Annotated in this window: 207 protein-coding genes, 1 tRNA gene, 4 pseudogenes, 2 riboswitches and 3 other annotated features (2 of these 217 running past the window's edge); of the genes and pseudogenes, 47 read left to right on the plus strand and 165 right to left on the minus strand. The window is 37.1% G+C overall.

Annotated features, from left to right (window positions below; translation table 11 throughout):
- From IGL49_RS08785 to IGL49_RS08825, 9 genes and pseudogenes are all read right to left on the minus strand, one after another.
- Window positions 1-544 carry the beginning of a pyruvate carboxylase gene (locus IGL49_RS08785; protein WP_104854959.1) on the minus strand. 2,885 nt of this gene lie to the left of the window's left edge, so 544 of the gene's 3,429 nt are visible here — the first part of the coding sequence; it begins with the start codon at window positions 542-544; its stop codon lies beyond the left edge, outside the window.
- 32 nt (window positions 545-576) lie between these two features.
- Entirely contained in the window at window positions 577-1,785 is a 1,209-nt protein-coding gene (locus IGL49_RS08790; protein WP_002356686.1) for an FtsW/RodA/SpoVE family cell cycle protein, read from the minus strand.
- Between the two features lie 3 nt (window positions 1,786-1,788).
- Window positions 1,789-2,094 (minus strand): YlaN family protein, encoded by a 306-nt coding sequence (locus tag IGL49_RS08795; protein ID WP_002356684.1) that lies wholly within the window; start codon window positions 2,092-2,094, stop codon window positions 1,789-1,791.
- Between the two features lie 226 nt (window positions 2,095-2,320).
- Window positions 2,321-4,090 (minus strand): DNA helicase RecQ, encoded by a 1,770-nt coding sequence (gene recQ, locus IGL49_RS08800; RefSeq protein WP_438748985.1) that lies wholly within the window; start codon window positions 4,088-4,090, stop codon window positions 2,321-2,323.
- Between the two features lie 317 nt (window positions 4,091-4,407).
- Complete coding sequence (typA, locus tag IGL49_RS08805) at window positions 4,408-6,243, minus strand: translational GTPase TypA (RefSeq protein ID WP_002356682.1); 1,836 nt, start codon at window positions 6,241-6,243, stop codon at window positions 4,408-4,410.
- A 220-nt stretch (window positions 6,244-6,463) separates the two neighbouring features.
- Entirely contained in the window at window positions 6,464-7,246 is a 783-nt protein-coding gene (locus IGL49_RS08810; protein ID WP_104854957.1) for an inositol monophosphatase family protein, read from the minus strand.
- On the minus strand, window positions 7,247-7,525 hold the full coding sequence (locus IGL49_RS08815) for a UPF0223 family protein (RefSeq protein WP_104854956.1): 279 nt from the start codon (window positions 7,523-7,525) through the stop codon (window positions 7,247-7,249).
- Window positions 7,526-7,574: 49 nt separating this feature from the next.
- Entirely contained in the window at window positions 7,575-8,840 is a 1,266-nt protein-coding gene (locus IGL49_RS08820) for a voltage-gated chloride channel family protein (protein ID WP_104854955.1), read from the minus strand.
- A gap of 76 nt (window positions 8,841-8,916) precedes the next feature.
- Window positions 8,917-8,986: riboswitch (Fluoride riboswitch) on the minus strand.
- Window positions 8,987-9,050: 64 nt separating this feature from the next.
- A pseudogene (locus IGL49_RS08825) lies at window positions 9,051-9,375 on the minus strand (hypothetical protein).
- Window positions 9,376-9,468: 93 nt separating this feature from the next.
- On the opposite strand from IGL49_RS08825, the gene IGL49_RS08830 reads away from it, so the two are divergent.
- Window positions 9,469-9,801, plus strand: a complete 333-nt coding sequence (locus IGL49_RS08830) for a helix-turn-helix domain-containing protein (protein ID WP_164982980.1) — start codon at window positions 9,469-9,471, stop codon at window positions 9,799-9,801.
- Between the two features lie 80 nt (window positions 9,802-9,881).
- Here the strand turns inward: IGL49_RS08830 and IGL49_RS08835 are convergent, their stop codons facing one another.
- From IGL49_RS08835 to pbp4, 7 genes are all read right to left on the minus strand, one after another.
- Complete coding sequence (locus tag IGL49_RS08835; protein ID WP_002356666.1) at window positions 9,882-10,382, minus strand: HD domain-containing protein; 501 nt, start codon at window positions 10,380-10,382, stop codon at window positions 9,882-9,884.
- Between the two features lie 155 nt (window positions 10,383-10,537).
- The gene (argS, locus tag IGL49_RS08840; protein ID WP_104854952.1) at window positions 10,538-12,229 is read right to left on the minus strand and encodes an arginine--tRNA ligase; all 1,692 of its coding nucleotides are present in this window, start codon (window positions 12,227-12,229) and stop codon (window positions 10,538-10,540) included.
- Window positions 12,230-12,301: 72 nt separating this feature from the next.
- Window positions 12,302-12,505 (minus strand) — a binding site (T-box leader).
- A gap of 42 nt (window positions 12,506-12,547) precedes the next feature.
- Window positions 12,548-13,594 carry a tRNA (adenosine(37)-N6)-threonylcarbamoyltransferase complex transferase subunit TsaD gene (tsaD, locus tag IGL49_RS08845; RefSeq protein WP_002382716.1) on the minus strand — a complete coding sequence of 349 codons (1,047 nt, stop codon included), beginning with the start codon at window positions 13,592-13,594 and terminating at the stop codon, window positions 12,548-12,550.
- The gene (gene rimI / locus IGL49_RS08850) at window positions 13,591-14,055 is read right to left on the minus strand and encodes a ribosomal protein S18-alanine N-acetyltransferase (RefSeq protein WP_104854951.1); all 465 of its coding nucleotides are present in this window, start codon (window positions 14,053-14,055) and stop codon (window positions 13,591-13,593) included. Before rimI (IGL49_RS08850) ends, tsaD begins: the two co-directional genes overlap by 4 nt.
- 7 nt (window positions 14,056-14,062) lie before the next feature.
- Window positions 14,063-14,617, minus strand: a complete 555-nt coding sequence (rimI, locus tag IGL49_RS08855) for a ribosomal protein S18-alanine N-acetyltransferase (protein ID WP_002384199.1) — start codon at window positions 14,615-14,617, stop codon at window positions 14,063-14,065.
- The gene (gene tsaB / locus IGL49_RS08860; protein ID WP_002362637.1) at window positions 14,589-15,308 is read right to left on the minus strand and encodes a tRNA (adenosine(37)-N6)-threonylcarbamoyltransferase complex dimerization subunit type 1 TsaB; all 720 of its coding nucleotides are present in this window, start codon (window positions 15,306-15,308) and stop codon (window positions 14,589-14,591) included. The genes rimI (IGL49_RS08855) and tsaB overlap by 29 nt, the downstream gene beginning before the upstream one ends.
- A gap of 115 nt (window positions 15,309-15,423) precedes the next feature.
- The gene (pbp4, locus tag IGL49_RS08865; RefSeq protein ID WP_104854950.1) at window positions 15,424-17,466 is read right to left on the minus strand and encodes a penicillin-binding protein PBP4(5); all 2,043 of its coding nucleotides are present in this window, start codon (window positions 17,464-17,466) and stop codon (window positions 15,424-15,426) included.
- A 207-nt stretch (window positions 17,467-17,673) separates the two neighbouring features.
- On the opposite strand from pbp4, the gene IGL49_RS08870 reads away from it, so the two are divergent.
- From IGL49_RS08870 to IGL49_RS08885, 4 genes and pseudogenes are all read left to right on the plus strand, one after another.
- Window positions 17,674-18,906 (plus strand): SPFH domain-containing protein, encoded by a 1,233-nt coding sequence (locus IGL49_RS08870; RefSeq protein WP_104854949.1) that lies wholly within the window; start codon window positions 17,674-17,676, stop codon window positions 18,904-18,906.
- Between the two features lie 103 nt (window positions 18,907-19,009).
- Window positions 19,010-20,155: an ATP-binding protein gene (locus IGL49_RS08875; protein WP_104858211.1), complete on the plus strand. Its 1,146-nt coding sequence runs from the start codon at window positions 19,010-19,012 to the stop codon at window positions 20,153-20,155.
- The gene (locus tag IGL49_RS08880) at window positions 20,152-20,961 is read left to right on the plus strand and encodes a TPM domain-containing protein (RefSeq protein WP_104854947.1); all 810 of its coding nucleotides are present in this window, start codon (window positions 20,152-20,154) and stop codon (window positions 20,959-20,961) included. Before IGL49_RS08875 ends, IGL49_RS08880 begins: the two co-directional genes overlap by 4 nt.
- Window positions 20,939-21,105: pseudogene (locus tag IGL49_RS08885) on the plus strand (SHOCT domain-containing protein). Before IGL49_RS08880 ends, IGL49_RS08885 begins: the two are co-directional and overlap by 23 nt.
- Window positions 21,106-21,185: 80 nt before the next feature.
- Here IGL49_RS08885 and IGL49_RS08890 read toward each other — a convergent pair.
- From IGL49_RS08890 to IGL49_RS09005, 24 genes are all read right to left on the minus strand, one after another.
- Window positions 21,186-21,917 (minus strand): HAD family hydrolase, encoded by a 732-nt coding sequence (locus IGL49_RS08890; protein ID WP_104870351.1) that lies wholly within the window; start codon window positions 21,915-21,917, stop codon window positions 21,186-21,188.
- Window positions 21,918-22,064: 147 nt separating this feature from the next.
- Complete coding sequence (locus IGL49_RS08895) at window positions 22,065-22,292, minus strand: hypothetical protein (protein ID WP_104855105.1); 228 nt, start codon at window positions 22,290-22,292, stop codon at window positions 22,065-22,067.
- Between the two features lie 87 nt (window positions 22,293-22,379).
- On the minus strand, window positions 22,380-23,030 hold the full coding sequence (locus tag IGL49_RS08900; protein WP_104855104.1) for a hypothetical protein: 651 nt from the start codon (window positions 23,028-23,030) through the stop codon (window positions 22,380-22,382).
- Between the two features lie 661 nt (window positions 23,031-23,691).
- Window positions 23,692-24,504 (minus strand): ABC transporter permease, encoded by an 813-nt coding sequence (locus tag IGL49_RS08905; protein WP_104855103.1) that lies wholly within the window; start codon window positions 24,502-24,504, stop codon window positions 23,692-23,694.
- Window positions 24,504-25,889, minus strand: a complete 1,386-nt coding sequence (locus tag IGL49_RS08910; protein WP_174108283.1) for an ATP-binding cassette domain-containing protein — start codon at window positions 25,887-25,889, stop codon at window positions 24,504-24,506. The genes IGL49_RS08905 and IGL49_RS08910 overlap by 1 nt, the downstream gene beginning before the upstream one ends.
- Window positions 25,873-27,012, minus strand: a complete 1,140-nt coding sequence (glf, locus tag IGL49_RS08915) for a UDP-galactopyranose mutase (RefSeq protein ID WP_104855101.1) — start codon at window positions 27,010-27,012, stop codon at window positions 25,873-25,875. Before glf ends, IGL49_RS08910 begins: the two co-directional genes overlap by 17 nt.
- Window positions 27,013-27,070: 58 nt before the next feature.
- Entirely contained in the window at window positions 27,071-27,469 is a 399-nt protein-coding gene (gene cpsH, locus IGL49_RS08920; RefSeq protein ID WP_104855100.1) for a lipoprotein CpsH, read from the minus strand.
- 17 nt (window positions 27,470-27,486) lie between these two features.
- Window positions 27,487-29,940: a UDP-N-acetylmuramate dehydrogenase gene (gene murB, locus IGL49_RS08925; protein WP_104855099.1), complete on the minus strand. Its 2,454-nt coding sequence runs from the start codon at window positions 29,938-29,940 to the stop codon at window positions 27,487-27,489.
- An 80-nt stretch (window positions 29,941-30,020) separates the two neighbouring features.
- On the minus strand, window positions 30,021-32,531 hold the full coding sequence (locus IGL49_RS08930; protein ID WP_104855098.1) for a glycosyltransferase family 2 protein: 2,511 nt from the start codon (window positions 32,529-32,531) through the stop codon (window positions 30,021-30,023).
- A gap of 69 nt (window positions 32,532-32,600) precedes the next feature.
- Entirely contained in the window at window positions 32,601-34,019 is a 1,419-nt protein-coding gene (locus tag IGL49_RS08935; protein WP_104855107.1) for a glycosyltransferase family A protein, read from the minus strand.
- 54 nt (window positions 34,020-34,073) lie between these two features.
- Entirely contained in the window at window positions 34,074-35,243 is a 1,170-nt protein-coding gene (locus IGL49_RS08940) for a CDP-glycerol glycerophosphotransferase family protein (RefSeq protein ID WP_104855097.1), read from the minus strand.
- Window positions 35,244-35,702: 459 nt separating this feature from the next.
- Window positions 35,703-36,503, minus strand: coding sequence for a phosphatidate cytidylyltransferase (locus IGL49_RS08945; protein ID WP_104855096.1), 801 nt, complete (start codon window positions 36,501-36,503; stop codon window positions 35,703-35,705).
- Window positions 36,500-37,315 (minus strand): isoprenyl transferase, encoded by an 816-nt coding sequence (locus IGL49_RS08950; RefSeq protein ID WP_104855095.1) that lies wholly within the window; start codon window positions 37,313-37,315, stop codon window positions 36,500-36,502. Before IGL49_RS08950 ends, IGL49_RS08945 begins: the two co-directional genes overlap by 4 nt.
- 347 nt (window positions 37,316-37,662) lie before the next feature.
- A complete protein-coding gene (locus IGL49_RS08955; RefSeq protein ID WP_104855094.1) occupies window positions 37,663-38,481 on the minus strand; it encodes a MetQ/NlpA family ABC transporter substrate-binding protein in 819 nt (272 codons plus the stop codon).
- Window positions 38,482-38,495: 14 nt separating this feature from the next.
- Window positions 38,496-39,182 (minus strand): methionine ABC transporter permease, encoded by a 687-nt coding sequence (locus IGL49_RS08960; protein WP_104855093.1) that lies wholly within the window; start codon window positions 39,180-39,182, stop codon window positions 38,496-38,498.
- Complete coding sequence (locus tag IGL49_RS08965) at window positions 39,175-40,212, minus strand: methionine ABC transporter ATP-binding protein (protein ID WP_002364465.1); 1,038 nt, start codon at window positions 40,210-40,212, stop codon at window positions 39,175-39,177. Before IGL49_RS08965 ends, IGL49_RS08960 begins: the two co-directional genes overlap by 8 nt.
- A 113-nt stretch (window positions 40,213-40,325) precedes the next feature.
- Window positions 40,326-40,573 (minus strand) — a binding site (T-box leader).
- Between the two features lie 54 nt (window positions 40,574-40,627).
- Window positions 40,628-40,942 (minus strand): glycine cleavage system protein H, encoded by a 315-nt coding sequence (locus IGL49_RS08970; RefSeq protein WP_011109554.1) that lies wholly within the window; start codon window positions 40,940-40,942, stop codon window positions 40,628-40,630.
- A 5-nt stretch (window positions 40,943-40,947) separates the two neighbouring features.
- Entirely contained in the window at window positions 40,948-41,307 is a 360-nt protein-coding gene (locus IGL49_RS08975) for an arsenate reductase family protein (protein ID WP_104855091.1), read from the minus strand.
- A 24-nt stretch (window positions 41,308-41,331) separates the two neighbouring features.
- Entirely contained in the window at window positions 41,332-42,519 is a 1,188-nt protein-coding gene (locus IGL49_RS08980; RefSeq protein ID WP_002367107.1) for an FtsW/RodA/SpoVE family cell cycle protein, read from the minus strand.
- A gap of 242 nt (window positions 42,520-42,761) precedes the next feature.
- Complete coding sequence (locus IGL49_RS08985; RefSeq protein WP_104855090.1) at window positions 42,762-44,198, minus strand: helix-turn-helix domain-containing protein; 1,437 nt, start codon at window positions 44,196-44,198, stop codon at window positions 42,762-42,764.
- Window positions 44,199-44,900 carry a bacterial Ig-like domain-containing protein gene (locus tag IGL49_RS08990; protein ID WP_104855089.1) on the minus strand — a complete coding sequence of 234 codons (702 nt, stop codon included), beginning with the start codon at window positions 44,898-44,900 and terminating at the stop codon, window positions 44,199-44,201.
- Window positions 44,901-45,094: 194 nt separating this feature from the next.
- Complete coding sequence (locus IGL49_RS08995) at window positions 45,095-50,047, minus strand: bacterial Ig-like domain-containing protein (protein WP_104855088.1); 4,953 nt, start codon at window positions 50,045-50,047, stop codon at window positions 45,095-45,097.
- A gap of 176 nt (window positions 50,048-50,223) precedes the next feature.
- Window positions 50,224-51,555: a hypothetical protein gene (locus IGL49_RS09000; protein WP_104855087.1), complete on the minus strand. Its 1,332-nt coding sequence runs from the start codon at window positions 51,553-51,555 to the stop codon at window positions 50,224-50,226.
- A gap of 112 nt (window positions 51,556-51,667) precedes the next feature.
- Window positions 51,668-52,219: a helix-turn-helix domain-containing protein gene (locus IGL49_RS09005; protein ID WP_002376638.1), complete on the minus strand. Its 552-nt coding sequence runs from the start codon at window positions 52,217-52,219 to the stop codon at window positions 51,668-51,670.
- Window positions 52,220-52,432: 213 nt separating this feature from the next.
- Here IGL49_RS09005 and IGL49_RS09010 point away from each other — a divergent pair, with 213 nt between their 5' ends.
- Together IGL49_RS09010 and IGL49_RS09015 are read left to right on the plus strand one after the other, a co-directional pair.
- Window positions 52,433-53,140, plus strand: coding sequence for an AzlC family ABC transporter permease (locus tag IGL49_RS09010; protein ID WP_104855086.1), 708 nt, complete (start codon window positions 52,433-52,435; stop codon window positions 53,138-53,140).
- Window positions 53,127-53,453: an AzlD domain-containing protein gene (locus IGL49_RS09015; RefSeq protein WP_104855085.1), complete on the plus strand. Its 327-nt coding sequence runs from the start codon at window positions 53,127-53,129 to the stop codon at window positions 53,451-53,453. Before IGL49_RS09010 ends, IGL49_RS09015 begins: the two co-directional genes overlap by 14 nt.
- A gap of 48 nt (window positions 53,454-53,501) precedes the next feature.
- On the opposite strand, the gene IGL49_RS09020 is transcribed toward IGL49_RS09015, so the two are convergent.
- Window positions 53,502-53,574: transfer RNA gene (locus IGL49_RS09020), tRNA-Thr, on the minus strand.
- Between the two features lie 158 nt (window positions 53,575-53,732).
- Between IGL49_RS09020 and IGL49_RS09025 the strand changes: the two genes are divergently transcribed.
- Window positions 53,733-53,969 carry a hypothetical protein gene (locus IGL49_RS09025; RefSeq protein WP_002381528.1) on the plus strand — a complete coding sequence of 79 codons (237 nt, stop codon included), beginning with the start codon at window positions 53,733-53,735 and terminating at the stop codon, window positions 53,967-53,969.
- Window positions 53,970-54,042: 73 nt separating this feature from the next.
- On the opposite strand, the gene IGL49_RS09030 is transcribed toward IGL49_RS09025, so the two are convergent.
- From IGL49_RS09030 to IGL49_RS09065, 8 genes are all read right to left on the minus strand, one after another.
- Window positions 54,043-54,315: a membrane protein gene (locus IGL49_RS09030; protein WP_002356625.1), complete on the minus strand. Its 273-nt coding sequence runs from the start codon at window positions 54,313-54,315 to the stop codon at window positions 54,043-54,045.
- A gap of 98 nt (window positions 54,316-54,413) precedes the next feature.
- Window positions 54,414-55,043 carry a uracil phosphoribosyltransferase gene (gene upp / locus IGL49_RS09035; RefSeq protein WP_002356624.1) on the minus strand — a complete coding sequence of 210 codons (630 nt, stop codon included), beginning with the start codon at window positions 55,041-55,043 and terminating at the stop codon, window positions 54,414-54,416.
- A 131-nt stretch (window positions 55,044-55,174) separates the two neighbouring features.
- On the minus strand, window positions 55,175-56,413 hold the full coding sequence (gene glyA / locus IGL49_RS09040) for a serine hydroxymethyltransferase (protein ID WP_002356623.1): 1,239 nt from the start codon (window positions 56,411-56,413) through the stop codon (window positions 55,175-55,177).
- A gap of 75 nt (window positions 56,414-56,488) precedes the next feature.
- On the minus strand, window positions 56,489-57,511 hold the full coding sequence (locus IGL49_RS09045; RefSeq protein WP_104855348.1) for an L-threonylcarbamoyladenylate synthase: 1,023 nt from the start codon (window positions 57,509-57,511) through the stop codon (window positions 56,489-56,491).
- 43 nt (window positions 57,512-57,554) lie between these two features.
- A complete protein-coding gene (prmC, locus tag IGL49_RS09050) occupies window positions 57,555-58,388 on the minus strand; it encodes a peptide chain release factor N(5)-glutamine methyltransferase (RefSeq protein WP_104855347.1) in 834 nt (277 codons plus the stop codon).
- Window positions 58,381-59,454, minus strand: coding sequence for a peptide chain release factor 1 (gene prfA / locus IGL49_RS09055; RefSeq protein WP_002356619.1), 1,074 nt, complete (start codon window positions 59,452-59,454; stop codon window positions 58,381-58,383). Before prfA ends, prmC begins: the two co-directional genes overlap by 8 nt.
- An 11-nt stretch (window positions 59,455-59,465) precedes the next feature.
- Window positions 59,466-60,050, minus strand: coding sequence for a thymidine kinase (locus IGL49_RS09060; RefSeq protein ID WP_002356618.1), 585 nt, complete (start codon window positions 60,048-60,050; stop codon window positions 59,466-59,468).
- A gap of 226 nt (window positions 60,051-60,276) precedes the next feature.
- Entirely contained in the window at window positions 60,277-61,794 is a 1,518-nt protein-coding gene (locus IGL49_RS09065; protein ID WP_033917852.1) for a flavocytochrome c, read from the minus strand.
- Between the two features lie 369 nt (window positions 61,795-62,163).
- Here IGL49_RS09065 and IGL49_RS09070 point away from each other — a divergent pair, with 369 nt between their 5' ends.
- Window positions 62,164-63,579 carry a TrkH family potassium uptake protein gene (locus IGL49_RS09070; RefSeq protein WP_104855346.1) on the plus strand — a complete coding sequence of 472 codons (1,416 nt, stop codon included), beginning with the start codon at window positions 62,164-62,166 and terminating at the stop codon, window positions 63,577-63,579.
- A 178-nt stretch (window positions 63,580-63,757) separates the two neighbouring features.
- Here IGL49_RS09070 and IGL49_RS09075 read toward each other — a convergent pair.
- The 7 genes and pseudogenes from IGL49_RS09075 to ssnA form a co-directional block, all read right to left on the minus strand.
- A pseudogene (locus IGL49_RS09075) lies at window positions 63,758-65,275 on the minus strand (4Fe-4S binding protein); the annotation flags it as partial.
- Window positions 65,271-66,392 (minus strand): annotated as a pseudogene (ygeW, locus tag IGL49_RS09080) (knotted carbamoyltransferase YgeW); the annotation flags it as partial. The pseudogenes ygeW and IGL49_RS09075, both read right to left, overlap by 5 nt.
- Window positions 66,393-66,430: 38 nt before the next feature.
- Window positions 66,431-67,756, minus strand: a complete 1,326-nt coding sequence (locus tag IGL49_RS09085) for a YgeY family selenium metabolism-linked hydrolase (RefSeq protein ID WP_104858661.1) — start codon at window positions 67,754-67,756, stop codon at window positions 66,431-66,433.
- Window positions 67,747-68,940 (minus strand): diaminopropionate ammonia-lyase, encoded by a 1,194-nt coding sequence (dpaL, locus tag IGL49_RS09090; RefSeq protein WP_104855343.1) that lies wholly within the window; start codon window positions 68,938-68,940, stop codon window positions 67,747-67,749. Before dpaL ends, IGL49_RS09085 begins: the two co-directional genes overlap by 10 nt.
- Before the next feature lie 23 nt (window positions 68,941-68,963).
- Window positions 68,964-70,337: a dihydropyrimidinase gene (hydA, locus tag IGL49_RS09095; RefSeq protein WP_104855342.1), complete on the minus strand. Its 1,374-nt coding sequence runs from the start codon at window positions 70,335-70,337 to the stop codon at window positions 68,964-68,966.
- A gap of 29 nt (window positions 70,338-70,366) precedes the next feature.
- On the minus strand, window positions 70,367-73,372 hold the full coding sequence (gene ygfK / locus IGL49_RS09100; protein ID WP_104855341.1) for a putative selenate reductase subunit YgfK: 3,006 nt from the start codon (window positions 73,370-73,372) through the stop codon (window positions 70,367-70,369).
- Window positions 73,373-73,402: 30 nt separating this feature from the next.
- Window positions 73,403-74,737 carry a putative aminohydrolase SsnA gene (ssnA, locus tag IGL49_RS09105; RefSeq protein WP_104855340.1) on the minus strand — a complete coding sequence of 445 codons (1,335 nt, stop codon included), beginning with the start codon at window positions 74,735-74,737 and terminating at the stop codon, window positions 73,403-73,405.
- A 402-nt stretch (window positions 74,738-75,139) separates the two neighbouring features.
- Here ssnA and IGL49_RS09110 point away from each other — a divergent pair, with 402 nt between their 5' ends.
- The 5 genes from IGL49_RS09110 (at window position 75,140) to IGL49_RS09130 (ending at window position 79,919) form a co-directional block, all read left to right on the plus strand.
- Window positions 75,140-75,778 carry a helix-turn-helix transcriptional regulator gene (locus IGL49_RS09110; protein WP_104855339.1) on the plus strand — a complete coding sequence of 213 codons (639 nt, stop codon included), beginning with the start codon at window positions 75,140-75,142 and terminating at the stop codon, window positions 75,776-75,778.
- A gap of 347 nt (window positions 75,779-76,125) precedes the next feature.
- Window positions 76,126-77,478 (plus strand): Mur ligase family protein, encoded by a 1,353-nt coding sequence (locus tag IGL49_RS09115; protein ID WP_104855338.1) that lies wholly within the window; start codon window positions 76,126-76,128, stop codon window positions 77,476-77,478.
- Window positions 77,468-78,160 (plus strand): type 1 glutamine amidotransferase, encoded by a 693-nt coding sequence (locus IGL49_RS09120; RefSeq protein ID WP_002356583.1) that lies wholly within the window; start codon window positions 77,468-77,470, stop codon window positions 78,158-78,160. Before IGL49_RS09115 ends, IGL49_RS09120 begins: the two co-directional genes overlap by 11 nt.
- Window positions 78,161-78,274: 114 nt before the next feature.
- Window positions 78,275-78,319: riboswitch (PreQ1 riboswitch) on the plus strand.
- Window positions 78,320-78,396: 77 nt separating this feature from the next.
- A complete protein-coding gene (locus IGL49_RS09125) occupies window positions 78,397-79,371 on the plus strand; it encodes a nucleoside hydrolase (protein ID WP_104855337.1) in 975 nt (324 codons plus the stop codon).
- Between the two features lie 2 nt (window positions 79,372-79,373).
- On the plus strand, window positions 79,374-79,919 hold the full coding sequence (locus IGL49_RS09130; RefSeq protein WP_104855336.1) for an ECF transporter S component: 546 nt from the start codon (window positions 79,374-79,376) through the stop codon (window positions 79,917-79,919).
- Between the two features lie 56 nt (window positions 79,920-79,975).
- Here IGL49_RS09130 and manA read toward each other — a convergent pair whose 3' ends face one another.
- The 10 genes from manA to licT all read right to left on the minus strand — a co-directional run bounded on the left by manA (window position 79,976) and on the right by licT (window position 92,740).
- Window positions 79,976-80,947, minus strand: coding sequence for a mannose-6-phosphate isomerase, class I (gene manA, locus IGL49_RS09135; protein ID WP_104854938.1), 972 nt, complete (start codon window positions 80,945-80,947; stop codon window positions 79,976-79,978).
- 41 nt (window positions 80,948-80,988) lie between these two features.
- The gene (locus IGL49_RS09140; RefSeq protein WP_104854937.1) at window positions 80,989-82,032 is read right to left on the minus strand and encodes a serine hydrolase domain-containing protein; all 1,044 of its coding nucleotides are present in this window, start codon (window positions 82,030-82,032) and stop codon (window positions 80,989-80,991) included.
- A 129-nt stretch (window positions 82,033-82,161) separates the two neighbouring features.
- Window positions 82,162-83,031: a VOC family protein gene (locus IGL49_RS09145; RefSeq protein ID WP_164982976.1), complete on the minus strand. Its 870-nt coding sequence runs from the start codon at window positions 83,029-83,031 to the stop codon at window positions 82,162-82,164.
- A 163-nt stretch (window positions 83,032-83,194) separates the two neighbouring features.
- Window positions 83,195-85,063 carry an ABC transporter ATP-binding protein gene (locus IGL49_RS09150; protein ID WP_002356577.1) on the minus strand — a complete coding sequence of 623 codons (1,869 nt, stop codon included), beginning with the start codon at window positions 85,061-85,063 and terminating at the stop codon, window positions 83,195-83,197.
- Window positions 85,060-86,787: an ABC transporter ATP-binding protein gene (locus IGL49_RS09155; protein ID WP_002367144.1), complete on the minus strand. Its 1,728-nt coding sequence runs from the start codon at window positions 86,785-86,787 to the stop codon at window positions 85,060-85,062. Before IGL49_RS09155 ends, IGL49_RS09150 begins: the two co-directional genes overlap by 4 nt.
- 20 nt (window positions 86,788-86,807) lie before the next feature.
- Complete coding sequence (locus IGL49_RS09160) at window positions 86,808-87,485, minus strand: TetR/AcrR family transcriptional regulator (protein ID WP_104854936.1); 678 nt, start codon at window positions 87,483-87,485, stop codon at window positions 86,808-86,810.
- 148 nt (window positions 87,486-87,633) lie between these two features.
- Window positions 87,634-88,203, minus strand: coding sequence for a guanylate kinase (locus IGL49_RS09165; RefSeq protein WP_104854935.1), 570 nt, complete (start codon window positions 88,201-88,203; stop codon window positions 87,634-87,636).
- 181 nt (window positions 88,204-88,384) lie between these two features.
- Window positions 88,385-89,830 (minus strand): glycoside hydrolase family 1 protein, encoded by a 1,446-nt coding sequence (locus IGL49_RS09170; RefSeq protein ID WP_104854934.1) that lies wholly within the window; start codon window positions 89,828-89,830, stop codon window positions 88,385-88,387.
- A gap of 24 nt (window positions 89,831-89,854) precedes the next feature.
- Complete coding sequence (locus IGL49_RS09175; protein ID WP_104854933.1) at window positions 89,855-91,735, minus strand: beta-glucoside-specific PTS transporter subunit IIABC; 1,881 nt, start codon at window positions 91,733-91,735, stop codon at window positions 89,855-89,857.
- 162 nt (window positions 91,736-91,897) lie between these two features.
- Window positions 91,898-92,740 carry a BglG family transcription antiterminator LicT gene (licT, locus tag IGL49_RS09180; protein ID WP_104854932.1) on the minus strand — a complete coding sequence of 281 codons (843 nt, stop codon included), beginning with the start codon at window positions 92,738-92,740 and terminating at the stop codon, window positions 91,898-91,900.
- Between the two features lie 289 nt (window positions 92,741-93,029).
- On the opposite strand from licT, the gene IGL49_RS09185 reads away from it, so the two are divergent.
- Window positions 93,030-93,656 carry an FMN-dependent NADH-azoreductase gene (locus IGL49_RS09185; RefSeq protein ID WP_104854930.1) on the plus strand — a complete coding sequence of 209 codons (627 nt, stop codon included), beginning with the start codon at window positions 93,030-93,032 and terminating at the stop codon, window positions 93,654-93,656.
- Window positions 93,657-93,717: 61 nt separating this feature from the next.
- On the opposite strand, the gene IGL49_RS09190 is transcribed toward IGL49_RS09185, so the two are convergent.
- The 29 genes from IGL49_RS09190 to groES form a co-directional block, all read right to left on the minus strand.
- On the minus strand, window positions 93,718-94,887 hold the full coding sequence (locus tag IGL49_RS09190; protein ID WP_104854929.1) for an AI-2E family transporter: 1,170 nt from the start codon (window positions 94,885-94,887) through the stop codon (window positions 93,718-93,720).
- A gap of 4 nt (window positions 94,888-94,891) precedes the next feature.
- On the minus strand, window positions 94,892-95,260 hold the full coding sequence (locus IGL49_RS09195) for a PTS glucitol/sorbitol transporter subunit IIA (protein ID WP_164982974.1): 369 nt from the start codon (window positions 95,258-95,260) through the stop codon (window positions 94,892-94,894).
- Window positions 95,261-95,406: 146 nt separating this feature from the next.
- Window positions 95,407-99,114 carry a SpaA isopeptide-forming pilin-related protein gene (locus IGL49_RS09200; protein WP_141409948.1) on the minus strand — a complete coding sequence of 1,236 codons (3,708 nt, stop codon included), beginning with the start codon at window positions 99,112-99,114 and terminating at the stop codon, window positions 95,407-95,409.
- Window positions 99,115-99,462: 348 nt separating this feature from the next.
- Complete coding sequence (locus IGL49_RS09205) at window positions 99,463-99,639, minus strand: DNA-directed RNA polymerase subunit beta (RefSeq protein WP_104854927.1); 177 nt, start codon at window positions 99,637-99,639, stop codon at window positions 99,463-99,465.
- Window positions 99,640-99,652: 13 nt separating this feature from the next.
- On the minus strand, window positions 99,653-100,954 hold the full coding sequence (gene murA, locus IGL49_RS09210; RefSeq protein WP_104854926.1) for a UDP-N-acetylglucosamine 1-carboxyvinyltransferase: 1,302 nt from the start codon (window positions 100,952-100,954) through the stop codon (window positions 99,653-99,655).
- A 102-nt stretch (window positions 100,955-101,056) separates the two neighbouring features.
- Window positions 101,057-101,293, minus strand: coding sequence for a DUF1146 family protein (locus tag IGL49_RS09215; protein ID WP_104854925.1), 237 nt, complete (start codon window positions 101,291-101,293; stop codon window positions 101,057-101,059).
- 187 nt (window positions 101,294-101,480) lie between these two features.
- The gene (locus tag IGL49_RS09220) at window positions 101,481-101,900 is read right to left on the minus strand and encodes a F0F1 ATP synthase subunit epsilon (RefSeq protein ID WP_002356559.1); all 420 of its coding nucleotides are present in this window, start codon (window positions 101,898-101,900) and stop codon (window positions 101,481-101,483) included.
- 16 nt (window positions 101,901-101,916) lie between these two features.
- Window positions 101,917-103,323, minus strand: a complete 1,407-nt coding sequence (gene atpD / locus IGL49_RS09225) for a F0F1 ATP synthase subunit beta (protein ID WP_002356558.1) — start codon at window positions 103,321-103,323, stop codon at window positions 101,917-101,919.
- Window positions 103,324-103,399: 76 nt separating this feature from the next.
- A complete protein-coding gene (locus IGL49_RS09230; protein WP_002359606.1) occupies window positions 103,400-104,308 on the minus strand; it encodes a F0F1 ATP synthase subunit gamma in 909 nt (302 codons plus the stop codon).
- A 15-nt stretch (window positions 104,309-104,323) separates the two neighbouring features.
- The gene (gene atpA, locus IGL49_RS09235; protein ID WP_002356555.1) at window positions 104,324-105,880 is read right to left on the minus strand and encodes a F0F1 ATP synthase subunit alpha; all 1,557 of its coding nucleotides are present in this window, start codon (window positions 105,878-105,880) and stop codon (window positions 104,324-104,326) included.
- Window positions 105,881-105,908: 28 nt separating this feature from the next.
- Window positions 105,909-106,451 (minus strand): ATP synthase F1 subunit delta, encoded by a 543-nt coding sequence (gene atpH / locus IGL49_RS09240; RefSeq protein ID WP_002356554.1) that lies wholly within the window; start codon window positions 106,449-106,451, stop codon window positions 105,909-105,911.
- Window positions 106,438-106,968, minus strand: a complete 531-nt coding sequence (atpF, locus tag IGL49_RS09245) for a F0F1 ATP synthase subunit B (protein ID WP_002365031.1) — start codon at window positions 106,966-106,968, stop codon at window positions 106,438-106,440. The genes atpH and atpF overlap by 14 nt, the downstream gene beginning before the upstream one ends.
- A gap of 137 nt (window positions 106,969-107,105) precedes the next feature.
- A complete protein-coding gene (atpE, locus tag IGL49_RS09250; protein ID WP_002356552.1) occupies window positions 107,106-107,327 on the minus strand; it encodes an ATP synthase F0 subunit C in 222 nt (73 codons plus the stop codon).
- Between the two features lie 48 nt (window positions 107,328-107,375).
- Entirely contained in the window at window positions 107,376-108,095 is a 720-nt protein-coding gene (atpB, locus tag IGL49_RS09255; protein ID WP_002356551.1) for a F0F1 ATP synthase subunit A, read from the minus strand.
- Between the two features lie 302 nt (window positions 108,096-108,397).
- Window positions 108,398-108,862 (minus strand): SsrA-binding protein SmpB, encoded by a 465-nt coding sequence (gene smpB / locus IGL49_RS09260; protein ID WP_002356550.1) that lies wholly within the window; start codon window positions 108,860-108,862, stop codon window positions 108,398-108,400.
- 12 nt (window positions 108,863-108,874) lie between these two features.
- Window positions 108,875-111,244: a ribonuclease R gene (gene rnr / locus IGL49_RS09265; RefSeq protein WP_104854923.1), complete on the minus strand. Its 2,370-nt coding sequence runs from the start codon at window positions 111,242-111,244 to the stop codon at window positions 108,875-108,877.
- Window positions 111,244-112,017 carry an alpha/beta hydrolase gene (locus IGL49_RS09270; RefSeq protein ID WP_164982973.1) on the minus strand — a complete coding sequence of 258 codons (774 nt, stop codon included), beginning with the start codon at window positions 112,015-112,017 and terminating at the stop codon, window positions 111,244-111,246. The genes rnr and IGL49_RS09270 overlap by 1 nt, the downstream gene beginning before the upstream one ends.
- A gap of 145 nt (window positions 112,018-112,162) precedes the next feature.
- A complete protein-coding gene (gene secG, locus IGL49_RS09275) occupies window positions 112,163-112,399 on the minus strand; it encodes a preprotein translocase subunit SecG (RefSeq protein ID WP_002356546.1) in 237 nt (78 codons plus the stop codon).
- A gap of 167 nt (window positions 112,400-112,566) precedes the next feature.
- On the minus strand, window positions 112,567-112,842 hold the full coding sequence (locus IGL49_RS09280) for a GNAT family N-acetyltransferase (RefSeq protein ID WP_104854921.1): 276 nt from the start codon (window positions 112,840-112,842) through the stop codon (window positions 112,567-112,569).
- Window positions 112,832-113,116 carry a (4Fe-4S)-binding protein gene (locus IGL49_RS09285; protein ID WP_104854920.1) on the minus strand — a complete coding sequence of 95 codons (285 nt, stop codon included), beginning with the start codon at window positions 113,114-113,116 and terminating at the stop codon, window positions 112,832-112,834. Before IGL49_RS09285 ends, IGL49_RS09280 begins: the two co-directional genes overlap by 11 nt.
- A gap of 91 nt (window positions 113,117-113,207) precedes the next feature.
- Window positions 113,208-115,037 (minus strand): heavy metal translocating P-type ATPase, encoded by a 1,830-nt coding sequence (locus tag IGL49_RS09290; RefSeq protein ID WP_164982972.1) that lies wholly within the window; start codon window positions 115,035-115,037, stop codon window positions 113,208-113,210.
- Between the two features lie 170 nt (window positions 115,038-115,207).
- Window positions 115,208-116,035 (minus strand): ammonia-dependent NAD(+) synthetase, encoded by an 828-nt coding sequence (gene nadE, locus IGL49_RS09295; protein ID WP_104854918.1) that lies wholly within the window; start codon window positions 116,033-116,035, stop codon window positions 115,208-115,210.
- 2 nt (window positions 116,036-116,037) lie between these two features.
- Window positions 116,038-117,522, minus strand: a complete 1,485-nt coding sequence (locus IGL49_RS09300) for a nicotinate phosphoribosyltransferase (RefSeq protein ID WP_002367162.1) — start codon at window positions 117,520-117,522, stop codon at window positions 116,038-116,040.
- 77 nt (window positions 117,523-117,599) lie between these two features.
- Complete coding sequence (locus tag IGL49_RS09305) at window positions 117,600-118,010, minus strand: GtrA family protein (protein WP_104854917.1); 411 nt, start codon at window positions 118,008-118,010, stop codon at window positions 117,600-117,602.
- Window positions 118,011-118,230: 220 nt separating this feature from the next.
- A complete protein-coding gene (locus IGL49_RS09310; RefSeq protein WP_104854916.1) occupies window positions 118,231-119,778 on the minus strand; it encodes a glucosaminidase domain-containing protein in 1,548 nt (515 codons plus the stop codon).
- Window positions 119,779-119,794: 16 nt separating this feature from the next.
- Complete coding sequence (locus IGL49_RS09315) at window positions 119,795-120,505, minus strand: hypothetical protein (protein WP_104854915.1); 711 nt, start codon at window positions 120,503-120,505, stop codon at window positions 119,795-119,797.
- A 23-nt stretch (window positions 120,506-120,528) separates the two neighbouring features.
- A complete protein-coding gene (locus IGL49_RS09320; protein WP_162782527.1) occupies window positions 120,529-121,248 on the minus strand; it encodes a response regulator transcription factor in 720 nt (239 codons plus the stop codon).
- A gap of 303 nt (window positions 121,249-121,551) precedes the next feature.
- A complete protein-coding gene (gene groL, locus IGL49_RS09325) occupies window positions 121,552-123,177 on the minus strand; it encodes a chaperonin GroEL (protein WP_104854914.1) in 1,626 nt (541 codons plus the stop codon).
- A 57-nt stretch (window positions 123,178-123,234) separates the two neighbouring features.
- A complete protein-coding gene (gene groES / locus IGL49_RS09330; protein WP_002356531.1) occupies window positions 123,235-123,519 on the minus strand; it encodes a co-chaperone GroES in 285 nt (94 codons plus the stop codon).
- Window positions 123,520-123,747: 228 nt separating this feature from the next.
- On the opposite strand from groES, the gene IGL49_RS09335 reads away from it, so the two are divergent.
- Both IGL49_RS09335 and IGL49_RS09340 read left to right on the plus strand, forming a co-directional pair.
- A complete protein-coding gene (locus IGL49_RS09335; RefSeq protein WP_002356530.1) occupies window positions 123,748-123,924 on the plus strand; it encodes a hypothetical protein in 177 nt (58 codons plus the stop codon).
- Window positions 123,925-123,942: 18 nt separating this feature from the next.
- Window positions 123,943-124,596, plus strand: coding sequence for a CPBP family intramembrane glutamic endopeptidase (locus IGL49_RS09340; protein WP_104854913.1), 654 nt, complete (start codon window positions 123,943-123,945; stop codon window positions 124,594-124,596).
- Window positions 124,597-124,638: 42 nt separating this feature from the next.
- Here the strand turns inward: IGL49_RS09340 and IGL49_RS09345 are convergent, their stop codons facing one another.
- Window positions 124,639-125,289, minus strand: coding sequence for a redox-sensing transcriptional repressor Rex (locus tag IGL49_RS09345; RefSeq protein WP_104854912.1), 651 nt, complete (start codon window positions 125,287-125,289; stop codon window positions 124,639-124,641).
- 213 nt (window positions 125,290-125,502) lie between these two features.
- On the opposite strand from IGL49_RS09345, the gene IGL49_RS09350 reads away from it, so the two are divergent.
- From IGL49_RS09350 to IGL49_RS09365, 4 genes are all read left to right on the plus strand, one after another.
- Window positions 125,503-127,449, plus strand: coding sequence for an ABC-F family ATP-binding cassette domain-containing protein (locus IGL49_RS09350; protein ID WP_104854911.1), 1,947 nt, complete (start codon window positions 125,503-125,505; stop codon window positions 127,447-127,449).
- Window positions 127,450-127,463: 14 nt separating this feature from the next.
- On the plus strand, window positions 127,464-128,096 hold the full coding sequence (locus IGL49_RS09355; RefSeq protein ID WP_002356525.1) for a GntR family transcriptional regulator: 633 nt from the start codon (window positions 127,464-127,466) through the stop codon (window positions 128,094-128,096).
- A gap of 199 nt (window positions 128,097-128,295) precedes the next feature.
- Complete coding sequence (locus IGL49_RS09360; RefSeq protein WP_002388977.1) at window positions 128,296-129,486, plus strand: quaternary amine ABC transporter ATP-binding protein; 1,191 nt, start codon at window positions 128,296-128,298, stop codon at window positions 129,484-129,486.
- Window positions 129,479-131,188, plus strand: coding sequence for an ABC transporter permease/substrate binding protein (locus IGL49_RS09365; RefSeq protein ID WP_104854910.1), 1,710 nt, complete (start codon window positions 129,479-129,481; stop codon window positions 131,186-131,188). Before IGL49_RS09360 ends, IGL49_RS09365 begins: the two co-directional genes overlap by 8 nt.
- 282 nt (window positions 131,189-131,470) lie before the next feature.
- Here the strand turns inward: IGL49_RS09365 and IGL49_RS09370 are convergent, their stop codons facing one another.
- From IGL49_RS09370 to IGL49_RS09420, 11 genes are all read right to left on the minus strand, one after another.
- On the minus strand, window positions 131,471-132,181 hold the full coding sequence (locus tag IGL49_RS09370) for a YcjF family protein (protein WP_104854909.1): 711 nt from the start codon (window positions 132,179-132,181) through the stop codon (window positions 131,471-131,473).
- A 142-nt stretch (window positions 132,182-132,323) separates the two neighbouring features.
- Entirely contained in the window at window positions 132,324-133,226 is a 903-nt protein-coding gene (locus IGL49_RS09375) for a diacylglycerol/lipid kinase family protein (RefSeq protein ID WP_104854908.1), read from the minus strand.
- Window positions 133,227-133,349: 123 nt separating this feature from the next.
- Complete coding sequence (locus IGL49_RS09380; RefSeq protein ID WP_104854907.1) at window positions 133,350-134,363, minus strand: CdaR family transcriptional regulator; 1,014 nt, start codon at window positions 134,361-134,363, stop codon at window positions 133,350-133,352.
- Between the two features lie 141 nt (window positions 134,364-134,504).
- Complete coding sequence (locus IGL49_RS09385) at window positions 134,505-135,653, minus strand: glycerate kinase (RefSeq protein WP_104854906.1); 1,149 nt, start codon at window positions 135,651-135,653, stop codon at window positions 134,505-134,507.
- A 21-nt stretch (window positions 135,654-135,674) separates the two neighbouring features.
- Window positions 135,675-136,967: a GntP family permease gene (locus IGL49_RS09390; RefSeq protein ID WP_104854905.1), complete on the minus strand. Its 1,293-nt coding sequence runs from the start codon at window positions 136,965-136,967 to the stop codon at window positions 135,675-135,677.
- 108 nt (window positions 136,968-137,075) lie between these two features.
- Entirely contained in the window at window positions 137,076-137,759 is a 684-nt protein-coding gene (locus IGL49_RS09395) for a TVP38/TMEM64 family protein (protein ID WP_104854904.1), read from the minus strand.
- A 150-nt stretch (window positions 137,760-137,909) separates the two neighbouring features.
- Window positions 137,910-138,983 (minus strand): ABC transporter substrate-binding protein, encoded by a 1,074-nt coding sequence (locus IGL49_RS09400; protein WP_104854903.1) that lies wholly within the window; start codon window positions 138,981-138,983, stop codon window positions 137,910-137,912.
- Window positions 138,980-139,816, minus strand: coding sequence for an ABC transporter permease (locus tag IGL49_RS09405; RefSeq protein ID WP_104854902.1), 837 nt, complete (start codon window positions 139,814-139,816; stop codon window positions 138,980-138,982). Before IGL49_RS09405 ends, IGL49_RS09400 begins: the two co-directional genes overlap by 4 nt.
- Window positions 139,816-140,622 carry an ABC transporter permease gene (locus IGL49_RS09410; protein ID WP_002356510.1) on the minus strand — a complete coding sequence of 269 codons (807 nt, stop codon included), beginning with the start codon at window positions 140,620-140,622 and terminating at the stop codon, window positions 139,816-139,818. Before IGL49_RS09410 ends, IGL49_RS09405 begins: the two co-directional genes overlap by 1 nt.
- A gap of 18 nt (window positions 140,623-140,640) precedes the next feature.
- Window positions 140,641-141,726, minus strand: a complete 1,086-nt coding sequence (locus tag IGL49_RS09415; protein ID WP_002356508.1) for an ABC transporter ATP-binding protein — start codon at window positions 141,724-141,726, stop codon at window positions 140,641-140,643.
- A 25-nt stretch (window positions 141,727-141,751) separates the two neighbouring features.
- A complete protein-coding gene (locus tag IGL49_RS09420) occupies window positions 141,752-142,294 on the minus strand; it encodes a helix-turn-helix domain-containing protein (RefSeq protein WP_002359576.1) in 543 nt (180 codons plus the stop codon).
- 263 nt (window positions 142,295-142,557) lie between these two features.
- Between IGL49_RS09420 and IGL49_RS09425 the strand changes: the two genes are divergently transcribed.
- Genes IGL49_RS09425 through IGL49_RS09440 form a run of 4 tightly spaced genes read left to right on the plus strand, consistent with a single transcriptional unit; the run spans window position 142,558 to window position 145,529 of the window.
- Window positions 142,558-143,550 (plus strand): YhdH/YhfP family quinone oxidoreductase, encoded by a 993-nt coding sequence (locus tag IGL49_RS09425; protein WP_104854901.1) that lies wholly within the window; start codon window positions 142,558-142,560, stop codon window positions 143,548-143,550.
- A gap of 15 nt (window positions 143,551-143,565) precedes the next feature.
- Window positions 143,566-144,339 carry a phosphopantothenate--cysteine ligase gene (gene coaB / locus IGL49_RS09430; RefSeq protein ID WP_104854900.1) on the plus strand — a complete coding sequence of 258 codons (774 nt, stop codon included), beginning with the start codon at window positions 143,566-143,568 and terminating at the stop codon, window positions 144,337-144,339.
- A complete protein-coding gene (coaC, locus tag IGL49_RS09435; RefSeq protein ID WP_104854899.1) occupies window positions 144,336-144,890 on the plus strand; it encodes a phosphopantothenoylcysteine decarboxylase in 555 nt (184 codons plus the stop codon). Before coaB ends, coaC begins: the two co-directional genes overlap by 4 nt.
- Window positions 144,891-144,893: 3 nt before the next feature.
- Window positions 144,894-145,529: an ECF transporter S component gene (locus IGL49_RS09440; protein ID WP_104854898.1), complete on the plus strand. Its 636-nt coding sequence runs from the start codon at window positions 144,894-144,896 to the stop codon at window positions 145,527-145,529.
- 51 nt (window positions 145,530-145,580) lie between these two features.
- Here IGL49_RS09440 and IGL49_RS09445 read toward each other — a convergent pair whose 3' ends face one another.
- On the minus strand, window positions 145,581-146,789 hold the full coding sequence (locus IGL49_RS09445; RefSeq protein ID WP_104854884.1) for an aminoacyltransferase: 1,209 nt from the start codon (window positions 146,787-146,789) through the stop codon (window positions 145,581-145,583).
- A 237-nt stretch (window positions 146,790-147,026) separates the two neighbouring features.
- Window positions 147,027-147,533 carry a QueT transporter family protein gene (locus tag IGL49_RS09450; RefSeq protein WP_002356499.1) on the minus strand — a complete coding sequence of 169 codons (507 nt, stop codon included), beginning with the start codon at window positions 147,531-147,533 and terminating at the stop codon, window positions 147,027-147,029.
- Between the two features lie 262 nt (window positions 147,534-147,795).
- Here IGL49_RS09450 and IGL49_RS09455 point away from each other — a divergent pair, with 262 nt between their 5' ends.
- The gene (locus tag IGL49_RS09455) at window positions 147,796-148,755 is read left to right on the plus strand and encodes a diacylglycerol/lipid kinase family protein (RefSeq protein WP_104854885.1); all 960 of its coding nucleotides are present in this window, start codon (window positions 147,796-147,798) and stop codon (window positions 148,753-148,755) included.
- A gap of 66 nt (window positions 148,756-148,821) precedes the next feature.
- On the opposite strand, the gene recD2 is transcribed toward IGL49_RS09455, so the two are convergent.
- The 4 genes from recD2 to IGL49_RS09475 all read right to left on the minus strand — a co-directional run bounded on the left by recD2 (window position 148,822) and on the right by IGL49_RS09475 (window position 153,981).
- The gene (recD2, locus tag IGL49_RS09460) at window positions 148,822-151,431 is read right to left on the minus strand and encodes an SF1B family DNA helicase RecD2 (protein WP_104854886.1); all 2,610 of its coding nucleotides are present in this window, start codon (window positions 151,429-151,431) and stop codon (window positions 148,822-148,824) included.
- Window positions 151,432-151,457: 26 nt separating this feature from the next.
- Window positions 151,458-152,102, minus strand: coding sequence for a histidine phosphatase family protein (locus tag IGL49_RS09465; RefSeq protein ID WP_104854887.1), 645 nt, complete (start codon window positions 152,100-152,102; stop codon window positions 151,458-151,460).
- A 216-nt stretch (window positions 152,103-152,318) separates the two neighbouring features.
- The gene (gene trmL / locus IGL49_RS09470) at window positions 152,319-152,825 is read right to left on the minus strand and encodes a tRNA (uridine(34)/cytosine(34)/5-carboxymethylaminomethyluridine(34)-2'-O)-methyltransferase TrmL (protein ID WP_104854888.1); all 507 of its coding nucleotides are present in this window, start codon (window positions 152,823-152,825) and stop codon (window positions 152,319-152,321) included.
- A gap of 310 nt (window positions 152,826-153,135) precedes the next feature.
- Window positions 153,136-153,981 carry a methyltransferase domain-containing protein gene (locus IGL49_RS09475; protein WP_104854889.1) on the minus strand — a complete coding sequence of 282 codons (846 nt, stop codon included), beginning with the start codon at window positions 153,979-153,981 and terminating at the stop codon, window positions 153,136-153,138.
- Window positions 153,982-154,110: 129 nt separating this feature from the next.
- Here IGL49_RS09475 and cutC point away from each other — a divergent pair, with 129 nt between their 5' ends.
- The gene (cutC, locus tag IGL49_RS09480; protein ID WP_104854890.1) at window positions 154,111-154,740 is read left to right on the plus strand and encodes a copper homeostasis protein CutC; all 630 of its coding nucleotides are present in this window, start codon (window positions 154,111-154,113) and stop codon (window positions 154,738-154,740) included.
- Window positions 154,741-154,857: 117 nt separating this feature from the next.
- Here the strand turns inward: cutC and mgtE are convergent, their stop codons facing one another.
- The 4 genes from mgtE to IGL49_RS09500 are packed head-to-tail and all read right to left on the minus strand — an operon-like array spanning window position 154,858 to window position 158,635.
- Window positions 154,858-156,219 carry a magnesium transporter gene (mgtE, locus tag IGL49_RS09485; protein ID WP_002362548.1) on the minus strand — a complete coding sequence of 454 codons (1,362 nt, stop codon included), beginning with the start codon at window positions 156,217-156,219 and terminating at the stop codon, window positions 154,858-154,860.
- A gap of 30 nt (window positions 156,220-156,249) precedes the next feature.
- The gene (locus IGL49_RS09490; RefSeq protein WP_104854891.1) at window positions 156,250-157,143 is read right to left on the minus strand and encodes an RluA family pseudouridine synthase; all 894 of its coding nucleotides are present in this window, start codon (window positions 157,141-157,143) and stop codon (window positions 156,250-156,252) included.
- A gap of 7 nt (window positions 157,144-157,150) precedes the next feature.
- Window positions 157,151-157,948: an NAD kinase gene (locus IGL49_RS09495; protein WP_002356486.1), complete on the minus strand. Its 798-nt coding sequence runs from the start codon at window positions 157,946-157,948 to the stop codon at window positions 157,151-157,153.
- A 12-nt stretch (window positions 157,949-157,960) separates the two neighbouring features.
- On the minus strand, window positions 157,961-158,635 hold the full coding sequence (locus tag IGL49_RS09500; RefSeq protein ID WP_280211001.1) for a GTP pyrophosphokinase: 675 nt from the start codon (window positions 158,633-158,635) through the stop codon (window positions 157,961-157,963).
- Window positions 158,636-158,831: 196 nt separating this feature from the next.
- Here IGL49_RS09500 and IGL49_RS09505 point away from each other — a divergent pair, with 196 nt between their 5' ends.
- Together IGL49_RS09505 and IGL49_RS09510 are read left to right on the plus strand one after the other, a co-directional pair.
- Window positions 158,832-159,410 (plus strand): CYTH domain-containing protein, encoded by a 579-nt coding sequence (locus tag IGL49_RS09505; RefSeq protein ID WP_104854893.1) that lies wholly within the window; start codon window positions 158,832-158,834, stop codon window positions 159,408-159,410.
- Between the two features lie 63 nt (window positions 159,411-159,473).
- Window positions 159,474-160,133 carry a ClpXP adapter SpxH family protein gene (locus IGL49_RS09510; RefSeq protein WP_002356482.1) on the plus strand — a complete coding sequence of 220 codons (660 nt, stop codon included), beginning with the start codon at window positions 159,474-159,476 and terminating at the stop codon, window positions 160,131-160,133.
- A 91-nt stretch (window positions 160,134-160,224) separates the two neighbouring features.
- Here the strand turns inward: IGL49_RS09510 and pepF are convergent, their stop codons facing one another.
- The 4 genes from pepF to spxA form a co-directional block, all read right to left on the minus strand.
- Window positions 160,225-162,036, minus strand: a complete 1,812-nt coding sequence (gene pepF / locus IGL49_RS09515) for an oligoendopeptidase F (RefSeq protein ID WP_104854894.1) — start codon at window positions 162,034-162,036, stop codon at window positions 160,225-160,227.
- A 47-nt stretch (window positions 162,037-162,083) separates the two neighbouring features.
- A complete protein-coding gene (locus tag IGL49_RS09520) occupies window positions 162,084-163,262 on the minus strand; it encodes a competence protein CoiA (protein ID WP_104854895.1) in 1,179 nt (392 codons plus the stop codon).
- 88 nt (window positions 163,263-163,350) lie between these two features.
- Window positions 163,351-164,013, minus strand: a complete 663-nt coding sequence (locus IGL49_RS09525; RefSeq protein ID WP_104854896.1) for an adaptor protein MecA — start codon at window positions 164,011-164,013, stop codon at window positions 163,351-163,353.
- A 342-nt stretch (window positions 164,014-164,355) separates the two neighbouring features.
- Window positions 164,356-164,754, minus strand: coding sequence for a transcriptional regulator SpxA (gene spxA, locus IGL49_RS09530; RefSeq protein ID WP_002356477.1), 399 nt, complete (start codon window positions 164,752-164,754; stop codon window positions 164,356-164,358).
- Window positions 164,755-165,113: 359 nt separating this feature from the next.
- On the opposite strand from spxA, the gene trpS reads away from it, so the two are divergent.
- Entirely contained in the window at window positions 165,114-166,124 is a 1,011-nt protein-coding gene (gene trpS / locus IGL49_RS09535; protein ID WP_104854897.1) for a tryptophan--tRNA ligase, read from the plus strand.
- 44 nt (window positions 166,125-166,168) lie between these two features.
- Here the strand turns inward: trpS and IGL49_RS09540 are convergent, their stop codons facing one another.
- Window positions 166,169-167,884, minus strand: a complete 1,716-nt coding sequence (locus tag IGL49_RS09540) for an ABC transporter ATP-binding protein (protein ID WP_104855329.1) — start codon at window positions 167,882-167,884, stop codon at window positions 166,169-166,171.
- A 326-nt stretch (window positions 167,885-168,210) separates the two neighbouring features.
- Here IGL49_RS09540 and IGL49_RS09545 point away from each other — a divergent pair, with 326 nt between their 5' ends.
- Window positions 168,211-168,924, plus strand: coding sequence for an HAD family hydrolase (locus IGL49_RS09545; protein WP_104855330.1), 714 nt, complete (start codon window positions 168,211-168,213; stop codon window positions 168,922-168,924).
- Between the two features lie 37 nt (window positions 168,925-168,961).
- Here IGL49_RS09545 and elrE read toward each other — a convergent pair whose 3' ends face one another.
- The 10 genes from elrE to IGL49_RS09595 form a co-directional block, all read right to left on the minus strand.
- Window positions 168,962-169,987 carry a transmembrane protein ElrE gene (gene elrE, locus IGL49_RS09550; protein ID WP_104855331.1) on the minus strand — a complete coding sequence of 342 codons (1,026 nt, stop codon included), beginning with the start codon at window positions 169,985-169,987 and terminating at the stop codon, window positions 168,962-168,964.
- A 74-nt stretch (window positions 169,988-170,061) separates the two neighbouring features.
- Entirely contained in the window at window positions 170,062-170,838 is a 777-nt protein-coding gene (gene elrD / locus IGL49_RS09555; protein WP_104855332.1) for a WxL domain-containing protein ElrD, read from the minus strand.
- 39 nt (window positions 170,839-170,877) lie between these two features.
- Entirely contained in the window at window positions 170,878-171,660 is a 783-nt protein-coding gene (gene elrC, locus IGL49_RS09560; RefSeq protein WP_104855333.1) for a WxL domain-containing protein ElrC, read from the minus strand.
- 1 nt (window position 171,661) lies between these two features.
- On the minus strand, window positions 171,662-172,021 hold the full coding sequence (gene elrB, locus IGL49_RS09565; RefSeq protein ID WP_104855334.1) for an LPXTG anchor domain-containing protein ElrB: 360 nt from the start codon (window positions 172,019-172,021) through the stop codon (window positions 171,662-171,664).
- A 12-nt stretch (window positions 172,022-172,033) separates the two neighbouring features.
- Window positions 172,034-174,205, minus strand: a complete 2,172-nt coding sequence (gene elrA / locus IGL49_RS09570; RefSeq protein WP_104855335.1) for an enterococcal leucine-rich protein ElrA — start codon at window positions 174,203-174,205, stop codon at window positions 172,034-172,036.
- A gap of 189 nt (window positions 174,206-174,394) precedes the next feature.
- Window positions 174,395-175,300, minus strand: coding sequence for an Rgg family transcriptional regulator ElrR (elrR, locus tag IGL49_RS09575; RefSeq protein ID WP_164982979.1), 906 nt, complete (start codon window positions 175,298-175,300; stop codon window positions 174,395-174,397).
- A gap of 66 nt (window positions 175,301-175,366) precedes the next feature.
- Window positions 175,367-178,564 (minus strand): DEAD/DEAH box helicase, encoded by a 3,198-nt coding sequence (locus IGL49_RS09580; protein ID WP_104855361.1) that lies wholly within the window; start codon window positions 178,562-178,564, stop codon window positions 175,367-175,369.
- A 19-nt stretch (window positions 178,565-178,583) separates the two neighbouring features.
- Window positions 178,584-181,721, minus strand: coding sequence for an SbcC/MukB-like Walker B domain-containing protein (locus IGL49_RS09585; protein ID WP_104855362.1), 3,138 nt, complete (start codon window positions 181,719-181,721; stop codon window positions 178,584-178,586).
- Between the two features lie 4 nt (window positions 181,722-181,725).
- Window positions 181,726-182,994 (minus strand): exonuclease SbcCD subunit D, encoded by a 1,269-nt coding sequence (locus IGL49_RS09590; RefSeq protein WP_174108321.1) that lies wholly within the window; start codon window positions 182,992-182,994, stop codon window positions 181,726-181,728.
- A gap of 51 nt (window positions 182,995-183,045) precedes the next feature.
- Complete coding sequence (locus IGL49_RS09595) at window positions 183,046-183,672, minus strand: lysophospholipid acyltransferase family protein (protein WP_002356461.1); 627 nt, start codon at window positions 183,670-183,672, stop codon at window positions 183,046-183,048.
- 188 nt (window positions 183,673-183,860) lie between these two features.
- Here IGL49_RS09595 and IGL49_RS09600 point away from each other — a divergent pair, with 188 nt between their 5' ends.
- Window positions 183,861-184,595, plus strand: a complete 735-nt coding sequence (locus IGL49_RS09600) for a tRNA1(Val) (adenine(37)-N6)-methyltransferase (RefSeq protein WP_002394906.1) — start codon at window positions 183,861-183,863, stop codon at window positions 184,593-184,595.
- Window positions 184,585-184,851 carry a GIY-YIG nuclease family protein gene (locus IGL49_RS09605; RefSeq protein WP_104855364.1) on the plus strand — a complete coding sequence of 89 codons (267 nt, stop codon included), beginning with the start codon at window positions 184,585-184,587 and terminating at the stop codon, window positions 184,849-184,851. Before IGL49_RS09600 ends, IGL49_RS09605 begins: the two co-directional genes overlap by 11 nt.
- A 67-nt stretch (window positions 184,852-184,918) precedes the next feature.
- Here the strand turns inward: IGL49_RS09605 and IGL49_RS09610 are convergent, their stop codons facing one another.
- Genes IGL49_RS09610 through IGL49_RS09620 form a run of 3 tightly spaced genes read right to left on the minus strand, consistent with a single transcriptional unit; the run spans window position 184,919 to window position 186,507 of the window.
- Window positions 184,919-185,614, minus strand: coding sequence for a 5'-methylthioadenosine/adenosylhomocysteine nucleosidase (locus tag IGL49_RS09610; protein WP_002356454.1), 696 nt, complete (start codon window positions 185,612-185,614; stop codon window positions 184,919-184,921).
- A 15-nt stretch (window positions 185,615-185,629) separates the two neighbouring features.
- A complete protein-coding gene (macP, locus tag IGL49_RS09615) occupies window positions 185,630-185,926 on the minus strand; it encodes a cell wall synthase accessory phosphoprotein MacP (protein WP_002356451.1) in 297 nt (98 codons plus the stop codon).
- Window positions 185,926-186,507, minus strand: a complete 582-nt coding sequence (locus tag IGL49_RS09620) for an NUDIX hydrolase (protein ID WP_164982971.1) — start codon at window positions 186,505-186,507, stop codon at window positions 185,926-185,928. Before IGL49_RS09620 ends, macP begins: the two co-directional genes overlap by 1 nt.
- Window positions 186,508-186,909: 402 nt before the next feature.
- Here IGL49_RS09620 and IGL49_RS09625 point away from each other — a divergent pair, with 402 nt between their 5' ends.
- The 4 genes from IGL49_RS09625 (at window position 186,910) to IGL49_RS09640 (ending at window position 190,322) form a co-directional block, all read left to right on the plus strand.
- Entirely contained in the window at window positions 186,910-187,590 is a 681-nt protein-coding gene (locus IGL49_RS09625; RefSeq protein WP_002384086.1) for a 5-bromo-4-chloroindolyl phosphate hydrolysis family protein, read from the plus strand.
- 19 nt (window positions 187,591-187,609) lie between these two features.
- Complete coding sequence (locus IGL49_RS09630; RefSeq protein ID WP_002356447.1) at window positions 187,610-188,797, plus strand: toxic anion resistance protein; 1,188 nt, start codon at window positions 187,610-187,612, stop codon at window positions 188,795-188,797.
- A 144-nt stretch (window positions 188,798-188,941) separates the two neighbouring features.
- Complete coding sequence (locus IGL49_RS09635; protein ID WP_002384084.1) at window positions 188,942-189,781, plus strand: NUDIX domain-containing protein; 840 nt, start codon at window positions 188,942-188,944, stop codon at window positions 189,779-189,781.
- Window positions 189,782-189,797: 16 nt separating this feature from the next.
- Window positions 189,798-190,322: a GNAT family N-acetyltransferase gene (locus IGL49_RS09640; RefSeq protein ID WP_104855211.1), complete on the plus strand. Its 525-nt coding sequence runs from the start codon at window positions 189,798-189,800 to the stop codon at window positions 190,320-190,322.
- Between the two features lie 44 nt (window positions 190,323-190,366).
- Here the strand turns inward: IGL49_RS09640 and IGL49_RS09645 are convergent, their stop codons facing one another.
- From IGL49_RS09645 to recX, 4 genes are all read right to left on the minus strand, one after another.
- Window positions 190,367-190,852: a hypothetical protein gene (locus tag IGL49_RS09645; protein WP_002356444.1), complete on the minus strand. Its 486-nt coding sequence runs from the start codon at window positions 190,850-190,852 to the stop codon at window positions 190,367-190,369.
- Between the two features lie 137 nt (window positions 190,853-190,989).
- Window positions 190,990-192,114 carry an LCP family protein gene (locus IGL49_RS09650; protein WP_104855210.1) on the minus strand — a complete coding sequence of 375 codons (1,125 nt, stop codon included), beginning with the start codon at window positions 192,112-192,114 and terminating at the stop codon, window positions 190,990-190,992.
- 180 nt (window positions 192,115-192,294) lie between these two features.
- A complete protein-coding gene (gene mutY / locus IGL49_RS09655) occupies window positions 192,295-193,479 on the minus strand; it encodes an A/G-specific adenine glycosylase (protein WP_104855209.1) in 1,185 nt (394 codons plus the stop codon).
- Window positions 193,469-194,269: a recombination regulator RecX gene (recX, locus tag IGL49_RS09660; protein ID WP_104855208.1), complete on the minus strand. Its 801-nt coding sequence runs from the start codon at window positions 194,267-194,269 to the stop codon at window positions 193,469-193,471. The genes mutY and recX overlap by 11 nt, the downstream gene beginning before the upstream one ends.
- Before the next feature lie 131 nt (window positions 194,270-194,400).
- On the opposite strand from recX, the gene rlmD reads away from it, so the two are divergent.
- Window positions 194,401-195,771, plus strand: coding sequence for a 23S rRNA (uracil(1939)-C(5))-methyltransferase RlmD (rlmD, locus tag IGL49_RS09665; RefSeq protein ID WP_104855207.1), 1,371 nt, complete (start codon window positions 194,401-194,403; stop codon window positions 195,769-195,771).
- A gap of 71 nt (window positions 195,772-195,842) precedes the next feature.
- On the opposite strand, the gene IGL49_RS09670 is transcribed toward rlmD, so the two are convergent.
- The 3 genes from IGL49_RS09670 to IGL49_RS09680 form a co-directional block, all read right to left on the minus strand.
- The gene (locus IGL49_RS09670) at window positions 195,843-196,091 is read right to left on the minus strand and encodes a GlsB/YeaQ/YmgE family stress response membrane protein (protein WP_002356434.1); all 249 of its coding nucleotides are present in this window, start codon (window positions 196,089-196,091) and stop codon (window positions 195,843-195,845) included.
- 178 nt (window positions 196,092-196,269) lie between these two features.
- Window positions 196,270-199,347, minus strand: coding sequence for a beta-galactosidase subunit alpha (gene ebgA / locus IGL49_RS09675; protein ID WP_104855206.1), 3,078 nt, complete (start codon window positions 199,345-199,347; stop codon window positions 196,270-196,272).
- Window positions 199,325-200,824: an amino acid permease gene (locus tag IGL49_RS09680; RefSeq protein WP_104855205.1), complete on the minus strand. Its 1,500-nt coding sequence runs from the start codon at window positions 200,822-200,824 to the stop codon at window positions 199,325-199,327. Before IGL49_RS09680 ends, ebgA begins: the two co-directional genes overlap by 23 nt.
- A 148-nt stretch (window positions 200,825-200,972) precedes the next feature.
- On the opposite strand from IGL49_RS09680, the gene IGL49_RS09685 reads away from it, so the two are divergent.
- Together IGL49_RS09685 and IGL49_RS09690 are read left to right on the plus strand one after the other, a co-directional pair.
- On the plus strand, window positions 200,973-201,803 hold the full coding sequence (locus tag IGL49_RS09685) for an AraC family transcriptional regulator (protein ID WP_104855204.1): 831 nt from the start codon (window positions 200,973-200,975) through the stop codon (window positions 201,801-201,803).
- Window positions 201,804-201,997: 194 nt separating this feature from the next.
- On the plus strand, window positions 201,998-203,500 hold the full coding sequence (locus IGL49_RS09690; RefSeq protein WP_104855203.1) for a glucosyltransferase domain-containing protein: 1,503 nt from the start codon (window positions 201,998-202,000) through the stop codon (window positions 203,498-203,500).
- Between the two features lie 122 nt (window positions 203,501-203,622).
- On the opposite strand, the gene rplL is transcribed toward IGL49_RS09690, so the two are convergent.
- From rplL to lsa(A), 5 genes are all read right to left on the minus strand, one after another.
- Window positions 203,623-203,991 (minus strand): 50S ribosomal protein L7/L12, encoded by a 369-nt coding sequence (rplL, locus tag IGL49_RS09695; protein ID WP_002356427.1) that lies wholly within the window; start codon window positions 203,989-203,991, stop codon window positions 203,623-203,625.
- Between the two features lie 62 nt (window positions 203,992-204,053).
- Window positions 204,054-204,554, minus strand: coding sequence for a 50S ribosomal protein L10 (rplJ, locus tag IGL49_RS09700; RefSeq protein ID WP_002356426.1), 501 nt, complete (start codon window positions 204,552-204,554; stop codon window positions 204,054-204,056).
- Window positions 204,555-204,683: 129 nt separating this feature from the next.
- Window positions 204,684-204,813, minus strand: a sequence feature (ribosomal protein L10 leader region).
- Window positions 204,814-204,875: 62 nt separating this feature from the next.
- Complete coding sequence (gene rplA, locus IGL49_RS09705; protein ID WP_002356425.1) at window positions 204,876-205,565, minus strand: 50S ribosomal protein L1; 690 nt, start codon at window positions 205,563-205,565, stop codon at window positions 204,876-204,878.
- A gap of 111 nt (window positions 205,566-205,676) precedes the next feature.
- Window positions 205,677-206,099 carry a 50S ribosomal protein L11 gene (gene rplK, locus IGL49_RS09710; RefSeq protein WP_002356424.1) on the minus strand — a complete coding sequence of 141 codons (423 nt, stop codon included), beginning with the start codon at window positions 206,097-206,099 and terminating at the stop codon, window positions 205,677-205,679.
- A 122-nt stretch (window positions 206,100-206,221) separates the two neighbouring features.
- Window positions 206,222-207,718: an ABC-F type ribosomal protection protein Lsa(A) gene (gene lsa(A), locus IGL49_RS09715; RefSeq protein WP_104855202.1), complete on the minus strand. Its 1,497-nt coding sequence runs from the start codon at window positions 207,716-207,718 to the stop codon at window positions 206,222-206,224.
- A gap of 375 nt (window positions 207,719-208,093) precedes the next feature.
- On the opposite strand from lsa(A), the gene sdaAB reads away from it, so the two are divergent.
- Window positions 208,094-208,762: an L-serine ammonia-lyase, iron-sulfur-dependent subunit beta gene (gene sdaAB, locus IGL49_RS09720; RefSeq protein WP_002414070.1), complete on the plus strand. Its 669-nt coding sequence runs from the start codon at window positions 208,094-208,096 to the stop codon at window positions 208,760-208,762.
- A gap of 22 nt (window positions 208,763-208,784) precedes the next feature.
- Window positions 208,785-209,657 (plus strand): L-serine ammonia-lyase, iron-sulfur-dependent, subunit alpha, encoded by an 873-nt coding sequence (gene sdaAA, locus IGL49_RS09725; protein WP_002367199.1) that lies wholly within the window; start codon window positions 208,785-208,787, stop codon window positions 209,655-209,657.
- A gap of 65 nt (window positions 209,658-209,722) precedes the next feature.
- Here sdaAA and IGL49_RS09730 read toward each other — a convergent pair whose 3' ends face one another.
- From IGL49_RS09730 to IGL49_RS09740, 3 genes are read right to left on the minus strand one after another with little or no spacing between them, the layout of a single operon-like run.
- Window positions 209,723-210,568 (minus strand): M55 family metallopeptidase, encoded by an 846-nt coding sequence (locus tag IGL49_RS09730; RefSeq protein ID WP_104855201.1) that lies wholly within the window; start codon window positions 210,566-210,568, stop codon window positions 209,723-209,725.
- Window positions 210,565-211,668, minus strand: a complete 1,104-nt coding sequence (locus IGL49_RS09735; RefSeq protein ID WP_104855200.1) for a M42 family metallopeptidase — start codon at window positions 211,666-211,668, stop codon at window positions 210,565-210,567. The genes IGL49_RS09730 and IGL49_RS09735 overlap by 4 nt, the downstream gene beginning before the upstream one ends.
- Window positions 211,669-211,681: 13 nt before the next feature.
- On the minus strand, window positions 211,682-213,310 hold the full coding sequence (locus IGL49_RS09740) for a peptide ABC transporter substrate-binding protein (protein WP_104855199.1): 1,629 nt from the start codon (window positions 213,308-213,310) through the stop codon (window positions 211,682-211,684).
- 76 nt (window positions 213,311-213,386) lie between these two features.
- Between IGL49_RS09740 and IGL49_RS09745 the strand changes: the two genes are divergently transcribed.
- On the plus strand, window positions 213,387-214,109 hold the full coding sequence (locus IGL49_RS09745) for a MurR/RpiR family transcriptional regulator (RefSeq protein ID WP_104855198.1): 723 nt from the start codon (window positions 213,387-213,389) through the stop codon (window positions 214,107-214,109).
- Between the two features lie 92 nt (window positions 214,110-214,201).
- Here the strand turns inward: IGL49_RS09745 and IGL49_RS09750 are convergent, their stop codons facing one another.
- The 4 genes from IGL49_RS09750 to rpmG all read right to left on the minus strand — a co-directional run bounded on the left by IGL49_RS09750 (window position 214,202) and on the right by rpmG (window position 216,214).
- Window positions 214,202-215,089: an alpha/beta hydrolase gene (locus IGL49_RS09750; RefSeq protein WP_164982970.1), complete on the minus strand. Its 888-nt coding sequence runs from the start codon at window positions 215,087-215,089 to the stop codon at window positions 214,202-214,204.
- Window positions 215,090-215,199: 110 nt separating this feature from the next.
- Window positions 215,200-215,745, minus strand: a complete 546-nt coding sequence (gene nusG, locus IGL49_RS09755; protein WP_104855196.1) for a transcription termination/antitermination protein NusG — start codon at window positions 215,743-215,745, stop codon at window positions 215,200-215,202.
- Between the two features lie 125 nt (window positions 215,746-215,870).
- A complete protein-coding gene (gene secE, locus IGL49_RS09760) occupies window positions 215,871-216,041 on the minus strand; it encodes a preprotein translocase subunit SecE (RefSeq protein WP_002356409.1) in 171 nt (56 codons plus the stop codon).
- Between the two features lie 20 nt (window positions 216,042-216,061).
- Window positions 216,062-216,214, minus strand: coding sequence for a 50S ribosomal protein L33 (rpmG, locus tag IGL49_RS09765; RefSeq protein WP_002356408.1), 153 nt, complete (start codon window positions 216,212-216,214; stop codon window positions 216,062-216,064).
- A gap of 285 nt (window positions 216,215-216,499) precedes the next feature.
- Here rpmG and cbpA point away from each other — a divergent pair, with 285 nt between their 5' ends.
- Window positions 216,500-217,138, plus strand: a complete 639-nt coding sequence (gene cbpA, locus IGL49_RS09770) for a cyclic di-AMP binding protein CbpA (RefSeq protein ID WP_104855195.1) — start codon at window positions 216,500-216,502, stop codon at window positions 217,136-217,138.
- A 74-nt stretch (window positions 217,139-217,212) separates the two neighbouring features.
- Here the strand turns inward: cbpA and murB (IGL49_RS09775) are convergent, their stop codons facing one another.
- Entirely contained in the window at window positions 217,213-218,100 is an 888-nt protein-coding gene (murB, locus tag IGL49_RS09775; RefSeq protein ID WP_246875319.1) for a UDP-N-acetylmuramate dehydrogenase, read from the minus strand.
- A gap of 86 nt (window positions 218,101-218,186) precedes the next feature.
- The gene (locus IGL49_RS09780) at window positions 218,187-219,101 is read right to left on the minus strand and encodes a Gfo/Idh/MocA family protein (protein ID WP_104855193.1); all 915 of its coding nucleotides are present in this window, start codon (window positions 219,099-219,101) and stop codon (window positions 218,187-218,189) included.
- 206 nt (window positions 219,102-219,307) lie between these two features.
- On the opposite strand from IGL49_RS09780, the gene IGL49_RS09785 reads away from it, so the two are divergent.
- The 3 genes from IGL49_RS09785 (at window position 219,308) to IGL49_RS09795 (ending at window position 221,348) form a co-directional block, all read left to right on the plus strand.
- Entirely contained in the window at window positions 219,308-220,063 is a 756-nt protein-coding gene (locus IGL49_RS09785) for an exodeoxyribonuclease III (RefSeq protein ID WP_104855192.1), read from the plus strand.
- Between the two features lie 33 nt (window positions 220,064-220,096).
- Window positions 220,097-220,630: a 3'-5' exonuclease gene (locus IGL49_RS09790; protein ID WP_010713133.1), complete on the plus strand. Its 534-nt coding sequence runs from the start codon at window positions 220,097-220,099 to the stop codon at window positions 220,628-220,630.
- A gap of 127 nt (window positions 220,631-220,757) precedes the next feature.
- On the plus strand, window positions 220,758-221,348 hold the full coding sequence (locus IGL49_RS09795; protein ID WP_104855191.1) for a hypothetical protein: 591 nt from the start codon (window positions 220,758-220,760) through the stop codon (window positions 221,346-221,348).
- A gap of 99 nt (window positions 221,349-221,447) precedes the next feature.
- Here IGL49_RS09795 and IGL49_RS09800 read toward each other — a convergent pair whose 3' ends face one another.
- The 9 genes from IGL49_RS09800 to dltC all read right to left on the minus strand — a co-directional run.
- Entirely contained in the window at window positions 221,448-223,130 is a 1,683-nt protein-coding gene (locus tag IGL49_RS09800; RefSeq protein WP_104855190.1) for an FAD-dependent oxidoreductase, read from the minus strand.
- Window positions 223,131-223,226: 96 nt separating this feature from the next.
- The gene (ahpC, locus tag IGL49_RS09805) at window positions 223,227-223,790 is read right to left on the minus strand and encodes an alkyl hydroperoxide reductase subunit C (protein ID WP_104855189.1); all 564 of its coding nucleotides are present in this window, start codon (window positions 223,788-223,790) and stop codon (window positions 223,227-223,229) included.
- Window positions 223,791-224,030: 240 nt separating this feature from the next.
- Window positions 224,031-224,720 carry an O-methyltransferase gene (locus tag IGL49_RS09810; protein WP_104855314.1) on the minus strand — a complete coding sequence of 230 codons (690 nt, stop codon included), beginning with the start codon at window positions 224,718-224,720 and terminating at the stop codon, window positions 224,031-224,033.
- A 616-nt stretch (window positions 224,721-225,336) separates the two neighbouring features.
- Complete coding sequence (locus IGL49_RS09815; protein WP_104855313.1) at window positions 225,337-226,341, minus strand: lipoate--protein ligase; 1,005 nt, start codon at window positions 226,339-226,341, stop codon at window positions 225,337-225,339.
- A 32-nt stretch (window positions 226,342-226,373) separates the two neighbouring features.
- Window positions 226,374-227,114: an MBL fold metallo-hydrolase gene (locus IGL49_RS09820; RefSeq protein ID WP_104855312.1), complete on the minus strand. Its 741-nt coding sequence runs from the start codon at window positions 227,112-227,114 to the stop codon at window positions 226,374-226,376.
- 145 nt (window positions 227,115-227,259) lie between these two features.
- The gene (locus IGL49_RS09825) at window positions 227,260-228,051 is read right to left on the minus strand and encodes a DUF975 family protein (RefSeq protein WP_104855311.1); all 792 of its coding nucleotides are present in this window, start codon (window positions 228,049-228,051) and stop codon (window positions 227,260-227,262) included.
- Between the two features lie 20 nt (window positions 228,052-228,071).
- Window positions 228,072-229,154 (minus strand): M42 family metallopeptidase, encoded by a 1,083-nt coding sequence (locus IGL49_RS09830; protein WP_164982969.1) that lies wholly within the window; start codon window positions 229,152-229,154, stop codon window positions 228,072-228,074.
- 215 nt (window positions 229,155-229,369) lie between these two features.
- Complete coding sequence (gene dltD, locus IGL49_RS09835; protein WP_104855310.1) at window positions 229,370-230,644, minus strand: D-alanyl-lipoteichoic acid biosynthesis protein DltD; 1,275 nt, start codon at window positions 230,642-230,644, stop codon at window positions 229,370-229,372.
- Window positions 230,644-230,686 carry the final stretch of a D-alanine--poly(phosphoribitol) ligase subunit DltC gene (dltC, locus tag IGL49_RS09840; RefSeq protein ID WP_002356389.1) on the minus strand. It continues 194 nt past the right edge of the window, so 43 of the gene's 237 nt are visible here — the last part of the coding sequence; the start codon falls outside the window, past its right edge; its stop codon occupies window positions 230,644-230,646. The genes dltD and dltC overlap by 1 nt, the downstream gene beginning before the upstream one ends.

Raw genomic sequence — 230,686 nt, forward strand, 5'->3', positions numbered from 1 at the left:
CGTAACCTTCTCGTGCTTCTTTAGCATCATGAGCAACGCGCATCCCGCGACCGCCGCCACCTAAAGCTGCTTTAATCATGATAGGAAAGCCGTGCGTTTCGCCAAAGGCTACGACCTCTTCCACCGTTGCTACTGGACCATCTGAGCCTGGAATCGAAGCAATCCCTGCAGCTACAGCTGCTTCTTTTGCTTTAATTTTATCGCCAAAAATATCTAAATGATGTGTTTTAGGTCCGACAAAAATGATGCCTTCTTCTTCACAACGTTCGGCGAAGTGCAAGTTTTCAGATAAAAAGCCATAACCAGGATGAATGGCATCTGCTCCCGATTTTTTGGCAATTTGGATAATATTTTCAATATCTAAATAGGCTTCAATTGGTTTTTTCCCCTTACCAACTAAATACGCTTCATCTGCTTTGAAACGATGAACAGAATACTCATCTTCTGCAGCATAAATCGCTACTGTACGGATATCTAATTCTGTACAAGCTCTAAAAATTCGAATCGCAATTTCGCCACGATTGGCAACTAATACCTTTTTCATAACGTCACTCCTACCATCAATTTCCTTCAAATTTATTGGTTCTGTTCTAAAGATAAATAGTACTCATTTTCTAATTTCTGCCGTGTTTCATCTGCACTGATATTTAGGACAAAGGCCACAGCAATCGAAATAATCAGCAAACTATTCCCACCTTGACTCAAGAACGGGAAAGTAATTCCTGTTAAGGGAATAATCCCAGTAATCCCACCAACATTAATAAAGACTTGAATTAATAACATTGTACCAATTCCAATACACATTAGTGAATTAAAAGGTTTCTTCGAGCGTACACCGACTAAAATAATTCGCGCAATCATAAACATCAACAATCCTAAAATCGCTAGACCACCGATAATGCCTAACTCTTCTAAAGTAATCGCAAAGATAAAGTCCGTATGTGCTTCAGGTAAAAAGCCTTTTTTCTGAACACTATTCCCTAGACCTTTACCAAACCAGCCGCCATTACTAATTGCATAATAAGAATTAGCTAACTGATGCCCTAAGTTCCGTTCATCTAAAAATGGATTTTTAAAAACAGCAAAACGATTATAAATATATTGGTAACGCGCTGGGAAAATTTTTCCTTTAGACATGATTAATAACTGAATTGCCGTGATACTACCTAAAATACCCAAGCCACCGACCAAGTAGGTATACATATAATTAATCCCACTTGCTAAAACCATCACGATGGTAATTAATGTTAAAATGGCCGCATTCCCGAAGTCAGGCTGGATGGCAACTAGAGCAATTAATACAAAAACGAGCATTAACGGCCGCCCAGCAGCTTGTTTAAATTGATCCATACCTCCATTAATTGTCTTTTGTCGCCGCGCTAAAATATAAGACAGATACCAAACAACCATAATTTTTAAATACTCAGCTGGTTGCATCGAAAATCCACCAATCTCAATCCAACCACGTGCGCCGTTAATTTCTTTCCCGATACCAGGAATCCGAACGGCTAAAACCATAACCGTAATTACTGCAATGGCAAACATGATAAAACTTCGATTCTGGAAAACGGATGTTTTCATCTTATAAATAAAAAACATTGCAACTAACCCTACTACCCAAAAGGCAACCTGGTTAATAACGAATGAGGTAGGTGAAAAACCTTTCATTACTTGTAATGCGGATGTGGAACTATATACCATAATCAATCCCACGATACTTAAAATTAAATATGGAATAAAAATACTATAGTCTAGCAAATGCCGTTTCTTTACTTTGTTTGGCAAAGCTTAACCCTCCTTGCCAATCTCGTTTTTTTCTTGTGTTTCTTCATAAACATCTGTATATAATTGATTCAATTCGCGTTCTAAATCACTTAGTAAGCGATGTCCTTCATCATTAGTTAAAATCCCCAAACGGGTCGCATAGGTCACTTGTCTTGAAAAACCATACATTTGTGTATCCACCACTTCTTCAAATGCTTTACATTGAGAAATGCACAAACTGTTTTTTTGATTACGAATAAGCATTTTAATGCGTTCTGCATCGTCTTCTAATAATTGAATGGCAAATTTCTTTGAAATTCCTTCGTCCATTTGTACAGAACCTCCCTATCTTAATTAAATAATTATAACATAATTCTCAGTTAGATACATGATGATTTCAGAAAATTTCCTTTAAGAAATTTTCTAAAACCAAGCAATATATTAAGCAAGAAATCTCTTTATATAACAAGCTTATTTTATCAATACAACAACAAATACATTAAAAGACTTTTTTCTTATTTCCTGCTTTTAATTTTAAATAAAATAACAAACTATGTCATTTTTTTATCTCTTGATATTCTTTAATTACTTCTAAAAAGGCGGTTCCATATTTATCTAATTTATTTTGACCGACCCCTTTTATTTGCAATAATTGAATCGTTGTTTGCGGTAGTTTTTCACACATTTCTTTAAGTGTACTATCGGAAAAGACTACATATGGCGGCACGCCTGCTTCTTGAGCCATGTCCATACGTAATTCGCGCAATCGTTCAAACAAGTCATCATCCACTGCTACTTTTCGAACTTTTTGGTCTTCTTTTCGGAAGACTTTCCGTTCCCCTAAGAGCACCTGAACACCTTCTGTCGAGACTGATAATAACGGAAATTGCCCATCAGAAGGAATTAAATAACGTTCTGCTGTCAAATAATCAATCAGCTGTGTGACTTCTTTTTGGGTGCGACCTTTCATTAGTCCGTATGTTGGCAACCGATCAAAATGCCATTGATCAATTTTTTGGTCTTTTGAGCCAGTCAAGACTTTACCAACTAAACCCTTACCGAAACGTTCCCCCATACGTTTTACACAAGACAAGACTTTTTGGGCATCGACCGTAATATCGACTAATTCTCGATTATCTAAGCAATTCGAGCAGCGACCGCAGTCTGTCCCTTCTTCACCAAAATAGCGTAAAATATATTTTTGTAAACACATTTGTGCATTCGCATATTGTGACATTTTCCGTAATTTCAAGTACTCTTTCTGCTTATAATCAATGGTCATTTCAGATTGTTCAATAAAGTATTGTTGAATTTGTAAATCTTGTGGGGCAAACATTAATACAGCATCACTAGGCAGACCATCACGACCAGCTCGGCCAGCTTCTTGGTAATAAGATTCAATATTTCCTGGTACTTGTGCGTGAATGACAAAACGTACATTACTCTTATTAATCCCCATACCAAAGGCATTAGTCGCTACCATCACTTGCACTTGATCATACAAAAACGCTTCTTGATTTTCACTGCGCAACTGTTCACTCATGCCCCCATGATACATCCCAGCCGCAATTTTTTTACTTTCTAATAAATGATAAATTCGTTCAACTTCCTTCCGCGTGCTTGCATAAATAATACCTGATTGCCCAGTATTCATCTTTAAATATTCCAAAAGAAAAACGTCTCTGTTTTGGTCTTTCACGACTTGAAAAGATAAATTTTCTCGAGCGAATCCTGTTTTGATTTCATTTTCTGATGGAATTCTTAATTGCTTGACGATATCCTCCGCTACTTGTGGCGTTGCTGTAGCTGTTAGTGCAATCACAGTTGGTTGCTGTTGAAATTGATCGATAATCTCTGCTAAACGCAAATAGCTTGGACGAAAATCATGACCCCATTGTGAAATACAGTGTGCCTCATCTACTGCCAATAAATCAATCGGTACATGTGTCAGCATCTGTTGAAAATCATAAGATTCTAATCGCTCTGGCGCAACATACAATAGCTTGACTTCTTTGTTAACCGCTAATTGAATACGATGATTCATCTCTTGATAAGAAATGGTACTATTAATATATGTAGCTGGAATCCCCATTAAATTCAGGGCGTCTACTTGATCTTTCATTAAAGAAATTAATGGGGAAATCACCAATGTTAAATTATCCAAAAGTAAGGCTGGCAACTGATAACAAATCGATTTGCCTCCACCTGTGGGCATAATGCCTAAGACATTTTCTTGTCGCAATACATGACGAATAATCGTTTCTTGTCCTGGCCGAAAATCATCATAGCCAAATGTATCTTTTAATAATTCTTGTAATGCACTCATTTATTGCGCTCCAATCTTTGTTCTACAAGTCATTTTAACACGCTAATCTAACAGGAACAAGGTGTGTTAAAACAAGACACAATCGTGAAACACCAGTTAACGTGAAACATCAAAAAGAATGAAAAATTTTGAAAGCTTGCTATCAAAAGCTTTTAAAAATAGTGACATTTGCTTGTTGTGGATAACGAGTAGTTATCCACACATAAAAAAATATCCTTATCTTAAAATACGTATTAATCCATTTTTTTCATTAAAAAAACCAACTATTTTCGTAGTAAAACGAGCATAGTTGGTTTAAATGTTTAATTGTCGAAAAATTATTCAGCTTTTTTCTTTTTCTTGCTTGCTTTTTCGCGTTCGTTTTTGTTAAGAATTTGTTTTCTTAAACGGATGCTTTCTGGTGTTACTTCACAGTATTCATCTTCATTCAAGAATTCTAATGATTCTTCTAACGTTAATTTTTTCGGTTTTTTGATGACTGATGTTTGGTCTTTCGTCGCAGAACGAACGTTAGTCATTTGTTTAGCTTTTGTGATATTAACAGTTAAATCGTTGTCGCGGTTGTTTTCTCCAACGATCATTCCTTCGTAAACTTCTGTCGTTGGTTCAACGAAAACTGTACCACGTTCTTCGATACTCATAATTGAGTAAGTCGTTGCTTTACCAGTATCGATTGAAACTAGCGCACCTTGATGACGGCCGCCAATCGTTCCTTGAATCATTGGTAAGTATTGGTCGAAGGTGTGATTCATAATACCATAACCACGAGTCATTGATAAGAATTCTGTTGAATAACCAATTAAGCCACGAGCTGGTGCTAAGAAGATTAAACGCATTTGTCCATTACCGGCATTAATCATATCTTGCATTTCGCCTTTACGTAAACTTAGTGATTCAATCACGCTGCCCATGTATTCTTCAGGTGTGTCAATTTGAACACGTTCAAATGGTTCACATTTAACCCCATCAATTTCACGCTCAATAACTTCTGGACGAGAAACTTGTAGTTCATAACCTTCGCGACGCATGTTTTCAATTAAAATTGATAAATGCAATTCGCCACGGCCTGATACAGTCCAAGAATCTGGGCCAATTGGATCAACACGTAAAGATACGTCTGTTTGTAATTCAGCCATTAAACGTTCTTCGATTTTACGAGCAGTGATGTATTTTCCTTCACGTCCCGCAAAAGGAGAATTGTTAACTAAGAAAGTCATTTGTAAGGTTGGCTCATCAATGTGTAGAATTGGTAATGCTTCTTGATTGTGAACATCTACAACTGTTTCCCCAACGAAAATGTCTTCCATTCCAGAAACGGCAATTAAATCGCCCGCTTTTGCTTCATCAATTTCCACACGTTGTAAGCCAAAGAAACCTAAAATTTTCGTTACACGGAAATTTTTCACGCTGCCATCTAATTTCATCAACGCAACTTGGTCGCCGACTTTCATTGTGCCACGGAACACACGGCCAATCCCAATACGTCCAACGTAATCGTTGTAGTCTAGTAATGATACTTGGAATTGAAGTGGTTCGTCTGAATTATCAACTGGAGCTGGCACATGTTCAATAATTTTATCAAAAATTGGGGCCATTGTTGGCTCTTGATCTGCTGGATCATCTGATTCACTTGAAGTTCCGTTTAAAGCAGAAGCATAAACAACTGGGAAATCTAATTGATCGTCGTCTGCGCCTAATTCGATGAATAACTCTAAAACTTCATCTACTACGTGTTCCGGACGAGCAGAAGGTTTGTCAATTTTGTTAACAACCACGATTGGTGTTACTTTTTGTTCTAATGCTTTTTTCAATACGAAACGTGTTTGAGGCATTGTTCCTTCATACGCATCGACAACTAAAACAACACCGTCTACCATTTTCATGATACGTTCTACTTCACCACCGAAGTCCGCGTGTCCTGGTGTATCTAGAATGTTGATACGTGTACCGTTATAATCTACGGCTGTATTTTTTGCTAAGATAGTAATTCCACGTTCACTTTCAAGTGCATTTGAATCCATTGCACGTTCTTGTAATTGTGTGTGTCCATCTAAAGTGTCAGATTGTTTTAAAAGTTCATCTACTAAGGTTGTTTTACCATGGTCAACGTGGGCGATAATTGCCACGTTACGAATATCATCTCTGTATTTCAATTTAATTGCTCCTTATCTATATACGCTTATGTTACTTAAGTCCATAAAAGCCGACTGCTTATTATAGCAAACTTTTTTCATTAAAAAAAGGCTTTCGCCTGCAAAAATAATGAAAGTTTTAGAAATTATTCGGCTTTTTCTGAAAACAAGGACATTTTTTTACAAATTTTTCTCTTTTAAAAGAGGAAGAGCCTTACCTTTCAGCAACGCTCTTCTTTGATTATTCCGATTCATTTAAATATCGGGTAAATACTTCATCATAGGTTTCAGGAGTTGCTGCAATAAAGTATTCACGACCAGCAAAAGTTAATGGTTTTCCTGTAATACCAGAGTATTTAAACCCGAACTCCTCCAAAAGTACTAAGCCTGCTGCATAATCCCAAGGACTTAGATTAGATAAATAGCCATGATGGTTGCCTTTTAACATGGCGATAATTTCCAAGCCTGCACAACCGCTAATACGCACGCCCATGCTGGCTTGTCCGATGTCCGTTGCGTGATGAATATTTTTTCCATGCATGTAAGCGTTCATGCCCCATAATCCATCTGCCAAAGCTTTCATAGTAGGCGCTTTTAATACTTGATTATTCCGATAAACGCCAAGACCTTTGCCGCCCCAATAAAGTTCTTCTCGCATCACATCATAGATAAAGCCTAATTTACCAATGCCCTCTTCATAAACAGCTAACATAATACAAAAATTTTCTCTTTCCATCACGAAATTCATTGTGCCGTCAATCGGATCGATAATCCACACGCGACCAGCAAAACTTTTTAAAGTATTGTAGCCTTTTTCTTCCCCTAAAATTTGATCTTCGGGAAAATTTGATTGGATTTTATGCATTAAAAATTCTTGGGTTTGTTCATCCATATTTGTCACTAAATCGGTGCGGCCATTTTTCTGTTGAACGGTTAACTCTGATTCCAAGTTCATGCGAATCACATCGGCTGCTTCAAAAAGCCAACGTTGAATTGTTTGAACAAATTTTTGCATTTCTGTCATCTAATCATCCCCCAGCTTTAGTTTGCCGCTTCCCTGTTTTTTGGCTTGTTGAAGCGTGCGATATAATGAATATCCTGAAGCATTTTCAAATTCACGACCTAAGCGTTTTTCTTCACCGATACTTTTAACGACCGTTTTAAATTGTCCATAGGTTGCTAAAAATTTTTCAACAGGTAAGCCTGTTTCATTGGCTTGCTCAACTGCTGTCCACATATTTGTGACAATCACCATTTCCTCTGTTGTCCAATCTAAATCTAATGGATATTGATAGTCTTTCATGTCTTCACCTCGTCTTCTCTAGTTTAGCATATTTTCATAGAAAAACATCTTATTTACGTCGATTTTTTAATGCATTAAAGAGAGGATATTCTGCTGTTCCTTTACGATACAAACTTTGTTGCGAAGCATAAATACCACTATTCCCAGAACACATAAAACTGATTAAGCAGACCATGAAAAAATAGACCGCCGCGTCACTACCAAATAGTTCAATGCCCATAATGAAACAAGCAATCGGCGTATTCGTGGCGCCAGAAAAAACACCAATAAATCCTAAACCTGCTAAAAAAGGAATTGACAGATGTAACAAAGGGGCCAAAGAACTACCTAACGTAGCCCCAATTTCAAACAATGGCGTCACTTCTCCTCCTTGGAATCCGGCACCCAAGGATAACACCGTAAAGAATAATTTCCCAACAAAATCAAAAGGCTGCGCATTGCCTGCAAAAGCATCTTCTAATAAAGGTAAACTCAAGCCTAAATAACGTTGGTTGTTTAAGATGAGCACAAACAGAACAACAATGGACGCCCCTAGAAACGCACGAAGGTAGACATTCGCAAACCAATTGGCGTAGGTCTTTTTTAAAAAGACAATGGAACGACTAAAAACCCAACCTGCCAAGCCAAAACAAATCGATGCCAAAAATAATTTTACAAATAGATCAACGGACCAAGTCGGAATTTTGCCCATCGGATAATGCGTATGTGTTACACCAAAACTTTCAGTCACAAAATTAGCAAATAAACCTGCAAAAAAACTTGGGAAAAGTGCCTCTGCACGAACTTTTCCAATCGCCAAAACTTCTAATCCGAAAACCGTTCCCGCTAATGGTGTGCCAAAAACTGAACTAAAACCTGCACTAATCCCACTGATAATAATTACTTGTCGCTCCAAAGCGGACAGCTTAAAGACTTTTCCGACAGCATTAGCAATTGCGCCCCCCATTTGCACCGCCGTCCCTTCACGACCAACGGAACCACCAAATAAGTGCGTAGTAATCGTGCCAAACAACGTTAAAGGAATTAAGCGCAAGGGAATATCTTCTGCCCCACCATTGCCTTGTTCAATCACTAAGTTGTTTCCTCGGCTAGCATTTTTCCCAAAACGCGTATAGAAATACGTAAAAACGACGCCACTAATTGGTAGGATAAAGAGTAACCAAGGATTTGCTAAACGAACATCTGTTACATAGGTGAGACTCTTTAAGAAAAAGGCGGATAACGCCCCCATAAATAAACCAATAAGTGCGGTGATGAGCAACCATTTTGCCATATAACCGCCAATTGATAGTCCTTGCTTTGTTTCTTTTTTCACTCTACATGCTCCTTTACAATTTTCTTATCGCTGATCCTAGCGTACAGAAAAAGCCTACCAAAGGGTACACTTCTCCCGTTTGGTAGGCGTCATTAATTTATTCGTCCAATAAATAGTTCGTGGTGAACACCATCACCATGTTGCTATTAAACTATTAAAAATAATACCACGCAACTTTGGAAAGTGCAATAGAAGAATGAATCATTACTTTTAATAACCACCATGTGTCTTTTTGGACACCAGTTCATTAAAAAAAATAACCATGATTTCTTCACTTTCTAATTCCAACAACTTCGAAATCAATTTAATATCTGAAGCTTTAAATACAACCTCTCCTTTTAATTTCTTATAAATTGTTGAAGCTGAGATTGGTTGACCTACAGCTGTCATTTCACTTGCTAACCATTCAACATTTTTCCCTTTTAATTTCAATTTTGAATGAATTAAATTTGATTCCATTTTACTCCTCCTTTTCACCCTTTTTTAGTGTCTTATTAGACACTGGAAGTATATCATTTTGTGAAAAAACCGTCAATATATGCCTCTTCAATGGTTATTTATCGCTTTATGTATATAGTAAAACATGTTTCTTTTGCGACACTTTTTGTGCTAGAATGTTTTTACGGAGGTGATTTTTTTGAAAGAGAATTTTTTAAAGCAAAAACGGATGGAGAAAAATCTTACATTAGAACAAGTTGGAAATTTTGTTGGTGTTGGAAAAAGTACCGTCAGGAAATGGGAAACTGGAATGATTGAAAATATGGGGAGGGATAAAATTGTCGCCTTATCTAAAATTTTAGATGTATCACCTCTTGAAATCTTAGGTATTCCTGAAATGGAAGAAACGCCATTTGTTGTCCCAACCAATATTATGAACGTTTACAAACAATTAACAACTGAAAATCAAGAAGCAGTCTTTCGATACGCTCAAAAGAAATTAACAGAACAAAATTACTTTTAATATTTATTTTAAATAGATGAATGCTAGACTTTTTAGTCAACGTTAAACAAAAAAAGCTTATCCTTACGGATAAGCTTTTTTTAGATTGACTGTTGGCCAAAATACTGACGCCATTTGGTTTTCATGGCTGTCGTCATCGGCAACGCCGCTTCTTTCACAGCACAATATTTGTCAACAAAGGTTACAATGTAACTTTCTTTGTATTTTGGTGGTGCAATAGTTGCACCCCACATATGTTTAATAATAATGTCTCGTTCTAAATCAGACAACTCTGTAATTTTTTCAGCATTTTTGGCTGCAATTCGTGGATGAACATAGGCATGAGAGCCTTCGTCAAACTTTGTTGTGCGCCAATCATAGTAAAACAAATCATGTAATAAACCAGCACGAGCTGTGGCACGAGCATTGCCGTTCCAACGCTTTGCTAATTTATAGCTATGATAGGAAACACTAATTGAATGTTCTAAACGAGTTGAATGCATATGTTGTGTGTATTCTGCTAATTTTTGGACTTCTTCGGTTGCTAATAAATCTTCTACATAAGAAAGATATTCTTCGTCTTCACGCCATTTTTCTGTCATATAATTGGGTGCCACCTTTTCTAATCCTTTTATAACTTGACTCGAGTATAGCACCCTAGCTATTTAATTACTATGAATTTCCCAATCTGTAACTTAACTTTAATATTTGCTTAATAAGTTTAGCGCTCAACGTAGCAAAATTTTCACAAAAACTTCTACATTTCTTCTGGTGCATGTAATCCTAGTAAACGTAAATCTTCTTTTAAAACAGTGGCTACTGCGTAAACTAATGCTAAGCGTGCCTCTTTTTGATCATCTTCATCCAAAATCCGAACATGGGCATAATATTTATTGAATGCTTGCGCTAAATGAATGCTATGTTTCGCAATGACAGATGGTTCATATTTTTCAGCGGCTTGCATCACAGTTTCAGGGAATTTTTGTAACAACTTCACGACTTCCCAGCTATCCTTATCATTTAGTGCATAACTATGTGTAGCATCTGGTGTAAAGTTTGCTTTACGTAAAATACTCATCGCACGAGCATGCGTATATTGAACATATGGACCAGTTTCGCCTTCAAAACGTACAACTTCATCTAATACAAAATCGAAATTATTTAGACGATCATTTTTAAGGTCGTGGAAAATAACCGCTCCTACCCCTACTTGTTTCGCCACTTCTTCACGATTTGCTAAGTCTGGGTTTTTCTCGTTAATTTGATTTCCTGCTAAAGTAACTGCTTCATTCAAGACTTCTTCTAATAAAACAATTTTCCCTTTACGTGTAGATAATTTTTTACCACCTTGAGTAATTAAACCAAACGGAATGTGTTCCATGTCATCTGACCAGTCAAACCCTAGTTCTTTTAAGACTGCTTTTAATTGTTTGAAGTGATTGCTTTGTTCGTTGCCGACGACATAAAGTGATTTGGCAAAATCATACGTCCGTTTACGGTAAAGCGCAGCAGCTAAATCCCGTGTAATATATAACGTTGCACCATCTGATTTACGAATAAGTGCTGGATTTAAATTGTATTCTGTCAAATCAACAATTTCTGCTCCTTGATTTTCTGTTAATAAATGTTTTTCCTCTAATAAAGTAACAATTTCATCCATTTTATCATTATAAAAGGCTTCACCATTATAAGAATCAAATTCAACTTCTAACATGGAATAGATTTTATCAAATTCTTTTAGAGACTCGCTACGGAACCATTTCCATAATTCATTGGCTTCTTGGTCCCCTTCTTCTAATTTTTTAAACCAGGCACGTGCTTCGTCTTCTAATTCTGGTTTTTCTTCTGCTTCTTCATGAAATTGCACATATAAGCGCAATAATTCATTAATTGGTTGTTGGCGAACTGCTTCTTCAGAACCCCATTTTTTATAAGCTACAATTAACTTACCAAACTGTGTACCCCAGTCACCTAAATGGTTAATCCGAATTGGATGATATCCAATCTTTTCTAAAATAAAGGCAATTGAATTCCCAATTACCGTAGAACGTAAATGCCCCATAGAAATTGGTTTAGCAATGTTTGGTGAAGACATATCAATAGGAACATTGCCATTATTACCAAAAGTACTGTTTCCGTAGTTATTTTTTTCTTTGACAACTGCGCCAATGACATCTTGACTGACTGCTTCTTTATTCATGAAGAAATTTAAATAAGGTCCTACCACTTCAATTTTTTCAAAATTTGTACCATCAATTTTTTCTGCTAATTCCGCTGCAATTTGTTGTGGTGCTTTACGATAGATTTTAGCTAATGAAAAGGCTGGAAAAGCAACATCTCCATGATCAACTGATTTAGGATTTTCCAATAATTGTTCGATTTGATCCATCGTTAATTCTTCATTTAAAACATCATGTAACGCTTTTGCTACGATTTCTTTGTTGTTCATAAGAACCCTCCTGATTAATTTGTAAGTATAAAAAAACAAAAACGTCTCTGACAAAACAAAATGATTTGTTTTGTCAGAGACGAGAATTTACCCGCGGTACCACTCTAATTGTCTATACTACTTGGATAGACCTGCTTCATCGATAACGGTGATTGCCGTCTGCTTTCAGCAGAATTCTAAAAGTGCGCTTCCTTATTCCGATCACTCTTGGCTCCCACCTTCCCAAGATCGCTAAGCTGACGTTGAAATAAGTACTCTCTTTATCATCGAATGTCATTGTTAAACTGGCTTCATTATAGCAAATTTTTGTCTAGCTGGCTAGCCTTCTTCACTAATTGTCATAAAACTAACGCCAGGTTCTGCATTTAAGTTATACGAAGCAAAGTGATTCTTTTCAGCTTCGATAAAGGCGGCAGCGCCAATCATCGCCGCGTTATCCCCACAAAGTTTTAATGGCGGAATAAGTAATGTTACTGTTGGCAATTGTTCACTGATTGCATGTCTCATTGCTTCTCGTAATCCTTGATTCGCAGCAACGCCCCCAGCGATTAGCAATTGTTTAACAGGATATTCTTGACAAGCACGAATGGTTTTAGTCACTAATACTTCTACTACACTCGCCTGAAAACTTGCGGCTAAATCCTTTGTCGACAGTGCTTCACCACGTTGCTCTGCATTATGAACCGTGTTAATAAACGCACTTTTTAAGCCACTAAAACTAAAGTCATAGTTATCCTCTTTTAGCATCGCCCGTGGAAATTGATAGGTATCTGTGCCTTCATGGGCCAAAGCATCAATCTCTTTGCCACTAGGATAAGGCAACCCTAACACACGTCCGACTTTATCATACGCTTCACCAGCTGCATCATCACGTGTTTCACCAACAATTTCGAAAGAGCCATCTTCTTTCATGTAGACCAATTCCGTATGTCCTCCACTAACGAGTAAGGCCATCAATGGAAATTCGAGCGGTGCCACAAAACGGGCAGCATAAATGTGTCCAGCCATATGATTGACTGGAATAAGTGGTAATTGGTGCGCCCAAGCAAATGCTTTTGCTGCAGAAAGTCCTATTAATAAAGCACCGACTAACCCAGGCCCATAGGTCACAGCAACGCCACTAAGCTCTTCTGGTGTGACTTTTGCTTCTGTTAATGCTTCTTCAATACAGATCGTCACTTGTTCAACATGATGACGACTCGCAACTTCTGGAACGACTCCACCAAAACGTTGATGGCTCTTAATTTGTGAAGCAACAATATTGGAAAGAATTTTGTCGCCATCTTCAATGACAGCCACACTTGTTTCATCACAGCTACTTTCCACAGCTAATAATAACTTACGTTCTTTTGTAAAAATTGTCATCGGGCTTCCTTCCTTAATTTCGCACACATTACAAAGGCATTTTCTTGAGGTTCTTTATAATAATTTTTTCGAACAGCTACTTTTCGAAAACCTGTTTTCTCATAAAGTTTTTGAGCTAATGTATTCGATTCTCTAACCTCTAAGAAAATTTGTGTAATGTCACGACTTTTAACATATTCTTTAAAAGCTTTCATTAATTGACAACCAATTCCTTGGTGTTGTTTCTGACCACTCACAACAACGTGACTAATTTCTGCTTCATCTAAAATAAAATGGTAGGCAATATAGCCTAACCACTGGCCATTTTCAACTAAAAAAAGATATTCGCTATTTTCCTGAGCAAAATCTTCCGCGAATTGTGCTTCTGTCCAAGGGGAACCAGTTGTATAAGAAGAATTACTAAAACGCCATAATTCTTCGCCAATATTTGCTACAGATATTTCTTTTTTTGTTACTAACATTTTTACTTCACTCTTCTTTTAAATCAATTATCATTTCTAATGCATCTTCATTATTTTCGTCATAATAGCCTTTTTTCACCGTCTGTGAGGCAAAGCCAATTTTTCGATACAAACGTTGGGCTTTAACATTACTCATTCGTACTTCTAGCGATAAGGTTTCACAACGATTTTTCTTGGCAAAAATTCGCGTTTCTTCTATTAAAGAACGACCTAAACCTAAGCCTTGGTATGCTGTGTGGACAGCGACATTCGTAATGTGTGCATCCGTTCCTTGAATCCGACAACCAATAAAGCCAACTGTTTTTCCGTTAATTGCCGCTAACAAATAGAGATGCGGCGCTTTTGAGCCAAGTTCTGCCATGAAAGCAGACATCGTCCAAGGAAGTTCCCCAGCATAAACTTCACGTTCAATTGCTAGTAAATCCTTAATATCTTGGTAGGTGATTTCACGCAATTGAAATTCTTGTTGGTTCATTGCAATGGTTTTAGTTATATACCGTTGCCGTCTTTTTGTAAAGTATTTTGTCACAAAATTAAAGTTTTTCCACATAGCTTTCTCCATTAGGCGTGTGTGTCTTCAACCAATTTTCTTCCGCTTCTACTTTTTTCAAATACGCAGGTAAGAACCCATGAACATTTTCAACAGGCTCAGCTACACTGCCTAACGCAGCCAAAACTGCGGCATTAGGAATTTGCCATTGTGGGACATCACAAATTTCCCCATGAGGAATGATTTGAGCTATTTCTTCAGTGAATTTTTCAACATCTTCACCAACAAAAAAAAGATTTGGTTCATTTTTTAGTTGTTCTAATAACTCCCGCAGTGAAATATGTTGGTCCGGTAACTCATTTTGCCACACGCCATCGACAAACCGATAAGCACCAGCATAGACGTTTTTACGACGCGCATCAAAAAGAGGCACAACTAAACCGGTTTGCCCAACACAATTGGCAGCTAACGTTTGTAGACTGGAAATACCTACTAGCTCTTTCTTTAAAGTATAGGCCAATGTTTTGGCAGTTGTCACGCCTAAACGTAAACCAGTGTATGATCCAGGTCCTTCTGCTACGACAAAACGATCAATTGCCGTTGGCGCCAAGTTCAATTGACTCATCAAATAGTCAATTGCCGGCATTAATGTTAAGCTATGATTTCTTTTAACCGTTGCTGTATAACTTCCCAGAATTTTTTGATTTTCACACACAGCAATACTCAATGTTTGGTTAGATGTATCTATTGCTAAAATTCGCACACGAATCCCTTTCCTTCTACAATTTAGTCGCTTCATTGTAGCACACTTTCCTTTTTCTAAAAAGGGAAAACGAGGTTTCTTTTTACAGAAACCTCGTTTCGTTCATTTTCTCTTTTTATTTAATGGTTGCTTCTAAGTAATCAATTAATGGTTTACTGATATCTGTTGCAGAACCATTTTCTCCTGAATTTTCAACCATAATCATTGTTAAAAATTTATTGTTACTACGATCTAACGTTAGAAGGAAACTGTTTTCTTTGCCATCTGTATCTTGTTTATCTTTTATTTCAGCTGTTCCTGTTTTGGCAGCCAATGAGAAGTTCGGATTGTACATATTATAAACATAACCTGAAGGATCTTCCACACTACCTAAAAGATCTGTGGCTATTGTATTCGCTGCGTTGGCGCTGATTACATTGTCTTTTTTCTTCGTTTCTTTCTCTAAAACTAATTTTGGATAAACTAATGTTCCATTATTTTGGAAAACACTATACATGGTAGCTTGCTGGATTGGCGAAATTAACAATTGGCCTTGGCCATAGCCTGTATCTGCTAAAAGAATTTCAGAATTAAATTTATCTTCGTTTGAAATTTGAGCAGGCGTCATGGCAATTGGTAAATCTAGTTCCTCACCGAAAATGAATTTATTAAGACCCGCTCTAAATTTGTCTTCCCCCATCCGTAATGTTTGTTGGGCAAAATAAATATTATCTGAATTAACTAAAGCGGTACGAAGATTGACTGGACTTGCTTCTTTTACACGTGTCGCAAAATAGCCGCCCCAAGATTTATCTTTTTGCCATTTCAAGCCATTAATTTCTAGCTCTTCATCTGGCTTCAATGTCCCTGCATCTAAACCAATGGCACCGGTAATTGTTTTAAAGGTAGAGCCTGGTGCATAGCCTGTCGCAAAACGTGCTGTGAATGGTAAATCTTTGTTGTTATTGTAAGCATCATATTCTTTTTGAGAAATGCCATTGGCCATTTTATTAGGATCATACGAAGGTGAACTAACCGTCGCTAGTAAATCGCCTTTTTGAGGATCGGTAATGACCGCACTACCAGGACGTTTGTCAAATATAGCGAAGGCTTGTTGTTGTACGCCACTATCAATCGTTAATTTAATTGTTTGACCATCTTTTTTCTCTTTGGTTTGTAAAGCTTTTTTGACATTCTCTTTGTCATCTAAAATAACTAGTGAACCACCATCTTGTCCTCTTAATTCTTTATCAAACGCTCGTTCTAAGCCAGTTTTGCCAATTACGCCCGTACTACTTAACTCTGGATTTTTTTCAATATCTTCTGCAGTAATAGTGCCCGTATACCCGATTAATTGCGCAGCTGCTTCCCCCAATGGATAATAACGTGACTCTGTATCTTTTGTCGCAGCCCCTGTTGGTAATTCTGTCACTGGTTCAGAAGCAACTGTGATTGGTACAAACGAGTCTGCTTGGACCCATCCTTGGCTTAACTTTTGATTGATTTCATCAACAGAAACGCCAAACTTATCACTAAAAGCTTTGATATTGGCTGTTTTTTCTGCGCCAGAACCGAGTTTGCCAGGCACTACGCCCACTTCATCAAACACTTTGTTAATTGCTAGCCCACTACCATTACGATCGACAATTTCTCCACGTTTGGCATTATCTACTTGAATCGAAATTTTATCATTTCCTGACATATCTGGAAAAATTAAAGACGGTGCCCAAGCGATTTGGTAGTTATCGCCTTTTTTGGCGATACTTGATTGATAAGACAAATCTTTCATTTCGCCTAAAGGAGTGCTCATCGATAATTTATAGGTAAATGTGTATTGGTTGTCTTTCCCTTTTTTGACTTGAACATCACTAGCTTTGACCCCTTCTGCTTGAATCCCTGAATAAATTGCTTGGTATTTTTCAACAACAGATTTAGTATCATAGCCATTTTTCTTTAAGCTAGTTTCTTGAACAACGGATGGTAACTTATCAAATTCCTGTTTTGACAATACGTTTAAAAATGTATTGGCTGTTTTCTTCGCTTCAGCTAATTCTTGTTTGGCTTGCCATTGGCTATAAGCATAATACCCACCACCGACAGCAGCGATCAGAACCAAGGCAGAAACGCCAAGAATAAGTGGTTTTTTTGAAGATTTTTTATTACGATTGCTTCGTTCCATTCAATAATCCCCCAACTATATAATATGTCTTTTCTTCTATTATACGTAACTTTTTTTAAAATGCTTGTGTTTCACCTAGACTTTTTTTAATTTCTTAATAAAGTTTGATCAAATTTTTCCATTTCATCAGGCTTTCGTTGGATTTCTCTGCATTCATTGTGTGGTATACTAGCTGTAACAATTAGTTTTTTATTAGGAGGAATGAACATGGGACTTATTAAAGCAGCAACAAGTTCAGTTGGCGGTGGCTTGGCCGATCAATGGTTAGAGGTTATTGAACCTGATAATATGGGAGATACAACCGTCATGACAAAAGGTGTTTTTGTACGTAAAGATGATAAACGTGGTTCTAATCGTAAAGGAACGGAAGATGTTTTAACAGATGGTTCTGTTGTACATGTCTATCCCAACATGATGATGCTTCTTGTTGATGGTGGAAAAATCATCGATTACACTGCTGAAGAAGGCTACTATACAGTTAAAAATGATTCTGCACCTTCAATGTTTAACGGTTCTTTAAAAGATGCGATTGCTGAGACCTTCAGTCGTTTCAAGTTTGGTGGTGTAACTCCACAAAAACAACAAGTTTTTTATATTAACTTGCAAGAAATTAAAGGCATTAAATTTGGAACACCTGCACCATTAAACTATTTTGATAATTTTTATAATGCCGAACTTTTCTTACGTGCACACGGAAATTACTCAATTAAAATTACAGATCCTTTGCTATTTTATACTAATGCGATTCCTAAAAATCAAACACAAGTAGATATTAATGATATTAATGAACAATATTTAGCAGAGTTCATTACAGCATTGCAAGCTGCAATCAATCAAATGTCTGCTGATGGGCAACGTATTTCTTATGTTCCTTCAAAAAGTGTTGAATTAAGCAAATATATGCAAACGGCACTCGACGAGGATTGGCGTACCAATCGCGGTATGGAAATTGTTTCTGTAGCAGTTGCGAGCATTTCTTATACAGATGATTCAACAAAATTAATCAACATGCGAAATGAAGGAGCAATGCTCAGCGATCCAGGTGTTCGCGAAGGCTATGTTCAAGGTTCCTTGGCTCGTGGTATGGAGGCTGCTGGTAAAAATGAAGGTGGCGCTATGAGCGGCTTTATGGGCGTTGGTATGGGTATGAATGCGAATGGTAACTACTTTGCGCAAGCGTCGCAAACAAACCAACAACAAATGCAGGAAAAACAAAACCAGCAAAATGCACAAGGCGCTACAGATACTTGGACTTGCCCACAATGTGGGACTGAAAACACTGGGAAGTTTTGCTCAAACTGTGGTACACCAAAACCAACGAATGAGAAACCAAAATTAGAAATGAAATGTAGTGAATGTAGCGAAATTGTTGACTTAAGTAATGGTATTCCTAAGTTCTGTCCACATTGTGGTAAACCATTCCAAGGGGTTCCTTTATAAGCAAGTAGTGAACAATTAAAGAAAAGGGTCAGGCACAAGTCTACCCTTTTTCTTTGAATCAGATTCCTGTTATTTACTCACTCTATTAGAAAGGACGGTTGCAATGGAAACAACATTTACCCATAAATGCCCCAACTGTGGCGGCCCGCTCTTATTTAATCCCAAAGACCAAAAATTTCATTGTGAATATTGTTTAAATATTTACACGGAAGAAGAAGTGACTCGTTATGAGCAACAGCAACATGAGGCGCATTTAGAGAAACCCTCAACAACGACTGCCGAGGAAAATTTGACTTTCACGGCGGAAGAAGAATCCTCTACTACGCAACAAACAGAGACCACTGAGAAGGAAACAACTACAGATGCAGGCACAATGGAAATTTTTAATTGTCCAAGCTGTGGCGCTCAAATTGTCACCGATGCGACAACGGCAGCCACTTACTGTTATTATTGCCATAATCCAGTTGTCTTGGCTGGTCGATTAAGTGGCGAATTTTTACCAGAAAACGTCTTACCTTTTACAATTGAAAAAGACGAAGCGATTGAAAAATTTCTCGCTTGGACCAAGAAAAAATGGTTCATTCCTCGAGATTTTTTCAGCAAAAATCAAATCGATAAATTAACTGGAGTTTATTTCCCCTATTGGGTCGTTGATGCAGAAGTCGACGGACAACTCCAAGCTACTGGCACAAGTATTCGCATTTGGCGCGTAGGTGATATTGAATACACCGAAACAAAACGTTTCAATGTAGGGCGTTCAGGAAAATTATCTTTTAAAGAATTAGTTAAAAATGCCTTGTCAAAAAACGTCCAACAAAAAATGGTGGAAGGCGTTCAACCATTTTTAATTGATCAAGCAGTGCCGTTCAAAAGCCAATACCTAGCAGGTTTCCAAGCAGAAAAACGCGATATTGAATATGAAGCAATCAAAAAACACGTCCAACAAGAATTACAAGATTATTCGGAATCATTGTTACGGGACTCTGCTTCTGGTTATACTACGTTAACAAATGTTCGCACGGATATTTCTCTAAACCAAGAAACTAACCATTATATGCTTTTGCCAATTTGGTTAGTTACCTATCGTAGTCAGGAACAATCAAAAAAAGTTTATTATTACGCCATGAATGGACAAACAGGCAAAGTAAGCGGTGTGCTTCCAATTAGTTACACTCGTTTAGGGCTAGCGACGTTAGGCATTTTCGCTGGCCTCTTAGCACTCTTTTTATTAGGAGGGTATTTCCTATGAAAAAACGACTTTTACCTATTTTTTTCCTAATACTTCTGGCCTTTGGACTTGCCCTGCCCGTTTCGGCGGCTGAAAATTCAATTGATGACGGCGCACAATTACTGACACCTGATCAAACTAACCAACTAAAACAAGAAATACAACCTTTAGAAGAAAAAACAAAAGCCTCTGTCTTTATTGTGACCACAAATAACAATACCTATGGCGATGAACAAGAATATGCAGATCATTATCTTTTAAATAAAGTTGGCAAGGACCAAAATGCGATTCTTTTTCTCATTGATATGGACTTACGGAAAGTCTACATCTCTACTTCTGGAAACATGATTGATTATATGACGGATGCACGAATTGATGATACCTTAGATAAAGTAATGGATGGGATGAGACAAGGAAATTATTTCGCAGCTGCTCAAACCTTTGTTCAGGAAACTCAAGCGTTTGTTGACAAAGGGGTTCCTGGGGGTCACTATCGTGTGGACAGCGAAACAGGTAAAATCACCCGTTATAAAGTCATTACCCCGCTGGAAATGGTAATTGCTTTTGTTGCTGCACTGATACTCAGTTTGGTCTTCTTAGGCATCAATATTTCTAAATACCAATTAAAATTTTCAAGTTATCAATATCCCTTTAGGGAAAAAACAACGTTAAACTTAACCTCCCGCACAGACCAGTTAACCAACTCTTTCATCACTACTCGTCGTATTCCTAAAAATAATGGCGGCAGTGGCGGCATGGGCGGTGGCGGTAGCACCACCCACTCAACTGGCGGCGGCACATTTGGTGGTGGCGGTCGAAGTTTTTAGATTTTTCGAAGAAATGTTCACTCCTATAAAGAGTGATAAAGACCAACTGATTGAACCAAAGCTATCTGATTCACAAAAAAATCATCTAGCGCTATTGAAGACGTAATGACTGAATTAAGAAATTTAAAACTGTTAGTTGATTAAGGAATTCTAATAGAAGAATTTCAACAAAAGAAACAGCAATTGCTTCAATTAGATTAATAAAAAAGTCCTGAAAAGACTCATCATCTTTTCAGGACTTTTTTATTCTTGGTATTTTCCCATAATTCTTGATAGGGTATTTCATGGATATCACGAAAATAAGCTACTTCAAACTTTTCAAAATCAATTGACTGACAGTTGCCTGTTAAAACACCAATTCCTGCTTTGCCATGACAAGTTCCCATGAAAACATCCACGAGCGAATCACCCACCATAATTACTTCTGTCGGCTTCAATTGACATGACTGACAAAAGGCTTGGAGCATGTCCGCATCTGGTTTCGGTAAATAACGATCTCCTGTCGCAATAAAATCAAACATTTCTGTTAAACCAAGAGATTCTATAATCAACATAGTCGCTGGCAGAGTATCTGAAGTTGCTAATCCAATTTTATAGTTCTTCCGTTTCAGCTCAAGAAATAACTGTTTTAAATCGCCAATTGGTTCAATCTTTTTCAGATTTTTTCGTAAATAATCATAAAAAAATTGCTCCAGCCATCGACTGCTGACTCCCTGTTCGACTAATTCCTCAAACTGCGCCAATTCCTGAAACAGTTCCTGATAAAGGACTTCATCAAGTAAATGTTTTTGCAAAAAACGTTGCTCCTGAATAGCTAATATTTTTTTTATTTCTGCTGAATGATGAGGAGCTAACATACTTAGTGTTTCAAAACAAGCCTTCAAACCTGCTTGCCAAAGAGTGTCAAAACGAATACACGTACCATCTTTATCAAATAAAATTCCTCGATTTTCCATGAAAGAACACCTCAAAACGTTGGCTTTGCTTCCTATTTGTTTCTTCAAGTATACTAATCATTTATTTGATTTTGATATGCTTTTTGTATCATTTGTGTAAAAAATATATAAAAGCAACGAATTTAGAAAAATTCGTTGCTTATTTTATTAATCAATCACTTTTTTCACTTTGAATTCTTTTGTTTCATCAGATGGTTCTGTTTGATCAGCTAATTCAAATAAAATATGGGTACCATTTTCTTCATCTTCAACGATAATTAGTTTTCCTGGAATCTTTCGAGTATCTTTCGCAATTTGGGCTTCTTTAATTAATTCTTTTTGATCTCTTTTTGAAGCAAGGGCATTCCCTAAATTAAAAAAGACAGTTTCTTCCATAATTAACCACTCACTTTCTCTACTTTTCTTAAGCTAATTATAGCATATCCCTAGAAAAAGTGGCTGGTTGTGCCCTTTTACTTTCATTTAAGCATCAATAATCAAAGAATAAGCATAAGGACTTTCATAAATTCCTGAAGTGTGATAACTGAGCCTCTTTTTAAATAGTGGACCATCAATTACCAACGTATGGTACTCCCCGTTTTCTCCGCAAATATCTAGTTGATGCTCTTTAAGGTACGTGATAAATGTGTCATCTAACGGTTCTCCTAAAAATTTTATTGGAATGCCTGCCTCTTTGCTGACCGTTTTGATAATCGCTGTGTACCCTTTTGCCAAGAATTCTTTCACAAGTGCTTCGCGATTTTCCTGCCAAAGAGGTAGATGTGGTTCAAGTCCAGCGCTTAATGCCACTTGACGATCCCAAGCACCATTTTGTTCAATATCTATATCACCAAAACAAACCGTTTCTGCACCCAATATTTTGGCTTCATGCAGTGCCTCAACCACTTTTTCTGTGTAATTTGTTTCATTGTTATGTGTTATAACAAGTGGTAAATCTAACGCTTCGGCTGCTGCTTCTAAGACGGAGATTGGTACACCGTGAAACCAAGAACGATTAATTTCATCACTTAATGTTGTCACTAACGCAACTGGCTGATTTCCTGCTTGTACCAATCGATCCATCGCCAATAAACAATCTTTACCAGAGCTATAACTTAAACAAAATTTTTTCATAGATGTTCCCTCTTTTCTCTATGACTATACCTCAAAATAATAAATTCGTATACATATTTATTATTTAAGTATAACTAATGCTGAATAGTTATTTAAATCAAAACATGGTATAAAATAGAGGTAAAGCAAGCTTTATTCACTTCTTTATATCTCTTTTCAACGGATGATCAGCTGGCGGAAACCAGCTGATCTTTTTTTTTTAAATACAGCTATCTTTTGCAGTTTTCTTTTCCTCATGTTATAAAGAGATGGTAGGAAGCATTTATTCACTTCTTTACAAATCTATCTTAATCTTAGACAGTCGGCGGAAAACGGCTGTCTATTTATCTGGAAAACCTACGAACTAGTCAACTAGTGGTCAGTTGACTAGTTTTATGTTATAATAATTAGAACACGAAAAATATTTTTAAACGAACCATTCAATTGTTTTGATGATTTTATTCAAAACTGGCGTGTCTAGAGAGATACAAGGATGTATTAGAGGTAGGGAATACATCGCTTAAATGAAAAATACTTGAATACTAGAAATAGTCTGATCCAACTTTAAAATAATAATATTGATTCGTTAGATAGCCTTCTCTTCAAAGAGAAGGCTATTGTCAATTAAAGAGCAAAAACACCGTATTCTTGTTAGTATACGGTGTTTTTGCTTCTTCATATGTTACATATAATCAACGAATTTACTTCTGAACTTAACATGTAAATGAGCCCCTACGATGAATATAACTAATGTTGTTAGCCAAAAAACAATAAACTGTGGCTTATCTTCAAAAAACCATCTTTTATAGAAGAAAGTATCTCGAAATCCATTAATAATATATGCGTAAGGATTCAACATAAGAATTTTTGATAACCAAGATGGTAAATTCTTTGTACTCAAATCCCAAAAGACCCCTGACATATACATTAATACTTGGATAATAGAATTCAAGAAAATTTGATAATCCCTAATTAACGCAGCAATCGTTGAATTAATCAGACTAAAACTATATAAAAAGATAATCATCGCTACAATATAGTAAGGTAGTTGAATCCAATAAATAGAAATCTTTTCGCCTGTCGAGATTGATACAATTGCTGCTAACGTAGTGAATGCAAAATAACTTGGTAACTCAGAAAAGATTTTAACCATTGGCAATATACTTATTGGAAACTTCATTCTAGAGACCATGCCCACTTGCATATAAACAGAACTAGAAGCTTGTTTCGTTACTGTACTTAAAAAAATCCATGTACTTAATCCTACCATCAACCAAGCAATATAGGATACTCCTCCTTTTACGGTTCGAGCACCGCCAAGAGCAATCCCAAAAGCAAAATAATAGACACCTAATTGAATTAAAGGACTTAAAATTTGCCATAAATTTCCTAAGATGTGGCTTTGGTATAATGCTTTATTACTGTACTTAGCAATTCGTTGTGCAACGCCTAAGTATGAAAACTGTTCAGCTAAAATTAATTTTACCTCGCGCATTATTCAGTCACCTCTTTCAATTTCAACACTTGTCCAGGATAAATAGGTACCTCTGTGATTTCTGGATTCAACGTTTGAATTTGTTCTATAGTGAGTCCGTGATTTTCAGCAATCAAACTGACTGAATCTCCAACTTCCACAGTATACGTTGACACAGTCTGTTCGCTAGTATTATTTTCTGGTACGTTCGTTGAGCTAGACTGTGCTTCTTGCTGCTGGCTAGATTCTTTTGTTGAAGTTGGTTTAGTTTTAGTCGTTTTCACAGCGCTTGGATCCTTGCTTGCTACTTTCTCAGGAACAAATATACGTTGAATTGTTTCTGCTGGATGAACGAAGGCTGTTGTTAATGAAATACCTTTTACAAAGGTAAGACTTACATAAAAAATCATACAAAGTAGCAGAATTAACAAAGTCTTTGTTCCAAGAGTCATTTTATCCCCAATTTTATTTTTAGTAGTAAATTTAATAACTTCTTTAGTCGTCCGGCGACTGCCTACTTGTTGATTGGCTTTTTCAAGAATTGTTTCTTGAAGTTGTTCCAAAGAAAAATTCCTCTGTTTGGCCTTGCCATCTCTCTGATATGATTCTTTTTGTGGTTCAGTGAAATTGTTATAACGGTGCAAGAAAGCACGATATTCCTTTAAAATATGCTTAGTTTCACCAAACGCACGTAGGTCACCATAATGCATCCAAGCTACACGATCACAAATTTGCTCTACTTGTTGAATAGAATGAGAGACAAAAAAGATGGTTTTCCCTTGCTCTTTAAATGTAAGCATTTTTTTTAAACCTTTATTATAGAAGGTTTGATCACCTACAGATAACGCTTCATCAATCACTAAAATATCTGGATTTTGATGGACCGCAATTGAAAAACCAAGCTTAGCACGCATACCGCTAGAATAAGTTTTAACAGGCTGGTCGATAAAAACACCCAATTCTGAGAATTCAATAATATCATCGATTTTGGCATCAATTTCTTTATTTTTTTCCCCCAACATTAAACATTTCATTCGAATGTTTTCTCGACCTGTCAAATTATTGTTTAGTCCTGCACCAATCGAAATAATTGAAACTTCACCATTTATTTCAAGTTCTCCTGATGTTTGAGGCGTAATACCTGAAATAATATTTGATAAAGTGGATTTGCCTGAACCATTTAAACCAATAATACCAATCGTTTCGCCAGCATATACATCAATACTAACACCTTTTAACGCCCAAAATGTGGGAACTTTGTTTTGAAAAACACTAAAAAGTGTCTTTAATTTGTCAATACGTGTTTGTGCTAAACTATATTCTTTGGTAAGTAATTTTGTTCTGACTTTCAGTTCCTTTTCCATTTGATCCTCCGAGTCTAACCGTTCACTAGTTGGCCATTTCACTAAATTCTTTAGCGACTGCTTTCAAAGCTGCTCCGAAAACTTGATCCATATCATAGTATTGATAATTTGCTAAACGTCCACCAAAAATAACTTTTTCTTGAGCGTTTGCTTTTTCTTTATATTTTCTAAACAAAAGTGAATTTTTCTCATCATTAACAGGATAATACGCTTCTTTTGAACGATCCCAATCTTGTGGGTATTCTTTCGTCAAAATCGTTTTGTTTTCATCGGCCTTTTGATCAAAATGTCGCCATTCCATTATCCGTGTATAGGGGGTTTCCGCATCTGTATAATTAATTACGGCATTGCCTTGTGCATTGTTTGAATCTACTGTTTCATTTTCAAAACGTACTGAACGATATTCTAATTCGCCATCAGAATAATCAAAAAATGCATCAATCATCCCTGTATAAACAATTTTTGGAAACTCTGATAAGTAAGTTTCTTTCTCTGCTAAAAAGTCTTTATTCAATTGAATATCAATTAATTCACTCTCTAACAATTTATCAAACATAGCTGTATAACCGTCGACAGGTACGCCTTGATAACGATGGTTAAAGTAATTATTATCAAAAGTAAAACGAGTTGGCAAACGGCGAATAATAAAACTTGGTAATTCCGTAGCCTTACGTCCCCACTGTTTTTCTGTATAGCCTTTAATTAATTTTTCATAGATGTCTGTTCCTATCAAACGAATCGCTTGTTCTTCTAAATTTTTTGGAGCTCCTTTAATTCCAGCTGCCTCCCGCTGTTCTGAAATTTTTGCTTGTGCTTCAGCTGGTGTTTTTACCCCCCACATTTGGTAGAACGTATTCATATTGAATGGTAGGTTGTAGAGCTCCCCTTTGTAATTAGCAACTACTTGATTGATGTAGCCATTGAATTCCGTCAATTGATTGACATAAGACCATACTTCTTTATTGTCAGTATGAAAAATATGGGCACCATAGTCATGGACATTAATACCATTTTCTTTATGTGTATACATATTACCACCAATATGAGCACGTTTCTCAATAACTAATACTTTTTTTCCTCGTTTAGCTGCTTCACAAGCAAACGTTGCCCCAAAAGGTCCCGAACCAACAATTAAATAGTCATAATTTTTCGTATTGTATTTCATTTACTAACTTCTCCTAACAAAGTAACTTTCAATTTATTTCAAACACCAAATGCATTATTTATTTTTTCACTAGAGTAGCCAGTACCTTTTTCCCAACGCCTTCTTTTGTGTAAGAATATAAGTTAATTTTTTCGTTATCTTTTTCTATTTTATAAACTACAAGTGATTTCAAATTTTTTCCCTTTAAAATCACAATATTATCATTTGTAGTGGAAACATCATAAATACGTTTGCCATCCAATGTCCACACATTATCTTTAACAACTAATGTTTTCCAATCCCAATTAGCTGTTACTTGATACTCTCCATTTGCAATCAAAGGTTGTTCTGAGTTAGTACTTTTCGAAATAGTTGTCTCTTGCTTTTCTGAATATTTTTTACTAATGTAATATCCTGACCAAAAACCACAACCAATACCAATTGCTAAAGACACAATTATCGTGATTATCTTCTTCATGTCATACACTCCTCTGTTTATTTAAAAGTTAAACTTGCTTCCCACATATTTGCCCCTAAAATTCTCACTTCTGGTTTTAATAAAAATCCAGAAAATTCATAAACTTTTGCAATAATTAAATAAATTAATGCTTCATAGTCTTGAGCAGAGGCTTGCTCAACATTGATAAAGAAACCTGGATGTTTTTCAGATACTTTTACTCCACCAATTCTAGTACCAACTAAACCAGCTTGTTGAATTAATCGAGGCGCCCGTCCCCAAGTAAAAGTTGACCCATGATTTGGATGTGTCAGTGGATGCATCCTTTCTCTAATTTCGACAGTTCCTACCATATCATTTACCATGTTTTCTAAATTACCTTCTGCAATCTGTAATTTGGTTTCTAGAATAATCCACTCAGGATGATCCATAAATGAACTATAGCGATGACTAAATTGAACATCTTCTTTATTTAAAACTTTAATTTCCCCATTTTCATCTACAATCGTAGCTTCAAGAAACATACTATTAATATCCTTAACTGTTCCAGCATTCATATAAACTGCGCCACCAATGGTTCCCGGAATATTGTCTGCCCACTCTAAACCGCATTTCAAGTGTTCTAGTAGATAATAAGATGTTTCAATTAAACTAGCACCTGCCGAAACTGTTAAAACATTCCCTGTAATTTTACGATAATTCAACGCAGTCATATTTAAAGTAATCCCGCGGATACCACCATCACGAACTAAAATATTTGAACCTTTACCGATAACAGTTAAAGGAATCTGATTATTTTTAGCATATTTTACAATTAAAGCAACTTCTTCTATCGTTTTTGGAAAAATTAAAAGGTCTGCTGGACCACCAACAAAATTCGAAGCATATTCTTTTAATTCACGACCTACAAATAACTCTAAACTTGGTAATTCTTCTAAAAGATCTTGTTTCCACGAACGAATTCTCTCATTTTGCACAATTTTCATAATTAATTGTTTTCTTGTTAAAAGATTCTCGGGAATTGCTAATGCTTTCTTTTCTGTGTCTTGTTTCGGTTTAGGCTTAGGTTTTTGTATCGGATGCAAATACATAACATGTTCGATTTTTTCATCTTTCACATATTTACCGACGATTCTAAAAGGACTGAACGTTTCCTTTCCCTTAAACTTTTCACGATTAAATCTTGTGGTAACTTCACGATGATTATTCATAAAAATTAATTCTTTATCTGTTAGCTTCCAAAAGCTTTCATTAGGGTTGGAATTTTTTATCGTACCATTTGGCGATAAAACAATTGCTGCGGAAATCGGAGTAGTTGTTTTAGCTCGATAAAAATCCAAAGGTTTATTGATAATATATCGTCTAAATTCATCATATACTTCGTCTTCAGCTGGACTAAATTTACTTGTCAGCGCATCGGTTAACCACTTATCTGAAATCTCTTTTTCTCTGGCAATCTTTCCAGCGGTCTTTTGATAATCAAGTGCTAAACTAATGTTTTTATTTTCTTCAATTTCTTGTTTTGTATTTTGCTCATAGACACGTCTAGTTTCGCCAAGCTCAAACAGGTTCATCAGGCTGTTAAAGCGATCAATTCCACGTTGTTCATTATAAAAAATTGAAAAAGGTTTTTGGAAAATAGTCGCAAAAACAGTGCCATGAAACGAATCAGTAATAATATATTTTGCTTCTCGATAAACAGCTAAGAAATTTTCTGGTGTATCTTCAGAAACATATTCTACTGTATTAGGAAACGTTTTTTTCGCTAGTTCACGTCCTTTTAAAGGATTAGGCAAGACCACTAATTTCAGTCCCAATTTTTCTGCAATCGCTAGTGCTACACGAACTTTTTCCTTGTTAATATCCAAGAAAAAGACAGCCATATAATCTCCTGATTCTTGTCGTTTATACGTAGCTTGATCAGCTAAAGAATCATATTCACTTTTTTCAACAAGATAGGTTGGATCCAAAGCCTGAATAACTTCTTCTTGAAAAATGTCCTTCATAATTTGTACAGAAAAATCTTCTCTCATAGAAACATGATTAAACTGTGTAATATCTTTTTTGCGGTTTGCAACCCATTTGAGATCATATTTACTTGTATCTGCTTTTCCTAATGAAACAGAATAAGCAATTGTTTTATTACGAGGATAAACAAAATCTAAGAAATCATCGTCGTCTACCCAACCATTCCATGGGTTCCACATTTGATCAGAACCTAAAATAAAAGTATCTAGATTTTCTAAATCATTCAGTGTCGGTAACGTTTCTTTTGTTAGTTGCTCGGTATAAGGCATATTATTTTTCTTAAAAAAATTATACGCTAAAGGCATCCATGCTCGAAAGTTACTTCTATTTTTATAACCTAGTGGTCCATCAATCATAACTGTCTCGTACCCTTTATTCTGTACATATTTGTTTAGAGCATAGTACGTTAGAATTGATCCGTAATTTTGGTTATACCACCAGCCCATAATTGCTGCTTTTTTCATTTTTCCGCTCCTACTTTCTCTGTTACTTAATCTCAAGTTGACTTAATTATTCGTCCACGATTAAGAATCTTTTTTACATGTTATTTCAATAACCCTTTTGCTTTTTTAAGGCTTTTTGATACGGCTTTTTTAATTGTTGTGGGTTCATTTCCTTCAATTTTATTAATAGGTGTTAATTCGTTACTGATGCTTGTCATTGTATCTTGGATATAGCCTTGGTTTTGTCGAACGACACTAAAATGTGTTTCCCCTTCTCGAGAGGTCAAAATTCGAACACTGTAATCAAATGCTGCATATTTTTGAGTATAGCCCGCCCAAATTGTAAAAACATTGTCTACGAAAGTATAATACATATTTTCTTGTAGTAAGGTATAGCCTCTTTCCCACTCGGCTTGTAAAACAATCGATTTTAAAGTAGTACCTTCTTTTTTTATTAATAAAGATACTAATAAGCTATCATGAATTATTTTTGTATTGTCACCCATATAAACGAAATCAATCACTCCGCTAGCATTGCTTGTATCGTTATCTGCAATAATAATTGAAAACATTTCAATTGCAGTTCCATTCCCTTGGGCTTTCTCTTGTCCAAAAATTACTTTACCTCCACGCTCTTGAATATGAACATTCGGGATAATGAAGGTTTTTTTCATTCCAAAATCTTTATAAATACTTTGATATATTTCTAGATTGTATTGTAAAATATTTTGGATTCGTGTGATACGCTCTACTTGTTCTGGATCATTAGAATATTTTTCTTTTTTCACTAAGTCTAGCCCTAATTGTTGGATGTATTTCTCTTTTAATTCTTGATAGAAACGTTCTTTAAATGCTTGATCAACACGATTCATGTCAAAAATAAACCAGTTTAATGTATTAATAATTTTTAAACGATATGCTTCAATCCGATTTGGCGCATGGTGTTTTAAGTACTCCAACATTTTGTCATGTAAATTGAACTCATCACGATAATTCATTCCATACGTAGACATCAAACCATCTTGTCTAACAATTCGAGTCAACAAATATTTGTTTAGCGCAACAATTTTTTCGGTACCTAATAATGCTGTATAAGTAAAATAAGCGTCTTCACCAACAAATTGTTCTAAGTTTACCAAGTTATTTTCTTTGATGTATTCTAATAAAAATAATTTGTCATATAGATAAGGAGTTACTTCATCCAATGAAATTTCTTCACCTGACATACGTCCGCCATTAGTTAATAATGGATTGTGAACAACGTGCACTTCTCCATTCGGTAACTTTTCTTTCATGCCAAATAACAGAATATCTGTTGCACTATCATATGCACGATAATAAGCGTCTTGTAATAAATTCGCTTCAAAATGATCATCTGCATCCAGAAATTGCAAATACCGTCCTCGTGCCATCGAAATGCCCACATTTCTTGCGTGTCCAGGATTACTTTTACCAATAGAAATCCCCATAATTCTCGGATCTTTTACGGCAAATTCGTTAATGATATCCATAGTATTATCCGTAGAGCCATTCTCTACCAAAATGATTTCAATCTCACGTAAAGACTGCCCACAAACAGTTTCTAATGTTTGTCTTAAATATTTGGACGCATTGTGAATCGGCATGACAACACTAACTTTATACAGATTTTTCAAGTAGTCCTCATAATAAGCTACTGGATCATTCGCAATTTGATAAAATTGTTTAATGTATTCAAAATCGATATCATTCAGCTGGTCTATTTCTATAGCTTGTTTAAAGTCTGCAGCCACCTCTTGAATCACTTCATAAACCGACTCGTCACGTAAATGTGTTAGTTTTTCAATCGCCCAAAAGTATTTTTCGAACATTTGTTTATAAAAATAACCTTTGTAGCGTTCAAATTTATTTTGTTCAATTAAATTTGAACGAATTAGTTTAAATTGTTGAAACAAGAAAGGAACCTTTGTTGCCACATTATTTACTGTCGAATTTGGGTTATCTTGTCTATAAAAATACAAACAATCTTTAATAAAAATAACATTCTGAGATGCTGAATTGATTTTCCAAAATAGACCAGTGTCCCCATAACTTTTAATCTCCTCATCCCAAGTTACGTTTTCTTTCTCAATCATACTTTTTTTATAAATGGCATTCCATGGATAAACTTGTACAATTAAATCCGTCGTTTTTAAGTCAATCAATTGATTGTATTTATCGGGATATTGCCATAATATATCTCGCTCAACCTCTTCTTCAGAAGAAAATTCAACCCAGTTACAACGGACAACATCTGCATGATGACTTTTAGCCGTATTGTATAAACGCTCGTAGGCATGCAACGCAACATAATCGTCACTTTCAAATTCAGCAATATACTCACCTTTTGCTTCGGAAACACCTAAGTTAAAGGCTTTTCCAATCCCTCCGTTTTTAACATTGAAAACGCGAAAACGTGGATCGTCTTGTGCAATTTCTTCAATAATTTTTTGACTATTATCAGTAGAGCCATCATTAATAATTAAGAATTCAATTTCTTTTAATGTTTGATTTTTCAAACTCATTAATGCCTCTTCTAAATAGGTTTCTACGTTATAGACGGGTACAATGACTGACACTTTCACATTTTCCATAAAACAAATTTCCCTCACTTATCATTTATAGTTGTATACTCAAAATATCCTGATTTGAACGGACAAAATTTAAGCAAAAAATTTACTAAAATCTTTAACCCCAATTTCTAAATAATTATCAAAAACTATCGTAAATCTACTTTCTTTATTTGAAAATTTTTCTGGTAACTCTATCTGATAACTCGTTTCACTAATTTTTTTAAACGCCAGTCTTTGTCTTGTTTCAAAAGGATTTTTCAGCTCTTTTATTTCAAATCCTGTAATCTTTTGGTGTGTATGTACATTTAAAAAGAGCGTATTACCTTCACGATGTGTTGCTTCTGCATAAGCATTCATACGGACTGCTGGGAATCGTTTCATTAATCTCGGATAATAATAACTTTTCTCTGTTTTTGAAACATACCCAAAGCGATTGACTAACACCCAACGAATGGACTGACATTGAATAAACCAATACAAACCATCAATATCGTTAGCTTGTAAAAATGTCCAAATAATTTGGCGCACATCACTTCTAAAATACGGGCTAGGATCAAAATTTAATTTGCCTAAATACAGATCCATCTGTACTTTAAAGTCCTGTAATCGTTTTTTACCAAACGGATACCCCGTATCCCTTCGAATACAAAAATCATAGATTAGCCATTCTAAACGGCGGGCTAACATCCGCTCTTTAGACAAATCATCTGGAAACTGTTGATTGATATAACTTAACGCACGCAACCAAGAAAGCATAAATGTCCGATTAATTGATTTGCTCAAACCTTCATTATCTGCATCTCGATTTAAATAAGTCGTTAACCTTTCCCCTTGTGTAATGGTTTTTGAAAATCGCATAGCTTCATAAAAGAACAGCACATCATCAGCCACCCGTTGATTAACAAAGTGTAAATTATTATTGTGTATCAGTGAAGTTCTTAACATGATAGCTTGCGGTCCTAACCAACCATAAAATTCAGCTGGCAATTCTTGGATAGACCGATTTTTAAAAGATCCGTCCACATAATAGGGCTTACTTTTCAACATTAAGTGGCCATCCGTACTCTGTATTAAACCAGAAACAGCAAAATCATCGTGAGAGTCATCTAGTAGATCTGATAAATATTTCAATGCATTTAAATCATACCAATCATCTGCATCTAAGAAGACACTATACTCACCACGTGCATTGATAATTCCTACATTTCTTGGTCCGTGAGCGCCTCCAGTGTTTTCAAGTAGCTGATAAATTTCAATATTTGGATATCTTTCAAGATACGGCTCGATTACTTTTAACGAATGGTCTGTAGAACAATCATCAATAAACATCACTTGCAATTGCTCAATCCCAATGGTTTGTTGAACAAGAGAATCCATCATCTTTTTAAGATATGGTGCATTATTGTAATTAGCAATAATGATTGAGACTTTAGGATTTTTTGATATTTTTTCTGATGAAAACAGCTTAAATTGACTTAACTCCTTTTTCCACGTTTCATCATCTAACATATATTGATACTCTTCATATTCTTTTTGTTTTTCCAACCTACACCCTCCGGCTTTTTATCTCTTTAAAATTTCTGAAATCAGCTGTCTAGTAGCATCCTGATTTTCAAGGCAAAATTCACGAAAAAACTGCACATATAATCGTTGTTCCTGTTCCACTTTAGAAAATAATACGTTTTTTACAGACATTACTAAGCTATCCGCATCTGTCACAATGTTTCCAGGCAAAATTGCTGTTGGATCAAAATAGAAGCCCCTGGTACTATTTTGATACTTCTCCTTATCATACATAAAAAATAGCATCGGTTTTTTTGTTAATGCAAAATCAAACATAACCGATGAATAATCTGTAATTAATAAGTCAGCGATTAAATAAAGTTGATTGATATCTGGATAAGAAGAAACATCGATTACACGTGAACCAAATGTACTTACATTAAAACTTTCTGCAATTAAATAATGTAATCGTGTAAGTATGACAATAGAAGAATCAATTTCTAAAAGTTTTTCAACTGGTAAATGATTGGAAAAACGATAGGCCCCTTTTCGGATTGACTCATCATCGCGCCAAGTTGGCGCATAAAGAATGATTTTTTTGTTCGCTGCAAGACCTAACTGATCGCGAACAGAAAAAGCTATTTTGTCCTTATTTTCACAAACTAGCAAATCATTTCTCGGATAACCTATTTCTAATATTTCCCCTTCATAATGAAAGGCCTGTCGAAACACTCTTGTACTGTATGCATTAGGTGAGATGAGGTAATCCCAACGCTTTGCTTCTTGAATAACTTCTAGTTTATAGCTCTCTGTTTCATGCTCTGGCATTTTTACTGTTTCAATATCTAAGCCCAATTTTTTTAAAGGAGTCCCATGCCACGTCTGTATATAGAGTGTTGCTTGATTCTTATACATCCACTCTGGCATCCGTGTGTTAAAAACCCAATATTGCGCTCTTGGCATCAACCATAGCCATTTCCAACTTAATCGTTTAATGAAAGGAACATTTTCTTCTACAAAAGGCATCTCATATCCTTTTTTGACTGCCCAAATACATTGATATTCAGGACAGTTATCTCTTATGTACTCAAAAATTGCACGTGGATTATCACTGTACTGTTTTCCATGAAAACTTTCAAAAATAAATAACTTCTTTTTAGGCAGTTTACCTAAAAAGAAAAACCAAGCTTTTACTACTTGATGTATACTTTTCTCAAAAAATTTTTCCATTAAATTAATCCTTTACATTAAATTATCAAAAATATAATCCTACTCTATAACTTTGTACGAAGAACGCGTTCACATTTCTCTATATCATCTTCTCCTTACTTAAATTCATAAATAACTCTCGCCACGATTAAACAAGTATATAAAATACGTTATTTTGCTTTTCTTCTTTTAAGTATAAATTTATCTATGCTAAACGTCAATGGCTTTATTAAAATAAACATTTCGGCGTTATTCGCTTGATATAATTTAATTTTTAACAATATAATGCCCTTCTAAATATTCAGATATTTAATATACAATCTCCTATTTAATTTTTAGAAATTTTATCCATCCTTACATAATTGTTCTTAATAATAAAATAAATCACGAGTTACCTAAACTAACCAAGTAAATAAAAAACCAGAAGATCCGCTCTTCTGGTTTTTTACTTATCTTATTTTTTAAATTCTTTTGATCAATTTAAAATAATCCGCATAAGTGCATAATTGGGAAAACAAATAATAAACTATCAAAACGATCTAAAATACCGCCATGACCTGGCAAGATGTTACCGGAGTCTTTCACGCCATAATGACGTTTGATAGAAGATTCAACCAAATCACCAAATTGCCCCACTATAGAAAATAGAACCGTCAATACGAGCATCACCGGCATTGGATAAGGAAATAGCCCTTTATTAGCTGTGAAAACTAAAAACAACGCTGCTATAATGACGGCTGATAAAATACCACCGAGTGCGCCTTCGATTGTCTTGTTGGGTGAGACATCGGGCATCAATTTATGACGACCAAATCGGCGCCCCACTAGATATGCACCAATATCCGTTGCCCAGACAATAAATAAAGCAAATAACAAGACTTCAAAACCTGCGGAACGGGCACTAATAAAGTTCTGGAACCCCATCCCTACATATAAACTGACAATAACTGGGAAGCCAGCTTCTTCAATCGTATATGTATTTTTAGAAATCACCGAAGCTCCTAACAACAACATCACAGTGACATAAAATAAAATGAAATTTGTTTGCATTTCTGGTAAAAAGTTTAACCACTTAATTGTTGGGATAACTAAAAAAACGGCCCCTAATGCTGATAAAACACCTTCAAAACTTAATAATGTTAGTCCCTTCATACGGAATAACTCGTACACGCCGACTACTGCCAAAGCAACAGCGGCAATCTCAATTGCAAAACCACCATACCAGATAATTGGAATAAAGATGACTAATGCGACGATAGCTGTGATGACACGTTGTCTCACTGCGGATCGCTCCCTTCTGTTTCTGTAATTTCTTTTAGACCCCCAAAACGGCGATTACGATTTTGGAAAGAAGCAATCGCAGTTTCTAAAGTATCCCCTGAAAAATCAGGCCATAATGCTTTTGTAAAAAACAACTCGCTATAAGCAATTTGCCATAACAAGAAATTACTAATTCGCTCTTCACCACTTGTTCGAATCAACAATTCTGGATCACGAAGTTCCGTGGGTAAAAAGCCAGTCATTAAGTGATCTGCGATCGTTTCTTCTGTAATCTCATCTGCCGTATATGTTTTTTCTGAAACCTCTGCAGCAATCTGTTTCATGGCAGTTAGTAGCTCCGCACGCGCCCCATAGTTTAAAGCAAAGTTTAAAACCATGCCCGTGTTATCCTTGGTTTGCTCAATGGCTCGCTTAACGGCATCTTGCGTATGACTTGGTAGATACTCTTGGTAGCCCATTACATTGACTTTAACATTTTCCTTAATTAATTCCGGTACGAATGTATCAAAAAAATCAACAGGCAATTGCATTAAGAAATTGACTTCATCTGTTGGTCTCTTCCAATTTTCCGTTGAAAATGCATAAAGCGTTAAAACTTTAACGCCTAAATGACTGGCATGCTTCGTTATTTTTTTGACCGTATCCATGCCTTCTTTATGTCCAGCAATTCTCGGTAGTCTTCGATTCTGTGCCCACCGGCCATTTCCGTCCATAATAATGGCAATGTGCTGCGGGATTTGGCCTTCTTTATCAAAGGCGTACTGACTTGCTTCTTCTACATATTTATTTTTTTGCGGAAAAAAACGTAACATCTTTTTCCCTCCATTCCAAAAAATCTATCTTAATTATTATAACAATAACTAATGGAAATGCCTATGCATAGTCCCTGAATTTTCCTGATAATTAAGAAATTCCTTGTAACTTTACCATTAATGGTCTTTTTTTAAAAGAAAAAACCTTAGACTAGGCAGGTAAATCAACATGATTTATCTGCCTAGCCCTAAAATTTTAAATAAACAACGGGACAGGAACAGCTTCTTCGGAAATAAGCTGGACGTTCGTGAGAGACAAAAAGCCTCTTTCAGAACTTTCTTCTTATTTCTTGAAGCTTAACACTCCTGTCCCGACCTCAAGTTTTTATCGTTTTGTCTTTTTCTCTTTATTCATTGACTGGAACAATGGCACCGTTCCATTTTTTCGTAATCCAATCTTGGACTTCTTTGCTACGTAACACTTTGACTAATTTTTTTACATTTTCATTGTTTTCGTCTTCTTTACGAACCGCAATAATGTTGGCATAAGGTGAACTTTCTTTTTCTAAAGCAATCGCATCTTTTTTCGGATTTAATCCTTGATCCACGGCAAAGTTTGAGTTAATTAAAACCGCAGCCCCTTCTTCATTGTCATAAAGAGTGGTCATGATTGCTGGATCACTTTCATGATTGAATTTCAACTTTTTAGTGTTTTTATCAATGTCATCAAAAGTGGCAGTTGTCCGGTCTACCCCTTCTTTCAGCGTGATTAAACCAGCATCTTCTAAGATAGTTAAAACACGTGGCCAATCTGAAACGGAAGAGCTAACGTAAATCGTTGAACCATCAGGAATTTCTTGTAACGATTTGTATTTTTTCGAGTAAAGCCCAACTGGTTCTAAATGAATCGCACCTGCATTCGCAAAGTCATAATCATTTTCTTTCACCGCTTCATTAAAGAACGGCACATGTTGGAAATAGTTGGCATCGATATCGCCACTTTCCAACGCCTTGTTAGGTAGCACGTAATCTGTGTAAGTCGTCACTTCTAGTTTTACGCCTTCTTTTTCTAATAAAGGTTTTACATGTTCTAAAATCTCTGCATGTGGAACTGGTGAAGCCCCAACTTTCAAGACTGAGTCATCACTCTTTTTATTGCCGCACGCCCCTAAAAGTAAGACAGCTACTGCTACAGTAATTACTGACCATAATGTACGTTTTTTCATCTTATTCCCTCCATTTATCGTTTATCTATTTTTTTAGCGACTGTATCCCCAAGCCATTGAATCGCAAAGACAATAATTAAGATACAAATCGTTGCTACTAAAGTAACTGTATTTTGACCACGTTGGAAGCCATCTTGATACGCCAAACTTCCTAAACCGCCCGCTCCAATAGCAGCTGCCATTGCAGTGTAGCCCACTAAGGAAATGGTTGTAACGGTTAAGCCAGAAACAAGTGCTGGCAGACTTTCTGGTAATAGAACTTTCCAAATAATTTGGAAACGATTGGCCCCCATTGCTTTGGCTGCTTCAATCACGCCTTTATCGACTTCACGAAAAGCAATTTCGACCATGCGAGCATAAAAAGGTGCTGCGGAAATAATCAATGCTGGTAATGAGCCTTTGACACCAGACATACTCCCTAAAATAATTTTTGTAAAAGGAATTAACAGAACGATTAAGATAATAAACGGAATCGAACGGAAAATATTTACAAAAATGGCTACTAGCCAATACAGTAATCGGCTCAAAATACCTTTTCTGCCTGACGTTTCAAAAAGTAGTAGTCCTAAAATCAACCCTAAAATGGCGACCACTATGATTGAAATCCCTGTCATATAGAGTGTTTCCATCGTTTTTTCTTGTAGTTTACTTATATCAATTTGCGAAAAATCAAAGAAACTTGCTAAGCCACGATTATTCATTTCCAATCACCTCTGTTTCTACACGAAGTTTTCGTAATCCTTCAATGGCTGCTAGAATATTTTGCTCTTCGCCTAATAATTGAATATAAAGAGAACCCACTGCGCCCTGTTTTGTTTGCTGAATGTTCCCTTGAATAATACTAACTTCTACTTGATATTCTTGGACAATATGCGAGATAATTGGTAATTTCGCTTGTTCGCCGTGGAAAAGTAGGCGAACAATTTTTCCGTTTGGATATTGTTCCAACATTTCTTCGACAACCAGTTCCGTTTCTTCAATGTTTTTATCCGCTTCTTGTTGGATAAAGCGTTTCGCAATTTCTGTTTGGGGCTTTTTGAAAATATCGATTACTTTACCTTCTTCAACAATTTCACCATATTCCATCACGGCTACGCGATTACAAATTTTACGAATCACGTGCATTTCATGGGTAATTAATACAACCGTTAAATTTAATTCTTGGTTGATTTTTAGTAGTAATTCTAGCACTTCGTCGGTTGTCTGCGGATCCAAAGCACTCGTTGCTTCATCACAAAGTAAAATATCAGGATTGTTAGCTAAGGCACGGGCAATCCCCACTCGTTGCTTCTGTCCACCAGAGAGTTGACTTGGGTAGGCATTTTCCCGTCCTTCTAAACCAACCAACTTGATTAACTCTTCTGCGCGGCTTTTCCGATTTTGTTTTGGAACGCCAGCAATTTCCAACGGTAGCATGATATTTTCTAGGACCGTCCGTGACCATAATAAATTAAAATGTTGAAAAATCATCCCAATTTTTTTACGGAAGTTTCGTAGTTCTTTATTTGGCAACAATGCAATATCTTGTCCTTGAATTTCTACTTCACCTTCTGTAGGTGTTTCAAGTCCATTCAATAGGCGAACCAACGTACTTTTTCCTGCACCTGAATAGCCAATAATGCCATAAATATCACCTGATTCAACCGTTAAATCAATATCTTTTAAAGCCGTGACTTTACCCGCTTTACCGGAAAACTCTTTTTTTACATGACGTAATTCAATTAATGCCATTTTGTTCTCCTCTTCTTTCTGTTCTACTTTCTTATTTTGAAGGTTTCTCACTTTTTATGAAACGAATTTGCTTAATAAAAACAAAAAAACTTCCGTCCTTTTGCTATTACAGCAAAAAGGACGAAAGTTTGTCATTTCGTGATACCACCTTAGTTCGCTATTATTTCTCAATAATAACCTCATACGGTACTTGATTCTTCGCATACCGTTGGCTGTAACGGGCGCCCCGTAGTAAGTTCACTGCTTCGCTCACTTACTCTGCTCAAAGACCATCTTCCATCTTAAATCTGTTACCCATTCTCAGCAAACAGGGCTCTCTTCAAACGTCCTTAACATGTACTCTTCTTTTCAAAGCTTTCTTTTTGATTAGATTGAGAAAATTATAGCAATAAACATTGGCCTTGTCAACGTAAGACTAAAGATTTTCAAATTCTGTTGGTTCAACATCTGCTAAAACAGCAATCCAGGCATTTTCTTCATCTAACGCACTTGGCTCTTGATCAGCCGCTTCATTAATCGCAACTACCTTACCAGATAATGGACTACTGAATTCACTGACTGCTTTTTCTGCTTCTAATTCAATTAAAGAGTCGCCTTTAGCTAATGTTTGTCCGACTTTTGGAAATGTTGCAAAAGTAATCTTCCCTAAATCCTCTTGGGCTTCGGCAGTTAAACCAATTTTATAGCCTGCTTCTGTTGGTAAAATCCATAATTGATCGATTTGTTTCATTTCACTCATTTTCCAATCACTCCTTCGTAATCTGCTTCTTTAAAACCATTCGTTAGAAATGTATTGTCTTTTAAGAGAATTGGTCGCTTAATCAACATGCCATCCTCAGCTAAACGCTGACTTGCTTCTTCAATAGAAAAACTGTCAACAAGATCTTTTAAGCCTTGTTCTCTATATAAAACCCCACTTGTGTTAAAAAAACGACGAACAGGCAAGCCGGTTTCTTTCATCCATTTTGCTAATTGTTCACTACTAGGCGGTGTTGCTTTAATATCAATGGCTTGGTATTTAACGCCTTGTTGGTCTAACCACGCTTTCGCTTTTTTACAAGTTGAACATTTAGGATATTCATAAAGTGTGTACATTTCTACCCCTTCTTTCTTCTTTCTTTAACGACCGCTTCTGGTGCGAACCGTTTCTTGTTGGTAACGCATGGACATAATTAAGCCCACCCCAATCATGTTACCTAAAATGGAAGAACCACCTTGACTAATAAACGGTAATGGAATCCCAGTTAATGGTAGTAAACCAATATTCGCTCCAATGTTTTCAAAAACATGGAATAAAATCATCATGATAATTCCTGTGGCAATGTAGGCATAGAATTCATTATTTGTATCAAAACAAACGCGAATCATGCGGTAGATTAAAATAAAATACAACAAAATAATGAAACAGCCACCGATAAAGCCAAAGTTTTCACCAACAACTGTAAAAATCATATCTGACTCACGAACAGGGACATACACATCACTCACGTTAAAGCCTTTTCCGAAAAGACCCCCAGAACCAATTGCTGTTAATGCTAGCGCTGGTTGGAATGAGCGATCTGGATCTGTATGGAAAGGATTTAGCCATAAATCAATGCGATCAAATTGATAAGCCTTAATACCTATTTTAGACAATAAGTCTCTTCCTGTTTCTGTTGTCACTAGGTAGATGGTTCCTGCCCCGACTAGAGCAGCTATAATAAAGGCGGGCACAATAATTTTCCAAGTAATGCCAGACATTAAGAAAACTCCCCCAAAAATGGCTAAGAAAACTAACATCGTCCCAAAGTCTTTTTGTAAAAGTACTAAAACAATTACCGGAATCGCCACTAATAGCATTTTAGCGATTAGCCAAAAGTCACTTTTGAGTGTTCGGTCCACATATTTGACATTATGCATGGTCACTATATAGGCCAACATCAAAATAAACGCAATCTTCATTAATTCCGATGGTTGAAACGTGGTGCCACCAAAGCGAATCCAGTTTTTAGATCCTGTTTGTTCTGCTAACACGGGATCATAAAATTTCAGTAGTAATCCCATTAATACTAATCCAAGTGCATAAAAAACGGGCGTTAAACGCCAGAGTAATTTTGAGCTGAAATGCATAATAATGACAATACTTAATCCTCCGACTAAATACCACAGTCCTTGTTTCATTAACAAGCTACCAATTTTAGGTTTGCTTGGATCATTGTAAAGCGCTACATACAGCGATAGCATACCAATTAGTGATAAAAGAAAAACTGGTAATATCACGCCGTAATCAATTCGACTATCTAAATTTGTTTTCTCTTTTCTATTCATTCGTCATCCCTTTTCCTTTGTTCATACGTTTTTTATTATATCTTTCTCACAGAAGAAAAGAAAGGAATTCTACTATATTTGAGAAAAACTTTAGAGAATTGGTGTTTCTCTAGCATTTTTTTCTTTTTCTTCCATCCTATTTTGCTTTTATTTAAAATTTTTACATCAGTGAAAATGAGGAAGTTTACTATAGACATTCAGTAACAAAAAACAGTCGCAACTAAACTACGTTGCAACTGTTTTTATTCGCTTTTTCTTTGTTTTGTTTGTTGTAGCTCTTTATTAATTCGGACAATCTCGTTGCCAAAATTTTGCCAGTCACTGGCTCGCGGGGGCGCTAGCCAAATTAAACATTTTACTGAAAATAACGTTTTTGGTAAATAATCCGAAACTACTAAATCAGTATCTGGTCGAATCGCTGAATGAAAGTGAATACTGAAAGAATCGAATATTTTGATTTGTTCTTTGATAAACTGAGTATATTTTTCTCCTTGCGTAAAATTCACATAAAGATTGATCGTACTTTTTTCATTCCTTTGGTCATAAAGACGGGATAATACTAATAGCAAATCAAAAAATAAAGAAAGCTTACTAAACTCAAACGCCGAGCAATCCAACGCAAATAAAAACTGACGACAGCTATCAAAAACAATTGGGTAGCGTTCCTGAAAAAATTCTAAATCCATAATTCGTAAGGTGATATCGATAAACGGCGTAATAAAACGATGTTGATAAATAATCGGAACAATTTCTTGATAAAATTCTTCTTCCGAAATTGTAAACGGCATATAAGAAAAGAATAATGTTTTCGTAGCCGTAATTGCCTCATTGTGAGAAATCAGCAAATGTTCCGAAATAAGTTCGCTTTGATAGACCGATAAATTGCCGATAATCCCTTGAATTTCTGCATTTTTCTCTGCATGAGTCGCCTTCATCACTTCGTTAATCCAACACTGAATTTCATGATAAATCGAACTCCCTTCGTCAAAAACGAATGGATTTTCTTCTTGGGATAAAAAATAATTAGCTTTTCTCTGCGTTCGTTCTAACGCCACCAATACATAATGTTTAAATAAATGAAAATTAGTGATATTTTCATAAGAGCCTTTCAATTGAGCCAATAATTGGTTCACTGCGCGAAGATCTGTTTGATTATATAATTCTTCAGAATCTTTGTAAATTCGGTAATAGAGCATAGTAAAATATTGTCTAATTGCCATTTCATTGCCGCTAAGTTGTAAATTTTTGGATAACTTAATACCGTATTGACCTAATTCTTTCCGAATATGGTCAACAATTTTGTATACAACCGTTCGACTCATCCCATGCTTTTCACCATATTTTTTGATTGAGGTAAACTGATGAAAGAAAATCGTTTTTAATAAATTAAATTCTAACGAGTCTTTTAAATAATATTCTTCAATAATACTTGAAGAAATACGAAGACTTTGAGATAACAAAATTTCATTATTTTTTTCACTGATTTTCATCTCATTAATCAGACCAAAGCGTTGCAAATCTGCATTGATTTCTGTTATGTTCCGCTCCAGCAAATAAGGAGAAATAGCTAATTGCTTACATAAACGATCTTTTCGTTCAGAAAATGAATATTGTTGCTCTAACTTTCTAATAATCGCTAATTTTAAATTTTCCCGATCATCTAATAACAAGAATTCCATTTAAACTCTCCTTGTTCCATACAAAAGTGAGCCTGACAGGAAGCTTAAAGTGGTGCCAAATTGAGAGGGCCCACTTGCCGCTCCTCCAGTAACTTCCACTGGGGCTATCGTATCTATTTTTTTCAACAACTCATCATTTAACAGCACTTTTTTATTTGCTCGTTCCTGTTCAATTTTATTTTTCTTTTTCTCCTGTTTGGTGTGTTGCTCCTTGTCTTGTCTCGAGGCAATAATTGGTCTTTCTGGGCCAATCATTGCTTGACTATAAGGACGCTCTGCAAGCGTAGTCCCCTCTACATTAAAATTAGCGGGGGTGACATATACCTTTGCAATGGAAAGGTATGATCCGTAACGAAAGGTTACAAAATAAAGGCCTATTTTTTGAGTATTTACATTATTCTCTATAATTACATTTTCTAAATTTAACGGGCGTCCCTCTTTATCTTTTAGAAAAACGACATTGTCTAATGGTGACCATTCTTGATTAACTTCTAACAACGTGTCTTTTAATTTAAGTTCCGTTTGATTTTCTTTGACCGTAATGGTTGCTGTTTCAATTTTGCCATCCACTTCATAAGTCACGGTGTATTTTCCTGGCGTTGTCGCTTCGTTTGCATAACTATTCACTGAAGCAATCAACATTCCTGAAGAAAGAAATAAGGCTGTGCCAATACTACCATAATAAATAGTTCGCTGGTTCATCTTGTTTATTATTCCTCCAAACCATTTCATAAAAACAACTATCTGAACAGAAAATCCTGCTAATAGGTTCTTAAAATAAGTAACTTGTAAAACTTCCTATTTTCCAAGGAAGACAGCTACACTCATTCAGGTACTTATCATCTTTTAAGCGTGGAACAAAAGTTACTTTAAACTTTCGCCCCACGCTCATTTAATTATCTTCGTTTCTTCTTGATGACTATACCACTAATAATCACGATAAGTAACACAACAAGTCCTAGCACACGATATAGACCATTAATTTGTTCTCCCGTTTTTGGATAACGTCCCTGCTTGTCTGGTTTCACAATGTGTGTGACGTATTGACTACTTTTTATCGTGGTTTGATTCGTTGATGAACTAGTCTGATTGTTCTCATTTTTATCTGGTAGCGGTGTAGGCTTACGATCAATCACATGAACAGTCGCTACTGTCGTCAATTGACGGGGTGTTTCTTTTGAAAACATTGAGAAAAATTGTGACTGCACCGCTGGTTTTGTTTCATTAACTGGCTCAGTGGTATAGGAAATCTGGTACTCTCCTGTTTTCTTTGTATCAACTTCCCCTTTTACTTGAACCTTATCAAAGAATATAGCATGACCGTCACGATCTGTTGCTGAAACGAAATTATCTTCTGGTTTCCAAGAATCACCAACATAAATCGTTGTATCTTTGACCTCTAACTTAGATTGGTCGGGCTTGACGGTCACATGGGCTGTTGCTTCTTTACCTTCATAACTGTAAATGATTGGATAAACGCCTGCTTTGGTGTTATCAACTTGACCTGAAACAGTGATTTTTGCGAATGGGACATCTTGGCCTATTTTGTCTGTTGCTGAGACGAAATTGTCTTCAGGTTTCCATTCATCGCCGACATAAATCGTTGAATCTTTGACTTCTAAACGACTGTCATCACGGACATGAACGATTGCTTTCGCTTCTTTTGTGCCAGTTTTATAGACTATTTCATAATCGCCTGTTTTATCGACATTTACTTTTCCTTGAACGTCAATTTTTTCAAAAGGAATGTCTTGACCTGTTTTGTCTGTCGCTGAGACGAAATTGTCTTCTGGTTCCCATTTATCACCCACATAAATTGTTGTATCTTTGACCTCTAACTGACTGTCATCACGGACATGAACGATTGCTTTCGCTTCTTTTGTGCCAGTTTTATAGACAATTTCATAATCGCCTGTTTTATCGACATTCACTGTTCCTTGAACGTCAATTTTTTCAAAAGAAATTTCTTGGCCTGTTTTGTCTGTCGCTGAGACGAAATTGTCTTCAGGTTCCCATTTATCACCAACATAAATCGTTGTATCTTTGACTTCTAACTTAGATTGGTCGGGTTTGACGGTCACATGAGCTGTTTCTTCTTTACCTTCGTAACTGTATACGATTGGGTAAACGCCTGCTTTGGTGTTATCAACTTGACCTGAAACAGTGATTTTTGCGAATGGGACATCTTGGCCTGTTTTATCTGTCGCTGAGACGAAATTGTCTTCAGGTTTCCATTCATCGCCGACATAAATCGTTGTATCTTTGACTTCTAAACGACTGTCACCACGGACATGAACGATTGCTTTCGCTTCTTTGGTGCCAGTTTTATAGACAATTTCATAATCGCCTGTTTTATAGACATTCACTGTTCCTTGAACGTCAATTTTTTCAAAAGGAATGTCTTGACCTGTTTTGTCTGTTGCTGAAACGAAATTGTCTTCAGGTTTCCATTTATCACCAACATAAATCGTTGTATCTTTGACCTCTAACTTAGATTGGTCGGGTTTGACGGTCACATGAGCTGTTTCTTCTTTACCTTCGTAACTGTATACGATTGGGTAAACACCTGCTTTGGTGTTATCAACTTGACCTGAAACAGTGATTTTTGCGAAGGGGACATCTTGACCTGTTTTGTCTGTTGCTGAAACGAAATTGTCTTCAGGTTTCCATTTATCACCAACATAAATCGTTGTATCTTTGACTTGTAAACGACTGTGATCAATTGTTTTAGTTAATGGAATTTTTAGTTGATTGTCTCCTTTGACCAGCTTAATGGCTTTGCCTGTCAAATACTCTTCATCCACGGAATATTCCCGTGGTACATTCGTTACTCGCAAAGTATAATCACCTGTCATGATGGCATCAAAGGAATATTGACCTTTTTCGTTTGTTGTAAATTCGGTTGCTGTATGCGTGACATTATCAATTAGTTCAAAAGAAACCTTGGCAATTGCTTGGTTTTCATCCTCTACGTTATACGTATAGAATGTAGCAGTTGCTAAATAAACAATACCTTCCGCATCGCCTTCTGAGAATTTCAATATGATTGGTGCAGTAGTGACTTTTTTCTTGTTAGCAGACATCTGGTCCAATGTTTCAGAGTCGATTGTTGTTTCTGTATAGATTTGGCCAGCGTTTGCAGAAACAGTATTGTATTCAATCGTAATGTTTTCTGTTAATGTATAGTCTTTAAAAATAACTTTCGCACCGTTTGTAGTCTTTTCTAATGAATAAGCATCTTCTGACACGCCTTTCACGGTAATAGAATTCAAATCGATTTGAGCGTTGGTTGTGCCTTTTGGTGTTAATTCAATCGTTGGATTTTTCACACGATGTGTTTTATTATCAATATTTTTTGTTGTTACGGTCGTTTTTGTTACATTTTTTAATGTTGGATTCGCCGCTTGTGTTGCACTCAAAATGTCTAACACTTCATTTTGAACAGAAACCGAAGTAGAGCCTTCATTATTATTCGATTGTGGTTCTTTAGCTGTCCCTGTTATAGAAAGAGTCGGTACGTCAATCCAGCCATTGGCGTTTTTATACTCAATAATGTAACGTTTGTTAGTTTTTCCAAAATTAAACGTGTAGCTATTGGTATTTTCGTCAAAAGTAATCGTTGGGTATCCAGGACTGTTTGGCGTCATTGGTTTATCAAAATATTGACCGCGGTCCCAGTATTGTGGATAAATTGAATCTACCTGATCGTTTGAAACATCATAAATGTCAAAAAGAACATCGGCGCCAGCTGGAATTTTTGTACGAACGCTTAGTGAGTCAAAAGAATCATTTCGTGCATTGACAAGGAATTGATTTTTACTACTTTGAAGTGTTCGTTCAGAACCACTGCGTCGATTAGTAGTTACTTCTGTTTCGATAGAGGGAATGCCATCAGCACTCATTGTCACAGGAATTTTATCAAAAGGAATACTTTTATCTTTTGGTAAACTATCTGGCACATAATTAAATCCAATTGGAATTTCAAGTTCATTTGTAATCGGCGTAGTGAACTTAATAATCGAACCATCTGAGGTTGGCGTGACTGTATAATCTTTCCCTAAAATATAATATGAAAAATAAATATCTTTTGTGGCTCTAACAGATAAATATTGTGGATGCTTTATTTTAATCTCTAAATTTTCAATGGGGCTGGCCTTACTACCTGCTACAGCAATTTCGGTATCGCTCATATAAGCACCGTTCCGATCATAATTTCCCCATGTAGCTTCCGCACGCGTAGGATTTAACATAGCGATTGGCTCCACATATTGATCTGATAGTAGTTGAATGGCTTTATTGGGACCAATTACAGGTGTACTTAATGATAGATTAATATCTTTCTTATCAAAATCCATTGTTAAATCAGAAATATTTATTCTTAAATAGCTATCTTTTGTGGCCGTTAAGATGAGCTTGCCACCTTCAGTTTTAATATCAAAATAGTCTTCCAATTTTACATTTTCATATAAAGGACCATACGCCATAAATTGAGGATTCTTAATTTCTTGACCGTTTGTACTCTCTAATACGATTTGTTGACCTGCTTTTGTTTCTGTCACCGTATCATAAATCGTTACATAATATTTCCCTTTGCTTTGAAAACTGATATAGGACATACTACGCATTTCACGATCAGCAACTACTTTGCTTGTTTGACTCGTCTTAGCAGTAAAATCGGTTGTTTGTTTAGTTCCTGTCGTATTTTTCAAATAAAGAGAACCTAATTTGGTTGTTGGATATTGCTGATAAAATGAATAGATATAGTCCGAAGCACTCTCTAAATAAATTGTCCGATTAATCGATAAGGAATAGGCTTTTTGTTGATTCATGTTTGGAACAGTTACAGCAATCCGCCCGAGTGAATTATCACTTAATGTATAATCTTTGCCAGCTGTTAACAGGGCTTGCGTTTCTGGTAAAATCTGACCATTAATGTCAACATCGTAACTGAAAACTTGAGGTTCCAAGTTATCTTGTTTTCCAAAGACAGCGCCTGGCGTCTCTGTTGTTAACAATTCTAATGTTTGACTGCCAGTTAACGTCCGGTCTAAATTATAAAAAATTTCGCCATCTAACCCCGTCGTTCTGGTTCGTTCTTTATATTGAATTGGTTCCACTTGTTCATATAAATCAAACGAGTAGGTTTTTTTATTTTTTCCTGGAGTTTCAATTTTGATTAATGGTTCCGCTTCCGTTGTTAGATAACTTTTTAATTCTACTTTAAAGGAGGTATCCGAAACTCGCTGATTAAACGTAATACTTAATGTTTTGGTCGTTGCATCGACTGCCCAAGTTGCGCCAATGCCCGTCACTTCTCCGCTGACAGTTGAATAACCTAAATGTTCTGGTAATTGAACTGTATAAACTGATCCAGGTGCATAACCTGTGTTGCCAACAGCAAATTGGAACGTGGCGGTTACCGGTGTTGTATTTAATTCGCGGTGAACCTCTGTTTGGCTGTATTCTGTTCCACCGATCGGCGCAAGACTCATACTGTCAAGTAGTTCATCTGTAATTGACGCTTGAACATCCGGTAGGGCTTTTTCATTAAGTGAGGTGTCCTCCGTTGTTTGTTGTTCAGCTGGTTTAACAGCATCACTGGCAGCTGTTGTGTTCGCCTCTGTGGTTTGCGATTCAGTTGTTGCAGTTGGTTGATTCATTTCTGAAGTAGTCGTTGGTGCTAAAGGTAAAGCTGGTGTTGTATTCGGTAATTCTGTCTCTTTTTCTGCTGTATCAGTGGTCTCTGTTTGTACTTCTGTCGTTGTTACAGCATAGGCATTTACGGCAAACCCGAAATTTTGTGCGAGAAGTATACTTAACATCACAAAAGAAAAAGTTTTTTTCTTCATACTAATCCCCTTTCAATAAAATTCATATAACCTAATAATAGCTTGTTAAAAATGAAACAATTGATTAATTTTTTTTGAATCTTCGAAAAAAAAAAAACATCTTTTCATAAAAAAATACTTGGAAAATCAGCCACAATCACTGTTTTTCCAAGTATTTTTTTATGAATATTTGTAAATTATCGTTTCTTTTGACGAAAAACGACCACGAAATAAACTGCAATAAACAATAACACTAAGAGCGAGTTACTATTTTTAATGAAAGTTAAAAATTGACTTGTTTGCATTGAAATGCCTTTGTCGCCAGTCAATTCTAATAAAAATTGTGTCGTGCCACCTTTGCCTACTACAGTGACTAACATAAGCGCCATCAAAATAAATTGATGGAATAAACTCCCTTTTGTTTGTGTTGTATATTTGATAAGGATGCGGCTATCTTTAGGCAAATCTGTCTCTTGATAATATCGCCTAGCTAAAAAGCTGTTCAATGTGCTTTTGAAAAAACTCAAGAGAAACAGGCCTAAAATAGTCCACGAAGTAAGAAGTAATATTCCCAAACTTCCCGCCAGACCAACCATCGGTATGTTGTTTGACCATTGTTTCGTTTTACTAGCTACAATCATTGCAAAAATCATCCCTAAAACATAAGGTAAATAGAGATAGATGCCCATGTGAGCTCTGCCGTAAACCCCTGCAACATAAATGGAACCAAATAAAAATAAATAGTTCCCGACAATCCCGTTAATCAAGGTCGCAAGATTCATTTCTAACGATACTTTATACGCGCCGCGTTTGCCATAATGACTCACGAAAAGGACAGCCACCACAAAGAAACAGCAGGCACCAACAATCGCATAATCAAATTCCACCGCATTCGTTAATAAGCGACCACTTCTTAATAAAAGTAATAACACAAAAAAGATAACAAACAGAATTAATTCTTTTCGTGAAACTTCTGCTGATTCTTCTTCTAGCTCGTTTAATGAAACAGGATAGCTCTTGATTGCTACTAAAGCAACCAGAAAATAGAGCGCGTACACCAATAACGCCAGTCCAATCTCAGTCGCTTTAAAAAATAAAGCGCCAAATAAAACAGCGGTCAATAAGACTGTCGTTAAAAGATTGCTATGACTGATTTTTTGACCTTCTTCTTTTAAGAAAAAGCGAATTGATTGATTACTTGGTGGCAACAACGCCCCACTAAGTCCTAACAACATTCCTGAAATACTATAAAGCGGGAAAGAATAAGCGCCGGCAATCCCAATTAAGGAGCCTGCCAAGCCTAACAATAGAGAAATCTTTAGTAGACCTAGACTAGTTAAAGACAAATTAATTCCTCGAACTAGAAAAATGCCTGTCATACGCAATGTATAAAATAAGACAAATGGTAAAATTGTTAAAAGGTTGTGTCCATCACTCAATTGAATGTAAAGTAAATAAGGCACAACAATAATCGTATTACTTAGTAAACTTAATGCTGTATTACCAAGACTTTCAATTTTTTTATTCATTTTGACCTCTTCTTTTATCTTTCATTTTCTATTATTTTTAGGGTAGCATTGTTTACTTTTTTTGTCCATAAAATAACAGATGTAGCAATTTCCTAATGTCTATTTCCCACTGTTACGTATAATAGTTAATGACGACTGCTTGGACTTTCTCTGTTCCGTCATTTATATACGTGTGTACTTGATTAGCATCAAAATACATAGCGGCGTCTTTTGGAAGAAGGTATCTCTGACCGCCCACTTCAATAGCTAATGTTCCTTGAATAACCATGACATATTCTGTCGAACGTTTTGAATGCCCAACAGCTTGATACTTTTTCCCTGGATCTAATTCAAACTGAAAGAGTTCAAAGTTTCTTTCTTGGTTGTCTGAGTAGTAATTAAAGACTCGATAGGAGTGATCTTCAGAATGTTGTGTTACCGTCTCAGTTTTTTTAACCACGGGATTTTCTTTAACATAATCATCTTCTAATAAATACGTATATGGAACATTGAGACCATTACTTATTTTCCAAATTGTATTTATGGTAGGGTTGGTGGTTCCTTTTTCAATCTGCGAAAGCATCCCTTTACTCACTCCGGTTATCCCAGCTAGTTCATCTAACGTAAGTTTTTTTTCTTGTCTAATTTTTTTTAAATTATTGCCAATAATTGTATTAATCTCCAAAATAGTTGCTCCTTCTGTTTCTTTTTATCATCTAAAAGTTTAATATATTGAACAAAAGTATTCTTTATTGTATTATACAATATATATCTTAGTTGTTCAAAAGGAGTGGTTAATCATGAAAACGCTCATTCGCTCGTTGTGTCTTATTATCGAAGGTCTAGATTTTCATACACACGTGTTTAATTTTTATACAGAAAGAAGGAAAAAAAGAGAATGAACCACCAATTAGATGCACGCACTGGCATTCATGAAGCCTTGCCAACGGTTTTTGGCTATATTGGTATTGGCATTGCTTTTGGTATCGTCGGACAAGCAGCAGGTTTTTCCCCTCTTATGGTTAGTGCGATGTCGTTTTTTATTTTTGCAGGATCTGCTCAGTTTGTAACAGTTAGTATGTTGACTGGCGGCAGCCCTATCTTATCTATTGTGTTAGCGACTTTCTTAGTAAATGCGCGTATGATTCTTATGGGAATGACCATTGCACCTTACTTTAAAGCCGAATCTCTCGGTAAAAATCTCTGGTTGGGAACCTTACTGACGGATGAAAGTTTTGCACTAGGAATGAACAAATTAAACCACACCAAAGGACTTTTAAGTTTTGAGTGGTTTAATGCTGCCAATTTGATTTCCTATGCAACTTGGGTCTTTTCGACGATCATCGGTGCCTATCTAGGGCGCTTTATTGCAAATCCTCAAGCACTAGGTCTTGAGTTTGCGGTCGTGGCTATGTTCATTGGTTTACTCTATCTGCAAATAATTAGTGATCGTTCCATGAAAATCGCTTTACAACTCATCATGGTCCTGATTACTTTTGGGTTGATGTCTATTGGTCTAATTTTTATTCCCAGTAATTTAATTGTCTTAGTTGTCACGTTAATCGGTTGTGGAATAGGAGTGATGATAAAACATGCCTTCTTCTGAGTATCTCTTTTTAACAATTTTAGGCTGTACCGCTGCAACTTGGCTTTCAAGAATACTGCCATTTTTACTTTTAAAAAAAGTCAGCCTGCCACAGAAATTATTAGAATATCTAAGTTTTGTTCCCATTGTGATTATGTCCGCCTTATGGTTTAGTAGCTTATTTGAACAAAGAATGGGGCATTTACCAAGCCTCAATCTTCCTTATTTATTTGCTTCATTCCCTACCATTTTAGCCGCAATACTTACTAAAAACTTATTGATTATTGTAATTGTAGGTATTGCTTCATTTGCACTAATCCAATATTTTATCTAAAAAAACAGACAGGCACTACCATCTGGTAGTGCCTGTCTGTTTTTTAGATGCCAGCTGCAGGGATCGAACCTGTGACCTACGCGTTACGAGTGCGTTGCTCTACCAACTGAGCTAAGCTGGCCTGAAACAAATCTATTATAGGACTTTCTACTTTATTTGTAAAGTCTGTTTGTTATTTATTTATGCAAAATCTCTTTAAAATAAGCCAAATAGCGACTTTACAAACTTTTTTCTGAAAATGTGGTATAATAGAGATATCAAGAAAGGATGGTTTTTTGTATGTCAAATTTTAATGGTATGGTTACTCCTGTTGTTCCATCGGATGCTGGTAAGGATTTCGCCGTTGACACCCATGTTACTTTTCTTGTTCACGGACAGCCACAAACAGGCGTTGTTACGAAACAATTAAAAAATGCCGCTGTCGTCGAAATTGACGAAACGCAAAAAAACAATCACTTAATGGTGCACAGCAATGGTGTGATTGTTATTAATTACAAACAATTGAAAAAGATTTAATTCTTCAAGCGTGGGAAATTTCCCCCGCTCTTTTTTATGTACAGAATTGGAATACTTTCCAATTCGTCGGAAACTATAATGCTGTAATAAAAGCGAAAAAACCAAAAATAATTCCGGGCACATTAGCAAAAATAATGGACTTATCTCGTGTTTCTCCATCGTCTCCATATAACCCATGAATCGTCCAAAAAATACAATTAATCATTGCCACTAATGGTTGCGTCGGATTGCCTTTTTCCCCATGTAAATTTCCATAAATTTGTGGAATATATGAAACATACATCAAAACTGACATCACACTAGCAATCACAGCGATAGCGTGTAAGACTTTTTTATTCTTTTTCATAGCTCCTCCTTTGTTTTTTTATTATACACCTAGAAAAGTTCTTTAAGCAAAAGAAAACCGTTAGTAACCATAATCGGTTATCTAACGGTTTTTTGTTATTATTTTGTTCCGAATAAACGGTCACCAGCATCCCCTAAACCAGGAACGATATAGCCGTCTTCGTTTAAGCGCTCATCTAAAGCTGCTGTATAAATATCTACATCTGGGTGCGCTTCTTGTAAAGCTTTCACACCTTCTGGAACGGCCACTAGACATACAAATTTAATGTTGCTAGCACCACGTTCTTTTAATGAATCGATGGCCATAATTGCGGAACCACCTGTTGCTAGCATTGGGTCAACAACAAATAATTGACGACTTGCAATATCTTCAGGTAATTTCACAAAGTATTCATGTGGTTGCAATGTTTCTTCATCACGGTAAAGTCCAACGTGTCCAACTTTCGCTGCTGGAATTAATTCTAGAATCCCATCAACCATGCCAATGCCGGCACGTAAAATAGGAATGATTGCTACTTTTTTTCCTGAAAGTGTTTTTTGTGTTGATTTACCCATCGGTGTTTCGATGACAACATCCTCTAAAGGCATATCCCGTGATACTTCATAAGCCATTAACATAGCAATTTCGTTGACAACTTCGCGGAAAACCTTTGTCCCACAGTTCTTTTCGCGAATCATTGTTAGTTTGTGTTGAATTAGCGGATGATCAATTACTTGAAATTTTCCCATATCTATTCTCCTTCATTATTTTATTCTTTCTTATTGTAAAACAAAAGAGCCTAGGACACAAGTTGAATTCCTTAAATCCTAAGCTCCGACTCTTATTTGTTCAGAGAATCGCGCTTCAGCTATCTCTGATGTTAGTTATATAATGGATATTTTTTTGTTAGCGCTGCTACAGCTGCTTTGACTTCATCATGAACTGCTGTATTTTCTGGATCTTTTAAGACTTGAACGATTAATTTGGCAACTTCTACCGCATCTTCTTCTTTAAAACCACGTGAAGTAATCGCAGGCGTTCCAATACGGATACCACTTGTTTTAAAGGGACTTAATTGTTCAAACGGAATTGAATTTTTATTGACAGTAATATTTACACTATCTAAAATAGCTTCTGCTTCTTTTCCATTTAAACCAAAACCTGTCACTTCAATCAGTAATAAGTGGTTGTCTGTTGCCCCACTAATTAAACGAGCTTCTGGGGCTTGATTGAAAACTTTCGTCATCGCTTGCGCATTTGCAATCACTTGCTGACTATATTCAGCAAAACTTGGATCCAATGCTTCTTTAAAAGCTGCGGCTTTTCCAGCAATCACATGTTCCAATGGACCACCTTGAATACCTGGGAAAATACTACTATTTACTTTTTTCGCCAATTCTTCGCTATTTGTCAAAATTAAACCGCCACGAGGACCACGCAATGTTTTATGGGTCGTACTTGTTACGATATCAGCATACGGAACTGGGTTTGGATGCAACCCTGAAGCTACCAAGCCTGCAATATGCGCCATATCAACCATTAACTTGGCATCTACTTCATCAGCGATTTCACGGAAACGTTTGAAGTCAATCGTCCGTGAATACGCACTTGCGCCAGCAACAATTAGTTTTGGACGATGTTCTCTTGCTAAAATTCGCACGACATCGTAATCGATTACTTCTGTTGAAGGATCCACTCCATAACTGACAAAATTATAGGTTTTTCCACTAAAGTTAACGGGCGAACCATGTGTTAAGTGACCACCAGCTGATAAATCCATCCCCAAAATGGTATCACCTGGTTCAACCAATGAAAGGTATGCCGCTGTGTTGGCTTGAGAACCTGAATGGGCTTGTACATTCGCGAATTTTGCGCCAAATAATTCTTTGGCACGATCAATAGCTAAATTTTCTACGATATCGATAAATTCACAACCACCATAGTACCGTTTGCCAGGGTAACCTTCTGCGTATTTATTCGTTAAAATACTTCCTTGGGCAGCCATAACCGCTTTTGACACGACATTCTCAGATGCGATTAGTTCCAAGTTATTTTCTTGGCGCTCTTCTTCTCTTGCAATTGCATTCCATAAATCTGGGTCATACGTTTTGTAATCCATTCAAACAACACTCCATTTTGTTTTCTTTTGTCTGATTGTATCATACTTCTGTGTCAGCTTCGTTACAAATACCTCTTATTTTTCAAAAAATTTTTGATTAGCTGATTTTTTCAAGCGATTCATGTAAGCAGTGCCTAAACCAGTTTCTGCAAATCCTTGTGCAAAAATTGTGGTAGCTCCTTGCTCATCTAACGCTCTTAACCCTGCAAATAGTTCTTTTGTGGCGTTTTCAACCGTTTCTGTGCCATAAGAATAAACAAATACATTTTCTGTATCTAGTTGTGCTGCCTGCTCATCACTTAAAAATAAGCCGATTTTTTGCTTTTGTTCTTTTGCTTGTCGAATCGCCGCTTGCCAGTCTGCTGTTTGACCGCTTATAATCCAAACTTCCGCATCAGGAGAATAGTGTTTGTATTTCATCCCTGGCGCTTTGGGTGCTGCAGTTTCACTAATCAAATGTGTATCGATTTTCACTTGGGGAATAATGCTTTCCAACTGCTCTTTGGTAATTGCTCCTGGTCGTAAAATAACTGGCACACCATCTTCCGCCGTTAAATCTAAGACCGTTGATTCCACCCCAATCTGTGTTGGGCCATCATCTAATATAGCAGCAATTTTCCCCTGCAAATCATGATAAACATGCTCTGCAGATGTTGGACTAGGCTTGCCAGAAGTGTTCGCACTTGGTCCGACCAATGGAACATTGGCTTGTTCAATCAAGGCTAAGGTCGCTTGGTTATCTGGCATACGAAAAGCGACTGTCTCTAAACCACCTGTTACTGTTTTAGAAAATGTATCGCTAGTCACATTAAATATTAAAGTTAATGGTCCCGGCCAAAAGGCAGACACCAATTTTGTAGCGACTTCTGGTAAGGTCGCTACATATTTTTTGACCATTTCAACGTTGTTCACATGAACAATCAATGGATTATCACTGGGACGGCCTTTTACTTGGTAAACTTTTTTTACTGCCGCTTCATTTAAGGCATCGGCACCTAAGCCATAAACAGTTTCTGTTGGAAAAGCCACTAGCTCGCCTGCTTGAATGGCTGCTGCTGCTTGGGCTATTTCTTGTTTGGTTAATTTTTTTGTTTCCATTGCAAATCGCTCCTTCTAGAAAAGTGGCGACGAAGAGCCTTGGTTATTCGGCTATCGCGAGACGATCGTTGCCAGATAAATCTTTTTCAATTTGAATTGTTTTTTGTGGATAGGCGGCGCTCAATAATGCTTGGAGGGCCGCGCCTTGTTGAAACCCTATTTCAAAATAAATTTTACCATCTGCTTTAAGCATCGTTTGACTTTCATGAATTAATTGTTGGTATAAGGCCAAACCGTTATTTTCAGCGAATAAAGCGGTTTTAGGTTCATACGTTCGGACGCTTGCATCCATTAAAGGCCATTCTTGTTCACTAATATAGGGCGGATTAGAAATAAGCAGATCAATTTTTTCAGAAGCAACTGGCTGTAAGCCATTCCCCTGATAAAATTCGATGCCAGCACCTAATGCTTGCGCGTTTTGTTTAGCGACAGTCAACGCTTCCTCTGAAAGATCAATGGCAATAACTCGCCAGTTGGGCCGTGCCAGTTTCAAGCTAATCGCAATGGCCCCTGTCCCTGTTCCGACATCCACGACCGTCAAAGGAGTATCTGGATTGGCTTTTAAGCAACGCTCGACTAATTCTTCTGTTTCTGGTCTAGGAATCAAAGTATGTTCATTAACAATAAAGGAATGTCCATAAAATTCAGCTTGTCCCAGTAAGTATTGTGCTGGGTAATCTGTCAATAATTGGGCTAAATCCGTTTTTAATTGTTCCTCTTCTTCTTTGGGCATTTCTTCTTGCATGTGCAGGAGCCACTGCGTTTTATCCCAACCTTTACGTTCTAAAAAAACATAGCGAATAGCATAGCCTTCTTTGCCTTGCGCCTCTAAAAAAGAAGAAGCCCAGTTAAGGACTTCAAAGTAACGTTTAGCCATTTTGCATCTCTTCTAATTTCGATGTTTGATCATATAAGACTAATGCATCAATGATTTCGTCTAATTTACCAGCAAGAATCTGGTCTAGTTTTTGGATGGTTAAACCAATACGATGATCCGTTACTCGATTTTGTGGGAAGTTATACGTTCTGATTCGTTCTGAACGATCTCCAGTCCCCACCGCCGATTTACGGTTAGCATCATATTCACTTTGTGCTTCTTGTTGAATTTGGTCATACACACGCGCACGCAAAACTTTCATTGCTTTTTCACGGTTTTTTAGCTGTGAACGTTCATCTTGCATTGCGACCACAATCCCTGTTGGTAAATGGGTTAAACGAACAGCCGAAGCGGTTTTATTGACGTGCTGTCCACCAGCACCACTTGCATGATAAATATCGACACGGATATCTTTATCAGCTAATTCGATTTCGACTTCTTCCGCTTCCGGCATAACTACAACGGTTGCTGTCGATGTATGAATCCGTCCTTGTGATTCTGTCGAAGGAACTCGTTGTACGCGATGAGCGCCACTTTCGTATTTTAATTTTGAAAAGACGTTATCACCAGAAATCATCATAATTACTTCTTTATATCCACCGATTCCAGTAACATTCGCTTCTAAAACTTCCGCTTTCCACCCTTGTGCTTCTGCATATTTTTGGTACATATTAAATAAGTCACCAGCAAAAAGTGCGGCTTCATCGCCACCAGCTGCACCACGGATTTCCATGATGATATTTTTATCATCGTTTGGATCTTTTGGTAATAATAAAATTTTAATGCGGTCTTCTAACACTTCTTTTTCTTTTTTCAAATCAGAAAGTTCTTCTTTCGCCATTTCGGCCATTTCCGCATCTAAGTTTTCACTTAAAAGTTCTTCGGCATCGCTAATCCCTTCAACAACTTGTTTATATCGGCGATAAACCTCAACCGTCTCACGTGTATTAGCTTCTTCCTTTGATAATTCCATGAAACGTTTTGTATCGCTAATGACTGCTGGGTCACTTAATAATTCGCCCAATTCCTCATAGCGATCTTCAATAGATTGTAATTGATCGTACATAGTGTCTCTCCTTACTGTTCTTCATTCACTGTTTTTGGATGAAAATAATGTTTGCGACAAACAGGATAGTAGGCCTCATTCCCACCAATTTGGACTTGATCCCCTTCATAAACGGGTTTGCCATCAATATAATGCAAGTTCATAGTTGCTTTTTTGTGACAGAACCAGCAAATCGTTTTTAATTCTTCTAATTTGTCTGCATATAAAAGTAAATACTTTGAGCCTTCAAATAATTCATTTCTAAAATCATTCTTTAGACCAAACGCCATTACTGGAATATCTAATTCGTCAACAATTCGTGCAAATTCAATGACATGATGCTTGTTTAAAAATTGACATTCATCGACTAATACGCAAAAAGGTTTGTAAGACAAATCATTAATCAAGTCAAAGACATTGGTTTCTTCAAAAATTGGAATAGCATCTCTGCGTAATCCGATGCGACTGGATACTTTCCCAACACCATCACGTGTATCTAGTCCACTGGTCATCAAAACAACTGGTTTGTCTTGTTCTTCGTAATTGTGTGCTACTTTTAAGATTTCAATGGTTTTACCACTGTTCATTGCGCCATACTTGAAAAATAATTGAGCCATGTTCACTACACCTTTCCGTTAGTTCCTTACGTATTTTACTATATTTTCAGCAAAAAAGCAGTATTTTTAGCTAAAATGGTCGTGCATTTTTCTGAAAAAAACAGAATCTACGCCAAAGTCATTTTAGCAGGGTGGTTTATACTCCAACCAATGATCCTGCTAGTGAGCAATAAAAAAGCCCGAAATTGTAATTATTTGACTACAATTTCAGACTTTTTAATGCTAGTTATTTTTGAGCAGAGGCAAATTCTGCTGATTGCGTACCTGCTTGACGACCATAAATGATAATATCGGCGATGGCATTGCCTCCGATACGGTTTTGGCCATGTAAGCCGCCTGTTAATTCACCAGCAGCATATAGACCTTTAATTGGTGTGCCATCTTCACGTAAAACTTCTGTTTTCGTATTGATTTTCACGCCACCCATTGTGTGGTGAATCCCTGGTGCAATTTTAATTGCGTAGTAAGGCGCTGTGCTTAGGTCAGCTTCCATTCCAGTTGTCCGGCCAAATTGTTTGTCATCTTTGGCATTAACATCTTGGTTCCAAGTATCAATCGTTGCTTTCAATGTATCAGCAGGCATGTCAATTTTTTCAGCTAATTCTTCAATCGTTTCACCTTTTTCCACGAAACCTTTTTGATCATAGAAATCAATGGCTTTCGCACGGTCACGCACGCCTTGGTCAAAAACTAAATAAGCTGATTTTTCTGGTAAGGCATTGATTGCTGCAGAAACTTTGTCGCGTGTATCTAACTCATTAACAAAACGTTCTCCTTTTTGAGAAGCTAAGATTGCGCCTTCTCCACGAACTGCTTCACCAATTAAGAAAGCATCGCTTTGTTGAACAGTTGGGTGAATTTGAATTTCTTTCATATCCACTAACGCACCGCCAACTTTTTGAATCATTTGGATACCGTCACCTGTTGTTCCTTCTTGGTTCGTTGTAACATAGTTTTTCAATTCTGGTTTGTATTGTGTAATTAATTTTTCGTTGGCACCGAAACCGCCTGTTGTGACAACGACTGCTTTTGCTTTAACTGTTTTTTCTTTATCATCTTTCATTTTCACTTTTACGCCATCGATTTGACCGTTTTCTTCAACTAAGTCTGTGACGTCAGCATCAACAAACAATGGAATTTTTTCTTCGCGAACGTTACGTACTAAACCGTCAACTAGATAGCCCCCAATTGCTGATCCGTCAGCAGGTCGGTGTGTGCGTTTTTCGCTCATTCCACCTGTAATCGTTAAATTGCTCAATGTAATTCCTTTTGTATCTAACCAATCAATTGCTTCAGCTGAATGATCAACAAAATAACGTAGTAATTCTTGATCGTTGGTTCCTTTACCGCCTTTTAGTGTTTCTTCAAAGAATTTGTCGTTACTATCTTTAATGCCTTCTTTTTCTTGGAATTTTGTTTGTGAAGCATTCATTCCTGAAGACGATTTAATCGTATTCCCACCGGCAACAGGCATTTTTTCTAGAATAACTGGATTCATGCCAGCTTCTTTGGCTTGTAATGCAGCGGTCATTCCCGCACCACCTGAACCAACAATAACAACATCATAACTGTCTTTTAGTTCACTTGGATCTGTATAACCATTAGCAGAGGCACCAGATGTTGCTTCTGTTTTTTCAGAAGACGCTTTTGTTTTACCAGCGGCTTTTTCTTGATCGCTTGTACAACCTGTTGCTGCACCTAATAATAACCCTAGGGAAAGAACTCCCATTAACACTTTTTTCATTGTTTTCCCACCTTATAAACTATTGATTTCTACCAACACAATTTCTTATTTTTCATTTGAATAAAAATAACAGTTTGTTACACAAAGTGAACACATTCACATATCAACCGAAATAAAAAAGCTACCACTACTTTTTAAAGTTGTATCGTTAGACAAACTGACCAATTAGCAATAAGTTGTTTGGGGAACAACCTATTTTTCTATTCTTTCATAAAATATCATGTTCACGCTTGTTTGTGGATGTTTTCCAATTATTTCTAACGAATTTCTTATTTTTATTTGTCATTTCAAGGATTTTCTGGCAGAATTATTCGTTTGAGGCGAAAAGTTTTGGTATACTTAGTTTAATTAGAATTGGGAGGTTATCTAGTGAACCATACACGTTTGCTGTGGCTGGCACAGCGAAAAAGCGATCGATTTATTCGCAAAAATTTTTCATCTATTCAAATCATCGTCGCTTATTACATATTAATGACGGTTATTTCTTATTTATTATTTTGCCTCCCTATTTTCAGAGAACCTGACTCGCATGTTCCTTTTATTGATTTGTTTTTCTTAGCAATCAGTACAGTTAGTGTTACCGGACTCACCACAGTCGATATCAATTCGGTTTTTAATGATCGTGGGATTGTCTTATTGGAGGTTCTTTTCCAAGTTGGTGGCTTAGGGATTATGATGATTTCAACGGTCTTTTTTATTTTATCAAAACGGCGAATCACATTAAAGCAACGTCAGTTAATTATGACTGACATGAATCAACCACGACTGAGCGGAATTGTTCGACTGATCCGAACCACTTTTTTGATTTTAATTTGGTTCCAAGTAATCTTCGGTTCGCTCTTTTCGATTTATTTTTATATAAGTGGTTATTATACGAACTGGCGAGATGCAATATTTTATGGATTTTATCAAGCTATTTCTGCAGTGACTAATTCAGGCTTTGATATTTCAGGTGATTCAATTATCCCTTTTGCTCATGATTATCTCTTTTTACTAGCAATTATGTTCTTGATTTTTATTGGCGGGATTGGATTTCCCGTTTTACTGGAAATTCATGAATGGTTGCATTTTAAGAAAAAGAATTTTCGTAAGAAGAAACGAGGCTTGCCTTTCCGCTTTTCTTTATTTAGTAAAATTGCTTTACTAGCGTTTATCGTTCTGTTTATTGGTGGGACTATTTTGATCTACTTATTAGAAAAAGATCACCTATTTTTGACAATGAATGAAAGTGGCCGTTGGGTAAGTTCGATGTTTTATTCGATGACTACACGAAACGCTGGCCTCCAAATTAATGATTTAGGAGACTTCCAAATTACAACGTTGATTATTTTTTCTGTGTTAATGTTTATTGGCTGTAGTCCGAGCTCTGTTGGTGGTGGTGTTCGAACAACGACTGTTGCGATTATTGGCTTGTATTTGTTAGCCTTTTTAAAAAGTGAAGATGATATTAGCGTCTTTAGCCGTAAAATAGATGACGATGATGTCAAAAAATCGATTGTCGTTTTCATGTTATCTTTGATTATGTGCTTTTTCGCTGTCGTCTTTTTGTCAGCCACTGAAAATCTGCCCTTGATTTCAATCATTGTGGAAGTCGCTTCTGCCTTTGGAACAACCGGTCTTTCTTTAGGCATTACAGATGATTTAACAACAATAGGTAAATTAATGATTGCTTTATTAATGTTTATTGGACGGATCGGTATGCTTTATACCTTAATGATTTTTGTACCAAAAGAAACACGTGACTTAGGTTACGAATACCCTTCAGAAAAAATTATTATTGGATAAAAAAGAGGTCGGGACAGAAGTGTTTAACTCCGAGAAATAAGAAGGAATTTCCGAAAATTGTTCTTTAATTTTTGGAGAATTTCGGCTTATTTCCGAAGGAGTTGCTTCTGTTTCCGCCGTTTATCAGGTTTTAAGCCTGGGACAAAAATCCAAAGTGATTTTTGTCCCAGACTCTTTTTTATTTTTTCATATGTGTGACTAGTTTGTGATAACTTTCAGAACGTTCAATTGCATCTTCTTTAGTTTTATCAAGTAAATGTTCGACTACTTCTTGATTCTTTTTAATTGTATGCAACGCAGAGTAACGTGTTTGTTTTTCAAGGAAATCACGCATTTTATCAAAATTTGTTTTCTTGTAGTCAATGACCATCGGATCTTTGCCTTTCTTAACTAACTCTGGATTATAGCGATAAAGTGGCCAATAGCCAGATTCAACGGCTTCTTTGGCTTGATCTAACGTCCGAACCATTCCGCCTTTGACCCCGTGATTAATACATGGGGTATAACCGATGATAATTGATGGGCCTGGGTACCGCTCCGCTTCGTCAATTGCTTTAATCGTTTGCATTGAGTTTGCGCCTAAAGCCACTTGTGCAACATAGACATTGCCATAAGTGATTGCCATCATCCCTAAATCTTTTTTAGAGGTATGTTTCCCACCAGCTGAGAATTTGGCAATAGCTGAAGCTGGTGTAGCTTTAGATGTTTGCCCGCCTGTATTGGCATATACTTCGTTATCCATAACAAAAATATTAACATCTTCCCCACTAGCCAGAACATGATCAATGCCGCTAAACCCGATATCATAGGCCCAACCATCGCCGCCGACAATCCATTGACTTGTTTTTACTAGTAAATCTTTTTGTTCGTAAATTTTTGTTAAAAGTGGATCTTCATCGGCTTCTTCACTTAATGCCGCCGCTAATTTGGTTGCTCGCTGTTGTGTTCCTTCCCCTTCAGTCATGTGTTCCAACCAATCTTTTAACAAGGCTTGAAGTGAATCTGATCCGACATTTTTAGCAAGACTTTCTTCAACCAGACTAGCTAAATGTTGACGTTTCGTTCGATTGGCAATATACATACCATAACCATATTCCGCATTATCTTCAAACAGCGAATTACTCCAAGCTGGTCCTTGGCCACATTCGTTCGTTGTATAAGGTGTCACCGGTGACGAACCACCCCAAATTGATGAACAGCCTGTTGCGTTAGCAATCATCATCCGATCACCGAATAATTGCGTCAACAACTTAATATAAGGTGTTTCACCACAACCTTCACAAGCACCTGAAAATTCCATCAATGGCTGATTAAATTGAGAACCTTTAACAGAAAGTTTTTTGATCGGGTTGGCTTTTTGTTTAAGAGTCACCGCAAAGGCCCAATTCATCGCTTGTTCTTTCTGAGTTTCATAAGGTTTCATTAAAATCGCCTTGTCTTTCACAGGGCAAGCCTGAACACAAAGACCACAACCTGTACAATCTTCTAAAGAAACTTGGATACGATACATCAATCCATCTGTGCCACGCATTTCGCGCATAGCAAAACCTGCAGGTGCTTCTTGCAGTTCTTCTTCATCCGCTAAAAATGGTCGAATAGCCGCATGCGGACAAACAAAGGCACATTCATTACACATCGTACACTTATCCATTTGCCACTCAGGCACTTCTAACGCAATGCCACGTTTTTCATAAGAAAATCATAGCCGCAATAACATACGGTTTGTAGCTAGCTTCTTTGTAAAGTTCGACCCGATAACGATCGAAAACAGAAGCTTCCACTTCGCCTTCTTCACAACTTACGCCAGTAATATCAGCTGGTAGACAATGCATATACAAAGCTTTGCCGTCTTTTGTTGTTTTCATCAATTCTTCTGTACATTCCCAATCTTTATGCTTTTTATTTTGAGAAAGTAATTCTTGTTCTAATTGATCAATTCCTGCTTGATCACCATTGCCATATAATTCAGTTCTCTTTTCCATTGCCGCAAAAGGTGCCCAACTTTTCGGATAAACAACATCCGCATCTTTGAATGCTTCTGCCATACTATTCGTTTTAGTAAAGTTTCCACCAAATTCTGCCGCATTTTTCTTCGCAACTTCTTCTACTTCTGGCATAATTTCATATCCTTCTGGATGTGCTAAGACGACATCCATTCCTAAACGGGTCATTAGACCAACAATTCCTTGAGGAACAGATAATGGTTTTCCATAAGATGGTGAATACGCCCAAGTCATGGCAACTTTTTTCCCTTTCAGGTTTTCAATGCCGCCAAATTCATGAATTAAATGCAATGCATCCGCCATTGCTTGCGTCGGATGGTCAATATCACATTGTAAATTCACTAACGTTGGGCGTTGTTCTAATACCCCATCTTTATATCCTTCTTGGACAGATTCTGATACTTCGTGCATGTAAGCATTGCCTTTACCAATGTACATGTCATCACGAATACCAATGATATCAGCCATAAAAGAAATCATGTTTGCTGTCTCACGAACAGTTTCTCCGTGAGAAATTTGGCTTTTTCCTTCGTCTAAATCTTGAACTTCTAAGCCCAAAAGATTACACGCTGAAGCGAAACTAAAACGTGTTCTTGTAGAGTTGTCACGGAATAAAGAAATCCCCAAGCCACTATCAAAGATTTTAGTTGAAATATTATTTTCTCTTAAATAGCGTAATGTATCGGCAACTGTGAAAACAGCTTCTAATTCATCTCTTGTTTTTTCCCAAGTTAGGAAAAAGTCATTTTCGTACATTTTTTCAAATTCTAATTTATCTAATTTCTCAATATATTCTTTAAACGTTTCCATTCCATCTGCTCCTTTTTGCTTGTCTAATAATCCTTTACTTAACCACAATAGACCGTTGGTAATGCCGCATAAACGGCTGCACAACGAACCAAATCATCTTTCCAAGTTTTTTCATTTGGTGCATGTGCTTGTGCTTCGGCGCCTGGTCCGAAACCAATACAAGGAATGCCATTACGTCCCATAATTGAAACGCCATTTGTTGAGAAGGTCCACTTATCTAACAATGGGCGTTCTTCACGCATTTCCACTGTTTCTACAGAGCCTTTCCGTGTTTCACCATAGAGATTTTTATGCGTTTCCATCAAGGCTTTTGTTACATCATGATTTTCTGGAATTACCCATGTTGGGAAATAACATTCAATTTCATAAGTTAAATCAGTATAAGAAGGACGATCATAGTTATACATTGAAACCGTCACATCATCTCCATATTTTTTAACAGCTGGTAAATTGCGAATTTCTTCTAAACAGCTTTCCCAAGTTTCTCCAGCAGTCATTCGACGGTCTAGTGAAACGGTACAGCCATCCGCAACAGCACACCGACTTGGTGAAGAATGGAAAATTTGCGAAACGGTCACCGTACCACGTCCTAAGAAGCGAGCCTCTTGCCACTCTGGATTGTACTTAGGATCTAACATACGAACTAAACCACGAATCGCTGTGCTTTCTGTATCTCCATTGTTGTTTAAGGCACGAACATCTTGTAAGATATCCGCCATTTTGTAAATGGCATTATCTCCACGTTCTGGTGCTGAACCATGACACGAAACGCCTTTGACATCAACTTTAATTTCCATGCGGCCTCGTTGACCACGATAAATCCCACCATCTGTTGGCTCTGTTGAAACAACAAATTCTGGACGGATACCGTCTTCTTTGATAATGTACTGCCAGCATAAGCCGTCACAGTCTTCTTCTTGGACAGTGACTGTTACTAAAGCAGTGTATTTTTCTGATAATAGACCTAAATCTTTCATGATTTTAGCGCCATAAATAGCCGAAACAATCCCGCCTTCTTGGTCAGATGTACCGCGACCACCGATCTCCGTTTCTGCTTCATAGCCATCGTAAGGATCAAATTCCCAGTTGCTCATTTCACCAATTCCGACAGTATCCATGTGCCCGTCAAAAGCAATTAATTTTTCACCAGACCCCATATAGCCAAGTAAATTCCCTTGAGGATCAATGTCAATTTTATCGAAGCCTAATTTTTCCATTTCGGCTTTTGCTCGCGCAATTTTGTTACCTTCTTCTGCACTTTCTCCTGGAATTTTGACAAGGTCTCTTAAAAATTTGACCATATCTTCTCTGTAACCTTCTGCTGCTGCATTTACTGCATTAAAATCCATTCCTTTTACCTCCATAAAATTTTTTTATAATTGTCTGGATCAGTGTCCCCTTCGGTAGAAAACATTAAAACGTTTGACGTCTCATCCAGTTGCAATGCCTCACGTAATTCTTGATAATCGGGATCTTGCATCACTGTAGCTACTAAGCCCATTGCTACTGCCCCAGATTCGCCTGATACAACTTGCGGATCCCCTTTTAATGGCGCGCCCAACATACGCATTCCTTTTTCAGAAACCCAATCTGGTGCTGAAACAAAGAAGGCTGTATGATTTTTTAAAATATCAAAAGAAATCGTATTAGGTTCCCCACATGCTAAGCCAGCCATAATTGTCTGTAAATCACCATCGACAAAGCGAATTTCTCCGTCTTTTTTAATTGCTGATTGATATAAACAGTCAGCGGCCTGTGCCTCAACCACGACCATAATCGGTGGGTTTTCTGGAAAAGCATTAGCAAAATAACCAATGACCGCACCAGCTAAACTGCCGACACCAGCTTGAACAAAAACATGACTAGGTCGTTCAGAGCCAAATTTTCTTAATTGTTGAGAGGCTTCTAACGCCATCGTTCCGTATCCTTGCATAATCCAAGTTGGAATTTTTTCATATCCATCCCAAGCGGTGTCTTGAACCATGACACCGTTTTCAGTTTCTTCAGCCATTTTATTAGCCATTCGTACACATTCATCGTAATTAACTTCTTCAATTGTGACGATTGCGCCTTCTTTTTCAATATTTTCTTTTCTCGTCTGTGTTGAACCCTTAGGCATGAGTACAACTGATTTTTGACCTAATTTATTCGCAGCCCAAGCGACTCCTCGTCCATGGTTGCCATCAGTTGCTGTAAAAAACGTAGCTTGTCCAAAAGCTGAACGTAATTGATCAGAAGTTAATTCATCATATGTTAGTTCCGAAACATCTTTCTTTAATTTTTCGGCAATATAGTTAGCCATGGCAAACGAACCACCTAAGACTTTAAAAGCATTTAAACCAAAGCGATAAGATTCATCTTTAACAAAGAAATCATTTAACCCCAAATAAGCGGCCATATGATTCAATTCTGCTAATGGCGTTTCTGAATACTGGGGAAAACTTTTGTGAAAAGCTAAAGCTTTCTCGATTTTTTCTTTAGACATCAGAGGTAAGTACTTATCCTCCGTCTTCGGCATTTCATTTGCTGTCCATTTAATTTTTTCCAAAAATACTTCTCCTCCTTCTATTTTTAAGTTGCTTTACGAAAAACAAATTTTCCTTGGTTTGCCAAGATGACTTGCCCAGCTTCAGCAACTTTTTGACCTCTTAAATAAACCATTCGAGCCTGTCCTTGTGTTTCAAATCCTTCATACGGCGTATAATCGACATTTTGTAACTGCGTTCTCGCAGCAATCACGCCTGTTGTTCTGGGATCCCAAACAACTAAATCGGCATCACTGCCTTCTTGCACCACACCTTTTTGTGGATACATTGAGAATTGTTTAGCAATATTTTCAGAAAGCAAAGCAACCATTTTTTCCAAGGTGATTTGGCCCTTCGTCACACCTTCCGTGTAAATTAATTCTGGTCTCGTTTCAACACCTGGCATCCCATTGGGAATTTTACTAAAATCATCTTTGCCAACTGTTTTTTGTCCGTGAAAATTAAAACTGCAGTGATCTGTCGATATTGTATTGATTGCCCCCTCTTTAATCCCTTGCCACAAAGCCTGTTGATCTTCTCGTTTGCGTAGTGGCGGTGAGCAGACATATTTTGCTGCTTCAAAATTAGGCGCATCATACAAGTGATCATCTAATAAAAGATATTGAGGACAAGTTTCTACATAGACTGATTGTCCTCTTTGACGAGCCCGTTCCACCGCTTCTAACGATCGTTTTGTGCTTAAATGCACAATATTAATCGGCAAATCAGCCATTTCTGCTATCATCAAATATCTTGCTACCGCTTCTGCTTCAACAGCCGCCGGTCTTGATAACGGATGATAGTGTGGGGTTAGCTTTCCTTGAGAGACATATGACTGAACTAATTCATCTACTAAATCACCATTTTCACAATGAACGCCTAACATTCCATTAACTTTTTTTATTTCCTTCATCGCTTCAAAAATTTCCGCATCTGTGGTCCGCAAGTTATCATAAGCCATATACATTTTGAAGGAAGTAATACCTGCAGCAATCATTTCCCGAATTTCAGCAGCTATCGTTGGTTTCCATTCAATCATGGACATATGATAAGTATAATCACATGAACTCTTGCCTTCAGCCAATTGATTCCAAGCAGCCAAGCAGTCTTTCAATGAGCCGCCTTTATTAGGTGTAGCCATATCAATAACCGTAGTCGTACCTTTGGCCACCGCCGCTTGGCTGCCAGTAGTAAAGTTATCCGCCGTACTTAACGAACCTTTGCCATTATTTAATTCCAGATGCGTGTGCGCATCAATAAAGCCTGGTAATACATAACACCCCGTAACATCCTCAATCTGAGAATTCTCTACTGGTAAATTTGCCCCCATCTCTACAATTTGCTCGCCGTCAATTCGAATATCCAATTGACGACGATTATATGCAGATACGACGGTTCCACCTTTGAGCAGAATAGACATTCATTTATCCCCCAGTCGTAAATTTCCTTTTATGCTTGCATACAATATGCATATTCTTCAATCATGGTTACCATTAATGCGATTAAATCTTCTGGTACATCTAATCCTTGATCCGTTAATTGAATCGTTGACACCGTTCCCCATAAACGCAGTAAACAAATTTTATCCACAGGATTTTGCACATAGAAACCTGAATTAGTACTATCATAAAAATCAGCTTCACTGTTAAATAAGGTAAATTTGTCTTTGTAAGGGGCACTTGCATAAGGACAAAATGTTTCACAGTTACCACATTCGTTACACATCCGATCAACATGGACAATTTGTGGTTTTCCTTCGACATACACAACAATATTTGCTCGGTTTGGACAGACATCCATACAAGATTCACAAATTGTAGAGCATTCTAAGCAACGGCTAGCTTGGCTACAAGACATTTCGTCTGTCACCAGGATACCTCGTTTGTTTCTAACAAATGCAACATCACTATTTAAATTATCTTTTTCATAGTGATGATTGTGGACAAGACAAATATTATTGGCCGCTTTTGTTGCATCAGCGATTGCTTCAACAATTGTGGCTGGTCCTAAATTAGCGTCACCAATGACATAGACGCCTGGTATATTTGTTTCCAAGGTTTCTTGATTTGAAACGACTTTCCCATAGTTGTCTGTGTGAATGCCTAATGCTTGGTAAAATTCTGTATCTACTTTTTCGCCAACAGCGGCAATCACTGTATCAGCAGGAATATCAATCATTTCTCCTGTACCAACTGGACGACGGCGTCCAGAAGCATCTCGTTCACCTAGGACCATTTTTTCACAAGTTAATTGTTGATTTTCATGTTTAATTGGCGAAAGTAATTCTAAAAAGTCGACACCATCTTCTAAGGCTAAATAAAGTTCTTCTTCATCTGCTGGCATATTACGTTTATTCCGACGATAAACCACTGAGACTTTTTTAACACCAGGTAATGTTGTGGCTGCACGAGCACAGTCCATAGCTGTATTTCCACCACCAACGACGACAATCTGTTCTCCGTAAGGATTAATCGTTGGATTTTCTCGGTTTGCTTTTAAAAATTCTAGCGAGTTCAATGCTCGCCCAGATTCTAAACGAAGGACCCCATGTTTCCACGCACCAATGGCATAAATAACATTCGTATAGCCTTGGTTTTTCAATTCTGCCAATGAGGGCGCCTCTTGCCCTGTACGGAATTCGGCTCCCATAAATTCCGCTAACTGAACGTCTTTTTGAACAGATTCCATCGAAATTCGAAATTCTGGTACAATCTGGCTACAAACGCCCCCAATTGTCTCGGATTTTTCAAACACGGTAACAGGCATGCCTTCACGTGCTAATAAATACCCAGCAGAGATCCCTGCAGGGCCTCCACCCACAACAGCTGTTTTAGGTGCATTTTCTTTTGGCTGTGGCTTTTCTAGTGTCGTCAATAATTCATCATAGGCATGTTCAGCTGCTTCTAACTTCACTTCCCGAATATGAATAGATTCTTCATAAAATTGACGTGTACATTTGGTCATACAAGGATGTGCACAAATGGTTCCAGTAATAAAAGGCAACGGATTTTTATCGACAATTACTTGCAAGGCCTTTAAATAATTGCCTTCACTTACATAACGAAGGTAAGCAGGAATATCCTGATTGATTGGACAACCGCCGTCACTTCGACAAGGAGCAATATAACAATCCGTTAATGGAACTGTTTTTCTTAGTTTGGTACTTTCTGATAATTTAATTGATTTTTGGTAACGCGCTTGTGTTTTAGCCTTCTCAACAACTTGGACTAATTTATCCAAGTTGACATGAACCATGTGAGGATATTTTGCTGCGCTTAAAACATTAGCAACTTGATTCATTCGTTGATAGCCACCGGGTTTCAACAGAGTCGTTGCCATAGTGATTGGCCAAATCCCAGCATCAAATATTTCTTTACTATTGAAAATATCTGCACCGCCAGAATAAGAAATTTGTAGTTTCCCATCAAATGCTTCTGATAATTTTTGTGCCAATGAAATACTAAGAGGAAATAGCGAACGTCCTGACATGTACATTTCATCACCAGGTAATTCATTTGCAGCAATCGTTACTGGGAAAGTGTTCGTAATTTTAACTCCGAAGCTTAGATTTTTACTATTGGCTAATAATTGCAGACGTTGTAACATCGGTACTGCTTCTTCAAATTGTAAATCTTCTTTAAAATGGTGATCGTCAAAAACCATGTAATCGAACCCTAACCCATCCATCGTTTGACGCGCATATTCATAACCTAACATGGTTGGATTACATTTAATAAAAGAATGGAGCCCTTTTTCACTTAATAAATAGGCCGTAATTCGTTCAATTTCGTCTGATGGACAGCCGTGTAAAGTCGACAGCGTAATAGAATGACAGACTTTAGGACTAATTGCTTCGATATATAAGTCATCTACATTTTTAAAATAAGATAGATATTTTTTGGCAGCTGCTTGGCATTCCGCCCAAATCGGCGTTCCTTCTGCGTTCTGCATTTCGTTAATATAACGATCAATTTTTGGTGATTGAATCCCAGCCAAATCATAACCAACACTCATATTAAAAATGAAACCATTCGGGTCACCTAGCTCAAACTCTTTACTCAGTAACTTCAAAACAAACCATGCTTTGACGTATTCATCATAAGCTTGAGGTACGCGCAATTCTGTGGACCATTCAACGTTGTAACATTCATCTGCTGCTGCGATACATGGTTTACTTACAGGTAAATCTTCTCCATCCAGTGTCTGGACTGTCTTAACTTCAAAAAAACGAGAACCTGTTAAATAGGCCGCAATAATATTTTGTGCTAATTGTGTATGAGGACCTGCTGCTGGACCACAAGGGGTTTCCATTTTTTCTCCAAATAACGGAATCGTTTTTGCAGGATCCGCATGATAAAATTTACGAATGCCAAAAATTGTGCCATCTTGTTGATACTCACTAAAAATCCAATTTAATAAAGCATCAATTGAGATGGGATGCATAATATCACTCATTAACGTCACTCCTTTTAATTATAATGAAAGCTATTGATTTACTCGTTTCCAGAAAGATTGTGCTTGCGTTTGCGCATCATGCCAAACTTTCTCTTCATCAATTCCTTGAACTTCACGATTACGCATCCGAATTTCTCCATTAATCACCGTGTCAGTGACCATCCCACCATTCATGCCGAATAAAATGTGCATGTTATAATTCTCTTTTGTCATTGGCGTCGGGCCATGGTAATCAACAATGATGACATCCGCTGCGGCACCAGGTTCTAAAACCCCTAGCTTTGTTTTAAAATATCGATTAGCCATTTGCGGATTATTATCAAATAACATTGTGGGAATTTCTGCCCAAGCAGCATTTGGATCAGCTAAATGATGTTTGTGGATAACATTTCCTACCTTATAGGATTCCGTCACATCATTCGTATAACCATCTGTGCCAAGACCCATCAAAATACCATACTCATTAAACATGCGCATCGCAGGTGGGCACCCGACCGCATTCCCCATATTCGACTCTGGATTCGTGACCACCATTGTGTCTGTTTCTCTTAGTAATTCCATCTCATGAGGTCCAATATGAATGCAATGACCTGCCATTGTCTGTTTTCCTAAAATTCCTAAATCAAATAATCGGTTCATAATCGGCTTCCCATATTTTTTCAAAGAATCATGAACATCGGCTAAATCCTCTGCAATATGAATATGATAGCCAATCCCATCTGGCGTATTGGCTGCACATAATTCTAAAGAAGCATCTGATAAAGTAAATGCTGCATGCATGCCCATCATCGCCTTTTGCATCTCATCATTTCTTAAGGAACTAGCTTTAATAAAGGCGGCATTTTCTTGAACTGCTTCCCGCATTTTCTGTTCACCGTCGCGATCAGAAACTTCATAACAAAGGCAGGTCCGAATCCCTAACTCGTCCGCTGCATTAGATAATTGGGTTAGACTCCCTGTAATTTCTCCGTAACTAGCATGATGATCAAAGACAGTTGTAACACCATTTCGAATACTATCTAAATAAGCAACCTTACCACTTTGATAAGTGTCTTCTAATGTCAAGGCACGATCAATTCGCCACCATTGATCTACCAAAATATCCATGAAATTTTTGGGATGATAATTCGTTAAACTTAACCCACGTGCAAAGGTACTATAAATATGATTGTGCATGTTAATAAAGCCTGGCATAATCACTCCACCTGTAGCATCAATAAATGTCGCTTCTGGATAAGCTTGTTTTAATTCTTCTGTCGTTCCGACTTGTTTCACAACTTGACCATCAATCGCCACACACCCATTTTCAAAAAAATGATTCTGCACATCCCGAGTGATTAAACGCCCATTTCCAATTAATAACATGTATTCTCCTCCTATTTTTCAACCTATATCCCACATTCAGCAAACGCTTACAAATATATCGCTCAATCATTCACGAATATAGCTTGACTAGCTTGGCTAATCTATATTTCCTGCGAAAAGTATTTGAAGCGCCTGCATTTTTTACTAACGAACTCATTAACTTGATTAAAGTATATCACCTTACCTTAAAAAAAACAATGCTACCTAAAAAATATTTTTTAGAATTTTGACTGCCGTTATCTTGTATTATTATTTTTATCATGCTATCATTATTTTTCAGAACAGGTAGTACGCGACATTAAAGGATTTAGCCCTGCCTATTCCATTTAAAAATATTATGTTAAATTTGACACAATCTTATAAAAACTGTTTGTGCCAGGCACATTAGAAAGGAGCTTATTTATGTTATCCGACGAAAAACTTACTTTTTTAACACAAATTGCTAAAGGTTTAGCTGGTCAATTTGGTGAAAACTGCGAAGTAGTTATCCACCAAATCAATGAAGACAATATTAACAATTCTATTGTTTCCATCGAAAATGGTCATGTCTCTTCTCGTCATCTGGGCGATGGACCTTCTCAAGTAGTCTTAGAAGCCTTAAAAAAAGACCCCAGTGAGTTGAATGATCATATTAATTATCTGACCCGCACCCATGATGGTCGTATTTTAAAATCTAGTACAATGTATTTTAAAGATGAGAATGGTCGACTTGATGGTATTTTTGCTATTAACTACGACATCACTACATTGATTGCTGCAGAGTCGAACTTAAAATCTTTGATTTCCACTGCAGAACCTGAAGAAGATAAAGACCCTGATTACATTCCTCAGGATGTGAATGAGTTGTTAGACGATTTAATTCACGAATCAGTCAAATTAGTTGGTAAGCCGGTCCCATTAATGACGAAGGACGATAAAATCAAGTGTATTCAATTTTTAAACAATAAAGGCGCCTTCTTAGTCACTAAATCTGGAGACAAAGTTTCTAACTTCTTCAATATTTCTAAATATACGCTATACAGTTATATTGATGCGAAATAAAAATGGAAATCGATGGAGGTCGGGACAGAAGTGTTTAACTCCAAGAAATAAGAAGGAATTTCCGAAAATTGTTCTTTAATTTTTGGAGAATTTCTGCTTATTTCCGAAGGAGTTGCTTCTGTTCCCGCCGTTTATCAGTTTTTTAAGCCTGGGACAAAAATCCAAAGTGATTTTTGTCCCAGGCCCTATTCTTTTTTTCTTCACTATTCTACTTTTTCTAAAAGACTTTTTAAATAATAGTAAGAAAAAGTAAAAGGAATTAATTTTTTATTTTAGTTATGGTATGATAGATTGAGTTTAATTTAAAATAACGAAAAATTAAAGATATAGAAATTGGGGGACAACAAATGGGGATTCGAAGTCATTTAGCAATTGCTGCAGGCAAAACTTCGCAATGGGTTTTACAAACATTTTTTAAAGGCGGCAGTAGCTACCCAGGGAAATTAGCCCTAAAAATCGATCCTAAAATTTTAGATACATTGGCAAAAGACTATGAAATTGTCGTAGTCACTGGAACGAACGGCAAAACATTGACAACTGCTTTAACTGTTAACATTTTACGCCAAGAATTTGATGAGGTATTAACAAATCCAACCGGCGCTAACATGGAGCAAGGAATTGTCTCTACTTTTTTAAATGCCAAGGCGAAAAAAGGACAAAAGAAATTTGCGGTTTTAGAAATTGATGAAGCAAGTTTAAGCCGTGTCACTAAATATATTCAACCAAAATTATTTGTTTTTACGAATATTTTCCGCGACCAAATGGATCGCTATGGTGAAATTTATACGACGTACCGCTTAATTATGGAAGGCGCCGCTGCTGCTCCTGAAGCAACTATTTTATGCAATGGTGATTCGCCAATTTTTAATTCAAAAGAAACTGTGAATCCTCGCAAATACTATGGATTTAATCATTTACCACCGAAAGAGCAATTGGCTCATTACAATACAGATGGGGTTTTATGTCCAAAATGTAATCATATTCTTCATTATAAAATGATTACGTATGCTAATTTAGGTGATTACTATTGCCCAAATTGTGGCTTTAAACGGCCTGAATTGGATGTGCAGTTAACGGAAATGGTCCGGATGGATAACACATCTGCTGATTTTGTGATTGATGGCGAAGAATACGGGATTGCTGTTGGTGGTATGTATAATGTTTATAATGCGCTAGCGGCCACGGCGGTAGCAGAATATTATCAGGTGGCACCAGATAAAATCCGAGCAGGCTTAGCTTATGACGAAAAAGTTTTTGGGCGTCAAGAAACCATTAAAGTTGGCGACAAAGAATGTACGTTAGTTTTAGTAAAAAATCCCGTTGGTTTAAATCAGGTCATTGATATGATGGGCTTAGCCCCTTACTCTTTCTCGCTGGTTTCATTATTAAATGCCAATTATGCAGATGGGATTGATGTCAGTTGGATTTGGGATGGTAATCATGAAGCCTTTGCTAATATGGACATTCCAAAAGTAATTGCTGGCGGTGATCGCCATGAAGATATGGCCTTGCGTTTAAAAGTTGCGGGTATTCCTGAAGAAAAATTACTAGAAATTCCTGATTTAGAGCAAGTAATTTCAGAAATTAAAACATTGCCGACAGATCATGTCTATATTTTGGCAACCTATACTGCTGTTTTGCAATTAAGAAAATCATTAACAGCCCAAGGGTATATTCAAGGGGGAATGAATGGTGTCTAAAGAATTAGTCGTTTGTCATTTATATGGCAACTTATTAAATACTTACGGAGATAACGGAAATTTATTGATGCTTAAATATTTAACCGAAAAAATGGGCGTTACCTTCCGATCAGAAATTATCAGTATCTACGAACCGTTTGATCCCGAAAAATATGATTTAGTCTTTGTTGGTGGCGGGCAAGACTTTGAACAATTGATCATCTCAGAAGACATTCAGAATAAAAAAGAAGCTTTGACTTCTTATATTGAAAATGATGGCGTCTTGTTAGCTATCTGCGGTGGTTATCAACTTCTAGGACATTACTATGTCGGCGCACAAGGCGAAAAAATTAAAGGAATCGGTGCATTAGATCATTACACTCTGAGCCAAGACAACAATCGTTTCATTGGCGATATCGAAATTTACAATGAAGAATTTGATGAAACGTATTATGGTTTTGAAAATCATAATGGCATGACTTTTTTAGGTGAAGGTGAACGACCTTTAGGAACAGTCAAACAAGGCAAAGGCAATAACGGTCAAGATAACGGCGAAGGCGTTGTCTATAAAAATGTGTTTGGCTCCTACTTCCACGGTCCAATCTTAGCACGCAACAAAAATCTAGGGATTCGGTTAATTCGGACCGCTTTAGAGAAAAAATATGGTGAACCGATTGCTATTCCTGAAACGCTTTATAAATAAAAGAAGAATCTAGTTCCTACATATAGGGCTAGATTCTTTTTCATTTCTCCGACAACTATTTACATCTTTACAAAATATAGTAAGATAAAGAGGTGCATTTAAAATCGAGAATTTCTCGGACTGGTTCGGAAACTTCCCAGAATAAAAAACTAAGTATCTCTCAAGACTAACTCAAGTCATAGCTTTTTTAACACGAGTTATCATTTGCAGTTAACGAAAAAGGAGGATTGGAAAAAATGCAAAAAGTAATTATTGATTGTGATCCCGGAATTGATGACACGCTTGCTCTCTTGTACGCACTTGCTTCACCAGAGTTAGATGTCCAAGCGATTACCGTTGTCTGCGGAAATGTCCCCGTGGAGATCGGTGTGGAAAATGTTTTTAAATGTTTGGAAAAAGTTAATCGCTTAGATATTCCTGTCTACCAAGGAGCTGCTAGCCCTTTAAAACGGCCATTTGTTAGTGCACAAGATACACATGGTATGGATGGTTTAGGTGAAACTTATTTACAAAGAACTAGCAAAATCCAAGCACAAGCTCTTTCTGCTACCGACTATTTAGCACAAACTTTTCAACAAGCCACCGATTGCTCAATCATTGCCCTTGGTCCTTTAACAAACATTGCGTTGGCTTTACAAAAAGAACCTCTTCTGGGGCGAAATCTTCAACGTTTTGTCTCAATGGGTGGGACCTTTAAAAGCCACGGCAATTGCTCTCCTGTTGCAGAATTTAATTATTGGTGTGATCCTGATGCAGCAGCTTGGGTTTTTGAGGAATTAGGTACACAAATTGAGATGGTCGGCTTAGATGTCACACGAGAAATTGTTTTTACACCAACAATTCTCAATTATTGTCAACGACTCAACCCCAAAATGGGGAATTACCTCGCTGAGATTACTCAATTTTATTTTGATTTTCATTGGAAATATGAACGTATTTTAGGGTGTGTTATCAATGATCCCTTAGCGGTTGCTTATTTTATTGATCCTACGCTCTGCCAAGGCTTTTCTAGTTATGGACAAATTGTTCCTGATGGCATTGCTATGGGGCAATCAATGATCGATCAATATCATTTCCAACAGCAACCAGCCAATTGTCATGTCTTGACTACGGTTGATAGTCAACGGTTTTTCGTGAAGTTTCTATCCATTCTTTTAAATGTACAAATAGATGAGATCGAAAAGGATTTCAAAAATTTAAGGATGGGATAACCATGAAAAAAATAACACCACGAATCATTACAATTATCGCTTTTAGTGTTGCTTTAAACTATCTTGGCAGTACCATTGCGTTGCTCCTTCGCTTACCAATTTATCTTGATAGCGTGGGAACTATTTTTACAGGTGCGTTATTAGGCCCACTCTTTGGTGCACTAACAGGTATTTTAACAAGTCTACTAACTGGATTGACAACGGATATCTTTTCTCTGTATTATTCACCTGTCCAACTCTGCACAGGAATTTTAGCAGGTTTGCTCCTTCATCAGCAGTTAAAAGTAACCAAATTACCCTTTAAAACGTTGTGGTTAACAATACCAGGAACAGTGATTTCTTCCGTAATTACAGTTTGTTTATTTGGTGGAATTACTTCTGCTGGTTCCAGCATAATTGTCCAATTTTTATATGGTTTAGGTTTAAATCAGTTAACAAGCGTCCTGTTGGTTCAATTAATAACAGATTATGGGGATCGTCTGCTAGCAGTCATCATCGTCACAACTGTTATCGCTGCCTTACCTAAACGTTCCTTTATAACAAAATAAACTGTTTTAATGCTAAAAAAATGAGGAAATCATCTGTTGATGATTTCCTCATTTTTTTAGCGACTGCCAGATTCTGAAGCTATAATCGTTAAATCACCTTCAAAACGCCAGCTCGGAATATCTGTTGGAAAGATAAAGCTATCGCCTTTTTTCAAATCAAAAGTAGCCACATCTGCTTTTGTAGCATCTTCTGTAATCAAGCGACCTACACCTTCGATAACTGTTGCTAATGTATAAGGTGCTTGTTTTTTAACTTTTAGAATCCCACTGACACGCCACTCATAAACATTAAAGAAATCTGTTTTTACATAAGTAACAATACTTGATTGTCCTTGATTTTCTTGTTGAATAGAGAGGTCGGGGTCCTTTGCCGGAACGGTTGTCACATCAATGGATTGTTGAATATGCAATTCCCGGGTCTTTCCTTGATCATCGGTTCGATCATAATCATAAACCCGATACGTCGTGTCACTACTTTGTTGCGTTTCTAAAATTAAAATACCCGAGCCAATGGCATGAATAGTGCCGCTGGGTACATAATAAAAATCGCCTTTTTTCACTGGTACTTTTCTTAAAAGATCGTCCCAACGACCTTCTTTAATCATTTCTGCTAGTTCTTCTTTTGTTTTCGCATGATGGCCATAAATGATTTCAGCGCCAGGTTCCGCATCGATAATGTACCAACATTCTGTTTTGCCTAGCTCACCTTCATGTTTTTGGCCATATGCATCATCGGGATGAACTTGCACGGATAAATCATCTTCAGCATCTAAAATTTTCGTTAATAATGGAAAGACAGCACCACCTGCATGTCCGAATAGCTCTTGATGATCTGCCCACAATTCATCTAATTTTTTTCCTTTAAATTCGCCATTTAAAACAGTACTAACACCATGTGGATGTGCACTGATTGCCCAATCTTCACCTATTTTATCGCTCGGTAAATCGAAACCAAATAGCGTGTGCAGACGATTGCCGCCCCAAATTTTTTCTTGAAAAACAGGTTGTAAAAATAATGGTTCTTGCATTGACTGTGACCTCCCAAATTGAATTCGCTCTCATTATATCACTAAAAACTAGTCATTTCATCTGAAACTGAAGATTTCTCCCCCAAATAGGTTGCCAGCAATTGATCTCTTTCTGCGATATAAGCGTTTCGGTGGTCATCTGGATGAACTCGATTGGATAAAAAGATAAACGCTGATTGTTGTGGCACATCAATTAGCAAAAAAGTACCTGTATAACCCGTATGGAATAATACTGGCCGTTGCGTAGCTACATCATATTTAAAATCCCATCCTAAAGAACGCGGTTTATCTGCAGCTGGCACTTGGTTAACTAGTAGCAAATCAATTGTCTCTTTTTTCAAAAATTGATAATTTTGATAACTACCTCGATTTAAATACATTCGAACAAATTTTGTTAAATCATAGACATTGCTAAACAAGCCGGCATTCCCTGCATGTTCCCGTAAAACAAATGCCTTAGGATCATGAGTTGCGCCTCGAATCACCCCTCTTTGTTCATGTAATTCTGTTGGCACACAGTTTAAAGGATTTTTTGGTAGAAACGTACTTTCGTTCATCCCTAAAGGAAGCAATACTCGCTCAGATAAAATTTCTATCATTGATTGTTGGAACATTTCTTCTAACATAAAGCCTAATAAAATAGTCCCTGCATCTGTATAAACGACTTTTTTACCTATTGCTTTGCCTGCGTGAAAAGAATGATTGTAAGCGTGTTTTAATTCTTGGGCATTCAGCTGATCACGATTAGGAATATAGCCTTGTAAATCTGCTGTATGTGTCAACAAATGACGGATTGTAATGTTGGAATCTTGAAAAGAAGGATAATAGGTTTGTAACGGTTGATCTAGAATAATTTTTCCTTCCTCCACTAGTTGCAAAATAACGGTGGTGGTGCCGACTACTTTGGTTAAAGAAGCCACATCAAAGAGCATAGCTGAGGTTAATTGTTCTTTGGTGGGTTTTACTTGTGCGAGTCCCCAACAATTGGTCTCCTCTTTTTCACCTTCAATGAAACAAAAACTAGCGCCCGAAAAAACACCTTTTTTCATCATTTTTTTAATTTTCGACTTTGTTTTTTCGTACATTTTTTCACCTACTATTTTTAATATTAAAGGAAAAGTCTAGAATAAGTCCCGAACAAAAGTATCGTTAAACTTTTATTCCGACTTTATTCCAGACTTGCTAAAACAAGCTTATTTTGTCTGTCTAAGCGTTTATTTTAAGACAAACCACCATTCCAAGCCAATTGGATCAAACACAGTGACAATCGCTTTTTTCTGGTCAATAAAGAATTCTTGATTTTTCGCCGTTAATTGTTGTTCTATTGCTAAAATATGGTCTTGATCAGAGAGCTTAATGGTAAAGAAATCTAAACCTAAGTGTGGATCAGGTAATTGATCAACTTCACTTGTTTCAGGTTTTTGGAATCCAATGGTCGCTTTGCCATCTTCTAAAACAAATTGATCTTTTTCATTGCGTTTTAAACCCAGAACTTCCTCATAGTAAGCTTTTATTTCTTTTTGATTATTTGTTTTTAATTGCACATGCGCTAAATATGTCCCAGCGGCTAAACCTTGATGCGGTTCTAAGTCCTCACTGATAAGATCTTTAAGCACAATCGGTTGCTTTTCAGAGGTCGAATTTGCTGTTGCTTCATCGTGAAAAATCTCAAATTGATTGCCTTCAAGATCAGTAATGAACATGCTTTGACGTGTGCCAATTTGGAAACTTTCATCAATTGGATAGTCTTGTTCAAGCACTCGTTTAGCAATTTGTAAAAATTCTTTTTCCGTAGGAACTTTAATTGAAAAATAAGCCATTTGCTTTTCTTCATTATGAAAATCTTCGGCTTTTCTGGTTTCTTCTAAAATTAATAATTGCGTTCCTGCTTCACGTGTACCCCAGATAGACAGGTTATTTTCTTCTGACTTTAAAACAAAACCCATTACTTTTTTATAAAAGTCGACCATTTCGCCAACTTTTTTCGCACGGATAGCAATTGTTTTTAATGTCGCAGCTTTTTCTAATTGAAATTCAGTCATTTTTTCTGTTACCTCCATTTTCTTCTCTCCCATTTTATACATCTCTTGCTATTTCATCAAGTAATATCCTGTTTTTCTCAAAAGAAAATAGAAATTTTTCAATTTCACTAACTTTTTGTCAAAAAAATAAGGCTTCAGGAACCAGTCTTTACGACTATGGCTCCGTCAGCCCCATCACGAATTACTATTTTTTTTGCTTCGCCTTTTAGGCTACTTCTTCTGAAAACTGACTGTTATATAAATCAGCATAAAAACCATTTTTCGCCATTAATTCATCGTGGGTTCCTGTTTCCACAATTGATCCTTCTGCCATAACGATAATCGTGTCGGCATCACGGATAGTCGACAAGCGATGAGCAACTACAAAGCTGGTCCGATTTTCCAATAAACGATTCATTGCTGCTTGAATCAGTATTTCTGTTCGAGTGTCCACACTTGAGGTGGCTTCATCCAAAATTAAAACGTCTGGATTTGCTAAGAATGCTCGAGCAATTGTAATTAATTGTCGTTGACCTTGAGAAATATTGCTGGCTTCTTCATTTAAAATCGTTTGATAGCCTTCTGGTAATTTTCTGACAAAGTCATCCACATGGGCTGCTTTCGCCGCACGGATCACTTCTTCTTCGCTCGCTTGGTCATTGCCATAATGAATATTGTCATAGATACTTCCAGTGAACAACCAAGTATCTTGAAGAACCATTGAAAAGTGTGCTCGCAACTCTTCGCGAGATAAATCGCGCGTATCAACGCCATCATATTTGATGCTGCCGCTACTAATATCATAGAAGCGTTCCAATAAGTTAATTAGGGTTGTTTTCCCAGCACCTGTTGGGCCCACGATTGCGACCATTTCCCCAGGTTTAACATTTAAATTGAAATCTTTCATTAATAATTTCTCTGGTGAATAACCAAAAGCAACATGTTCAAAAGAAACACGATAAGGACTATCTGTTTCCACTGGTACTCCAGAAGGTTCATCCACCATTTCTTCTTCATCTAATACTTCAAAGACACGTTCTGCCGAAGCCACCGTAGCTTGGATTGTATTCATTAAATTAGCGATTTGAGTAATCGGTTGTGAAAATTGATTGGTATATTGAAGAAATGCTTGGACATCCCCTAAATCCATCATACCATTCGCTACTTTTACGCCACCAAGGACTGCAACAAACACATAGCCTAGATTTTTGATAAAGTTCATTAAAGGCATAATGATTGCTGAAATAAATTGTGCTTTGCGACCAGCATGGTATAATTTTTCATTTTCTTTTTCAAATACTTCTTGATCACTTTCTTCGTGGTTGAAACTTTTTACTACTACGTGACCACCGTAGGTTTCTTCGACTTGGTTATTCAATAATCCTAAGCTTTTTTGTTGAGCCGCAAAATGTTTTTGCGAGCGAGGCGCCACAACCATCACAACAATTAAACTTAATGGCACTGTTGCTAAGGCAATTAGTGTTAACTGCCAGCTAATGGTCAGCATCATCCAAAGTACGCCCACAAATGTCACGATACTGGTAATTAATTGGGTTAAGTTTTGTTGTAAAGTACTCGCAATATTATCCATGTCGTTAATTGCCCGCGACATGATGTCCCCATTACTATGAGTATCATAATAGGAAATTGGAACTTTGTTCATTTTCGCTTCTAATTCTTGACGTAATTCATAAACTGTTCGCTGTGAAACACGTGTCATAATTACTTGCTGCAAGAAATTAAAGACAGCCGAAATAAGGTACATGGCAATAACAATTAATAAAATTTGACCGATTTTGTCAAAATCAATTGGAAAAGATGTTATTTTTAAGCCTTGTTTCATTTCAGCAGCGCCTTTCATGACGCCTTTAAAAATTTCAGTTGTTGCCTGTCCTAATACTTTTGGTGTTTGAATTTGGAAAACGACGGCTGCGATTGCTAATACTAAGACTGCAATAATTGACAGCATTCGTTTAGACATGTACCGAAATAAACGTTTCACTGTTTTCCAGAAATTTTTTGGTTTTGGCCCTTTTGCGCCAATGTTGCGTCCTGGTCCACCGCCCATTGGTCCGCCTTTTGGTCGACTACTCATGCAAGGTCCTCCTCTCTCAATTGAGAATGTACAATTTCTTGATACGTTTGATTATTCGCTAATAACTCTTCATGCGTTCCTTTACCAACTAATTTCCCTTCGTCTAATACTAAAATTGTCGATGCTTCCATAACCGTACTTACACGTTGGGCCACTAAAACAACAATTGCATCCGTCATCTGCTCTTTTAAGGCTTTTCTTAAATTAGCATCTGTTTTGAAATCCAATGCAGAAAAGGAATCATCAAAAACATAGACATCTGCTGGTTTTACTAAAGCACGAGCAATAGCCAACCGCTGGCGTTGTCCGCCAGAAAAATTACCGCCGCCTTGTTCGACATGACTATCCAAACCTTCTGCCAATTCTGAAACAAACGCCTTTGCCTGCGCAATTTCTAAGGCTTGCCAAATTTCTTCATCGGTCGCATTTGGGGCGCCGTATTGCATATTTTCACGAATCGTTCCTGTAAATAAAACAGCCTTTTGCGGTACAAAGCCAATCATTTCTCGTAAATTATGCTGTGACGTATCTTTAATGTTTTTACCATTTAGCAAAATCTTGCCAGATTCAACATCATAAAAACGTGGTAAAAGATTAACCAGCGTTGTTTTACCAGAACCAGTCCCACCAATAATTGCGACCGTCTCCCCAGATTTTGCTGAAAAATCTATATCTTCCAGTGCTAAGTTTTCAGCATGCTGGTAACGATAATTAACATGTTCAAACGCCAATGTTGCTTCGTCTCCTTTTAGAGAGAGCAGTTCTGGGTTAGGTACATCTTTGATTTCTGAATCAGTATTTAGCACCTCGTTAATCCGATCAGCAGAAGCTTGCGCCCGCGGTACCATGACAAAAATCATGGATAACATCATGAAACTCATCAGAATTTGCATGGCATAAGTCATAAAGGCGATTAAGTTCCCTACTTCAAGTTGCATTTCCGCAATATAATGACCGCCAAACCAGGTGATTGCAATATTGGTACCACTCATAATGAGTGTCATTAAAGGAATCATCAAAGCGACAATCGTATTCACTTTAATCGCCGTTTGTGTATAATCCTTATTGGCTTCATCAAAACGTTGTTCTTCATAGTTTGCTTTGCCAAAGGCCCGAATCACACGAACCCCTGTCAGTCCTTCACGAAAAACTAAATTTAAACGGTCGGTTTTCTTTTGCATGCTTTTAAATAACGGAACCGCTAAAAACATGATACCGCCCACTAAAACAGCCATAATTGGTAAAACATATAGAAAAATTTTCGTTAATTGTGGGTCCTTGTTATACGCCATAAAACTTGCACCAATTAACGTTAAAGGTGCATTAATCATTAAACGTAAAAACATTTGCATAACCATTTGAATCTGATTGACATCATTGGTTGTTCGTGTAATTAGCGAAGCTGTCCCAAATTTGTCAAATTCATTATTAGAAAAATTTTCAACTTTTCGATAAATATCGGTCCGTAATTTTTTTCCTAAACTTTGTGATTCTTTGGTGGCAAAAAAGGTATTTCCAATAGAAGCGACAATGCTAATCAAAGAAAAGCCTAACATGACAACTCCTGTACTCCAAATATAGTTAATATCTCCTTTAGCAACACCGTCATTAATGATATTAGATGTTAAAGTGGGCAGATATAAATCTGCGATAATTTGTACAATCATAAATAAAACTGCTGCAAAGACTGACCATAACGACATTCGTTTGACTAGTTTAATCAACTAACTTCTCCTCCTTTTTGTTACTTATAAGCGCCATTTTTCAACCAATTTAATTTCATTTTTAATTGTTTGACTGCTTCAGTTGAATCATAGGCGGGATTTTCTCTTTGTTGACGATACCCATCAACAATTGTTGAGAAAACGGCATGCATCGCCGTCTGCATGAACCACGTGAATTCTTTTGGCGTTTCAATAGTTAATTTCGAACGATCGATTATTTGATAAAGATGTTCTGCATAGGCAGCATGGCCTTTTCTTTCTCTATGCTTGTGACAATGCTGTTTCCTATTTTTTTCTTCTTCCCCAGTCGCTAAATTATCCGTCACCCGACGTGAAGCACGATAGTCCATGTTGACAAACAAATTCCGATAAAAAGAAGCATTCTCTCCAGTTAGCACTTCGACAATCATTTTGGAGAAATAGACATCCATGGCTTTGATTAAATCGCCATCTTCTGCAATAATTTGTTTCTCTAAATCTCGTTCACTATTTTTTCTTAATGTCGCAAAGTAATAAAAATACAAATCTTCTTTGTTCTCAAAATATTGATAAAAGCTACCACGAGGAATTTCCGCTAATTTAACAATATTTGCAATTGACGCTTCTTGTAAAGAATGGCGCGAAAATTCAATCTGCGCAGCATCTAGTAACCGTTGTTGCTTTTCTTCTGGCAAATGAAAAAACGTATTCGTAGGCATATTTGTGTTCCTCCCTTTTATGACACATCGTCATATGACACCATGTCATTATAGCACTCTCTATTCAGAATGCAAGTTTTTTACAAAAAAAAATCAAGCGCCTAGTAAGACAAAATTGATGTTAGATTTTGTCTTATCAGTTACTTGATTAATAATATTGCTTGATACACTTTTGTAAAAAGTCAACGACCTCTTTTATTGAGCCATTGGCATCTATCCGTTGATAATTAGGATATTGTTCCAATTGGTTTTTGATAAGAATTTCTTGATCATATAGGTTTAAACGTTCTTCAATAATTTTAGGATCGGATTCCCGCTGCTTTAAGCGTTGATAAATATTTTCTTTGGAAACGTCAAAAAAAACTGGAATGACGGACTCGCCGAAACGCTCAAAGACCGCTTGAAAACCTGGAAAAGTTAACGCATTATAGGCTGGATGCTCTTTCGTTGTTTCAATGATGGCAGCTACACCGACACCGTAATAGTTTCCGTGGTAAAAATCATACTCCACTAACTGGTTGGTTTTAATCAAGGTTTGAAAACTTGCTTTTGTTTCAAAATAGTAATCCACACCATCCACTTCATCCAATCGTTTTTTCCTCGTAGTATGCGAGATAACTTTATAGTTTTTCGGAAAAACCTTACTTGTAATTGCGGTCTTGCCAGAACCACTAGGACCCATAATAACAAAAAACGGATGTTGTAATTGCTTATTCATTAGAAACGCTCCTCTCAGTTGTTTCTATTATAACGTATTGTGCACTATTTTGAAAAATTGACAAAAAAGAGCTTGGGCCAAAAATCACTTTGGATTTTTGGCCCAAGCTTAAAAAGTGATAAACGGTAGGAACAGAAGCAACAATCTACTACGATTATCTTGTTTTGTTTAATTACAATAACTAGTCTAAGTTTTGTCCATTAGTTTCAATAACTTGTTTGTACCAATTAAACGATTTTTTTTCATAACGGTTTTTAGTACCATTTCCTTCATCGTCTAAATCAACGTAAATAAACCCATACCGTTTACTCATTTCACCTGTGGAAGCACTAACTAAATCAATACAGCCCCACGGCGTATAGCCCATTAAATCGACGCCGTCTGCAACTGCTTCTGCCATTGCTTCAATATGACGACGCAAATAATCAATCCGATAGTCGTCTGCCACATAGAAATTTTCGTCGACTTTATCAATTGCACCTAAGCCGTTTTCCACAATAAATAAAGGTTTTTGATAACGATTATATAATTCATTTAGGGCGATTCGTAAACCTTCGGGATCAATTTGCCAACCCCATTCACTTGCTTCTAAGAAGGGATTTTTAACGCCGCCTAAAAGATTCCCATTTGCTGTATCGTTGGTAGTACCAGTAACATCGACAGCAGTCGACATATAATAACTAAAGCCAATGTAATCCACTGGGTATTCTTTTAATAATTCTAAATCTCCTTCTTCAATGACTAAGTCTTTCACCGCATATTTTTGATACATGCGTTCTGCGTATGCTGGATATTCACCACGAACTTGAACATCTGTACAATAATAATTAAACTCTTGGTTTTCAATCATTGTAGCAACTTGATTGACTGGATTCGAATCAATGCCATACGTTGTTGCATAAATAATCATACACCCAATTTGTAATTCTGGATTTAATTCATGACCAATTTTTACAGCTTTACTGCTTGCAACAAATTGATTATGCCATGCTTGGAAAATATTTTGATAATCATTGGCTCCATTACTTTTCACCAATCCTTGACTAAGTGCTGGGAAATGGAAAGCTGAATTAATTTCATTGAATGTCATCCAATAGTTAACTTTTTGGTGGTAACGGGTTAATACAGTTTCCGCAAAACGTTCGTAAAAGTCAATCAATTGACGATTTTTCCACCCGCCGTATTCTTTCGCTAAATGCAGTGGCATCTCATAATGAGAAATCGTAATTACTGGTTCAATGTTATAGCTTAAGCATTCATCGATAACCGCATCATAAAATTTCAAACCGGCTTCATTCGGTTGTGTTTCATCTCCTTGAGGAAAAATACGCGACCACGCAATTGAAAACCGGTAACATTTGAAGCCCATTTTAGCAAACAACGCAATGTCCTCTTTAAAGCGATCATAGTGATCAATTCCTGTATGATTAGGGTAGCGATATTTCGTTTCGTCAATCGTCCAATCAAACGCTTCATCTCCTAAAATAGCGAAACGTTGTTTTCCTCCCGGCATCGCATCTGCCACAGATAAACCTTTACCATCGGCTAAGTAAGCCCCTTCTAATTGATTGGCTGCGGTCGCACCGCCCCATAAAAATCCTTTTGGAAATTTTGTCGTTGTTGTCATGCTTGTTCCTCCTCCAATTATCTTTTATTTAATAATGGCTAAAAAGTCTTCACCATGTAACACATCTGTTTGGTTCATATCCAAAACATCTAAATAATCCTTCGTATTCGTTACCACAATCGGCGTAACTACTGGATAACCAGCTTCTTTAATGGCAGCAATATCAAAAGTAACCAGTAAATCTCCTTTTTTAACAGAATCTCCTTGTTTCACTGATAATTCAAAGCCTTTACCATCTAATTCGACCGTATCCATGCCAATATGCATTAATAATTCAACACCCTCTGTTGTCGTCAAGCCAACAGCATGTCCTGTCGGAAATAATGTGGTGATTTCACCATCTGCGGGTGCATACAGTTTGCCTTCAGTCGGCTCAATTGCAACACCTTTTCCTAAAGCACCTGAAGCAAAAACAGGATCTTGTACTTTTTCTAGCGGTAAAATTTCACCTTGAATTGGACTTGCTAAAATAATTTTGTCTTCTTGATTCGGTTTTACAGGTGCCACCATCTTATCAGTTTCTGTTTTTTCAGTTGCTGTTTCTGGATTAGGTTGATCTTCAAAACGTAAGACAAACGTTAAGACAAACGCAATGATAAAGGCAATTCCGGCACCAATCGCACCAGTAATCATCGGTGCAGTATCTTTTGTCTCTGCAGGAATAAAGCCAGGCAAACTCAACATACTAACCAAGCCAAACGTAAAGTTTTTCACGTGATTCATAGCCACAAATGCACCACCGATACCGCCACCAATACAAGCCGCAATAAATGGTTTTTTCAATGGTAAAGTCACGCCATATACAGTTGGTTCAGTAATTCCAAAAATAGTTGTAATGCTTGAAGACAAAGCCAAACCTTTTAGTTTCACATTTTTTGTTAGGAAAAAGACAGCTAAAGCAGCCCCGCCTTGTGCAATAACGGCTGGTAATAACATTGGTACCATCGTATCGCCACCTTGTGTTAAGTTTAACATCATAATTGGTACAAAGCCCCAATGCATACCAAACATTACCAAGACTTGCCACAAAGAACCCATTAATAACCCTGCGATAATTGGACTAAAAGCGTAAATTGCGTTGTATCCTTGTCCCAACCAATCGCCGATGACCGTCCCGATAGGACCAATAGCTAAGAAGGTAACAGGTGCCATAATAAGGAAAACAGCTAACGGAACGCAGATAATTTGTAGAAAACTCGGAATTACTTTTTTGAAGAAACGTTCAACATAACTTTGTGCAAAAACAGCCAAAATAATTGGTAAAACCGAAGAAGTATAGCCACTTGGCCCAATAATCACTGGAAGACCAGCAAAGCTAATTGTTTTGCCTGCTAAAGCAGTAATGCTGGGATGAACCAAGGCCATCGCCAAAGCAACCGCTAAAAAGGGATTAGTATTGAATTTTTTAGCAGCCGTAAACGCTAACATAATTGGTAAGAAAGTAAATAACCCGTCTGCAATCGAAAAGAGCACAAGATATACGCCTGAAGTGTCAGCTAACCAGCCCATAGTGACAGCTAAGGTTAAGAAACCTTTTAGAACCCCAGCACCGGCCATTGCACCTAAAAACGGTGTAAAAATAGAAGAAATAATATCAATTAAACGGTTAAAGACATTTCCGCCACTTTCTTTTTCTCTAGTATCAGAATCATTACCTAGTCCACTGTTGGCCATCAAATCCTTATAGACATCACTAACGTGACTGCCAATAACCACTTGATATTGTCCTGCACTTTGAACTACCTGAATAACATCTGGGTCAGCATTCAATGCAGCTGTATCTGCTTTATTTTCATCTTTTAATTTAAAACGTAAGCGCGTAGCACAGTGAACAACACTATTAACGTTGCCTTCGCCCCCAACAGCTTTTAACACACGTGCTGCAATTTCTTGATTTTTACTCATCTCTAGGTCCTCATTTCCATTAATTTTTAATATCAAAAAAACCTACATTGAAAAAGAGCCAGATCCTTCTCTTCACAGCTGCGCAGTCTGCGAAAATCGTTATCGGTTTTTTCAATCTAGGTTTTGCCTGCATTATCAGTAACAATCCGCGATTATTGGTTGTTATGTCTTTTTATCATTGACCACTCTTTGGATATGAATGGTTAAATAAATCATTTCCGCTTGATCAATTGGTCGATCATAGCTTTTTAATAAATACTCATTAATACGTTGGGCCGCTTGAAACGCCTTAGGATACTTTCCTTGGACCAATGCAAAAAGAAATTCATCCTCTTCATCATGCGCTTCTTGTTTTAAATAACGTTGCGCAAAATATTGAAGATGTGTAACAATTCGTTGATAGTTCAATGAATCTTCGTCAAACACTTGTCCAAAGTAGCGACTAATAATCGTTAAAATATCTCGAACCATTTTGGTTGCTTCCATGGTAACTTCCATATTGCCATTTCCTTGTTCAGCATTCACAATATGAAAAGCAATGAAGCCCGCTTCATTTTCTGAAAATTGAACCGTTAGCTTTTCAGCAATAATCGTTAATGCCTGCTTAGCAATTTCAAATTCTTTAGGATAAAATTTGCGTGTTTCGAATACAAGAGGATTCGGAATATCAATTCCTTCTTTGGCTCGAAGTAACGCATAGTGAATATGATCCGTTAAAGTTAAATAAATATTTGATGAAAGCTCAATCGCTAGCGTTTTTTCTGCTAAATCAACGATTTGTTTGACGACTTCTACTTCTTTGGTGGGAACGTCTTCAAACAACTGTTGGAATTGTCCTGCCATAGCGGAGTCCTTTAACACGAATTCCTTTTCAACATAATCTGGATTGATCGTGTCTCCAATCTTCTTTTGAAAGGCTAAGCCGCGTCCCATATAAACAATTTCTTCGCCTTGCTCATTTCTTGAAAGCACGACATTATTATTTAAAACTTTTTCAATCCTCATGATGAATGCAACCTCACTTTTTTATAAAAAAAGCCCAGAATCCCTCCACTGATTGTGTTAATGGAAGACTCTGGTTTTGCCTGCAAAGCAGTAACAATCCTTATTTACAAAGTAATAATAGCATGCTTTTTTTTAATATGCAAGCCTTTTCAAAAAATATTTTTCGTCTTTTAGGCTATTTTGAAAAAAAGTTGACTAAATCTCAAAAAAAGACTTGCTTTCTCTTACTTTTTATTAGTAAAATAGAGATGTTGAATTTTTAAACTATTTATTTTAAGGAGATTACACAATGTCAAAATTATTAGTTGTTAAAGCACATCCATTAACAAAAGAAGAATCACGCTCAGTTCGTGCGTTAGAAACATTTTTAGCTTCATACCGTGAAACAAATCCATCAGATGAAATCGAAATTTTAGATGTTTATGCACCAGAAACAAACATGCCGGAAATCGATGAAGAATTATTATCTGCTTGGGGCGCACTTCGCGCTGGTGCAGCATTTGAAACATTAAGCGAAAACCAACAACAAAAAGTAGCTCGTTTTAATGAATTAACTGATCAATTTTTATCTGCAGACAAAGTAGTAATTGCTAATCCAATGTGGAACTTAAACGTACCGACACGCTTAAAAGCTTGGGTAGATACAATCAACGTTGCTGGAAAAACCTTCCAATATACAGCAGAAGGACCAAAACCGCTAACAAGTGGTAAAAAAGCCTTACACATCCAATCAAATGGTGGCTTCTACGAAGGAAAAGATTTTGCTTCTCAATATATTAAAGCCATTCTAAACTTCATTGGTGTTGATCAAGTTGACAGTTTATTCATCGAAGGAATTGATCATTTCCCTGATCGTGCGGAAGAACTTTTAAATACTGCCATGACTAAAGCAACTGAATACGGTAAAACATTCTAAATTTTCCGAGTGATTTACATCAAAAAGAGACAAGCAGTTCGTTCACTGCTTGTCTCTTTTGTTACGTAGATTCTTGTTGATCTGGCTTATCTTCATCATACAAACCTGATACAATTTGGTACCACTCAAAAATGTGAGTAATTATCACCTTAGCTGCGGCGTAAACAGGAATTCCTAAAATCACGCCGACAATCCCAAATAGTTTACCAGACGTTAATAAAACAACCAAAATGGTGACTGGATGAATGGATAACTGACTGCCTAGGACAAGTGGCGAAATAAAACGCCCCTCAACTGTTTGCTCAATGGCAAAAACAATCAAGACTTTAATTAACAAAGCTGGCCCACTGACAATTCCTAAAAAGACTGCTGGAATCATGGCTAAAAATGATCCTAAATAAGGGATTAAATTTAAAAAGCCTGCTGCAATACCTAAAGTGACTGCATAATCTAAGCCAATTACAGAAAAACCAATCATAAACATAATTGCCACTGCGAAAGCGACAGTTAATTGTCCCCTAATATAAGAAGAGACTTGATCATTGACTTCTGTAAGGACTTTTAGGGTTGGTTTGCGCATCTTCACTGGTAAAAACTTCATTAAATAGGGCGCTAAGTTTTTACCATCTTTCAGTAAATAAAATAGAATAAATGGCATCGTAATGATGGCGACAAAAATCGTAGCCACCGCCCCAAAGAAATTACCAATTCCTTGTACTGTGAACGTTGAGACGTTTTTAATAATGGTGCCTAATGAACTGACAACTTTATCGCCTGCCGCTTCAAGTTGTTCTCTAAATTGCGCGAAAAGTGGATCACTTAATATTTCCTGTGATTTTTGATCAATTGTATCAATATATTGAGGAAAATGATTCACAAAGCTGACAGATTGTTCGCGAATTTTAGGAACGATTACAATGCCACCCCAAATGAGTAGTGCCACAATTAAAATAAATAGGCCGATAATACTCCACACACGTGAAATTTGTTTTTTCTCTAAATAATCGACAATCGGATTTAATAAATAATATAAAATCCCCGCCATAATTACTGGTAAGCCGACAACGCCGAAAAACTGCCAGACGGGCTTAAATAAATAAGAAACTTTCGTAAAAGTTAGAATAATTAACAGCACCAATAAGACAATCAGTAAGGCTGTTACTACTTGATTATTTAAAAACCAACGCCAAAACCAAGACAGGCGTTTGTCAGTCGTTTGTTTTTTCTCCATTGATTCACGCTCCATTTACTAAATAATCAATTGTTGTTCCAATCGTTATTTTTGGTAACTGATGGGGCGTTAAATAAACACCGTTCCGGATAACTTCTTCCTCGTCGGTTGGTGCATCAGCAAAGATTAAAGTGCTGTGAGCGATACTTTGCAAGTTACTATTGGCAAAAGAACCCACTTTTGTGATTGTATAGTTTGTCTCGCCAATTTTCAGATGATCCCCTTCTGACAAGGTGACTTGTTCTTTTTCTGGGAATGATTGAATAACCGCATGTTGTTTCAAGGTATCGGTAGCAGTTTCTCCAAAAAGAATAATCAATTTTTCTGAATCATCGATTGCATGTTTGCCTATTTCTGTTACTGTTGCTTGCATCTTCCATCCCACTCCTTCATTATCTTACTTCTATTATTATAGCATAGAATAAAATAGATATTCAGGAAAAAGATACAACCAACTCCTCCCGTGTAGAAAAATAAAAAACAAGATGTCTTTAGGATGACATCTTGTTTTTTGACTACTTACACTCTATATTTCCGATTCTTTTTCAGAGTCACAAGAGCTATGATGATGAAAAGAATGCCTGTCCATACTACTAGCGTGGATTTTTTAGTTCCCGTTTTGGGTAATTTCTTAGAAGCCAAACTTTGAGAGTTCTCTGAATTTTCTTTTGCATGCTGAGTATTTTCACGTTGACTTGGCTCTCTTTTTGTTAATGGCGTAATAATTTCACTTGCGTTACTAGTATCGCTCGTTGCACTCGGTGACTTATTTTCACTTGTGCTACTTGTGTCGCGCGTTGTGCTTGGTGTTGTACTTTCACTTGTGCTACTTGGATCACTCGTTGTGCTTGGTGTTGTACTTTCACTTGTGCTACTTGAATCACTCGTTGTGCTTGGTGTTGTACTTTCACTTGTGCTACTTGGATCACTCGTTGTGCTTGGTGTCGTACTTTCATTTGTGCTACTTGGATCACTCGTTGTGCTTGGTGTCGTACTTTCACTTGTGCTACTTGGATCACTCGTTGTGCTTGGTGTCGTACTTTCACTTGTGTTAGTTGGATCACTTGACTCATTGGCGGAATCATCAGTTAATTCACTAGCAGCGTCTTTTAATTTAATAACCGTTGGCTCTGCTTTAAGTAATTGGTCCAGCCCATAATGCATCTCGGCTTGGAAAATAGCCCCTTCTGTTATCAGGCTGGTCTCTTCCGTCTCGTTTAAAGGCGTCTTCGGTGTCACTGAGAACGTCATTGTATACGTTTGACCAACTAAATAGGCAAAATTTTCTACTGTTTTACTTTGTATCTTTAAAGATGCTTCTTCTGCTTGTTTATTAAATGTCATACTTACTTGATTCCCTACATGTGCTAGCACACCGTTTTTACTAACATCCTCCCCTTTTTCGTTAGTAATAGTGATTGGCGACAGTGTAAACAACGGATTCACATTATAGACAATTTTCGCTTGTTCCCACGTGACAGCATCTGAGCCAAATGTCACTTGTGCTTGGACTTTTACTGTTTCTGTTAAGCTTTCTAATTCCACTGAGGGTAATTGATTAAGCGTGCCAACAATCGTTGTTTCTTCTTTTTTAATTGCTTGATTTTCATGTTTGACTAAAACTTTTTCTGAAGTATTCGGTAAAATTTCAAACAGTAAAAATGTGGCTTCTAAATGATAACCAGACGCTGCCTGTGTTTCCACAAGCTGATAATTTCCCGCAATTAATTGATTAACTGTTAATTGACCTTGCTCATTCGTTTTTAAGTTTTCTTGAAGTACTGTTCCCGCATCATCTTGCAACGTATAAACGGCTCCTTCAATCGGTGCTTTTGTCATTTTATCTGTTAATGTCAAAATAACTGTACCCGTTCCAATGATACTTTTTTTCTCATTCGTAATTGCTATTGAAAGTTTTTCTGCATTTACGTCAAAAATAGTATCTTCACTCATTTCATAGCCCACGGGCGCTTCTAATTGAACCAGTCTGTATTGACCAAAGGGAATCTCTTCTAAAACAATTGCTCCGTGCTCATTAGTTGTGATTTTCTCTTTTACAGTGTTGTTCAATGCATCTTCTACTTTAAACACTGCATTGACCACTGCTTGGTTTTGTGCGTCTTTTACTTGAATTGTAACTTGGCCTGTTTTCGGTCGTTCTTTTGTATTGACGACTTCGATCACTGTTTCTTTTTTATCAATTACTACTTCGATTGGTTTTGCTGTGACTATGTACCCTGCTGCTGTTTGGGTTTGAAATAATTGATACTCGCCGTATGCTAACTCTGAAAGCTCAACTTGGCCTTCAGCGTTTGTCGTTAACTCTTTTTTAATTTCTTTCCCGGCTGTATCCTTCAAAGTAAATACTGCCCCCGCTAACGGTTGTCTTTCTTCATCTTTCACAGACAAGGTCATTTTTCCTGTTGTTGGAGTGACTTCAATTGGCACAGCGACTACCATATCGTCAATAAAATCTTGTTGAAATTCAGCTGAACCTTTATTGATACGATACGTTAACTTGACACCTACTTTCAACGTTTGTTTGCCTGTGTTATTCAATATCTCTGGATTTAAAACTTGTAGCTCTGCATTTTCAACATTAATACTTGTGTATTCTGTAAACAAATCAGCCAGTGTCACTTGTGAAGCAGCTGTGTATTGTGGAAGGATAATGGTTGACTTTTTCTTTAGTAAAACATCTTTAAAGGGAATACGAATTTTTCTAAGTTTTTCATAGTTTGCAGGTGTATAGACTTGTTGCCAATTCTCGCCAAGTTTTGTGGCTATCGCTAAGTCTTCTGCGGTCCATCTACGAACACCCAAAATAAAGTCATCTCGATCATCTCGCGTGTTTTTATAATATGCTGTGGTTTGAGGACTAAAACCAGATTGATGTTGGGTATTCCATAAATCCATTGGATTCCCATCCCCCAAACCCCAAGTTCGATAACCTATATATTTATTCTCTACAAAAACATTGTCTCTTATTTCTCTTTCTGTTTGGCCCCCTGCAATAGCATTGTCAAAAACTATCCCAATGGCACCAATCCTTGTCTTCATATTAAAGATATTATTTATCACAGCAGTGTTAGTAATTTCTCCTTTGGCACCATAAGAATCATAGTACCCTTGCTCCTGTGTAGCATTTAAAATAAGCCCTGTATCATTAAAATAATTATTCATAATATCGACACGACGACTCGAACGAAGTTTAAAACCGCCAGCGGCACCTACATGGTAACCACGAGTATAGTTCCCCGCAATTTCCATATCCACAACGCCCTTTGTGTAGATCATATGATCACTACTTACGCCATGACGGTCTTCATTTTCGTAAGGGCCATAAAAAATATTATTCATTAATTCTGTACGCCAAAGTGCAGCTAATGTATTCATTCCCACCGAAAAATAATTCTGTTCTGTTCCCCCATCAAAATTTACATAAGAATATTTTTGGGCCTCTTCTAATCTATGTAACATCTTATTTACTTCTGGAGAGCCGATACTCATAAACTGGTCCAGTTCATCTAGCTTCATTCCAAAAATATTATCATTTATTTGCGTGTCTTCCATTGGGACATAGGATTTTGTTCCATTCGCAATTCCCGTTACAAATATTCCTCCATATTGATCGCCTCGTCCGCTAGTATTATAATATTTGCCACTATCTTTTCCACGTAAAAAAACATTTCCGTTAATTTCAGTATTATGCCCAGCTCTGGCACGAAGAAACATCTGAACTCTTGTATTGTAAAAAACATTATTTCTAATAAAAATATCTGTTGTGAAATCAAAATTGATACTTACACCATCAAAAAAGAAATCTGTAATGGCAATATTGCGATTCCAGCCAGACGTTGTTTCCCACCACTGAACTCGCTTATCAGTAGTATTTTTAATAACTGTTGGTGCTTCCGAACTACCTTTTAAAGAAATATTATTTCTCATAGTAATATCTTTATCGAGAATAAAAACACCTGGTGGAAAAGTTAATATTTCTGGGTCATTATAACGATATTTCGCAATAATTGCTGTTAACTTTGCAGATTGATCTTCTTCACTGTTTGGTACTAGCGCTATCTCACCTAATAGCTCTTTGTCTGTCACATCCACAATCGTTGTTTCAGCAAAGCTTTCGTTTGTTAGGCTAAATAAAAAAGTAAAAACAATAGCTATAAAACCGAGTAGCCGCGCTAATTGTATTTTAGATAATTGATTATATACCATTTTTATGCTCCTTTTATGTTAGTATGAATAGTATATATTAAAAACAAATGAAAGAATACTACGTTTTTTTTGCTCTATCTATAAAAAATAAAAACCTTTAATTAGCAAGGTTTCTAGCATAAAATCACCTCAAAAACAGCTTATTTCTTACCAAACATACTCTTTTCAGGATGATTTTTTCTTAAGAAATACCCGTAAACGCTCAGGATATTTAATCTAATCACCTATTTTTTGATTTTTTCTCTACATTTCTTAATCTAAACTTTCTAAAAAAATGACAAAAAAAGACCCAGAGGTTTTTCTCTCTGGGTTTTTCATCTTTAACTATATTTTTGATAAAGGCAACTTTTATTTAAAAAAGTTCATAATATGAGTCCAAATTTTTTCATTAAAGACATCCATTGGATTCCCATTTCCAATCAAACCATAACCAATCATTGTTCCCACAACAAATAAGATAATGACTAACGAAATGACCACTAGAATTTTCAATAATGTTACTAAAATATAACGATATGAACTCATGCGTTTGACTCCTTTAGATTACTGTCGTTGCTTGTTTTTCTTCAATTTTTTCATCATTGACACGTTCAACATTCGCGCCTAATTTTTGAAGTTTTTTATGGAACTCATAATAGCCACGATCTAAATATTTCAAATTAGAGACACGTGTAATGCCATTTGCACGTAACCCCACTAAAATCAATGCGGCAGCTGCTCGTAAATCAGTGGCTTCCACTGCTGCTCCTTGTAACTCGTTACCACCATTAATAACCGCAATGTTGCCGTCAATTTTTAAGTCAGCGTTCATTCGACGCATTTCTTCTAAGTGTTGGTAACGATTTTCAAAGACTGTTTCTGTCACGATACTTGTTCCTTCAGCAAACATTTGGATTGCTGTCATTTGCGCTTGCATGTCTGTTGGGAAACCAGGATGTGGCATTGTCTTAACATCTGTTGGTTTTAGATGTTTTGGTCCAATTACACGGATGCCATTTTCTTCTTCTTCAATGATTGCACCCATTTCAGTTAATTTAGAAATTAGCGGACGATTATGTTCAGAAATTGCTTCTTCAATTAAAACATTTCCCTCAGTCATTGCTGCAGCTACCATGAACGTACCTGCTTCAATTCGATCTTGAACGATTGAATGCTCTACGGCATGTAATTTATCGACGCCTTCGATACGCATCGTTTCTGTTCCAGCACCGATAACATTGGCCCCCATTTTGTTTAAAATGTTTGCTAAGTCAACGATTTCAGGTTCACGAGCGACGTTTTCAATGATGGTTGTTCCTTTTGCACGAACAGCAGCCATCATAATATTTTGCGTAGCGCCGACACTTGGGAAGTCTAAGTAAATAGTATTACCGATTAGTTCATCCGCAATTGCTTCAATATAACCATTTTTTTGGATGATTTTTGCACCTAATGCTTGGAAACCTTTTAAGTGTAAATCAATCGGGCGTTTACCAATGGCACAGCCACCTGGCATTGCCACTTTGGCATGACCATTACGAGCCAATAAAGGTCCCATTACAACGATAGAAGCACGCATTTTACTGACGTACTCATAGTTTGCTTCGATCCCTAAAGGTTGTGTTGCGTCTATTGTTACTTCATTCGCGTCTTCATCAAAATCAATGGCTACATTCAAATGCTTAATTACTTGATTCATTGTAAATACATCAGATAAAATTGGTACATTTTTTAAAGTAGTAATGCCTTCTTCAGCTAAAAGAGTAGCTGCTAAAATTGGTAAAACAGCGTTTTTGGCGCCTTCAATTTTTACAGTTCCTTCTAATTTTGTATTACCACCATGAACAATAATTTGTTCCATTTTGTTCCCCCCAAAAAAATGAGAATAGGTATTCCTATTCAAAATCTTTACTATTATACCATTATTCAACTAAAAATTGTACCTTTTTTTATTTTTCAATTTTTAAGGAAAATACACAATGAAAAGATTTCGACAAAGCGCAACCACTTCTAAAGCAAACGAGCTAACTGTGTATCCGATAGCGATGGCGAAAAACACCATCAACATTCTAATTTGCGGTGTGAATTGGGTTTTGAAAAATTGCTCAATACGCAATGATTGCAGCGCCCAAAAACTTATGTAAATGAACATAAGATGACTAACGATTCGAACAATAGCATCTACTCCATAGTATTGCATAAGGAGCCTCCTTTTTTCTAACGTAGGAACATTTTATCACAAAATAATAAAAACCGATAATTAATCCACTTGAAATACCAAAAATTGACACTATTTATTAAAAAATACGAAGAAATAGAGTTTAAGGCACTGGCTCAATAGCGAGTGCCTTAAACTCTACAAAAGTGACTGAAACCTTCAGCCTTTTTTACCCATGTTTCGATACGTTGATCCGGTTGATTGCACGATGCAAAGCAACAGTCGCACGACGTAGTTGATCGCGGTCGTCTTTTGCTTTGGCTTCTTCAATTAAACGTTCTGCTCGTTGTTTTGCTCGTTCAGCACGAGGTACATCGATATCTCGTTCACGTTCGGCACTATCGGCAATAATAGAAACGACATTATCACGGACTTCCATGATACCACCATTTACAGCTACCCAGTCAACATGTGTATCTGAATCGGTCCGTTTGATGCGGACTTCATCAATCGCTAGCGGAACGATGATTGGCGCATGTTTTGGTAAAATACCAATTTCACCATCTGTTGTTTTCGCCACAACGATTTTTGCATGGTGGTCATAAACTAGACCATTAGGCGTTACTACATTCACAGTAAGACTATCCATTGTGTTTGCCGCCTTTCTAGTAGTTTAATTGTTTCGCTTTTTCGATGGCATCTTCAATTTTACCGACACTACGGAAGGCTTCTTCTGGCAGATTGTCATGTTTACCTTCAAGAATTTCTTTAAAGCCCCGAACTGTTTCCGCAACTGGTACATAAGAACCAGGTTGACCAGTAAATTGTTCAGCAACGTTAAAGTTTTGAGATAAGAAGAATTGAACACGGCGTGCCCGACCAACAAGTACTTTTTCGTCATCTGATAATTCATCCATCCCTAAAATAGCGATGATATCTTGTAATTCACGGTAACGTTGTAAAATATGTTGTACTTCGGTAGCCACTTCGTAGTGTTCTTCTCCAACAATTTCAGGAGCCAAGGCACTAGAAGATGAAGCTAACGGATCTACCGCTGGATAAATCCCTTGTTCGGTTAATTTACGTTCCAAGTTAGTTGTTGCATCCAAATGGGCAAACGCTGTTGCTGGCGCCGGATCGGTATAGTCATCGGCTGGCACATAGATTGCTTGAATAGAGGTAATTGATCCTTTTTTCGTTGAAGTAATCCGTTCTTGTAATTGACCCATTTCAGTCGCTAAGGTTGGTTGGTAACCAACGGCTGACGGCATCCGACCTAAAAGGGCAGAAACCTCTGAACCGGCTTGCGTGAAACGGAAAATGTTATCAATAAATAATAGCACATCTTGTCCTTCCACATCACGGAAGTATTCAGCAATCGTTAACCCAGTTAAAGCCACACGCATCCGTGCACCGGGTGGTTCGTTCATTTGACCGAAAACCATGGCTGTTTTTTCAATAACGCCTGAATCTTTCATTTCATAGTACAGGTCGTTCCCTTCACGTGTCCGTTCACCAACACCAGTAAAGACGGAAATCCCTCCATGTTCTTGGGCAATATTATGAATTAATTCTTGGATTAAGACGGTTTTACCAACACCGGCACCACCGAAAAGTCCGACTTTACCACCTTTTAGATAAGGTGCTAATAAGTCAATAACTTTAATCCCTGTTTCTAAAATTTCATTACTGGTACTTAATTCATCAAATGCTGGCGCTTTTTTATGAATCCCACTACGTTCAGCATCTGCAGGGAATGGCGCTTCTAAGTCAATTGTGTCTCCTAAAACGTTAAACACACGACCCAATGTATCTTTACCAACAGGAACTGAAATTGATTTTCCTGTATCGATAACTTCCATTCCACGTTGTAAACCATCTGTCGATTCCATGGCGATAGAACGAATCACTCCATCACCTAGTTCTAAAGCGACTTCAAGTACTACTTTTTGTTTTGCTTCGCCATTTTTATAAACGACTAAAGCGTTATTAATATCGGGTAAGGATTGATCTAATGAAAATTCCACGTCAACAACGGGACCGATTACTTGAACAATCTTTCCTGAACTCATAATTTCTTTCCTCCAGTCTTCATAAAGTCACACGCTTTGAACGTTTTTTTAACAAACGTTCAAACGTAAGACTAGATTATTCTAGTGCAGCTGCACCAGCAACAATTTCTGTAATTTCTTGGGTAATCGCCCCTTGACGAGCACGGTTATAAGAAATTGTTAAATCGCTAATAATATTTTGCGCATTGTCAGTGGCTGTTTTCATGGCGGTCATCCCAGCAGCGTGTTCTGCTGTTTTTGCATCAATGATCGCCCCATAAATTAAGCTTTCTGCATATTGTGGTAATAATTGATCCAAGATTGCTTCAGGTGAAGGCTCTAAAAGATATTCTTGTTCGTAAGAGGTCGCCTCTGATGGATCTAAATCAGTAATTGGCAACATTTTTTCCACACGAAACTGACTCGTTAGTGAGTTAACGTGGTGATTATAACAAACATACAATTCATCAAACACTTCGTTTTGGTACATAGTCGTTGCAGTTGTCACAATCTTACGGACTTCTTCAAACGTTGGTTGATCCGTTAAGCCTCTTAGCTCATAGGAAACATCGATTCCGCGTGCTTTAAAGAAATCCGCCCCTGTACCACCAATGGCGATTAAGGCATATTCTTTATTAGAATCGTGGTCTTCTTGAATCATACTCATGGTTTGTTTTAAGATTGAGCTATTGTAGCCACCAACTAATCCTTTGTCAGAAGTGATAACGATATAGCCTGTTTTTTTGACAGGTCGTTGTGCTAACATCACATGATAGTTCCCTTCACTAAGAGAAGATTGTTCTGTTTCACGTAATTCACTTAACTGAGCAGCTACTAAATGCGTAACGACACTACGAATTTTTGAAGAATATTCTTGAAAGCTTTTAGAGGCGCCTTCTGACTTGGTCAATTTGGCTGCAGAAACCATTTGCATCGCTTTGGTAATTTGGCTTGTCTTTTTTGTTGATGCAATGCGTTGTTTGATTTCATTTAATGAAGCACCCAATGTTGCTCACCTCTCTTATGCGTTATCGATTTTTTCTAAAGCTTCTTTGGCTGAATCTCCGCTGTTGTTTGCCGCTGCAAACATTTCAGAAAACTCTGTAATTGCTGCATCTAATGCATCAGTATCTGGTAAGTCTTTCGTTGTGCGAATGGTTTCCAGTAAGTCTGCATGTTTGCCATCAAAATAATCGAATAAATCTTGTTCAAAGTGTAAAATTTTATCTACGCTCACGCTATCTAAAAACCCGTGTGTTAACGCATATAAAATTAAGACTTGTTTTTCTACAGGCAGTGGCGCATGTAGTTTTTGTTTTAAAATTTCTACCGTACGACGACCACGGTTTAATTTAGCTTGTGTTGCCGCATCTAAATCAGAGCCAAATTGTGTAAAGGCTTCTAACTCACGGTAACTAGCTAAGTCTAAACGAAGCGTTCCGGCAACTTTTTTCATTGCTTTGATTTGCGCTGATCCTCCGACACGAGAAACAGATAACCCAGCATCAACGGCTGGACGAGTCCCTGCATAGAACAAGTCGCTTTCTAAGAAAATTTGTCCATCAGTGATTGAAATAACGTTTGTTGGAATATAAGCAGAAATATCGCCTGCTTGTGTTTCAACGAATGGTAAAGCTGTCATTGAGCCGCCACCTAATTCATCACTTAATTTAGCTGCACGTTCTAATAAACGTGAGTGTAAATAGAAGACATCCCCTGGATAAGCTTCACGACCTGGTGGACGGCGTAATAGTAGAGAAAGTTCACGATAAGCCACGGCTTGTTTTGATAAGTCATCAAAAATAATTAAGACATGTTTGCCGTTATACATGAATTCTTCACCCATTGCAGTTCCTGCATATGGTGCAATGTAAAGTAATGGTGCTGGTTGTGAAGCCCCTGCAGTCACAACGATTGTATAATCTAAAGCACCAAATTTCCGAAGTGTTTCTACTTGGTTACGAACAGTAGATTCTTTTTGACCAATCGCTACATAAATACAAATTACATCTTGTCCTTTTTGGTTAATAATTGTATCAATTGCAATCGATGTTTTCCCTGTTTTACGGTCTCCAATAACCAATTCCCGTTGTCCACGCCCAATTGGGACGAGGGCATCAATGGCTTTTAAGCCGGTTTGCATTGGTTCAGCAACAGATTGACGTTGCATAACACCGGGAGCTGTTGCTTCCACAGGACGTGTTTTGTCTGTTTTAATTTCGCCTAAACCATCTAATGGTTGACCTAATGGATTAACAACACGGCCAATCAAAGCTTCCCCAACGGGTACTTCCATGATTTTACCTGTGCGTTGTACTTTATCTCCTTCACGAATGGTTTCAAAATCGCCAAGGATAATAATCCCTACATCATTTGTTTCTAAGTTTTGTGCCATTCCGTATGAACCGTTTGAAAACTCAACAAGTTCTCCACTCATGGCATTTTCTAAACCGTGGGCGCGGGCAATCCCGTCGCCGACGTAAGTGACTGTTCCAACTTCTTCAACAGCAAGCTGTTGTTGATAGTTTTCGATTTGTTCTTTAATCAAGGCACTGATTTCTTCTGCTTTGATAGCCATTCAATTCACCTCTTTGTAGTCCTAAAGATTATTTTAATAACTTCTGCTGCATATGTTCTAATTGTTTGCGGATGCTACCATCGATTACTTGATGGTTTGCTTCAATAACCACTCCGCCGACAATTGACGGGTCAATTAAATTGACTAAATGCGCTTGTTCATACCCTAATAATTGGGCAGCTTTTTCTTCCATTGCTTGATGTTGTTCTTTTGATAAAGGAATGGCTGTTGTCACTGAACCCAAAATTAGTCCTTGGTGCTCATCATAACGTCGTTCATATTCATCAATCATCAAGAGCAGATCGTACATGCGACGATATTCGTAAACCACGCGCAAAAAGTTTTGCATCATTTCACTAAAACCTGTTACTAGTTTTTCCATGATGCTGTCTTTTTCATAAGGTTCTAAGCGATCATCACTTAAAATATCGCCAATACCAGGTACTTGGTGATAGACTTCGCGAAGCGTCAATAATTCTTGATAAATTGCTTCAGCTTGGTTCTTTTCAACTGCCAACTCAAACAAAGCCTTGCCGTAGCGTTTACCAACTGTATATTTATCTAGTTTCATTTGCTTTACCTAAACTTTCAATATAAGAATCAATCAATGCTTCATGTGCATCTGGTGTTAATTCTTTATTTAAAATTTTGGCTGCAATTTGAAGAGAAAGATCTGCCACTTCATTTTTTACTGAAGACAATGCTTCTTCACGTTCTTGAGAAATATCTGTCCGAGCTTTTTCGCGTAAGCGAGTAACTTCCGCAGTTGTTTCTTTTAATGTTTTTTGGCGAGTCTGTTCTCCACTTTCTTTCGCGTTTTTAATAATTTCAGCTGCTTCTGATCTGGAAGAAAGTAATTGTTGTTGACGTTCTTTTTCCATTTTCGCTGCTGCTACGCGAGATTGTTCTGCAGAGTCTAAATCGTTGGCAATTTTTTCTTCACGTTGTGTCAAAATATCTACGATTGCTCCCCATGCATATTTCTTTAATAAGAGCATCAAGATTAAAAATGCACCACTGACAACAATCATCGTGCCTAGTGTGGTACTAGGAGCCGTTTCACCGACTACCAATGTAGTAAGTAGCATGAAGTCTCAACTTCCTTTCCTGCAAAAATCGATTTAGCTTCTTCAACTGCTTTATCACTAGCTATTGAAAAGGCTAAAGATAGAAGAAAGCAGTGACGGTCCCGATAATAATCAGCGTCCTGCCTCCATTTTATTGCTTATCTGAATAAAAGTAATAAAGAAACAACGACACCTAAAATTGGCACAGCTTCGATTAAAGCGACCCCGATAAACATTGTTGTTCTTAATTGACCAGACATTTCTGGTTGACGAGTCATTGACTCGATTGTTTTTGAAATAACTTGTCCGTTACCGATAGCGGCTCCGATAGCTGAACCGAAAATTGCAATTGCTGCTGCGATAAAATTTAATCCTTCCATTGTGTAAAATCCTCCTAAAAGATAATTTTTGTCTTTCGTATTTCTTGATTATTCTTCTGTTTCAATTTTGTGTGACATATAAACCATTGAAAGTGTCACAAAGATAAACGCTTGGATACATCCAATAAAGATTGAGAATGCTACCCAAATCATTTCTAGCGGAATTGCTAGTGGGATAACCCATAATCCGACGCTTGCTACAGTTCCAGCAATTAAGCCCAATAGAACTTCGCCGGCAAAAATGTTTCCGTACAAACGCAAGCCTAATGTTAATAGATTCGTGAATTCTTCCATTAATTTTACCGGTAGTAAGAAACCAACGGGTCTTAAATAACTATTAACTAGATAGCCTTTAAAACCAAAGCGTTTCATACCAAAGAAGTGTGTTAAGACAATCATCATCATCGCTAACGTTAAGGTTACGATTGGATCGGCGGTTGGACTTTTCCAAACGCTAAGATCGTCGCCCACAACGATTTTTGTAACGAGACCCAAGATGTTTGAAACAAGCACAAACATGAACAGGGTAAACGCCATTAAATGAAAATTGCTCACTTCTTTACGAGGTAAATTGTCTGTAATGATTCCACGAATAAAATCCACTAACCATTCGATGACCGTTTGTTTGCCCTTAGGTCGTAGCTTCATATTTCTCGTACAAGCATAGACAAAGGCGAAAACAATGATACACGTCAACAGCACCATCAAAACAATGGTTCCATCAAACCAAATTGGTCCGATATTGAAGAGTAATTTCTTCTCTTCCAAATCAATTCACCTCTTTTCCAACAATCTTTCAGAAGTTTCATCCTACTCCTGAGTGATAATCCCTGGCAAAGCTATCGTACCACCACTTGTTGATAATTTACAAATAGTTTACTTTTAAAATTTCATGTGTTGAAAATTGGTTGGAAAACCTTTTCCATAAACCAATCTAATCCAGGGTGGTACTGCTTTCCGAAGCGATTAAAAAATGAATCATTTACATTCATTTACTCAACACTTACCAGATTTTACACCTAATCCGAAGAAAGGCAAGCAAATATGCGAAAAAGAATAAATTTACATTTTTAACGTCGGTTATTTTTTAATGTTCGGCTGATTTGTCGGTCAACTTCTTTACGTTTCAAGTCTTCACGCTTGTCGTACTGCTTTTTCCCTTTCGCTAAACCAATCAAAACTTTGGCATAGCCGTCTTTAATATAGACCTTCAAAGGCACTAATGTGATACCTGTATTTTTGGTTTCGCCGATTAACTTATTAATTTGTTTTTTGTGTAATAATAATTTTCTGGTACGTAATGGGTCATGATTAAAAATATTGCCCTGTTCATATGGACTAATATGAACATTATATAAAAAAGCTTCCCCGTTTCGAATTCGTGCAAAACCATCTTTTAAATTGATACGACCATTACGAATAGATTTGATTTCTGTTCCTTGTAAAACAAGCCCAGCTTCAACCGTATCGATAATTGAATAATCATGTCTAGCTTTGCGGTTTTGTGCAATTAATTTTCCTTCCCCTTTTGGCATAAGCGACCTCCTCTACTTCTTCTTTTTCCCTTTTTTATTTTTTTGTTTCATTGCTTCTTTATAAAAAGGTTGTTTTTTGCCTTTGCCTTTTTTCTTATTTTTCTTTTTCTGACCATCAAATGATTCATCTTTTTTATTTCTTCGTTCATTATTTGAACGATTTGAAGAATTGACTTTCCCTTTTTTACGTCCTTTTGGTCCTTCTACTGGCGCGACTTCTTCAGCTGAAATCAATTCAAAATCAACTTCTCTTGTTTCTGGATCAGCTTTTTCAACACGGATTTGAACTTTCTGACCAATTTTCAAAGTCATTCCCGTCCGTTCACCGACTAACGCCATATGATTTTCAATAAAGTGGAAATAATCTTGTTTTAAGTTGTTCACGTGAATTAAGCCTTCTATTGTATTAGGCAGTTCCACAAAGATACCAAATTTTGTGACTGAGCTGATGATTCCGTCATACGTTTCTCCCACTTTGTCTACCATAAATTCGGCTTTCTTCATGGCGTCCACTTCACGCTCTGCATCAACTGCGCGACGTTCCATACTTGAACTATGATTGGCAATTTCTGGTAATGCTTCATTCCATTTTTCTTGATTTTTTTCAGATTGATCTTGGCTATAGCTACGAATCAAACGATGGACAATTAAGTCTGGATAACGACGTATCGGTGAAGTAAAATGCGTATAATATTCAGCGGCCAACCCATAGTGTCCGTAGTTGTCTTCTGAGTATTTCGCTTGTTGCATACTTCTTAGCAACATCGTATTGATCACCACTTCTTCAGGTTTATTTTCAACTTGCTCTAAAACTTTTTGTAAATCTTTCGGTGAAATGTTTTCTTTTGTTCCTTTAACAAGAATGCCCAGTACTGCGGCAAAGTCAAAGAAACGTTGCATTTTTTCTTCTTTTGGTTGTTCATGAATCCGATAAATAAACGGCAGTTTTAAGTCATGATAATGACGCGCCACAGTTTCATTGGCTGCCAACATAAAGGATTCAATTAATCGCTCACCCACGCCACGCGTGCGTAAAAGAATATCTTGGGGATGACCATTTTCATCAACTAGGACTTTGGCTTCACGATCTTCAAAGGAAATCGCACCACGGCGCATACGCATCTCTTCTAATATATGGTGCAGCTCGCCCATCTCTTTAAACATGGGAACTAGCTCTTTGTAGCGTTCTAACGTTTCAGGTTTTTGCTCTTCTAAAATTTCATTGACTGCAGTATAAGTCATTCGTTCTGTTGTTTGGATTACACTTTGGAAAATATCATGCGAAATAACTTCTCCTTCTGGTGTAATTTCCATCTCACAACTCATGGTTAAACGTGGAACATGTGGGTTTAGCGAACAAATCCCATTTGATAATCGTTGCGGAATCATTGGTACAACACGGTCTGTCAAATAGACACTTGTGCCACGTTCATACGCTTCCATATCCAATTGGCTTCCTTCAGTTACATAATAAGAAACATCTGCAATATGCACCCCTAAAAAGAAATTGCCATTCGCCAACTTTTGTACCGTTACCGCATCATCTAAATCTTTCGCATCTTCTCCATCAATTGTCACAATCAACTGATCACGTAAATCACGACGACCGACTAAATCACTTTCTGCAATAGTTTCTGGTACTTGATCCGCTTCAGCCAAAACTTCATCGGGAAATGCTGTGGGAATTCCATGAGCCACCACGATTGATAAAATATCCATTCCTGGATCATTTTTATGACCGATCACTTGTTTGACTAGTCCTTCCATACTCGTTGGATATTCTTGATCTGGATAATAGGTAATTTCAGCAATGACAATACTGCCATCTACTGGTTTAATCCCTTCAGGTGCAATTGATACAGTATACTGATTCAATTTCTTATCTTTGGGAATTAGGTAGCCATACAGCCCCATTTCCGCCATTTCTTCTTCACTATATGCCACAAATTCTCCGACAACTTGGCTCACTACTCGCTCTTTAATTTCTTTGACTTTACCTTCTGCTCCGCGATCTGAAAAAGGATCCGCATGTTGGATCACGTCGATTAAAACCGTATCCCCATCCATCGCAAAGTTTGTTGCCTCTTTCGGAATATAAACATCTGGTTCTTCCGGATCGATGGTCACGAAACCAAAGCCTCGTTCATTTGCACGAAACGTTCCTTCTATTAATAAGTCTTTCATTGGTAATAGGACTTTGCCTTTTTTGTTGAAACTAACTGACTTTTCTCGTTCCATTTGTGCAATGGTTTGCACTAAAATTTTAAAATCTGAACTTTTTTCTAAATTCAAGCCTTGGGCAATTTCTTCCATTGAAAAGCTTTTCTTTTTTTGGCTTTCCATGAAATGTAAAATTTGCTCTTTAATTGTTTGTTTTGTCATTATTTCTCCTCATTCCAAGGTAGTGTTGCTAAAAATTGCACCACATCTTGCTCTAATTGTTTATGTTCTCCACTCACCGTAATGACATGTCCGCTGTTTGGGTACCATTGTAAGGTCACACGCGCTTGCGTTAGCGCTTGGGCCGTTTGGTAGACGCCCATCGGCTCAATCATTTCATCTTTGCCAGCTTGCGCTAAGAATAGGGGGGCGTGGATTTTGTTTAGTTTGTCAGCCGTCTGACTAGCAATCGTTTCAATCGTTCCTAATTGTTGTTTGACTCGTTGCTCAATCGATTGCAGCCGGCTTTGTTGTTCCTCTGCAGGAACTTCTGCGATTTTCATCACGTTTTCTGCGTATAATACAAAATTTTCTGGGACTTTATTTTCGACAGGATAAATAGGTGAACAGAAAAATCCACCACCAATTAATCCTGTTAATTGTTCCGTTAATGCATGCATACTGAAAATCCCGCCCATTGATAAACCAAAAATGGCAATTTCTTGGTAGCCTCTTTCTCTCAAAAAAGCGACTGCTTCTTGTGTATCTTGCCACCATTGTTCCGTTGTTTGATCTAAAATATCTTCAGGAACTAGCGTGCCATGTCCTGAAAAATTAGGCGAATAGACAGTATAGTTTTCTTTTTCTAAACGTCTGCTTAACATCCGTACATCATTACTGCTGCCAGAATAAGCGTGTAATAAAAGGACCGCCCGTTTTCCTTTTTCTGAAAATAACGGCTTCGGTAAATTGATTTTTTTTGCCACTTCGCTCACCTCAGCTTCATTCTATCATATTCTCAAAAGAAAACCTTCCGAAATGATAAGTTTCAAAGACTTTTTCAGAAAGAAAAAGAACAGAAAAATAAGTGTCCGCACTCATCTCTCTGTTCTAAACTTGTCATTTTAAAAGATTACGTACTTATTTTGAAGATAAGAACGCCAAAACAAATAATAAAATCATCCAAATTGCGCCAAGAACTGCTGTTGAGCGTTGCATAACAGCTTCAAAACCGCGCGCTTTTTGCTTCCCAAATAATTTATCTGCACCGCCAGTGAAGGCACTTGCTGCACTGTTTTGTTTGCTTGGTTGCATCATAACAGTAATGACGATTAAAACAGATAAAATGATGACCAACGTTAAGATTAGATTATACATGCGTTAATTCTCCTTTTTATACAAATATGCGAAATTCATCTACTTTAATGTAGCATATTTTATCTGTAAACACCAGCGAAATTTAATGTCTTTCCCTATTTGTCTCTAATAGCAACAACCGCAAGTAGGAATCAGATTTCTACTTGCGGCTGTTGCTAGCTTCTTTTTTATTTTCTCAATACGTCTCCATATTCAGGTTTAGTATCAAATTCTTTTTTGGCAAATGGGCATAGCGGAATAATTTTTTTATGTTCTTTTCTCGCTTTTTCAACACCGGCAAAAACAAGTTTTTCAGCTAATTTTTGTCCACGATAAGTTGGATCAACAAACGTATGATCAATAATCATCATGCTTTCGCCAGCATCCGACCAGGTCATTTCACCAATTTCTTGATTTTCATCGTTATATAGAGCAAAACGATTGTTTTCTTCTTTAATTTGCATATTCGTTCCCTGCTTTCCGAATATATTTTAGAGCGCCACTTGGACATGAATCAACCACAATCATGTCATTTTCAACACTTCCATTATCTGGAATAATCCATGGTTTCCGGCCAACTTCAAAGACTTCTGGATTGCCGCGAACACAATTACCAATATGTTCACAAATATCTTTATTATAAAAGATATCAATTCCTTCTCCAGTATATTTACGGTAGCCTTCTTCTAATAGTTGTTCTTCCGTGACCGGTTGCCCATCTATTTGGTTTCCTTTCATTGTACAATCTCTCCCCTGTAACTTACTAATATTAAAAACGTACCTTTATTTTATCACTAAGTTAGATATTCAGGCAATTAATTGTTCCGCCTTATTTGCCAATTCGGCGAGCACGTAAAGCGGATAAGATTGACACAGTGTCCACGACTTCTTGTAGCATAGCCCCAAATAGCGCCGGAATGATCCCTGTACTAGCAATTAGCATTAGTAAAACGCAGATAAAAATTCCGATTAACACAGATTGTTTCGCAATTTTCATGGTATCTTGGGCAATTTCGACCGCTTGGCTGACTTTACTTAAGTCATCTTTTAAAATAACAACGTCGGCAGTTTCACTAGCCGCAGTAGCTCCATGAGCGCCCATGGCAATGCCTACGTCTGCAGCAGCGAGCGAAGGTGCATCATTTACACCATCCCCGACCATGATGACCGGATGATTTTCTTTGGGCAATTCTTCTAAAATAGTTAATTTATCTTGTGGTAAACATTCCCCATGAACTTCGGTAATCCCCACTTCTGCAGCAATCGTTTCTGCGACAGATTCTTGATCTCCAGTCAGCATTAAAATTCGCTGAAGATGCATTTGTTGTAATTTTTCCATGGTCTCTTTTGCTTCTGGCCGTACCGTGTCCGTAAAAGTAATTCGACCTAAATATGTGCCATTACGTGAAATATGAATGGTCGTTTTATCAATTTTTTCAGTTGTTTCAGAGTCTTGTGTCACAAAATTCTTTTTGCCTACCCGTATCTCAGCGCCATCCACAAATGCCTTCACACCAGCCCCAGAAACTTCCGCTAAATTTGTGATATTTTTCAATGGGACATCTTGCTTTCTGGCATAAGCAACAATTGATCTAGCTAAAATATGACTTGATTCTTGTTCCACGCTTGCTGCCAATCCCACTAATTCAGCAGCAGTTATTTCAGCATTGATTGGTTGGACTTGATCAACAGAAAGTTGTCCTTTCGTAATCGTACCCGTTTTATCAAACGCAATCGTTTTTGCAGAAGCTAATTTTTCGACCATCGTTCCCGATTTAATAACGACCCCATGACGACTTGAACGACCCATCCCTGCCACTAAAGCGATTGGGGCAGATAGAATCAAAGGACATGGCGAAGCAACGACTAAAACTTCCGCAAAACGTGTCGGACTTTTTGAAACAAACCAAGCAATACCTGCAATTAGATAGGCAACTAGCGTAAAAGGTACCGCATAACGATCTGCTAAACGTACAAAGTGAGCTGGACGTGCCGCAGATTCTTTCACTAAGTTCACAATTGTTTGATATTGACTGTCTGCTACAGTTTTTTCCGCAACCATTTTCAAAGAGCCATCACCATTCACGGAACCAGACATTAACTCGTCACCAGGATTTTTTTCAATTGGTTTTGATTCTCCTGTTAAGGAAGATTCATCAACTGTTGATGTCCCAGTTTTCACCAAGCCATCAACTGGAACTAGTTCCCCTGGTTTTACTACTAATTCATCGCCAACATTGATTTCCTCAACAGAAACATCTTCTAAATTTTCCCCATTCAAGCGATGGGCTTTTTGTGGCGAGTTATCCAATAACGACTTCAGCTCTTGGTTTGCTTTTCCAGCGGCATAGTCTTCTAACGAATCGCCACCAGTCAACATAATTAAAATCATCAAACTGGCCCAGTATTCTCCCACAGCTAAGGTTGCAACGATAGCGGTAATCGCTAAAATATCGACACCATATTTTCCTTCACGTAAGGTTTGAATCATTTCCCAGAACATCATTAACGCCATTACAGAACCTGTTATTAAAATAATGCCATACGCCCAATTTGGCTGCTGTAAAATAAATTCAAATAATAATGCAAAAACGCCTGTTATAATTGTAATCCCTAATTTGGTTACATGCTTCATCTCTTTTTCTCTCCCATCATTCACTTTACATTATTGAGCGTACCTTTTCTGTTTTGAAAAAGAAAGTGAAAACGCCTAAATGAAAACGACTTTCATTATCATAAAATAGTTGCTGTAGCAACGTTTACTTTCTGAAAAGTAGTTATGTAAAAAAAAACACAGACCATCGTTCATTCGCCGATGGTCTGTGTTTTTTATTTCCAAAAATCATCAAAAATTGTAATTGGTAAATGCCGTTTGTGTTGTCCTTTTTGATACCAGTTTTCAATTGTTTGTTGATCTGTTTCTGAGACTTTTTTGCCTTCCAAATAATCATCAATGGCATCATACGTGACACCTAAGGCAACTTCATCTGCAACTAACGGTTTGTCATCTTCTAGATCAGCTGTTGGTATTTTTAGATACAAGGCTTCTGGTGCCCCAAGTTCTTTCAACAAGGCTTTTCCTTGGCGCTTATTTAAACGAAATAACGGTAAAATATCCGCTCCGCCATCGCCATATTTGGTGAAGAAAGCTGTCACATTTTCGGCTGCGTGGTCTGTGCCAATTACTGCGCCAGCATTTTCGCCAGCTACTGCATATTGTGCAATCATACGTTGACGTGCTTTCATGTTCCCTTTATTAAAATCGCTAATTTGAACACCAGCGTTTTCTAGCGAACCAACCATTGCATCCACTGCGGGTTTAATATCCACTCGTAAAGAAACATCTGGCTGGATAAAGGCTAGCGCGGCTTGTGCATCAGCTTCATCTGCTTGCTCACCGTAAGGAAGGCGAATCGCAATAAATTGATACGACATATCTCCTGTTTCTTCGCGCATTTCAGTCATCGCTAATTGTGCTAAGCGCCCAGCCAATGTTGAATCTTGTCCGCCACTAATTCCCAAGACAAAGGTTTTTAAAAAAGGATGTTTAGTTAAATAAGCTTTCAGAAAATCAATACTTTTACGAACTTCTTCTTTTGGATCAATTGTCGGTAAAACACCTAACTCTTGAATGATTTTTTCTTGAAGTGTTGTCATTTCTAGGCCTCCTTATTCACCGTTTCCGTTAAATGTTTAACGTCTTTACGCACTTTTTCCAATAAATTCATTTTGTGGTTCCAACAATCTGTTGAAAGGTCCACTGGATATTTCTGCGGATTCAAGTCCCGCTTGTATTCTTCCCAAAGTGAATCTAAATTTTCTTTTGCATACTGTTTAATTTCATCTAAAGTTGGTAATTCGTACACACGTTTTCCTTCAACAAAAATGTCTTGGAGTACTGGCCGTGCCTCAAAATCACGGACATACTTATTAATAAAGGTATGCACGGGATGGAACATATAAATTTCTTCTTCTTGGCGAGGATCTTCGTTCCAAAGTGTCACATAGTCCCCTTCTGACTTTTTATCAGATTTACGTGTAATACGCCAGACTTGTTTTTTTCCTGGTGTTGTCACTTTTTCAGCATTGCTAGATAGTTTAATGGTATCTTTCATTTGACCATCTTCACCTTCAATTGAAACTAATTTAAACACCGCTCCTAACGCTGGTTGATCATAGGCGGTAATCAGCTTGGTGCCAACGCCCCAGACATCAATTTTTGATTTTTGCATTTTTAGATTCAAAATCGTATTTTCATCTAAATCGTTCGATGCATAAATTTTTGCTTCGGTAAAGCCAGCTTCGTCCAATTGTTCACGAACTCGTTTAGAAATATAAGCCATATCGCCACTATCAATCCGCACACCTAGGAAATTAATTTTATCACCCATTTCTCGAGCCACTCGAATTGCGCTTGGCACTCCCGCTTTCAAGGTATCATACGTATCCACAAGGAAAACACAATCCCGATGTGTTTTGGCATACGCCATGAATGCTTCATAATCATTTCCATACGACTGAACCAATGAATGGGCATGAGTTCCACTAACTGGAATACCAAAAATTTTACCGGCACGAACATTACTTGTCGCGTCCGCCCCACCAATATAGGCGGCTCTTGTGCCCCAAATGGCAGCATCTAATTCTTGGGCCCGGCGTGTTCCAAATTCCAATAAAGGATCATCGCCAATCACAGATTTAATTCGAGCCGCTTTTGTCGCAATTAATGTTTGGAAATTCACCATATTTAGCAAGGCTGTTTCTACCAATTGACATTGTGCCAAAGGACCTTCAATTTGAATTAGCGGTTCGTTATTAAAAACTAAATCCCCTTCTAAAGCAGAGCGTACAGTACATTTAAATTCAAAATTCGCTAAATACGTCAAGAAATCTTCTGGGTATTCTTCAACTTCTCGGAGGTATGCAATATCAGATTCTGTGAACGTTAAATTTTCGAGATAATTGATTAAACGTTCTAAACCGGCAAAAATTGCGTAGCCATGATTAAAGGGCATCTCTCTAAAATAACATTCAAAAACAGCATGTAAATCTGCTCTCCCTAATTCCCAGTATGTTTGCATCATATTGATTTGATACATATCTGTATGCAATGTCAAACTATCATCTGCATATGTATAGTCCATCGTTTCCTACCTCTATTCTTTGTATTAAAAACTTGTTTATATTATAACAAAAAAAATTTTTTTAGCCTAAAATCTGCTTAGACCTCTTTTTCTTTAAAAATAAAAAATTTACTGAAGAAATAATTTAAAACTACTACTACAACTTGTGTAATCATTTTCGCCCAAAACGATGAAAAATGAATGCCATCAATTAGGAGAATCATTAAACCCATATCAGCCACAAAAGATAAAATTCGGTACCAATAAAATAAGCCCATTTCTTTAAAAAAACCAGCTATGCTTTCATGCTTACTTGCGAATACCCAATATTTGTTAGTGAAAAAGGCAAATAAAACAGATAAAAACCAACTAATTGTGTTACTTATCTTGTAATCCAACCCTAACACATTTTGACAAACAAAAAACACAACTAAGTTGACGACAGTCGTTGCACCACCAAAAAATAAATAAGCCAGTACTTCTCGGTATTTACGAAATAATTCTTTCAATTTTCACGCATCCTTTCAACTAATCATTTTATCAAACTTCGGAAAAAAAACCTATCTATTTTGTGTAAAGACACAATTCTCTTGCTAATTTTACTATTTATTAAGTATTTATGAAAAACAGAGTAAAAGAGTAGAGGAAAAGTTCATCCATGAATGAACTTCCCCTCTACTCTTACTCTAATAACATATTGACTCCATTGACCGATAAGTTAAATCAGCATTAGTCCTTTAGCTCAGGAAGTGCTATCCTTTGTCCTTCGATTAATAGAGAATACGTTAAGTCATTTGCCTGCTTGAGCGCGGTTAAGGAATAGCCAGTTTGTTTAGCAACTTTCGCGAGTGTCTCTCCTCTTTTTACTTCATAATACTCAGTAGACTCTGTTTTTGAGTCCCTCGCTTTACCATTTGTTTGCTCTGCTGTCTTCAAAGCATTAGTCACCGATTTACTGATTATTAGTGATTGAAGTAACGCTTGTTCTTTCGGTTCTAGAGAAGTCACCGCTGTTTGCTGAGGAATCGTGATCTTTTGGCCAATATAAAACATTTCTTGAGTCTTTGAATTTTGTTTTAAAATGGCTGTTGCTGACACACCAAACGTCTGGCTAATGGTGGCGAGAGAATCTCCTTTGCTTACTTCATAGACGACCGCTTCTTTTTTTAGCTGTGCCTTGACTGCTTCCTTATCAAACGAAGGTTTCTTTTCTTCTGCCAAATTAGTCACTACTGGTTTTTTCTTTTCTTGATCGTATTCAGTTAATTGATAGGTTTCAATCAACGCATTTAATTTTTTATCGTAATATGTATCCGTTGCATAACGACCTGTTAAAAATTTTGTTGCCTGCTGATAATTCGTCGTGTTTGCTTTCAAAACGCCGTGATAAAACGTCGGATTACCCGCCAGCCCATTGATGATTAATTTACTATAGTCTGTTAATGACTCTTTATAGGAAGGATACTGACGAAAATCGGCATGAATGGTGGTCATCTTCCCTTTACCATCATCTTCTTGTGTGGAAAAGCTGACACTTTGACCTTGATAAGCGCCTTTAATGCCAAACAAATTATAATTTGGCGCCACCGCTAACGCACTATTGCCTGAGCCACTCTCTAAAATAGCTTGAGCTATCATGACAGAAGCGTATAGATTATGTCGCTGACCAATAACTCGTGCTTCTTCACCGATTTTTCTAATAAACTCAGAAGTAGAAGCATTTTCTTGGACAACAAAATTTGCCTCAGCTTGTTGTTGAATGCCTGCTTGCTTTTCCTTTTCTTGACTATTGTTCATCTCTGAATGTACCAATGGCTCTTTGGTCTTTTCAGTTAATGTAGAATTTTGTGATTCCTGATTATGAGGCGGCTTTTCAGTGAGTGTTTTACGCTTTTCAGACGTTGGTTGCTCACTTTGTAACGATTCGGTTGGTTTAGTACTAGCAATTGTCTTTTCTTGTGGCGGTGAACTATTTTCAGGTTCTGAAGGTTTCATATTATTTTCCCGCTGGTCACTGTTGTCATTTTGTGTTGAACTTTCTTGTTGTTCAGACGAACTTATTATTGTTTCGTTCTCCGTTGAAGAAGTAAGGGTTCTTTGGTCTTGATTGACTTGGTCCGCTATTTTTTCTTCCAACACTAGCTGTCGGCTTCTGTCACTCGTTTCGATCTCTTCTTGAGCGATTAATGGTTCCGAATTGTAGTAACTGATGCCCACGTAAGTTCCTAAGACTCCAATATATACCAACTTCAAATATCTTGCCTTTCTTTTTTTCATTGCATTTCTCCTTCATTTACCTCTTTATTTCTGCTAATAATTGCTCTATCTGTTGGTACATTCCATTTGATTCATTCTTGATGGTCAGCATTTGTTCACAATAAGCTTGGTACTCACTTGCCACTTGCTTCATGCGCGTTAAAGTTGCTAGACGTTGTGCCAGTTCTTCATGAACTGTTGCAACTTGTTGGTTAGCTTGAGCAATTGTTTCTTTTGCTTGACGCTTGGCTTCTAATAACACTTCGCCAATTTCTTTTTGAGAAAGCGTAACGGCTGTGTCTAAATTCTCTTCACTGGTCTGTCTCTGTTGCATCTTTTCTTCAGACAATTGTTTCTGTAAAGAAGTGATAGTTGCTTTTTTATCACTTAACGTTTCTTTAACATGTTTAAGTTGAACATCTTTTTCGACTACTTGTTTTTGTAATGATTCCACTTCATTGGTTTGCATTAATAATTGCTCCGTTAGCTTTTTAACGGATTGCTGATAAATTTGATTTTCTTCTTCTAATTTTTCAACAAAAGAAAATGATTCTTCTGACAGTTCAGTCGGCACTTCTTGCTTGACCTGCTTAACTTTTGCAGCTTGCTCTTTTGCATAAACAACCTCGTCATCAAAGATTGCTTCTTCTGTTATCTTTGGTTGTGCTTTCACCGATTGTTCATTTTCAAAATCCGGTATCTTCTCATACTCCCCATCTTCATTGTTTTTAGTCAAAAATTGCCACATCTTTTTCTCCCCCTTCGTACCTTTTACACCGTTAACATATAGCCTTTTGAGCGAATTGTTTTGATATACTGTGGTTTGTTCACATCTTGCTCAATTTTTTTGCGCAAATGGAAAATCACATTAGCAACACGGTATTTCCGTTCATTCGCAGTATCTTTCCAGACATTTTTGTAGAGTTCTTCATATGTAATTGTTTGCCCTGCGTGTTTGTATAAATACTCTATTGTGAAAAATTCCAATTTTGTTAAAAGAATTTCTTCTCCACTTCCCAAGCAAACACTCAAATTTGGGGCAATTAAATACAATCTCTCAGAAAGATTCTTAGTAACTGTTTGTTCCTGGTTTGCACTAGCTAGTTTAGGATAAAAACGTCTTTTTACACGTTGCAATAAATTACTCATGCTTAACACGCATTCTTGACGATCATAAGATTGATCAAAAACCCCATCTGCACCTAATTGTAAATAAATAATTCGATTGACTTTACTAATTGCTTCTGTCCGAGAAAATAACCAAATCGGCAAGTCTGACTGCTTGCGAATCGTCATTAATAACTCACAACAAGTATTTACTTGTTGGTGGTCAGTCACTTCAATCACTAGTCCATCAATATGGTGCAAATGAAGAAGGATATTTGTGCCTTGGATGATCTGACAGTCTACTTGATTACTAACAAACCAATTTTGACAGTATTCGTTTGTTTCAGTTGTCAAAGGGACGACACCAATTGTATATTTTTCCATTTTTTCACCTCAATCTTCCTAACATTCTCCTTTAAAATATAATAATTTTTATTTATATTCTATTAATAAATAAAAATTACCAACTACTAGTTTTCAAAAAATGATTGTTATTACTAAATTTTATCGAATAAAAACAAGGCTGTCTAGCTAAAACGAAGCCTTTAAATTATCATCTTTTTTGTTAAATGAGCAAATATTTGAGAAAATACTCCAAGTAAGGTTATTATTCAGTTTATTTATTCTTTATGTAAAAAAAAGCTTACGATTTTTCAATCGTAAGCTTTTAGAATACTTTTTTTATTTTTACATCATACCGCCCATGCCCATTGATGGATCCATCATAGGAGCTGGTGCAGCTGGTTCTGGTTTGTCTGCAACAACTGCTTCAGTTGTTAATAATAAAGCTGACACAGAAGCTGCATTTTGTAATGCAGAACGAGTTACTTTTGTTGGGTCAACAATACCGGCTTCAACCATGTTTACCCATTCACCGTTAGCGGCATTGAATCCGATACCTAAGTCAACATTTTTTAGTTTGTCAACAATCACTGATCCTTCATAACCAGCGTTTTCAGCGATTTGACGGATTGGTTCTTCTAATGCACGAACGACAATCTTGATTCCTGTTGCCACATCGCCCTCAGCTTCAAGTGCAGCGACTTTACCAATTACATTGACAAGTGCGGTACCACCACCAGAAACCATGCCTTCTTCCACTGCGGCACGTGTTGCGTTTAATGCATCTTCAATTCGTAATTTTAATTCTTTTAATTCTGTTTCAGTTGCAGCACCGACTTTAACGACAGCAACCCCGCCAGCTAATTTAGCTAAACGTTCTTGTAATTTTTCACGATCAAAATCAGACGTTGTTTCGCCGATTTGGTTTTTAATTAAATGAACACGTGCATCAATGGCATCTTTTGAGCCAGCACCTTCAACAATTGTTGTGTTATCTTTGTCGACAACTACTTTGCTAGCATTTCCTAAGTTTTCAATGGTTGTGTCTTTTAACTCTAACCCTAAGTCGTCAGTGATTACTGTACCACCTGTTAAAATAGCAATATCTTCAAGCATCGCTTTGCGGCGGTCACCAAATCCTGGCGCTTTTACTGCGACAACATTAAATGTACCACGGATTTTGTTCAACACTAATGTTGGTAATGCTTCCCCATCAACATCATCTGCAATGATCAATAGTGGACGGCTTTGTTGTAAAATTTGTTCTAATAAAGGTAAAATATCTTGAATATTTGAGATTTTTTTGTCGGTGATTAAGATATATGGATTTTCTAAAACAGCTTCCATTTTATCATTGTCAGTAACCATGTATTGAGATAAATAACCGCGGTCAAATTGCATTCCTTCAACCACATCTAATTCTGTTTCAATCCCTTTTGATTCTTCAATGGTAATTACGCCATCATTACCAACTTTTTCCATTGCATCAGCAATTAATTGGCCGACTTTTTCAGAACCTGATGAAACAGCAGCGACTTGTGCAATCGCTTCTTTTGAATCAACTACAGATGAAATATTGTGTAATTCTTCTACTGCTGTTTTTGTTGCTAATTCAATCCCACGACGAATACCTAATGGGTTAGCTCCAGCAGTTACGTTTTTTAAGCCTTCACGAACAATGGCTTGTGTCAAAACAGTCGCTGTTGTTGTTCCGTCACCAGCAATATCATTCGTTTTAGAAGCAACTTCTGAAACTAATTTTGCGCCCATGTTTTCGAAATGATCTTCTAATTCAATTTCCTTAGCAATTGTTACCCCATCGTTAGTAATCAATGGTGAACCGAATGATTTTTCTAAAACAACGTTACGACCTTTAGGGCCTAATGTTACTTTCACTGTATCTGCTAATACATCTACTCCGCGTAGCATTGCTGCACGTGCATCTTCTGCAAATTTAATCTCTTTTGCCATGATTTCTTCACCTCATAATTTTTTTCTTCTATTATATTATTCTGTAAAAGTTGTTTATTATTCAACAGTAGCAATAATGTCTTTGGCTGATACAATTAAGTATTCTACGCCTTCGTATTTCACTTCTGTTCCTGAATATTTTTCAAACATTACTGTGTCACCAATTTTTACTTCCATCGGAACTTTTGTGCCATTTTCAAGCACACGACCTTCACCTACTGCGATAACTTCACCTGTTTGTGGTTTTTCTTTTGCAACGGATGCAAGAACAATTCCTCCAACAGTTTTTTCTTCTTCTTTCGCGACTCTAATTACGACGCGATCGCCTAATGGTTTTAACACAATAAATCCCTCCAAATAAAAGTTTTCGCTTATTTTAGCACTCGATACACAAGAGTGCTAACTCACACTACTTATAATACTCATTTCACTCTAAAAATGCAAGTATTTTCTCTCTTTTTCTTGTCAATTATAAGATACGCATTTTTTAAGTATTCTTTTTTCATGGAATGTTTTTCCAATTCTTTAATTCATGGTAAAATAAATTGACTACGATTGGAGGCGAATAAAATGAAACAACGTTTACTTACAGCACTAATAGCAACATTCGTTTATTTTGTGATAGCGAATTTAGGAAATCTTGTTTTCAGTGTCACAGAAGGGATTGTTTCGACACTTTGGGAATCTCTTTTCTTTTTCTTATTCGTTTTTCTTTTATTAGGATATCGCAATAATCGTAAAAAATAATTATAGAAAGGATTAACCATGACCTTAAGAAAATCAAGTTTATTTATTTTAGTCACATATATTATCGCTTTTTTCGGGCCGTTACTTTTTTCTGGTATTTCCCCTAATGCAGCGATTAATGTGACAACTGCTCTCTACATTATTGGCGCCCTTGTAATGATTGGCATCTTTTTAAAAACAACAGAACCTTCTCCTTTAGAGGAAACAGCAACCTTGAAATCACCTATTTTTATTTTTTTATTAGGTGTTAGTGGTATTTTCATTGCTATGCTGATACAAGGAATTACTTTTGCCATTGAAGTAGCCATCACAGGAGAACAAGCTACTTCTCAAAATACACAAGCCATTGTAGCGGTGATTTTGGCAAACCCTTTATTTATTTTGGCAACTACTATTGGTGGTCCGATTATGGAAGAATTCGTCTTTCGTTATGCATTTATCCATTTAATCCAGCCTTTTACAAATTTCTGGATTGCGGCTACTGTTAGTTCGGCGATTTTTTCACTCGCACATGCCGATGGTCACTTTTTTGTTTATTTCTTTATGGGATTTTTCTTTGCTCTTTTGTACAAGCAAACTGGAAAAATTTGGACCTCAATTATTGCCCATTGCGGCATGAATACGATTGTGATTATTGTTCAACTACTTTTGCATAATGGTGCAATTCAATAAGAAAAGGGCCTTCGTCTAAACGACTAGGCCCTTTTCTTTTGCTTATTCTTCTTCGTCAATCAATTCGTTGTCATGATGTAAGAAATAAATTAATGTTTGTAATTCGTTGGTTAAGTCAACATTTTGAATTAATACTTCAGGTGGCGCTACTAAACGCGCAGCCGTAAAGTTTAGAATTCCTTTAACCCCTGCTTCGGCAAGTTTGTTCACAACTTCTTGCGCTTTGCGAGCTGGAATAGTTAAAATAGCTACTTCGATTTGTTGAACACGGATTTGTTCCATCATATCTTCCATTGGATAAACCGGAATACCGTCAACAATGCGTCCCACAATATCTTCATTCACATCAAATGCGCAACTTATACGAATACTGTTGCTTTGATGGAATTTGTACTTTAATAAAGCACTTCCTAAATTACCAACCCCGATTAATGCGACATTGGTTAACTCATCTTCATTCAATGTTTTTGCAAAAAAGTTCATTAAGTTTTCAACATCATAGCCGTACCCACGTTTACCTAATTCACCAAAATATGAAAAGTCACGACGAATAGTCGCACTGTCTACTTGTACCGCTTCACTTAATTCAGTTGATGAGACTTTATTTTTTCCTGTATCATGTAACATTCTTAAGTAGCGATAATATAAAGGAAGGCGTCGCGCCGTTGCTTTTGGAATAACTTGATCTTTCACAATTGGACCTCCAATACTTTCACTTAAATCTTATCCATTAACATAATAGCAGTTTTTCACAATAAAAAGCAATTCTATGGCTCAAAAATAGCATTTTTCTTCAAAAGTTTGTGATAAAAGGTATAAACCTTCACAAAGCATTTTTTGATACGTGCTATTTTAACAGATTTTATGCTACACTAAGGGCAATGAATTTAGAAATGAGGACTACTGATGATTTTATTACAAGCAAATCAAGTTGCCCGGCATTTTGGCTCGGAAACATTGTTTGAAAACATACATTTAGAAATTGCAACCAAAAGTCGGATTGCCTTAGTTGGTCGTAACGGTGCTGGAAAATCGACTTTTTTAAAAATCATTGCAGGCATTGATGCTCCCGATAGCGGAACCATTGCCAAAAATAAAACCGCTACGTTAGGTTATTTAGCTCAAAATACTGGCTTGGAATCAGATAAAACCGTTTGGGAAGAAATGACAAAAGCCTTTGCTGACATCCTAGAAATGGAACAGCGTATGCGAGAATTAGAAACCAAAATTAGTGAAATGGATCCAACCACTTCCGTTTATGAAGGAATTTTAAAAGAGTACGATCAATTGCAACATACGTTTTCCGAAAAAAATGGCTATGGCTATGAAAATGAAATTCGCTCAGTCCTTCACGGCTTCGGCTTTGATGAATCGTTTTACACAAAAGATATTCAAACTTTATCTGGTGGTCAAAAAACCCGGCTTGCCTTAGCGAGAATGCTTTTACAAAAACCAGACATTTTAATTCTGGACGAGCCTACAAACCACTTAGATATCGAGACGCTTTCTTGGCTGGAATCTTATTTGCCAAGTTATGCCGGCGCCCTATTGATTGTTTCCCACGATCGTTATTTTTTAGATAAGGTAGTTAATGAAGTTTATGAACTGAGCCGCAAAAAAATGACTCACTACAAAGGAAACTATTCCAAATACTTAGAGTTAAAAGCAGAACAATTAGCTAGTGAATGGAAAGCGTATGAAAAGCAACAAGAAGAAATCAATAAGTTAGAAGATTTCGTTGCCAAAAATCTGGTTCGTGCATCTACAACGAAACGTGCGCAAAGTCGCCGAAAAGTATTAGAAAAAATGGATCGTTTAGACCGACCTCAAGGAGATGAAAAATCGGCGCATTTTCTTTTCGATAGTGAAAAAGTCTCGGGAAATGTTGTTTTACAAGTCGAAGATGCCGCTATTGGCTACGACCAAGACCATATTTTATCCGAACCTATTCACTTGGATATTCGTCGCAAAGAAGCCATTGCCTTAGTCGGGCCGAACGGAATTGGTAAATCCACTCTCTTGAAATCAATTATTGACCGCATTCCTTTCATTAAAGGAAGTAAAACTTTTGGCACCAATGTTTCTGTAGGTTACTATGACCAAGAGCAAGCGAATTTACATGGCAACAAAACAGTCTTAGCGGAATTATGGGATGAACACCCAACCACACCTGAAAAAGAGATTCGTAGTGTTTTAGGCGGCTTTCTCTTCAGTGGAGATGATGTTGAAAAAACGATTCCTTTATTAAGCGGTGGCGAAAAAGCACGGGTGGCATTAGCAAAGTTAGCGATGGATCGTGACAATTTCTTGATTCTCGATGAGCCAACCAACCACTTGGATATCGATAATAAAGAAGTTTTAGAAAATGCGCTGATTGATTATGAAGGAACCATCCTCTTCGTTTCCCATGACCGTTACTTTATCAATCGAATTGCAACAAAAGTTGTTGAACTTTCTGAAAAAGGTAGCAAACTTTATTTAGGCGACTATGATTATTATTTAGAAAAGAAACAAGAGGAAGAAGAAATCGCTGCTCTCCTAGCTAATCAAGAAGCGGTGAAAAAACCCGAACCAGTCACAGCCAAAAATACCTTTTATCAAAACAAGGAGCAACAAAAATTACTCCGTACTTTGCAAAGAAAAATAACACAAGTCGAAGAAAATCTTGCTCAGTTAGATACGACAATTGCACAATTAGAAGCACAAATGAGTCAACCAGACATTCTAGAAAATCATGTTGAATTGCTGGCCTTAAACCAACAATTAGATGAAGCTCGTCAGCAACAAGATGAACTACTTGAGCAATGGGAAAATTTCAGTTTAGAATTAGAAGAAATGGAAAATAACAATTAACGGAGGGATTCACTATGGCTTCCAAAAAAATTAGTTTAACGAAGCCCAAATATCAACAAATCGCCGTTGATGTTGCGGAAAAAATTGCAGAGGGCAAATTACATGTTGGAGATAAAATCCATGCCCGTTCTACCCTGGCTAACCAATACCAGGTGTCGCCAGAAACAGCCCGCAAAGCCATTATCGTTTTAGTCGATTTAGAAATCGTTAAAGCCAAACACGGCAGTGGCTTCTATGTAGCATCAAAAGAAAAAGCGCAGGACTTTGTAACACAATATCAAGACGTTCAAACGATTGCTGAAATTAAAGAAGAATTGCTAGATAGCGTAGCCAAACAAAAAGAAGAACTTACTCATTTTTCTAGCATTCTAGATACTCTTGTTGAACAAACAAAGCGTTTTGATTCTTTCAATCCAATGAATCCCTATTCATTAGTTTTAACAGAAGAAGCTGCTTATCTTGAGGCAACGATTAGCGAAATGAATTTTTGGCAAAATACCTCGGCAACCATCATCGCTATCAAACACAAAGAAGAGCTTCTGGTCTCACCTGGTCCATATGCAAAGATTTCGTTGAACGACACGCTTTATTTTGTTGGACATGACGAATCAACCTTACAACGTGTCCAAAATTTCTTTTATCCTTAAACAAAAAAGTGACTACTTATCTTGCGATAAATAGTCACTTTTTTTATTTATTTTTTCTATTTTTCATAAAAAACCTTTATAAAACCTAGTTAAAGCACTGTTTTTCTTCGTTTTCAGAAAGATTTTCATCTAATTTGACAAAGTGACAACTTTATAGTAGTCTGGTGTAGTCACTTTTTTATTGAGGAGGAACAATGATTTGCCAAAAGTAAAAGTAAATCACCTTACCAAGATCTTTGGTAAGAAAACCAAACCGGCACTTGAAATGATTCGTGCCAACAAAAGCAAAACAGAAATTTTAGAAAAAACCGGTGCCACAGTCGGTGTTTATGATGTAAATTTCGAAGTTGAAGAAGGCGAAATTTTCGTTATTATGGGGTTATCAGGAAGTGGGAAATCGACATTAATTCGTTTATTAAATCGTTTGATTGAACCAACTTCAGGAAATATTTATATTGATGGACAGGATATTTCTTCTTTAGATAAAGAAGGATTACGTGAAGTACGTCGAAATAAAATGAGCATGGTTTTCCAAAACTTTGGTCTTTTCCCCCATCGAACTATCTTAGAAAATACGGAATACGGTTTAGAAATCCGTGGCGTTCCTAAAGAAGAACGCCAAGCAAAAGCTGAAAAAGCCTTAGAAAATTCTAGCTTAATTGCTTTTAAAGACCAATTACCTAGTCAACTATCTGGTGGGATGCAACAACGTGTCGGCCTTGCTCGTGCCTTGGCTAATGATCCAGAAATTTTATTAATGGACGAAGCGTTCTCTGCTCTTGATCCGTTAATTCGGCGTGAAATGCAAGATGAACTATTAGATTTACAAGAAAATGTCAAAAAAACCATTATCTTTATCACACATGATTTGAATGAAGCCCTACGAATTGGGGACCGAATCGCCTTGATGAAAGATGGTCAAATTATGCAAATCGGGACTGGGGAAGAAATTTTAACTAACCCAGCCAACGAATATGTACGGACCTTCGTGGAAGATGTGGATCGTTCAAAAGTCTTAACTGCCCAAAATATTATGGTACCTGCATTAACTACTAACATTGAAATTGATGGCCCAACTGTTGCTTTAAAACGGATGCGTCAAGAAGAAGTGAGTATGTTACTAGCCGTGGATAAAAAACGCCAACTAAAAGGTGTGGTACGCGCAGAAAAAGCTTTAGAAGCGCGTAAAAACGGGACTTCTCTTGTAGAATGTGTGGATCCAGAAATCCAAACAATCGATAAAGATATGTTGGTAAATGATATTTTCCCACTGATTTATGATGCACAAACGCCTCTTGCCGTGACTGATAACGGCAAACTATTAGGCGTGGTCATCCGTGGTAGCGTACTTGAAGCACTTGCAGAAACAGAGGTGAACGAACATGAATAAGTATCAATTACCTGTCGCGTCTTGGGTTGAAAGTTTTACTGATTGGTTAACTTCAACATTTGCTGGATTATTCAGCGTATTACAAGCTATTGGTCAAAGTGTAATGGACAACATTACTGCATTACTAACAGCCGTACCGCCACTTGTGCTGATCGTGCTCTTAACGATTGCTGCTTTCTTTATTTCTAATAAAAAAATTGGCTTAAGTTTATTCACGTTTATCGGCTTAATGTTTATCTATAATCAAAACTTATGGAACGATTTAATGAGTACCGTTACGTTAGTTTTACTTTCTAGTGTTATTTCCATTATCATTGGTGTGCCGCTAGGGATTTTAATGGCGAAAAGCGAAAAAGCCAAGAGTATCATTACACCGATTTTGGACTTCATGCAAACAATGCCTGGTTTCGTTTACTTGATTCCAGCCGTTGCATTCTTCGGAATTGGTATGGTTCCTGGGGTCTTCGCCTCTGTTATCTTCGCTTTACCACCAACCGTGCGCTTTACGAATTTAGGAATTCGCCAAGTACCAAATGAACTTGTTGAAGCAGCTGATTCTTACGGTAGTACTGGCTGGCAAAAATTATTCAAATTAGAATTACCTTTAGCCAAAAACACGATTATGGCTGGTGTTAACCAAACCACAATGCTAGCTCTATCAATGGTAGTTATTGCTTCAATGATTGGTGCGCCTGGATTAGGACGTGGCGTCCTTTCCGCTTTACAACGTGCACAAGTCGGGAACGGTTTCGTAAATGGTGTGGCTTTAGTTATTTTAGCGATTATCATTGACCGTTTTACTCAACATTTAAATAATAAAAAAGCAGCCCCTAAAGCAGCTGGTGCCACCTCTAAAAAGAAAAAATACGGGATTATTGCAGCGGTTGTTGTAGTTGTCGCTGGCTTAGTTGGTGCTTCAATTTTTACAACAACAAATGATAAGCAAATTTCCCTTTCTTATGTGGAATGGGATACCGAAGTAGCCTCCACACATGTGGTTGCCGAAGTCTTAAAAGATATGGGGTATGATGTTAAAACGACTCCTTTAGATAACGCAATTATGTGGGAATCTGTAGCTAAAGGTGAAACAGATGCCATGGTTGGTGCGTGGCTGCCAGGAACTCACGCAGAGCAATATAAACAATATAAAGATAAATTAGACGACCTCGGTGAAAACCTTAAAGGTGCGAAGCTAGGAATTGTCGTCCCTTCTTATATGGATGTTGATTCTATCGAAGATTTATCTGATCAAGCTGGGAAAAAGATTACTGGAATTGAACCTGGTGCTGGTGTTGTTGCAGCAGCAGAGAACACTAAAGAAGCTTATCCTAATTTGAAAGATTGGTCTGTTGAAACTTCTTCATCAGGTGCCATGACTGTTGCCTTAGGACAAGCAATTAAAAACAACGAAGATATCGTTATTACTGGCTGGTCTCCTCACTGGATGTTTGCAAAATATGATTTAAAATATTTAACTGATCCAAAAGGCACTATGGGCGGCGAAGAAGCGATTCACACAATGGCTCGCCAAGGCCTAAAAGAAGATCAACCAGAAGCTTACAAAGTGTTAAATAATTTCCATTGGACAACTAAGGATATGGAATCAGTCATGTTAGAAATTAACGAAGGCAAAGACCCACAAGAAGCTGCACGCGATTGGGTTGATTCACATAAAGACCAAGTGGCAGAATGGAAAAAGTAATTCTGGATAAATGACTTCCCCATTTATTAAAAGAGGCCGTTGAACAAATTGTTCAACGGCCTCTTTTTTCGTAAAAAAACCACTCAGTTGGGTAGACTGAGTGGAAAGGAGTTATTTTTACTTGAGGAGTAAAAATGAAAAGTGTTTATGTTGGGTGTTTTGTTGGTATGCTTATATATTAACGAGAACCTGTGAATAATTTGTGACGAAAACCTTGGAAATTTGCTACGAATTACTTAAAAAAGTTTAAATGTGTATCACCCTAGTTAATCGATACAGTGATTATTTCTTTTTAGCATTTTGGATGGCTTTAAATAATGTTGAAAATTGTCCTTTGAAAGACATCACATCATCAAAGATATCGACACCATCATTTAACATTTTGACGGTAACCCAGCCAAGCGCTTCCGTAATTGCTACCGCAACTGAAGCATTAACCATGCCACCAGTCACCGTTCCGACAACAGGAATCACTTTTAGAATATTTCCGACTGCGCTCTTACCTAAACTAACTACTACTAATTCTTTGGTTAAACTTTTACCTAAGCTTTCAGACCAAGATTGACCAAAAATTTTATGCAGCCGTGACATCATAGTTAATTGAACAGGTACCAGTAAAAAAGCATCCGAAAATGGAATTGGTGAAAACCCAATAATTGCTGCTGACAATGCAGCAAAATGAATCGTTTGATGACTTTTCTTTTTCACGTCAGGTGAAACACCAGCCAAAAATTCATCAAATACTTTGTCGAATTGTGTTTGACTATTCGTTACTAATTGTTCTGCTTTACCTTTAGAAGTGGCGAAAGCATTCATTATGGCCGTAGATGTTTTTTGTGGAAATTTTTTCAAGACATCTTGAAAAAAAGAACGAAATTCTGGATCTTCGATTTCTTCATTCAATTGCTTAGTTTCTTGTTCTGCTAATTCTTGTTTTTCAAGCTCTTCAAAAAGTTCTTGTTTCTTTTTGTTTTTATGTTTTTTTCTTCTCATCTAATAAACTCCTTTATCTATCAATATGTAGAAACAAAGTATAACATAGCCCCTGGTTAATTCTCGTTTAGATGATTTGAAAAGCTAGAACTTATCTGTTTTTTAAACAAATAGAAATGTTCTAGCTTTTTCAAAAAATCAGCTATTTTGTTTGTTCTTCACCGCAATACACTGTCAAGTGTTTAGGCAAAATTTCCAGCGTAATTGGCAGAGCAGCTCCTTCATCACCATCTACATTAGTGGTTAATTCTTCTTGGTTTTCTAAGGAGATTGTCCCTTCTTTAAACGTTAGATAAGCTAAATTATCGGTGGACTGGTCGACTCCTTTTAACAGATCTGGAACTGCTTTTACTGCATCCCATAATGATTGATCTTTTAAATAAACCAAATGAAGTTTGCCATCATCCACTTGGGCCTCTGGTAATAATGTTTCAAACCCACCGATTGAATTCGTTAAGCCAACTAAAACGGTACTACTTTCAATAGTTTGCTCTTTTTGATCCAATCTTAAATGAAAGGGATACGTTTGAGCATTCGCCAAATGTTTGGCACCTGAAATAAAATAAGCAAGTTTTCCTAACTTCGTTTTTTGTTCAACATCCACGTCGTTAATTGACTCTGGAATCGTCCCAATCGCAACGACATTCATAAAGTAGTCGTCATTGATTTTCCCCACATCTAAAGCACTGGTTTTTTCTAAATTTAATTGTTGAATCGCTTCTTCAGGATCCATCGGTAAATTCAAAGCTCGCGCTAAATCGTTCACCGTTCCTAAAGGGAAAAAGCCAAATTTTGGACGGTAAGCTTGCTCTGCCAACCCGCTAATTCCTTCATTAACGGTTCCATCTCCCCCCATTACGAAAACACTGTCGAAGTGACTTTCTGCAGCTTCACGGGCAAATTGTTCTGCATCGCCGCCTTTTTCTGTTTGTTTCACTACAACTTCATCAAATAACTGCTTTAATTTTTCTTCTGCTAACGTTTCAAATTCTTTGGCTTTTTCACCACCAGAACTGGGGTTAACAATTAAAACTGCTTTTTTCACTGGCTCCACTCCTCATTTCGTAACTAAATCATTTAATTCCTTACAATTATTATAAAAGATATCTTTGATTCTGGCGAAAAATATGCTGACACTTGCTTAACAAACAAGCATTCCTGCGCCTCACTACTTTTCAAAACGTTCTTTAAAGCAATAGGCAAAATAATAGAACAATTTCCAAAAATCTTGCCAAACTTTTGGATCCATCCCCGTCAATTCATGAATTCGTTTCAAACGGTAATTCAATGTATTTCGATGGATATGTAATCCTTGTGAGGTTTCATTGATGTTTAAGTTATGATTGGCGAAAAAAATAACGGTTTCATAGTATTCATCATAAAACGTCTGGATGGTTTCAAAAAAATCCAATTCAATATGAAAAGGAAAATTAAAAATTCCTTGAATGAAAAAATCTTCTGCTTGGTAAAGCTTGGCCTTTTCTAATTGGAGAAACGATAGAAGTAAATACGTGTTTTGTGCCTCTTGGACCATTTGTTGAATCGTGTCTTTTTCCGAACTTATTACAAGATATTCTGTTACTGACTTTGTTATCTGAGGTGGTTCAGAAGTAATCACCAGATAACAATTCTCCCATTCAAATATTTCATGGTTAGGATAATAACTGGATAATAAGCGCTTATCTTTGGTTAGTACACAATGATTTTGGTCATCTAATTGAAGGTTATATAATTCCAATGCTTCAAGTTTTAAGGCTTCTGAGTAAGTAGAATCAACATGCATTAAGTGCTGGATAAACTGATTTTTTTGTTTTTTCTTTTTTTCGCGTTCTTGTTGTGTATTTAACTCTTCTGTCAGTAAAAGAACAATCGAACGCACAAGCTTGGTAAATTTGCGCACCTCGTCTGGTTCCCCTGAAATGCCTACGACACCTAAAATGTGATTATTCAAAATAATCGGTTCATTGGTGCCTTTTTTCTCTAAAGAAGTATCTTTATAAATTTCAATGTTTTTTCGTTCGTTGATGGCTCTTTCTGCCCCACGATGGCGCTCCCCAATTCGAGCAGGATCTCCACTTGCAATAATTTTTCCTCGTTCATCCATAATATTGATGTTATAAGGAATATCTGCCATCAACTTTTCAACAATTTTATTTGCTTGGATTTTGTCTAATTTTAACATTGCTATCGCCAACTTTCTAAAAAGCGAGTAGCGTTTGGGACATAAGCCGCAATGACTTATGTCCCAAACGCTTAATTCTTCAGATCAACGACTGAACATCTTTATTTCAGCTTTCATTACTGATGATACCATGGTTAGTTCTTAGTCACAAGGCACCAGCTGTAATGTACGAGCAATATTTTCAACGGTTCTTTCTAAGTTAACTGGTCCATTTTTCAATGCTGCTTCCAATGGTTCGGCTTTGGCCAAAATTCCAAAAATAGCCGTCATCCCTTCTTCATAAAGGACATCCACATCTTTGCCGATATAGCCAGCACAAGCGAAAACCGGTTTTTGATACTTCTTGGCCAAACGTGAGACGCCATAAGGGGCTTTGCCGAATTTTGTTTGAAAATCCATCCCACCTTCACCAGTAAAGACATAATCAGCGGCTTTTATTTTTTCTTCTAATTGATTCACTTCTACGACAATATCAATCCCTGGGCGTAACTGAGCTTTCGTGAATGCTAGTAACCCTGCACCCAAACCACCAGCAGCTCCTGCGCCTGGCATCATCTCAACATCAATGCCGACCTCTTTTTTGATAATCGCTGCATAATGGGCTAAGTTTTTATCTAATTGAGCCACCATTTCTTCTGTCGCACCTTTTTGCGGACCAAAGACATGAGACGCCCCTGTTGGCCCTGTTAGTGGGTTATTCACATCACTTGCTACTAGAACTTCGGTAGCAAAAATACGTTGATCAAACTCTGTTAAATCGATCTGCGCCAGTTTATCTAATGCACCACCGCCACGTGTCAATTCTTGCCCTTCCTTGTCTAACAAACGCGCACCAAGTGCCTGAATCATACCTGCACCCCCATCATTTGTCACGCTACCACCAATACCGATAATGATTTTTTTTGCCCCATGATTGAGCGCATGTTGAATCATTTCTCCTGTACCATAAGTAGAAGTGATCAAGGGATTACGTTCTGCTGCTTTGACCAATTCAATTCCGTTGGCTTTCGCCATTTCAATGACCACCGTTTCTTGGTCACCTAATAAGCCGTAATAGGTTTCAACGATTTGATCAGGAAGCGGTCCTGCCACACGCACTGGTACTCTTATGCCTCCTGTTGCATCCACTAAGGAATCCACCGTTCCTTCCCCGCCATCTGCCATCGGGACATGTTGAATGTCTGCATCTTTAAATACAGCTAAAATCCCTTTTTCCATTGCCAGACAGGCTTCTTTTGCACTCATACTTTCTTTAAATGAGTCTGGAGCCAAAACAAATTTTTTCGTCATCTTTTCGCGCCTACTTTCCAACTAGTTTAAAATAAAGCCATATAAAATGGTTGCAATAATCGTCATTACCCCACCGACACACATTTCATAAGGAATCACTCGAATTCTTTCTTTAATCGTCATATTCATACTTTGTGCCGTAATATGGAAATAATTGCCTTGAGGAACACTATCAATCACAGTTGCCCCAGTATGCACCATGACTGCTGCTGAAAGTGAAGATGTGCCCATATCTAAAATCGCTGGTCCAAAAGAACCTGTCGCTAAAATAACCGCTGTGGATGTTGAACCAACTGCTAAGCCCATTAAAATACCAGAAATCGGTGCCAAGAAGGTTCCAGAAATTCCCATAACAGAAATTAAGTGGACAATTTGTGTTGATAAATCAGAAACAGAAATTAATCCAGCAATTGCACCTGCACCAATTAAAATTAAAACGGTATCGGTTACTCTCTTCAAGCCAGAAGATGCATAAAAGGCCAGTTGTTTTGTTTGCCCAATCGCAATTGTCCCAACAACTGAGGCGAACGGCAAAATATACAGAGCATCAATATTCAAACTTTTGATGAAAGAAATATTTAAAACGGCACCAATCGGATTAAGTAATAATAAGACAATCGCTAACACTGGCGCGATTAACGCCTTTTTCAAAGGTAATAATTCTTTTGTTTGTTCCTCCACAAGATCCGTCTCTTTGACCATTGATCCTTTGCTTCTCATGATATTTGCAAGAACAACAGCTGTAATTAAACCAAAGACGGCTGGAATAAAGCCAGCAATCATAACGTCACTTAGAGGTAAATCAAAGCCGTTCGCCGCTGCAATAGTATTTGGATTAGGCGAAATAATATTGCCCGCTTTGCCGCCACCTGATAAAGCAATCAATAATGATAACTTACTGATACCCGTACTTTTCCCAACGGATAGAGCAATCGGGGCAACGATTAACACTGCAACAGGAATGAATACGCCCACTGCTGTAATTACCATTGTGGATAATGCCAAAGATAAAATAGCTTTTTTCTCGCCCAGCTTTTGTACAATGGCGTTGGCAATTGATTCTGCCGCACCGGATTCCATCATCACACCCGCCAACATGCCGGCTGCTAAGACACGGATTGCGGTTCCCATAATACTTTGTGTTCCGTTTAATAGAACAGCGACTGTATCTGACAGGGAAGCGCCTCCAATAAGACAACCAACAATTGCACCAAAAAACAAGGAATACACAGGATTAAATTTTTTCAAAATTAATACTATCGCTACAACTAATCCTAAAATTGCAGCAACCCAAGATATTGTAATATCTGGCATTCAAAATCAACTCCTTAAATTGTTTACGCTTTCATTCTATCAAAGTCCTTTCTTTTTAAAATTGTAAATTTAACAGGATTTATTGTTCAAATGCACAAAAAACTGTTCTTAAAGAACAGTTTTTTGAAATTTTTTTCTATCTTTCTCAATAATGACCACCAAGCCAACGAACAAAAGAACACTCACAATTAACAATACTGCCGTTTTATTATATCCATGAAATAGCGCTTCGCCTCCACATGCGTAAAGTATTGAGGAAGGGATCACGCCAATCAATATAGCGGCTATTAAATTTTTTAATGGCAACTGCATAGTATCCGCAGCAAAATTAATCACCGAAGAAGGAATAATTGGAATCATGTAGCCCACCATAATCCCCATTTTTGGATGCTTCATCCGCCGAATGGCCTGGACCCAATGATTTGTCTCCGTTTTTTTATCTAAAAATTTTATATGATGCATCAAAAAGATCGCAACTAAATTTCCCATACTATTCCCTAAAACATTAATGAGTGTGCCGCTAAAGGGACCAAAACTCAATCCTGCAATCACACCAATTACTGAGGTTGGAAGCCCTGGTACTGCACACATGATTGCGGTCAAAAAAACTAACAATAGCGCTGCTGAAAAACCATGTGAACGAATTCGCTCTAATAATTGTGTCTTACTAGCTTTAGGATTCAAAAATAATTGAATATCTGTTTGATATTCTAGATACAAACGGTAGCCAACCAGCAGGATCAAAATAAGCCCGCTACTGATTAGTAGTATTCGGATTGTTTTCCTTTTCATTTTCTTTGCTCCTTTTATGCTTTATACAAAGTGTAGCACAGGATTCTTTGTGCCTCAATTAGAAGCTTGTATGAATAAAAGCCGCCCCTAAAAGTTAGACTAAAAATCTAACTTTTAGGGGCGGCTCGAAAGTTACGAAGGTACTTTTTTTTATTTCCGATACATCTTAAACTCCAAGAATAGATCGTTATAAATTCCTAAGTATTCTTGTCCTAAATCTTGGTAAACTTCTAAATGTTTGATAGTTTCATCATCTGGATAAAATTGTTTATCTTCGGCAACTTCTTTTGGTAATAGTTTTTTAGCTTCTTTATTTGGTGTGGAATAACCAATATATTCTGCATTTTGTGCCGCATTTTCTGGTCGTAACATAAAGTTCATAAATGCATAGGCCCCATCTTTATTTTTGGCTGTCTTAGGCATCACAATGTTATCAAACCAGAGATTAGAGCCTTCACTGGGAATCACATAATGTAGATGTTCATTATTTTCTAGCATTTCAGCAGCTTCACCAGAGAAAGTTACAGCAACTGCACTTTCTTCATTAGCCATGTACATTTTGATTTCATCGGCAACAATTGCTTTGACATTGTTCGTTAATCGGTTTAACTTATCGGTAGCCTGACGTAATTGTTGGTCGTTTTTACTGTTTAACGAATAGCCTAAACTATTCAAAGATAATCCTAACACTTCGCGAGCGCCATCAATCAGCATGACATTATTTTTTAATTCCGGGCGCCATAAATCATCCCAATGTTGGATCTGACGGCCGTCAATAAATTTATCATTATAAATAATCCCCAACGTGCCCCAGAAGTACGGAACGGAAAACTTATTTTTGGGATCAAAGGATTGATCTAAAAAGCGTGCATCAATTTTTTCTAAGCCTTTTAATTTGCTGTGATCAAGTGGTAAAAGCATCTTCGCTTTCATCATTTTTTGAATCATATATTCAGAAGGAATGGCAATATCATAGGCTGTACCACCTTGCTGAATTTTTGTATACATGGCTTCATTAGAATCAAAGGTTTCGTAATTGACTTTATAACCTGTTTCTTTTTCAAATTTCTTAATCAAGGCCGGATCTATATAGTCCCCCCAATTGTAAATGGTTAAGGTATCTGCTCCTGCCATGCCACTTGCTTTCTCCAATTGGCGCACGCCAAAAAACAAGATGACAATAATAGCGATAATTCCAATAAAAAGTGACTGTAATTTTTTCATTTTAACTTGGCCACCTCACTTTGTTCCCGACGCATTTTCTTTAAACGTTTTGGCGTATTGTCTTTACTGATAAAGTAATAACCGACAACTAGAATCATTGAGAATAGGAACACTAACGCACTTAAGGCATTGATTTCTAAACTAATTCCCTGACGTGCTCGTGAATAAATTTCAACAGATAATGTTGAAAAACCATTGCCTGTCACAAAGAATGTTACGGCAAAATCATCCAACGAATAAGTAAAGGCCATAAAGTAGCCAGCAATAATTCCTGGCGCTAAAAAAGGCAAAATGATATTTTTAATCACTTGAACATTATTGGCCCCTAAATCCCGTGCCGCATCTACCATGGAGTCGTTCATCTCTTGTAGTTTTGGTAAAACCATTAAAACAACAATTGGAATACTAAAGGCAATATGCGACAATAACACACTTGTAAAACCTAAACTGATAAACCCTACTGCCGTGAAGAAAATTAAGAAACTGGCCCCAATAATAACATCTGGTGAAACGAGTAAAATGTTATTAAAGCTAAGCAATGTGTTCCGGTTTTTACGACGTTTTGTATAATAAATCCCCATCGCACCAAATGTTCCAATGACGGTTGCTATTAAAGCCGATAAGAAAGCTAACAAAAATGTATTCAGAACAATGGTTAACAAACGTGTGTCTTCAAAAACGTTCCGATAATTATCTAACGTAAAACCAGTAAACTGATTCATCGTTTGCGTGTCGTTAAACGAATAAAAAATCAAATAAAAGATTGGTGCGTACAGTAGCGCAAAGACAACGAATAAATACACATAAGACCATTTAAACTTTTTCTTTTGCATTATTTGCCACGCCCTTTCTTCTTCTCACCCGTCAGCAACATCACAATAAACATGGCAACAATTAAAATCACACCAATTGTTGAACCCATACCCCAGTTTTGCGTTACTAAGAAGTGTTCCTCAATCGCCGTCCCCAACGTAATCACCCGATTGCCGCCAATTAAACGCGTTAACATAAAGAGCGAGAGCGAAGGAATAAAGACAGCTTGAACACCACTTTTCACACCGTTTAGGGAGAGAGGAAAAATGACCCGGCGGAACGTTTCCGCACTGCTAGCTCCTAAGTCCCGACTAGCACTAATCAATGAAGGATTCATCTCTTCTAAGGCATTAAAAATCGGCATAATCATAAATGGAATTTCAATATACGTTGCGACAAATAAAAAACTGAAATCTGTAAACAGAATTTGGTGCGTGCCCAAACCCATAAAACTCATAAACTGATTGATACTCCCATGAATACTGAAAATCCCAATAAAGGCATAAGCTTTTAATAATAAATTCACCCACGTTGGTAAAATAACGAGCATTAACCATAACTGTTTATGCTTGAGCTTTGTCAAAAAATAAGCCGTAGGATAACTTACCAATAACGTAAAAATGGTAATCAGAAAAGCATACCAAACCGAATTAATGGTCATACTTAAATATGTTCCTGATGTAAAATACGTTTGGTAATTCGCCAAAGTAAACTGGCCATTCATATCGAAAAATGATTGATAAATAATCATTAGCACTGGCGCAATGACGAATAAAAGTAACCACATTACATAGGGAATCGAATAAATTCGACGCATTGTTTTCATTTTATTTTCCCCTTTCGTTTACTCGTCGTAACTTTCTAAACGGGCATCAAAGTCTTCCTCTGATTCATTGAAGCGCATCACGTGAATATCTTCTGGCTCAAAAGATAGCCCCACTTGAGCCCCTTCTTTAGCTTTTCGAGTGGAATGCACCATCCATTCGTTTCCTTGTTCATCAAAACAAATAATTTCATAATGAACGCCGCGGAATAACTGTGTGTCCACCGTTACGGTTAGCTTGCCTTTTTCAAGCGTGGTAATCGTTAAGTCTTCTGGACGTAAAACGACTTCTACAGGTTCATTTTTCCGCATGCCGCCATCGACACATTCAAACTTTTTGCCCACAAATGAAACTAAATTATCTTCCAGCATCACGCCATCCACAATATTACTTTCCCCTACAAAGTCAGCAACAAAGTGATTAATCGGTTCATCATAAATATCGACTGGTGTGCCACTTTGCACGATATGACCTTTATTCATGACAAAAATTTCATCACTCATCGCTAATGCTTCTTCTTGATCATGGGTCACAAAAATAAAAGTAATTCCTAAACGTTGTTGTAAATCACGTAGTTCATATTGCATCGCTGTGCGTAATTTCAAATCTAAAGCGGATAACGGCTCATCTAAAAGCAATACTTTTGGCTCATTGACAATCGCTCGTGCAATTGCGACCCGCTGACGCTGGCCCCCAGACATTTCACTAATTTCACGTGTTTCGTAGCCCGGTAATTGAACCAAACGTAATGCCTCTTTCACTTTTTTTTCAATTTCTGCTTTGGATAGTTTTTTGATTTTTAAACCAAACGCAACATTATCAAAAACATTCATGTGAGGAAACAAAGCATAATCCTGAAACACGGTATTGACTTGGCGTTTATTGGCAGGTACATCATTTATTCTTTTACCATCAAAATAAACATCGCCAGAAGTCACGTCATTGAATCCCGCAATAATACGCAAAATCGTTGTTTTGCCACATCCTGAAGGTCCTAATAACGTATAAAATTTTCCTTCTTCAATTTCAAAGCTGACATTTTTTAATACTGGTTCATCGTCAAATTGTTTGACAACATTTTCAAATGAAATCACATGGTTTCTCACTGGATAAACTCCTCCATTTCGTCCTTTATAAATACGATTCTGTCGCCACAATTAACGCACGACTTTTTCCTCGACCATTGTTGCTAATTTGGTGAGGTTCTGTTGCTTGGTAATACATGGTTTGACCTTTTTTAGCAATATACGTGGCTTCCCCTAATGTCAAACAAATGGAGCCATCAATCACATAAATAAATGTTTCCGATAGAGAAGGTTCAAACGTTTTATATTCGCCATTTTTATCAAAAGTAATAATGACAGGTTCCATTTCTTTTTCATTTGAGGCTGGAATTAACCATTTTAGTTCATAGCCATGTTCTTCATCATAATAGAGGGTACTTTCTTCTTCATTGTAGACAATTTTCTGTTCAAGCGGTTGCTGACTAAAAAACTGCTCTGGCGTCACGCCTAGTACTTCTAAAATTGAGAAAAATGTTTCCATTGATGGTGAGCTTAAATCCCGCTCCAATTGGGAAATATAGCCTTTGGATAAATCCGTTCTTTCGCCTAATTCTTCTTGCGTTAAATTTTTCTGAATGCGTAAATTCCTCAACTTCTCACCAATTTCCATGGCACACCTCGTTTCTATTTTCAGCTAATCTTTTCAACAAAAGTTTTGTAATACTAAACTTACAGTTTAGTTTTACCTTTTTTAGTATACGAACTTTTTGAAAAATTTCAACCATTTTTCTTTATTTTTCTAGTCTAATTGTCACACAATCTTTCTTTTCTGTATAACTTACTGTTTATAAGAAGAAAAATGATACGAAAAAATCAGAATATGATAAAATAAGACGAGTTGCTTTTTTACATAATTGGAAGGAGAGTTTTTATATGAATTCATTTCAAGCATTTACGTTAAGAGAACAAGGTACATCTGTTATTGGTCAACTAGAAACCATTACTTTAGACGATTTATCAGAAGGCACTGTAGTAATCAAAGCAGCCTACTCCTCAGTTAACTTTAAAGACTCTTTAGCTTCAAAAAAAGACGGCGGTGTGATTCGCAATTATCCAATGATTCCAGGAATTGATGTCAGTGGCACTGTTGTCACATCGGAAGATCCTCGTTTCAAAGAAGGCGATAAAGTGATCGTAACAGGCTATCAATTAGGGGTTAGTCATACTGGTGGTTATTCTGAATATGTGCGTGTTCCTGGCGATTGGGTAGTTCCACTTCCTGAAAAAATGAGTCTCAAAGAAGCAATGATTTTCGGAACTGCTGGCTTTACGGCAGGATTATCTGTCACAGCTTTAGAAGACGATGGCTTACGAGACGACAAAGAAGCCCCCATTATTGTAACTGGTGCGACAGGCGGTGTTGCGACATTGTCTATTGCGATGTTGCATCAATTAGGCTACACTTCAATCACTGCATTAACTAGAAAGCCAGATTCTTTTGAGCTTTTAAAAGAGTTAGGTGTTAGTGAATGCTTATTAGTAGAAGATTTCTTAGCAACTCCTGTTAAAGCATTAATGAAACAGCGTTTTGCTTTTGCAATTGATACCACTGGTGGGGAAATTACTTCTGCTGTTTTACCACAACTTCGTTATGATGGCCGTTCAGCCATTTGTGGCCGCGCTGCTGGAATTACATTAGAGACAACCGTTTTACCCTTTATTTTACGGGGCGTTCATTTATTGGGCATTGATTCGGTTAATGTTGGTATGGACAAACGAAAAACAGTTTGGCAACGTCTGGCGACTGATTTAGACATCACTGAAAAAGCTGTGTATCAAGAAATTACTTTAGAAGAACTTCCCCCTGTTTTTGAAGCATTACAAGCAGGCCAACATATTGGACGGACTATTGTCCGAATTTCTTAAGGAGGCGTTTTGATTATGGATGTTTTAGTTACTGCTGGCGGAACGTCAGAACCGATTGATAATGTTCGTTCAATTACCAATCATTCTTCTGGCGGACTAGGAAAAGCAATTGCTGAAAGTTTTTTAGCTGCTGGACACACCGTAACCTATGTAACAACCAAACATGCATTACGTCCAACGCAACAATTGGACTTATCAATTAAAGAAATAGAAACAACGGTTGAATTAGCCACTACGTTAGAACAACTCTTCGCTGAAAAGCAATTTGATGCGATTGTTCACGCAATGGCAGTCAGTGATTTCACGACGGAAACTGCGCAAACGGAAGAGCAATTTATTGCCTCTTTTGCTCAACAATTAAGCGAACAAACATTGCCAAAGACCAAAGATGCCTTGGCAACTATCATTCAAAACACATTAAATCAGATTGTTGATATTCCTCAAACAGCAACAAAAATTTCATCCGATACGGATCGATTATTAATTTTTCTAAAGAAAAATCCTAAAGTCATCCAAATGATTCGTGACAACCAACCACAAACTGTTTTAGTGGGCTTTAAATTACTTGTCAACGTTTCACAAGAAGAACTTGTCCAGGTTGCACAAGCCGCTTTGGTTAAAAATCGGTGCGACTTTGTCTTAGCCAATGACTTGATGAACGTTCATGAAACAGAACACGAAGGATTATTAATTAACGAAACGGGCATTGTCCAAGAAGCTTGTTCAAAACAAGGGATTGGTTCAATGATCGTTAAAAATGTTGAAAAGAAATGGAGAGAACAACAATGAAAACTATTTTATTAGGTGTCTCTGGCAGCATTTCTGCATATAAAGCAGCAGATATTACAAGTCATCTAACTAAACTTGGGTACAATGTGGAAATTTTAATGACTAAAAGCAGCACGGCGTTCATCACCCCACTGACATTACAATCACTTTCTAAGAATCCGGTGCATACGGATGTTATGATGGAAATTGACTCCAGTAAAATTAATCACATTGAGTTAGCTAAAAAAGCGGATTTATTTTTAGTAGCGCCTGCTTCGGCCAATACAATTGGGAAATTGGCTCATGGGATTGCCGACGACTTATTATCAACAGTTGCTTTGGCACTTTATCCTGAAACCCCAAAAATTATTGCGCCAGCGATGAATACGTATATGTACCAAAACCCCATTGTCCAACGCAATATTGGCATTTTAAAAGAAGTCGGCTATCAAGAAATAATCCCACGTGAGGCTCTTTTAGCTTGTGGCGATTATGGTCGTGGCGCACTTGCCACTGTTGAAGATATCATTCAAACAGTGCTGAAAATTTTAGCATCTGATAACAAGGAGTAATTTATGAATAACACGAAAAAATTTACGTTAACAGCAATGTTCTTAGCTATCTTACTTTTACTGGCTTTAACCCCGCTAGGATTCATCACACTAGGCCCTTTAAATTCGACCACGATGCATATTCCTGTAATTATTGGTTCCATTGTTTTAGGACCAAAAATCGGTAGTATGTTGGGCGGCACGTTTGGGGTCATTAGCTTAATTAAAAATACGACAGCACCAACACCTTTGTCGTTTGTTTTTTCTCCATTTATTCCTGTGATTGGTACCGATCATGGTAGTTGGAAAGCTCTTTTAATTGTGCTCATTCCGCGGATTTTAATTGGAGTCGTCCCTTATTTCGCCTACAAATGGCTAAATAAATTAACGAAGGAAAAAGCGCAACCTGTCTCCTTGTTTGTGGCTGGTGTTTTAGGCTCAGCAACGAATACCATTTTAGTCATGAACATGATTTATTTTCTTTTTAATTCCGCTTATGCTGAAATTATTGGTAAAGCTGGAACTGCTGTTTACTTAGCGATTATTGCAACGATTTTCAGTTCTGGTGTGCCAGAAGCTCTTGTTGCTGGTGTAGCTGCTTCAGCAATTGCTAGCGTTTTGCTTCGCTTAATGAAACGGAATGCAACGCAAAAATTATAGAAAAAAACACAAGGACTAAAAATCGAGTTTGATTTTTAGTCCTTGTGTTTTTTATTTATTTTTTTGTTTTCGTAATTTATAGGCATATTCACTGGCTTTAAATAATAATTTATTAACCGGCAAATCAAATTCCCCAATAAATTCATTAATCGTTGGGTTGAAGTTGGCTTTAAACTTAATTAAGCCATCATTTAAACTACCTTCTAAGCCGCCCATATTACAGCTTTCGCACCCACGATTAAAACACTCTTGAATAGCATCTCGCCAAGTCACATAAGTTGGCATGTAGCGTTTATAACGATCATCTAAGCCAGCATAAAGGATTTCACTTGTTGGACCAAATGTCACAGCCAAGGCGCCAGCAACCGTGACGATTTCACCAGCTTCTGCGATATTTTCTTCTAATTCTTTTAGTTCCCGAGTCAAGGAAGCATCTAATTCTTCTAAATTATGGCGCTTTTTCACTTGATTTTCTTTCAAATTACTTAAGTCTTTTTGATTTTTATCATAGCGTTGTTGCGTGCTATCTAAACGTTCCTTTAAATTGACTTGCGCCAGCATAATAAAGGAGTCTTCTGGGTAAATGTTCAACAGCTTCTTAAAGTAATCACTATTCCGTAAAGAAATATGTTGGCGTTCCATGGTTGATTGAATGACTTTTTCAAATTCATCAACAAAGTCGACATGCCCTTGCTGCACAACGACCCCCTTTTTTTCGGCTGTTTTAATCATTTTCTTGGTGCTTTTTGACAATTGTTCCTCACTAAAATCTTCACGATAAATATTCGCTTGGAAACGAGGTTGGATGGTAGCCCCCATATCCATTGTTAGTCCTTGATATTTGGCTCCAGCTTTTTTTAAAGTCTCAATAATGGATGTCGCTTCAGCATGCGGTTGATGTTCTTCTCCCAAATGGAAATCTTGATAGTGAACCGCTGGATCCATTTTTATAAATAAAGCTCGTTTTTTCTTGCCAAATTTTTTCAATTCAGCCATAAAGTAGCTGACCAAACGTTCATTTGTATAGTCCATTATTGGACCTCTTGGTGTATATAACATCGTAAAACCGGCTGGTAATGGTTTGATTAAAACTAAACTTGATGCGACTAATGTATCCTTTTCATAAACCCCAACAATTTCAGAACCCCAGTTATCCTTGACTTTTGCCCATGAAGATGACTGGAGTAAATTACATAATGGGTGATTTTTAACAAATGTATCGTGTACTTCTGCCGGAATACCGATTTTAAATGTGTACATGTTCAAACTCCTCTACTGTGACTTTCCAATAGTCCGTTTATCTTACACTATCATAGTGTATTCCAACAGACTAGTAAAGTTTTACATGAAAATTTTTAGAAAAAATGTAGATCTTATTCTTTATGTAAAAAAGACGAGGTAGAAACAGTTCATTCTATCACTTAGTTAACTAATAGCTACGACACTTTTCTTCACTGCCATTCAAAGGATGAATCATTTCTATCTACATCTTTTCAATTAAATACGTGTTTCAAATTTCAATGACTTGTTGATAAAATACATGATTGGTGCTGAAATCGTCATAATAATCGCTTCACTTAATGCTAACCAACCATAAGTTGTCCAAAATGCTTGACCGCCACTTGGTACTAGCATAAAGGCAATAAAAAACATACTTACAGTGAAAAATAGACTATTTAGACACATTCTAACAGGAATACTTGGTACCTTTTTTTGTAAAAAAGCTGTTAAGCTCAATGCGAATAATGTTTGCGCTCCACCAAACAGAGCATCCATTACACCAAAACCAAAAAATAAGTTAAAAAAGATAACGCCGCCTAAAACACCCCACATCAATTTGCGATTGAAAACGACTAGGTGATTCAAACTTTCTGAAATTCTAAATTGAATCATACCAGAAGAAACTGGCCGAACCAATAAAGAGAGGACAATATATAAGCCCATAATGATACCATTGGCTAAGACTGTTCTTAGCTTTCGATTGGCTTGAAACGAATTTTGCATACTTTTTCCTTCTTTCTCCGAGTTTTTTTACAAGGGATGGTTGATGAACCTTGGTTACAATTGCAACAGTTCACATTCTAATATGGAAAGTCAAAATAGTCAACGAAAGCTCTGTTTTACTTTGCACTTATTTGAAGTTTTCACCTTTCATGCATTATTTCGTGCCTTTTTCTAGTCATTTTTTACTTTTTTAAGCAATCTTTATTCGCAGAAGTTCCTCCCTCTGGTATAATGGACAATAGCGATTCAAAGGAGGAGCTTAATGAACATTCACTACTATCTTATTATCAACGAGCAGGCAAGTAGCGGCAATGGCCGAAAAGTCGCTAGAAAAGTGATTCAACAACTCAAGCAACAAGAACTTAAATATACGGCTCTTTACACTGATTACGCTGGACATGAAAAAGAATTGACGAAGGAACTTGCAGAAACAACTTTACTTCCTTGGTCTGAAGACATAGAAGTTTCAACTTTTCCAATCCTAGTCGTGCTAGGTGGCGATGGCACACTACATAATGTCATTAATTCATTACTTCCATATGATTCAGCTATTCCTTTAAGCTACATTCCGTGTGGCTCTGGAAATGATTTTGCACGAGGGGTGGGATTATCAAGAAATATTGATAAAGCATTGCATCAAATCCTGCGCACTAGACGACCAAAAGAAATTCAAACGATTCATTATGTAGAAGCCAACCAAGAAGAAATCGGCTTAGCCACCAATAATGTTGGCTTAGGATTAGATGCGGCAATCGTGGAAAAAACCAACGAATCGTCATCAAAAAAAGCCTTAAATAAATTTAAGCTTGGCTCGCTTTCCTATATTTCTTCAATCATTCATGTCTTTTTTAAACAAAAGGGCTTTCCAATTTTAGTTGAAATGAATGGTAAACAATACACATTTAATCGTGCTTTCCTATGTACGGTCACAAATCATCCTTATTTTGGCGGGGGTGTATCAATTATGCCGACGGCCAATCCTCGCAAAGCAGTCGTGGACTTAGTTGTCGTGGAACGGATCAACATTTTTAAAATTTTGTGGCTTATTTTCCTATTGCTTCGCCAAAAACAAGGGAAATCTAAGCATTTTCATCATTTTCAATCAAGCAAAATTCGAATTGTTTCGACGATTCCACAAGCCGTTCACGCAGATGGCGAAATTTTAGGCAAACGAAGTATTGATATGGTTTACACCACACAAAAACGTTTGTTTTGGTTTTAAGTGAGTCCCTTAAGGTTTAAAAAGAGTGCCATAAGTCAAAACGACTTATGGCACTCTTTCCTTTTCTCACATAAATTGATAAGGCGTCGTATCCTTCATTCCAATCATTGGATCAACAGCATTTGTTTGAATAATTTCGACTGTTAGTCGTGGTTCTTTTGGTAATGATTCTTCGACAACTTTTGTCGCTTTATTTGCTGTTTCTGGGGTTGACTCTTCCACTTCATCAGCAAATAGTGAAACTTCTTGTACCGTCGTGTCAACTAATTGCTCGTCTGTTTCTTTGATCTGATTGGCTTTCGTTGATTGCTGTTCGGTTTCATAAGAGACAGCTTTCGTTTCTTTTTCAGTAAATGGATGGTCTGCCGTTAAGCCTTCTTCATAGGCTTCTAACTGAGTTCTAGTCGTTAAGGTCATTTGTTCTGCGTTCACGATTCGTTCTTTTAACATCGTCATGCGACTAGCCGATTCGTTTTTGACACATGTTTCAAAAGCAGAAACCTCACCTAATAGAATTAATAATTCTTTACTACGTGTCACTGCTGTATATAACAAATTTCGTTGCAGCATTCGGCTATACTGATGGACCATTGGCAGTAACACCATACGGAATTCACTACCTTGCGCTTTATGAATCGAACAACAATACGATAGCGTAATTTTATTCCATTCATTTCTTTTATACGTTACTTCATTATTATCAAACTGTAAAACCAACTCGTCCACTTTGTCCTCTGAGTCTTTGGCTAAAGTAATTCCGACGATTTCTCCCATATCTCCATTGAACACATTTAATTCTGGCGTATTGACTAGTTGCAAAACTTTATCCCCAATCCGATAGACGGTGTCATTCCATTTGACTTCTTTTTTCTTACCATCATTTGGATTGAAGATTTCTTGCATCATCTTATTCAAGGCATCAATGCCGGCCGCGCCACGATACATTGGCGCTAAAACTTGGATATCTTGCGGCGTAAACCCTTTTGCTTTTGCCTTTGTGACGATTTGTCGAATGTATTCTTCGATATGACCAATATCACTTGCAAAGAACGAGCGATCCTTTTGATTTTTTTGAAAATCAGCAGGCAACTTTCCTTCTTTAATTTCATGGGCAAGAGGAATAATACTTGAACCGTCTCCCTGACGATAAATTTCGTTTAACTCACATTTGGGAATTTCGTTAATTTGCAATAAGTCATGTAAGACTTGTCCTGGTCCGACAGACGGTAACTGATCCTTATCACCAACAAAAATCACTTGCATGTTTGTCGGAATAGCTTTTAATAACGTATTGGCTAACCAAGTATCCACCATTGACATTTCATCTACAATTAGCAAACCGCCTTCTAATTCTTTGGCGGTTAAACTCGGATTTTTTTCACGACCTGTCAAGCCTAACAAACGGTGGATGGTACTTGCAGGTAAACCTGTCGTTTCGTTCATACGTTTCGCTGCTCGCCCAGTTGGCGCCGCTAGCAAGATTGGAAACATCTCCTGCGTGTAGTCTTTGAGATCTAATGAAAGACCGTTTAGTTCCGCAAACAACGAGACAATCCCATTAATAACAGTTGTTTTCCCTGTTCCGGGCCCTCCAGTTAAAATAAATAACGGCGATTTAATCGCTTCTTCAATCGCTGCTTGCTGCGAGTCGCCATACTGAATATTTAAACGTTTCTCAATCATTCGGATATTTTTTTGGACTTCTTCTTCCTCATAATGAATTTCTTTTTTACGAGAAAGTAAACGCTGAATCGAAGTACCAATGCCCCATTCAGAGAAATAGAGACTGTTCTCAAAAAGTTTAGTCTCTTCTTGTTGGATTTTTCCATGTTCGACTAACGTAATGATTTCATTGGCCACTTGATCAGGTGAGATTTCCACTGGGCGACTTGCTTCCAAGGTCCGAATCGCTTCTTCTAACAAAACATCTGCTTGAACATACGTATTGCCTGAGCGAATAGAGTGTTCAAACACTTCATGTAAAATAGCCGCTCGAATTCGAACAGCAGAATCCGCCTGAATGCCGATTTGTTCAGCAATATTGTCCGCTCGTTTAAATCCGACCCCCTCAATATCTTCAACTAACTGATAAGGATTTTCTTGAATCACAGAAAGGGTTTCTTCTTGATAGGTTTGATAAATTGAAAAAGCTAACTGACTACCGAAGCCGTATCGATTTAGTCCCACAATCACTTGCTCCATCCCGTGATTCAAGCGAATTGTTTCGACGATTACTTGACGTTTTTTTTCATTTAAAACAGTAACTTCTTCTAAAACACTTGGGTCATCAATAATTCGGTCAATCGCACTTTCTCCTAATACTTCAACAATTTTTTCAGCTGTTCGTTTACCAATCCCAGGAAATTTATCACTTGATAAGTAGTTAACCACCCCATTAGCTGAAGTCGGTCTTTCTTGTTGGTAACTGTCCACCTGAAACTGTCTGCCATAACGAGGATGGTCCACAAAATGACCAAAGAAACGATAGGGCTCTTCTTCTTGAACTTGGCCAAAACTTCCAGTCACTACAATTTCTTTTTCTAAATAATCTGTATTTGTATCGGTCACATTTACAAGAACGACTTTATAAAAATTACTAGGATTTTCAAAAAAGATTGCTTGTACAGTCCCAACAATAAAGGCTTTTTCTTCGTCCTCACCAAAAAGTGTTACCACCACAAGCCCTCCTTTCTGTTTTGTGCTTATTGGACTTTTTCTTTAGCTAAAAAAGACGTATCATTCCATAGTGTTAAGTCGTATGGCATGTTCCTTGTTGCCTCTTTGGTTTCAAGGATTGAGAGGCTATTGTTTAACAGCCCGCCCATTGTCCGTAATTCTGATAATGGTTTACCAGCCATCGCTTGGATTGCCGCCGTCAGAGCTGCACCGTGTCCGACAAATAGAACTGGGCCTTCGTATTGCTTCGCCGCTTCGGCAACTGTTTCTGAAATCCGTTGAATCGCTTGCTCGATCGGTTCACCATCAAAAACTGTTGGATCATACAAATCTAAACGATACCGTAAATGATCTAATTCTTCTCCATAAAAATTACGCATTTCTTCAATATATTGTCCTTCTAAACGACCTAAACCTAATTCTTTTAAGCTATCTGTATAAACAATTTCAACTGGATGATTCAATTCTTGTTGAATTCCCCGCGCAGTATTTTTAGCACGTAACAGCGGACTAGAATAAATTTTTTCAAACGGAATATCTTGTAAATATTGGCCTAATTGTTTAATTTCATCATAACTAGTTGGTAATAACGGCGAATCCCCTGTCATTCCTTGAAATCGTTTCTGTTGATTCCATTCGGTTTTTCCATGTCGTGTAAAATATAATTTCATGTAACTTCTCCAAACTTCTTAATCTCTTCATATGTCTTTCTAGTTTATCACTTCCCTGCGAAAATATCCATGGAAGTTTCTAGTAGTCCAAGCAAAACAAGCCTAGAACAACAATCTAAATTGCTTTTTGTTCTAGGCTTGGAAATTGGGCAACAGTAAAAATAAAACCACTTGCTTCTGACATTTTTGAAAAAAGCGCTGCTGCCCTAACTTTTTTTAATCTAATTTATCATTTTCATAATGATGCGTCAGTTCTAAGTTCGGAAAATTTTGCTGACGTAAGGCTTCATAAACAATTAATGCGGCAGTGTTAGAAAGATTCAATGAGCGCACATGTTCATCATTCATAGGAATTCGGATACACTTTTCTTCGTTTTCTCGCATAAACGTTTCTGGTAAGCCCGTTGTTTCTTTTCCAAAAAGAAAATAATGGTCCTCGCCATCATTATAATTGACCTCGCTGTATGTTTGGTGAGCAAATTTGGTTACTAAATGCAAGTGCTTGCCTGCCACATGGGCTAAAAAGGTAGCCAAATCTTTATGATACGTAATATTTACATCATTCCAATAATCTAATCCGGCACGTTTTAAGTGTTTATCATCTGTTGAAAATCCTAAAGGTTCAATTAAATGCAACGGTGCATTCGTCGCTGCACACGTCCGTGCAATATTTCCAGTATTTGCTGGAATTTGTGGTTCAAATAAAACAATATGGTTCGTCAACTATCTTCAGCTCCTCAAATATCAATCGTATTCATTTTAGCATAAATTCAAAATAAATAGCGCCCATAATACTTATTTTCAAAAAAACCGCATGACGCGATGATGTCAGGCGGCAACTATTTTAACCAATAAAAAAAACGTACCGTCTCGGTGTCTAGCACGGCGAGTCGTTACGTTAGTGAAGGTCTCTTCACTAACTTTTATCAGAACAGGACCCTGATAAAAACCAATGAAAAAACAACTTGTAAGTAATATAACACCAATGTCACTTTATTGCAAGACTTTTTTAGGATTTTCTTCACAAAAAAGTCTATCTTTTACGACCCACTAACAAGCGGACGTCAATCGTGATTTTTTCCAACGGTCGCTGTTGTAGCTCGGCTTTAACTTCTTGAGAAACTTGCCACTCTAATGGCGACATTTCTAATAAATCCAACCGTCTTTCCTCGGGAATGTCAAAGCGATAAGTTATTCGTTCATCTACTTCCACAGCTAATTCCTCGGCAAAACGTTGAACTACTTTTTGGTTGGAATAACTTTGTTTCTTTTCGTCATTGGGATAAAAAGCCGCTCGTAATTCCTTTAAATAATGCTCTTCAGGAATAATTTTAATAACAGTCCCTTCAGCTTTTAGTACTCGCCGAAATTCCTGATAATGTGAAGGAGAAAAAATATTTAAAAGCGCATCAAGCCCTTCATCCGCAAATGGCAAATTCGTTAAATCCGCCATACACCAAAAAGCATCAATTGGTTGATTACTTGCTAAATAGATTCCTTCCTTTGATAAATCAAACCCGATTTTCAGTCCAGATAAGCCTGCTTGACTTAACTCAGCTAGAAAACTCCCTTCACCACAACCAACATCGACTACTGTTTTATTTTGAGGAAGATAGTGCATAATTTTGTTTAAAACAGGCGCGTACATGCCACTTTGAATCATTTTTCCTCGAGAAGTAAACATTTTTTTATTATATTCTGTCTGAACGCCATGATTTAGAAAGTATAGTGTGCCTTTCTTGGATAGATCAAATTGATGCCTCTGTTGACAAATCAGACCAACCCCTTCTAAATGCATTGGTTCATGACAAGTTGGACAGCGAAATACGGCTGCTTCTTTTTTCAATAATTGTTGTGCTCGTTCAATTTTCTTTAACATTTAAAACTCCTTACGTTCATCAAATGAACATTTTCTCTTATAAAAAGTTGCACTCTTTTTTTCAGGGCTATGGTAGTAAGCAGAATTATGGTACAATGCCTGTGAAGAAAAAGCAAGGAGCGATAAGAAATGATTAAAGAATTCTGTGCCGAAAATTTCACTAAGATTCCCCAAGCCATTCAAAAAGGTGCGAATCGCATCGAATTATGCGATAACTTAGCCGTGGGTGGAACGACGCCAAGTACTGGTGTTATTGAAGAAGTCTTAGCATACGCTGGCGAACATTCTGTACCAGTGATGACAATCATTCGTCCTCGTGGCGGCAATTTTGTCTATAATGATATTGAATTAAAAATTATGCATACCGATTTAATCGAAGCAAAGAAATTAGGAACCGACGGCATTGTTATTGGCTGTTTAACTGAGGATGGTTGGTTAGATGAAGAAGCTTTGGACTTATTCATTGAAACAGCTGAAGGCTTGCAAATCACTTTCCATATGGCTTTTGATGCCTTGTCGAAAGAAAACCAATTTAAAGCGATCGACTGGTTAGCTGAGCGTGGTGTTACGCGTATTTTAACTCATGGCGGACCAGCTGGTACCCCCATCGAAGACAACTTTGATCATTTAAAAGAATTAATTGCCTATGCAGATCAACGGATTCTTATTTTACCAGGTGGCGGTATTTCCACAGAAAACGTTCAGACTGTGATTGATACTTTAAAAGTGACAGAAGTCCATGGCACAAAAATTGTTTAATTTCTTGTATCTAAAAAAGCGAGGCAGCCGTCGCAACGACGGCTGCCTCACTTTTTTAATTTTAAGCAAACCAACGAATCCTTTTACCTCAGTCTCATGATAAATAAGTGCAATTTTTTAAACAAAATAACGCATAAACATGCTTGCAATATTGAAATAAATTAATACACTGGTTAAATCACTTAACGTAGTAATAAACGGGCCACTGGCAACTGCGGGATCAAACCCTAATTTGTCCATTAACATCGGAATTAAACTCCCTGCTAAATTCGCTACAGTAATTGCACAGAGCATTGCCATGCCAATCACAAATCCAAGCGGAAGATTATGTTGCCACACGCCAACCACAATCATAATGGTTAAACCTGTCACAGCCCCCGTCACTAATCCTGTGAGCACTTCACTTAAGATTAAGCGACCAAAATTACTATCCTTTTCATCTTTCATAGCCAAACGGCGTACCGCGACCGCCAATGATTGTGTCCCGGCATTGCCGGCTGTTCCGGTAATTAAAGAAATAAAAACGGCTAAAATACTCGCTTCGCTAACTAAAGACTCATAATTACTGATTAACGAGGCCGTAGACATTCCTAAAAACAGCAGCGTAATTAACCAAGGTAATCGTTTAGAAGCGGCTTTTAAAGGGTTCTCACTAACTTCTTCAACGTCGACCCCGGCTAAACCAGAGTAGTCGCTAGCGGCCTCATCATCGATAACATCAATAATATCATCAACTGTTACAATCCCCAACAAATGATCATCATAATCTGTAACTGGCACAGCTAAGAAGTCATAGTCACGAATTGTTTGCGCGACATCTTCTTGGTCATCGCCAACATGAACTGAAATAACCCGTTCATTCAAAATATCAGCAATCAAGGTATCATCATCATTAACAATTAAATCCCGCAACGAAATAACGCCGACTAAATGATTTTCTTGGTCGACTACGTAAACGTAATAGATTGTTTCCGCCATGTCCGCTTGATTCTTTAAGACGTACATCGCAGAACGCACTGTTTGATTCGCCACAATCGAAACAAATTCGGTGGTCATAATCGCCCCAGCAGTTTCATCTTCGTAATGAAGTAACTCTTTAATTTCGCCTGCTTCTTCACTACTTAACAAACTAAGATATTTCGCCTTTTGACTTTTATCTAACATATTTAGTAAATCCACCGCATTATCGGTATACATCTCAGCTAACATATCTGCTGCATAACTTGGGCGCATTTCAGCTAAATAATCTTTCATATTCTCATTATCTTCTTCGATAACATCAAACATATCCGCTAATTCTTTCGGAGATAGGTAATTGTATAAATGTTGTCGGTCTTTTTCATCTAACGATTGGTAAAATTGTCCTTGTTCATAAATGTGTAACGCTAAAAATAGCTCACGAAATTCGTTCATTTGTTGATTTTTTAGCGTTTCTAAAAGAAGGGCAAATTGCTCTTCCATTTCTTGGCCTTCATTCATCTTACACTTTCCCCTCCTGCCTCTTTATTATTATAACGTATCATCTACACTTTTCATATCCTCCGCTAGTGGGGAAATCAGATGAACCGTTTCTTTGGTAAAAGGATGAGTAAAAATTAGTTCCATGCAATGCAACGCTTGCCGCTCAATTCCTTGATCCATCTCTCCATGATACATCTCATCCCCTAACAATGAACAGCCAATTGCTTCAAAATGTACCCGAATTTGGTGTGTTCGTCCTGTATGGAGCTGAATGCGCACAGCTGCTGCTTGGGCTCCTCTTTTTGCGAGCCAATATTCTGTACTAGCAAATTGACCCGTTTCGATAACTTGACGTTTTAATAAAGAGGACAAGTCGCGCCCAATTGGCTTTTCAATCAATTGATGCTCGTTTAACTGCTCAATCGCACCACCAACAAGGGCATAATAAATTTTTGTTACCTTTTTTTCTCGTAATTCTTGATCAATTAAAGCATGGGCAAAGCCGTGTTTCGCAAATAACATCAGCCCAGAAGTATCTCGATCTAAACGAGTCACGACATGAATGACTTGATTCACGTAATTTCGTCGCTTGTAATACCCCTTGACACGATTCGCCATCGTTCCTGAAGGATGATACTGTGCAGGTATCGAGGCAATGCCAGCAGGCTTATTAACTACTAAAAAATGATCATCTTCAAACACAATTTCAATCGGTTCATCATCTGTTAATAACGTCTCATGTTCTGCTTCATCTGGAATCGTCATTTTAATGACATCGCCAGTTTGTAAAGGATAGATGGCATTTTGAACGGTCCCATTCACTTGGATTTTACCACCCTGAAATTTCACCTTCGCTAATAACCCTTTTGAAACGCCTTGTTCCTTTAAAAAATATTTCACTTGTTGTGTTGTTTCTTTGTCATATATCCATTGAAATTCCATCGTTTAATTAATCCTCACCAATAAAGGCATCTTTCACTCGATGCCAGAAATGCATGTGCCGATAAGAGGCAAAATGAATCCGTTCGTCTGCAATTCGATAGCAGACAGAAGCGATATTTTCTTGATAAATATCTAATTGGTCCACCGTGACAAAATAATCATCACTTTCCTGTAATTTAATCTCCAGCCACTCCGTATGTGCGATTACAATCGGTGAACCCAATGTTCGAAAGACACGATTGTTTAAGGAGGCGATTTCTGTTAACTGAAACGCATTAATGCTGGGATGTAAAACAGCTCCACCAATGCTTTTATTATACGCAGTAGAGCCAGTGGGGGTCGAAATCGACAACCCATCACCACGAAATCGTTCAAACAGTTCGTCTTTAATAAACACATCGCCCACCATCGTCCGGTTTCCTCGTTTAATTGTCGATTCATTTAATGCTAAAAAATGTTTATCTGGTTTCCCATCTCTAAACCGAATCCGCACATCTAATAATGGATAACTCGTACTTTTTTCACGATGAATACACAAACTCTCAACTAGTTCTTTTAATTCATAATCACGCCAATCTGTATAGAAACCCAAGTGTCCGGTATGTACACCTAAGAAACTTACTTCGTTTAACAGATGATTAAATCGATGAAAAGCGGAAAGAAGCGTACCATCTCCGCCGACTGAAATCACAAGTTCAGGTTGACGATTGTCTATTTGAATTTGGTTTTGCTCTAATAGTGTTGTCAGTTGTTTTGTGACTTGTTTCGATTTTTCTTCCGAGTTATGAACAATCGCCACTTTCATAAGCAGACTCCTTTACTGATTTTCTGGTGTTTCGTTTTTAATTTGCTTATAGTATTCGTTTTCTAGCAAGCCACGGCCATGAGAGAAGTAATGTTGTGCTTCTTGAATTTCTTCACGAATAGATGACATTTCTTCATCTAATAAATATGCTGCCTCTGCCGCTCGCTGAAGACGTTCTTTCATTTCTTCTGGAAAGACACCTTGATATTTATAATTCAAAGAATGTTCAATCGTTGCCCAAAAATTCATAGAGAGTGTCCGAATTTGGATTTCGGCCAAAATAATCTTTTCCCCAGTGACTAGTTGTACAGGATATTCCACCACCACATGGTACGAACGATAGCCACTTTCTTTTTTATTTTCAATGTAGTCCCGTTCTTCCACAATTTTTAAGTCTTTACGATTTCTTAAAAGTGCGACTACCTGGTAAATGTCTTCCACAAATTGACACATAATCCGCAAACCAGCAATATCTTGCATTTCTTCTTCAATCCGATTTAAAGGAATATGCCGAATAGCCGTCTTTGTCAAAATACTATCTACTGGTTTCACACGTCCCGTAACGAATTCAATTGGTATGTGTTTATCTTGCTCCCGAAATTGTTTACGAATACCTCGTAGTTTTACTTTTAATTCGCTGACCGCCTGTTCATATGGCGCTAAAAACAGCTCCCACTTTCGTTCCATGGTAGATCCCTCAATTTCCTTGAATTTCATTCACTGATTATTTTACCACAGTCCTCCCTAAAATAGGGTGTTATTCGCTATTTGATTTCCAAACACCTTTCATTAGAAATTTTTTTCACAGAGAAGACCACTTTTCTTGACGGAAACCTATATAATATGTGAAAATTGGAGTGATTTAAGAAAGAGAGAGAACCCCATGAGTGAGCACTTAGAAATTGAATTTAAAACATTAGTTAGTCCACAAGATTTCAAACGATTAATCGACCATTTTGCTATTCAAAAAACGGACTTTTTTACGCAAACAAATCATTATTTTGATACGGACGATTTTCAATTAAAAGCACAACGAATGGGCTTAAGAATTCGCGTATTAGCAGATCGTGGTGAGTTAACCTTAAAAGTTCCTGCGCCAGAAGGATTATTAGAAATCAATGACCCTTTATCGCTTGAGACGGCTAACCACTTTATCAAAATGAATCAACTCCCTACTGAGGGCGCTGTTGCAAAAAAATTACAAGAATTAGGTATTGAAATCGCCTCAATCCATTTAATTGGTTCATTAAAAACAGCACGTGCAGAAAAACAAATTCCTCAAGGACTACTTGCGTTAGACGAAAGTTGGTATAACCAACAGCACGATTTTGAATTAGAGTTAGAAGTTACTGAAGCTGAAAGCGGCAAGCAAGCGTTTCAAACATTAATGGCTGATTTGAACATTCCCATTACGCTTGCACCTAACAAGATTCAACGCATGATGCGGACCACTGCCCCTTAGTATTCGAAGCACTGACGTTCTGGCACCTGTATTTGAAAAAGCATGGCATTGGAGGAAGTATGAATGGTTGAAATTTATTTGTTCGTCAATCCTTTAGGCGGCGTCTGTTTAGAAATTGAAAAAGAAATTATACAATTGTCTGTTAACGACAAGAAGAAAATACAATTGCGCTTTATCCCTTTATTAAACATGAAAACGATCAATGAATTTTTAAGTCGTCAACATATTCCGATTAATGACATTAAACGACGGAATCGAATTTTTGAAGATTTATACTCAGCCGCTCTTGACTATAAAGCAGCACAGTTACAAGGCCGAAAAAAAGGTCGACAATTGTTGATTGGCTTACAAAAAGCAGTAGCTGAAGACGGTCTAGCTTACTCTCCTGAGTTATCAGAAGAACTACTTCTAGCGGCCGGCGGGGACATTGATATGTATCGTAAAGACCGACAATCAGATTTTGTCAAAGAATCTTTCCAAACCGACCAAAAAGTTGCTCGAGAAATGGGGATTAAACAACACCCTACCGCAGTCGTTTACAACTATACTTGCGAGAATGATTTCGGCATTTTAGTCGAAAATTTTGAAAACATGGATGAAATTAAACAACTGTGTCGTGTCCATCCACATAACGAACCGTTGCTGGACCAAGGTGACGCAACCTTCGAATTTAAACGTCGCTCCAATTATCATTTTCCAAATGGACATTTACATTTATTATAAAAAAGAGACTACGACAAAAGTAGTTGATTGATTATCTTAAGATTTAAAAAGTGGGCTATAAGTCATTTCGACTTATAGCCCACTTTTTTGTCTATAATTTTTCAACCAAAGCTTCTAATTCTGTTAAACGTTCTTCAAAAACTTTCATTGCATCTTCGATATACGCGGCTTGTGTCATATCCACGCCCGCTTTTTTCATCACTTCAATTGGGAAGTCACTACTTCCTGCTTTCAAGTAGTTAAGGTAGTTCTCTAAAGCTCCCTCTTCTCCAGCTAAAATATGTTTAGACAATGCCGAAGCGGCTGAGAAGCCAGTTGCATATTGATAAACATAGTAATTGTAATAAAAATGAGGAATTCTCGCCCATTCGTAACTAATTTCTTCATCTCTAACTACTTCTGGTCCATAGTATTTAGCATTAAGCTCGCCATAATACTCACTCAAATATTCACTTGTTAATGGCGTGCCTTTAGCATCTTCCGTGTGAATAAAATGTTCAAATTCCGCAAATTGTGTTTGACGGAAAATGGTTCCCTTAAAGCCGTCTAAATAGTGATTTAAGACATACGCACGTACTTTAGGATCTGTTTCTGTTTGTAATAAATATTCTGTTAAAATATTTTCATTTGTTGTTGAAGCAATTTCAGCTAAGAAAATTGAATAGTCACCATAAACATACGGCTGATTATTTCTTGTATAGTAACTATGAACACTATGGCCCATCTCGTGGACTAATGTAAATAGTTGATCCAAACTATCATGCCAATTCATTAAAATATATGGGGCTGTATCATAAGCTCCTGAAGAATATGCGCCACTTCGTTTTCCTTGATTTTCAATCACATCAATCCAACGACTTGAAAAAGCTTCTTTAACAATAGATAAATAGTCTTCACCCAATGGTTTTAAAGCCTCAATTGCTTTTTCTTTTGCTTCTTCATAGCTGTAACGAATTGGTGCTTCACCTAGCAAAGGTGCATACAAGTCGTACATGTGTAATTCTTCTACGTTTAATAATCTTTTTCTTAATTTTACATAGCGATGCAGCAAAGGTAAATGTTTATTTACTACCGCTACTAATGTTTCGTGAACACTTTCAGGGATATGATTACTTGCTAAAGATGCTGCCCGAGCAGAATCATAATTTCTAATTTTTGCTTTATAATTATGTGTTTTAACATGGGCACCCAAAGTTGAGGCTAATGTATTTCTAAATTGTTTGTATACTTTGTACAACCCTTTAAATGCTGCTTCACGAACAGATGGATCGACACTTTCCATTAACTGACCATAAACACCATGAGAAAGTTGAATCGTTTCTCCTTCAGCATTTTGCACAGTTGGAAATTCTAAGTCTGCATTATTTAAAATTGAAAAAGTATTACTTGAGGCCTCAAAAATTTCACTAGCTCCCGCAAGTAAAGCTTCTTGTTCCATTGATAAAACATGGGGACGTTCATCTAAAATATTTTGAATATAGTGACGATAAACAGCTAATTTTGGCTGCTCTTCAAAATATCCCCAGATTTGTTCATCACTTAATGTTAAGAGCTCTGGATCAAACCAAGAAACAGCTTCACTGACTTGTGCATATAAAGAACTAGCTCTTGCATATAAAGCTTGGTAAGCTGTATTTGTAGTGTCTTGATCATTTTTTAAATGAGAATAGACATATAATGTTTCCACTTTTCGATAGACATCTAAAACATATTCTAATGCAGCTAAAAAGGCTTCTGCGCCATTCCCTAATGTATCTTTAAATGACTCTGCTTGATTTAGCTCCTCTGTCAACTGTTCATAAGCAACATCAAAAGCAGCATCATCTTTAAAAATTTTGGTTAAATCCCAAGTCAATGAAGTTGGAACTTCATCACGTGTCGGTAATTGTTTAATTTCACTCATAGTTTACTCTCCTTTAAGAAACGTTTTACTCATTATACTATCATAATTTAACACGTGTGACTAAAAAAATGTTGTTTTTTCACTTTTTTTAGCCAATGAATGAGCTTTTCAGGATCTTCTCTTAGGAAAATACTAGTTATTAGGTACTTATTGTTTACTTTAATTAACACATGACATTCTTGTAACCATCTCAATAAGTTATTTCCCACGATTTTAAAAAGCTTTTCTAAGCCAATATTCGGCAGTGGTTGCCAAACAAAGTTCCCTTCTTCCCAAAAAATAGCTTCCAAGATACGCCACAGTTCCTGTTTTGTCACTAAATGTCCTTCTTCGATTTTTAGTGCTTCCCAAACAAGCATTTTTAAATGAATATCTTCTTCAGAAGAAGGTAATAGCTTTAATCCAGGGTAGTAAAACCAAGGAGGTAACTGGAGAAGGTGACAACCTTTCGTATATAAAAAGCTTTGTGTTCTAAGCAACTGAGCATTTCTGTAACCAAGTTGTTGAGTTAATTTTTGATAATAATCATGTATCAATTGCCCAGTGTGACGTCTATTTGGCAGTAAATTTAAATTAGCGATTGGCAGTTGGAAGATTTCTAGTAATTTTTTTTCGTAAAAATCCCATGATTGTTTTCTTCTATAAAATTGTTGACATTGACTCTCTTCAATATGACAAAGTAATTCTATTCGTTCTTGCTTCTTATCGGCCGTCCATAAATAAAATCCCAAGGACTCCGAAAAATAAAGGAATTGTTTCGTTAATTGCGTGAGTTTGTCTTTAGGCACTAAACGTTCACCTAAAATCCAAACAACTTGATAGCCATGAGCTTGATAAGTCTCCGTCCGTTCCACCAAACGTTTAATTGGCAATGGGCTACATTGAATTTCAATGGCTATCTTGCCAATGAGTAAATCTGGGCGTTGCTTCAAGGTGGGTAAATATGCTTCAACTTGAAAGGACAGCTTTTCGCGTAAACACTTTTCCGCAAAAAGCTGCTTCAAGCGGAGGTGTTCTTCTGTTTCAGCTTCTGCTTCGTACCAACAACTATTTCTTTTCCGATGAGCAAAATGGGGTATTTTAATGGGGCCTGCCTTCAAAATTACCGATTGATAACACATTGGGCACACAAAAGCTTGTTCACTTCGTATCTGTGTTAATTCATCAATCGAGCAATCGATTAAAGAAAATAATTCTTGGTTGTCTGCCGTTAAAGCTGTTAACATGATTTTCACCTCTCATAAATAAACTACGCAAAGTTTATTTATTTTCATCGAAAAAAAAGCAAAAACCCGAAAGTTTTTGCTTTTTTACTTAATCATTAAAGTAATAACGTGTTAATTCCAGCGCACTGCGTTCCATAATACAAGTGCCATATTCGATTAAAGTATCCTGAGTGACAGTTGTTTTATGAGCAAACTCTAAAATCTGCGCGATCTCATTGTCAACATTTGTTTTCTCTAATTCATCGGTTAAGAACAAAACTTGTAAGTAATAACGATCATTGTACGTGTATAAGTTAGTCAAAACAGATTGCATGAAGACTTCTTTGGATAATTGGATCATCGCTTCAAAATTATCTAATTCAAAGATTACATTTCTGTTGGTTTCATCTGTGGCTTCCATCTCGTCAAGTTCATCGGCGGCTGCTTTGTCTGCTTCAATTTGTTTGCGAATCAATTCGCTAACATCTGCATTGACTTCGCTTAGGCCTTCTAAGGAAGACAATTCGTCCATAGCGACATTTTTACTAATAAACAGTTCTAAGCCATCATTTTTAGGCAAGACTTGGAAAGTGACTGCTTCACTACCTTGGAATTCATCTTCGACATCCACTTCTTCTAAAATACTATAAAAGAAATTTTCAACATCTTTGTGGTTTCCTAGTAAGTCAAGAAAAGTAATCCCTCTATCCGCCAGGTCTTCGTTGCCAATTAACACACGAATCGTATTTTCATTAATATGTTCCATTTCCATAGCGCTACACCTCTCTTTGCTTCAATCAGGAAACTTCTTACGTTCATTGTAGCGAAAACTACACAAAAGTAAAGTGGAAAGTCTGTAAATCCTCGAAAACTAGCGAGCGTTTTATAAACTTTGAACTTTTTTAACGATTGGTTTTTCGCTCCTTCTACCTCTTCATCTTAACGCAGTCTCTCCAAAAAAGATACTATTTTTCCTTGACCACGTTCTGCCAAATCAAATGAATACAAATTCTAAATATGTATTAAAAAGCCAGAGATAAAAATCCCTGGCCCTAAATTCATATGAATCGTTCTTTATTACAATTAACAAATAAAGAACAAAATTTTATATTTTTTATAAACCTGCCATTAATTGTGCTTGGCGCAATTCCAGTTGTCGAACATCTCTTGGTAAGAATCGACGAATTTCATCTTCGTTAAAACCGACTTGTAATCTTTTCTCGTCAATCATAATTGGCCGACGCAACAATCCAGGGTTTTCTTGAACCAACTCTAATAGGTCTTGAAGTGGAAGCTCGTCCAAATCCATATTTAATTTTTGGAAGACTTTAGAGCGAGTAGAGATAATCTCTTCTGTTCCATCTTCTGTCATGATTAAAATTGCTTTTAATTCCTCAATGTTTAAAGGTTCAGAAAAAATATTTCTTTCTTTAAAAGGAATTTCGTGCTCTTGCAACCAGGCTCTAGCCTTACGACATGACGTGCAACTCGGGGAAGTATAAAGTGTCAACATTGTGCATCACTCCTTTTCGCGAATCATCGCGTTTCTGAAACAGGGAACTTTACTGTTCCTCTATTTAAAACCAGTATACCTAATTTCTAATAAAAATACTAGGGGTTTTTAAACATTTTTTATTAACTTTGTTTATTTTTCCTTCATTACATCCGTGTAAAATTAGGGTTAATTTTTAATAAATTTTATGGATATTCGTTATGATTCTGTAAAAAAGTAATACAGTTTTCTATTTTTATGGATGCTGTTATAATTTACTTATCTTGGTGACTTTTCAAGAAGTTCCCATGTATTTTTTGCTAATAAAATGTATAATAGAACTATTCACTATCTTAAGTCTAAAGTCAGGTGGTTATTTAATGAAAACAATTTTTTCTGGTATTCAGCCCAGTGGTACTCCGACAATCGGAAATTACATTGGTGCGATGAAACAATTTATCGAATTACAAAATGAATACAATTGTTATTTTTGTATTGTGGATGAGCATGCCATTACTGTTCCCCAAGAACCGCAAAAGCTACGCCAACAAATTCGTAGCTTAGCAGCTCTTTACCTAGCAGTTGGTTTAGACCCACAAAAAGCAACAATTTTCATACAGTCTGAAGTGAGTGCGCATGCAGAAGCTGGTTGGATCATTCAGTGCAATACTTCTATTGGTGAGTTAGAGCGAATGACACAATTTAAAGATAAATCGCAAAAAAATGGTCGTGCTGGCGTAAGTGCTGGTCTTTTAACATACCCTCCATTAATGGTTGGTGATATCGTGTTGTACAACGCTGACTTAGTGCCAGTCGGAGATGATCAAAAACAACATTTAGAACTAACACGTGATTTTGTGGAACGCTTCAACAAACGTTACGCTCAAAAAAATCAAGAAATTTTAACGATGCCTGAAGTAAAAATTGCTGAGCAAGGTAGTCGAATTATGAGCTTACAGGAACCAACGAAAAAGATGAGTAAATCCGATACAAATGTGAAGGGCTTTATTTCAATGCTTGATGAGCCAGCAGTGATTCGTAAAAAAATCCGCTCTGCTGTAACTGATTCAACTGGTGTAATTGAATATAATAAAGAAGAAAAGCCTGGCATTACTAACTTACTAAATATTTATTCTGCTGCAACAGGTCAAACTGTTGAGGAACTTGTTCAAGCTTACGAAGGCAAAGGCTATGGAGACTTCAAAGCAGATTTAGCAGAAGCAGTGGTTGCCTTATTAGAACCTATTCAAGTGCGCTACCAAGAGCTTCTAGCTTCAGAAGAATTAGATATGATTTTAGATGAGGGCGCAGAAAACGCTCGCCGTGTAGCCAACAAAACACTTCAACGAATGAAAAATGCTGTTGGTTTGGGAAGAAAAGTTCGGCGCTAACTAAACATAATAAAAACCCGCGAAGTTTTATTCGCGGGTTTTTATTATGTTCTAAATTGAGCATCGTACAGCCGACGATAGTGGCCTCTTTGCGCGTACAAAGTTTCATGTGTTCCATCTTCTAAAATTCCTTGGTCACTCACTACGATTATTCGATCAGCATGTTTAATCGTTGCCAGTCTGTGGGCAATAATTAATGTTGTTCGCCCGTCAGCTAACGAGTTTAATGACTCTTGAATCACTTGCTCTGTTTCTGTATCTAATGCAGAAGTCGCTTCATCTAGAATTAAAATCGGCGGGTTCTTCAAGAACATTCGCGCAATTGCCACTCGCTGCTTTTGACCGCCCGATAATTTCACGCCACGTTCGCCAATAATTGTGTCCAAGCCATCTGGCATTAGCTGAATTACCTGTTCTAAATGTGCTAATTTCACCGCTTGTTGAATGTCCATTTCTGTAGCGTTTAAATTCCCATAAGCAATATTTTCTCGTAATGTTCCAGGAAATAAAAACACATCTTGTTGAACAATTCCAATCTGCTTACGTAATGAAGCCAAGGTCATTTGTTGGATATTTCTACCATCAATTGTAATTTCACCACTACTGACTTCATAAAAACGAGGCAACAGATTACACAAGGTCGTTTTTCCTGAACCACTTTGGCCAACGAAAGCAACGGTTTCGCCAGGTTGAATTTTTAGATTGATATGGTCTAAAACTTTTGTGCCATCTTCATAAGCAAATGAAACATCTTTATAGGCAATCGTTCCTTCTAAATGCGAAACAGCTACAGCTCCTGGCAAATCTTTGATGGACGGTTGTTTGTCCATTTCTTCCGTAAAACGTTTAAAGCCAGCGAATCCTTTGGGATAGCTTTCAATCATATTGTTGACTTTTTCAATCGGCCGAATAAAAATATTGGCTAATAAAATAAATCCTACAAACTGTCCTTCTGTAATTTCTCCTTTAATTGTATAATACGCGCCAAAAATTAATGAAAATAAATTTATCAGACGAATTAATAAGTAATTATAGGCGGAACTGACACCCATGACCTTATAAAAATATAATTTCGATTTTCGATACATTTGATTTAAATAATTAAACTGTTTTCGTTCAAATGGTTCATTTGCAAAAGATTGCGTGACACGAATCCCACTTACTGACGCTTCAATCCCAGCATTAAATTCTCCTAAATTATCGTAAATATCCGTATTCGCTTTTGTCATTTTTTTATTAAAATAGCCTAGCGCAATCGTGATAAATGGCAATAAAATAAACGTAGCGATGGCTAATTTCACGTGAATGGTTAACATTAATAAAAAAGAACCTGCTAACGTCATAATCGTAATAAAAACGTCTTCTGGTCCATGATGTGCCACTTCCGAAATTTCAAAAAGATCAGTGGTCAGACGACTCATTAATTTCCCTGTTTTTTGATTATCATAATACTCAAACGGTTGTGTTTGAAGATGTTGATATAATTCTTCACGCATATCTGTTTCAATATTCACGCCTAACATATGACCAAAATAAACCACAATAAATTGTAAAAACGTATTGATTATATAAAATGCAAATAAGCCCGCACTAGCTAATGCAATGAGGCGAAAGTCTCCTTTTGGCATAATCTTATCAATTACTTGGTTGACTGCTACTGGAAAAGCCAACTCTAACAGCCCTGCAAAAACAGCACACCCAAAATCCAAAATAAACAATCGACGATAAGGCCTATAATACCCAAAAAAACGCTTTAACATAACTCCTTAACTCTCCCCCTTCATTCTCATTCATTATACGGAAAAAGACTGTCTCATGCAAAATTCTAACTTCTATCAGAACGCGTGTTATTTAAGTAACTTTGACTCAAAATCATTTTCACAAACTTTTCATTATCAGAATATTTTTTCATTTATCGTTTCCATTTTTTGGTAAAAATAACTATAATTGTCTTTTCCCTCAAGGCTTTGATTTCTGTGTAAAACCTTGAAATACAGTGAAAAATACTCTATTTATTTGTGAAAATATCGGCTACAATATAACATATGAAAAGTTTTGTAAAAAAGTTAAGAGGTGCACTTGTTAAATGAGAACCATTGTTTTTGATGTTGATGACACGCTGTACGATCAGCAACAACCCTTTCGAAATGCGATGACTAAAATTTTCCCGCACGTTGCGACAGAGGACATGCATGAATTGTATCTTCGTTTTAGACACCACAGCGATGAAACGTTTCCGAAAGTTTTAGCCAATGAATGGTCCCTAGATTTCATGCGGTTTTTCCGAATGAATGAAACATTAAAGGATCTAAACTATCCAGGAATTTCACAAGAAGAAGGAAAAATTTTCCAACAAGTTTATGAAGAAGAATTGGATAATATTACGATGCATCCAGAAGTTACTAAGCTTCTTGATACTTTACAAGAGAAAGAAATTCCGATGGGGATTATTACAAATGGTCCAACAGACCATCAATTTAAAAAAGTAAAACAATTGAATCTTGAAAAATGGGTTCCAAGCCAAAATATCATTATTTCTCAAAGTACGGGTTTTCAAAAACCTGAAAAGGAAATTTTTGATTTAGCCTGTAATCAATTTTGTATGGAACCTGAACATACTTTATATGTTGGTGATAGTTATGACAATGATATTGTCGGCGCGCGGAATGGTGGCTGGCATTCCCTTTGGTTTAACCACCGCTCTCGTGAACTACCAAGTTGCCAACCTGCATCACACCTTGCAGAAGTCACTTGTTTCACCGAACTTTGTCCGACTGTTGAGAAATTATTTAATCTTTAAAAAACAGCCGTTCTTCAATTTGAAGAGCGGCTTTTTTTTATTTATTTTTTTGTTTTTTCAGACGTAAAATGATGAACAGGCAGATTATCAGTAAAAGGATCAATAAACCGATTAAGAGATAAATAAGTTTAGATTCCGTTTTTTTGACAGTTACATCTTTCTCATTAAATGTTTTTGCTTCCTCTTTTGAGATTGTAAATTCTTTCGTAAATTGCCATTTTTTTCCTGAGCCTTCCACAGTCATTGCCAATACATACGTCCCAGCTTCCATTTCATTTTCTTCATAAGGAATAGGGAAATTAAAAATTGAATTGGGCGCCATTTGCATATCTTCTTGTTCTTTCTCTAAAATAACGTTATTTGTTTTCTTATTTTTAACATTTGCCGTTACTTTCATTGATTGAAGATAGGCTGCTTCATGGTTTAGCAGTGTTGCAGAAATAACACTACGCGCATTTCTTTGCGTCGGTTCAACTTTCTCTAAAGACAATTCAGGTTGAACAACTGTTTCATTTTCTCGAAGTAAAACAGCTACTGTATAGGCATAGCGATTTTCAATTGCTAAGCCGTTTGTATTTTCTTTTTGCTTATCTTTCGTTTCATCGACTTTTTCACTAAACGTGATCCCGCCCGCTAGTTGCCCTGAAAACTCTTCTTTAGGCATCTTCACTCGCAATTCAACTACTTTTTCACTTTTAGCAGGCAATTCAACACTCTCACCGCCGTCTTTCAGTTGAATGATTTCTGATAAATCTGCTGGCGCAGATTTATCTAATACTGTCAACGACTCACCATATTCAATCACTCCGTTGCTGTTTGTTGTGGCCGACTTCGCACTAACATCAATCACTAAATTTTCATCTGTACTATTGGCCGCTCGAACTTTCAAAATTTGTTCTTGGTCTGGTTTCATCATTAAATCAAAATATGTTTTTGTTTTATCTATTTGGTTTTCTGGAATTTCTGTTTCAACACTAAATCGTAATTCTGCTGCTGAGGTTTCAATCCCAAAAGCAAAGAAATAAAAACTTAGAATCATCAGAATAAAATATCTATTTTTCATTTCGCTCTACACTCCATTTCTATGTAAAGGAGAAAGGCTGAGTTTCCCTCTTCCTTGCTCCCAAAAGGTTCTTTTTATACTGGCGTATTAGCTAATGTCCAAGTAATTGTTGTTTTGTAGGCATCGTTTAATTTAACTGATTTACCTGGCACTTTTAATTGAACATCTTTCATTACTTGACGGCCGTCAACTTCAGCAATTGAACTAGCATTGCCGTATAAGTATGACCATTTCCCAGCACCTTGATCTGTTGCGGCTGCCATCACGTTATGACTTTCACCCACTGTACCAAAAGTTACGCTCGCTAAACTTGTTGGTGCAGCGCTTTGTCCTGCTGTCACAGCTGAAGCATTCTGAAAGACAATTTCAGTTCCTTCAAGCGTCTGACCTTTGATAGCAGAAGTAAATGCAGAATTTTGTTTTGCAGATAAAGTCCAGCCTTCTAAAGTTCCACGATTATCTGTAATTTGAGCAAATAATGGGCCTGTTTTTTCAACATTATTTTTATCTTTTAAAACTTGTGCTGATGCAAAATAGGTTTCATCTTTTGTGCTGATGATATTTTCACCAAAGTTTAAACTTGAAGCATAGTCCAAGGTTAAGGGACCTGTAGAACCTTCATCAACTGGCTTGTCAGGCTTTACTGGGTCGATAGGTGTCACAGGATCTTTGCCGTCTTTGTCTTCTGGATCCACTACAGGATTTTTGCTGTTGGGATCTTTTTCATCTGGTGCTTTAAATTTTACAATAGCATCTGTGTCGCGATTAGCCACTTCCTCTGCTTGAACTGGTAGTGTTCCTACCGCGATGGTTGCTAAAATTAAGCTGCTTGCGATGGTCATTTTTTTCATGTTAGTGCTCCTTCTCTTCTATTGTTATAGTTTCAATAATTATACGCTTGGTAAATCAGCGATTGTCCATGTTAAAACAGTTTTGTATTGAACAGCATCTTTTGGTGTTGCTCCTGGTACAGTTAATGTGATCGCTGTATTTTTATCTACGTTTTCACCGTCAACTTCCACTTTTTCAATCCCACCGAACGCACTAAGCCAAGTTCCAGAACCTTGACCTTCAGCGGCAGACATCACATTTGATGAATCGCCAGCTACTAAAGTTACTTCATGCGCAGTTGGTGTGACTGCTTTGGAATTTGACACTGCTTTGTTTTGACTTAATTTAATTTCTGAACCGTCTAAAACTTTATTTAATGTTTCTTTTGTCGCTGTTAATTGTGTTTCTTGTTTAACTGTTAAGGCCCAACCGGCATTCGTTCCGCGTTTGTCGGAAATTTGTACATAATTTGGTTTAGGATTAGTCAAATCAGGACCAGAACCGTCTGCCAAGAAAAAGTATTGTGGATTTGCATAATATTTTTCATCTTTATTTGAAATTTTATTTTTGCCAAAGTCTAAACTAGAAGCATAATCGATACTTAGTGGACCAGTTGTTCCTTCATTTGGCTTATTACCAGTGTCTGGTGTCGTTGGGTCAAAGGGTTCAACAGGTTTTTCGGTATCTGGATTCACTGGATCGACTGGTTTGTTGCTAGAGGCATCCGGTGTAAATTCAACGATAGCATTTGATTCATAGTTTTTTTCTTCTGCATTCACTTCTGGTGCAATAGCCACGCCTAAAGTGATAGCTGGGATTGTTGCTAAGATAATTTTTTTCATTTTATTGTTCCTTCTTTCTTTTTTTTAAAATAAAACTAGCCAAAAAGATGACTATTATTCCGAGATAATTAAACATTTGTTGCTGTTTAGTACCAGTTCGAGGTAAGAAGCCTGAGCCTTTTTGATCAACTGTTTTACTTGTTGAATGCTTCAATGATTCTCCACTCACTGCTGGTATTGCTTCCGACTGCTTGGGGAAACGCTGTGGTATCTTACCATCTGGTTTTTCTTTGTTGGCTGGTGGTTCATACTCGCCATAAAAAGAAACTTCTGCATTTGTCGGATAGGCATTTGTTTCAGCAAATATATCAACCGATGAAATCAATCCTAATAACAATACACCGCTAATTATTTTTTTGATAAGACTCCCTCCCTATTTTGCACTACCATCAGGTACGTCCATCAAGTACCAAGTTAGTTTTGCTTCATATTCTTCTGCTTTGGCCGTCCCTCCAGGAACAGATAATAACAACTCTTGGTCATTTTCTTTCCATTGATCAGAAATATTTGTTTCTTGGTGTCCATTGACTTGGTTGTGAACAAGAATCGATTGGCCTTCTGGAATATCCTGTAAGCGATGGTTGGTTCTAAATTTTAAAATATTCGGCAACCTAGCACCTGATTCAGATTTGAAATCAGAAGTAACGTTTAGCGCAAGCGACCAATTATTCCCCGTTTGACGAGTATCTCGTATCACTAATGGTTGATCCATGGAAACAATTGGATATTGGGTCGTGCTACTAGCGATTTGCAGCTCACTCCCAAAGGAAATCGCTGTTGGTACCGTTTTGAACCTGACAGAGCCAACCATAGTGACTGTTAGCGCTAATTCATCAATCTTGTAGCCTTTATCATAGACTTCCACGACCAACTGATGTTTCCCATAAGTTAGTTCTGGTAATAACAAGGCTTTTTCCTTAAATGTTTTAGAATTAGTGGTTGTTTCATCTGCTAATTTCTGGATTTCTTGGCCCTCTTTTTTGACAATAAATTGTAATCTATTCCCAGCATCAACATCTTGCCAATAAAAAGGCAGGGCTGTTTTTTGAAAGTCATCAATATCGATTGTTTTTTCCAACGACTTTTCTATACGCTCTTTTGACCAAGATAGTTTCGTTTCACTTAAGAAAACTTCTTTGACAGGTTGGACGACTGTTCCAGAAAAGTTCCCCAAGTATGCTTTATCTGTTGATTCCCAGATATAAGAAACGCCTTCATGAGCTTTGGGTAAATTCCATTCAAACAGTCCTTTTGTAGCATCGTAACTTCCATAAGGGCTAATCGTCAGCGGTGGAAATAGTTGACCATCACGAGATATCACCTTATTTTTTAATTGCAGTGGTTTCCCAGCAATATAATCGACAGAAGATAAGATAATCATTTGATTAGATACATCTAGCCCTGTAATGGCCGTTAAGCCTTTTAACGGACTGATATCTGAAATTTGATTTTCTCCCACATCTAAAACTGTTAGATTGAGTGTTTTCTCTAACGGTGTCAGGGAAGAAATTTGATTGTTTCTTGCATACAGTACACGCAGACTAGGAACAGTGCTTAAAGCTTCCAGACTAGCAATCGTTTGATTCATAATACTCAACTCTTCTAGACGTGGTTTATTCGCCAAGGGCGCAATTGTTTTTAATTGATTATTTTCCACATAAAGACGGAGTAGGTTATTTGCTTCCGTAAGCCCATCTAAAGTAGCAATCTGATTATTGGCAGCCCAAATAGTTTCTAAATTACGAAGAGAACGAAGCGGGTCGAATGAAGTCACTCGATTATTCGGCGTGATTTTTGACGGATGATCTGTCGTATTTTGGATACTTAAATTTTTTAAAGCAGGCATTCCTTCAAGCCCATTTAATGTCGTTAATTGATTGTTCTCAACATACAAGCCTTCTAAACTAATTAATCCTGCTTGACCTAACGGACTAAGATCAGCTATTTTATTGTTTCTCATATATAAAAAACGTAATAGCTTAAATTCACCTTTAGCAAAAGGACTCAAATCTGTTACATTGAGTGAATCTTGAAAAGATAATTCTTCTAAGTTTCTTAGGTATTGAACTCCTTCTACATTAGAAACAACGACATTTTCTAAAATAACTTTATTCAGTTTATCCAATTCTGCTTGGGTGACAGTATTAGAGGTCCGAGATTTGCTTAACTGTTTTCTGATATTTTCCGCAAAAGCTGGATCAGGAAATAGTGTACTGATAGGCGTCGCTTTATCTAAGACAGCACCTGCGTATAATTGGGGCATCATCAGTTGTGCTTCCGTTATCGCTAGTGCTTCATTTGGCGGCTCTTCACTTGTTTCAACAGTCGTTAACTCTTCTGATTGGGGAATCTCCGAACTACTGGTTGCTGAATTTTGCTCTTCTGCTGATGAAATTTCTGGAATCTTTTCTTCTGAAACAGATGAAACATTTTCTTCACTGGAGGATGCGATTGTTTCGGTCGTTTCGGCGAAAGTTGTTACAGGCAGTAGCAAACTATTAGCCAAAAGTAAAGCACTAACTGTGGAGATGCACATTTTTTTCATAAACTTCACCTCCTAATATTTTCTTAATTATAGTGAATATCAACTGCAAATGGGTTCAATTACGACAAACTGTCCAAATAAATTTGTATAGACAAGACAAAGAGCGCCAAATAGGGTTTTCTATCCCTATTTGGCGCTCTTTGTCGCTAAACACAACCAGAATGTATTATGGCAAATTCTCAATTATGCCTACTTTTCTTTTATTTCTTTTAAACTATCCTCTATTTTTTCCAACTGCCCAGCAAAAAATTCTTGTTTGGCTTTTGGTAAGAACAATGTGATAGATAAGAGGATTTGTTCTTTAAAAATTGCCCAATCTGCGAATATTTCTTCATTGGTTAAAATCATTTCTATTTTTTCTGCTATTTTTTTCCAGAGGATCATTCGCCAGTTATTTTCACCCACTTCATATTCTTTAATCATGCCTAATACATGAAGAATATGGGGAACATTTTGGCTGACAATCGCCGCAAATAAAAAATCAATAATTACTTGCTCGATGATTTCTAGCGAGCGAATATCAATAATTTCCCGCTCATTGACAGATTGTAGCACACGAAAAAGTAACGAAGTTGGAAACGGCTGCAAGCCAACGTTTTTTTGTAATGCTAAAAACTTCAAATTAAAAATAGTATACACATCGGCATTAATTAATCGTTCCAGAATCTGATTTTCTAATGCAATAATTTCCTCTTTTGTCACAACCGTTTGAGGGTTAAAAAGATATTCCAACGCCAACATCGAATACATTACTTCTTGTTTTCCTAAAGCAAAAGACGATTTCTCATAGTACGCCCGATAATCTGCAACGATTCGACTACTTTCTTGAAAATTTTTACTAAAGATTGCTTGATTAAACTGTTCCTTAGCTAAAACTGTTTTGGACATTGGCGTTAATTTTTCTGTCATTTCCATCGGCGAAATAGACAAGATTTCGACAATAATGGCTAAATCTGAAATGCGCAACTCACTATTTCCTTGAACAAAGCGTTGATAACTTCGACTAGAAACACCATTTTCATCAAAGACACGCAGAGGAATATTTTTCCCTTTACGAAGCCGTTCAATTTCTTCACCTAGCGGCCGATATTCCATATATTCTTTTTGTTTCAAACGAATTACTCCATTTCTCTTTAATAAGATAGCAACTAAGTTGAACGGCTATTCCCCAATGCTTAAAATTGTGCGAATATCTTCTTCCGTCATTTTCGCTAATTGCTCTTCATTTCCTTGAATCACTTTTTGGAACAACTCGCGTTTTTCTTGCTGTAAGGAATTCATTTTTTCTTCAACCGTTCCTTCTGCAATCATCCGCCACACTTCAACAACCTTTTTTTGTCCCATGCGGTGCGCCCGGCCAGCCGCTTGTTCTTCAACTGCGGGATTCCACCATAAATCGTATAAAATAACTGTATCTGCACCAGTTAAATTTAGTCCGGTTCCCCCTGCTTTTAATGAAATTAAGAAGACATCTTTTTCTCCTTCATTGAAGGCATTCGCCATCGTTAACCGATCTTGAGGCTTCGTACTTCCTCGTAAATAGAACGTCTCTAAACCTAATTCATTCAATTCTTTTTCTAAGATAGAAAGCATACTTGTGAACTGAGAAAATAATAGGACACGACGATTGTTTTCTTTGGCAGCCACTAAAAAGTCTTTGACTTGTTCCACTTTGCCAGAACCTCCCGTGTAATCCTCAATAAACAAACGTGGATCGCAACAGATTTGTCGTAAACGGGTCAAGCCTGCTAAAATACTCATACGATTTTTCTTGAAGGTCGCCTGATCCATTTGACTGACATCTGCTTGCATTTGTTTTAGATAGGCCAAATAAACCGTTTTTTGTTCTTCTGTTAAGACACTGTACATATTATTTTCAATTTTTTCTGGTAAGTCTGCGAGCACCGTTTTCTTATCTCGTCGTAAAATGAATGGTTGAATCATTTTGGCAATTTCTTCCGGCTTAATTTCTCGAAAGGCTTTTTTGCCTGGGAACAATCCCGGTAAGATCATTTGAAAAATTGACCACAGTTCATCTAAATTATTTTCAATTGGTGTGCCACTTAATGCAAAACGTTGCGGTACTTTTAAACTTTTTAAGGCTTGTGCCGTTTTAGTCCCACTATTTTTAACCATTTGAGCCTCATCTAGAATCAAATAGCCGACACGCATTTCCTGATAAAGCTGAACATCTTGTCGCATACTTGCATAAGAAGTAATCAGAATATCTTCGGTGCTATTTTGTAAAAGCGCTGCTCGTTCTTGGCGATTGCCAGAAACCACTTGAACATTTAAGGTTGGCGCAAAACGTTTGACTTCGGCTAACCAGTTATAGGTTAAACTTGCAGGAGCGACAATCAAAGCTGTCCCTTTCAAGCGCTCTTCTTCTTTTTCCGAAAGTAAATAGGTAATGGTTTGCAGTGTCTTCCCTAAACCCATTTCATCAGCTAAAATACCGCCAAATTGATAATGGCTAAGCATTTTCAGCCATTTATACCCTGTTTCTTGGTAATGGCGTAACGTTGCTTGTAAGGTATTCGGGACTTGCGCTTCAAAGTTTTCTGGATGCGTTAAATCCGTAACCATTTTTTTAAAGGAATCTGAAAAATGTGCCCGCTCGTTGTCTTCTAGTAAGCTTTCGATCATGAGGCCTTGGTTTTTGGGCACATGAATGACATTGTCTTCTTGATGCATATTTTTTCGCAGCTTCGTTAAAATTGCACTTGTATGGAAAAATTCCTCTGAATCAAAAGCAAGAATTTCACCACTTTTTAACGTATAAAAAGCATCATTACGTAGCAAACTGGTCAGTACTGCATCGATTTCGGTTTCATCAATGCCAGTGACATCAAACCGAATATCTAACCAAGAATCCCCTTCTGCAACTTCAATCGTTGGTTGATGATGTTGGGCATCTAAATACAATTCCCGTAATTTCCGTCCCATCCGAACTTCTCCCAATTGACGGAAAGCTGGAACTTCGGCTTTAAAGAAATAATACAAGGACTCCCCAGCAGGTAAGACTTTTTCAAAGCCTGTGGTTGTTTGCTGATAGGCAAACTGTTGAAATTGCTGCTTAATTGCTGTTTCTTTTGCTTTATCTCGAACGATTTCTTGATTGACTTCAGGTAATTGAGCATATTTTGGGTTTGTCGAGAAAATGACTTCTCCATAGTGATAGTCAATCCGGGCGTTAATCCGACCTTTAATTTTCTTAAAAATAAAGACTGCTTTTAAAGGATGATGGACGACTAATTCTTCAACTGATTCTTCAACAGACACTCGACCAATTTTTTCCAATAATGGTAACACTTCACTAAATAAATCAGAAACTGTTTCTTTTTCATAAATAATTGACGGCTCTTCCAAGCGTTTCATCAATTGAAGTAACGTGGTGTAGATGGCTTCCTGCTCTTCTGTTAGTAAATAAACCGTTTGATCCGCAATCGCCCAGTGATAGTGGGCTAGAAACGTTGTAATAGGATTCTGAATAGTTAATTTGAAGCTTTGTTCCTCGTTTTTTTGGACTGTAAACGTAAGTGGCAAACTAGTTTCTTTGAACGTTAGATAGCGATACTTATGAGTTTGATTGGTCAATAAAAAATGACCCGTTCGATTCATTTTTTCGACTAACGATTGACTGCGATCAATCGGCAATAATAAATAACGTTTGTCGATTTTCCCTTTAACTTGAATACCGTTTGCACCTAATAATTGGCTGGTATGATAAATTGCCGCAAGTTCTGTTAAAATTTCTTGAATTTCCATTGAAAAAGAATCATGCAGTAAGGTAAATTGGTGTTGTTTATTCACCATAAAGGTCATTTCTTTTTCATATGCTTGTAAAAAATCACCAATATTTTTCACAATATATGTTTTAGGTTTGGTGCCTTCCAAACCAATTTTTAAAGAAAGGCCAATCGTTGACAATTCTGGATAGTAATTATTCGTTTCGATTACATCTAAATGAAATTCTAAACGTAAAGGTTGCAAGGGAACTTCGGCAGAGCCTTTGCTTAATTTGGCAAAGCCTTTTGTAAACATTTCAGCTGTTGATCGATTTGTCTTTTCAAAACTGACTGTTTGATTTACTTGAATAATTCTTGACACACCTCGTTGTTTCAGTGCCAGTTCAACTGCCACTGTATGCTTGCAATAGCCATGTTCCATCCAATATTGACATTCACAAACATCTTGTTCTTTGGCAGTACCATCCAATTCAACAAGATAAAGTTCTTCACCTAAAACCTCAGACAACCAGATCCTTTTTTCTGGATTTTGAACGATAGATAAGACACGGCCCTCTTGCATATATTCGCGCCCTTGTTCAACGATTCGCTCTGGAATACTCCATTTCATCGACTCACCTCCTCTTCTACTAAGCTAGCTGATAGTGAACGGTACTTTGACCATTCCCATTGCTTTTTATTTGTAATTGTTGTGGAATTCGTGCTTTTAATTCGCCAATATGACTAATAATTCCAATCATGCGGCCTTCGTTTTCGATCGTTTCTAACGCCTCCATTGCCATTTCCAATGCTTCTTCATCTAAGGAACCAAAACCTTCATCAATAAACAACGCATCAATGAAGACCCCGCCTGCTTGTTCTTGAATCACTTCTGCCAAAGAGAGTGCTAAAGCTAACGCTGCTATAAAACTTTCACCGCCTGATAACGTGTGAGCGCTGCGCACCGTCCCTGAATTATCATCATAAATATTGATTTCTAACCCCGTTTGATTCCGATAACTGCCTGCTTCGTGATTCAATTCAAATTGATAACGACTATTTGTCAAACGGTCTAAACGCTGATTAGCGACTGTCAGCACTTTTTCTAAATACGTTTGTAACATATACCGTTCAAAACTAATTTTTTTAGGATTATTGCCATTAACCGTATCTGCTAACTGCTGTAGTGCAGCAACTTCCTCAAACTTGTCTTCAATTGTTGTTCTTTGTGCATTAATTTCTTGAACCAACTGTTGGTTATTCAGCATTTTTTCATGCAGTTGATAGTATTTTTTTTCTTGTTCTTCAATTTGTTGTGTTATTTGTTCAATTTCTGTGGTGATTAAAGATAATTCTGGGAACGTATCACTAGATAATTTTTTCTCAATTCCAGCTAGTTGGATAGCCAGTTGGGTTTGCTCTTGTTCAAATAAAGAAATTTGTTCTTGCTGACTTTCAAGTGTCGGTACCTCTTTCAACCACTCCGTCAATTGGTCCTCTGTCACTCCTTGTTCCGTTAAAACTGCGTTTAACTGACTCTCAAGTTGTGCGACTGTTTGTTGAAGTGTTTGTTGTTCTTTCTCCAAATGCGTCAGCGTACTTTCAAGGATCATTTCTTCTTTCTTCAAGGTTTCTCCTTGTGTCGTCACGTTTTCTTTTTGACGTTCAAATGCAGAGAGTTCTTCTTGAAGCAAAGCTTGTTGTTTGGTCATTTCTTCGTATGTGACGGTTGCATCCAATAATTGGCTAGCAATCATTTGCTGCTGGATAGTGATTCTTTCCAGACTTTGTTGCATTGTTTCTACTTGTTGTCGAAGCACTTCAAAGCGTTGGGCATTTTCAGCTAATTGTTCTTCTAGTTCCGCCAGACGGTCCTTTTCAACTGAAATTTCCGTTAGTTTTTGCGCTATTTGTTGTTTTTCTTTAGCTAATTGCGACTCAACTTCCGCAATTTCTGCAGGTGTTACTTGTGAAAATGTTAGTCCTGTTAACGGCAACTGCAAGTCAGCAAACTGCGCTGCTAATTGTTCTTGTTCCTCAGTATACGCAGCTTCCTGTTCTTTTAATTGGCTTTCTTTCTGTTGCTTTTCCGCCCCTAATGCAGAGAGCGTTTCAGTAAATCGTTGAACCGTTTTTTCAACTTCCGTTAATTCCCGTTCCGCTTGATCAATCTCTTCTAAGGAAACTTCTTGATGAGTTTGTTGCTTTGGATGTTCTAAAGAGCCACAAACTGGACAAGGTGCCCCCTCTTCAAGTAACAAGCTTAATCGTTGGATTTGTAAAGAGGCCCATTGGCTTTTCTTTGTCTGCAACTTCGCTTCTTCAGCGCTTTTTTGTTGCTGTTCAACAGCAAACCGTTGTGTCAACTTGTGCAATTCCGCTTGGTTTTGACTAATTTTTTGCCAAGCTTTTTGATTTTTTTGCCAACGTTCTACAAAATTTTGCCAATGATCTGCTACACTAGAACATTCAAAATTTGCTTTTTCAAGCGTTCCTTCTTGTTCAATAAATTGTTTGGCTGTCGCCACTTTATCCGCCAATGTTATTTTTTCCTGTTGGCAAGATTCATACTCTTTTTGAATGGCTTGATAATTGGCTTGTTCTGCTATTTGTTGTTGGGCTAACTGTTCATATTCTTGGTATTGTGGTAATTGACGTTGAATCGTTTGAAGACGTTCTTGTTTTTCAGCAATCAATGGTTGTTGTTCTTCCAACTCACTCATGATTGCTTGCCAATCCGTCAATGCTTGTTGCGTTTCCATGAGAGCTTGTTGTTTGGACTTTGTTTCTTGCTCTTTTTGTTGTTTTTCGCTTCGTTTTTCAAAGACTTTTTCAGCTAAAGATTGCTGTTTTTGGCTCCATTTTAATTGCTGAATCTGTTCCTTTAGCCGCTCAATGACGGTTTCCTGTTCAGCTTGTTTTGCTTTCTTTTCCAGTAATTCTTCTTTTTGCTGTTGCAAGTTTTGTCGTTCTTCAATAGCATAACGAACTTGCTCTTTTGCTTGTTTTGCTTGTTTTAAGGTTGCAATTTGTTCTCTTTCAACTAACAGTTGTTGTTGGGTCTCTTGTTGTTGACTTTCTAATAATTGAAGTTTTTCAAAAAGTGTCATTGTCGGTTCAGGTTCTTCTGACCAACGCAACTGTTCTGTTTTCAGTTCAATTTTTTGCTGGGTTTCTTGAATCTCTTGATTGGCAATTTTTAAGCGTTCTTTTAAATTTTCGCTGAACAACTGATACAATTCTGTTCCGAATAAATTACGCAAAACTTTTTCTTTTTCATCACTTTTAGCAATTAAAAAAGTCCGAAACTCTCCTTGAGGTAACAATACAATTTGAGCAAATTGATTGGCATTCAAATGCAATAATTCTTGAATGAGTTCGTCCACTTCGCGTCTTTTAGAATAGGCTCGTAGTTCTTTCCCTTGAGCATCTTTGACAATTAAAGATATTTTGGCACTTTGTTTACGGACTCCTGTGCCACGTTTTTTAAAAAGTTCTTGTTCGGGAAGGCGGTTCAGTTCATAGAGATACTCGTTATGTTTAAAAAGCAAAGTAACTTCAGTGGCTTCTGAGGGCTCAGCAAATGTGGAACGCATTTCTTTACCTAAACGTAATTTCCCAGAACTTTCACCAAACAAAGCATAGCTCATTCCATCAAAAATCGTCGTTTTACCAGCCCCTGTTTTTCCACTAATTAGAAAAAGTGAAGAATCTTCAAACTTCGTAAAATCAATGGTTTCATTAATATACGGACCGAAGTTTTTCAATGTTAAAGATAATGGTTTCATCCTGTTACTTCCCTCTTTCTAATTGATTAAGCGTACTCAGCTCTTCTTGGACCCATTGTGCTTGTTGTTCTGTCAGGTCCTCTCCTGTCACATCGTTAAAAAAGTCATGCAGATGTTCTTCTGGTGAACGTTGTTCTATTTGTACCACTTTTTTCTGATTTCCGCTGCTTGTTTCTCGACCATTCAAACGTTCCAGCCCAATAATTTTGGGATAAATTTTTCGCAATTGATTCATCATGTTGGGAATAATTGCTCGGTCGGTTAATTGGACATGTAAATAATTTTCCCGATTCACTTCTTGATAAAACGCGGGATCCGTTAACTGCTGAAACGAGCCCGTCAATTGTTGAATGTCTCGTAATGGTTTCAAAGCACGGAATTGAAAATGAACTTCAGCTTCTGTTTCAACAAGCCAAACACCCTTTTCTTGTGTCATTTCTGATAAAGAAAATTTTACAGGCGAGCCACTGTATCGAGCATTAGGTGCTTGCAACGCATTTTTTCCATGTAAGTGGCCCAACGCGACGTAATCAAAAGGCTCTAACAAAGCCGTCGGGACAACATCCAACCCACCCACTGTTAATTTTGTTTCAGAATCAGTTTTTTCACTACCAGCGACAAAAAAATGACTAACTAATACCTGTTTTTTGTTGGGGAGAAAAGATTCCTGCATTTTCGCGACAACTTTTTCCATCGCCGCCTGAATCGTTCGAATCGTTTCATCTTCAAAATATAAGCGAGCCGCAATCGGTTCAAAATAAGGCAACAAATAAAATTGCGTATTGTCGATTTCAATTGGTTGAAAGGCTTGTTCTAAACGCGTGTTCAAATGAAATTGCGTTTGGTTAAACCAAGGGCCTCCTGTTTCTAAACGAGTACTGCTATCATGGTTTCCCGAAATAGCTAACACGGGGAAATGCTCTTTGAGATTCATTTGAATCATCATTTCATTAAAAATCTCGACTGCTTCAACTGCTGGAACAGAGCGATCATACAAATCTCCAGCGATCACAACAGCATCCACTTGCTCTTCTTTCGCAATTGCTAAGATTTGTTTGAAGGCTTCCCTCTGTTCTGCCAACAAATCAAAACCATGTAATTTTTTGCCAATATGCCAATCTGCTGTATGTAAAAATTTCATTTTTTCACCGCCTAAAAAAGTCCTTCTTATTATTATAACAAATTTCTGGTATTTTTTAAGAAAATCGGACAGAAGAATTAGATTTTTAACAAACTTTTTTCTTAACGCAAGAAAAAAGACAGGGAGCATCATCTTTTGATGAGACTACCTGCCAGTAAAATTCCTATTCTGTAGCGGTTTGTTTTATTCTTTTTCTGTTGATTCATATTTAAAAGTTGGATCAATTTCTTTGTCTAACTGATCAAATGCTTCTTGCATTCGACGTTCCACTTCAGCTAAACCGTCTTTATCCATTTTTTTAATATCGCTAATATCGATTGGCTCTCCAAAACGAACCGTTACTTTTTTACGTTTAAACAACTCTTTTAAAGTTAACGGACCTTGATAAACAGATGGCACGATAGGTACTCGACCCATTTTAGCAATCAAGGCTACCCCACCTTTTAATTCTGAGGAATGACGCGTGCCACTGGGGAACATAATCAAACTTAAATCAGAATTTTTTAAAATTTTGACAGGTGTCTTAATTGCGCTGGGACCGGGCTTCTCACGATCCACCGGAAACGCATTCGCATGTTTTAAAATGAAACGTAAAACAGGATTCTTAAACAACTCTTTTTTGGCCATAAAACTAAACTTCTTAGGACTGCCAGCAACAGCTAAATACAGCGGTTCCCACCATGTTCGATGCGGCGCAACTAAGACATAGTTTTGGTCTTTTGGTAATTTTTCTTTATTTTCATAATGTGCATTTCCATTAATCACAAATAAAATGACGCGAACCACGCCACGCATAAATGTAAAAAACATAATTTTCTTCCTTTCTTCTCTCCGCTTTCTAGTATGCCGAAAGCTCTACCTTTTGACAAGCTTTTTTTACTTCCATCAATCAAAGAAATTACATGTCCTCACTAATCTAGGGAACAGATTTTGTCATACGAGTTTAAAAGTAGTATAATACATGAACAATCAGATGAAAAGTTGGAGGTTCTTAATCTATGTTATTATCCGGCGAACGGATTGATCAATTATATGCGGATGATATTCAAATTATTCAAAGCAAAGAAGTCTTTTCTTTTTCCATTGATGCAGTCTTATTGGCTAATTTTCCGCAACTACCAAAAAAGGGCAAGATTGTCGATTTGTGTGCTGGCAATGGTGCGGTCGGCCTCTTCGTTAGTCGGAAAACAGCTGCAACGATCGACCAAATCGAATTACAACCTCGTTTGGCAGATATGGGTCAACGAAGTATTCTATTAAATAAATTGGAAAAACAAGTAACGATGTATGAACGTGATTTAAAACAAGCGACAGAGGTCATCAAAAAAGATTCTGTCGATTTAGTACTATGTAATCCCCCATACTTTAAAGAACGACCAACTAGCCAAAAAAATCCAAACCCGCACTTAGCGATTGCCCGTCATGAAATTCACACGTCCCTTCAAGAAGTGGTCACTGTGTCAGCGGATTTATTAAAAACAAATGGTCGCCTCGCAATGGTTCATCGTCCTGATCGTTTCCTTGATATTTTACATGCCATGGAAAACGCCAATATTGCGCCGAAAAAAGCTCGGTTTGTTTATCCGAAGCCAGGCAAAGAAGCCAATGTTTTACTAATTGAAGGCATTAAGCAAGGTAAAAAAGACGGTTTTCGTGTGTTGCCACCTCTTTTTACATACAATGAGAAGAACGAATACGAAGCAGAAATGAAGGCTATGCTGTATGGAGAATAAGAAATCCCATTATTTTTATGTTTTACTTTGCCAAGATGGTTCCTTTTACGGTGGCTATACAACTGAGCCAGAACGTCGTTTAACCGAACATAATAGCGGAACTGGTGCAAAATATACACGGTTAGCCAAACGACGGCCAGTCAAAATGATTCATACAGAGAAATTTGAAACACGTAGCGCGGCCACCAAAGCCGAAGCCGCCTTTAAAAAATTAACGCGCAAACAAAAAGAACAGTATTTAAAAGCCTTTCATTAAATGACAATAAAGCAGAAAGAAACAGCCATCATTTCATTGATGAAATGATGGCTGTTTCTTTCTCTTTTTAAACTAAGTTCTCGACAAAATGAATAACCATTTCGGCTGATTTTTTCCCAGCTTCATCGATGAATTCGTCAAAGCTTTGAGTTGCTTCGCCATCTGCTGTATCACTCATTGCTCGTACAACTAAGAACGGAATATTAAACTGTGAAGCCGCTTGGCCAATTGCTGCGCCTTCCATTTCACAAGCTAAGGCTTCAGGAAACTCTTTCTTAATTTTGGCGATTTTCTCAGCGCTATCCACAAAAGTATCTCCAGTAACAATCAATCCTTTCCGAATAGCTAGCCCAGTTTTTTCAGCAGCTTTCGCAATTTCCATCCGCAAGTATTCACTTGTTTCAAAATACAAAGGCACACCACCAGGCAATTGTCCATAGGCATAACCAAACCCAGTGACATCAACATCAAAGTAAGCTAATTTGTCTGCAATGACTAAATCGCCGACTTTTAGTCCTTCACCGATACCACCAGCAGAACCTGTATTAATCACCATATTTACGCCATATTGATGAATCAATAAAGTCGTGGTCACAGCTGAGGCCACTTTACCAATTCCTGAACGAACCACAATCACCTCATGTCTTCCTAACGAACCAGAAACAAATAAAGCTCCTGCTCGTTCCCATGACATCGTGTCTGTCAATTTTTCTTTTAGAATTTTGACCTCTTGATCCATTGCTCCAATAATTCCAATTTTCATAGTGATTCCTCTTTTCTATAAATTCAAAACGATATATGCCACAACGGCTAATAAAATCGCTACAATAATAATTGCCTTGTTTAACCAAGTACTCCGTTCTCGACGCTTCGAGTATTCTCCTACTCGTGACTTGTTGATTGGTTTTTGTTTTTTCTTTTCTTTACGATAAAACGTCGAAATTTCTTTTTCTTTTCGCTTATACGCTTTTTCCGCCAGCTTCTGCTCTTCCTGCTGACGACGTTCTGCTTCTTTTTCTTCTGCTTCTCTGCGTTTGCGAAGTTCTGTCCGAGTGACTAACGGACCTTTGCTCATTACGTGTCCTCCTTAAACTGTCTCTGCAGTAAATACAATTCCCAGTATTGTATAGCAAAAAGTGTTTTGGCATCACAAATCGTGCCTTTTGCCACCTCTGCTTTGGCTTCTGCTATTGTTAGCTCGTAAAGTTCCAAGATTTCATCTTCATCTTGAGGACGCGGATTTTCGACTTTCTGCAAATCCGTTGCCAAATAGAGAGCCAATTTTTCGTTAGCAAATCCTGGTGACAGATACATTGAATTTATGTAGGTGAGCTGACCTGCACGATACCCAGTTTCTTCTTCTAATTCCCGCATAGCCGTCGTTTCCAGTTGATTTTCTTCTCCAGGATCAATTTTCCCCGCTGGAATTTCTAAAATCACTTGTTCCAATGGTTTTCTAAATTGTTTAACTAAGACGATTTTTCCTTCTGCGGTTAACGGAATCATAGCTACTGCGCCTGAATGAAAAACCAATTCGCGTTTAGCTGTGCCGCCTGTCGGTAAAGCTACATCATCCAAAAAAACATCAATAATCTTTCCTTTAAAAATTTCTCGACGTTGAAGTGTTTTTTCTTCGAAGTCCTCATAATTTAACATATCTTTCACCAACCTTTCTTGTTTATCATACCCTAAAATGATAAAAATCGCACCCCTTCTTCTTTAGTTAAACCCTTTTCAAAGAAAAAAATTTATTGCTTTAGAAAAAAATTACATTTTCGAAAAAAAATAGACATAAAAAATTCACAACTTCCTTGTATTATTTAAGCATACCAACAAACAACCCTAACAAAACACTTTTTCATTTTTAACTCCTTTCCCGTCCTACCCCCAATTAGGACGGGTCTTTTTTTGCGTTTTACACTTTTTTTCTTAGGATTTCACTAAATCATAAAATACATCTTCCGCTGTATGTCTTTTCTCTCACAGAGTGTGCTAAAATAACTATTGTAACGAGAGCTGACTCTTTCGAGGATTAGATAGATAGGAGGAACTATATAAATGAACAAATTAAATACAAAATTACTGATTGGCTATATTCTTTTAGGAGCCTTAATCATTGCTGTCGCTAGAGAATATGGCTTCTTCGCTTTTGTGATTCTGGTAGGCTTTTTAGTATTCGTTCTCTATCGAAAAAAGAAAAATGCCGCCGACAAGAGCGATCAAATGCCTTACTTAACGAAAGATAAAGAAGCCCATTATCGTGAGTTGGGGTTATCTCCACAAGAAATTGATTTTTTCAGAAGTACAATGAGCACAGCCAAAAAACAAATCATACAATTACAAGAAAACATGAATCGTTCAACTAAATTACGGGCGATTGACTTACGTAATGATACTACGAAGGTTTCTAAAGCTCTGTTTAAAGAGTTAGTGAAAGAACCTAAAAAGTTACACTTAGCCAATCACTTTCTCTATACACATTTACCAAATATCGTTGACTTAACAAGTAAGCATTTAGAAATCGAACAACATGAAGTAAAAAACAAACAAACGTATGAAAAATTAGAAGAAAGCGCACAAATCATTGACCAATTGTCAAAATTAGTTAAAAATGATTATGAGGAAATCGTTTCCGATGACTTAGACGATTTAGATGTCGAAATGTCGATCGCTAAAAGCAGCTTGTCGCAAAAAGCTGCGACTGAGGAATCACCTCAAGCAAACGAAGACCAGCAATAATCATTAGGGAGGAAAAAAAATGACTGAGCAACAACCCAAAGAAACAACATCTGTAACCAATACATTGGATGATTTATTAAGTAATCCATTTTCATCAATGGATGAACTAACACCAACGCAACAAAATGAACTATCTGAGTTAAAAGAACAGCAAGCAGCTCCTCGTTTAATTGATAAATTACCACAAGAACGTCAAGCACAAGCAAAAGAGTTAGCTTCAAAAATTGACGTCCAAGATTCACAAGCAGTGATTACCTATGGTTCGAATGCCCAAATCAAACTCGGCGAATTTTCGCAAGCGATGTTAAACCACGTTCAAGCACAAGACATTGGTCCTGTTGGTGATTCACTAACCGACCTAATGTTTCGTTTAAATGAAGCCAATCCCAATGAATTACGTGCTGGTGAAGGCAATTTTATTCAAAAAATGTTAGGTAAAGTCAAACAATCCGTTTACGAAATCACCGCCAAATATCAAAAAATTGGGGCACAAATTGACAAAATTGCTGTCAAATTAACCCATGAAAAAGATGGTCTTTTAAAAGATAACGCCATGTTAGACCAATTGTATCAAAAAAATAAAGATTATTTTGATGCCTTAAACATCTATATTGCTGCTGGGGAATTAAAAGCAGAAGAATTACGGACGCAAATTATCCCTGAAGCCATGAAGAAAGCGGAAGAATCTGGGGATCAAATGGATGTTCAAATTGTCAATGACTATAACCAATTCCTAGATCGTTTAGAAAAAAGAACCCATGATTTACGCTTGGCTCGTCAAATTACGATTCAACAAGCCCCACAAATTCGTTTAATCCAAAATACTAACCAAGCTTTGGCTGAGAAAATTCAATCATCGGTGAATACGGCGATTCCGTTATGGAAAAACCAAGTAGTCATCGCCTTAACCTTACTCCGTCAAAAAGATGCTGTGACTGCTCAACGTCAAGTCTCTGAAACCACCAATGACTTACTGAAGAAAAATTCAGAAATGCTAAAAATTTCTGCAATTGAAACAGCAAAAGAAAATGAACGTGGTCTAGTCGATATTGAAACATTACAAAAAACACAAAATGATTTAATTGAAACCATCCAAGAAACATTACGTATTCAACAAGAAGGAAAAGAAAAACGCCAAGCTGCCGAAATCGAACTTGGCCATATGGAAGAAGATTTGAAAAACAAATTATTAGAATTAACACAATAAACAACGTTTAGAACAAACTTCTTACAGCATAAGCCTGGGACAAAAATCACTTTGGATTTTTGTCCCAGGCTTACTTTACTTTTTACGCTTGAATATTGTATTTCGGCCACTTAATGATACAATAAAAGAAAACCATGTTTCTTTTTGAAAGGAGGAGCAATTGTGCCACAATTTGCTTCTAAAGCCGAAGAAAAAAATTATTATGAACGCCAGGCTAGCTTAGCAGAGTTTTTAACTTGGTATCATCAACAAGAATTGCCTGAATATGAAAAACCCTCTTTAACCGTTGATATGGTCCTTCTTTGTTACAACAAGGAAGCCGATCAATTAAAAGTCTTACTGATTCAACGTAAAGGTCACCCCTTTAGAAACTCCTGGGCGCTTCCCGGCGGTTTTGTTAATCGTAACGAATCTACTGAAGATAGTGTTTTAAGAGAAACAAAAGAGGAAACTGGTGTGGTGATTTCTCAAGAAAATATTGAACAATTACACAGCTTTAGTCGCCCAGATCGAGATCCTCGTGGCTGGGTCGTAACAGTCAGCTATTTAGCTTTTATTGGTGAAGAACCTTTAATTGCTGGCGACGATGCCAAAGAAGTCCACTGGTTCAATCTTGAACGTCATGGTCAACACATCACGTTATCTCATGAAGATGTGGAAATTACTTTAGACTTGAAAACAGCGGCCTCTCTTGGTAAAGATACATTAGCCTTCGACCATAGTGAAATTATAATTAAGGCATTTAATCGTGTTGTTGATAAAATGGAACATGAACCACAAGTGCTTCAAGTCTTAGGAAAAGATTTTACCATTACGGAAGCCCGTAAAGTTTTTGCGAAGTTCCTCGGCGTTGATTATCGCAGCATTGACCATTCAAATTTTAAAAAAGCCATGACACAATATTTTGAAGAGTTAGGTGAACGTCCCGTTGGCATTGGCCGCCCTTCAAAAATTTACCAATTGAAAACAACGACAGGTTTCTAAGAGGAGGGAATATTTTTTGGCTGTTTACTTAAGAAAAGCACAACCTTCTGATTTGCCTGATATCCTTGCTATCATTGAAGATGGACGCCGCACCTTACAAAAAAGTGGTATTCCCCAATGGCAAAACGGCGATGGCCCGAATCAAGAAATTTTAGCAAAAGATATCGACCAGCAAACTTGCTATATTTTAATGGTTGATGATGCCTTGGCAGGCGTTGGTGTTTTATGTTCAGAGATTGATCCTGCTTATGAAGCGATTTTTAATGGTTCTTGGCAACCACATTCTCAAGCTACGTATACGGCAATTCATCGTGTTGCTCTAAAAAGTTCCTTTCAAGGTCAAGGACTGGCCTTGGTGCTTTTGCGCTCACTGATTACAGCCGCTCGTTTGCAAGGTGCTACTGATATTCGAATCGATACACATCCACAAAATCTCGCCATGCAGCACCTGATTAAAAAAGCTGGCTTTGTTTATCAAGGTGACGTGATTTTAGATGTTAACGATGGCGAACGTTATGCTTATCAGATGATATTGAAATAAAAAAGTTAGGTACGACTGTCAGATTGACAATCGTACCTAACTTTTTACATCTTATGAACACTATGAGCGCTTTGAATGCCCTCACAGGCTTCTTTACAAGCTTGATTAATTAATAAATAAGAGGATTCTTTTTGGCGGATGCCTAATTGATATTTCAATTCATCTGTCACTTGGCAAGATTCACTTAATGCCTCTAACCAGAAAAATACCCCTTCTTTATACGTATCTAATCCTTCTAGCAAGATTTTCGTTGCTTCTTTATCATAATACGGCTCTAAATTTTTACGAAACATCATTTCTTCTGTAAAAAAACGATTCACATTATTTCGGCAAAACATATAAGTATCACGGCCTCTCCGATGTGCAGCCTGATTACAACCGTATTCTTGAACTTCTTTAGAGATGGCTTTGAAAATTTCGTTGTATACTTCAATTCTTTGCATAATTGACAAAATGGTATCTGTATAACTAAACATAACTCCTTGCTCCCTTCCCCTTCTAAGTAACAAAAATTTGCTTGTTACTTTCATTATAAAGGGAATGTTGGGTTTATATCAAATGATACGCTGTTTTCTTGCTAAAATCCTTCGCTTTTTCCTTAGAAGAATAATAAGTAAGCGGATTACTTAATCTATTATGTTCGGATTTTCTACACTTAGAAAATAAATTATTTTATAAAGCCATTTTCCGTTTTAACTGATGGCAACGGGCCGGTCTGTGTATTGCCAGGAACACCAATATACGTATTGCCGTTGATGGAAGTCATTTCGTTTTCCTCAGCTGCTTCATCTTGAACGGTATAATCACTTTGATATAAAAATTCGCCGTTCGTATGGAAGACATAGCCGTCTTGATCTCGTTCATCTGGCTTTTCTAAATTTAAAGACACACGTAATTGATGACGGACATTTTCAATACTATCTGGATATAGTTCAACCATACTGCGCCCTTCATTACTAAAAGTGCGCCAGTCAAAAGAAAGCTGTTGTTTATCATAGTTGGTCCAAGTCAAACCTTCTTTGACTAAATGAGTCAATTCGTTGGAATCCACATCAGTTTGAATATTTCCATTTAACGAAGCAATAATGTCCATTATTTTCATGATGGATTGACCGGATTTCAACTTGTCTTCAACTGCTTGAATAATTTCTTGTTGTCGGAATCCACGCATAATATCGTTATCGCTATGTCTTTCACGGGCATAAGATAAAGCTTTCGTACCATCTAAATGCTGTTTGCCTGCATCAAAATGAATGGCTCCTGGTCCGTCTTTGGTAACACCATCAAACGCCTGCTTGACATTGACATCTATGCCACCAACCGCATCAATTAACTTAATAAAAGATAAAAAGTTAAACACAACGTAATGATTGATTGGAATATTCAATAATTTTTCAACCGTGTTAACAGAAGCTGTCGGTCCGTCGTAGGTATAGGCTGCTTCAATTCGTTGCATCCCTTGATAATTTTTTGCATCAATTTGAACAAAACTATCCCGTGGCAAACTTAAATAGGTTATTTTCTTCGTCTTGTTATTCACGGTAATCACCATCATAGCATCTGTCCTAGTTGTGCCTAATTTTCGTTCAATCGTATTGTCTAAACCCATGACTAAAAACGATTGACTATCTTTATTTTGCGCCTCAGCATAATCATTTTTTATGGGAACATAGCCTTTATCAATCGTTTTCTTTAAATAGCTACCTGCTACAGCAAAGTATGCTGAGCCGACTGTGACAAAAAACAAAATGATGACTAAACTAATTAAGCTGATTTTTCGCTTCCTACTCATTGGCTGTACTTCCTCTCTCTTGAAAAGTCTCCACCATCATGACTACTCCTCTAAGCAGACAAGAGACAAGTCTATCTTACCAGTCCCCTTCAAAACTAAACATAGCAGAATTTATATAGGGGTATAACCTAGAGGAAACAAAAAAGAGAGGCTTATTTGTTTATAAGCCTCTCTTTTTTGTTATTTATTTTTGTGTTCTTTTTTGAACAACTCCACCATTTTTTGTTGTGGTTTTGGAAAAACATAGTCCGAAAATTGTTGTGCTGCCACCCATCGCTGCGATTCTAGTGTTGCTAATTCGCCTGTATTTCGACCATAAAAGACTAAGATATGCCATTTTAAATGACTGAAAATATGAATGACTTCGCCTAAGGCACGTTTTTGCCAGACAACTGTTTCATAGTCAGTAAAAAAACTGACAGGTTCTTCAGCGACCAAAGGTTCTGTTACAGGATCTAAGTCTAAAGTTAATTGTTTTTCCGTTTCTGTTGGCTGCGCCAGTTTTTGCAATTGTTGAAATTGTTTTTTGCTAATTTCTTCAATAGGAAACAGCCACATATTGGCTAACAAACCTGTTTCAGGTCGTTGTTCTAATAAAAATTCTTGCTTTTTATTTTCTATAATAGTGCCGACATAATACACATCTTTCGGCTTAACTTTTTTTGATTTGACCGGATAAGCGGTCATTTTATCTGCCTGATAGGCCGCACAATATTGCTGAAGCGGGCAGCTTTCACACTTAGGTGAAGTTGGTGTACAAACGGCTGAGCCTAGATCCATTAAGGCTTGATTAAAATCCCCTGGACGCTCACGATCGATGATTTTAAGCATCGCCGCTTCAAATACTTTACGACTACTCGCTTTTGCAATATCTGCATCAATTTCAAATAAACGGCTCACTACCCGCATGACATTACCATCAATTGCTGGTTCAGGAAGATTAAAGGCAATGCTACCAATCGCACCGGCCGTATAGGGGCCGATTCCTTTTAAACTCCGAATATCTTCAATTGTGTCAGGCATTTTCCCACCAAATTCTGAAACAATCTGTTGCGCTGCCACTTTTAAATTACGCGCTCGTGAATAGTAGCCCAATCCTTCCCAAGCTTTCAATAACTTATCATCTGGCGCTTCTGCTAAATCTTGGATTGTCGGAAACCATTCCATAAATCGATAAAAATAATCAATGACTGTATCTACGCGAGTTTGTTGTAGCATAATTTCAGAAATCCAAATACGATACGCATCTGTATTCGCTCGCCAAGGTAAATTGCGTTTTTCTCGTTCATACCAAGCTAAAAAATCTTCCTGAAATGAACTAACTTTTTCGGGACTCCACGCCTCCCAAGGCTCTTTATTCGTCATGTTCTACTTCCTTTTCGCTAATAAATTGCTGAATCAAATCATAGTCAAACCCTTTTTGGAATAGGCTTTGTTTTACTTTTTGGACTTTTTTAGAAAAATCAAATCGCTGATTGGCACGCCATAAACGTTCGCCTTCCTTGTTTAACGCTTGTTGTTCTTGTTCTTCGTCCTTTTCAAATGCTAAAGATTCCAAAGCTAAATCAATGATTTCATTGGTAAAACCTTTTTGCATCAGATGCAGACGTGTTTTCTGAAGTGCATCTTTAAAGCTTTTGGTTCGATAACGTTGCATGGCCTTTTCTGCGGTTGCTGTTGCAACATTAAGCTGTTCATCTAACGTATAAAAGGTCAAGCCATGCTGAATATCTTCTTCACTAATGCCTTTTTGCTTTAATTGTTGTGCCACATTTCGTGGTCCTTTATCACTGGTTCGCATAGCTGTCCGCACGTAACTTTCACTAAAAATTGCATCATCCAACAACCGCAGCTCTTCTAAACGTTGAACGATTTTTACTCGATCTTCAGGTACAATTTCTTTCTCTTTTAAATAAGTAAAAATCTCTTTCTTTGAACGTAATTGATAGCTTAAGTAATTCATCGCCATTTGTAATCCGACATCATAAGAACTGGCTTTTTTAATTTCTTCTATTAAAGTATCTGATAACTCTTGGCCTTTTAGCAGACGCTGCCGTACTAAAATATCTTCCGAGACACGCAGTTTTTCGCCTGAAGATAGCCAAAGTAGATAAAATTCACCTTTATCTTTACTAATTCGTGTGATTGTTGTCATCTTATTCTCCTGCCCCTCTAAATCAGAACATATATTCTACTATACCATAGAATCCTTGGAAGCCAAATAAATAAAAATGTGCTAAAATGGGAGGAAGTGAAAAATGTGAGATGACTAAAGGATGAAAGAATATGACTCAACAACTAGTAAAAAAAGGCCAACAAATTTCTTTAAAAATTAAACGATTAGGAATTAATGGCGAAGGTATCGGCTATTATAAAAAATTAATTATTTTCGTTCCTGGGGCGCTACCCAAAGAAGAAGTGACTGCCACGATTACAAATGTCACACCCAAATTTGCTGAAGGAACCCTTCAATCTGTCAAAAGAGCTGCTAAAGATCGCGTGGTTCCCCCTTGTCCTGTCTATGAAACATGTGGCGGCTGCCAGCTACAACATTTAGCCTACAAAGCGCAATTAGACTTTAAAAAGGATTTATTAAAGCAAGCGCTTAACAAATTTAAGCCAGCCAATTACCAAAACTATGAACTACGAAAAACAATTGGGATGAAGCATCCTTGGAATTATCGAAATAAAGCCCAATTCCAATTACGCCAAATCGATGGCCAAGTAGAAGCTGGTCTCTATCAAGCTGATTCACATCAATTAGTACCGATTGATAACTGTTTGGTTCAACAGCCTGCGACAACCAAGGTGATGAATACATTAGTTGATTTATTGAATAACTTTCAATTACCAATTTATGATGAACGTAAAAATAGTGGTATCTTTCGAACATTAATGGTTCGAGTGGGCATCCAAACTGGCGAAGTCCAAGTAGTGTTCATTACACAATCGAAGAAATTTCCACAAAGAGAAAAAATGATTCGCGCAATTAATGAACAATTACCAGAAGTTGTTTCTATTATGCAAAATGTCCAAAATAAAAAAACCTCTCTAGTAATGGGCGATGATACCCTTCACTTATGGGGCAAAGAAAGCATTGAAGAGCATATTAACGACGTTGTCTTTGATTTATCGCCGCGAGCATTTTTCCAATTGAATCCAGAACAAACGGAAGTTTTATATAATGAAGGAATCAAGGCCTTAGATTTACAACCAAACGAAACAGTTGTTGATGCTTATTGTGGCGTCGGGACCATTGGCTTAAGTTTAGCGAAACAAGCGCATCAAGTTCGTGGTATGGATACCATTCCCGCCGCAATTGACGATGCTAAATTCAATGCAAAACGACTTGGTGTTACGAACACACATTATGCTGTTGGAACAGCTGAAGACTTATTACCTAAATGGTTTAAAGAAGGCTTTCAACCTGATGCCATTGTAGTTGATCCGCCACGGACTGGTTTGGATCGTAAATTATTAACGGCCCTTTTGAAACAACCACCTAAGAAAATGGTGTATATTTCTTGTAATGTTTCCACATTAGCACGCGATTTAGTTCAATTAGCCAAAGTATATCAAGTAGACTACTTGCAATCTGTTGATATGTTTCCACAAACTGCTCGTTGTGAAGTTGTCGTTAAATTAACGAGAAAATAAAAAAAGGCACCAAGTTCCACGAAAACCGTGAGACTTGGTGCCTTTAGCTAATTAAGTAATTATTTGCTTAATTAGCTATTTTTTCGTCCGAAGAAGAATGAAACCACAGCAACTAAAATTACTGCCCCAATAATTGATGGCACAATTGCCATACCTGCTACATGGGGACCCCAGCTACCTAAGATTTTTTCTCCGATAAATGAACCAACTAAACCAGCAACGATATTCGCAATCCAACCCATTGATTGGCCTTTGCTTGTAAGCGCGCCAGCGATAGCACCGATAACAGCACCAACGATTAAAACCCATAAAGTATGCATAAAATAATTCCTCCTAAATGCTTTATCTAGCGAATAATTCGCTATGTTACTATTATGAACTATTTTTATTAGATAACAAAATAGTTTGCTTACTTCCATGAAAAAAAGAAAAAAATTATGATAATTTCATTAAAAAACTCAGAACAGAATACAAAAATAAACTGTTCTGAGCTTTTATTTAAGAAATTGTTGGTCGTTTTACTCGTTCATGTGCGACATCTGCTGCTTGAATCTCTTTATTATTAAAAGGTGTTAAACGGAATGCCAGTTGGAATTCTTCGAACGTAGTCCGATATTTTTCTAATTGCCACTGGCCACAAGAGTAGCTACCTAAGGCGTTTTGTTTGTAATCGATATTTAAAACAACATAATCACTTTCTTGTAATTCATTGGTATGCTTAGCAACATCTAGCGCTTGTTCTTCAAAATAAGAAACACTAAAATTATATGAATCAGCCGCTGTTGCTACTACCCCTTGGCCGCGATCATCCGTGAATGCGGACCATTTAGTCGCCATGTGGTTACCGTTAGCTTGTGGAACAACATAATTAGTGAACATTTCCGCCACTGTAGCATCATAAACGCCAAGTAAACCAGCTTCTTGTGAATCTACATAGTTTTCTCTCGGCCCTTTACCGAAATATTTTACTTCTGACAGAGACTTGTCTAAATGGAGAGTCACACCCAAACGTGGTAGCATATCTGGCGCATTTTCAATTTTACCAGCAGGACTACCTTTTAAGTCGAAGAAAATTTCGCCATTTGGTGCAATTAAATACTGATAGGCACATTGATAATGCCAAGCACTATTAGTTGTTCCGTTAATTGTTTTTACGATGACTTGGATAAAATCATCAACTTTTTTCCACTCAAAAGAACGGACAATTTCATGCTCTAAATGTAAGAAATATTTCTTCTTCATTTCATCAATAATTTCCATATCATTACTGATCGGTGCCCGCCAAAATGTAAATTTCGGCCCTTTATGCAATAATTTTTTACCATCTCGTGTCACATTCGTTAAGGTGCCTTTCACCTTATCAAAATTAATTGAAAAGTTTGGTCCTTCAATGTATAAATGAGGGCCAATTTCCTTTGCCATCAGCGAGCCAACTGGTGTGATCTCAATCCCTGGTGTTGCAATTGGCAATTCAAACTGTGCGGTAGCTAATTCATGACCAGCAGATGCATAGGCGGTCGTTTCTTTCAATTGATATGAAAGAGTTAAATAATAGGCGGCTCCTGCTTTTTTAGGAAAATCTAAATGATAAGGTAAGTGCAATCTTCCTTCTGCTCTAGCAGCAATTGCTGGCACTGCTACTGTCCCTGATTGAATCACTGTTTGATCTTCAGTAATTGTGTAAACCAGCTTAAAGATAGCCAGGTTTTCAAAATCAAACCGACTCAATAATGAGAATTCACCTGACAGAACGTCAATAGCACTAGTTGTAATTGGTTCAATTACTTTTTTGTATTCATACAAGCTAGGAGATGGCGTACGGTCAGGCATCAACATCCCATCAATACAAAAATCTTTGTTACTTGGATCATCGCCGAAATCGCCGCCATAACGATAATAAACTTCACCGTTATCTGTTATTGTTTCAATGCCATGGTCAAACCATTCCCAAATAAAGCCACCTTGTAATTTATCATGAGCATAAAATAGCTCTTGATATTCTTTTAAATTCCCAGGGCCATTCCCCATCGCATGACAATATTCACATAAAATATGCGGTTTTTTTGAATTTTCAATAATCGTATTCATCAGTAATTCTCTGGTTGGGTGTTCCAACCACGTATACATTGTAGAATAGACATCCGTGACCTCTGCCTCAAAATCACCTTCATAATGGACCAAACGCGTTGGATCCATTTCTTTTGCCATACGGGCCATTTTAATAAAGTTATGACCAAACGCTGATTCATTTCCTAAAGACCAAAAGAGAATTGATGGATGGTTTTTATCCCGTTGAATCATCCGTACCATCCGAGAAACATAAGCCGTTTCCCATTCTGGATCGTTACTAATCCAATCATATTCTCCGGTTAATTCAAAGCCGTGACATTCCAAATCGGTTTCATCAATCACATACATCCCATATTCATCGCATAAATCATAGAAATAAGCAGATGCTGGATAATGACTGGTCCGAATGGCATTAATATTAAATTGTTTCATTAAACGAATATCTTTTTCAATTTCTTCACGACTAACCACTCGACCATTTTTCGGATTATAATCATGACGATTCATTCCTTTTAGTTTAATGGCTACACCATTAACTAAGAAAGTCTCACCAGATACATGAATATTTCTGAAACCAACTTTTTGCGGAATAACTTCGACGACGTCCCCTTCAGAAAAAACAGTCATAAATAGTTGATATAAGTATGGTTTTTCAGCTGACCAGGCAGTGACAGACGACAAACTTGCTGAAAATTCAACCGTACCCTGATTTCCTGCGACAGTCTCTTTAAGAACCGTTTTGCCCTGTTGATCCATCAATTCCAATTGAACTTGTTGTCCTTTGTCTTGCCAAAATTTACCCGTAATTGCCAAGCGGCCATTTTGATACGAATCATCTAAATCGGAAATAATAAAGAAATCTTCCAGCCCATTTTCTGGTACACCGAGTAATTCAACATCCCGAAAAATACCACTTAACCACCACATATCCTGATCCTCTAAATACGTGCCATCTGACCATTGATAGACTCGCACCGTTAAATCATTTGTTTCACCAATTTTAGCGTAAGACGTAATGTCAAATTCCGCTTCATTTCGTGCACCTTTACTGTAGCCAACTTCATGGCCGTTCACCCAAACATGATAAGCTGAATCTACGCCACAAAAACGTAAAATGATTTTTTTATCGTGAAATGTTTGATCCACAGTAAATGTCCGTTTGTAAATACCTGTTGGGTTTTCCGTTGGTACATACGGCGGATTAATGGGAAAATTGTACCATAAATCAGAGTAATGCATTTTGCCATATCCTTGGACTTGCCAATTTCCAGGAACAGTGATTTGATCCATCTGACTTGTATCAAAATCCGTAGAAAAAAAGTTTTCTGGGCTGTATTCTGGCGCTTCTAAAAAAAGAAAATGCCAGCGTCCGTTTAAATTTTTGTATGCTTGTGTATATTTATTTTCATTTAGTAACGCTGTTTCTTCCGAAGGAAAGCTCGAAAAATGGGCTCGTCCAGGCAACCGATTGATACTATCTACTTTATAATTTTCCCAAGTCTTCATAATTCATTTCTCCTTTACCAACTTCATTTTTTTCTTTTGTTTCATATCGTTTCCAACAAATCCAAGCAAATCCCATAAAGACAATTAAACCAATGATGTTATACGCCAACATACCTAGTGGACTAGCGGTTCCTTTCGGTAACGTGCCATTGATTTCTTCCATGATTAATTTTGGATCCGGCACAGTTGACATAAAGAACACAAAGATAAAAATGGCTAATAAGAAAATCCCCGCAATTAAGCCAAAGGTTCGATTACCAAAGCGGAAACTTCTCGGCATTGTTTCTTTTTTCCAACGAAGCCCAATATAGGCGATTAACAAGAACAAGACAGGCACTAATGACGTAGAGGCTGTCATATTAATTAACGTTTCTAAAAAGCTATCCATATTTCCAATTCCTAGTGCTGGAATGGCAACTAAAATCGTCACAATAATTCCTTGAACTAACAAAGCATTGGTTGGATTTCCCTCTTCGTTCGTTTTCACTAGCCACTTACCGAAGACCCCATCAGGAATTTCTGAGAAAAATACTTTAACTGGTGCTGCAGTCCACAGAGCCAAAGAACCAAGACTTCCGACAAATAAGATAATTCCTACTAAGCGCACCATCATTGCTGCGGGAATATGGAAATACGTACCTAAAATTTTAAAAATATCAAAAATACCATTTGAAAAATTTCCTTTTAAGACGTCCGTTGGCACTACCAAACCTACAGCAACGGCACCAAGAATATACATGATACCGACCGCAATCGTTGCACCAATCATCGTGCGGACAAACGTTTTATTGCCGCCTTTAACATCCTTAATATATACACCGATACTTTCACCACCGCCAACAGCTTGTAAAATCCACGCCATTGTCATGAAAAAAGTCCAATTAAAAGTTGGCATAATTGACGTCGTGGTAAACTCTTGTGCTGGTTCATTGCCAAAACCAAACACGACGACAAAGGCTAAAACCACAAAAGCTACGCCCATAAATAAACGAGCACCACCCGCTAAGCTAGTCACTTTCGAAATCCACGAAACCCCTTTAATACAAACCCATGTCATTAACCAAAATAACAGGATAGAAATCACTGCAATTATTTTAGTACTATGGTTTCCTTGAAAAACGTTTTGACCTAAAAAAGCGTATGAACCATAAATCAATGTATTCGGTAGTAATGAACAGAAGAAAAACAAGTTGACAAAGAAATACGACCAAGCACCTAAAAATGCCCATTTAGGTCCTAACACAGATTCCAACCAACTATGAACGCCTGATTCATTTTCAGAATTAGCAGAAGCAAATTCTGCAATCATTAGAATAAATGGTAAAAAGTAAAAAATAGAGCCGAATAAATAGCCTGGAATAGTTGCTAAGCCAATCTGAATACTGTTGTTAACAATGCTGGGAAAGGCAAAAACCGCTGAAAAAGTCATGAGCATCAACGCGACAGAACCTAATCGCTCCCGTGAATGTGTTGCCATTTTACTACATCCTCTCTTTATCAAATTAATTAGTACTCACACATTGTAAAACGCTTACAGTTTTTTAAAAATAAAAAATGTTGCCTATTTCTTGTAAAGATGTTGACTTTTAGAAAGCCTTTACATACTCTTATAAAGAGGTGATAGCATGCAAAATGTTTTTACAAATAATGTCAGCATCCTGATTAATGATCAACCTATTAGCCAAGAATTTCATCTTTATGAAGCTGGCTATGAAAAATGCCGCCCGACAAAACCAACGGAGTTTGCCCCCATTAATTATTGGGTTTTGCATTATTGTAGCGATGGTGAAGGCTATTTTTCAACACCCTTTATGGAAAAACAACACATTACCGCTGGCGATTTGTTTATGATCCCAGCCAATTGTCGCAATATTTATTATCCTAATCGGCAAAATCCTTGGACCTATCATTGGGTCGGTTTTGTTGGAGATCTTTCTTCTCAGTATTTAGAAAAAATTGGCCTGACTACCGAAAATTGTATTTTAAAAGGAACTGTTGATAAGAAATTAGAAAGTTTATTTAAAAATATTTACCAAGAAGCGAAGAAACATAATCATTTTGGCAGTTTAAGTGAAAGCTTTCAATTGTTGAATTATCTAGAGCATCATTCCATTACACAGCACGAAAATCAAAGCCAACAATTATTTAACCAAATTAAAATGGCTATCCACGAAAATTTTTCAAACAATCTTTCAATTAGTCAGTTAGCTGCTGAGTACAACATTGATCGTAGCTATTTATTTAAGCTGTTTCAGCGTTATGAACAAACAAATCCTAGTATTTATGTACAAAACTTAAAATTGCAAAAAGCCTGTTCTCTGTTAAGAAAAAGTTCCTTAACCATTACGGAAATCAGTTTTGAGGCAGGTTTTTCTTCGCCTTCTTATTTTTCAAAATTTTTCTTCCAGAAAAAAGAGATGACGCCTCGACAATATCGTCAACAGTTTTTGACTTAAAATAAATTGTTGCTTATCTGTAGTTAAAGAAAAAAACGATTTATTTAATAATTTTCAAATTTAGGTAGTTCTTATAATTTATCTATTTTATAATTAATTAGGGTTTTATTATAGGTGGGAGTGTGATATATAGACTAATTAAAATCAATAAATAATTTACAAGTTTTAGCAAATAAACAATATTGGAGAGAAAAATGAAACATTTTATTAAAGAAAACAAAGGTTTAGCCATCTACAGCTTTTTAATTGTCTTTGCTACTTATGGTATTAAACTATTTAACAATACTTACGCTATTGATACTATGCACTTAATGACTAACTACAGAGGCTACTTAAAACATTGGGTTTCCATTGGTAGACCAGGATTAGTAGCTTTAAAGCTTTTAACATACAACTATGTAAATGTTTATTTTTTAAATTTGTTAGCTATTATTTTCTTTGCTATCGCCACTATCTTGTTATGCTATTATGTTGATCTTTCAACTAAGCAGATTTATAACAAAAAGTATTTATATATTATCCCAAGTATTTTTCCAACCAGTCAATTATTTAGTGAACAATTTTACTTCGTCCTACAAAATTTTGAATTTTCATTAGGTATCTGTTTGGTTATACTATCTCTCATTGCTATTTACCATATTCCCAATAAAATTTTTAAATTATTTGGCTTTTTGTTACTGACGTTTACACTTACTATGTACCAATCATTCTTTGTATTTGCGTGTACCTTAATTTTATTCAAGATTTTAATGGCATTGTATTTTGCTCAGTTGAATGATCTTAAAATTTCTTTTAAAGACTATGCCTTCAAAATTGGTCATTTTATTCTACTAGCTATTTCATCTCTCGTTCTATCTCAACTAATGACGATGTTAGCGAAAAAATTTTTAAACGTTGAAAGCTCCTATCTAGATAATATGATTCTTTGGGGCAAACGTCCCTTGATAGATTCTATCAATGATATTAAAGATTACGCCAAAGAGCTGTTCTTCCCTCCAGTCGGAGACACTTTTTTTACACCGTTATTTTTGATATGTGTTATTTTACTGGCCGTTGTATTAATTAATATGTCCTATCTAAAACGCAAAAATGTTTTCTTCATCTTTATTACCTTGTTAGGTATTCTAATCACTCCACTCATGTTTACAATTTTAGGTGGAAAACGTCCAGCAATTAGAGGTGAAGTACCTAACTTCCCTGCTGTTTTAGCGTTATTACTCATCTTTATTATGATTTACTGGGGATATAACTTTGTGCTTAAACATTTATTAATTGGCATAGTAATTCTCTTTACTTTTATTCAAGTTCGGGAAACAACCAACCTAGAATATTCTGAGTATCTAACAGCGGAAGAAGATTTACGTACTGCGGAAATGATTACAAATAATATTTATTCAATGGAAATTGAGAATCCAGAATCCTATAAACTTTTAATGTATGGAAATCGTTCTCCTCGGAATGTTTCAAATATAAAAGGTGAAACAAACGGTGTCTCATTATTTGAATTCATGCCTAACTCGGTGCATACTAGTTTAAATACTTTACTCTATATGAAAACATTTGGATTAAATTTTAATGATCCTACACCAGAAGATTTTGAAAAACACCAAGCTTTACAAGCGGAAATGAACGTCTGGCCTAGCAAAGATTCTATCAGAGTGGTAGATGATTGTATTGTTGTTAATTTGTCAAAGTAAACAATTAAATTTTATAGATATTTTACTAACGGTAGTTGTTTTAGCAAAAGACAACTACCGTTTGCTATAAAAAAAGAACCCTTGCCACACAAGGGTTCTCAAACATTCAAAAGTTGAATGAATTATTTTACTGTTACTGAAGCGCCAACTTCTTCTAAAGCAGCTTTTAAAGCTTCTGCTTCTTCTTTAGAAACAGCTTCTTTAACTGGTGCAGGAGCGCCATCAACTACAGCTTTAGCTTCTTTCAAGCCTAAGCCAGTTGCTTCACGAACTGCTTTGATAACTTTAACTTTTTGATCGCCAGCTGCTGTTAATTCAACAGTGAATTCAGTTTGTTCTTCTGCTGCTCCACCTGCTGCTGGTCCAGCTACTGCTACAGGAGCTGCTGCTGATACGTCAAATTTTTCTTCGATAGCTTTAACTAATTCGCTTAGTTCTAAGATAGTTGCTGTTTCTAACTCAGCAACGATGTTTTCAATGTTTAATGCCATTTTGAATTTCCTCCATTTAAATTAAAATTGTTTGTTTTTTATTTGTTTGAATTAGACTGCAATTAAGCAACTTCTTCGTTTTTCTCTGCCACTGCTTTGACAGCGTAAGCCACGTTGCGGACTGGCGCTTGTAATACAGATAATAGCATAGATAGTAAACCTTCGCGGTTTGGTAGTTTTGCCAACGCAGTAATTTGTTCCACTGAAGAAACTTTTCCTTCGATGACGCCACCTTTGATTTCTAATGCTTTTGCATCTTTAGCAAATTCGTCGATGATTTTAGCTGGTGCTACTACATCGTCGTTGCTGAATGCGACAGCAGTTGGGCCTGTAAAGACTTCGTCTAAGCCGTCTAAACCAACTTTTTTAGCTGCACGAGAAAGGATTGAGTTTTTGATGACTTTCATTTCTACGCCTGCATCACGTAATTGTTTACGTAAGTTAGTGACTTCTTCAACTGTTAAACCACGGTAGTCCACGATTACAACTGATGCTGCTGATTCAAATTTCTCAGCGGCTGCTTGAACTAGGGTTTCTTTTTTAGCGATTGCTGCTTCACTCATTTATTTCACCTCCTGATTTTGATGGTGGAGTTGGACTTGGTTTACGATATGTAAAGTAGAAGAATCAAATGAAACTTCGCTCACTTCGTTCGCCAAGTATTATTTACATCGGCTTTTTTTCAAAAAGTCGTGTAAAACAACAAAACTCCATGCCACCGTAGACATAGAGGGACCGAATTGTATATAACTCAACAATTGTCCTCGGTAGGAAATTAAGACTTGCGTCACCTACTGTCTTCGGTACAGTTAATTATTAACCTCACTCACTTTACCATAGGGTAAGTGAGTGAGTCAAGAATTTTTTTATTATTTTCTTTCAAATTAGAAAGAAGCTTGGTCAACGTGGATTCCAGGTCCAAATGTTGTTGTTACTGAAATATTTTTGATGTATTGACCTTTAGCAGTTGATGGTTTAGCTTTCAATAATACGTCGTTAATTGTGTTGAAGTTTTCAACCAATTTTTCGTTATCAAATGAAACTTTACCGATTGGTACGTGGATGTTACCAGCTTTGTCAACGCGGTAAGTTACTTTACCAGCTTTAACTTCTTCAACAGCTTTTGTAACGTCCATTGTTACAGTACCAGTTTTAGGGTTTGGCATTAAACCTTTTGGTCCTAAGACACGGCCTAATTTACCAACTGTAGCCATCATGTCAGGAGTCGCAACAACTACGTCAAAGTCGAACCATCCACCTTGGATTTTTGCAACCATGTCGTCGTCGCCTACGAAATCTGCACCAGCAGCTTCAGCTTCTTTAGCTTTTTCGCCTTTAGCGAATACTAAAACAGTTTGTGTTTTACCAGTTCCGTTTGGAAGCACAACTGCTCCACGGATTTGTTGGTCTGCTTTTTTAGGATCAACGTTTAATTTATAAGCAACTTCAACTGTTGCGTCAAATTTCGCGATGTTTGTATCTTTTGCTAAAGCTACTGCTTCTTCAACTGAGTAAGCTTTTGTAGCATCAACTTTTTTCAATGCTTCTTGCATTTTTTTGCTCTTTTTAGCCATTTTGTTTCCTCCTTGATTGTGGTTATAACGGTTGTACCTCCCACGTCTTTCATATCTTTAAATATGAAACGAACTGAGAAGCTACTTCTTTGAGTAAGTGTGGAATAAAAATTATTCTACGATGATACCCATGCTTCGTGCAGTTCCTGCAACCATGCGCATTGCTGCTTCAACGTCAGCGGCGTTTAGGTCTGCCATTTTAAGTTCAGCGATTTCTTTCACTTGATCGCTTGAAACTGTTGCAACTTTAGTTTTGTTTGGTTCACCTGAACCTTTTTCGATTTTTGCAGCTTTTTTCAATAAGACTGCAGCAGGTGGTGTTTTAGTAATGAATGTAAATGAACGATCTTCATATACAGAGATTACTACTGGAATAATCAAGCCTGCTTGGTCAGCTGTACGAGCATTGAATTCTTTAGTGAATCCCATGATGTTGATACCTGCTTGACCTAACGCTGGACCTACTGGTGGAGCTGGTGTTGCTTTCCCCGCAGGAATTTGTAATTTAACGATTTTTTCTACTTTTTTAGCCACGAAAATACCTCCTTAAGTTCTCGTGCGTGGTTAATGGGGTTGAGATTTCCCCTCCCACTCAACGTACATTTAAAACATACCCTATTACTATACAGGATTCCCTTTACTTTTTCAAGATGTTTTTATGATTTCAAGGCAATTTTTTTATCTGTTATTTTCTTCATGAAGTGCGCATCATGCTCAATCACTAGCATTGCAGGCTTCACAGATAAGATTAGCGCTTCTAATTGTTGATGATTAAACACATCCAAGTAATTAAGGGGTTCATCCCAAATATAAAGTTCCGCTGATTGAGACAATGATTTGGCTACTTCGACTTTTTTCCGTTGCCCCATACTCATTTGTTCAATTCGATTAGTGAAAACGGCGCGCTCCATCCCAAGTTTTCGTAAGTTATTTAAAAATTGGGTGTAATCCAACTGGTTTTTCTCTGCAAATTCGGATAAAGTTCCTTGATTGTCTTCATAATCTTGGCGCACATAAGAAATGGTTAATTGGTGAGCCAAAGTGGCTTCGCCTTCTGAATCCCCAGAAAAATTCCTCAATAAATACTGAATCAAGCTCGATTTCCCTGAGCCGTTTTTTCCTGTTATTCCGACAATTTCTCCCGCGTTTATTGAAAAAGAAAGTGGCGCAAATAGCCAATTTTTCTCGTAGCCCAGACGAAGCTCTTCAACCGTCAATAATGTTTTGTGATGCGTTGGCTGATAATCCATTGACAAAGGATCAATATACTCAAGATCTTTTAATAGTTTTTCTTTTTCTGCTAATTGTGTTTCGGCGCGTTGTTGAATGTGTTTCGAGCGCTTCATTACGCGCGCTGCCCGGGCACCAATGGCCCCTGTATCAAAAATCGCCCCGCTCCCTTTTTCTTTAGCGTTGCCGTACTTATCACCTTCACGGTTCAGCGACCATTCCGCTTTTTTACGAGCGGTTTCTTTCAAGCGATTGACTTCTTTTTTGATTTTTTCATTTTCTGCTAGTTCAAAAGCATCTCTTAATTTTTTTTGCTCTTCATAAATAGAAAAATTCCCTTGATACAGTGTCAATTGACTTTTTTCAATCGCCAAAATATGATCAACCACTTCATCAACAAAGGCCCGATCGTGGCTGACTAAAATAAACCCGTGTTTCTTTTTCTTCAAATATTCAGCCACTTGTTGTCTGCCAGCTAGATCTAAATGATTTGTTGGCTCATCAATTAAAGGAAAGGCATTTTTTTCAATAAAAAGAAGACCTAATAAAACTTTCGTCTTTTCGCCGCCTGATAAAGAAGAAAAGGGCCGCCATAAAACTTCAGGATCAACGTTTAAAAGCGTTAATTCTCGTTCTAATTCCCACTGTTCAAAAGAAGTCACCTCTTGTAAGACATAATAAGTCAGCTGTTGTTCTTCCGCAACTGTTTGTGGAAAATAGACGAAATCGACTTGATGAAGAATCTCTCCTTGGTAATCCAACTGCTTTTGTAACAATCTTAATAAGGTGGTTTTCCCACGGCCATTGCGGCCAATCAATCCTAATTTCCAATTGGTATCCATCGTGATATTTGCCTGATCAAAAAGCAATACTTCTTGATTATCATAGGCAAAAGATAGTTGTTTTAGTTCAATTTTCGACATAAATATACCTCCATAAAGCAAAATTGATGCAGCTTTACGGAAATCAGCGGCATCAATCCAAGGTATACAAAAAGACCCGTGGCTGAATTCTTTAAGCTAATTTCCGAAAATCCGCACACTCCACCTGTTATATTCAGGTAAAGTTATACAGTTTCTCTAAAAAATTAACTTAAATTTTCAACGCACGAATCACTCTTTTCGTCTTTTATTATCTAGAATTTAGCATCTCTGCACTGATTTGTCAACGGAGGTCCCTTGCTTTCATTCTGATAAAAATTTAAATTATTCGCTAAAACACAAGCGATTGCCTAGTTCCCCAGCATTTTTTGTGTTAGACTTCCAATGAAAACATATTCTAATGAAGAAGGTGCTGAAATGGAAGAGTTACGCTTTAATAGTGTTTTTGATATTATCGGACCCGTTATGATTGGTCCAAGCAGTTCTCATACAGCTGGAGCGGCAAGAATTGGAAAAGTGGTTCGCAGTATTTTTGGACAGCAACCTGATAGCGTTGACATTTATTTATATGAGTCTTTTGCCAAAACTTATCGTGGTCACGGAACAGATATCGCCTTAGTTGGCGGCCTTTTAGGTATGGAACCAGATGATGAGCAATTAGCCAATTCTTTGGAAATTGCTTATGAACAAGGAATGGAAGTTTGTTTTATTCCTAAAAGTGAAAAAGCAGACCACCCTAATTCCGTTAAAATTGTGGTTTCTTCTGGCGACCGAAAACTATCTGTGACAGGAATTTCAATTGGTGGTGGAAACATTCAAATTTCTGAATTAAATGGCTTCAAATTGTCTTTAAGTATGGGCACGCCAACATTTATCGTTGTCCATCAAGATGTTCCCGGCATGATTGCTAAGGTGACCAACATCCTTTCAGCTAGCGATATCAATATTAGTACAATGACCGTTACCCGAGAATCTAAAGGGGAAAAAGCGATCATGATTATTGAAGTTGATCAAGCCGAAGTTGGTGATATTGTCATGCAATTAGCTGAAATCCCTCATATATATAGCGTCAACTATTTTGACTAAATGAACGTAAAGGAGTAATACGATGTTTTATTCAATTGAAGATTTGGTAGCTCAAGCGAAAGAGTACCCTTCTGTGAGCGAATTAATGATTGCAACAGAAATGGCTCATGGCGGATATTCTCGTGAACGAATTATTGAAACAATGGAAAAAAATCTAGCCGTTATGAAACAATCTGTTGCTGAAGGAATCGCTGGTGTTACCTCAGTAACAGGGCTAACTGGTGGCGATGCAACTCGCTTAAATGATTACATACATTCAGGCAACTTTTTAAGCGGTGAGACCATTTTACAAGCCGTGCGAAATGCGATTGCTGTTAATGAAGTTAATGCGAAAATGGGCTTGATTTGTGCTACACCAACCGCAGGCAGTGCCGGAGTAGTTTCTGGTGTCTTGTTGGCAGTTATCGATCGCTTAAAGTTAACGCATCAGCAACAATTGGATTTTCTATTTACAGCTGGGGCTTTTGGCTTAGTGATTGCCAATAATGCCTCAATCAGTGGTGCCGAAGGTGGTTGTCAAGCCGAAGTCGGTTCTGCTAGTGCAATGGCTAGTGCCGCTTTAGTTGCGGCTTCTGGCGGTACGCCTGATCAATCTGCTCAAGCTGTGGCCATTACGATAAAAAATATGATGGGCCTCATTTGTGATCCTGTTGCGGGACTTGTTGAAGTCCCTTGCGTGAAGCGAAATGCCTTAGGTTCTTCTCAAGCCTTCATCTCAGCTGACATGGCTTTAGCGGGGATTCGAAGTGTCATTCCACCAGATGAAGTCATCCACGCAATGTACCAAGTGGGTCGCCAAATGCCACAAATTTTTAAAGAAACAGCAGAAGGCGGTCTTGCGGTGACACCAACTGCACAACGTTTAAGCAAAGAAATTCTAGAGAAACAAAAATAGAAATAACTATAGCAAGAAGCTTACAGAAAAAAACGTCCATTCGTTTTTTCCGTAAGCTTCTTACTTTAATAACTTGTTCCGCCTAAACCGACCACAGCGACAATTCCATTCATGACAGCTTTCATCGTTTCACCTACAAATGAAACAGTTCTACCATCAATGCGTTTAATCATCGGTAACATTTCAATGCGATCTGCTTGTGCTGTCGTCACACATTGCAATTTTACAGTTGCAGGTGTTTGCAAGGCATATCGGGGTAATTCAGACAACGCAAAGGAAGTTAACACCTGACTTGTAGTTGCTACGATAGCTTCCCGAACTTGTTGCATGGGTCTATTTTTGATTGCATAACGTCCCAGAGATTCTTTGGTGGAAACAAAGGGAACTTCGGGCATCATTTTTTCTTGAAAAAGTTGTTCCTCTAAGCCTGATTCACCGATAATTAAACCAACAGGGACACCTAATTCGCTAGCATAAGCTGCATTAATTGTCGTTTCATTCATCGCTAATTCGTTTATTTTTAAATCATAAGCAACACTAGCGCTATACCCATGATCCATATTCCCTTTTTGTTTACCAATACCGGCATGATAACCTAAGAAAAAGACCACATCATAGCTACTATCCAAGCCACTCATCATATAATCCATGCGAGGAAAGCCACTCACTAAGGAAATTCGTTCATCCATTTCTGCCAAGCGCGCATAAGCTAAATTCAATCCACGGCTATGCGAATCGGCAATAGTAATTTCTGTAATTTGTTCATTTTTGGCACTCTTTTGAATCCCTTCAATCAACCAAGCCACATGTTGGTGATATAATTCTCGGAATAAAACGGTGTCTTCTTTTTCCATATCAAATGTCGCAATACCTGCTAATCCTTCAATATCGCATGACACATAAATCTTCATTTGTTCCACTCCTTTGACAATGGCTGAACCAGTGCTTGAATTTTGTCAGCATCTAAATTTTTGATTAATTGAATGACTAATTCTTTCGCCGCTTGGTAATCTTGAAAGTCCACATAGCAATGGGGGGTATGGGCGTAACGGACAGGAATTCCTACAACAATCGTCGGGGCTCCTTGAACTTGCGTAATCGCCATGCCATTGGTCCCACCACCACTTCGAACAGAAACTTGAACAGGGATTTTGTGTGTTTTAGCAATCTCTAGTGCATACTCTTGAAATTCCGGATTCGTAATCATAGAAACATCAAAATAACGTAACATCGGCCCTTTTCCCATTGCGGACTGAATCATCTCTGGTATTTCTGCCGTATCATCAGCGGGACAGCCTTCGAAAACAATAGCTAAATCAGGATTGACTTGCTTTGCGGCAATAAGTGCTCCTCTTTCGCCAACTTCTTCTTGTGCAGTTACTGTCGCAACTAACTTGAATGGAAGTGTCTCTTCTTTCAACTCCTCCATAACATCCACTAAGCAAGCACAGCCAATGCGACAATCAAAAGCTTTTCCTAAAAAAAGATCTGTCTGTTCGTTGTAACAACACGTCACATCTGGAATGACCGGTGCACCAAGATCGATTTTGTACGTTTCAATTACTTCTTCTTTTGAGGTAGCGCCAATGTCGATCGTCAAATCAGCAATGGTTAATGGCCGCTGACGTTCCTCTGGTGTCATAAAATGAGGGGGTCGACTAGTAACTACGCCTGGCAGATAGGTGCCTTCCCGGTTACGAATCCGAACTTTTTGTGCAGAAATCGTATTTGGGACCCAACCACCTAACGGAAGAAAACGCAACAAACCGTTTTCTTTAATTGCTTGAATCATAAAACCCACTTCGTCACTATGAGCATCAAAAAGCACTACTGGACCTTCACTTAGATTATTTTTCTTCTCAAGATATAAATTTTTAATGGCATCTAGCCGTTGAATAGTAAAATCCGCAGTTGCGTGTTGAAGGATTCTAACGACTTCTGTTTCAAAACCTGAAACACCATTAGCATTTGAAAGTTCCTGAATTAATTGAACAGCTTGACTTTTTTTCATTTTTTCCCAACCTTTACTTGTTACTGATAGAGACTGATTTATAATAGCCTGAACCTAATGGACCATAGACTAAATTTTGGACAGAATCGTCAACTAAGCGTGCTTCTGTTAATTGGTAAAGAGGAACTAGGGGTGCTTCTTCCGCAACCAATTGAGCCGCTTTTTGTAATGTTTTCCAACGTTCTGCATATTTATTTGCATAAGTGACGTTTGCTTCTTGAAGCAACTGATCGAAGGTCTTATTAGACCATTTACCAAAATTATTGGAATTTTTTGATTGCAGTAAGTTTAAGAAATCGATTGGATCAGCATACACTGGCGTCCAGCCCCCAACCACAATGTCGAAATCTCCGCTACGACTTTTTTCTAAACGATTATTAAAAGGAACTGGTGAAACGTTGACTGTTAAATTTTCTAAATTATCTGCTAAAGCTCCTTGAACATACTCACTGATTTTTTTTGCATTTTCTGTATCCGAACTTAAAATGGTTAGCTCCGCTTTTTCAATTCCTAATTCTTTTTTAGCCGTTTGCCATAACTCTTTCGCTTTTTCAGGTTCACTAGGATTTAAATCTCCTAATTCCTCTGCAAAATCTTTTTGCGTTTCTTGATTAGTGAAACCTGTTGGCACGAAGCCAAGTGCTTTTTTTGAGCCATCATTTAAAACATTTTTAGCTAAACGTTCAGAATTTAATGATAATGCTATTGCTCGACGTGCATTTTTATTTGCCAAAAGTTCTTTTTGCGTATTTAATTGGATATAATACGTTCCAGGAATTTCACGAATTTTCAAGGCTGCATTGCCTTGTTCTTGTGCAACAATTTCTCCAGAAATTTTTACAACATCTAATTCTTTCCCTTCGAAAAGATTTTTCCCAGTATTGACTTCTTTGACTACTTGGACATCCACCTTATCCAGCGAAACATTCGCTTGATCCCAATAATTTTTATTCTTCACATAGGACCAAGTATTATTCGTGCCATCCCAGCCTTCTAATGTGAAGGCGCCATTGTAAAGTGTTGACTCAGCTGATGTACCATAGTTTTTGCCCGTTTTTTCGACAAATGTTTCATTTAAAGGATAAAAAGCTGGTACCGCCAATAATTGTTGAAAATAACTCATAGGATAGCTCAGCTCTACTTCCAAGGTTTGATCATCAATGGCTGTTACCCCTAACTCTTCTTTAGATTTGCCACCGTCAACAATATCACGATAATTTTTTAGACCTTCAAAATAATAGGCTTGCGGGGAAGCTGTTTTTGGGTCCACTGTGCGCTTCCAAGAGTATTCAAAATCATTGGCTGTGATTGGCTCACCGTTACTCCATTTTGCATCTTTTCGAATCGTAAAAGTATAGATTAAACCGTCATTGGAGGGCTGTACTTTTTCAGTTGCCAATGCTGGTTTAGCTTCTCCTTTTTCGTCAAAGGAAAAAAGTCCCTCCCCTACTTGACTCATTACATCTGCTGCTGTATTATCCATTGCCAACGACACGTCTGCCGTTGATAATTCCGAATCAATCCCGACCCGTAATACCTGTTGTTCTTGCTTTTTGGTTTCTTTCCCAACACTTCCACAGCCCGAGAGAAGTAAAACCATGATTGCTGTCAAAGACAGCCTTTGCTTTGTTGTCCTTTTCATAAAAACACCTCATTTTTTATTTTTTGATACCTTTTTCCCACAAAATTATTTATAATCTGATAAAGGAGGTTTGCTCATGAACTTAGATTACTTAAAAGAAACGTATCATTTAACGAAAACAGAAAGCCAGATTTTGTATTATTTGGAGCAACAAAGTACAAACGCGGCCGATTTGAGTATTCGGGAAGTTGCCAAGCACTGCTTTTCTTCGCCTAGTTCCATCATTCGTTTAGCCAAAAAATTAAATTTATCAGGTTATAATGAACTTATTTACAAATTAAAAGAAGCCCATTTTTCTCTGCCAATCCCTTTTGAAACAGCCCCTTCATTTGAAACAACCAATGAGTTTTGTCGACTGCTTGCCAAACACAAGAGTCATTTATTTGTTATTTTAGGTCATGACTTTTCACGACATTTGGCGGCTTACATTAGTGAAGTTTTCAATTTCCATGGCATTCCCAGTATCACAACAGCCCATACTCATTCGATAAATAGTCAAAATAATCAGAATTTTCTTTTTATCATCCTTTCACATTCTGGTGAAGAAAAATATTTAAAAGAAACAGCTCTGCTTGCGAAAGAGAAGAAACATCCTATCATTTCTTTTGTTGGCGCCAAAAATTCAACCCTTGGTCGACTGGCAGACCTCGTTTTTTCAACTGACTCTTACAGCCCGTTTTCAACAAGTGTCGCTCAGCCACAAATGTTTTTTGGCCAAACATTAATCACCTTTGAAGCCTTGATTTCTGCTTATTTAAATCATGAGGATTACATTCCAATATCTCCTAAAAATAAATAATTTTATTTATTATAGCTGAAAAAAGCTATTTCGCTAGCCAAAGTATAGAAAAAGGCACATGTTCCATTTTTTATGGAACATGTGCCTTTTTGCTATTTATTACTCGGCCATAAAAATTCTATTAGCAATTGATCTACTTCAGGATTTTCATGTAATTGACTATGTTGTGCATTTTCTCCTTTAATAATCTTACTAGTGACTTGAGCTCCCTGTTGCCTTAGCAAGGCGTTGACTGCTAAGGCACTAGATAACGGCACCGTTCCATCACTTAAATCTGTTGCACTTAATTGACCACCAATTAATAAAATGGGCAGTTTTTCTGGAACAACATTGATCATCTCTTGATAATCCAAATAGCGGCTACTTTTTTCTGTGGGGCCATTTTCTAGTTCCGTTTCGATGGTTTGCTGTTGACTCGTATCAATAAAATCATTGAAAGGTGCTCCAATGCTGACAAATTTTTCAATTTTAGGCAACGATGCATCTTGCCCGTAGGTTCCTAAATAACGTAAACCACTAACACCACCCATAGAGTGCCCGACAATATTGGCTTTGTTCACTTGATAATTTTTTTGTAAATAGAGCAATGTGTTTTTTATCCATTCTGTTTGATTCCATTCATTGTTTTTATTATCTTCAAATAGAACTTGAACACTGGGATTCGTCGCTTTGCCACTTAAAGCTCCTCGCTCTTTAACCACAGTCCCATCAGGTTTAACGAGTAGCACTAATTCTTGAGTTGTAGCACCTTGTTTCTCCAAGCGATGAAGTAACGAGCCAAACGAATTTTTAGTTCCTGCGTAACCATGAAAAAAGAGCGTTGGTGTTGTTGTGCGGTTTAATTCAACGGTTGCTTCTTTTGTGGCGGCTTGATTGTCATTCTTCGTGCTTGCCCCAATTTGGCAAGCACTTAATAATAGAACAAGACCCATTAGCAAAGAAAAATAACGATATTTTTTGGCCTGTTTCATTTTTTTCATTCCTTTCTGCGATGAAATAAAAAAGGGCTTGGAAAAGAAGTCAGTTGACTGCTTTTCCAGACCCTACAATCTGCATCAATCAGCTGAGCAATAGTTTGTCAGCTTGTTTATTAATCAATATTATCGACTTGTTCAAAGTCTAATTCTGTACTTGTTTCGCGACCAAACATATCGATGTTTACTTTTAATTTTTGTTTTTCTTCATCGATTTCTGTCACAACACCTTCAAGACCAGAAAAGGCACCTTCGATAATTTTCACTGTATCGCCTAGCGCTACTTCTAAGTCTGTTTGACGGGTGCTCATGCCAATTGAACGTAAAATGTGGTTAATTTCTTCTTGTAATAAAGGAGCGGGTTTACTACCAGCACCATGTGAGCCTACAAACCCAGTGACGCCTGGCGTATTACGAACAATATACCAAGAATCATCGGTCATAATCATTTCCACTAACACATAACCAGGGAAAGTTTTATGAACGATTTCTTTTTCTTTACCATTTTTGACTTCTTTTTCTGTTTCTTCTGGTACAACGACACGAAAAATATAATCGCCCATACCCATGCTTTGTGCACGTGATTCAATGTTTGCTTTTACTTTATTTTCATAGCCTGAATAGGTGTGCAATACGTACCAATTTCTTTCAAAAGTTTCCATTACTGATTCGGCTCCTTTAAATGTTTTAGTTTATTTTTTTTCGAGCAAATAAAAAAAGCTCAGTTTCCCGAAGCTTTTTCTCGAATACTATTATAGCACCCCTCGTCGGGAAATACTAGAATTAATTATTTTAAAATCCAGCCAAATGCCGTTTGGATAACAGTATCCATGATAAAGAACAATGCTGCAAATAAAATAGATGTTTCAATTACAACTAATGTATCTTTACGCAATTGTTTTTTTGTTGGCCAAGTTACTTGTTTCATCTCATCAGCAACGCTGCGGAAAAATTTCATGTTGATACCCTCCTCTAAATCTATTTCGTTTCTTTATGTAACGTGTATTGATTACAATATTTACAGAATTTATTGATTTCTAAGCGTTCGCCACGTTTACCTTCACTAACGGATTTAGAATAGTTGCGAGAGCCACAAACGGAACAAGCAAGAGCTGCTTTCTTTGTTGCCATGTTCTTCGACCTCCTCTATTCACAAATTTACTTCTTAACAGTACCATTATTCGAAAAAGTTGTCAAAGTTTAATTTACTTTTCAAAGAAGCGCCGTGCCGATTCTTACGTAATTTTTTACCATTATCACGAATACGTGCTTGATTTCTTTTACAAAATATCTGATTTTTCTTTATTTTCTATTTATTTTAACAAAATTGCTTTTATTCTGAGGTCTCAGCTATTGTTTTCTGCCAAGTTATGATATGATAAATTTATTAAAAATGAACCCTTAGGAGGCCTGTTTATGTTATTAAAATCTGTAGTTATTAAAAAAGATAATTTAACAACCGTCAATGAATCTTGTACTTTAGAAGAAGCTCTTTCTATTTTAGAAGACTCAGGTTACCGTTGTGTTCCAATTTTAGACGAATCTGGAAAAATTTTCCGAGGAAATATTTATAAAATGCATATTTACCGCCATAAAGCAAACGGTGGCGATATGAGTTTACCTGTTACCTATTTGTTAAAAAATGCCACAAAATTTATTTATGTCAACACTTCATTTTTCAAGGTATTTTTTACTATTAAAGAACTGCCTTACATTGCTGTTTTAGATGAAAATAATTATTTTTACGGCATTTTAACACACAGCACCTTATTAAATATTTTAGCGCAATCTTGGAATGTAAAACAAGGGAGCTATGTTTTAACGATTGCTTCAGTTGGTCAACAAGGCGACTTAGCCGCCATTTCAAAAATCATTGCCAAATATAGCAGCATCGCCAGCTGTATTACATTGGATGTTGATAGTGAAGAATTTGTTCGTCGCACACTTATTACTTTACCAGCCGGCACAACTGCCGAAACATGTACAGCCATTGTAGAACATTTAGAGCGGAAAAACTTTAAAGTTGTAGAATTGGAAAATTTAGGAGACGAGTAAAATTTACGACCTTTAGCTTAAAATTTAAAGCTAGGGAGGTAAGTCAAAATGGCTTACCTCCCTAGCTTGTTTTTTTAGACTTCTTCACCAATAATTCGAACTTCCGTTTGCAATTCAACATCAAATTTTTCTTTAATCACTTCTTGGATATGTGCAATTAATTCCACATAATCTGTTGCGGTCGCATGATCAATGTTAACAATAAAACCAGCATGTTTCTCTGAAATTTGTGCGCCGCCCCATTTTAAGCCTTGTAAACCAGCGTCTTGGATTAATTTTCCTGTAAAATGACCAACAGGGCGTTTAAAGACACTGCCACAAGAGGGATACTCTAGCGGTTGCTTCAGTTCACGAAGTTCCGTTAATTCATCCATTTGGGCTTTAATTTCTGCATGATTTCCTTTTTCTAAAGCAAACGTTGCTTGCAAGACAATACAATGTAATTCTTGAATTTCACTATGACGATAACGGAAATTCAGGTCTTCCTTCGTCATTGTTTGGATAGTCCCATCTGCCAACAACACTTCTGCAGACTGAAAAACATCTTTAATTTCCCCGCCGTATGCTCCAGCATTCATGTAAACAGCACCGCCGACACTTCCTGGAATGCCACAAGCAAATTCAAAACCAGTTAAATCAGCTGCTAAGGCTTTATAGGTTGTATCAATCAGCTTGGCACCAGCATCAACAACCATGGTGGTACCGGCCACTTTGATTTCTTTCATTTCTGTTAGCATAATCACGACATCGCGAATACCGCCATCACGAACAATCAAGTTGCTAGCGTTGCCTAATACTAGCCATGAAAGTCCCTGCTCTCGGCAATACGCCACAATCTCTTCGACTTCTTTTTTTGTTTTGGGCAAGGCCAACACATCGGCTGGGCCGCCTGTTTTGGTAAAGGTTACGTTTTTTAATGGTTCATCTACTAATAAAGTAATTTCGTTTAATGTTTCTAACATAGCTTTAGTGTTCACGAAAGTTAGTCCTTTCTTTTCAAAATATCTGTCTTATTCTAGCATGATAGAAAGAAAGTTGCTAGTCCTCTTTAAAGAACATGCCGTTGTTGTTGGCGTAGCATTTCTTCACATAACGCATGACTTTCATAGACTTTTTCTTGCTTTAACTCTTGCTCTTGCGGTTTTTGAATGGCCTGAATGAAAGCAGTAACCATTTGGTAAAAACCTCTTTTTTCCAATGTTGGCGTCCAATCTCCCATCTCTTTTACTTGGTATTCTTCTTCTGTTTGGATGGTCAAATGCGTTAAATTTTCCAAGCGATAAGTGCCTGTGGGGCTGGTAACTTCAAAAGTTTCTGTATTGGCCCCAGAGTGTAAATCCATGGAACAAACAATCGTTGTCTGTTCGGTTTCTAATTGTAAAATTGCTCGTTTTAAATGACCGTTTTCTTCCACTAATTTTGACTGCACCACGTGGAGCGGTCCTTCCGCTAAATAAACTGCGGTATCAACGACATGTAAAAATAAATCATACATCATAAAACTTGTTTCTCTCGTTGTATTGATGCGGTTCTTTTTAATAAAAATTGTTTGTTTTTCAGGAATATTTTTCAATACTTCTATATAAGGGGCAAAACGACGATTGAAGCCAACCATCAGACGCAGATTTTTTGCTGCTGCCAATGCTTGTAATTCTTTGACTTCAGCAAGCTCTTCACTTAAAGGTTTGTCCACAAAGACGTGAATACCTGCCTGTAATAATTGGCGAACGACTGCGCCATGTACTTTCGTGGCCACATGGACAAAACAAGCATCAATCTTCGCTTCAATCAATTCTTCTATGGTCCCGACGGTTTCTGTAAAGCCATACTGATCAGCGATTTCTTGACGCGTTTCTGAGTTTCTAGTCGCTAATACAAACTCTGCTAAGTGGCGACATTCACTATAAATCGGTAAATACGCTTTTTGTGCAATGTTTCCTAAACCAATGACGCCAATTTTCATTCGTTTTTCCTCATTTCTGCTCTTTTTACTATTTTATCATAGACTACTTCTTTTCAAAAATCAGTCATTTTCTCTTTTTCTTTTCAAGTATTTAAAACTTCTTTAAAAAGTATTAGAATAGAAGAAAGCACCAATCAACCTTTTCTTTGGTTCTGGTTTGCACTGAAACGAGCAAAAGCGTTTCTGATTTGAAAGGAGTTTCAACAATGAAATGTATTTCTTGGAATGTCAACGGCCTACGAGCGGTTGTTAAAAAGAATTTTATGGATGTGTTTAATGAATTAGATGCAGATTTTTTCTGTTTACAAGAAACAAAATTACAAGCTGGGCAAATTGAGTTAGAACTTCCTGGCTACCATCAGTATTGGAATTATGCCGAAAAAAAAGGCTATTCTGGTACAGCAATTTTTGCTAAAGAAGAAGCGTTAAGTGTTCGCTATGGCTTAGGTATCGAGGCTCATGATCAAGAAGGCCGCGTGATTACTTTAGAATATCCAGAATTTTTCATGGTCACTTGCTACACACCAAACTCACAAGCTGAACTAAAACGTTTAGCCTATCGAATGACGTGGGAAGATGCTTTTCGTGCCTATTTAAATGAATTAAATCAAGAAAAACCCGTAATTCTTTGCGGTGATTTAAACGTTGCGCATCAAAAAATTGATTTGAAAAATTGGAAAACCAATCAAAAAAATGCGGGGTTCACACCTGAAGAACGTCAAAAATTTACTGAGTTATTAGACAGTGGCTTCACTGATACATTCCGTTATTTTTATCCAGAAGCTGAAGGCATCTACTCATGGTGGAGTTATCGCTTTAACGCACGAAAAAATAACGCAGGATGGCGGATTGACTATTTCGTTGTGTCAGAATCCTTGAATGAACGTTTAGTCAGTGCTAAAATCCATACAGATATTCTTGGTAGTGATCACTGTCCAGTGGAAGTTGTACTTGATTTTTAAGTGTTACTCAACGCGTTGAAAGGAGTTTTTTTAATGAACTTTTACGCTTTTGACTTTGAAACAGCTAGTTATGATAAACATAGTGCCTGTTCCATTGCAATTGTTAAAGTAGAAAATAGTCGGATTGTGGATGAATTTTACACATTAATCAAACCAGAAACACCTTTTTTCTGGCGAAATACGCAAATTCACGGCATTCATGAATCAGATGTTGCCAATGCGCCCAAATTTCCTGAAGTATGGCAACAAATTCAGCATTGTTTTCAGCCAAATCGTTTAGTGGTCGCGCATAATGCCAGTTTTGATTGTAGTGTTTTGGCGGGCTGTTTAGATTACTATGGCTTAGAACAACCGAATTACCTTTCTTTATGTACAGTCAAAACGAGTCGCAAACTGTTTCCTGAATTTCCTAATCATAAATTAAATACCGTTTGCGAAAACCTCAATATCACTTTAAATAATCATCATGATGCTTTAGAAGATAGCCGAGCTTGTGCCGAAATTCTTTTACAGCAAGAACAACGATTTGGGGTTGAACCTTTAAAAAAATTAGTATTGGTGAAATAATAAAGTTGCCCATTCTTGTTTCCAGCGAAGGCGTTATCTCTTTCAGTGGCTAGTTGACAGGAGATGACGTCTTTTCTTTTACATAACTTCTCCGCTAAAACAAAAATTTTTCAGAAAGGACGCGATGATGTATTCGATTCTTTACTTATTCACAGACTCTCTCAAAAATACGTGGCGCTCAAAAAACCAATTTAGTACGTTGATTCTTATCTTTATTATTAGTTTTTTGACTTTTTCTGCTCTATTATTGACTTTGTTGTTTTCTCGATGGCTTTCGCAAATGATTCTTCTTGATAATTATGCAGTGATTCTTCCATTGAAAATTTTCAGAGGTTTGGCTGGAATCAGCGCTGGAACACTTTTTTTCTTCCTGATCAGTTATATTTGCCGAGCTTTCTTCCTAACTTTTTTAGAGCAAAAAAACGACTTACTGATCTTAGCTCTTTTAGGTACGACAAAATTACAAATTTTAATTAGCTATGCCTTACAACCCATCTATTATTTGATTTTTAGTTTGCCTTTAGCCGCTTTTCTAGCTAATAAGCTCATTCAACAGTTTATCCATGATTTTTTCAGCGAGGTGCCTAGTTTAATGCACATCGATAGCTACATGCAAGATGTCTTTTTACCACTAACAGGAAGCCTGTTGTTCATTTGCTGTTGTGTCTTTTTAATTCTTTTTAGGAAACTCAATCGCTTAATCAAAAGAGGTACTTGACTAACTATGCGAAAAAAGTGAGAAATACGTCATCTCGACGTATTTCTCACTTTTTTGAATGACTTAGGTTCTTTAGGTTAATTACTTTTTCCGCCTCTTTTAAGCCAAAGCTTCAATAATTTCGGTCATTGTTTTTGAACCAAAAATCATTTGTTCTCCATCAATCAGCATTGCTGGAACGCTCATAATTTTCTTTTCTTTTTTCAACTCTGGAAAGAGACTGATGTCCACCATTTCTGCTTCAACATGAGGATTAATTGATGCAATACGTTGGCAAGCGGCCACGACATCGGGACAGAAATGACATGTTAGTGAAACAAAGATTTCTATTTTTCTTTTTGGCAATGCAAGTATGTTCTTTTGCAGACTTGCTTCTAACGGCTGCCCCTCGCTGCCGACATTATAAACCGCCAAAACCAACGAGTTTACTTCATGGCCACTAGGAATACCACTAAATTTAATTCCTGTATAGTTTCCTGCCGCATCTAAGAGCACAACGCTAGGCATTTTTTCAATCCCATACAGCAATTCTTTGGCTGGCTCAGTATCTTTCAAAATCGTTTCTAAAGTAATCTTCTGATCTAGACTTGCAAATTCTGTTAAGAATGACTGAAGTTCCAATGATTTTTCATCACTTGCATCCAAAAACTGAAGCAATATCACTTTTTTGGTTAGTTTAGCGAAAATACCGCTTAATTGTTGGCGCATACTTTCTGGGAACCACTGATGCTTGCCAGTAACTTTCGCTGGCTGTTTTTCTTTTGGTTGCTGACTGTTTGTTTCAGGGGCAGATTGATTAGCTAATCGTTCGGTCATTCGCTTTGTTACAATCGGTTGGCCCGCCTGTGTTTTTTGTTCTGTCACGTAACGTTGCGCATGGGTGGCGGCAATTGCACCGTCTGCAACCGCCGTCACAATTTGACGTAATTCTTTTATTCGTAAATCTCCTGCTGCATAAACGCCGGGGATATTGGTTTCCATATTTTCAGTTGTTGGCACATACCCACGGTCTAAGGCAATTTTTCCTTCAAAAATTTCTGTACTTGGTTTATTTCCAGCAAAAACAAACAGACCAAATGTACTGTCTTTTGGTGCTTCATAAACCGTTTCTTCTCCCGTCTGATTATTGACAAACACAGCTTTTCGGACAAAATCATCTCCCGTAATTTCTTTCACTTCTGTATTATAAACAATCTTAATTTTCGGGTGATTTTTGGCCGCCTCCGCAGTTAATTTTGCACATGTAAAATCAGGTTCTCGAATAATCATCGTTACTGATTTACCGTAACGTGTCAAATAAACGGCCTCTTCCGCTGCTGCATAACCGCCACCAACCACAAAAATATCTAGGCCTTGGAAAAACTCCCCATCACAAGTAGAACAATAGGCCACACCGCGTCCTGTAAATTCACTTTCACCAGGGAAACCAATTTTACGAGCAGAGGCCCCTGTCGCAATCAATACTGCATATGCTTGGTAGGTTTGACTCGCTGATTGAACAGTTTTTATCGTTTGACTAAAATCAACATCAATAATCTCGTCGTTTGTAAAAGCTACACCGAAGTCTTGTGCTTGAATGCGCATTTCTTCCATTAGTTCTGGACCTGTTGTGTGACGAATCGCTGGATAGTTCACAATTTCAGAAGTCGTCGTTACTTGTCCGCCAATTTTGTCTTTTTCAATAATTAAGGTATCCATCATTGCGCGACCTGCATAGATACCTGCAGATAAAGCAGCTGAGCCGCCACCAATAATAATCAAATCGTAGATTTCTTCTGTCACTTGCTTCTCCTCTTTTCTCTGTGTTTCAGAAAAAGAGCTGAACAAAACATTTTCTCTGTTTTATCCAACTCTTTGACCTCTATTTACAAAGCGAATTTAAATTTTACCAACTAAATCTAAGCTTGGCGCAATTGTTTCTTCTCCTGGTTGCCAATTAGCTGGACAAACTTTATCACCATGTTCTGCTACAAATTGAGAAGCTTCTAATTTACGAACAAGTTCTTCAGCATTACGACCAATCCCCATGTCGTTGATTTCATAAGATTTAATGTCACCTTCTGGACTCACAATAAATGAAGCCCGGTAAGCCATTCCAGAAGCTTCATCTAAAACGCCAAAGAAACGAGCAAGTTGACCGTTGGGATCGGCTAACATTGGATATTTAATTTTTCCAATCGTTTCTGTAGCGTCAGCCCATGCTTTATGCACATAATGACTATCTTCTGAAACAGAGTAAACCTCACAATTTAACTCCTGCAAGTGCGCATAATGCTCTTGCATATCCCCTAATTCCGTAGGACACACGAAAGAAAAATCAGCTGGATAAAAGAAGAAAATACTCCATTTTCCTAAAACATCTTCTGTTGATACTCGTGTAAATTCACCATCGTGATAGGCATCACATTCAAAGTCAAAAAGCTTTTGATTAATTAAATTCATTGTCGTTCCTCCTCTGTTTTTTTACTCTTTAAGGATAACAGTTTATAATTATTCCGTCAATAGAATAATTATAAACAAACAAGGTTTTATTAACGCATAATACTGTCCTATTGAGAATTTTATGATTATCATTCTCAATTAGAAATAGTGAGATAACTTTTTAAATAACATAAAAAAGAAAGCGAATCATTAAAAGAGCTTGCTTTTTAATGATTCGCTTTCTTTTTGTGAAGACATTATTTAACTATCTAAAATAATCGTTTCTTTTTCTTTGGTAATTAAAATAACTCCATCACCAAGAGGAACTAAAGTAGAAGTTAAATCAGGGTGAGCCATGACTACATCTAAAAATTGGTTTAATTTACGATGAATCGCTCGATTTTTTTTCGGTACTTCTTCAACAGGGTCTAAAATTGTCCCAGCTTGAAATACATCATCCACCATTAAAACGCCGCCAACTGGTAGCAGTCGTAAACATTCGGGTAAAAATTCAATGTATTTTGATTTGGCACTATCCATAAAAATAAAGTCATAAGGTCCTTCTAGCGTTGGTAAAATCTCAGCTGCTTGTCCTTCTAAAAGAGTGACCTTTTCTTCTAAGCCTAGACGTTGGTAGGTTTTCTTCGCTTTTTTTATCATTACGTCAAAACGATCAATCGTTGTCACGTGGCCCTCTTCACCGACAAATTGAGCCATTAAACTTGAAGAAAAACCAATGGCTGCCCCGATTTCTAAAATATTTTTGGGCTTTAGTTGTCCTAGCAAAAATTGTAGAAAAACTACTGTTTCGTGCGGAATAATCGGCACACCTGCTTCATTGGCTTCCGCTTCCACTGCACCTAATTCTCCGGGAAGTTTCTTTTGTTTTGTACGCATATACTCAACCAATTCTGGTTTAACGACTGGTCGATGCATCATTTCGTTTCTCATCACTTTCGCTCCTTTTCGTTCCTTTATTATACGAAGTCCTTGTTCCTCTGTAAAGGATTGAAATAGGATTCTTATTATTTGTTTGAAAATAACATGCGCGGTCTTAACTTCCTAGCTAAGTACTGATTACTTTTCTGAAGCACATTTTTCCTTTGTTTCCGCTATTTTTTTATTAAGTTTTATTCAGAAAACGTCAAAAAGTAGCCTTCAAGAACATACCTATTGATTTTTTCTCATTATTTCTTATAAAAATACTTCTACATATGTTAATATTTTCCCTTAAATCACTCTCGACTCTTGCTATTTCAAGCCCCAAAACAAGCCTATAACCTTGCTAAAATAAGAAACGTCAATTTTTACTACTTTGTCTGTAAAAATTTGATATCACAAAAGAAAGGAAATCTTGTATACTCTTTACAGATAGTGATTTATAGTGAAGCACATAACCAAATTCCCGGACTTGACTTGGTTCAAGTACATATGCAGGCGAGCTATTTGATAGTTCCCTGATAAAAATCGTTTCGACGATTTTGCACATAGCACTACCTTTCTAAAAGCTAAAAATAGTTATTTTAGCTAGAAAAAAGACAACCGTTTGAAACGGCTGTCTTTTTTTTTAATAAATTAACCCAAGCAAATCTTCTTTTTCGATATTGCCAAAGTATTTTTTTACATCAATTTGATTAATGGCTTCTTTTAAAGAAGCTTTCTCATATTTCACGCCAGTTAAAATATCTTCAACATCTTTAATTTCACCAAGCCCAAAGAAGTCCCCAAAGATTTTAATTTCTTGAATGACACCATCCGCCACATTCATTTTCATTTCAATTGAACCAATTGGGAAACGATGGCGACGTTCTAAGTTAAATGCAGGTGATTTACCATAATTCCAACCCCAATTGCGATAGTATTGCTCTGAAATTTTGTTAATGGCCGCCCAGTCTTGATCAGTTAATTCATACGTTTTAACTTGATCAATCGAATCTACACCGAAAATTTTCAAAAGAATTTCTTGGCGGAATTCTTCCGTTGTCATATCTTGTTTATCTTCAGATAAAAATGGTTTGATGTTTGTTACCCGGGAACGAACAGACTTGATGCCTTTAGATTCGATCTTATCTTTCCGTACTTTCAATGTATTTACAACTTCGTCAATGTCACTATCAAACATTAAGGTTCCATGTGCAAACATGCGGCCATTTGTAGCGTACATCGCATTTCCTGAAAACTTCATATCATTAATCACTAGGTCATTGCGTCCTTTTAATTCGGCACCTTCAACGCCTAAGTCGTGCAATGCTTGGATAATTGGTTGGGTAACTTTCGCAAAATCACGGAAAGAGTTGCCGTCATCGGGCATAATAAAACTAAAATTCAAATTTCCATGATCATGATAAACGGCGCCGCCGCCACTCAAGCGACGAACAACATGAATACCATGCTCATCTACATATTCTTTGTTAATTTCTTCAATTGTATTTTGGTTACGGCCAATAATGATTGACGGCTCGTTAATGTAAAATAAAAGAATGGGCTCATCTAAAGGCATTTCTGTTAACAAATATGTTTCAATTGCTAAGTTCACTCGTGGGTCATTATTTTCATTCGGTACAAAAATCACAATCGGTTCTCTCCTTTGGTATAGTTACTTTTTTAAATCTCAACTGTTAAATCTGGTTGGGCTAATGTCACTGGAATTTCCGTTCCAGCATAGTTTTGCGCTTCTTCACGTAGTTGTTCCAATGACCCATGTTGTGGTAAATGGGTCAACATCAATTGTTTGACTTGTGCTGCTTTGGCAATTTCACCCGCTTCTCTTGACGTAAAATGTGCATGATGTCGTTCATTACCTTCAAATAAGTACGTATCCGCTAAGAATAAATCGGCGTCTTTTGCAAATTCTTCAAAACTTGCTAAGTAACCAGAGTCTCCTGTAAAGACAAAGACTTTGCCGGTTGCTTTTTCAACAATCCGCATCGCGTAGCAAGTGACAGGGTGAATCGTTTCCATAAAAGTAATCAGAAATGGTCCTACTGCCAACTCTTCTGCTTCAAAATACTCTTTCCCTTCGGAAACGTTAGGAAGCGTTAGTTCTTTGAAATGCATTTGATCTTGTGTATGGCCATATATTGGCAAAATAGGAGTCGGTTCTAGCGTTGGATAAAGCTGACGATAATATTGTAAAACGCCTAAATCCGCAATATGGTCATGATGATAATGCGACAGAATGACAGCATCTAATTTCAATGGGTCTAGATAGTTTTCTAAACGCACTAATGTCGTACTACCTGCATCAATAAGCAAATGAAAGCCTTCAGATTCTAACAAATAGGAACTCGTTCCTTCTCCTTTGTATGGATAAGCACCTAAACAGCCTAAGACAGTCAATTTCATGTGTGGACAACCTCCTTCAATACGATACTTCCATGTTACCATAAAATAACGGAAAAACGAGGTTAAAACGCTTAAATTTTCACAAAAAGACCAAAGAAAAAACCTGAACCCTTTGTCGAGATGACGAAGGATTCAAGCTTCTATTTTATTCTTCGGCTAAACCTTTTTCTTCTAAGGCAGTTTGATAAAAACTAGCTAACGCTACATAGTTATAAGGAATCACCCATAATAGACCGATACCAATAGCTAAAAAACCCACAATATACCAACCAATAAAAGAAAATTGTAAACATAAATATTGCCAAAAACGATTTTTCATTAAATATAACGCCTGTTTCAATGCCAGCATAATTGGCAGTTCTGGATTATCAAAACGTAGCCACACAGCAAATTGAAAAACGCCACTCACAAATAAACCAATTAAAAAGATCAAGATAGTGGCAACGCCAAACGCTAGGAAAAAGGAAAAATCATTTAAGAAAAAGGTTTGGATTTCCTCTGGCGTAACGGTATTAAACATCAATTTGAAATACAAGGTTGTCCCTGCACCGAATAAAATTGGTAACAAAAATAACAAACCAATCACACGTTCAAGTACTTTTTGAAGTAAGTTGACCACAAATAGCGGACCATAATATTTTCCTTGAAAAACACTCATTAAAATATTGACCCGCACCTTTTCACCACGTAACACTTTCAAGGCTGCGTAATATAGCGCATAACTTAGCGCAAATAAAACAAAAATTTGCAGTAATACTGCGGCAAAGCTACTTTGAAAAACTTGATTGTCGCCAGAAAATAAATTTTGCACAATCGATGTTAAGAAGCTCTGTAAAACCACTCCTAAGAAAGTTAACCAAGCCATAATCCCCCATTGCCCATCAAGGGCTCTGCGAGCATTGGCACGATGTTGCGAATTTGTTACTAAACTTTTCATTCATTTCATCCTTTCTGAAACTAATAGCTAGTCAATTTAGCGACTGTTTCTTTATCTAAACGTTTCACCACTTCTGTGACTAATTTGACTGTGTTGAAATAATCATCTTCATGAATAACTGAGGTATGTGAATGCAGATATCTAACAGGCACCGTGATAGCTAATGATGGAATCCCATTGCGTGTTAAATGCATGCGCCCAGCATCCGTACCTCCCCCTGTAATCACTGTATATTGGAAGGGAATGTTATTTTCTTCCGCCACTTGAATAACAAAATCACGTAATTTTTTATGTGGAATCATTGATGCATCATAAATCAAAATTTGGGGCCCTTCACCTAAAACAGAGTCGGCTTCTTTAGGTGTCATTCCTGGTGTGTCACCAGCTGTTCCTGTGTCTAAAGCAAACGCTATGTCTGGATTCACAAGATGCGTACTTGTTTGTGCACCGCGTAGCCCGACTTCTTCTTGCACATCACTGCCTGCAAATAAAATATTGGGGTGCCCTTCTGTCGCTAAATTTTCTAAAACTTTTAATGAAACGGCCGTACCAATTCGGTTATCCCACGCTTTTGCCAATAAAAATTTTGTATCATTCATGCGACGATAATCAATATAGGGTGTCACCATATCCCCTGGGTGAATCCCCCATTCTGCGACTTGTTGCTCGCTACTTGCACCAATATCAATAAACATATCTGCAATCTCATAAGGTTTGTTACGAACTTCCGCTGTTAACACATGCGGTGGTTTAGACCCAATGACACCATGGTAAACCTTCCCCGTGGTAGTTTTAATTTGTACTTGTTGAGCCAACATCACTTGGCCCCACCAACCGCCAACAGTTTGGAATTTTAAAAAGCCTTTTTCTGTGATTTGAGTGACCATAAACCCGACTTCATCCATGTGCCCAGAAATGTAGACTTTTGGTCCTTCTTTATCACCAACATTTTTTGCAATAATACTGCCTAGGCCATCATATAAAAATTTATCCGCATAAGGTGCTGCATACTTTTTAAATAACGAACGGACTTCGTCTTCATTTCCAGCAATCCCTTTAGCACTTGTTAACTCAATTAACATTTTTTCTTCTTTTGCATCCATAAAAATAACTCCCCTCAAAAACCAATTTTATCCATTATACCACGAACTAAAAAAATACTTACAAAAATAAATTGAGCAACGTTCTCCACTAAAAGTAAACGAAAAAACAGCCTGCACGCTCGTTGTTCAACGGCAGGTACAGGCTATTTTCATTGTTACGAGGTACTTCTAGTCCTCTTCACCAAAATAATTGGTGCTTGATTTATCTTGCCTTCTTAAAACTGAGGTAAGGCCAATGGATTTTGTTGTTGCCAGTCTGTCTGGTAAAAACGGTCATCAATTTGATAGGCTAAATTTTTAGGCGCAGGTTGTTTCATAAATTCATCTACTCGACGATCAACAGCCAGCCAACCACGCCAACCTAAATGAATCGTGTCTGCCATAAAGTAGCGTTCATTACTACATGTTGAAAAGTCAGCAATGTTCGTAAAGCCTTGCTCTTGAAGTTGATATTTCAGCTTGCGCGCTACTTGCTGCAACATATCTTGTGACAAGCCCGTATAGTCCGACCAACGTTTGTTAACAGGTGGGATTACAAATAAGACATCGACATTTTTTTCTGCTAACTGTTCTAACGCAGCTTGGAAATCACCATATTCTGGAGAAAAACGATAATCCCATCTCTTTTGTGAATCGGCTAATTTCGGTAAAACTGGTTTGATCCGTTGGCGATAAAAGCCGTTACTAATTTCAAACTTGTTATTATTAATAGCTTTTGCCGCAATTTTTCCAGCTAACTGATCTAATTCATTAAAATTATAAGTAGCAGGTAATTGTTTCATATCTTTTTCAACAATTGGTTGTCTGCTGACCATGCCAATTTGGCTAAACAATTCATCTTCACGATTCAAGAAACGGAGATTCATTATAAAATAATCTCGTTGAGAGCGTTGTGGAAGTTGCCCAGCCTGCAGATTTGCCAAAGTTTCCATTAAGACTTTGTCTTTTTGAACAACTGGAAATTTGGTCAAACGTTGTGCTAGATATTGGTCACCGCTAGTTAATTCGGTTAAATTAGCTAACCATTGATAGGTTTGTAATTGTGAATAATGTGCACCAAAACTATCATTAGGTACACCCTTTTTGACAAACCATTGCGGAGATAAAATAAAGACCGCTTTCTTATTGGCAATCGCATCGCCCATCGAATGAATGACCATTGCTTGGGTTAATGACTGCGTGCCCGCTTCTCCTAGTAAAAACGGTCGATAGTTCCGTTGATACTTTTCGGAGAGAACACTAGGATGGAAAGCACTAAATCGACTTAATTCAGAAGAGCCAAAAAAAGGAACATATTTACCAGAAGCCACTGCTTTGTTTTTAATCACATTGCCTTTTAAAACGTTCGGTGCCATTGACGTTGATGCTTCCTTCAACGTTTTTTCGGAAGTTAAATTGATTCTGAACGGTGCAAAAAAGAACACTGCAACCAAGACCGCTGAACAAAGCACTGGACCTAAGATTCTGATTAGTCGTTTTTTTCTAGACATTATTGTAAAGCTTCCACTTGTTGAATGATTTGTTTTGGTGTT

This window comes from Enterococcus sp. DIV1337a (assembly GCF_051712285.1).
Classification (GTDB): Bacteria; Bacillota; Bacilli; order Lactobacillales; family Enterococcaceae; genus Enterococcus; species Enterococcus faecalis.

Coding starts and splice junctions, on each gene's coding strand:
- IGL49_RS08795 (WP_002356684.1), bottom strand. CDS start 2,094: ATGGACGAAGGAATTTCAAAGAAATTTGCCATTCAATTATTAGAAGAC.
- recQ (WP_438748985.1), bottom strand. CDS start 4,090: ATGAGTGCATTACAAGAATTATTAAAAGATACATTTGGCTATGATGAT.
- IGL49_RS08810 (WP_104854957.1), bottom strand. CDS start 7,246: ATGACAGAAATGCAAAAATTTGTTCAAACAATTCAACGTTGGCTTTTT.
- IGL49_RS08815 (WP_104854956.1), bottom strand. CDS start 7,525: ATGAAAGACTATCAATATCCATTAGATTTAGATTGGACAACAGAGGAA.
- IGL49_RS08835 (WP_002356666.1), bottom strand. CDS start 10,382: ATGACAGAAAAATGGCGTGAAGACGAAGAATATCTTTCTTATGTAGAA.
- argS (WP_104854952.1), bottom strand. CDS start 12,229: ATGAACAACAAAGAAATCGTAGCAAAAGCGTTACATGATGTTTTAAAT.
- tsaD (WP_002382716.1), bottom strand. CDS start 13,594: ATGACAATTTTTACAAAAGAACGTAAGTTATTATTAGCTGTGGAAAGT.
- rimI (WP_104854951.1), bottom strand. CDS start 14,055: ATGTTAGTAACAAAAAAAGAAATATCTGTAGCAAATATTGGCGAAGAA.
- rimI (WP_002384199.1), bottom strand. CDS start 14,617: ATGGAGAAAGCTATGTGGAAAAACTTTAATTTTGTGACAAAATACTTT.
- pbp4 (WP_104854950.1), bottom strand. CDS start 17,466: ATGGAACGAAGCAATCGTAATAAAAAATCTTCAAAAAAACCACTTATT.
- IGL49_RS08870 (WP_104854949.1), top strand. CDS start 17,674: ATGGGACTTATTAAAGCAGCAACAAGTTCAGTTGGCGGTGGCTTGGCC.
- IGL49_RS08875 (WP_104858211.1), top strand. CDS start 19,010: ATGGAAACAACATTTACCCATAAATGCCCCAACTGTGGCGGCCCGCTC.
- IGL49_RS08880 (WP_104854947.1), top strand. CDS start 20,152: ATGAAAAAACGACTTTTACCTATTTTTTTCCTAATACTTCTGGCCTTT.
- IGL49_RS08890 (WP_104870351.1), bottom strand. CDS start 21,917: ATGGAAAATCGAGGAATTTTATTTGATAAAGATGGTACGTGTATTCGT.
- IGL49_RS08895 (WP_104855105.1), bottom strand. CDS start 22,292: ATGGAAGAAACTGTCTTTTTTAATTTAGGGAATGCCCTTGCTTCAAAA.
- IGL49_RS08900 (WP_104855104.1), bottom strand. CDS start 23,030: ATGAAAAAATTTTGTTTAAGTTATAGCTCTGGTAAAGATTGTTTATTG.
- IGL49_RS08905 (WP_104855103.1), bottom strand. CDS start 24,504: ATGCGCGAGGTAAAATTAATTTTAGCTGAACAGTTTTCATACTTAGGC.
- glf (WP_104855101.1), bottom strand. CDS start 27,012: ATGAAATACAATACGAAAAATTATGACTATTTAATTGTTGGTTCGGGA.
- cpsH (WP_104855100.1), bottom strand. CDS start 27,469: ATGAAGAAGATAATCACGATAATTGTGTCTTTAGCAATTGGTATTGGT.
- murB (WP_104855099.1), bottom strand. CDS start 29,940: ATGAAAAAAGCAGCAATTATGGGCTGGTGGTATAACCAAAATTACGGA.
- IGL49_RS08930 (WP_104855098.1), bottom strand. CDS start 32,531: ATGGAAAATGTGAAAGTGTCAGTCATTGTACCCGTCTATAACGTAGAA.
- IGL49_RS08935 (WP_104855107.1), bottom strand. CDS start 34,019: ATGTTAGATGATGAAACGTGGAAAAAGGAGTTAAGTCAATTTAAGCTG.
- IGL49_RS08940 (WP_104855097.1), bottom strand. CDS start 35,243: ATGGAAAAATTTTTTGAGAAAAGTATACATCAAGTAGTAAAAGCTTGG.
- IGL49_RS08950 (WP_104855095.1), bottom strand. CDS start 37,315: ATGTTACGTTTTTTTCCGCAAAAAAATAAATATGTAGAAGAAGCAAGT.
- IGL49_RS08955 (WP_104855094.1), bottom strand. CDS start 38,481: ATGAAAAAACGTACATTATGGTCAGTAATTACTGTAGCAGTAGCTGTC.
- IGL49_RS08960 (WP_104855093.1), bottom strand. CDS start 39,182: ATGAATAATCGTGGCTTAGCAAGTTTCTTTGATTTTTCGCAAATTGAT.
- IGL49_RS08965 (WP_002364465.1), bottom strand. CDS start 40,212: ATGGCATTAATTGAATTACGTCATGTAAAAAAAGAGTTTTCCGGTAAA.
- IGL49_RS08970 (WP_011109554.1), bottom strand. CDS start 40,942: ATGAAACAAATCGATCAATTATGGATTTTACCAACAGAAGCAGGCTAT.
- IGL49_RS08975 (WP_104855091.1), bottom strand. CDS start 41,307: ATGTACACACTTTATGAATATCCTAAATGTTCAACTTGTAAAAAAGCG.
- IGL49_RS08980 (WP_002367107.1), bottom strand. CDS start 42,519: ATGAATAGAAAAGAGAAAACAAATTTAGATAGTCGAATTGATTACGGC.
- IGL49_RS08985 (WP_104855090.1), bottom strand. CDS start 44,198: ATGGAATTCTTGTTATTAGATGATCGGGAAAATTTAAAATTAGCGATT.
- IGL49_RS08990 (WP_104855089.1), bottom strand. CDS start 44,900: ATGAACCAGCGAACTATTTATTATGGTAGTATTGGCACAGCCTTATTT.
- IGL49_RS08995 (WP_104855088.1), bottom strand. CDS start 50,047: ATGAAGAAAAAAACTTTTTCTTTTGTGATGTTAAGTATACTTCTCGCA.
- IGL49_RS09000 (WP_104855087.1), bottom strand. CDS start 51,555: ATGAATAAAAAAATTGAAAGTCTTGGTAATACAGCATTAAGTTTACTA.
- IGL49_RS09010 (WP_104855086.1), top strand. CDS start 52,433: ATGAACCACCAATTAGATGCACGCACTGGCATTCATGAAGCCTTGCCA.
- IGL49_RS09015 (WP_104855085.1), top strand. CDS start 53,127: ATGCCTTCTTCTGAGTATCTCTTTTTAACAATTTTAGGCTGTACCGCT.
- IGL49_RS09025 (WP_002381528.1), top strand. CDS start 53,733: ATGTCAAATTTTAATGGTATGGTTACTCCTGTTGTTCCATCGGATGCT.
- IGL49_RS09030 (WP_002356625.1), bottom strand. CDS start 54,315: ATGAAAAAGAATAAAAAAGTCTTACACGCTATCGCTGTGATTGCTAGT.
- upp (WP_002356624.1), bottom strand. CDS start 55,043: ATGGGAAAATTTCAAGTAATTGATCATCCGCTAATTCAACACAAACTA.
- glyA (WP_002356623.1), bottom strand. CDS start 56,413: ATGGATTACAAAACGTATGACCCAGATTTATGGAATGCAATTGCAAGA.
- IGL49_RS09045 (WP_104855348.1), bottom strand. CDS start 57,511: ATGGAAACAAAAAAATTAACCAAACAAGAAATAGCCCAAGCAGCAGCA.
- prmC (WP_104855347.1), bottom strand. CDS start 58,388: ATGGCTAAACGTTACTTTGAAGTCCTTAACTGGGCTTCTTCTTTTTTA.
- prfA (WP_002356619.1), bottom strand. CDS start 59,454: ATGTACGATCAATTACAATCTATTGAAGATCGCTATGAGGAATTGGGC.
- IGL49_RS09060 (WP_002356618.1), bottom strand. CDS start 60,050: ATGGCTCAATTATTTTTCAAGTATGGCGCAATGAACAGTGGTAAAACC.
- IGL49_RS09065 (WP_033917852.1), bottom strand. CDS start 61,794: ATGAAAAAAGTGTTAATGGGAGTTCTTTCCCTAGGGTTATTATTAGGT.
- IGL49_RS09085 (WP_104858661.1), bottom strand. CDS start 67,756: ATGGAGGTAAAAGGAATGGATTTTAATGCAGTAAATGCAGCAGCAGAA.
- hydA (WP_104855342.1), bottom strand. CDS start 70,337: ATGTCTATTCTGCTCAAAGGTGGAACCGTCGTATCTGCATATAATCGT.
- ygfK (WP_104855341.1), bottom strand. CDS start 73,372: ATGAGTGATATTATGCATCCCATCTCAATTGATGCTTTATTAAATTGG.
- ssnA (WP_104855340.1), bottom strand. CDS start 74,737: ATGTTATTAATTGGAAATGGGCGTTTAATCACTCGGGATGTGCAGAAT.
- IGL49_RS09110 (WP_104855339.1), top strand. CDS start 75,140: ATGTTATCCGACGAAAAACTTACTTTTTTAACACAAATTGCTAAAGGT.
- IGL49_RS09115 (WP_104855338.1), top strand. CDS start 76,126: ATGGGGATTCGAAGTCATTTAGCAATTGCTGCAGGCAAAACTTCGCAA.
- IGL49_RS09120 (WP_002356583.1), top strand. CDS start 77,468: ATGGTGTCTAAAGAATTAGTCGTTTGTCATTTATATGGCAACTTATTA.
- IGL49_RS09125 (WP_104855337.1), top strand. CDS start 78,397: ATGCAAAAAGTAATTATTGATTGTGATCCCGGAATTGATGACACGCTT.
- IGL49_RS09130 (WP_104855336.1), top strand. CDS start 79,374: ATGAAAAAAATAACACCACGAATCATTACAATTATCGCTTTTAGTGTT.
- manA (WP_104854938.1), bottom strand. CDS start 80,947: ATGCAAGAACCATTATTTTTACAACCTGTTTTTCAAGAAAAAATTTGG.
- IGL49_RS09140 (WP_104854937.1), bottom strand. CDS start 82,032: ATGTACGAAAAAACAAAGTCGAAAATTAAAAAAATGATGAAAAAAGGT.
- IGL49_RS09145 (WP_164982976.1), bottom strand. CDS start 83,031: ATGTATAAAATGGGAGAGAAGAAAATGGAGGTAACAGAAAAAATGACT.
- IGL49_RS09150 (WP_002356577.1), bottom strand. CDS start 85,063: ATGAGTAGTCGACCAAAAGGCGGACCAATGGGCGGTGGACCAGGACGC.
- IGL49_RS09160 (WP_104854936.1), bottom strand. CDS start 87,485: ATGCCTACGAATACGTTTTTTCATTTGCCAGAAGAAAAGCAACAACGG.
- IGL49_RS09165 (WP_104854935.1), bottom strand. CDS start 88,203: ATGAATAAGCAATTACAACATCCGTTTTTTGTTATTATGGGTCCTAGT.
- IGL49_RS09170 (WP_104854934.1), bottom strand. CDS start 89,830: ATGACAACAACGACAAAATTTCCAAAAGGATTTTTATGGGGCGGTGCG.
- IGL49_RS09175 (WP_104854933.1), bottom strand. CDS start 91,735: ATGAGTAAAAATCAAGAAATTGCAGCACGTGTGTTAAAAGCTGTTGGG.
- licT (WP_104854932.1), bottom strand. CDS start 92,740: ATGAGGATTGAAAAAGTTTTAAATAATAATGTCGTGCTTTCAAGAAAT.
- IGL49_RS09185 (WP_104854930.1), top strand. CDS start 93,030: ATGTCAAAATTATTAGTTGTTAAAGCACATCCATTAACAAAAGAAGAA.
- IGL49_RS09190 (WP_104854929.1), bottom strand. CDS start 94,887: ATGGAGAAAAAACAAACGACTGACAAACGCCTGTCTTGGTTTTGGCGT.
- IGL49_RS09195 (WP_164982974.1), bottom strand. CDS start 95,260: ATGCAAGCAACAGTAACAGAAATAGGCAAACATGCAATCGATGATTCA.
- IGL49_RS09200 (WP_141409948.1), bottom strand. CDS start 99,114: ATGGTATATAATCAATTATCTAAAATACAATTAGCGCGGCTACTCGGT.
- IGL49_RS09205 (WP_104854927.1), bottom strand. CDS start 99,639: ATGAGTTCATATCGTTATATTTTAGTAACATTATTGAAAATTCTAGTG.
- murA (WP_104854926.1), bottom strand. CDS start 100,954: ATGGAACAAATTATTGTTCATGGTGGTAATACAAAATTAGAAGGAACT.
- IGL49_RS09215 (WP_104854925.1), bottom strand. CDS start 101,293: ATGCAATACTATGGAGTAGATGCTATTGTTCGAATCGTTAGTCATCTT.
- IGL49_RS09220 (WP_002356559.1), bottom strand. CDS start 101,900: ATGGATAGTCTTACTGTGAATGTAGTAACGCCTAATGGTCTAGTTTAT.
- atpD (WP_002356558.1), bottom strand. CDS start 103,323: ATGAGTTCAGGAAAGATTGTTCAAGTAATCGGTCCCGTTGTTGACGTG.
- atpA (WP_002356555.1), bottom strand. CDS start 105,880: ATGGCTATCAAAGCAGAAGAAATCAGTGCCTTGATTAAAGAACAAATC.
- atpH (WP_002356554.1), bottom strand. CDS start 106,451: ATGAAACTAGATAAATATACAGTTGGTAAACGCTACGGCAAGGCTTTG.
- atpF (WP_002365031.1), bottom strand. CDS start 106,968: ATGCTACTTACTACATTGGTAGTCGGTGAAACGGCTCCTAGTACCACA.
- atpE (WP_002356552.1), bottom strand. CDS start 107,327: ATGGAAGGATTAAATTTTATCGCAGCAGCAATTGCAATTTTCGGTTCA.
- smpB (WP_002356550.1), bottom strand. CDS start 108,862: ATGCCAAAAGGGGAAGGAAAATTAATTGCACAAAACCGCAAAGCTAGA.
- rnr (WP_104854923.1), bottom strand. CDS start 111,244: ATGACAAAACAAACAATTAAAGAGCAAATTTTACATTTCATGGAAAGC.
- secG (WP_002356546.1), bottom strand. CDS start 112,399: ATGTATAATCTAATCTTAACGTTGGTCATCATTTTATCTGTTTTAATC.
- IGL49_RS09280 (WP_104854921.1), bottom strand. CDS start 112,842: ATGCAAATTAAAGAAGAAAACAATCGTTTTGCTCTATATAACGATGAA.
- IGL49_RS09285 (WP_104854920.1), bottom strand. CDS start 113,116: ATGAAAGGAAACCAAATAGATGGGCAACCGGTCACGGAAGAACAACTA.
- nadE (WP_104854918.1), bottom strand. CDS start 116,035: ATGACAACACTTCAAGAAAAAATCATTCAAGAGTTAGGTGTTTTACCG.
- IGL49_RS09300 (WP_002367162.1), bottom strand. CDS start 117,522: ATGGACTATACATATGCAGATGATAGTTTGACATTGCATACAGATATG.
- IGL49_RS09310 (WP_104854916.1), bottom strand. CDS start 119,778: ATGAAAAAAAGAAAGGCAAGATATTTGAAGTTGGTATATATTGGAGTC.
- IGL49_RS09315 (WP_104854915.1), bottom strand. CDS start 120,505: ATGTGGCAATTTTTGACTAAAAACAATGAAGATGGGGAGTATGAGAAG.
- IGL49_RS09320 (WP_162782527.1), bottom strand. CDS start 121,248: ATGGAAAAATATACAATTGGTGTCGTCCCTTTGACAACTGAAACAAAC.
- groL (WP_104854914.1), bottom strand. CDS start 123,177: ATGGCAAAAGAGATTAAATTTGCAGAAGATGCACGTGCAGCAATGCTA.
- IGL49_RS09335 (WP_002356530.1), top strand. CDS start 123,748: ATGAAACAACGTTTACTTACAGCACTAATAGCAACATTCGTTTATTTT.
- IGL49_RS09340 (WP_104854913.1), top strand. CDS start 123,943: ATGACCTTAAGAAAATCAAGTTTATTTATTTTAGTCACATATATTATC.
- IGL49_RS09350 (WP_104854911.1), top strand. CDS start 125,503: ATGATTTTATTACAAGCAAATCAAGTTGCCCGGCATTTTGGCTCGGAA.
- IGL49_RS09355 (WP_002356525.1), top strand. CDS start 127,464: ATGGCTTCCAAAAAAATTAGTTTAACGAAGCCCAAATATCAACAAATC.
- IGL49_RS09365 (WP_104854910.1), top strand. CDS start 129,479: ATGAATAAGTATCAATTACCTGTCGCGTCTTGGGTTGAAAGTTTTACT.
- IGL49_RS09370 (WP_104854909.1), bottom strand. CDS start 132,181: ATGAGAAGAAAAAAACATAAAAACAAAAAGAAACAAGAACTTTTTGAA.
- IGL49_RS09380 (WP_104854907.1), bottom strand. CDS start 134,363: ATGTTAAAATTAGACAAAATCCAAGCAAATAAAATTGTTGAAAAGTTG.
- IGL49_RS09385 (WP_104854906.1), bottom strand. CDS start 135,653: ATGACGAAAAAATTTGTTTTGGCTCCAGACTCATTTAAAGAAAGTATG.
- IGL49_RS09390 (WP_104854905.1), bottom strand. CDS start 136,967: ATGCCAGATATTACAATATCTTGGGTTGCTGCAATTTTAGGATTAGTT.
- IGL49_RS09395 (WP_104854904.1), bottom strand. CDS start 137,759: ATGAAAAGGAAAACAATCCGAATACTACTAATCAGTAGCGGGCTTATT.
- IGL49_RS09400 (WP_104854903.1), bottom strand. CDS start 138,983: ATGAAAAAATTACAGTCACTTTTTATTGGAATTATCGCTATTATTGTC.
- IGL49_RS09405 (WP_104854902.1), bottom strand. CDS start 139,816: ATGCAAAAGAAAAAGTTTAAATGGTCTTATGTGTATTTATTCGTTGTC.
- IGL49_RS09410 (WP_002356510.1), bottom strand. CDS start 140,622: ATGAAAACAATGCGTCGAATTTATTCGATTCCCTATGTAATGTGGTTA.
- IGL49_RS09420 (WP_002359576.1), bottom strand. CDS start 142,294: ATGGAAATTGGTGAGAAGTTGAGGAATTTACGCATTCAGAAAAATTTA.
- IGL49_RS09425 (WP_104854901.1), top strand. CDS start 142,558: ATGAATTCATTTCAAGCATTTACGTTAAGAGAACAAGGTACATCTGTT.
- coaB (WP_104854900.1), top strand. CDS start 143,566: ATGGATGTTTTAGTTACTGCTGGCGGAACGTCAGAACCGATTGATAAT.
- coaC (WP_104854899.1), top strand. CDS start 144,336: ATGAAAACTATTTTATTAGGTGTCTCTGGCAGCATTTCTGCATATAAA.
- IGL49_RS09440 (WP_104854898.1), top strand. CDS start 144,894: ATGAATAACACGAAAAAATTTACGTTAACAGCAATGTTCTTAGCTATC.
- IGL49_RS09445 (WP_104854884.1), bottom strand. CDS start 146,789: ATGTACACATTTAAAATCGGTATTCCGGCAGAAGTACACGATACATTT.
- IGL49_RS09450 (WP_002356499.1), bottom strand. CDS start 147,533: ATGCAAAATTCGTTTCAAGCCAATCGAAAGCTAAGAACAGTCTTAGCC.
- IGL49_RS09455 (WP_104854885.1), top strand. CDS start 147,796: ATGAACATTCACTACTATCTTATTATCAACGAGCAGGCAAGTAGCGGC.
- IGL49_RS09465 (WP_104854887.1), bottom strand. CDS start 152,102: ATGAAATTATATTTTACACGACATGGAAAAACCGAATGGAATCAACAG.
- IGL49_RS09475 (WP_104854889.1), bottom strand. CDS start 153,981: ATGTTAAAGAAAATTGAACGAGCACAACAATTATTGAAAAAAGAAGCA.
- cutC (WP_104854890.1), top strand. CDS start 154,111: ATGATTAAAGAATTCTGTGCCGAAAATTTCACTAAGATTCCCCAAGCC.
- mgtE (WP_002362548.1), bottom strand. CDS start 156,219: ATGAATGAAGGCCAAGAAATGGAAGAGCAATTTGCCCTTCTTTTAGAA.
- IGL49_RS09490 (WP_104854891.1), bottom strand. CDS start 157,143: ATGGAATTTCAATGGATATATGACAAAGAAACAACACAACAAGTGAAA.
- IGL49_RS09495 (WP_002356486.1), bottom strand. CDS start 157,948: ATGAAAGTGGCGATTGTTCATAACTCGGAAGAAAAATCGAAACAAGTC.
- IGL49_RS09500 (WP_280211001.1), bottom strand. CDS start 158,635: ATGGAACGAAAGTGGGAGCTGTTTTTAGCGCCATATGAACAGGCGGTC.
- IGL49_RS09505 (WP_104854893.1), top strand. CDS start 158,832: ATGAGTGAGCACTTAGAAATTGAATTTAAAACATTAGTTAGTCCACAA.
- IGL49_RS09510 (WP_002356482.1), top strand. CDS start 159,474: ATGGTTGAAATTTATTTGTTCGTCAATCCTTTAGGCGGCGTCTGTTTA.
- pepF (WP_104854894.1), bottom strand. CDS start 162,036: ATGAGTGAAATTAAACAATTACCGACACGTGATGAAGTTCCAACTTCA.
- IGL49_RS09520 (WP_104854895.1), bottom strand. CDS start 163,262: ATGTTAACAGCTTTAACGGCAGACAACCAAGAATTATTTTCTTTAATC.
- IGL49_RS09525 (WP_104854896.1), bottom strand. CDS start 164,013: ATGGAAATGGAACATATTAATGAAAATACGATTCGTGTGTTAATTGGC.
- spxA (WP_002356477.1), bottom strand. CDS start 164,754: ATGTTGACACTTTATACTTCCCCGAGTTGCACGTCATGTCGTAAGGCT.
- trpS (WP_104854897.1), top strand. CDS start 165,114: ATGAAAACAATTTTTTCTGGTATTCAGCCCAGTGGTACTCCGACAATC.
- IGL49_RS09540 (WP_104855329.1), bottom strand. CDS start 167,884: ATGTTAAAGCGTTTTTTTGGGTATTATAGGCCTTATCGTCGATTGTTT.
- IGL49_RS09545 (WP_104855330.1), top strand. CDS start 168,211: ATGAGAACCATTGTTTTTGATGTTGATGACACGCTGTACGATCAGCAA.
- elrE (WP_104855331.1), bottom strand. CDS start 169,987: ATGAAAAATAGATATTTTATTCTGATGATTCTAAGTTTTTATTTCTTT.
- elrD (WP_104855332.1), bottom strand. CDS start 170,838: ATGAAAAAAATGACCATCGCAAGCAGCTTAATTTTAGCAACCATCGCG.
- elrC (WP_104855333.1), bottom strand. CDS start 171,660: ATGAAAAAAATTATCTTAGCAACAATCCCAGCTATCACTTTAGGCGTG.
- elrA (WP_104855335.1), bottom strand. CDS start 174,205: ATGAAAAAAATGTGCATCTCCACAGTTAGTGCTTTACTTTTGGCTAAT.
- elrR (WP_164982979.1), bottom strand. CDS start 175,300: ATGGAATATCGGCCGCTAGGTGAAGAAATTGAACGGCTTCGTAAAGGG.
- IGL49_RS09580 (WP_104855361.1), bottom strand. CDS start 178,564: ATGAAATGGAGTATTCCAGAGCGAATCGTTGAACAAGGGCGCGAATAT.
- IGL49_RS09585 (WP_104855362.1), bottom strand. CDS start 181,721: ATGAAACCATTATCTTTAACATTGAAAAACTTCGGTCCGTATATTAAT.
- IGL49_RS09590 (WP_174108321.1), bottom strand. CDS start 182,994: ATGATGCTCCCTGTCTTTTTTCTTGCGTTAAGAAAAAAGTTTGTTAAA.
- IGL49_RS09595 (WP_002356461.1), bottom strand. CDS start 183,672: ATGTTTTTTACATTTATGCGTGGCGTGGTTCGCGTCATTTTATTTGTG.
- IGL49_RS09600 (WP_002394906.1), top strand. CDS start 183,861: ATGTTATTATCCGGCGAACGGATTGATCAATTATATGCGGATGATATT.
- IGL49_RS09605 (WP_104855364.1), top strand. CDS start 184,585: ATGGAGAATAAGAAATCCCATTATTTTTATGTTTTACTTTGCCAAGAT.
- IGL49_RS09610 (WP_002356454.1), bottom strand. CDS start 185,614: ATGAAAATTGGAATTATTGGAGCAATGGATCAAGAGGTCAAAATTCTA.
- macP (WP_002356451.1), bottom strand. CDS start 185,926: ATGAGCAAAGGTCCGTTAGTCACTCGGACAGAACTTCGCAAACGCAGA.
- IGL49_RS09620 (WP_164982971.1), bottom strand. CDS start 186,507: ATGTTAAATTATGAGGACTTCGAAGAAAAAACACTTCAACGTCGAGAA.
- IGL49_RS09625 (WP_002384086.1), top strand. CDS start 186,910: ATGAACAAATTAAATACAAAATTACTGATTGGCTATATTCTTTTAGGA.
- IGL49_RS09630 (WP_002356447.1), top strand. CDS start 187,610: ATGACTGAGCAACAACCCAAAGAAACAACATCTGTAACCAATACATTG.
- IGL49_RS09645 (WP_002356444.1), bottom strand. CDS start 190,852: ATGAAAGTAACAAGCAAATTTTTGTTACTTAGAAGGGGAAGGGAGCAA.
- IGL49_RS09650 (WP_104855210.1), bottom strand. CDS start 192,114: ATGAGTAGGAAGCGAAAAATCAGCTTAATTAGTTTAGTCATCATTTTG.
- mutY (WP_104855209.1), bottom strand. CDS start 193,479: ATGACGAATAAAGAGCCTTGGGAGGCGTGGAGTCCCGAAAAAGTTAGT.
- recX (WP_104855208.1), bottom strand. CDS start 194,269: ATGACAACAATCACACGAATTAGTAAAGATAAAGGTGAATTTTATCTA.
- rlmD (WP_104855207.1), top strand. CDS start 194,401: ATGACTCAACAACTAGTAAAAAAAGGCCAACAAATTTCTTTAAAAATT.
- IGL49_RS09670 (WP_002356434.1), bottom strand. CDS start 196,091: ATGCATACTTTATGGGTTTTAATCGTTGGTGCTGTTATCGGTGCTATC.
- ebgA (WP_104855206.1), bottom strand. CDS start 199,347: ATGAAGACTTGGGAAAATTATAAAGTAGATAGTATCAATCGGTTGCCT.
- IGL49_RS09680 (WP_104855205.1), bottom strand. CDS start 200,824: ATGGCAACACATTCACGGGAGCGATTAGGTTCTGTCGCGTTGATGCTC.
- IGL49_RS09685 (WP_104855204.1), top strand. CDS start 200,973: ATGCAAAATGTTTTTACAAATAATGTCAGCATCCTGATTAATGATCAA.
- IGL49_RS09690 (WP_104855203.1), top strand. CDS start 201,998: ATGAAACATTTTATTAAAGAAAACAAAGGTTTAGCCATCTACAGCTTT.
- rplL (WP_002356427.1), bottom strand. CDS start 203,991: ATGGCATTAAACATTGAAAACATCGTTGCTGAGTTAGAAACAGCAACT.
- rplJ (WP_002356426.1), bottom strand. CDS start 204,554: ATGAGTGAAGCAGCAATCGCTAAAAAAGAAACCCTAGTTCAAGCAGCC.
- rplA (WP_002356425.1), bottom strand. CDS start 205,565: ATGGCTAAAAAGAGCAAAAAAATGCAAGAAGCATTGAAAAAAGTTGAT.
- sdaAB (WP_002414070.1), top strand. CDS start 208,094: ATGGAAGAGTTACGCTTTAATAGTGTTTTTGATATTATCGGACCCGTT.
- sdaAA (WP_002367199.1), top strand. CDS start 208,785: ATGTTTTATTCAATTGAAGATTTGGTAGCTCAAGCGAAAGAGTACCCT.
- IGL49_RS09730 (WP_104855201.1), bottom strand. CDS start 210,568: ATGAAGATTTATGTGTCATGCGATATTGAAGGATTAGCAGGTATTGCG.
- IGL49_RS09735 (WP_104855200.1), bottom strand. CDS start 211,668: ATGAAAAAAAGTCAAGCTGTTCAATTAATTCAGGAACTTTCAAATGCT.
- IGL49_RS09740 (WP_104855199.1), bottom strand. CDS start 213,310: ATGAAAAGGACAACAAAGCAAAGGCTGTCTTTGACAGCAATCATGGTT.
- IGL49_RS09745 (WP_104855198.1), top strand. CDS start 213,387: ATGAACTTAGATTACTTAAAAGAAACGTATCATTTAACGAAAACAGAA.
- IGL49_RS09750 (WP_164982970.1), bottom strand. CDS start 215,089: ATGAAAAAAATGAAACAGGCCAAAAAATATCGTTATTTTTCTTTGCTA.
- nusG (WP_104855196.1), bottom strand. CDS start 215,745: ATGGAAACTTTTGAAAGAAATTGGTACGTATTGCACACCTATTCAGGC.
- secE (WP_002356409.1), bottom strand. CDS start 216,041: ATGAAATTTTTCCGCAGCGTTGCTGATGAGATGAAACAAGTAACTTGG.
- rpmG (WP_002356408.1), bottom strand. CDS start 216,214: ATGGCAACAAAGAAAGCAGCTCTTGCTTGTTCCGTTTGTGGCTCTCGC.
- cbpA (WP_104855195.1), top strand. CDS start 216,500: ATGTTATTAAAATCTGTAGTTATTAAAAAAGATAATTTAACAACCGTC.
- murB (WP_246875319.1), bottom strand. CDS start 218,100: ATGTTAGAAACATTAAACGAAATTACTTTATTAGTAGATGAACCATTA.
- IGL49_RS09780 (WP_104855193.1), bottom strand. CDS start 219,101: ATGAAAATTGGCGTCATTGGTTTAGGAAACATTGCACAAAAAGCGTAT.
- IGL49_RS09785 (WP_104855192.1), top strand. CDS start 219,308: ATGAAATGTATTTCTTGGAATGTCAACGGCCTACGAGCGGTTGTTAAA.
- IGL49_RS09790 (WP_010713133.1), top strand. CDS start 220,097: ATGAACTTTTACGCTTTTGACTTTGAAACAGCTAGTTATGATAAACAT.
- IGL49_RS09795 (WP_104855191.1), top strand. CDS start 220,758: ATGTATTCGATTCTTTACTTATTCACAGACTCTCTCAAAAATACGTGG.
- ahpC (WP_104855189.1), bottom strand. CDS start 223,790: ATGAATTTAATTAATCAAAAGCTTTTTGACTTTGAATGTGATGCCTAT.
- IGL49_RS09810 (WP_104855314.1), bottom strand. CDS start 224,720: ATGAGAAACGAAATGATGCATCGACCAGTCGTTAAACCAGAATTGGTT.
- IGL49_RS09820 (WP_104855312.1), bottom strand. CDS start 227,114: ATGAAATTGACTGTCTTAGGCTGTTTAGGTGCTTATCCATACAAAGGA.
- IGL49_RS09825 (WP_104855311.1), bottom strand. CDS start 228,051: ATGAAAAGTTTAGTAACAAATTCGCAACATCGTGCCAATGCTCGCAGA.
- IGL49_RS09830 (WP_164982969.1), bottom strand. CDS start 229,154: ATGGATGCAAAAGAAGAAAAAATGTTAATTGAGTTAACAAGTGCTAAA.
- dltD (WP_104855310.1), bottom strand. CDS start 230,644: ATGTCTAGAAAAAAACGACTAATCAGAATCTTAGGTCCAGTGCTTTGT.